The sequence below is a fragment of the Shewanella psychropiezotolerans genome, from assembly GCF_007197555.1.
In the GTDB taxonomy this organism is placed as follows: domain Bacteria; phylum Pseudomonadota; class Gammaproteobacteria; order Enterobacterales; family Shewanellaceae; genus Shewanella; species Shewanella psychropiezotolerans.
This window is the reverse complement of the sequence record NZ_CP041614.1, coordinates 634386-855000: the sequence shown is the minus strand read 5'-3', so window position 1 is coordinate 855000 and position 220615 is coordinate 634386. Positions and strand designations below refer to the sequence as shown.

General features: G+C 44.5%; 206 protein-coding genes, 5 tRNA genes and 15 pseudogenes (1 of these 226 running past the window's edge). 105 read left to right on the top strand and 121 right to left on the bottom strand.

Features of this window, described 5'->3' with window-relative positions:
• Positions 1–70: 70 nt before the first annotated feature.
• A complete protein-coding gene (locus FM037_RS29100; RefSeq protein ID WP_229381076.1) occupies positions 71–223 on the top strand; it encodes a helix-turn-helix domain-containing protein in 153 nt (50 codons plus the stop codon).
• Between the two features lie 113 nt (positions 224–336).
• Positions 337–648: a hypothetical protein gene (locus tag FM037_RS29095; RefSeq protein ID WP_194165920.1), complete on the top strand. Its 312-nt coding sequence runs from the start codon at positions 337–339 to the stop codon at positions 646–648.
• A 506-nt stretch (positions 649–1154) separates the two neighbouring features.
• On the opposite strand, the gene FM037_RS03810 is transcribed toward FM037_RS29095, so the two are convergent.
• Entirely contained in the window at positions 1155–1355 is a 201-nt protein-coding gene (locus FM037_RS03810; protein ID WP_144044915.1) for a YheV family putative zinc ribbon protein, read from the bottom strand.
• A gap of 181 nt (positions 1356–1536) precedes the next feature.
• Here FM037_RS03810 and FM037_RS03805 point away from each other — a divergent pair, with 181 nt between their 5' ends.
• Both FM037_RS03805 and FM037_RS03800 read left to right on the top strand, forming a co-directional pair.
• Positions 1537–3447: an ABC transporter ATP-binding protein gene (locus FM037_RS03805; protein ID WP_144044914.1), complete on the top strand. Its 1911-nt coding sequence runs from the start codon at positions 1537–1539 to the stop codon at positions 3445–3447.
• Between the two features lie 89 nt (positions 3448–3536).
• Positions 3537–3980, top strand: coding sequence for a TIGR02444 family protein (locus tag FM037_RS03800; RefSeq protein ID WP_144044913.1), 444 nt, complete (start codon positions 3537–3539; stop codon positions 3978–3980).
• A gap of 216 nt (positions 3981–4196) precedes the next feature.
• Here the strand turns inward: FM037_RS03800 and FM037_RS03795 are convergent, their stop codons facing one another.
• Both FM037_RS03795 and FM037_RS03790 read right to left on the bottom strand, forming a co-directional pair.
• Positions 4197–5792, bottom strand: a complete 1596-nt coding sequence (locus FM037_RS03795; protein WP_144044912.1) for a GMC family oxidoreductase — start codon at positions 5790–5792, stop codon at positions 4197–4199.
• Positions 5793–5886: 94 nt separating this feature from the next.
• Entirely contained in the window at positions 5887–6396 is a 510-nt protein-coding gene (locus tag FM037_RS03790; protein ID WP_144044911.1) for a twin-arginine translocation signal domain-containing protein, read from the bottom strand.
• 181 nt (positions 6397–6577) lie between these two features.
• Here FM037_RS03790 and FM037_RS03785 point away from each other — a divergent pair, with 181 nt between their 5' ends.
• The 3 genes and pseudogenes from FM037_RS03785 to FM037_RS03775 all read left to right on the top strand — a co-directional run bounded on the left by FM037_RS03785 (position 6578) and on the right by FM037_RS03775 (position 8851).
• On the top strand, positions 6578–7549 hold the full coding sequence (locus FM037_RS03785) for a hydrolase (protein ID WP_144044910.1): 972 nt from the start codon (positions 6578–6580) through the stop codon (positions 7547–7549).
• Between the two features lie 2 nt (positions 7550–7551).
• Positions 7552–7788: a YheU family protein gene (locus tag FM037_RS03780; protein ID WP_144044909.1), complete on the top strand. Its 237-nt coding sequence runs from the start codon at positions 7552–7554 to the stop codon at positions 7786–7788.
• A gap of 176 nt (positions 7789–7964) precedes the next feature.
• Positions 7965–8851, top strand: a pseudogene (locus tag FM037_RS03775) (phosphoribulokinase).
• A 681-nt stretch (positions 8852–9532) separates the two neighbouring features.
• On the opposite strand, the gene FM037_RS03770 reads toward FM037_RS03775, so the two are convergent.
• Positions 9533–10324, bottom strand: coding sequence for an SEL1-like repeat protein (locus tag FM037_RS03770; RefSeq protein ID WP_144044908.1), 792 nt, complete (start codon positions 10322–10324; stop codon positions 9533–9535).
• A gap of 452 nt (positions 10325–10776) precedes the next feature.
• Between FM037_RS03770 and crp the strand changes: the two genes are divergently transcribed.
• From crp to FM037_RS03750, 4 genes and pseudogenes are all read left to right on the top strand, one after another.
• Positions 10777–11412: a cAMP-activated global transcriptional regulator CRP gene (gene crp, locus FM037_RS03765; RefSeq protein WP_144044907.1), complete on the top strand. Its 636-nt coding sequence runs from the start codon at positions 10777–10779 to the stop codon at positions 11410–11412.
• A gap of 80 nt (positions 11413–11492) precedes the next feature.
• Positions 11493–11831, top strand: coding sequence for a PepSY domain-containing protein (locus FM037_RS03760; protein WP_144044906.1), 339 nt, complete (start codon positions 11493–11495; stop codon positions 11829–11831).
• A gap of 31 nt (positions 11832–11862) precedes the next feature.
• Complete coding sequence (locus FM037_RS03755) at positions 11863–12537, top strand: response regulator transcription factor (RefSeq protein ID WP_144044905.1); 675 nt, start codon at positions 11863–11865, stop codon at positions 12535–12537.
• A pseudogene (locus FM037_RS03750) lies at positions 12534–13861 on the top strand (ATP-binding protein). The gene FM037_RS03755 and the pseudogene FM037_RS03750 overlap by 4 nt, the downstream one beginning before the upstream one ends.
• A 101-nt stretch (positions 13862–13962) precedes the next feature.
• Here the strand turns inward: FM037_RS03750 and FM037_RS03745 are convergent.
• From FM037_RS03745 to orn, 28 genes and pseudogenes are all read right to left on the bottom strand, one after another.
• On the bottom strand, positions 13963–14760 hold the full coding sequence (locus FM037_RS03745) for a DUF1338 domain-containing protein (RefSeq protein ID WP_144044904.1): 798 nt from the start codon (positions 14758–14760) through the stop codon (positions 13963–13965).
• Between the two features lie 176 nt (positions 14761–14936).
• A pseudogene (gene astD / locus FM037_RS03740) lies at positions 14937–16396 on the bottom strand (succinylglutamate-semialdehyde dehydrogenase).
• Between the two features lie 9 nt (positions 16397–16405).
• Positions 16406–17425 (bottom strand): arginine N-succinyltransferase, encoded by a 1020-nt coding sequence (gene astA / locus FM037_RS03735; protein WP_144044903.1) that lies wholly within the window; start codon positions 17423–17425, stop codon positions 16406–16408.
• Positions 17426–17573: 148 nt separating this feature from the next.
• Positions 17574–18791, bottom strand: a complete 1218-nt coding sequence (locus FM037_RS03730) for an aspartate aminotransferase family protein (protein ID WP_144044902.1) — start codon at positions 18789–18791, stop codon at positions 17574–17576.
• Positions 18792–19243: 452 nt separating this feature from the next.
• Positions 19244–20386 (bottom strand): HDOD domain-containing protein, encoded by a 1143-nt coding sequence (locus FM037_RS03725; RefSeq protein WP_144044901.1) that lies wholly within the window; start codon positions 20384–20386, stop codon positions 19244–19246.
• Between the two features lie 305 nt (positions 20387–20691).
• The gene (locus FM037_RS03720; protein WP_144044900.1) at positions 20692–23181 is read right to left on the bottom strand and encodes a S9 family peptidase; all 2490 of its coding nucleotides are present in this window, start codon (positions 23179–23181) and stop codon (positions 20692–20694) included.
• A gap of 204 nt (positions 23182–23385) precedes the next feature.
• Positions 23386–23976 carry an anthranilate synthase component II gene (locus tag FM037_RS03715; RefSeq protein WP_144044899.1) on the bottom strand — a complete coding sequence of 197 codons (591 nt, stop codon included), beginning with the start codon at positions 23974–23976 and terminating at the stop codon, positions 23386–23388.
• Positions 23977–24082: 106 nt separating this feature from the next.
• Complete coding sequence (locus FM037_RS03710) at positions 24083–24607, bottom strand: ClpXP protease specificity-enhancing factor (protein WP_144044898.1); 525 nt, start codon at positions 24605–24607, stop codon at positions 24083–24085.
• Positions 24607–25236, bottom strand: coding sequence for a stringent starvation protein SspA (gene sspA, locus FM037_RS03705; RefSeq protein WP_144044897.1), 630 nt, complete (start codon positions 25234–25236; stop codon positions 24607–24609). Before sspA ends, FM037_RS03710 begins: the two co-directional genes overlap by 1 nt.
• 107 nt (positions 25237–25343) lie before the next feature.
• The gene (locus FM037_RS03700) at positions 25344–26042 is read right to left on the bottom strand and encodes a cytochrome c1 (protein ID WP_144044896.1); all 699 of its coding nucleotides are present in this window, start codon (positions 26040–26042) and stop codon (positions 25344–25346) included.
• Entirely contained in the window at positions 26042–27256 is a 1215-nt protein-coding gene (locus FM037_RS03695) for a cytochrome b (protein ID WP_144044895.1), read from the bottom strand. Before FM037_RS03695 ends, FM037_RS03700 begins: the two co-directional genes overlap by 1 nt.
• Positions 27256–27846, bottom strand: a complete 591-nt coding sequence (gene petA / locus FM037_RS03690) for a ubiquinol-cytochrome c reductase iron-sulfur subunit (RefSeq protein WP_144044894.1) — start codon at positions 27844–27846, stop codon at positions 27256–27258. Before petA ends, FM037_RS03695 begins: the two co-directional genes overlap by 1 nt.
• A 326-nt stretch (positions 27847–28172) precedes the next feature.
• Positions 28173–29051 (bottom strand): protease modulator HflC, encoded by an 879-nt coding sequence (hflC, locus tag FM037_RS03685; protein ID WP_144044893.1) that lies wholly within the window; start codon positions 29049–29051, stop codon positions 28173–28175.
• A gap of 2 nt (positions 29052–29053) precedes the next feature.
• Positions 29054–30196 (bottom strand): FtsH protease activity modulator HflK, encoded by a 1143-nt coding sequence (gene hflK / locus FM037_RS03680; protein ID WP_144044892.1) that lies wholly within the window; start codon positions 30194–30196, stop codon positions 29054–29056.
• 41 nt (positions 30197–30237) lie between these two features.
• Positions 30238–31536: a ribosome rescue GTPase HflX gene (hflX, locus tag FM037_RS03675; protein ID WP_144044891.1), complete on the bottom strand. Its 1299-nt coding sequence runs from the start codon at positions 31534–31536 to the stop codon at positions 30238–30240.
• Positions 31537–31555: 19 nt separating this feature from the next.
• The gene (gene hfq / locus FM037_RS03670; RefSeq protein ID WP_144044890.1) at positions 31556–31834 is read right to left on the bottom strand and encodes an RNA chaperone Hfq; all 279 of its coding nucleotides are present in this window, start codon (positions 31832–31834) and stop codon (positions 31556–31558) included.
• A gap of 94 nt (positions 31835–31928) precedes the next feature.
• Entirely contained in the window at positions 31929–32855 is a 927-nt protein-coding gene (gene miaA, locus FM037_RS03665; RefSeq protein ID WP_144044889.1) for a tRNA (adenosine(37)-N6)-dimethylallyltransferase MiaA, read from the bottom strand.
• A gap of 51 nt (positions 32856–32906) precedes the next feature.
• A complete protein-coding gene (mutL, locus tag FM037_RS03660) occupies positions 32907–34772 on the bottom strand; it encodes a DNA mismatch repair endonuclease MutL (protein WP_144044888.1) in 1866 nt (621 codons plus the stop codon).
• Between the two features lie 50 nt (positions 34773–34822).
• Positions 34823–36145, bottom strand: a complete 1323-nt coding sequence (locus tag FM037_RS03655; RefSeq protein WP_144044887.1) for an N-acetylmuramoyl-L-alanine amidase — start codon at positions 36143–36145, stop codon at positions 34823–34825.
• A gap of 2 nt (positions 36146–36147) precedes the next feature.
• Positions 36148–36606, bottom strand: coding sequence for a tRNA (adenosine(37)-N6)-threonylcarbamoyltransferase complex ATPase subunit type 1 TsaE (gene tsaE, locus FM037_RS03650; protein WP_144044886.1), 459 nt, complete (start codon positions 36604–36606; stop codon positions 36148–36150).
• 102 nt (positions 36607–36708) lie between these two features.
• A complete protein-coding gene (locus FM037_RS03645) occupies positions 36709–38208 on the bottom strand; it encodes an NAD(P)H-hydrate dehydratase (RefSeq protein WP_144044885.1) in 1500 nt (499 codons plus the stop codon).
• Positions 38209–38513: 305 nt separating this feature from the next.
• Positions 38514–38969, bottom strand: a complete 456-nt coding sequence (locus FM037_RS03640; protein ID WP_144044884.1) for a hypothetical protein — start codon at positions 38967–38969, stop codon at positions 38514–38516.
• A gap of 330 nt (positions 38970–39299) precedes the next feature.
• Positions 39300–39375, bottom strand: a tRNA-Gly gene (locus FM037_RS03635).
• 161 nt (positions 39376–39536) lie between these two features.
• Positions 39537–39612, bottom strand: a tRNA-Gly gene (locus tag FM037_RS03630).
• 48 nt (positions 39613–39660) lie between these two features.
• Positions 39661–39758 (bottom strand) — tRNA-Gly (locus FM037_RS28425).
• Between the two features lie 14 nt (positions 39759–39772).
• A tRNA-Gly gene (locus tag FM037_RS03625) sits at positions 39773–39848 on the bottom strand.
• Between the two features lie 170 nt (positions 39849–40018).
• Positions 40019–40094, bottom strand: a tRNA-Gly gene (locus tag FM037_RS03620).
• Positions 40095–40197: 103 nt separating this feature from the next.
• Positions 40198–40743 (bottom strand): oligoribonuclease, encoded by a 546-nt coding sequence (gene orn / locus FM037_RS03615; RefSeq protein WP_144044883.1) that lies wholly within the window; start codon positions 40741–40743, stop codon positions 40198–40200.
• 112 nt (positions 40744–40855) lie between these two features.
• On the opposite strand from orn, the gene rsgA reads away from it, so the two are divergent.
• The 5 genes and pseudogenes from rsgA (at position 40856) to FM037_RS03590 (ending at position 47800) form a co-directional block, all read left to right on the top strand.
• Complete coding sequence (rsgA, locus tag FM037_RS03610; protein WP_144044882.1) at positions 40856–41911, top strand: small ribosomal subunit biogenesis GTPase RsgA; 1056 nt, start codon at positions 40856–40858, stop codon at positions 41909–41911.
• 34 nt (positions 41912–41945) lie between these two features.
• Positions 41946–42808 (top strand): annotated as a pseudogene (asd, locus tag FM037_RS03605) (archaetidylserine decarboxylase).
• 40 nt (positions 42809–42848) lie between these two features.
• Positions 42849–43725, top strand: a pseudogene (locus FM037_RS03600) (DMT family transporter).
• Positions 43726–43907: 182 nt separating this feature from the next.
• Positions 43908–47108, top strand: coding sequence for a mechanosensitive ion channel domain-containing protein (locus FM037_RS03595; protein ID WP_144044881.1), 3201 nt, complete (start codon positions 43908–43910; stop codon positions 47106–47108).
• The gene (locus FM037_RS03590; protein ID WP_144044880.1) at positions 47108–47800 is read left to right on the top strand and encodes a glycerophosphodiester phosphodiesterase; all 693 of its coding nucleotides are present in this window, start codon (positions 47108–47110) and stop codon (positions 47798–47800) included. The genes FM037_RS03595 and FM037_RS03590 overlap by 1 nt, the downstream gene beginning before the upstream one ends.
• Before the next feature lie 133 nt (positions 47801–47933).
• Here FM037_RS03590 and FM037_RS03585 read toward each other — a convergent pair whose 3' ends face one another.
• A complete protein-coding gene (locus tag FM037_RS03585; RefSeq protein ID WP_144044879.1) occupies positions 47934–48266 on the bottom strand; it encodes a DUF3392 domain-containing protein in 333 nt (110 codons plus the stop codon).
• 58 nt (positions 48267–48324) lie between these two features.
• Between FM037_RS03585 and FM037_RS03580 the strand changes: the two genes are divergently transcribed.
• A complete protein-coding gene (locus FM037_RS03580) occupies positions 48325–49251 on the top strand; it encodes a D-2-hydroxyacid dehydrogenase (protein ID WP_144044878.1) in 927 nt (308 codons plus the stop codon).
• 69 nt (positions 49252–49320) lie between these two features.
• Here the strand turns inward: FM037_RS03580 and FM037_RS03575 are convergent, their stop codons facing one another.
• Complete coding sequence (locus FM037_RS03575) at positions 49321–50898, bottom strand: methyl-accepting chemotaxis protein (protein ID WP_144044877.1); 1578 nt, start codon at positions 50896–50898, stop codon at positions 49321–49323.
• A gap of 265 nt (positions 50899–51163) precedes the next feature.
• Here FM037_RS03575 and FM037_RS03570 point away from each other — a divergent pair, with 265 nt between their 5' ends.
• Complete coding sequence (locus FM037_RS03570; protein WP_144044876.1) at positions 51164–51355, top strand: bacterioferritin-associated ferredoxin; 192 nt, start codon at positions 51164–51166, stop codon at positions 51353–51355.
• 82 nt (positions 51356–51437) lie between these two features.
• On the opposite strand, the pseudogene parC reads toward FM037_RS03570, so the two are convergent.
• The 7 genes and pseudogenes from parC to nudF form a co-directional block, all read right to left on the bottom strand.
• Positions 51438–53710, bottom strand: a pseudogene (parC, locus tag FM037_RS03565) (DNA topoisomerase IV subunit A).
• On the bottom strand, positions 53707–54870 hold the full coding sequence (locus tag FM037_RS03560) for a PQQ-dependent sugar dehydrogenase (RefSeq protein ID WP_144044875.1): 1164 nt from the start codon (positions 54868–54870) through the stop codon (positions 53707–53709). The pseudogene parC and the gene FM037_RS03560 overlap by 4 nt, the downstream one beginning before the upstream one ends.
• Positions 54871–54923: 53 nt before the next feature.
• Entirely contained in the window at positions 54924–56810 is a 1887-nt protein-coding gene (gene parE, locus FM037_RS03555; protein WP_144044874.1) for a DNA topoisomerase IV subunit B, read from the bottom strand.
• Between the two features lie 55 nt (positions 56811–56865).
• Positions 56866–57438 carry a YqiA/YcfP family alpha/beta fold hydrolase gene (locus FM037_RS03550; RefSeq protein ID WP_144044873.1) on the bottom strand — a complete coding sequence of 191 codons (573 nt, stop codon included), beginning with the start codon at positions 57436–57438 and terminating at the stop codon, positions 56866–56868.
• Between the two features lie 208 nt (positions 57439–57646).
• Positions 57647–58484, bottom strand: a pseudogene (gene cpdA, locus FM037_RS03545) (3',5'-cyclic-AMP phosphodiesterase).
• A gap of 12 nt (positions 58485–58496) precedes the next feature.
• Positions 58497–58943, bottom strand: coding sequence for a DUF1249 domain-containing protein (locus FM037_RS03540; RefSeq protein WP_144044872.1), 447 nt, complete (start codon positions 58941–58943; stop codon positions 58497–58499).
• Positions 58944–59150: 207 nt separating this feature from the next.
• Complete coding sequence (nudF, locus tag FM037_RS03530; RefSeq protein ID WP_144044871.1) at positions 59151–59753, bottom strand: ADP-ribose diphosphatase; 603 nt, start codon at positions 59751–59753, stop codon at positions 59151–59153.
• A 331-nt stretch (positions 59754–60084) separates the two neighbouring features.
• On the opposite strand from nudF, the gene tolC reads away from it, so the two are divergent.
• A complete protein-coding gene (gene tolC, locus FM037_RS03525) occupies positions 60085–61431 on the top strand; it encodes an outer membrane channel protein TolC (RefSeq protein WP_144044870.1) in 1347 nt (448 codons plus the stop codon).
• Between the two features lie 226 nt (positions 61432–61657).
• On the opposite strand, the gene FM037_RS03520 is transcribed toward tolC, so the two are convergent.
• From FM037_RS03520 to FM037_RS03510, 3 genes are read right to left on the bottom strand one after another with little or no spacing between them, the layout of a single operon-like run.
• A complete protein-coding gene (locus FM037_RS03520) occupies positions 61658–62407 on the bottom strand; it encodes a TIGR04219 family outer membrane beta-barrel protein (protein ID WP_144044869.1) in 750 nt (249 codons plus the stop codon).
• 7 nt (positions 62408–62414) lie between these two features.
• Positions 62415–63386, bottom strand: coding sequence for a DUF2333 family protein (locus tag FM037_RS03515; RefSeq protein ID WP_144044868.1), 972 nt, complete (start codon positions 63384–63386; stop codon positions 62415–62417).
• A 30-nt stretch (positions 63387–63416) separates the two neighbouring features.
• Positions 63417–63893 carry a copper chaperone PCu(A)C gene (locus tag FM037_RS03510; protein ID WP_144044867.1) on the bottom strand — a complete coding sequence of 159 codons (477 nt, stop codon included), beginning with the start codon at positions 63891–63893 and terminating at the stop codon, positions 63417–63419.
• A 31-nt stretch (positions 63894–63924) separates the two neighbouring features.
• Between FM037_RS03510 and FM037_RS03505 the strand changes: the two genes are divergently transcribed.
• Positions 63925–64662, top strand: a complete 738-nt coding sequence (locus FM037_RS03505; protein ID WP_144044866.1) for an enoyl-CoA hydratase-related protein — start codon at positions 63925–63927, stop codon at positions 64660–64662.
• A 107-nt stretch (positions 64663–64769) separates the two neighbouring features.
• On the opposite strand, the gene FM037_RS03500 is transcribed toward FM037_RS03505, so the two are convergent.
• The 4 genes from FM037_RS03500 to dusA form a co-directional block, all read right to left on the bottom strand.
• Positions 64770–65174 carry a hypothetical protein gene (locus tag FM037_RS03500; RefSeq protein ID WP_227993141.1) on the bottom strand — a complete coding sequence of 135 codons (405 nt, stop codon included), beginning with the start codon at positions 65172–65174 and terminating at the stop codon, positions 64770–64772.
• Positions 65171–65389, bottom strand: coding sequence for a PspC domain-containing protein (locus FM037_RS03495; RefSeq protein WP_144044865.1), 219 nt, complete (start codon positions 65387–65389; stop codon positions 65171–65173). Before FM037_RS03495 ends, FM037_RS03500 begins: the two co-directional genes overlap by 4 nt.
• Before the next feature lie 146 nt (positions 65390–65535).
• The gene (locus FM037_RS03490) at positions 65536–65835 is read right to left on the bottom strand and encodes a hypothetical protein (RefSeq protein ID WP_144044864.1); all 300 of its coding nucleotides are present in this window, start codon (positions 65833–65835) and stop codon (positions 65536–65538) included.
• A 284-nt stretch (positions 65836–66119) separates the two neighbouring features.
• On the bottom strand, positions 66120–67130 hold the full coding sequence (gene dusA / locus FM037_RS03485; protein WP_229381075.1) for a tRNA dihydrouridine(20/20a) synthase DusA: 1011 nt from the start codon (positions 67128–67130) through the stop codon (positions 66120–66122).
• Between the two features lie 106 nt (positions 67131–67236).
• Between dusA and FM037_RS03480 the strand changes: the two genes are divergently transcribed.
• Positions 67237–68316, top strand: a complete 1080-nt coding sequence (locus FM037_RS03480) for a site-specific integrase (protein ID WP_144048802.1) — start codon at positions 67237–67239, stop codon at positions 68314–68316.
• A gap of 430 nt (positions 68317–68746) precedes the next feature.
• On the opposite strand, the gene FM037_RS03475 is transcribed toward FM037_RS03480, so the two are convergent.
• On the bottom strand, positions 68747–69442 hold the full coding sequence (locus FM037_RS03475) for a nucleotidyltransferase domain-containing protein (protein WP_144044863.1): 696 nt from the start codon (positions 69440–69442) through the stop codon (positions 68747–68749).
• Between the two features lie 1053 nt (positions 69443–70495).
• On the opposite strand from FM037_RS03475, the gene FM037_RS03470 reads away from it, so the two are divergent.
• From FM037_RS03470 to FM037_RS28420, 14 genes and pseudogenes are all read left to right on the top strand, one after another.
• Positions 70496–70828, top strand: coding sequence for a hypothetical protein (locus tag FM037_RS03470; RefSeq protein WP_144044862.1), 333 nt, complete (start codon positions 70496–70498; stop codon positions 70826–70828).
• Between the two features lie 5 nt (positions 70829–70833).
• Complete coding sequence (locus FM037_RS03465) at positions 70834–73173, top strand: GreA/GreB family elongation factor (RefSeq protein ID WP_144044861.1); 2340 nt, start codon at positions 70834–70836, stop codon at positions 73171–73173.
• Positions 73149–73997, top strand: coding sequence for a hypothetical protein (locus FM037_RS03460; RefSeq protein ID WP_144044860.1), 849 nt, complete (start codon positions 73149–73151; stop codon positions 73995–73997). Before FM037_RS03465 ends, FM037_RS03460 begins: the two co-directional genes overlap by 25 nt.
• Positions 73998–74022: 25 nt before the next feature.
• A pseudogene (locus tag FM037_RS29090) lies at positions 74023–74127 on the top strand (DUF2787 family protein); the annotation flags it as partial.
• Positions 74117–74275: pseudogene (locus FM037_RS29085) on the top strand (IS110 family transposase); the annotation flags it as partial. The pseudogenes FM037_RS29090 and FM037_RS29085, both read left to right, overlap by 11 nt.
• Before the next feature lie 735 nt (positions 74276–75010).
• Positions 75011–76057 carry an adenine-specific methyltransferase EcoRI family protein gene (locus FM037_RS03445; RefSeq protein ID WP_144044859.1) on the top strand — a complete coding sequence of 349 codons (1047 nt, stop codon included), beginning with the start codon at positions 75011–75013 and terminating at the stop codon, positions 76055–76057.
• A 33-nt stretch (positions 76058–76090) separates the two neighbouring features.
• Positions 76091–77113, top strand: coding sequence for a DNA adenine methylase (locus tag FM037_RS03440; protein WP_144044858.1), 1023 nt, complete (start codon positions 76091–76093; stop codon positions 77111–77113).
• Positions 77110–77667: a hypothetical protein gene (locus FM037_RS03435; protein WP_144044857.1), complete on the top strand. Its 558-nt coding sequence runs from the start codon at positions 77110–77112 to the stop codon at positions 77665–77667. The genes FM037_RS03440 and FM037_RS03435 overlap by 4 nt, the downstream gene beginning before the upstream one ends.
• A gap of 8 nt (positions 77668–77675) precedes the next feature.
• The gene (locus FM037_RS03430; protein ID WP_144044856.1) at positions 77676–78857 is read left to right on the top strand and encodes an AAA family ATPase; all 1182 of its coding nucleotides are present in this window, start codon (positions 77676–77678) and stop codon (positions 78855–78857) included.
• The gene (locus FM037_RS03425) at positions 78842–80137 is read left to right on the top strand and encodes an McrC family protein (RefSeq protein ID WP_144044855.1); all 1296 of its coding nucleotides are present in this window, start codon (positions 78842–78844) and stop codon (positions 80135–80137) included. Before FM037_RS03430 ends, FM037_RS03425 begins: the two co-directional genes overlap by 16 nt.
• 570 nt (positions 80138–80707) lie before the next feature.
• Positions 80708–81046, top strand: coding sequence for a WCX domain-containing protein (locus tag FM037_RS03420; RefSeq protein WP_229381074.1), 339 nt, complete (start codon positions 80708–80710; stop codon positions 81044–81046).
• A 53-nt stretch (positions 81047–81099) separates the two neighbouring features.
• A pseudogene (locus FM037_RS03415) lies at positions 81100–81963 on the top strand (cell division protein FtsZ).
• Entirely contained in the window at positions 81897–82127 is a 231-nt protein-coding gene (locus tag FM037_RS29080) for a hypothetical protein (protein WP_229381073.1), read from the top strand. The pseudogene FM037_RS03415 and the gene FM037_RS29080 overlap by 67 nt, the downstream one beginning before the upstream one ends.
• Positions 82064–82243: a hypothetical protein gene (locus FM037_RS28420; protein WP_185977103.1), complete on the top strand. Its 180-nt coding sequence runs from the start codon at positions 82064–82066 to the stop codon at positions 82241–82243. The genes FM037_RS29080 and FM037_RS28420 overlap by 64 nt, the downstream gene beginning before the upstream one ends.
• Positions 82244–82693: 450 nt before the next feature.
• Here FM037_RS28420 and FM037_RS03410 read toward each other — a convergent pair whose 3' ends face one another.
• The 4 genes from FM037_RS03410 to FM037_RS03395 form a co-directional block, all read right to left on the bottom strand.
• Positions 82694–82885, bottom strand: coding sequence for an AlpA family transcriptional regulator (locus tag FM037_RS03410; protein WP_144044854.1), 192 nt, complete (start codon positions 82883–82885; stop codon positions 82694–82696).
• Positions 82886–83237: 352 nt separating this feature from the next.
• Positions 83238–83657 carry a hypothetical protein gene (locus tag FM037_RS03405; protein ID WP_144044853.1) on the bottom strand — a complete coding sequence of 140 codons (420 nt, stop codon included), beginning with the start codon at positions 83655–83657 and terminating at the stop codon, positions 83238–83240.
• Between the two features lie 362 nt (positions 83658–84019).
• A complete protein-coding gene (locus tag FM037_RS03400; RefSeq protein WP_144044852.1) occupies positions 84020–86287 on the bottom strand; it encodes a DUF262 domain-containing protein in 2268 nt (755 codons plus the stop codon).
• The gene (locus FM037_RS03395; RefSeq protein ID WP_144044851.1) at positions 86284–88266 is read right to left on the bottom strand and encodes a DUF262 domain-containing protein; all 1983 of its coding nucleotides are present in this window, start codon (positions 88264–88266) and stop codon (positions 86284–86286) included. The genes FM037_RS03400 and FM037_RS03395 overlap by 4 nt, the downstream gene beginning before the upstream one ends.
• A gap of 674 nt (positions 88267–88940) precedes the next feature.
• Here FM037_RS03395 and FM037_RS03390 point away from each other — a divergent pair.
• Together FM037_RS03390 and rdrB are read left to right on the top strand one after the other, a co-directional pair.
• Positions 88941–91580, top strand: a complete 2640-nt coding sequence (locus FM037_RS03390; RefSeq protein ID WP_144044850.1) for a hypothetical protein — start codon at positions 88941–88943, stop codon at positions 91578–91580.
• Complete coding sequence (gene rdrB / locus FM037_RS03385; RefSeq protein ID WP_144044849.1) at positions 91573–94092, top strand: antiviral RADAR system adenosine deaminase RdrB; 2520 nt, start codon at positions 91573–91575, stop codon at positions 94090–94092. Before FM037_RS03390 ends, rdrB begins: the two co-directional genes overlap by 8 nt.
• A gap of 654 nt (positions 94093–94746) precedes the next feature.
• On the opposite strand, the gene FM037_RS03380 is transcribed toward rdrB, so the two are convergent.
• The gene (locus FM037_RS03380) at positions 94747–94959 is read right to left on the bottom strand and encodes a hypothetical protein (protein ID WP_144044848.1); all 213 of its coding nucleotides are present in this window, start codon (positions 94957–94959) and stop codon (positions 94747–94749) included.
• A gap of 530 nt (positions 94960–95489) precedes the next feature.
• On the opposite strand from FM037_RS03380, the gene FM037_RS29910 reads away from it, so the two are divergent.
• Both FM037_RS29910 and fic read left to right on the top strand, forming a co-directional pair.
• Positions 95490–95618, top strand: coding sequence for a hypothetical protein (locus FM037_RS29910; RefSeq protein ID WP_267874861.1), 129 nt, complete (start codon positions 95490–95492; stop codon positions 95616–95618).
• 597 nt (positions 95619–96215) lie between these two features.
• Positions 96216–97340, top strand: coding sequence for a protein adenylyltransferase Fic (fic, locus tag FM037_RS03370; RefSeq protein ID WP_144044847.1), 1125 nt, complete (start codon positions 96216–96218; stop codon positions 97338–97340).
• A 103-nt stretch (positions 97341–97443) separates the two neighbouring features.
• On the opposite strand, the gene FM037_RS30295 is transcribed toward fic, so the two are convergent.
• Positions 97444–97632: a S24 family peptidase gene (locus tag FM037_RS30295; RefSeq protein WP_407695650.1), complete on the bottom strand. Its 189-nt coding sequence runs from the start codon at positions 97630–97632 to the stop codon at positions 97444–97446.
• 69 nt (positions 97633–97701) lie between these two features.
• Between FM037_RS30295 and FM037_RS03365 the strand changes: the two genes are divergently transcribed.
• Complete coding sequence (locus FM037_RS03365; protein ID WP_144044846.1) at positions 97702–98394, top strand: IS6 family transposase; 693 nt, start codon at positions 97702–97704, stop codon at positions 98392–98394.
• 186 nt (positions 98395–98580) lie between these two features.
• On the opposite strand, the gene FM037_RS03360 is transcribed toward FM037_RS03365, so the two are convergent.
• Positions 98581–99537 (bottom strand): hypothetical protein, encoded by a 957-nt coding sequence (locus tag FM037_RS03360; RefSeq protein WP_144044845.1) that lies wholly within the window; start codon positions 99535–99537, stop codon positions 98581–98583.
• 1070 nt (positions 99538–100607) lie between these two features.
• Here FM037_RS03360 and FM037_RS03355 point away from each other — a divergent pair.
• The 7 genes and pseudogenes from FM037_RS03355 to FM037_RS03325 all read left to right on the top strand — a co-directional run bounded on the left by FM037_RS03355 (position 100608) and on the right by FM037_RS03325 (position 109600).
• On the top strand, positions 100608–101738 hold the full coding sequence (locus FM037_RS03355; RefSeq protein ID WP_144044844.1) for a hypothetical protein: 1131 nt from the start codon (positions 100608–100610) through the stop codon (positions 101736–101738).
• A gap of 268 nt (positions 101739–102006) precedes the next feature.
• Positions 102007–102263: pseudogene (locus tag FM037_RS03350) on the top strand (DDE-type integrase/transposase/recombinase); the annotation flags it as partial.
• 373 nt (positions 102264–102636) lie between these two features.
• Positions 102637–103539, top strand: coding sequence for an HBL/NHE enterotoxin family protein (locus tag FM037_RS03345; protein WP_144044843.1), 903 nt, complete (start codon positions 102637–102639; stop codon positions 103537–103539).
• 156 nt (positions 103540–103695) lie between these two features.
• Positions 103696–104883: an HBL/NHE enterotoxin family protein gene (locus tag FM037_RS03340; RefSeq protein WP_144044842.1), complete on the top strand. Its 1188-nt coding sequence runs from the start codon at positions 103696–103698 to the stop codon at positions 104881–104883.
• Positions 104884–104992: 109 nt separating this feature from the next.
• A complete protein-coding gene (locus FM037_RS03335) occupies positions 104993–106102 on the top strand; it encodes an HBL/NHE enterotoxin family protein (protein WP_144044841.1) in 1110 nt (369 codons plus the stop codon).
• Positions 106103–106193: 91 nt separating this feature from the next.
• Entirely contained in the window at positions 106194–108452 is a 2259-nt protein-coding gene (locus tag FM037_RS03330; protein WP_144044840.1) for a hypothetical protein, read from the top strand.
• Positions 108453–108487: 35 nt separating this feature from the next.
• The gene (locus tag FM037_RS03325; RefSeq protein WP_144044839.1) at positions 108488–109600 is read left to right on the top strand and encodes a hypothetical protein; all 1113 of its coding nucleotides are present in this window, start codon (positions 108488–108490) and stop codon (positions 109598–109600) included.
• Positions 109601–109852: 252 nt separating this feature from the next.
• Here the strand turns inward: FM037_RS03325 and FM037_RS03320 are convergent, their stop codons facing one another.
• The 7 genes from FM037_RS03320 to FM037_RS03290 all read right to left on the bottom strand — a co-directional run bounded on the left by FM037_RS03320 (position 109853) and on the right by FM037_RS03290 (position 116303).
• Positions 109853–110779, bottom strand: coding sequence for a HipA domain-containing protein (locus tag FM037_RS03320; protein WP_221937461.1), 927 nt, complete (start codon positions 110777–110779; stop codon positions 109853–109855).
• Between the two features lie 197 nt (positions 110780–110976).
• Positions 110977–111474 carry a hypothetical protein gene (locus FM037_RS03315; protein WP_144044838.1) on the bottom strand — a complete coding sequence of 166 codons (498 nt, stop codon included), beginning with the start codon at positions 111472–111474 and terminating at the stop codon, positions 110977–110979.
• A gap of 5 nt (positions 111475–111479) precedes the next feature.
• Positions 111480–112238 carry an Imm49 family immunity protein gene (locus FM037_RS03310; RefSeq protein WP_144044837.1) on the bottom strand — a complete coding sequence of 253 codons (759 nt, stop codon included), beginning with the start codon at positions 112236–112238 and terminating at the stop codon, positions 111480–111482.
• Between the two features lie 87 nt (positions 112239–112325).
• Positions 112326–113084, bottom strand: a complete 759-nt coding sequence (locus FM037_RS03305) for an immunity 49 family protein (RefSeq protein WP_144044836.1) — start codon at positions 113082–113084, stop codon at positions 112326–112328.
• Positions 113085–113086: 2 nt separating this feature from the next.
• A complete protein-coding gene (locus FM037_RS29075; RefSeq protein WP_229381072.1) occupies positions 113087–115135 on the bottom strand; it encodes a hypothetical protein in 2049 nt (682 codons plus the stop codon).
• A 202-nt stretch (positions 115136–115337) separates the two neighbouring features.
• Positions 115338–115637 carry a recombinase family protein gene (locus tag FM037_RS29070; RefSeq protein ID WP_229381071.1) on the bottom strand — a complete coding sequence of 100 codons (300 nt, stop codon included), beginning with the start codon at positions 115635–115637 and terminating at the stop codon, positions 115338–115340.
• 21 nt (positions 115638–115658) lie between these two features.
• Positions 115659–116303 (bottom strand): XRE family transcriptional regulator, encoded by a 645-nt coding sequence (locus FM037_RS03290; protein WP_144044835.1) that lies wholly within the window; start codon positions 116301–116303, stop codon positions 115659–115661.
• 509 nt (positions 116304–116812) lie between these two features.
• Here FM037_RS03290 and FM037_RS03285 point away from each other — a divergent pair.
• The 24 genes from FM037_RS03285 (at position 116813) to FM037_RS03175 (ending at position 138062) form a co-directional block, all read left to right on the top strand.
• On the top strand, positions 116813–117205 hold the full coding sequence (locus FM037_RS03285; protein ID WP_144044834.1) for a hypothetical protein: 393 nt from the start codon (positions 116813–116815) through the stop codon (positions 117203–117205).
• Complete coding sequence (gene traL, locus FM037_RS03280; RefSeq protein ID WP_144044833.1) at positions 117205–117507, top strand: type IV conjugative transfer system protein TraL; 303 nt, start codon at positions 117205–117207, stop codon at positions 117505–117507. The genes FM037_RS03285 and traL overlap by 1 nt, the downstream gene beginning before the upstream one ends.
• Before the next feature lie 45 nt (positions 117508–117552).
• Positions 117553–118119 (top strand): type IV conjugative transfer system protein TraE, encoded by a 567-nt coding sequence (traE, locus tag FM037_RS03275; protein ID WP_144048799.1) that lies wholly within the window; start codon positions 117553–117555, stop codon positions 118117–118119.
• Entirely contained in the window at positions 118116–118994 is an 879-nt protein-coding gene (gene traK, locus FM037_RS03270) for a type-F conjugative transfer system secretin TraK (protein WP_229381070.1), read from the top strand. The genes traE and traK overlap by 4 nt, the downstream gene beginning before the upstream one ends.
• On the top strand, positions 118991–119689 hold the full coding sequence (locus tag FM037_RS29065) for a hypothetical protein (RefSeq protein WP_144044832.1): 699 nt from the start codon (positions 118991–118993) through the stop codon (positions 119687–119689). Before traK ends, FM037_RS29065 begins: the two co-directional genes overlap by 4 nt.
• Positions 119690–119720: 31 nt before the next feature.
• A complete protein-coding gene (locus tag FM037_RS29060) occupies positions 119721–120560 on the top strand; it encodes a TraB/VirB10 family protein (protein WP_144044831.1) in 840 nt (279 codons plus the stop codon).
• Between the two features lie 88 nt (positions 120561–120648).
• Positions 120649–121092 carry a type IV conjugative transfer system lipoprotein TraV gene (gene traV, locus FM037_RS03255; protein WP_407695649.1) on the top strand — a complete coding sequence of 148 codons (444 nt, stop codon included), beginning with the start codon at positions 120649–120651 and terminating at the stop codon, positions 121090–121092.
• Positions 121093–121094: 2 nt separating this feature from the next.
• Positions 121095–123731: a type IV secretion system protein TraC gene (gene traC, locus FM037_RS03250; RefSeq protein WP_144044829.1), complete on the top strand. Its 2637-nt coding sequence runs from the start codon at positions 121095–121097 to the stop codon at positions 123729–123731.
• Positions 123731–124141 carry a TrbI F-type domain-containing protein gene (locus FM037_RS03245; RefSeq protein WP_144044828.1) on the top strand — a complete coding sequence of 137 codons (411 nt, stop codon included), beginning with the start codon at positions 123731–123733 and terminating at the stop codon, positions 124139–124141. The genes traC and FM037_RS03245 overlap by 1 nt, the downstream gene beginning before the upstream one ends.
• Entirely contained in the window at positions 124138–124869 is a 732-nt protein-coding gene (traW, locus tag FM037_RS03240) for a type-F conjugative transfer system protein TraW (protein ID WP_144044827.1), read from the top strand. The genes FM037_RS03245 and traW overlap by 4 nt, the downstream gene beginning before the upstream one ends.
• Positions 124862–125878 carry a conjugal transfer pilus assembly protein TraU gene (gene traU / locus FM037_RS03235; protein ID WP_144044826.1) on the top strand — a complete coding sequence of 339 codons (1017 nt, stop codon included), beginning with the start codon at positions 124862–124864 and terminating at the stop codon, positions 125876–125878. The genes traW and traU overlap by 8 nt, the downstream gene beginning before the upstream one ends.
• Positions 125879–125900: 22 nt before the next feature.
• Entirely contained in the window at positions 125901–126650 is a 750-nt protein-coding gene (trbC, locus tag FM037_RS03230) for a type-F conjugative transfer system pilin assembly protein TrbC (protein ID WP_144044825.1), read from the top strand.
• The gene (gene traN, locus FM037_RS03225) at positions 126647–128440 is read left to right on the top strand and encodes a type-F conjugative transfer system mating-pair stabilization protein TraN (protein WP_144044824.1); all 1794 of its coding nucleotides are present in this window, start codon (positions 126647–126649) and stop codon (positions 128438–128440) included. Before trbC ends, traN begins: the two co-directional genes overlap by 4 nt.
• Positions 128437–129306: a type-F conjugative transfer system pilin assembly protein TraF gene (traF, locus tag FM037_RS03220; RefSeq protein WP_144044823.1), complete on the top strand. Its 870-nt coding sequence runs from the start codon at positions 128437–128439 to the stop codon at positions 129304–129306. The genes traN and traF overlap by 4 nt, the downstream gene beginning before the upstream one ends.
• Positions 129307–129356: 50 nt before the next feature.
• Positions 129357–129860, top strand: coding sequence for a type-F conjugative transfer system pilin assembly thiol-disulfide isomerase TrbB (trbB, locus tag FM037_RS03215; protein WP_229381069.1), 504 nt, complete (start codon positions 129357–129359; stop codon positions 129858–129860).
• 9 nt (positions 129861–129869) lie between these two features.
• Positions 129870–130085 (top strand): hypothetical protein, encoded by a 216-nt coding sequence (locus FM037_RS03210; RefSeq protein WP_144044822.1) that lies wholly within the window; start codon positions 129870–129872, stop codon positions 130083–130085.
• Positions 130082–131479, top strand: coding sequence for a conjugal transfer protein TraH (locus FM037_RS03205; protein ID WP_144044821.1), 1398 nt, complete (start codon positions 130082–130084; stop codon positions 131477–131479). The genes FM037_RS03210 and FM037_RS03205 overlap by 4 nt, the downstream gene beginning before the upstream one ends.
• A 2-nt stretch (positions 131480–131481) precedes the next feature.
• A complete protein-coding gene (gene traG, locus FM037_RS03200) occupies positions 131482–134250 on the top strand; it encodes a conjugal transfer mating-pair stabilization protein TraG (RefSeq protein ID WP_229381068.1) in 2769 nt (922 codons plus the stop codon).
• A gap of 103 nt (positions 134251–134353) precedes the next feature.
• Positions 134354–134872: a hypothetical protein gene (locus tag FM037_RS03195; protein WP_144044820.1), complete on the top strand. Its 519-nt coding sequence runs from the start codon at positions 134354–134356 to the stop codon at positions 134870–134872.
• Between the two features lie 9 nt (positions 134873–134881).
• Positions 134882–135145 carry a TraD N-terminal domain-containing protein gene (locus tag FM037_RS03190; RefSeq protein ID WP_229381067.1) on the top strand — a complete coding sequence of 88 codons (264 nt, stop codon included), beginning with the start codon at positions 134882–134884 and terminating at the stop codon, positions 135143–135145.
• Positions 135146–135159: 14 nt separating this feature from the next.
• Positions 135160–135681, top strand: coding sequence for a hypothetical protein (locus FM037_RS03185; protein ID WP_144044818.1), 522 nt, complete (start codon positions 135160–135162; stop codon positions 135679–135681).
• 9 nt (positions 135682–135690) lie between these two features.
• Positions 135691–136233 carry a TraD N-terminal domain-containing protein gene (locus tag FM037_RS29055; RefSeq protein ID WP_229381066.1) on the top strand — a complete coding sequence of 181 codons (543 nt, stop codon included), beginning with the start codon at positions 135691–135693 and terminating at the stop codon, positions 136231–136233.
• A complete protein-coding gene (gene traD / locus FM037_RS03180) occupies positions 136128–137840 on the top strand; it encodes a type IV conjugative transfer system coupling protein TraD (protein ID WP_229381212.1) in 1713 nt (570 codons plus the stop codon). The genes FM037_RS29055 and traD overlap by 106 nt, the downstream gene beginning before the upstream one ends.
• A gap of 30 nt (positions 137841–137870) precedes the next feature.
• Entirely contained in the window at positions 137871–138062 is a 192-nt protein-coding gene (locus tag FM037_RS03175; RefSeq protein ID WP_144044817.1) for a hypothetical protein, read from the top strand.
• Here FM037_RS03175 and nadS read toward each other — a convergent pair.
• Together nadS and FM037_RS29050 are read right to left on the bottom strand one after the other, a co-directional pair.
• A complete protein-coding gene (gene nadS / locus FM037_RS03170; protein WP_144044816.1) occupies positions 138043–138330 on the bottom strand; it encodes a NadS family protein in 288 nt (95 codons plus the stop codon). The genes FM037_RS03175 and nadS overlap by 20 nt on opposite strands.
• A 1-nt stretch (position 138331) precedes the next feature.
• Positions 138332–138511 (bottom strand): type II toxin-antitoxin system RelE/ParE family toxin, encoded by a 180-nt coding sequence (locus tag FM037_RS29050; protein WP_229381065.1) that lies wholly within the window; start codon positions 138509–138511, stop codon positions 138332–138334.
• Positions 138512–138722: 211 nt separating this feature from the next.
• On the opposite strand from FM037_RS29050, the gene traI reads away from it, so the two are divergent.
• The gene (gene traI / locus FM037_RS03160; RefSeq protein WP_144044815.1) at positions 138723–144782 is read left to right on the top strand and encodes a conjugative transfer relaxase/helicase TraI; all 6060 of its coding nucleotides are present in this window, start codon (positions 138723–138725) and stop codon (positions 144780–144782) included.
• 27 nt (positions 144783–144809) lie between these two features.
• Here the strand turns inward: traI and FM037_RS03155 are convergent, their stop codons facing one another.
• Complete coding sequence (locus FM037_RS03155) at positions 144810–145163, bottom strand: hypothetical protein (RefSeq protein WP_144044814.1); 354 nt, start codon at positions 145161–145163, stop codon at positions 144810–144812.
• Between the two features lie 970 nt (positions 145164–146133).
• Positions 146134–147114, bottom strand: a complete 981-nt coding sequence (locus tag FM037_RS03150) for a pentapeptide repeat-containing protein (protein ID WP_185976950.1) — start codon at positions 147112–147114, stop codon at positions 146134–146136.
• 818 nt (positions 147115–147932) lie between these two features.
• Between FM037_RS03150 and FM037_RS28410 the strand changes: the two genes are divergently transcribed.
• From FM037_RS28410 to FM037_RS03145, 4 genes are all read left to right on the top strand, one after another.
• Positions 147933–148082 carry a hypothetical protein gene (locus tag FM037_RS28410; protein ID WP_185976949.1) on the top strand — a complete coding sequence of 50 codons (150 nt, stop codon included), beginning with the start codon at positions 147933–147935 and terminating at the stop codon, positions 148080–148082.
• A gap of 24 nt (positions 148083–148106) precedes the next feature.
• Complete coding sequence (locus tag FM037_RS28405) at positions 148107–148247, top strand: hypothetical protein (RefSeq protein ID WP_185976948.1); 141 nt, start codon at positions 148107–148109, stop codon at positions 148245–148247.
• Positions 148248–148440: 193 nt separating this feature from the next.
• A complete protein-coding gene (locus tag FM037_RS28400; RefSeq protein ID WP_185976947.1) occupies positions 148441–148605 on the top strand; it encodes a hypothetical protein in 165 nt (54 codons plus the stop codon).
• Between the two features lie 764 nt (positions 148606–149369).
• The gene (locus tag FM037_RS03145; protein WP_144044812.1) at positions 149370–151259 is read left to right on the top strand and encodes an ATP-dependent nuclease; all 1890 of its coding nucleotides are present in this window, start codon (positions 149370–149372) and stop codon (positions 151257–151259) included.
• 409 nt (positions 151260–151668) lie between these two features.
• On the opposite strand, the gene FM037_RS03140 is transcribed toward FM037_RS03145, so the two are convergent.
• Positions 151669–151929 carry a hypothetical protein gene (locus tag FM037_RS03140; RefSeq protein WP_144044811.1) on the bottom strand — a complete coding sequence of 87 codons (261 nt, stop codon included), beginning with the start codon at positions 151927–151929 and terminating at the stop codon, positions 151669–151671.
• 48 nt (positions 151930–151977) lie between these two features.
• Here FM037_RS03140 and FM037_RS03135 point away from each other — a divergent pair, with 48 nt between their 5' ends.
• The 7 genes from FM037_RS03135 to FM037_RS03115 all read left to right on the top strand — a co-directional run bounded on the left by FM037_RS03135 (position 151978) and on the right by FM037_RS03115 (position 159710).
• Entirely contained in the window at positions 151978–152532 is a 555-nt protein-coding gene (locus FM037_RS03135; protein WP_144044810.1) for an HNH endonuclease, read from the top strand.
• A 937-nt stretch (positions 152533–153469) separates the two neighbouring features.
• Positions 153470–154138, top strand: a complete 669-nt coding sequence (locus FM037_RS29045; RefSeq protein WP_229381064.1) for a DNA cytosine methyltransferase — start codon at positions 153470–153472, stop codon at positions 154136–154138.
• A 41-nt stretch (positions 154139–154179) separates the two neighbouring features.
• Positions 154180–154428 carry a hypothetical protein gene (locus FM037_RS29040; protein WP_229381261.1) on the top strand — a complete coding sequence of 83 codons (249 nt, stop codon included), beginning with the start codon at positions 154180–154182 and terminating at the stop codon, positions 154426–154428.
• Complete coding sequence (locus FM037_RS29035) at positions 154353–154640, top strand: DNA cytosine methyltransferase (RefSeq protein WP_324617104.1); 288 nt, start codon at positions 154353–154355, stop codon at positions 154638–154640. The genes FM037_RS29040 and FM037_RS29035 overlap by 76 nt, the downstream gene beginning before the upstream one ends.
• Before the next feature lie 50 nt (positions 154641–154690).
• A complete protein-coding gene (locus FM037_RS03125) occupies positions 154691–157273 on the top strand; it encodes an ATP-binding protein (RefSeq protein WP_144044809.1) in 2583 nt (860 codons plus the stop codon).
• 80 nt (positions 157274–157353) lie between these two features.
• Positions 157354–157707 carry an ATP-binding protein gene (locus FM037_RS03120; protein ID WP_144044808.1) on the top strand — a complete coding sequence of 118 codons (354 nt, stop codon included), beginning with the start codon at positions 157354–157356 and terminating at the stop codon, positions 157705–157707.
• A complete protein-coding gene (locus tag FM037_RS03115; RefSeq protein ID WP_144044807.1) occupies positions 157707–159710 on the top strand; it encodes a response regulator receiver domain in 2004 nt (667 codons plus the stop codon). The genes FM037_RS03120 and FM037_RS03115 overlap by 1 nt, the downstream gene beginning before the upstream one ends.
• Before the next feature lie 701 nt (positions 159711–160411).
• Here FM037_RS03115 and FM037_RS03110 read toward each other — a convergent pair.
• The 7 genes from FM037_RS03110 to FM037_RS03090 all read right to left on the bottom strand — a co-directional run bounded on the left by FM037_RS03110 (position 160412) and on the right by FM037_RS03090 (position 164254).
• Positions 160412–160753, bottom strand: coding sequence for a hypothetical protein (locus FM037_RS03110; RefSeq protein WP_144044806.1), 342 nt, complete (start codon positions 160751–160753; stop codon positions 160412–160414).
• 341 nt (positions 160754–161094) lie between these two features.
• On the bottom strand, positions 161095–161472 hold the full coding sequence (locus FM037_RS29030) for a tyrosine-type recombinase/integrase (protein WP_229381063.1): 378 nt from the start codon (positions 161470–161472) through the stop codon (positions 161095–161097).
• A gap of 4 nt (positions 161473–161476) precedes the next feature.
• Entirely contained in the window at positions 161477–161734 is a 258-nt protein-coding gene (locus FM037_RS29025; protein ID WP_229381062.1) for a site-specific integrase, read from the bottom strand.
• A 262-nt stretch (positions 161735–161996) separates the two neighbouring features.
• On the bottom strand, positions 161997–162158 hold the full coding sequence (locus FM037_RS29020; RefSeq protein WP_229381061.1) for a hypothetical protein: 162 nt from the start codon (positions 162156–162158) through the stop codon (positions 161997–161999).
• Between the two features lie 64 nt (positions 162159–162222).
• Positions 162223–162735 (bottom strand): lytic transglycosylase domain-containing protein, encoded by a 513-nt coding sequence (locus FM037_RS03100; RefSeq protein ID WP_221937460.1) that lies wholly within the window; start codon positions 162733–162735, stop codon positions 162223–162225.
• Positions 162736–162831: 96 nt separating this feature from the next.
• Positions 162832–163164, bottom strand: coding sequence for a type I restriction endonuclease subunit M (locus tag FM037_RS03095; protein WP_144044804.1), 333 nt, complete (start codon positions 163162–163164; stop codon positions 162832–162834).
• 70 nt (positions 163165–163234) lie between these two features.
• A complete protein-coding gene (locus tag FM037_RS03090; protein WP_144044803.1) occupies positions 163235–164254 on the bottom strand; it encodes an ArdC family protein in 1020 nt (339 codons plus the stop codon).
• A gap of 472 nt (positions 164255–164726) precedes the next feature.
• Between FM037_RS03090 and FM037_RS03085 the strand changes: the two genes are divergently transcribed.
• Entirely contained in the window at positions 164727–165113 is a 387-nt protein-coding gene (locus tag FM037_RS03085; RefSeq protein ID WP_144044802.1) for an H-NS histone family protein, read from the top strand.
• 72 nt (positions 165114–165185) lie between these two features.
• Here FM037_RS03085 and FM037_RS03080 read toward each other — a convergent pair whose 3' ends face one another.
• Together FM037_RS03080 and FM037_RS03075 are read right to left on the bottom strand one after the other, a co-directional pair.
• On the bottom strand, positions 165186–165896 hold the full coding sequence (locus tag FM037_RS03080) for an endonuclease (protein ID WP_229381209.1): 711 nt from the start codon (positions 165894–165896) through the stop codon (positions 165186–165188).
• A 56-nt stretch (positions 165897–165952) separates the two neighbouring features.
• The gene (locus tag FM037_RS03075) at positions 165953–166168 is read right to left on the bottom strand and encodes a hypothetical protein (RefSeq protein WP_144044800.1); all 216 of its coding nucleotides are present in this window, start codon (positions 166166–166168) and stop codon (positions 165953–165955) included.
• Positions 166169–166394: 226 nt separating this feature from the next.
• On the opposite strand from FM037_RS03075, the gene FM037_RS03070 reads away from it, so the two are divergent.
• From FM037_RS03070 to FM037_RS03045, 6 genes are all read left to right on the top strand, one after another.
• Entirely contained in the window at positions 166395–166805 is a 411-nt protein-coding gene (locus tag FM037_RS03070; RefSeq protein WP_144044799.1) for a LexA family protein, read from the top strand.
• 41 nt (positions 166806–166846) lie between these two features.
• Positions 166847–168103: a Y-family DNA polymerase gene (locus FM037_RS03065; RefSeq protein WP_144044798.1), complete on the top strand. Its 1257-nt coding sequence runs from the start codon at positions 166847–166849 to the stop codon at positions 168101–168103.
• A 122-nt stretch (positions 168104–168225) separates the two neighbouring features.
• A complete protein-coding gene (locus tag FM037_RS03060) occupies positions 168226–168423 on the top strand; it encodes a hypothetical protein (RefSeq protein WP_144044797.1) in 198 nt (65 codons plus the stop codon).
• Positions 168424–169080: 657 nt separating this feature from the next.
• Positions 169081–170538, top strand: coding sequence for an AAA family ATPase (locus FM037_RS03055; RefSeq protein ID WP_144044796.1), 1458 nt, complete (start codon positions 169081–169083; stop codon positions 170536–170538).
• Positions 170531–171376: an HNH endonuclease signature motif containing protein gene (locus FM037_RS03050; protein ID WP_144044795.1), complete on the top strand. Its 846-nt coding sequence runs from the start codon at positions 170531–170533 to the stop codon at positions 171374–171376. The genes FM037_RS03055 and FM037_RS03050 overlap by 8 nt, the downstream gene beginning before the upstream one ends.
• 809 nt (positions 171377–172185) lie before the next feature.
• Complete coding sequence (locus tag FM037_RS03045; RefSeq protein ID WP_144044794.1) at positions 172186–172425, top strand: hypothetical protein; 240 nt, start codon at positions 172186–172188, stop codon at positions 172423–172425.
• Between the two features lie 345 nt (positions 172426–172770).
• Here FM037_RS03045 and FM037_RS29905 read toward each other — a convergent pair whose 3' ends face one another.
• From FM037_RS29905 to FM037_RS02970, 15 genes and pseudogenes are all read right to left on the bottom strand, one after another.
• Complete coding sequence (locus FM037_RS29905; RefSeq protein WP_267874860.1) at positions 172771–172902, bottom strand: hypothetical protein; 132 nt, start codon at positions 172900–172902, stop codon at positions 172771–172773.
• A 62-nt stretch (positions 172903–172964) separates the two neighbouring features.
• A complete protein-coding gene (locus tag FM037_RS03040) occupies positions 172965–173264 on the bottom strand; it encodes a hypothetical protein (RefSeq protein WP_221937459.1) in 300 nt (99 codons plus the stop codon).
• 123 nt (positions 173265–173387) lie between these two features.
• Entirely contained in the window at positions 173388–173588 is a 201-nt protein-coding gene (locus tag FM037_RS03035; RefSeq protein ID WP_144044793.1) for a hypothetical protein, read from the bottom strand.
• Between the two features lie 681 nt (positions 173589–174269).
• Positions 174270–174575: a helix-turn-helix domain-containing protein gene (locus FM037_RS03030; protein WP_144044792.1), complete on the bottom strand. Its 306-nt coding sequence runs from the start codon at positions 174573–174575 to the stop codon at positions 174270–174272.
• A pseudogene (locus tag FM037_RS29015) lies at positions 174568–174945 on the bottom strand (type II toxin-antitoxin system RelE/ParE family toxin). The gene FM037_RS03030 and the pseudogene FM037_RS29015 overlap by 8 nt, the downstream one beginning before the upstream one ends.
• A 252-nt stretch (positions 174946–175197) precedes the next feature.
• Positions 175198–175389, bottom strand: coding sequence for a hypothetical protein (locus FM037_RS03015; RefSeq protein ID WP_144044789.1), 192 nt, complete (start codon positions 175387–175389; stop codon positions 175198–175200).
• 140 nt (positions 175390–175529) lie between these two features.
• Entirely contained in the window at positions 175530–177845 is a 2316-nt protein-coding gene (locus FM037_RS03010) for a replication endonuclease (RefSeq protein ID WP_144044788.1), read from the bottom strand.
• Entirely contained in the window at positions 177845–178090 is a 246-nt protein-coding gene (locus FM037_RS03005; RefSeq protein ID WP_144044787.1) for a hypothetical protein, read from the bottom strand. The genes FM037_RS03010 and FM037_RS03005 overlap by 1 nt, the downstream gene beginning before the upstream one ends.
• On the bottom strand, positions 178087–178443 hold the full coding sequence (locus FM037_RS03000) for a hypothetical protein (RefSeq protein ID WP_221937458.1): 357 nt from the start codon (positions 178441–178443) through the stop codon (positions 178087–178089). The genes FM037_RS03005 and FM037_RS03000 overlap by 4 nt, the downstream gene beginning before the upstream one ends.
• Positions 178440–178652, bottom strand: coding sequence for a hypothetical protein (locus FM037_RS02995; protein WP_144044786.1), 213 nt, complete (start codon positions 178650–178652; stop codon positions 178440–178442). Before FM037_RS02995 ends, FM037_RS03000 begins: the two co-directional genes overlap by 4 nt.
• Complete coding sequence (locus tag FM037_RS02990) at positions 178649–178933, bottom strand: hypothetical protein (protein WP_144044785.1); 285 nt, start codon at positions 178931–178933, stop codon at positions 178649–178651. The genes FM037_RS02995 and FM037_RS02990 overlap by 4 nt, the downstream gene beginning before the upstream one ends.
• 304 nt (positions 178934–179237) lie before the next feature.
• The gene (locus FM037_RS02985; protein WP_144044784.1) at positions 179238–179651 is read right to left on the bottom strand and encodes a hypothetical protein; all 414 of its coding nucleotides are present in this window, start codon (positions 179649–179651) and stop codon (positions 179238–179240) included.
• Positions 179652–179756: 105 nt separating this feature from the next.
• Positions 179757–180020, bottom strand: coding sequence for a pyocin activator PrtN family protein (locus tag FM037_RS02980; RefSeq protein WP_144044783.1), 264 nt, complete (start codon positions 180018–180020; stop codon positions 179757–179759).
• 90 nt (positions 180021–180110) lie between these two features.
• A complete protein-coding gene (locus FM037_RS02975) occupies positions 180111–180542 on the bottom strand; it encodes a phage regulatory CII family protein (RefSeq protein WP_229381060.1) in 432 nt (143 codons plus the stop codon).
• Positions 180543–180600: 58 nt separating this feature from the next.
• Positions 180601–180831: a DNA-binding protein gene (locus FM037_RS02970; RefSeq protein ID WP_144044782.1), complete on the bottom strand. Its 231-nt coding sequence runs from the start codon at positions 180829–180831 to the stop codon at positions 180601–180603.
• A gap of 73 nt (positions 180832–180904) precedes the next feature.
• Between FM037_RS02970 and FM037_RS02965 the strand changes: the two genes are divergently transcribed.
• From FM037_RS02965 to FM037_RS02945, 5 genes are all read left to right on the top strand, one after another.
• Positions 180905–181909 (top strand): helix-turn-helix domain-containing protein, encoded by a 1005-nt coding sequence (locus FM037_RS02965; protein WP_144044781.1) that lies wholly within the window; start codon positions 180905–180907, stop codon positions 181907–181909.
• A 155-nt stretch (positions 181910–182064) separates the two neighbouring features.
• Entirely contained in the window at positions 182065–182505 is a 441-nt protein-coding gene (locus tag FM037_RS02960; RefSeq protein WP_144044780.1) for a hypothetical protein, read from the top strand.
• A gap of 124 nt (positions 182506–182629) precedes the next feature.
• The gene (locus FM037_RS02955; RefSeq protein WP_144044779.1) at positions 182630–183220 is read left to right on the top strand and encodes a hypothetical protein; all 591 of its coding nucleotides are present in this window, start codon (positions 182630–182632) and stop codon (positions 183218–183220) included.
• Between the two features lie 140 nt (positions 183221–183360).
• Positions 183361–183933, top strand: coding sequence for a hypothetical protein (locus FM037_RS02950; protein WP_144044778.1), 573 nt, complete (start codon positions 183361–183363; stop codon positions 183931–183933).
• A gap of 111 nt (positions 183934–184044) precedes the next feature.
• A complete protein-coding gene (locus FM037_RS02945; protein WP_144044777.1) occupies positions 184045–184839 on the top strand; it encodes a DUF4062 domain-containing protein in 795 nt (264 codons plus the stop codon).
• A gap of 648 nt (positions 184840–185487) precedes the next feature.
• On the opposite strand, the gene FM037_RS02940 is transcribed toward FM037_RS02945, so the two are convergent.
• From FM037_RS02940 to FM037_RS29895, 3 genes are all read right to left on the bottom strand, one after another.
• Positions 185488–186273, bottom strand: a complete 786-nt coding sequence (locus tag FM037_RS02940) for a hypothetical protein (protein ID WP_144044776.1) — start codon at positions 186271–186273, stop codon at positions 185488–185490.
• A gap of 649 nt (positions 186274–186922) precedes the next feature.
• Positions 186923–187324, bottom strand: a complete 402-nt coding sequence (locus FM037_RS29900) for a hypothetical protein (protein WP_407695626.1) — start codon at positions 187322–187324, stop codon at positions 186923–186925.
• Between the two features lie 62 nt (positions 187325–187386).
• The gene (locus FM037_RS29895; RefSeq protein ID WP_144044774.1) at positions 187387–187818 is read right to left on the bottom strand and encodes an alpha/beta hydrolase; all 432 of its coding nucleotides are present in this window, start codon (positions 187816–187818) and stop codon (positions 187387–187389) included.
• Between the two features lie 728 nt (positions 187819–188546).
• Between FM037_RS29895 and FM037_RS02925 the strand changes: the two genes are divergently transcribed.
• Complete coding sequence (locus tag FM037_RS02925; RefSeq protein ID WP_144044773.1) at positions 188547–188825, top strand: hypothetical protein; 279 nt, start codon at positions 188547–188549, stop codon at positions 188823–188825.
• A 291-nt stretch (positions 188826–189116) separates the two neighbouring features.
• On the opposite strand, the gene FM037_RS02920 is transcribed toward FM037_RS02925, so the two are convergent.
• From FM037_RS02920 to FM037_RS02910, 3 genes are all read right to left on the bottom strand, one after another.
• Positions 189117–189890, bottom strand: coding sequence for a hypothetical protein (locus FM037_RS02920; protein WP_144044772.1), 774 nt, complete (start codon positions 189888–189890; stop codon positions 189117–189119).
• Positions 189891–190268: 378 nt separating this feature from the next.
• Entirely contained in the window at positions 190269–190667 is a 399-nt protein-coding gene (locus FM037_RS02915) for a hypothetical protein (protein ID WP_144044771.1), read from the bottom strand.
• Between the two features lie 115 nt (positions 190668–190782).
• Positions 190783–191028, bottom strand: coding sequence for a hypothetical protein (locus FM037_RS02910; RefSeq protein ID WP_144044770.1), 246 nt, complete (start codon positions 191026–191028; stop codon positions 190783–190785).
• Positions 191029–191545: 517 nt separating this feature from the next.
• Between FM037_RS02910 and FM037_RS28390 the strand changes: the two genes are divergently transcribed.
• On the top strand, positions 191546–191716 hold the full coding sequence (locus FM037_RS28390) for a hypothetical protein (protein WP_185976945.1): 171 nt from the start codon (positions 191546–191548) through the stop codon (positions 191714–191716).
• Positions 191717–191926: 210 nt separating this feature from the next.
• The gene (locus FM037_RS02905) at positions 191927–192391 is read left to right on the top strand and encodes a chemotaxis protein CheX (RefSeq protein ID WP_144044769.1); all 465 of its coding nucleotides are present in this window, start codon (positions 191927–191929) and stop codon (positions 192389–192391) included.
• A gap of 27 nt (positions 192392–192418) precedes the next feature.
• Here the strand turns inward: FM037_RS02905 and FM037_RS02900 are convergent, their stop codons facing one another.
• The 3 genes from FM037_RS02900 to dnaB all read right to left on the bottom strand — a co-directional run bounded on the left by FM037_RS02900 (position 192419) and on the right by dnaB (position 196520).
• Positions 192419–193747, bottom strand: a complete 1329-nt coding sequence (locus FM037_RS02900) for a BamA/TamA family outer membrane protein (protein WP_144048794.1) — start codon at positions 193745–193747, stop codon at positions 192419–192421.
• A 102-nt stretch (positions 193748–193849) separates the two neighbouring features.
• A complete protein-coding gene (alr, locus tag FM037_RS02895; protein ID WP_144044768.1) occupies positions 193850–194926 on the bottom strand; it encodes an alanine racemase in 1077 nt (358 codons plus the stop codon).
• Between the two features lie 181 nt (positions 194927–195107).
• Positions 195108–196520: a replicative DNA helicase gene (gene dnaB, locus FM037_RS02890; RefSeq protein ID WP_144044767.1), complete on the bottom strand. Its 1413-nt coding sequence runs from the start codon at positions 196518–196520 to the stop codon at positions 195108–195110.
• Positions 196521–196630: 110 nt separating this feature from the next.
• On the opposite strand from dnaB, the pseudogene FM037_RS02885 reads away from it, so the two are divergent.
• Positions 196631–198852, top strand: a pseudogene (locus tag FM037_RS02885) (S46 family peptidase).
• Between the two features lie 197 nt (positions 198853–199049).
• On the opposite strand, the gene rplI reads toward FM037_RS02885, so the two are convergent.
• From rplI to rpsF, 4 genes are read right to left on the bottom strand one after another with little or no spacing between them, the layout of a single operon-like run.
• Complete coding sequence (gene rplI, locus FM037_RS02880; protein WP_144044766.1) at positions 199050–199502, bottom strand: 50S ribosomal protein L9; 453 nt, start codon at positions 199500–199502, stop codon at positions 199050–199052.
• A 27-nt stretch (positions 199503–199529) separates the two neighbouring features.
• The gene (rpsR, locus tag FM037_RS02875; RefSeq protein WP_005497284.1) at positions 199530–199757 is read right to left on the bottom strand and encodes a 30S ribosomal protein S18; all 228 of its coding nucleotides are present in this window, start codon (positions 199755–199757) and stop codon (positions 199530–199532) included.
• Between the two features lie 11 nt (positions 199758–199768).
• Positions 199769–200074 (bottom strand): primosomal replication protein N, encoded by a 306-nt coding sequence (priB, locus tag FM037_RS02870; protein ID WP_144044765.1) that lies wholly within the window; start codon positions 200072–200074, stop codon positions 199769–199771.
• 8 nt (positions 200075–200082) lie between these two features.
• A complete protein-coding gene (gene rpsF / locus FM037_RS02865) occupies positions 200083–200505 on the bottom strand; it encodes a 30S ribosomal protein S6 (protein WP_144044764.1) in 423 nt (140 codons plus the stop codon).
• A 381-nt stretch (positions 200506–200886) separates the two neighbouring features.
• Here rpsF and FM037_RS02860 point away from each other — a divergent pair, with 381 nt between their 5' ends.
• Complete coding sequence (locus FM037_RS02860) at positions 200887–201645, top strand: DUF481 domain-containing protein (protein ID WP_144044763.1); 759 nt, start codon at positions 200887–200889, stop codon at positions 201643–201645.
• A 435-nt stretch (positions 201646–202080) separates the two neighbouring features.
• Here the strand turns inward: FM037_RS02860 and FM037_RS02855 are convergent, their stop codons facing one another.
• Positions 202081–202986, bottom strand: a complete 906-nt coding sequence (locus tag FM037_RS02855; protein WP_144044762.1) for a LysR family transcriptional regulator — start codon at positions 202984–202986, stop codon at positions 202081–202083.
• 182 nt (positions 202987–203168) lie between these two features.
• On the opposite strand from FM037_RS02855, the gene FM037_RS30290 reads away from it, so the two are divergent.
• Both FM037_RS30290 and FM037_RS28725 read left to right on the top strand, forming a co-directional pair.
• Positions 203169–203714 carry a DMT family transporter gene (locus FM037_RS30290; RefSeq protein ID WP_221937516.1) on the top strand — a complete coding sequence of 182 codons (546 nt, stop codon included), beginning with the start codon at positions 203169–203171 and terminating at the stop codon, positions 203712–203714.
• On the top strand, positions 203642–203986 hold the full coding sequence (locus FM037_RS28725) for a DMT family transporter (RefSeq protein ID WP_221937457.1): 345 nt from the start codon (positions 203642–203644) through the stop codon (positions 203984–203986). The genes FM037_RS30290 and FM037_RS28725 overlap by 73 nt, the downstream gene beginning before the upstream one ends.
• Positions 203987–204682: 696 nt before the next feature.
• On the opposite strand, the gene rlmB is transcribed toward FM037_RS28725, so the two are convergent.
• From rlmB to zapE, 8 genes and pseudogenes are all read right to left on the bottom strand, one after another.
• A complete protein-coding gene (gene rlmB / locus FM037_RS02845; RefSeq protein ID WP_144044761.1) occupies positions 204683–205423 on the bottom strand; it encodes a 23S rRNA (guanosine(2251)-2'-O)-methyltransferase RlmB in 741 nt (246 codons plus the stop codon).
• A 15-nt stretch (positions 205424–205438) separates the two neighbouring features.
• On the bottom strand, positions 205439–207928 hold the full coding sequence (gene rnr / locus FM037_RS02840) for a ribonuclease R (protein ID WP_144044760.1): 2490 nt from the start codon (positions 207926–207928) through the stop codon (positions 205439–205441).
• A 68-nt stretch (positions 207929–207996) separates the two neighbouring features.
• Complete coding sequence (locus tag FM037_RS02835; RefSeq protein ID WP_144048793.1) at positions 207997–208617, bottom strand: tetratricopeptide repeat protein; 621 nt, start codon at positions 208615–208617, stop codon at positions 207997–207999.
• A gap of 228 nt (positions 208618–208845) precedes the next feature.
• Positions 208846–210140, bottom strand: a pseudogene (locus FM037_RS02830) (adenylosuccinate synthase).
• 66 nt (positions 210141–210206) lie between these two features.
• Positions 210207–210395 carry a DUF2065 domain-containing protein gene (locus FM037_RS02825; protein WP_144044759.1) on the bottom strand — a complete coding sequence of 63 codons (189 nt, stop codon included), beginning with the start codon at positions 210393–210395 and terminating at the stop codon, positions 210207–210209.
• Positions 210396–210553: 158 nt separating this feature from the next.
• On the bottom strand, positions 210554–210946 hold the full coding sequence (gene rpsI, locus FM037_RS02820; RefSeq protein WP_144044758.1) for a 30S ribosomal protein S9: 393 nt from the start codon (positions 210944–210946) through the stop codon (positions 210554–210556).
• Positions 210947–210960: 14 nt separating this feature from the next.
• A complete protein-coding gene (rplM, locus tag FM037_RS02815; protein WP_013049718.1) occupies positions 210961–211392 on the bottom strand; it encodes a 50S ribosomal protein L13 in 432 nt (143 codons plus the stop codon).
• A 250-nt stretch (positions 211393–211642) separates the two neighbouring features.
• Positions 211643–212748, bottom strand: a pseudogene (zapE, locus tag FM037_RS02810) (cell division protein ZapE).
• Between the two features lie 102 nt (positions 212749–212850).
• Here zapE and FM037_RS02805 point away from each other — a divergent pair.
• The 3 genes from FM037_RS02805 to degS all read left to right on the top strand — a co-directional run bounded on the left by FM037_RS02805 (position 212851) and on the right by degS (position 215978).
• Positions 212851–213225: a ZapG family protein gene (locus tag FM037_RS02805; RefSeq protein WP_144044757.1), complete on the top strand. Its 375-nt coding sequence runs from the start codon at positions 212851–212853 to the stop codon at positions 213223–213225.
• Between the two features lie 144 nt (positions 213226–213369).
• A complete protein-coding gene (gene degQ, locus FM037_RS02800) occupies positions 213370–214722 on the top strand; it encodes a Do family serine endopeptidase DegQ (RefSeq protein ID WP_144044756.1) in 1353 nt (450 codons plus the stop codon).
• A 173-nt stretch (positions 214723–214895) separates the two neighbouring features.
• Entirely contained in the window at positions 214896–215978 is a 1083-nt protein-coding gene (gene degS, locus FM037_RS02795; RefSeq protein ID WP_144044755.1) for an outer membrane-stress sensor serine endopeptidase DegS, read from the top strand.
• A gap of 176 nt (positions 215979–216154) precedes the next feature.
• Here degS and murA read toward each other — a convergent pair whose 3' ends face one another.
• The 7 genes from murA to mlaF form a co-directional block, all read right to left on the bottom strand.
• A complete protein-coding gene (gene murA, locus FM037_RS02790; protein WP_144044754.1) occupies positions 216155–217414 on the bottom strand; it encodes a UDP-N-acetylglucosamine 1-carboxyvinyltransferase in 1260 nt (419 codons plus the stop codon).
• Between the two features lie 13 nt (positions 217415–217427).
• Entirely contained in the window at positions 217428–217715 is a 288-nt protein-coding gene (locus tag FM037_RS02785; protein ID WP_144044753.1) for a BolA family protein, read from the bottom strand.
• Positions 217716–217719: 4 nt separating this feature from the next.
• A complete protein-coding gene (locus FM037_RS02780) occupies positions 217720–218022 on the bottom strand; it encodes an STAS domain-containing protein (protein ID WP_144044752.1) in 303 nt (100 codons plus the stop codon).
• Positions 218023–218679 carry an MlaC/ttg2D family ABC transporter substrate-binding protein gene (locus FM037_RS02775; RefSeq protein WP_407695648.1) on the bottom strand — a complete coding sequence of 219 codons (657 nt, stop codon included), beginning with the start codon at positions 218677–218679 and terminating at the stop codon, positions 218023–218025.
• Between the two features lie 93 nt (positions 218680–218772).
• A complete protein-coding gene (gene mlaD, locus FM037_RS02770; protein ID WP_144044750.1) occupies positions 218773–219237 on the bottom strand; it encodes an outer membrane lipid asymmetry maintenance protein MlaD in 465 nt (154 codons plus the stop codon).
• Positions 219238–219293: 56 nt separating this feature from the next.
• On the bottom strand, positions 219294–220076 hold the full coding sequence (mlaE, locus tag FM037_RS02765; RefSeq protein ID WP_144044749.1) for a lipid asymmetry maintenance ABC transporter permease subunit MlaE: 783 nt from the start codon (positions 220074–220076) through the stop codon (positions 219294–219296).
• Between the two features lie 220 nt (positions 220077–220296).
• Positions 220297–220615, bottom strand: partial view of a phospholipid ABC transporter ATP-binding protein MlaF gene (gene mlaF, locus FM037_RS02760; RefSeq protein WP_144044748.1) — the 3' end only. 500 nt of this gene lie beyond the right edge of the window; only the last 319 of its 819 coding nucleotides appear in the window; its start codon lies off the right edge, out of view; it ends in the stop codon at positions 220297–220299.

The following is a 220615-nucleotide window of genomic DNA, read 5'->3' as shown; positions in this document are numbered from 1 at the left end:
CGGCAAGCAACCCCATTAAAGCGAATTGAAACTTTGCATTTACACTTGTAGCACTCATAAGGATCAGAGCATGACTTTAGGACAACAGTTAAAACAGTTCAGAATAGACAGAGGATTCAGCCAACCTGAGTTGGCAGAGCTAGCCGGTATTGAGCAATCTTATTTATCTAAGTTAGAAAACGACAAGTCCGTTCTATCTAACATGTCTTTCGTACTTTATTAAAAGCCTTAGCTATATATAGTGGGAGAATTCATTCAGTGCTTCGATGTGATAAAGACAGACTGCAGCTTATACGAATCCCAGACATTGAATTGAAGTAGGCACAGCAAGAGCGAGTGCTCATTCATAATCTACGTCGCTACCTTTATATAGCGAGTCTATTGATTATTCTGGGGGTAACGCTTTTCTACACAGGTTTCAGTAAGCAGCTATTCGATCAGACGCATTATCAATATGAATCACTAGGTATCATTTTACCCGGTGAAGCAAATGACATTTACTCTTCATGGAGAAATGTCATCGACACAGACACCTGTGAAGGTAGGGCTGCAGTTGGTGCAAGGAGAATAGAGATGGCTAAGCGCCGCAGCGAATATACCAACCCTATTGAATATGTGATCGTTCAGCGGGAGTTCAAAGCGCTGTAGGCAAGGCGAATGTTTGAAGCTAATAGTTATTCTATATCGAGAACATGCAACGCAGCATAAAGAGCTTTGAAACCCGCACTACGTGAGCCTCTCAGGCATTCCACTTTTGTGTTGCACTGACTTATAAAGGGAATAACCATTTCTATATCAATGCGCCTTGAATTGGAAAGCCTGAGTAGCTCTGAACTGAGCAAATATTTAATGAGGTTGATATTTACAGCTAACCGATGAAAATCGCGGTCAGTACTTTGTCGAGAATTCAGCAATGGGTAAAAGGCAATATCGTCTGGATAAAAAAGAAACGGTACCCAGAGCAATCAACGCTTGGCTACAGATACTTGGGGCGTTATTACTCTGTTCAGGGATTATGGGCTTTGTTTTAGAAAAACGCTTTAATAAGGCGTAAGCTCAATTTCTATAATTACTGTTCCAGGCTGTAGATAGTTTTACTCTCTACAGCCTCAATGCTTAAGCTATGACGAGTACATATAGTTATAGGCAATGTGCTAAGGCTTAAAGACACCTATGATATCCCCGCTGGCCTTCTTTGCTACCTTCTCATCTGTTTGCTGCTCGCGATAATCACATTCAACACACTCAACAGTCTCCACGCCTTGCTCTTTAAATAGCACGATACTATCTACAGCTTTGCATTTGGGGCACTTAGCACCTGCAACGAAACGCTTTTTCACTCTAACTTCAGCCACTTTTATCAACCTGCTATTGTCTAACTTACTATGGGATCATTTTCCAACTAAAGTCTATTTTGCCACAATCTCATTCAATTAACCCCATTGTCATTGAATTTGACTTTGCTTCTAGGCTGAAACTCACTTCTGAGATATCATCGGTGTCAATAAACTCCTGAACATCATCAGATCGTAATTAATGATATCCATCTCTCAAGCTCAACTGATCCGCGGCACTAAAACGCTTCTCGATGAAACCTCGCTGACTATATACCCAGGCCACAAGGTTGGGTTAGTGGGCGCCAACGGCACAGGTAAAACTTCACTGTTAGCACTCATTCTCGGTAAGATCAGCTTAGATAAAGGCGATATTTCTTTGCCTAGCGGCTGGCAGATCGCGACAGTAGCCCAGGAAACTCCTGCACTGGATGTTTCAGCTTTAGATTATGTTATTGATGGTGATTTCGAGTATCGAGAACTTGAAGCCAAACTCGTTCAGGCGCAACATGATGATAATGGCAATGAGATAGCCCATCTTCATGGGAAAATTGATGCAATAGGCGGCTATTTGATTCGTTCCCGAGCAGCCAGCCTATTAGCTGGCTTAGGCTTTAACGAAACCGAGCAGAGTAATTTCGTAAGACACTTTTCGGGTGGCTGGCGAATGCGCCTTAATTTGGCCCAAGCGTTATTGTGCCGCTCAGATCTCTTATTACTCGATGAGCCAACCAACCATTTAGACCTAGATACCATGTACTGGCTAGAGGGCTGGATAAAAGCCTATCAAGGTACGCTAATTTTAATCAGCCATGACAGAGATTTCATTGACGGTATTGTGGATGAGATTATTCACGTTGAGCACCACAAGCTAAATTTCTATAAAGGCAACTATACCGCCTTCGAACGTATACGCGCCGAACGTATGGCTCAGCAACAAGTCGCCTTCGAACGTCAACAAAAAGAACGCTCACATATGCAGTCCTTCGTTGATCGTTTTCGTTACAAGGCTAGTAAAGCTAAGCAGGCACAGAGTCGATTAAAAGCCCTCGAACGTATGACCGAGTTGCTACCTTCTCAAGCTGACAGCCCGTTTCATATGTCATTTAGAGAACCTGAGGCTCTGCCTAACCCGCTAGTGACCATGGAGCACGTTTCTGTGGGCTATGGCGACAAAGAGATCCTCAAGAGCGTGCATCTAAACTTAGTCCCAGGCGCTCGCATCGGTTTACTTGGACGAAACGGTGCAGGTAAGTCGACCCTGATTAAACTGTTATCAGAAGAACTTGCACCTATGAAGGGCAAGTATGAGACTAATCCAGGCCTGAATATCGGTTACTTCGCCCAGCATCAGCTGGAAAGCCTGCGTTTAGATGACTCTCCATTACAACACCTTAGCCGACTCGCTCCCACTCATAGAGAGCAAGAACTGAGAAACTTCCTCGGTGGTTATGGCTTCAATGGCGATATGGTGCTCTCTCCTGTACGCCCCTTCTCCGGCGGTGAGAAAGCTCGTCTGGTATTAGCGCTACTGGTATGGCAACGACCTAACCTATTGCTTCTCGATGAGCCGACCAACCATCTGGATTTAGAGATGCGACATGCTTTGACAATGGCACTTCAGACATTCGAAGGCGCCATGATCATCGTCTCTCACGATCGCCATCTATTAAGACTAAGCTGCAGTGACTATTATTTGGTTGATAAGGGGCAAGTAACTAGCTTCGACGGCGATCTTGATGATTATCATCAATGGTTGCTCGATGCAGCTAAGGCCGCGAATAAAACAGAAGCCAGCACGGAAGCTAAGCCGGCTCAGGATAAGAAGCTGCAGAAACGTTTGGAAGCAGAGTTAAGGCAAAAGCTGTCTCCCATGCGTAAAGTTCAGCTTAAGCTCGAGAAAGCGCAACAGCAAGCCAATGACCGTTTGAGCGAAATCGAAACCATGCTTGCAGATATGAGCCTGTACGATGCAGAAAACAAGGCTAAGTTGACCCAAGTACTTGCTGAGAGAACCACTCTGGCTCAAGCGCTGGAAGAGAGTGAAATGGAGTGGTTAGACATTCAAGAGAACATCGAAGAGATTGAACTTCAGGTTCGTTCCCAGCTCTAAACAAGAATTCTAGATATAAGCTCTGGATAAAAACATTATTGATATAACGCTCTATTAATGTAGAGCTCAGTGGTACCCAAGGAAGCAGCATGACATTCGTGAATCATTTTGATATTTCATTATGGAAAATTTGTGATGGTTATTACCACCAGCACCAAGCTCTCTGTTTAGAGCTACAAGATAATCACCAGTTAAATGTTAACTTACTTTTGCTATCATTATGGCTAGATAAACAAGACTACCTGCTGAGCACCCTAGACTGGTCGCAACTACAAAGTGAAACCCATCAATGGGAAGAACGCGTGTTACTCCCCTACCGCAAGTTACGCAAGCTGAGTAAGAACAGCTTAGCAAGTGATGAATATCAACAGATGCTAGATGTAGAGTTGATGCTTGAGCGTAAATCTCAGGGGTTAATACTGCATAAACTCAAACAGCTGTCACCCAGCGGAGAATCGTCAAACTTAGGCACTTATCTGAGTTTATTTAACTTAGATAAAGTCGATTACCCATCACTTGTAGAGCTAGTCTAGTTCACATTTAACGCGGGCTTAAAACATTAAACCCGCTGTTATCCTCTTTAGTCTTACAGTTAAAACTCATTCAATTGAACTCTTATGAAGATGACTTTAACCTTTCTGTTACTAACAGCCGCGTTTCTCGCCGTCATTCCATAGATAGTCAGCTGAGGGTTAGCGCCTAAACTGGTCGGAACGGAAGCAACAAGACCGTCCATCACGATTGAACTCTTATGAAGATGACTTTAACCTTTCAGCTAATAGAGTCGCGTTTCTTGCCGTCATGCCATAGATAGTCAGCTGGGGGTTAGCCCCTAAACTGGTGGGAAACACAGATCCGTCCATCACAGATAGATTCTCATAGTAGTGAGAGTTTCCCTGACTATCGACCATAGAAAGCTTAGTATCTTCTCCCATGGGACACCCTCCCATGACATGCGCCGAAGCGACAACTGTCTTGAGTGGTCCAAGGTCCAGAGTTTCTATAGCAGATTTCGCTTCTTTCCAGCTATTAAGATAAGGCGCTCCTTCGGTGATCGGCAAGACTCGCTTCGCCCCGGCCGCAAACTGTAGTTCAGCCATACTCCCGAACGCTCTTCGAACCGAGCGCCAAAAAGTCTCGTTTAGCGGATAATCTATGGCAAAGCCTGTATCTGTGAGCTGAACTTGGCCTCCCTGGCTTTGTTCATGATAACCATCACGAATCAAGGCTATGGTGACCTGAAGCTGGTTGAACTGCTCCATCAGAGCCGCATGAGTCTTACCATAACCTATGGTTTTAGAGGCGATCAGAACGGGATGGACAGGAGGTACTTCGAGCTTATAACCAAGCTCTCCACTGGCAGCACCATGTTTCCATACAAATTCATCGGAATAGATGGATTGAGGAGCACCACTATGACCATTGATCGGATCGCTAAATATTGCGCCGCTCAATAGCGTCGGATGTAGAAAAGTACGTTTCCCCAACAGTTCATGGGGATCGGCTAAATTAGATCTCAGCAAGATTGTTGGTGTATGGATTGCGCCGGCGGCGATGATGTAATGCTTAGCCTTAAATACCAGCTTGACCTCAGTCGGCTGCATCTGTTCATTCAATGCCTGAGCCTTGACGGCTAATATCTTGTCATTATGATGCTCTAGCTCGATGACCTTAGCTCTGCTGACTAAGGTAGCCCCTTTATCTAGTGCAGCCGGGATGGTGGTAACTAGCATGGATTGTTTGGCGTTGACCGGACAGCCCATACCACAATAGCCCGTGTTCCAGCAACCTTTCACGTTGCGCTTGATGACAGTGTAATGCCAGCCGAGATTTTCACAGCCTAACTTCAATGCCTGATTATTTCTATTTGGCTCATACTCCCACTTAGAAATATTGAGTCGTTTCTCCATCTTGTCGAACCAAGGATCCAGCTCCTCTCTCGATAAACCTTGAACAGATTTATCTTTGGCCCAAAAGTCCAATGTAGGCTTGGGAGTCCTGATCGAGGTGGTCCAATTTACCGTTGTCGATCCGCCTACGGCTCTTCCCTGAAAAATACCAATAGCCTTGTCTTTGGTTTTCATCGCCGCCGCTTGATGGTACAAGTTTGGATAGGCTCGCCTCTCTTCCATATTGAAGCTTTCGGAAGATTTAAGCGGTCCCCCTTCGACTATGATCACGGTCAAACCCGCGTCAGTTAATATCTCTGCTGCGACGCCGCCGCCGGCACCACTGCCTACAATAACAACATCGGCCTCGAGAGTTTGATCTTGGCTCAACTGGCTAGCATCAATATGCTTCCAACCTGAGGCTAAGCCTTCGACTATAGGATCTGGTATCGCCACTTCACTACCTCCAATCACACTGTTATTTTTATTATTTTTTGAATAAATATCTAAGCCTAAAAATCAATTAAACACCATTCGCACTCTTTACTGCCTACACCTCAAGGAATGTAGGTTTGGCATAATTCAAGCGATTCCAGTGTTCAGGACAGGAATAGTAACTCGCAAGTACAAGCTCTCTCAGCCCTTGGTAGGCCGTCACCATCATGTCTAAGAAACTATTACGCCAATACTCAAGCATAGCTATTAGCTGATCCGGATTACGCATCATCAGAGGCGTCATACTTCCGGTCAGGACGAGTAAACCTAGTCTGTTTTCTAGCATGTCGAGTAGTTGTTCTAATTCGGCTTGTCCATCTGCAGGTAACAATGAAATGGTCTGAGTAATAGCATCTAAGGTTCGATTCTGAGCGGCTATACGCAGCTTCTCGACCTCAGGTAAGGCATCATCCAGAAACACTGGCAACAAGACGCTAAACAGCAATCTATGCTCGCTGTCTAAGGCTTTGTTAACCTTAATATGCTCTGGAGCGTATAGGTTTACCCCTAACGCTAATGCGGCTGTACCGACTAATGCTGTTGTTAAAAAAGTGCGTCGTTCCATGCTATCCCTTCATATTATTTTTTATAGAGGATACAGACCCGCATTGACTCTACAGGTAATTTAATCACAACATCGACAACTGGCTAGATTGAGGTAATTCATCAAAATCTCAGATATGCTAGAATGCCAAGATGAGTAACAATTAAACACACGTTTTAATTTTCAGCAATAGCCAATTTTTATGATGCGATATTTTTCTCCCCCCTGGTGGGCCAGAAACCCCCACGTTCAAACGATTTTACCTGTGCTAACTAAGGTGGACAGACCAGACTTAACACGTCAACGTCTCGAGCTTAGTGATGGCGACTTTATCGATCTCGATTGGTTAGGCCAGCCTAAAGCACACCAACCTATAGTGATCATCATTCATGGCTTAGAGGGGAGCTCCGAGTCCCACTATGTACGCCGATTACTCAATGACTGTCGTCGACAGTCCATCTGCGCTTTGGTCCATCATCACAGGAGCTGTTCTGGTGAGACGAACCGCAGAGCGAGAAGTTATCACAGTGGTGATACCCAAGACCTGCAGGAGAATTTATCTCAATTAAGGCTGAAGTATCCTGACTCCCCTCTCCTTGCAGTAGGCTATAGCTTAGGCGGCAATGTACTCACCAAATACTTAGGCGAACATACCAATACCAGTTTGATAGAGCGGGCAGTTATCATCTCAGCCCCGCTACAATTATCCGCATGTGCTAAGCGTTTAGAGAGTGGATTTTCTAAGGTATATCAAAGTTATTTGATTAAGCAGCTACAGCAGAAGACCACGGAGAAGGTGAAAAACCCTCAACTGGCTCAGGATATGCCTGTTTCATTGTCCCAAATTCCTCAACTGCAAACTTTCTATGATTTTGATCATAGAGTGACAGCTCCCTTACATGGCTTCAATGGTGTCGATGATTATTATCGAAGAGCGAGTGGAATGGATTTCTTGCAATATATTCATAAACCAACTCTGGTCATTCATGCTGCGGATGATCCATTCATGACCGCCGATGTCATTCCAACGGCAGAGCAATGTGCTAGCCAAGTAACCTATGAACTGCACTCACGAGGGGGTCATGTCGGTTTTATCGACGGCGGAACTCCCTTCAAGCCAAGGTACTACCTAGAGCAGCGGATCCTTCATTTTTTAATTCCCCAAGAGGCCTGAATATGCTTGTTCCCTATGACGCTTTACTGCAGCTTCCCAGCACAACCATGGATAACTTAATTAAGGAATATCTGTTAACACAAGTCGAAGATGGCGGTTTCTCAGATACAGATGAACGGGTATATATTTCGGCGATTGAACGCTGCAAACAGCTACTAAAGCAGGAAGTCTTAGTGGTGGAGTTCAGCGAAGATGATGAGTCCATTGCCATCAAGCACAAGGAACATCTGAGTCGATAAATCAAACGGAGAATCTAGTGTTAATTCATAACAAACTCGGAGGCAAATTTGACCTAAGCGCAATGATTACCGTATAACACTAGATGTTATTAGAAATAACATGTCACTTTTATCTTGGTCTTGACTCTCTTCACTGCCTTTTAGTCAATTAGATCCAATTCCATTTAGGAAATTTAATGTCAGCAAAACATCCCATTATCGCAGTAACAGGTTCATCAGGAGCTGGTACCACGACGACAACAACGGCTTTTAAGCATATTTTCCGTCAACTTGGGATCAATGCAGCGAGCGTTGAAGGCGATAGTTTTCACCATTACACACGTCCTGAAATGGAGCTCATGATCCGTAAAGCCAAAACGGATAATAAAAATATTAGCTATTTTGGACCCGAAGCAAACGACTTTGAACGTTTAGAGCAATGTTTCAGTGATTATAGTGCGACGGGTCAGGGCGAGACACGAGCGTATCTACATACTTTCGATGAAGCCGTTCCCTTCAACCAGATGCCCGGGACATTTACCCAATGGCACCCCTTACCTGAAAATACCGATATGCTCTATTACGAGGGATTACATGGGGGGTAAAAACAGACACATGTAATGTTGCCGAACATGTGGACTTGCTTATCGGCATGGTGCCGATAGTCAACTTGGAGTGGATCCAAAAGATCATTCGAGATACTTCGGAAAGAGGCCATAGTCGGGAAAAAGTGATGGGCTCTATCGTTCGCAGTATGGATGATTATATCAACCATATGACACCTCAGTTCTCACGAACCCATATCAATTTCCAACGAGTCCCAACTGTCGACACCTCAAATCCATTTAGCGCTAAGAATATCCCCAGCCTGGATGAGAGCTTTGTAGTGATACGTTTTCGTGGTATTAAAAACGTAGATTTCCCCTATTACTTGAAGATGATAGACGGCTCTTTCATGTCACGAATCAACACTCTGGTTGTGCCAGGTGGCAAGATGTCCTTAGCCATGGAGTTGATTCTGACACCGCTCATCCGAGATCTACTCGAGAAGCGCCAACAGCTACTCTCTTTAGATAGTGAATAGACTTGGTATGCTACTAATATAAACTTCAGTTTCATTTAAGTGTGTTCGAGTAGACTAGCTCATGTCGGGATTTCAGGCGAAAGACTGATGAGTTAGCATGCTCTTGGGAGTAAATTCCCCCATCTTGATCTGTTTGTTTCCTTGGGTGTGCTGGCTATTCCAATCTCCACTTTCAAAAGTAAATTCCACGTCTATGCTTGATCTATTCGCTTCATGGGTGTGCTGGCTATTCCAATCTCCACTTTCAAAAGTAAATTCCACGTCTATGCTTGATCTATTCGCTTCATGGGTGTGCAGGCTATTCCAATCTCCACTTTCAACAGTAAATTCCAACCTACATTTGATCTGTTTGTTTCCTTGGGTGTGCTGGCTATTCCTTTCAAAGAAGATCCTAGGAACTAGGCACTTAACTCAAAGTAAATTCCACGTCTATGCTTGATCTATTAGCTTCCTGAGTGTGCTGGCTATTCCAATCTCCACTTTCAACAGTAAATTCCAACCTACATTTGATCTGTTTGTTTCCTTGGGTGTGCCGGCTATTCCTTTCAAAGAAGATCCTAGGAACTAGGACGTTAAGATCAAAAAAGCCAGTCAGGTACACCGACTGGCTGAATCAAAACTATCGAGCTATTTTCTAATTGTTACACCTAGAAACTCTAATCTAACTCCTAGAACCTTGTTCTAATTCATCAAAGGAACAATTTCACGGAAAGGTTTATTCTGCTGATAGCTTTGCAGTCTTTGCTCAAACTCATCGGATCGGCTTACCATCTTAGAGCTTCTAAGCGCATCAATCGCTTTTTGCTGAGTCTCTACGGCAGAGCTATAGTCGCCAGTTTCTGCATAGGCGGCTGCCAAGTTATCTAAATTGGTGGGATCTTGGTGATCTGATGCGACTAGGCTGCGAGCAAGTTCGAGAGCCTTATCTCCATTACGGTATTTTGCCTCCGGGCAAGTCGCGAGTATCCAGGCGACATTTCCCAGAGAGACTTCATCTCCTACCGAGTTGAAACGGTCGACGGCTTTACCACAGTTACGTTCAACCCCCTCTCCGCCTGCAGCATAGATGAACCCCAGTCTAAATTGAGCCCATTTATTGCCTTGCTCACTCAGCGATAGATACCAACGTTCGGCAGTGAGCAGATCACGCTCGATGATATTGCCTTCAAATGAAAGATCCGCCAACGTTTGTTGCGCCTTAGCATGCCCCTGCTCCGCAGCCGCTATGATCCACTTTATGCCTAGCTGTTGATCTTGAGTGACGAACCGGCCAGACAAGTACATCAGCCCGAGTAAAAACTGTGCCTCTTGCTCCCCTTGAGTCGCTTTTAGCTGTATATGAGCCACTTTACTCGCCGCAACAGCAGTTTTGGGCTGAGGAATTGAAAATGCGTTCGCGGCGGTGCTCGTCACTAATGTAAAAATAAGAGTAAAACTAAGACCAGCGCCTAAAAATAACGAATGAGATTTCATTTACAACTCCTATCTAGTATCACTAGTTTGAACATGTCTAAAAACTAAAGCTTATAACTACCTGAAAAATCGGCTTAAACTATAGACATAAGATAATTTAACTAGAAGGTACAAAAATTTTATTTCATTGAGTTAGCCAGATTTACTTACTAAAGTCGAGAAAAAAGCAGATTTAGTCGACTTTGATACGGCCTTATTCCCCTCGTCATAAGTCCAATATCAGGAAGCATTGTAGCTTTTCTCTCTAAATTCAAGCCCTTCACTGCATATTTACTCGCAAGTAGTTGACATATATCACTGATGTATCAGAATGAATGAATATTGTAAGTAAGTTACGAAGATTCATTTATTCTAAAGTTAGATCTTTATCGAGGTTTTACAGAATAAACTGGCGTAAACTGCACATTAATGAAGATTCTTATATTCAAGTCAAACAGTCGAGGAACATAGGCATGGCTCTTATTGGTAAGCCAAAACCAGATCCTACTTTGGAATGGTTTTTATCACACTGTCACATTCATAAGTATCCAGCCAAAAGCACTTTGATCCACGCTGGTGAAGAATCAGACACCCTTTACTATATAGTTAAAGGCTCCGTAGCCGTTTTAATTAAAGATGAAGAAGGTAAAGAGATGATCCTCTCTTACCTGAATCAAGGTGACTTCATCGGTGAACTTGGTTTATTTGAAGATCAAGCCGAGCGTACCGCTTGGGTTCGCGCTAAACAGCCATGTGAAATCGCTGAGATCTCTTACAAGAAGTTTAAGCAACTGATTCAGGTTAATCCTGAAATCCTGATGAAGCTTTCTTCACAGATGGCATTCCGTCTGCACAGCACCAGTCAAAAAGTGGGCGACCTAGCTTTCTTGGATGTTGCTGGAAGAATTGCCCAAACTTTACTCCATCTGGCCAAGCAGCCGGATGCCATGACTCATCCCGATGGCATGCAGATCAAGATCACTCGCCAAGAGATAGGTCAGATCGTGGGTTGTTCTCGTGAGACTGTGGGTCGAATCTTAAAAATGCTCGAAGAGCAAAGCCTGATCCAGGCTCACGGTAAAACTATCGTAGTTTACGGTACCCGCTAAGCTAACATTAAGTTAGATTTAAGACAGCTTCGATAAAGTGGCCTGAGATAATCTCAGGCCATTTTTTTGGAGAAATATTAATGACAAGGGCACTGTTCATCATCCTGTTCGCTCTTGCGACCTATACGCCAGTATTAGCCCATGGCTCGACCTTAGTCGAACTTGAGCATTATCAGGCAAAACACTTAGTTAGTGCAGGTAAAATCCTGTCATTGGATGTTACCCTCTCCAAGATAAAATACTTCTGCTACGGTAAGCTCATCGACGCCCATCTCTATCAGGAACAAGGAAAATGGCGTTATGATTTGCAAATTAAAGCCCAACGTGGCCAAATTATAGATCTGAGTCTGGATGCAAGCACTGGACAGCCCAATCCTACTAAATCATTACCATCTGGCTGCAGAGCTTTTGAAAACTAGCTCTACACCATAAGTGAAGTGACAGGTTAATATGAAACTACTGCTCGTTGAAGATAATGCACTACTCGTAGAAGAACTTGAAAAACAACTGAAACTCGCCGGATACGTCACCGACGTGACAGACAAAGCTGCTGAAGCGGATTATCTCTTAAAAGAAACCAATTACGATTGCGTGATATTAGATATTGGTCTACCCGACGGTAATGGCCTGGAACTCCTGGAACGCTGGCGTAATCAAGGGATTAATACTCCGGTGATTATGCTCACGGCTCGCAGCCAATGGCATGAGAAGGTCGAAGGATTCAACGCCGGAGCCGATGACTATCTGGGTAAACCTTTCCATACTCAAGAGTTACTCGCACGGATACATGCTCTCATACAGCGGGCTCATGGAAAAGCGAGCTTACCCACAAAAGAATTAAGCTTTTCCGGCGTCGTTCTCGATGAGAATCAACAATCTGTTACAGTCGAAGGTAAAAATTTCGAGCTAACTGCGATGGAGTTTAGGTTACTAAAAATCTTCTTAATGTCACCTAAGAAACTACTATCTAAATCCCAGCTCACCGATAAGCTCTATCAATTCGATGACGAAAAAGAGAGTAATGTAGTCGAAGTCTATGTTACTCATCTGCGTAAAAAACTAGGTAAAACCGCTATTGAGACTCGTCGTGGACAAGGTTATATCTTCCACGGCATAAGAGAGTGATGTCGATCCGCACTAAACTCAGCCTCTGGTTAACGGGTTTAGTCATCATTTCGACAGCCATCGGCATAGTCTCCTTCGAGACTATGCTAAGGCAAGCATTTCACGACTCGATCATTGCCAGACTACAGGAAGATTTAGAACAAGTTCTAATGGCTACTCAGCTTAATAATAACGAACTCACCATAGATCAGAGCCAACTTTCAGGGTTTTATAAGCCAGTATTTTCCGGACGTTATTACCAGCTAAATCTGCCGGAACAAGAGATCCGCTCCCGTTCTTTATGGGATCAAAAACTCGATATTAGGTTGTTAGAAAAAGGTGAAAGCCGGGTATGGCAATCTAAGGGGCCACAAAACCATGATATTCAACTGCTATCACTGGGATTAAGCTCTGAGACACTCAATGTCAATGCAACACTGACTGTCGCCCAGGATCTGAGCATAGGTCGTAAAATTTTCACCCAAATATATGGCACTAAGCTAGGGGTTAACTTAGCCATGTTACTGGCCATGATAGCCGGTATTTTTCTGGTACTCAGGCAATCTTTCAAGCCAATCAACCAGATCCAGCAAATTCTGTCTAAGCTCAGAGAGGGTGAGATCACCTCATTAGAGGTCAAGAATATCCCCCCGAACTGCAAGCTCTAGCATCTACCTATAATGAACTGCTCGAATATTCCAGCAAACAGATCGAGCGCAGTCGTAATAATATAGGCAATTTAAGCCATGGGCTTAAGACTCCATTAGCCGTGATGCAGCAACAAGTTGAAGCCTTGGGACTGAAAGACCCGAATACGGCAATAGCACTACAGAATCAACTCGATCTGATTCATAAGATGATCGAACGTAAGCTAGCTGCGGCCAGAATCACTGGAGATATGTTACCCGCGGCCCAGATGCAGCTCCCTAAAGATCTTGAAGATTTATGTAACACACTAAGCAAGGTTCACTTTAATAAACGTCTGCTCTGCAATATCGACATTGCTGAGCACATCACTCGATTACCCCTGCACAGGGAAGATGGCATGGAGCTGATTGGAAATCTGCTCGATAACGCTCATAAGTGGGCCAATGCCAGAGTAGATATCCGCGCTAAGCTAGAAGAAGAGACTATTATTCTTATTATCGAGGATGATGGACTCGGCGTCGCCAGTGAAGAGCTTAAGCTACTCACGAATCGTGGTCGACGATTAGATGAAGCGACCATGGGACATGGCCTCGGACTCTCCATAGTAAAAGACATAGCCGAGCAGTATGAGATAAAGTTGACGTTCGCCCATAGCGACTTAGGTGGGCTAAAAATTTGCGTACGCTTTAAAGAATAATCCGCCAACGGCTCTCAGATTGGGGCAGATTCAAATATAAAAAAGCCGGAACTCAATTCCGGCTTTTTCTCGACTCTTTTACATTGTTAGCAAAATATCGGCTAGCTTACGTTAGTACTCTCGAAAATCTTATCCGCAGAAGCAGCCACAAAGCCTGTATAAAGACTTCCATCACCTTTAGGGTAACGCAGTGCAAATTCATAAAAACAGCTTGGGATCTCTTTCTCAGCATCTGTAAAGCTAACAGAAATACGGTCAGCCATAGTCGAAGATTGCTCCAGTAGTACCTCGGCAGAGCCTTTCACTTCACCGCCAGCTGAATTTAACACAAAATCCCCCTTCTTAAGGGTCTCATTCACATCTAAGATGTTGGTGTACCCAGGCAAGTGGTTGATCGATATCGTGAAATGGTTGGCTCTATAACCAAAAGCAGCAACCCAGGCAGCATACTCACTCTCGGCAAGTAAAGCCTCATAGGTCTTGGAGTCCAGCTGCCAGTGACGTCCTGAATAGAGGAAGTCATCGGCCTTAGTCGCTGCCACATCAATCTGCTCAACAAGATGTTTAATGGTATTTTGTAGTTCAGGGCTAAATTCTTCGACTAATAATTCAGAGATAAACACCTTAGGCTGCGTCGCATCCGGATGTTCAAAATGCTTAGCTTTCAGATTTTTAGCCTCGAAATGATAATCACCCGAGTCGACATAACCCAAAGATTCGAAGTGAGCCGCCAATACCTTTAAGTTCACCTTCTCAATATTAAAGGTACGTAGGGCAATATGATCGTTGATAATGGTCTCACCTCGAGAAAGCAGTTGACGTACAGGCTCTGCCGACGGCGTCATCTCAATATAGTCATTCCAAAGGTTTTCAAATAGCTTGTTAATATCAGTGTGCATCAATTTCTTCCTTAACGGCATCGTGTCCCCAGTCACCAAGATTCAGGCTTTGGTTCTGGTCTTATTCTTATCACGATATAAGTACAGCGAGAGAGTAGCGCTCTGGCTTTTCAAACATTTCTGTACATAAAAATGGGAAACACTTTTAAGGTGTTTCCCATCGTTTCATTATAAATTTAGAGACTCAAGCCTGGACTCAAGTTAGCAGGGAGACTAACGACATCGGCCTCCACTGATGATACGGGGTAAGAACAGTAGTCGGCGGCATAAAATGCGCTCGCTCTGTGGTTACCCGAAGCACCAACACCACCGAATGGTGCAGCACCGGAAGCACCTGTTATCTGCTTGTTCCAGTTAACGATACCGGCACGAATACGTGCTAAGAAGTAATCGTAATCCTCACGGCTATCGGCAAGAATACCCGCAGACAAACCATAACGAGTGCTGTTGGCTAACTTGATAGCCTCATCGAAATCGCTGTAACGGATCACTTGAAGTAGCGGGCCAAAATACTCTTCATCCGGAAGCTCGATGACGTTAGTGACATCGATCAAACCTGGGGAGACTAAACCTGTACCCGCTTCAAGATGAGTAAGTTCTACGAGAGACTCACCACCTAAATTCAGTAAGTTACGCTGAGCTTCAACCATGCCTTTAGCCGCAATTTCTGAGATCATAGATCCCATGAATGGCTGTGGCTGTGCATTCCAGGCACCGACTTTAATCTGCTTAACGGCGCTAGCGAGCAACTCGAGTAAGGCATCACCTTGTACGCCTTTCTCTACATAGAGACGACGTGCACAGGTACAACGTTGACCCGATGAGATATAGGCAGACTGGATGATGTCGTGTACAGCAGCTTTGGTATTTTCAACACCTTTAATGATAAGCGGATTATTTCCCCCATCTCCAGCGCTAAAATCTTGCCAGGTTCACCAGCATACTGCTGATGTAAGATATGACCCGTACGAGAACTACCGGTAAAGAACAAACCATCGATCTGAGGGTGAGCGGCTAGCGCCTTACCAGTTTCGATTTCGCCTTGTACCAAGTTAATCACGCCTGCAGGAAGTCCGGCTTTCTCCCATAGCTTAAGCATAAGCTCGGCTACTTTGGGAGTGAGTTCAGATGGCTTAAAGATCACAGTATTACCCGCCAGTAGCGCAGGAACAATATGACCGTTTGGCAGGTGGCCTGGGAAATTATATGGACCAAATACCGCGACCACACCGTGAGGCTTATGACGAAGTACCGCGCGTCCTGCCGGGATATCACTCTCAGTATGACCGGTACGCTTGTTATAAGCGGCGACTGAAAGCCCAATCTTACCTATCATGGCACCGGCTTCGGTAGCGGTTTCCCACTGAGGCTTGCCAGTCTCCTGAGCGATAACCTCGGCGATTTCGGTTTTGTGCTCTTCAAGTTGAGTGCGATAAGCCTCCACGATAGCAAGACGGCCATCGAAACCTAACATGAACCAATCGAACTGAGCATCACGGGCCGCATCGACGGCGGTGTTAACTTGCTCTGGAGTCGCAGTTTTACTGCTCCAGATAACTTCATTGTTTGCTGGGTTTTTAGATGTCACGTCGTGACCTAGGCCTGCAACCCATTGGCCTTTAATAAATTGAGTCATTATTTCTTCCTACATAGCCAAGACACGGATCTGCTCACCCTCTGACAGCAATAATCCTGCTGCAAGTTCGGGTGACACAGTAACCACATCACTATCTTCTGTGAGCAGAAGTTTAGCCGAGGTGGCGCGGTAATTCGCTAATTGAGTATTTGATATGATAAAACTGAAATCAGATTCTGGAGCATCGCCAATCGTGATCGTCAGTAAGCGGCTTTCTCTTACCGAACGAATATCAGACAAGTTGCACTCGACCGTAGGTCCGCCGTCAAAAATATCGACATAACCACGACATCTGAAACCTTCAGCCTGAAGCAGATTTAGCGCCGGACGAGTGTTGGCATGAACCTCACCGATCACTTTCTGCGCTTCTTCGGGTAGCAAGCACACATACACGGCATTTTTAGGCATCATCTCAGCCATAAAGGCTTTCTGCCCCAAGCCCGAAAGGTAATCGGCCTCGACAAAATCTATGCCTAAGAAGTGCTTCTGCAGCCAATCATAGAAGGGAGAGTTCCCTGCTTCATCACTTTCTCCGCGCATTTCGGCGATCACAGTATCGCCGAAGCGCTCTGCATGCTGCGCTAAGAATAGGAAACGGCTACGGGATAACATTCTACCGTTGTTATTTTTACGATAGGTATCACGCAGGAACAAGGTACATAGCTCGGCAGCACCAGTATAGTCGTGGCATAAGGTCAAGGTTTCCACCTCATTTCTCACGTCGATCTGCTCGGAGTGATAAACCTCAGTGCCTAAACGATAGTGGTAAAACGCATCTTCCATGCCCACAGCAGCCTCGAGACCACAAGTGCCGACGACTTCGCCAGACTCAGTATCTTCGAGTACCATCAGGTAACCTTCATCGAAAGGTTTATCGACCTGCTTTTGAAACGAAGCCTCTACACGAGCAATCTTGCTCCTGAGTAGCTCTTCGTTAACCGGCAAGGAAGTAAAACCATGACCAGATTCTTCGGCTATTTGATAAAGCGCTTTATAGTCGCTAGATCGGATAGGACGTATGATTAACATCTCTGTGTCTCCTCACTCTTGCTCGTCGCTCAACCGCTTACTTATCTTTAGCATGAGTATCTATTAAGACAAGCAGCTAACGGCTAAGGTTCAAGTATTGCCAATGCCAAAAAAGCGAGAGATAAATACCTCTCACTCATTCAATCAATTAGCCTGCAACTACTTTAGCTACTGCACGTTCAAAACGCGCAAGACCTTCGGCGATATCGGCCTCTGGAATGACTAATGACGGAGTGAAGCGAATAACATTTGCACCAGCAATAAGGCTCATCAGGCCTTCGTCAGTACCGGCAACCAAGAACTCTTTAGCACGTCCCTGGTATTTATCATTGAGTACTGCACCAAGTAGTAGACCTTGACCACGAACTTCTGTGAACACATCATACTTGTCGTTTATCTTCTTTAGTCCATCACGCAGTAACTGCTCACGAACCTTAACGCCTTGCAATACTTCCGGAGTATTAACTACATCCAAAACCGCATTAGCGACAGCACAAGCCAGTGGATTACCACCATAGGTAGAACCATGAGTACCTATCTTAAGATGAGCGGCAATCTCTTTAGTGGTCAGCATAGCAGCGATAGGGAATCCACCACCTAAAGCTTTAGCCGTAGTCAGAATATCTGGTACCACGTCACCACGCATGTATGCGTATAGCTCACCTAAACGGCCAACACCCGTTTGTACTTCATCGAATACCAGCAGTGCATTGTGCTTATCACAAAGAGCACGTACGGCTGTTAGGAATTCAGGATCGGCATCTACGATCCCGCCCTCTCCTTGAAGAGGCTCCATCATGATGGCACAGGTCTTATCTGAGATAACCGCTTCAAGAGCAGCAATGTCATTGAATGGTACGTGAGTAATGCCCTGGGGCTTAGGACCGAAGCCATCTGAATACGCAGCCTGACCACCGACACTTACGGTGAAGAAAGTACGACCGTGGAATGCCTTGTCGAAGGCGATGATCTGATCTTTCTTAGCACCAAACTTATCCATGGCATAACGACGAACAAGTTTTAAAGCAGCTTCGTTTGCTTCTGCACCTGAGTTTGCGAAATATACACGATCGGCAAATGTCGCATTGACTAACTTAGTCGCGAGTTCGAGTGCCGGCTCGTTAGTCATGACATTAGATAGATGCCAAATTTTTTCACCTTGCTCTTTCAATGCACCAACAAGGGCAGGATGACAGTGGCCTAAACAGTTAACGGCAATACCGCCTGCAAAATCGATGAACTCTTTACCTTCTTGATCCCAGACTCGGCTGCCTGCACCGCGGACAGGAATAACTGCCGAGGGCGCATAATTAGGCACCATTACTTCATCAAATTGGGCTCTTGTCAGTGTGTTGTTGACGCTCATACCTTCTCATCCTTTATTATCGTTAATGGCTCTGTGAGCCACTATTGCCGCCTTCTTATCATTAGAAAACTCTTACTGGCGGTACTTGTTTGCATTGCTTAAGAGTCATTAATAGCGAAAATGTGATCAAAATACCAGTTTCTTACACTCATCATAGACGAGCCTCGCATATTTAATGCATAAAGATTGGTCTTTAAGAATTATACAAGCGTTTATAGCGGGGGTTTACAGCATAACTAGTCATAAAAAAAGTTACTAGAGCCATAAACAGCTAGTTATTCATCATATATGAATAGTTAACCGAACTATAACTGCTACTATGACTAAGATAATTGAATAATGCTTATAAATAACTCACTCATCATCAGCGGATAAAAGCCCTTTCCCCAAATGCTACAATCCGGCGAGTTCTGAGTAAATTATTTGCTAAAACCAAGAAAAATGACAGCTTACTAGATGATGTTGAGCTTCTTGTAATTCTGTCCCTTGAGACGAATGACCTCTTGTTCAGATAACTCATAATAGTCAAACATCATCCGCTTCTCCTGAGGAGCAATTTGACGCAACTCTTCCAATAAGACGACCTTAGCGTAACAATTGGCTCGGGCAACCATAGCAGCATCCTCGGAAAGATCTTTATAACTCAAGTTATTATCTAGCTCGGCTAAGACTTTAGTCATTGCACTATCTTTGAAATCGAGATAATGAAGCAGCTGCCAATTGAGCTTATTTCCATGCTCCAGGACCAGGTGGTAGACTTTTTCTGCAGGGAACTCAGTTGCAACGACCGCATCGTAAACTTCTTTGTCCCTACTGCCACTGGCCTCTCTTAGCCAGGTTCCCCAGGTCTTTTCAAACAACTTAGCGCTATTTTTCAGCACAACAGAGGGGCCAAGCTGACTGAGTAAGGTACAGGTATAGACAAAGGAACCGTCCTTCTCGTGTAATTTAGCCAAGGCTTGAGCGGCAATAGCACTCACGACCGAATACCGCCACAGTTTTCGAGTGGTCCAGAGTAAGTTAGCATGCCCGGTAGGCAACCAATTTCGAATACAAAAATAAGGGATCAATAGCTTAATATTTTCGATGCCGATAAAATTAAGCACTAGCTTAATATCGGTGACTTTCACATCGGAACGCTGGGGGCGACGATGACGAAAAGAGGCACTATTAACCATATTAATCAGATCACGAACTAGCCATGACTGCTCTTCTATCAGAGGTTTAAGACGATTGATGTCTATGTTTTTACCTTGCAACAACTCTAACATCAACAACTGATTTTCGTTGATGCCTGAATGCTTCAACACCTGTTCAGGAGAAGAAAGCCTATGTTCTACGGCATTATTAACCGTATTGATAAGTTGTTCCGATACCTCCTCAAACACCTGCTTCGCTTGGATCTGCTTAGCTAATCGCTCTAAAACCGCCTCTCTCTCAATAGCCAATTTATTTGCATCATTTTCAAGCTCGGCATCGAGTTCATCAAACATGGAGTTCGATTTCTGTTTACCGACAATAAGTTGTTGATACAACCTGTGCTCAATCTCAATAATTTTTCCAGGCCTTACACCACCGGCTACCGATATTGCCACGTTTAGCTACTTCCTCACAAAAAATCTATATAGTTACAATTTAGCATTAATCTGATTCATTTAGCAGAAATTACAGAGAATTAACTGTGTTTGAATACTTTTTGCCTTACGATTAACCATCGAATTTGGGCTTGCCACCCATCCACTTAAAATGAGTGGCCACATTCTTCCCTAGAGTAATATTTGTCTTCGGGAAAGAGCCCGTCAACAGACAACTTATCTCAATAGATATAAGTGCCTGCACTAAAGTTCATTATAAAAAACAGGCCTCATAGAAGAGGCCTGTAAAATGATTCTAGATAAGATTATTTAAGCTCTTGCTCAAACAGTTTATAGATACGACGATACTCATCCAGCCAGCTCGATGGCTGCTTGAAGCCATGGGGCTCCACCGGATAGATAGCCGTTTCAAACATAGGCTTCTCAAGTTCAATCAAACGCTGCACCAGACGTACGCTATCCTGGAAGAAGACATTGTCATCGAGCACACCAGACATGATAAGCAGCGGCTTTTCCAAGCCTTGAGCGTGCTCTATAGGGGAGCTACGTTCATAGGCTATGGCATCGACATCCGGCGTATTTAAGATATTTGAAGTATACGGCGCATTATAATGAGCCCAATCAGTCACAGGACGCAAGGCTGCTCCAGCCTGAAATAACTCTGGCTCGGTGAACAAGGCCATAAATGTCAGGAAGCCACCGTAAGAGCCACCATAGGTTCCCACCTTAGCCGTATCGACATTGGTATTGGCTGCCATCCAGCTCACACCATCTTTAAGGTCTTCCACTTCGGGATGACCCATGTTGCGGTAAACCGCAGTGCGCCAATCACGGCCATAGCCTTTAGATCCCCGATAATCCATATCCATTACCACATAACCTTGCTGAGTAAGCAGGTTATGGAACATGAACTCTCGAAAATAACCGGAAAAGCCGTAGTGAGCATTTTGCAAATATCCGGCACCGTGATTGAAAATCACCGCTGGGTATTTTTCAGCTCGAGTCTTATCATAACCTTGTGGCAGATATACCCGGGCATATATATCATCCGCTCCATGGGTGGATGGGACGGCAACCACTTCGGGAGCCTGCCATGGATAATTCTTAAATGCCTCACTGGTATAATGAGTTAACTGCTTACGATCGCCACCAATCACTTTTAGAAACAGTTCAGCGGGTTCGGTGCGGCGAGAGGCATTGAGCAAGAGGCTATTGCCGTCAGGACTGAGTTCATAATCGAGCTGGCCATCCCACTGAGTCAGCTGCTCATCTTTACCCGTGACAATATTGACGCGATAGACATTATCTATGCCAGGATGCGCCTTGTTTGCCTTGTAATAGATGAACTGGGCCTTAGGGCCTAAGGTTACGCTACTCACCACAAACTTACCTTGGGTCAAAGGCTCCGCCTGTTTTCCTTTCTTTTTTAAATAAAGATGGGAGTAGCCAGTTTCTTCCGATAGATAATAAAGAGAATCGGTACCCGTTACCCAACCGAACTGGTTAAAAGTGTAATTAACCCAGGCATTGTCATGAAGTCTGTGCTCAGTCTTCAATGACCCATGCTCCATATCAAGGCTAGCAATCCATCTGTCTTTGTTATCTAGGGCTTCAAGCATGATAACCAGGTTATGGCCCGAGCCTTGCCATTGAATCGCGCTCTGTGACCAGCCCCAGTCTTGCATCAACTGGATCTTACGCGGCGCCTTCTCACTCTTATAAGACTCACCCTTCGCCTTGGCATTTTCGCTCTTTACTTTAGCCAGTACGTCTTCATCGAAGCCGATTAACCCTTCGATTGTGATGTCTTTCTTAATGTGATTGTCCAGATCCAGCAACACCAACCTCTCTCCCGGAGGATTGTCTTCTGCTACACGCGCTCTTGCAGGGACAGCATCCACATAACCATCTTTGCCCAAATAATTAGGCATGATGTCATGCTCGCTTCGCCAGCTGTACTCCTTGTCGATCAGAGACAAGAGCACATAACGCCCATCGGGAGAAAGACTTAAGTCGGACACTACTTCCTTGTCGCCTAAGTACCAGGTATTAGATGCCATGCTTGGATCGACCTTGTTGAGATCTTCCTTGTATGCTTGTTTCTTTTTGGCTTTATCCTGTTGCAGGGCAACGTATTGAATCAATCTTTGCTGCTGTTTAGCAATATAGCTCTCTGGCTCTTGAACACCTTTTGGCTTAGCTGCCATCTCAATATTAGCAATTTGTTCCAACATTCCGCTATCTTGATGAATTCGAAATATCTGATCGCCTTGCCAAAAAGCTAAGTCACCGCCATCGAGGAAACGGACTCCATCGACGTTAGTGTTCTGCCTGGTTAACTGAGAGATCTTTTCCGAAGCCAACTCCTTAACGAACAGGTTACCTTGATAGATATAGGCTTTACGTGTCTTTTCTCGATCGATAACTCCATCTTGCTGATCTGCAAGATGAAGCTGATTTAGCGATAACGGGGAAGCAATTGCTTGATCCACGCCTTGATTGTAATAGTCTTTGATAGGTGAAGCGTGTGCTTGACGGGCAAAATACACTGACTGGCTGTCATCACTCCAATAGGCCCCCTTGGCGAATAGCCCCATCCAATCAGGATCTGCCATGATCTGATTTAGCGTGAGTAGCTCATCGACTTGAGGAGGGGTTGCGAGTGCCGGATTGACCACGGCTTGATTCACTTGGGCAAGAGACTGAGTATTAGAGTTAGAGTCTGATACCGCACAACCACTTAAGATGGCGATTGTGAGTACACTAAGAGCTGAATTTCGCAGCAAACCTGTCATTATCCTTCCTTCTGTTATTTCAATGATCCTGACTCGCTACTAATAAGTAAGCCATACTTGGTCATTGATATTATTTTGCAAATATTTATATCACAAAAGGGATAAGGATTAGTTAGTGTTTTTTAGAAAACTTGTAACAAGCTAACAAGTTTTAGGATTCATGAATCTGCAAAGAAAGTAATAAAGGCAGGAAAGCCATCAAGGCTAGCAAGTTCTGGTTTGAGTACCTAGATCGAGAAAATTCTGTAATAGCTCGAGTCCCTGCTGAGTGAGTACAGATTCAGGGTGAAACTGAACACCTAATATAGGCAGGCTTTTATGACTCATGGCCATGATCTCTCTTCCATGCACAGGATCATCGAACCAGGCATCTAAGATGAAATCTGCGGGTATAGTTTCAACAATCAATGAGTGATAACGTGTCACAGTCAAGGGGTCGTTCAGGGAGGAAAATAGACGAGTATTTGTATGGTTAATCAGACTTGTCTTACCGTGCATGACTCGCTGAGCCCGAATAACCTTGGCACCGAATACCTGAGCGATAGCCTGATGGCCAAGACAAACACCTAATATCGGCAGTTTCCCCGAGAAATACTCGATAGCAGCAAGAGATATCCCAGCCTCATTCGGTGTGCACGGTCCGGGAGAGATAACCAAATATGAAGGATTTAAAGCCTCTATCTCTTCCAAGGTGATCTCATCGTTACGCTTAACCAAGATCTCTTGACCTAGTTGCTGAAAGTACTGCACTAAGTTAAAAGTAAAAGAATCGTAGTTATCGATCATCAACAACATGGAACAAGTTTTTCCTAACAATTAAAGCCGGCGGCAGATGCTATCACAGCCACAAATAATAAAAAAGCCAGTCATATGACTGGCTTTAGTGATTCACATGTAAGTATTACTTAACAAGTGTCAGATGACCTCGACGCTTAGGCTCTGGATCTGGCGACGTCTTATCAGAAGGAGAGTCAGCTGCTGGAGTATCGCCTAGTGAAGACTCGACAGACGATAACTCACTCTTTGTATCTGTTAATGGAGCTTGTTCAGGCTTCACCACAGATAAACCAGCTTCTTCAGACTCAGACTCAGCCTCGACTTGATAAGCATCTTCCATATCGAAGACTGTTCCGGCACCATTCTCTCTCGCATATATTGCTACAATCGCAGCCATAGGCAAGACAACCTGCTGAGGAACACCACCAAAGCGAGCATTAAACTCAATAAAATCGTGACCTATCTGTAGGTTACCTACAGCGGTCGATGTGATATTGAGCACAATCTGACCATCTTTCACATATTGTTGTGGAACCTGAGTCCCCGGCACATAAGCGTCAACGACGACATGTGGGGTAAGATCATTATCCATCAACCAATCATAATATGCTTGCAACAAGTATGGGCGATTTGGTGTCATAGGCTTCATTAGATACCCATGCGCATTTCGCGCTCGGTCTCAGTAAGAGAAGCTTTAAATGATTCACGATCGAATAGACGTGTCATATAGGCTTTTACTTCTTTAGCCGCACGGTTATCTAATTCGATTCCCAGTACAGGTAGGCGCCATAATAATGGCCCCAAATAACAGTCGGCTAGGCCGAACTCTTCAGCCATAAAGTAAGGCATCTCGGTAAATATCGGTGCAATTGCAGTTAAGCTTTCCTGCAACTCTTTACGAGCCGCATCGGCACGATCGCCACTTCGGATTCGCTCAACCAGCGAATACCAATCATTTTCGATGCGGTGCATCATCAAACGAGTCTGGCCACGTGAAACCGGGTATACAGGCATAAGTGGTGGATGCGGGAAACGCTCGTCCAAGTACTCCATGATGATACGTGAGTTATAAAGTATTAATTCACGATCGACCAGAGTAGGAACTGTATTGTATGGGTTTAGCTCGATCAGATCTTCAGGCATCTCACTTGGGTCCGCCTCCAGTACATCGACGGTGACTCCTTTCTCAGCCAAGACGATACGAACTTGGTGACTATAAAGATCGTCAGCACCTGAATACAGGGTCATGATTGAGCGTTTATTGGCAGCAACAGCCATTGATACCCTCCGGGAATTTGATGTCAAAAGCAAAAAACAGAAAGCAAACGAGGGGCAATGCCCCCCGTTTACAATATGCGGATGATACATTCTAACCTTTAAAGGGGTTAGTGTACATCTCTCCAGTATTCTTTCTTCAACAAGTAAGCTAACACGAAGAAGATAAACAGGAAGCCCATCACCCATAAACCTAAGCTTTCACGCTCAAGTTTTACCGGGTCGCCAGAGTAAACCAGGAAGCCGGTGATATCACGAACCACTTGGTCATATTCTTCGGCATTCAGAGATCCACCAGTCGCAACTAGCGTACCATCATCTTGCTTAACCGGGATGCCTTGCAGATGCTCAAGCACATGAGGCATACCCACCGACGGGAACACGATATTGTTCACGCCAAATGGACGATTCTCATCTTTATAGAAACCTTTAAGGTAAGTGTAGATCCAATCTTCACCACGAACACGGGCGACCAAGGTGAGATCTGGTGGCGTTGCACCAAACCACTTAGCCGCAGCATCTTCTGGAATCGAATTTTCCATCAGGTCGCCAGGCTTAGCATCTTTATCGAACATGTATTTTGTACGCATGTCGTCGAGAGAAATACCTAAATCATCGGCTACTCGGCTGTATCTCTGATATTGAGTGCTATGACAACCCGCACAGTTGTGCTGGAACAAATCAAGACCACGTTGTAATGACTCTGTGTCATTGAGATCTATGTTAGCACTCTCTAGATGGACCGACGAACCCGAAGCAAATGCCAATGTGGGTACTAAGGCAACTAATGCAATAAGTAATTTTTTCATTAGTGAGTCAACCTCTCTGGTACAGGTTTAGTCTTCTCGTTCTTACTGTAGAGCCAAAGGAAGAAGAAGAAGCCGAAGTAAGTCAGAGTAAAGACACGCGCAGCAATCGTTAGCTCAGGCGTCGCCGGAACAGCACCTAAATAACCAAGGATGACGAATGAAATCGCAAACTGAGCTAAGTTCAGCTTATGTGTCAGGCTACGGTAACGAACAGACTTAACCTTACAACGATCTAACCAAGGCAGTACAAACAGTACAGCAATCGCTAGTCCCATGCCCATTACACCGATCAGCTTATCGGGAATCGCACGTAATATCGCGTAGAAAGGCGTGAAATACCAAACCGGTGCAATATGCTCTGGGGTCTTCATCGAGTTAGCCGCTTCGAAGTTTGGTCCTTCGAGGAAGTAACCGCCACCTTCAGGCATAAAGAAGAGCACATAACAGAAGACAATCAGGAAGCCAGCGGTGCCAAAAATGTCTTTGACTGTGTAGTAAGGGTGGAATGGGATACCATCGACAGGCCATCCATTTTCATCCTTATTCTTCTTGATCTCGATACCATCCGGGTTATTTGAACCCACTTCGTGCAAGGCAATCAAGTGCAGGAACACCAAGACAACTAAGACCAAAGGCAGTGCAATAACATGCAGCGCGAAGAAGCGGTTCAGAGTCGCGCCGGAGACAACGAAGTCACCACGTATCCAGAGTGTCAGGTCATCACCAATAAAGGGGATGGCACCGAACAATGAGATAATAACCTGAGCGCCCCAGTATGACATCTGTCCCCATGGCAGCAGATAGCCCATGAAAGCTTCGGCCATCAGCACGAGGAAGATAAGCATACCGAATAACCAAAGTAGTTCTCTTGGCTTCTGGTAAGATCCGTAAATAAGACCACGGAACATATGCAGATAGATCACCACGAAGAATGCCGAGGCGCCGGTGGAGTGCATATAGCGCAGCAACCAACCATACTCGACATCACGCATTATGTATTCGATTGACGCGAATGCGCCTTCTGCTGTTGGCACATAGTTCATTGTCAGCCAGATACCTGTCAGTAACTGGTTAACCAGAACTAGCATGGCAAGTGAGCCGAAGAAGTACCAAAAGTTAAAGTTTGTTGGCGTCGCATATTGACCCACATGACGGTTATAAGTCGCCGTCATCGGGATGCGAGCATCGATCCAATCAACTAGATTCTTAATCATTACGCTGCCCCTTGATCGACACCGATGATGACATTGCCTTCATCGATATACTGATGTGGTGGAACAACTAAGTTCAACGGTGCTGGTACACCTTGGAAGACGCGACCAGCCAAATCAAACTTAGAACCATGACACGGGCAATAGAAGCCTGAAGGAACGCCTTCAACTTGCTCACTGAACGTATCCGGTAAATAGGTAGGAGAACAACCTAAGTGAGTACATAGTCCCACCGCGATAAAATACTCCGGATTGATCGAACGAACCGCATTTTTAGCATAAGAAGGCTGTTGTTCTTCTGCCGATGCTGGATCGCGGAGTTGACTGTCGAGTGTGGCAAGATTTGTTAAAATCTCTTTAGTACGACGTACAACCCAGACAGGCTTTCCACGCCATTCGACACGGATTAACTGACCTGGCTCTACTTTACTGATGTTTACTTCAACCGGTGCACCTGCAGCTTTCGCTTTGGCACTCGGATTCCATGACTTTATAAAAGGAACCGCTACAGCGACGGCACCTACACCACCTACTACGGCGGTTGCTGCGGTCAGAAATCTGCGACGTCCGGTATCGACTGGCGCATTGCTCATCCACTTATCTCCAGAGAGTGTTGGAATTTTTGTTTTAAATTATTTTTAAAGTTGGGGGTTTACCCCAAAACTCAAAAACGAAACTTGAGGCGGGGCTCATTATAGCCAAAAATCAGAAGCAGATCATAGTAAATCGAATAACAAAGTTAACTATGTTAGGAAAATAGCCTTTCCAGCGCATTAAATAGTCATCTAGTTATGGAATTAAAGATCATATATGCACAGATAAGTGAAATAAATAAATAACATAGGATGCTAAATTAGTGACTTGGAAGTTTAAAGCAAAAAAAACCCGGCATACGCCGGGATTTTTCATCCAAATAGACTTATTTGCCTAAAGGGCTCTTCATATATTTGAAGAAATCACTGTCAGGCTCAAGCACCATGACATTCGAACCACCTTCGAAACTGACCTTATAAGCCTCTAAGCTACGCAAGAAGCTATAAAACTCAGGATCTTGGCTAAATGCATCTGCGTATATCTTAGCCGCAGTCGCATCGCCTTCGCCTCGAACTTCAAGCGCTTTACGTTGAGCCTCGGCTAACATGATAGTGACCGAAGCATCTGTCTTAGCCTTGATGATCTCAGACTGTTCCATGCCTTGTGCTCTGTGCTCTTTCGCTACCGCTGTACGTTCTGCACGCATACGTTGATAGATACTCGAACTCACATTAGCCGGCAAGTTAATCTGCTTGACTCGCACATCAACCACTTCGATGCCTAAGTCTGCCGCACTCTCAGATGCATTTCTCAATGCATCTTGTTGTAGCTCATCACGACTTCCGGAAACAATCTCCTTAATCGTGCGACGGCCGAACTCGGTGCGAAGGTCGTTATTGATCTTACGCTGTAGTAACGACTCGGCGTTAGCCTTGATGCCACCGTTAGTCGATAAGTAGTATTTCTCGAAGTCCTTAATACGCCACTTCACATAGGAATCGACCATAAGATCTTTCTTCTCTGAAGTCACGAATCTGTCTGCTGCACCATCCATAGTCTGGATACGTGAATCAAGAAATTTGATCTTATCGATCATAGGTATCTTGATGTGCAAACCAGGCGCGTAGATACGAGTGATCCCATCATCCTTTAGGATCTTACCGAAACGTGAAACGATCGCTCGTTCACCTTCGTTAACCACTAAAATTGACGACAAGAATACAGCCACTAGCACGGCAGCAATAACCGCTATTAGTCTACCCATGATTAATTCCTCCCCTGACGTTCGCCACGAGTCGGGCGTGTATCCAACGGAACATTAGTTTGAGCCGAAGAGCTATAAGAAGAACTCGTAGTAGAACTAGAGTTTATACTTCTAGGCTTAGTATTCGACTGGCTCTTCTGCATCAACTTATCTAAAGGAAGATACATCATGTTGTTGCTATTCTTAGAGTCAACTAGCACCTTACTGGTGCCGCTCAATACGATTTGCATAGCGTCTAAGTACAAACGCTCACGTGTCACATCGGGCGCAGCCTTATACTCAGGTAACAAGAGGCTGAATCTAGCCACTTTACCTCTAGCCTCTAAGACTTCACGTTCTTTATAGGCTTTAGCTTGCTGCTCCATGCGCTGAACTTGGCCACGAGCCTTAGGCTCGATAGCACGGGCATATGCCTCAGCTTCACGAATGAACCTTTGCTCATCTTCTTGTGCCGAAATCGCATCATCGAAAGAAGCTTTAACTTCTTCAGGCGGGCGAGCAGGCAGGAAGTTCACATCGACAATGGTAATACCTAACTTGTAAGGCTCGATAATACGCTCTACTTCTTCCCAGGTATCACGACGGATCTTGTCTCGGCCTGTGGTCAAGATATCATCCATACTATTATGGCCAACAACATAACGCAGCGCACTGTCCGTCGCCTCACGTAAGCTCTCATTCGCATCGACTGCACTGAACAAGAAATTATATGCGCTGGTCACTCGGTATTGAACGTCAAGCTCAACCAAAACCACGTTTTCATCTGTCGTCAACATGCTACCAGAGGCAGGAATTGAACGAACAGTATTCACGTTGACAGGGAACACTTCATCGATAAACGTCGCTTTCCATTGAAGACCAGGATCGACCTCACCTATGTACTCACCAAATCTAAGTGCGACACCTTTCTCGGCTTCTTTTACCGTATAGAAACCAGAAAGGCCCCATACGACAACGGCTATGCCTAAGACAATGATAAGGGCGAATGAACTAAAAACAGGCCCCTTACCATTCCCTTTACCACCGCCGAAACGCTTCGAAAGATTACGAAAAACTTCATCTAGATCTGGTGGTCCCTTATCGTTACCACTTTTATTTCCCCAAGGGTCTTTATTTCCCTTGTTACCGGGCTCGTTCCAAGCCATTTATCACTCCATAGGTGTATGAATTAAACGAGATTAAAAAATTACTCTACCGCCGAGTCTTCGACAATAAAGTCCTCTAAGTCCCCTTGGCTCTGCTTCACTAATCGGAGCCAATCGGCCTCCAATAAACGAACAGATAAGATACAGTCCCCCAGATCATCAAACTCTTTCTGCTGTATCGCGTCAAGTCGGTAAAACTGACCAAGATAATGCCCGGCTGTTGCCGGGATCCGCAAAGTCAGCTCCAAAGTAGCCCTACCAACGATGTCGTTGATGGCCTCTCTAAGCTGATCTAAGCCTTTTTGTTGCTGCGCCGAAACCCAGACTCTGGTGGGTACACCTTCGTCGTTATAATCTATCCTTGGGTTGACATCCTCTAACAGATCGATCTTATTACAGACAATCAGCTGAGGAATTTCATCGGCACCTATCTCTTTGAGCACCAACTGAACTTGCTCAAAGTTATCCCCCATATTCTCATCATGACAATCGACAATATGAAGTAACAGATCCGCTTCGCGGGTTTCTTGTAACGTCGACTTAAACGCCGCCACTAAATCATGAGGCAAGTGACGAATAAAACCTACGGTATCGGCCAAGACAATCGCACCATCCGGTAGCTCTAACTTTCTCAAGGTAGGATCTAAGGTGGCAAACAGTTGATCTGCAGCATATACCTCTGAAACTGTAAGCGAGTTGAACAGAGTTGATTTACCCGCATTAGTATAACCGACTAATGAAACCGTAGGCTGCTCACTGCGACGCCTTGCCCTTCGACTCTGTTCTCTCTGTTTATCTACCTTCGCCAGACGCTTGTTGATGGTGCTCATTCTGCCACGGAGTAGACGTCTATCAGTCTCGAGCTGGGTCTCCCCAGGTCCTCTCATGCCAATACCACCTTTCTGGCGCTCCAGATGAGTCCAACCCCGTATTAGACGAGTCGACATATGGCGTAACTGCGCTAGCTCCACCTGCAACTTGCCTTCATAGGTGCGTGCTCTCTGGGCAAAGATATCTAAGATAAGTGCTGTACGGTCCAAGACCCTACATTGGCAAATCATCTCAATATTTCTCTCTTGAGCAGGACTCAATGCATGATTAAAAATCACCACATTCGCTTCTGTCGCTGCGACCAAAGCAGCGAGCTCATCAGCCTTCCCCGAACCAAGGAAGAATTTTCGGTCCGGTGAACGACGGCTCGCAGTGATCAAACCGACTTGCTGAGCACCTGCCGAATCGACTAATAATTGTAGTTCGACTAAGTCTTCCCTACGGTCTTCATCGGCAAAGTCGATATGTACCAAAATGGCATTTTCACCCGCCTCATAACGATCAAACAAAAAGCATACTCCTCAACAACTACTCGCTCGCCTCATCTTGCTGACCATTAAAGCCAGCGGCTTGAGTTGGTGTCGCGTGATGGGTGCTTACAGTGAATGGACGCGCTGGCACAACTGTAGAAATAGCATGCTTATATACCATTTGGCTAACCGTGTTTTTAAGCAAGATAACAAATTGGTCAAATGACTCAACTTGTCCTTGTAATTTAATACCATTAACAAGATAAATTGATACAGGAACGCGCTCACGGCGAAGTGCGTTCAAAAATGGGTCTTGTAAAGATTGCCCCTTTGCCATTTTATAATTTCCTTTTTATTAAAAATAAGTAGTAAAACTAATACAACATAACTTTCTTGTTTAGATTTAGTATTATATAGCGAGGATGAATTAGCTAGCGACAATGTCGCAATACACTCGTTAGATTTGAATCTAACCCAGTTTCCAGCCAATTTAACTCAGACCATCCTCTTAACCATGTTAATTGACGCTTAGCTAATTGCCTAGTAGCAATTACCCCCTTATCGACCATAGTATTATAGTCATAGTCACCATCAAGGTACTGCCAGCACTGCCTATAGCCTACACATCTCATTGAGGGAAGCGCTAAATGCAGATCATTTCGCTGCCTAAGCGTACGAACTTCTTCAACGAAACCTTGATTTAACATCAATTTGAATCTTTCTTCTATAGAAAGATGTAACACTTTTCGATCTTTCGGTGAAATTGCAAATTGAATAACCTCATATGGCAGAGGAGGAGACTTAATTTGCGTCAGCTGCGTTAAACTTTTACCACTGATCCTAAATACCTCTAACGCCCTGGATAATCGTTGAGGATCATTAGGATGAATACGCTCGGCCGAAACCGAATCGACTCGCGTTAACTCATCATGCAGATGTTGCCACCCATGGGTCTGTGCTTCAGCGGCGATCTCAGCCCTTATAACTTCGTCGGCTGCCGGTAGGGGTGATAATCCCTCTAGCAGAGCCTTAAAATAAAGCATGGTGCCCCCTACAAGCAAGGGCGTTTTACCGGACTTTACAATATCGGCAATCTCTCTAAGCGCATCGGTTCTAAAATCCGCCGCAGAGTAACTCTGCAAAGGGTCGCGTATATCGATCAACCTGTGCGGCGCTACCGCGAGTTCTTCTGCCGTCGGTTTAGCGCTGCCTATATCCATGCCACGATAGATAAGAGCCGAATCGACGGAGATGATTTCACAATTGTGCTCTTTGACCAGCTCAATCGCTAACGCCGTTTTCCCTGAGGCTGTGGGGCCCATCAGAGTAATAATTTTCGGTAAACTCGCTTCACTCACTCGTATATACTTCCAACGTTCCAGTACCTAACAAAAAATAGACTCAGTAAATCAGTGCCCTTTTTCCAACCAAACTTGCCAGGGTAAGCTAATGACGTCCGTCATCAACTCCTCTCTCAGGCTCTGTTCCGCTAACATCAAGTCTTGCCAGATTTGAGCCGGAGACTCGAAATTTATTTCGCAATGCTTGGCAATCCAGCTTGCCAACGCCTCCTGGCCTGGCTCTTCAAAACGAAACCACTGTAATAGCTCGGGGATCACACTGACCAACTGACTCTGTCTTAAATATGGGGGCACTTTCTTTATTATCAACTGCCCTAGGCGAATTGTTAGCTCAATTCCTATCTTTCTTAACACTAACTCTCTGTGCTCAATCGTCTCCTTCCAGTCATCATCCATAGGTATTGAGACTGGCATCAGCAGCGGCTGACTGATCAAGCCGCCATCGAGCTTAGCGAATATGCTTATTTGTAAGAGTCTGGAGGCAATTGCTTCTATCGATAATAATGTGAGTTTATCCCCTTGGGTTAACACCCAATATCTAGCGTCCAATACTGGTGGCATGGCTTGCTGCTCATTAGCAAGCTCACTACGCCCTAAGGATGGAACCACAGGAGTGGTCAATAAGGCCCCATAAGAAGCGATAGCCGCAGCCGAAGGTAACTCAGCTTGTGGGCGTGCAGTAGAACTTGGCCTTAAGCCACTTTTGCTTCCAGAGTAGGATGAAGACGATGCAATCGAATACTCATGCTGAGAACCCACAGGGCTTGTACTTGGCCCTTTATCCAAAGGAAGATGAGCTGTAGTGCTGACCTTGCGGCCATCTGGTTCGTTGACTCTCTGAGATTCCTGCACGCCTGCTTGATAAGAGCTTGGGAAAACCTCTAGGTTGCCCTGTTCTTCTGCAGAAAAGACGGGGTTGCCGACTTGTGAGAGTGCCGATTGCAGTGCCTGTAAAATATAATCATGGACATAGCGGCTCTGATGAAACCTCACTTCATGTTTAGCCGGATGCACATTGACATCGACTTGATGAGGATCGAGTTCGAGCATCAGCACATAGCTAGCCTGAGCTCCGGTAACATGCTCGGCGAAGGCTTGTCTAACAGCATGATTGACGAGTCTGTCACGAACCAGTCTGCCGTTCACATAGAAGTATTGGGTGTCACTGGCCGGGCCCTCGAAGTAGGGCGACTGAATATAGCCTGACAAATTCAAACCTTCATGTTCGCACTTGACCTCTAGTGCCTGCTGCGCAAACTTCTTACCACTAATCTGAGCTAAGCGTTGAAGATATTGATCTGAGGTTTTTGCCGGTCGATAGTTTCTCACTACCTTGCCATTGTTTTTTAACGTGAAATGTATGTCTCCTCTCACCAAAGCAATGCGTTTAAGCCACTCATCGATGTGAGTAAATTCGGTCTTGTCGCTTTTAAGAAAACGTCTTCTGGCTGGAGTATTAAAAAACAGATCCACGGCCTCTACAGTTGAACCTACTGGGTGGGCCGCAGGGATCACCTTAACGGCCATATCAGAGCCTTCGGCATAAGCCTGCCAAGCTTCACTCTGCTCAGCCGTGCGTGAGGTCAAAGTTAATCTGGAAACAGAGCTGATACTCGCTAACGCTTCACCGCGGAAGCCAAAACTTAAGATAGCATCGAGATCGTCTAAGGTGCTGAGCTTAGAGGTGGCGTGTCTGGACAGAGCCAAGCTCAGCTCTTCTTTCGGGATCCCCGAACCATCATCATGAATTTTAATCAGTTTACTGCCGCCCTTCTCGATCTCTATATCGACTCGGGTCGCACCAGCATCTAAGCTATTTTCAACTAACTCCTTGATGACTGAAGCCGGTCTTTCGACAACTTCACCCGCCGCAATTTGGTTAGCTAACTGAGGTGGCAATATCTGAATAGTCATAATTTTTAGCTCTCAAAACAGGGGGAACTCACAAGATCACTTAAGATAAATTAAGCTCTTGGAATAACTAACTTTTGACCGATTCGAATGTTGTTAGACTTTAGATTATTGGCTTTCTTAATGCTAGTAACTGACACTTGATACCTGTGAGCAATAACAGACAGGGATTCACCCTTGCGAACATTATGCTTTCGCGAACCTTTACTTGCCATCAAAGAATTAACCGGCGGATTATTCTCGAAATACTTGACAACACCCTTGTGTACCGCATTGGCAATATTATTCTGATGCTGTCTTTGAGACAACAATCTCTCTTCTTTGTGATTAGAGATAAAGCCAGTTTCAACCAAAATGGAAGGGATATCGGGTGATTTTAGTACTGCAAAACTTGCCGATTCAGGCTTGTGCTTATGCAGTTTGGTCACTTTACCTAAGTTAACAAGTACATCGTCGGCTATGTTATGGCTAATAGCCATAGATCTATCCATAGACATATCCAGCAAGGTCATAGCCAAATATTGTTCATTATCGGTATTTTGGATAATCTCACCGGCACCACCCAAGAGCTCTGAATGCTTCTCTTTATGCTCTAGCCAGCGACCGATTTCACTATTCGCACGCCTCATAGACAAGACCCAAACCGATGCGCCCCTAGGTTGTGGCGAGGTAAATGCGTCGGCATGAATTGAAATCAGAAGATCCGCTTTACTATTTCTGGCAATTTCAGAGCGCTTATTTAGATTCACAAAGTAATCACCAGTGCGAGTCATGACGGCTCTCATGCCCGGTGTTGCGTTGATTTTAGCCGCTACTTTCTTAGCAATTTCCAGTACCACTTTTTTCTCATAGATCCCCGATGGTCCGATAGAGCCAGGATCGTCTCCCCCATGACCCGCATCTATGGCGACAACGACGTCTCTCAGCTTCTGGGTCGGTTTACTCGGCTGACTCACAGTGACAGAAGAACGACTGTCATCCAGGTCTACCACTAAGCGATTTCCATAGGGAGCCGTTGGCGGCAGCGAAAATAGGTTCGCTTTTACCGGTTTTACCAGATCGATAACTAGACGTAAGGTCCCCTTAGAAGGCGGTTTACTTATCCTCACCCTCTTAACCAATTTACTGTTATTAGCCAATTTGCTGAGATTTAATGAGGTCGTGGTTCCCTTGAGATCGACGACGAGTCGATAAGGACTAGTCAGATTGAAATGCGTATATTTAGGTGCATGAGTGAGATCGAAAACGACTCGAGTCGACTCTGGAGCGGCCCAGATACGCACACCATCTAGCTTGTTGGCACTATGGACAACAAAAGAGGTACTTAGTGTCAGCATCACAAGTATAGCTTTGAGAAGATTTTCGATTTTTATCATTATTATTTAAGTTTACTTAGCAATACTTGCCCTTTGGTTGATCCTGAAGTTATTTCAACTTCTCGACTAGTACCCACATATTTAATTGCAATACTGATATCGGCTACAGGCATTAATCCATGCCCCCTATCAGGCCACTCAACGAGACATATACTCTTATCGGTGAAATAATCTCTGATACCCATATATTCAAGCTCTTCGGGATCGCTCAACCTGTATAGATCGAAATGAAATAGCTCAATATCACCTAACTCGTAGGGTTCAACCAGGGCGTAAGTTGGGCTCTTTACCGCTCCTTCATGACCCAATGCCTGAATCAAGCCTCGGCTTAAAGTCGTTTTCCCTGCACCAAGTTCACCCGATAAATTCAGTGTTAAAGGCGGGGTAATGACGTGCGCTAATCGCTTACCCAGCTCCACTGTATCTTGCTCATTATCTAGAAAAACTTTAACCGATGCCATTGTATTAACTTTACCCTTTTTATAGCTGTTTCGAACCCGCTACTTTATACCAAATTGCTTATCAGCTAAACAGGTTTCACTAACATAGCGACAATTCATTAATTAAAGATGATTAACCAGAGGGCGAATATGGGGCATCAAGTCACTCGCGAGCATACCACGCTCTCCTGCAATAGCCGCTCGGTCAGCTGCCTCACCATGAACCACAACCCCCATTATGGCTGCATCGAATAGGCTAAAACCCTGAGAAATCAATGCAGCAATTATACCTGACAGCACATCCCCACAACCTCCGCTCGCTAAACCAGGGTTACCCACAGGAGCCACAACACATTCTTTTCCATCATATACTAAGGTTCCTGGACCTTTTAGGACAACAATGCCACCGTATCGTTGCTGTATATTTTCAACCGCAGCAAACCTATCCCGCTCAACTTCAGCAGTAGTGATTCCCAGTAATCGGGCCGCTTCTCCACTATGGGGAGTCAGTACCCAGTTATCATTATTACAAGGCTCCTCACTCAGCAAGTTAAGGGCATCAGCATCCAGTACGCATGGTTTATCACTCAATCCCACCGCCTTAAGTAGGTTATAGCCCCATGCCAGCTTCCCTAAACCTGGCCCTATGAGTAATGTGTTCGCCCATCCCAGTCTGAAATAAACTTCCATATCGACTAGCTCACATCCCCAAAACATCAATTCCGGTCGGCCGGCATTGATCGTGTGCTGATGCTCAGGCCTTGATAACACAGTGACTAACCCGGTACCCGCTCTTAAGCAAGCTTCTGCCGCCAGTCTAATAGCTCCTGCCATGCCCTTATCACCACCAATAACAGTGACTTTCCCCGAAAGACCTTTATGTGTATCTCTTGCTCTGGGGGAGAGCATGTCGGCGAAGAGATCACTCGAAACACGAGTCACCTTAGATCCTGGCAAATAGGGCAAGAGTCCAAGCTCTGCAAAGACCAACTCGCCGACACATTGTCTGGCATGCCCAGTCAGCAAGCCTTGCTTCAAACCGCCAAAGGTCAGGGTCATATTCGCTTGAACAGAGCAGAGACCACTGCCTGTATCGGCATTTAGACCCGATGGTACATCCAAACTAAAGACCCAAGCTTTACTGCAATTGATCGCAGCAATGATATCTCGAAATGGGTCTCTAGGCTCTCCCTTCAACCCTAGGCCTAATAAACCATCTATGATGACTTCCGCCGCCACTATTTTCTCTATATTTGGAGTCTCTATGACTCCAGCTTCAGCCTTAAAACCATCACGAGCATGGATAAACTCAGCAGCGATCACCTTAGCCTCTTTGGGATTAACAGGTCTAGACACTGCCATCAAGGAGACATCGAAACCTGCTTCTAACAAGTATCTCGCACAGACGAAGGCATCGGCACCATTATTACCGTAACCAGCAAGCACCAAGACAGGGGTTGTACTGTTTTTCCTTTTGACTAGCTGTCGATAGGCCGCCTCGCCAGCTGATTCGACTAAATCTATATAACTAGCGAGGCCACTACTAACCAGACCCAGCTCAGCCTCTCTTATTTGTGAAGCCTTATACAGTTCACAAGGGAGTACCGAAGCATTTTCTAACATGACGAATCTTCCTCGAGGGTGAATGAGTACATCATATTGATATAAAGTAAGATTAGTAGAGTTAGAACCTAAACTCGTCAATAGATTCAGTCATCCTTGTGCCTATTTAACCATGATTTGATCTGGCACAAGAAATGGAGAACAAGAATAGAGAGTAGAACAATGTAATGAATGACAAAATGAAGAGGTAACTGCAGAGGAAACTGATGACAGTAATAAAAGATATGTCTTAAGTTATCGAGAAGCAATAAAGGCACCCTCAGGCACCTTTATCAAATAGCTTAGCCGTCTAATACCTATTGATATTAGATGTCATCCATACGTATACTGCTATGAACCAGTCTTTGCTGTTGAATTCTCTCGACACGCACAAGCTCATTTAACGTTCCAGCGATATCCACAGAGGAGGAATGCTCGGCGGTTACCTGCAGAAGATCGATCAATAGATTGTCTAATTTCAGGTGCAAATCTAAGATATCTTCTTCAGACATATTTGCTGTCAAGACGGTGTCGTGACATCTCTTTATAAAATCTTCAAAAACAATGTCTTTATACCAGGTATCCAGTACTTTTTTAGGTGCTGAATCAATATAGTTTTCCAGCTTCTGTGATACCCCTCTCTGATGCTGCTGGAAATATTCAAGCATCATTTTCACTCTTGTAGAGTCCGCCTCGGTTTGCAGTCTGCTATAGAGTTTCGCCATCTCTACTCGGCAAGTAGCAACATAACTTAATAGTTCACTTAGTTGTTGAAATCGCATGTTTGCACTCCAAAATCTTGCCAAAAGTTGGCTAAAGTAATTTTTTACTGCAGCCATTATGGGGACAAACACTAATGGAATACTTGAACAAGCTCTAAGTTTGTTACATCCGGGCTGGCTACATTAGGAATAGTTAAAGAATTTCGCTATTCATCACGCAAATGGCAAGAAGGTGATATAGGCATGAAATAGCAGGGGAATGAGATCTGTGGAGAGCTATGAACGAATAATGAAGGTTAGTACACTTTGTGTTTTGAGAATTCTAATACAGAGATATTGAAGCTGAGATAATAGGAATGTTGAGACTGGAGTTTTTAGTAAGAAGGAAATTGGAGCGACATATCGGGTTCGAACCGATGACCTATACCTTGGCAAGGTATCGCTCTACCAACTGAGCTAATGTCGCTTAAAACTTTCTTATTGAAAGATTTTGGTAAATCTTTCAATCGAGATTGAAACGATATATCAGGTTCGAAAAAAACAACCGATGACCTATACCTTGGCAAAAAAAAGTATCAACTCTTTCAAGTAATCAACTGAGCGAATGCAGCTTTCAATCTTTTAAATTGGAGCGACATATCGGGTTCGAACCGATGACCTATACCTTGGCAAGGTATCGCTCTACCAACTGAGCTAATGTCGCTTAAAACTTTTTCTTAAAGACCTTGGTAAATCTTTAAATCTAGATTGAAACGACATATCGAGTTCGAAACAAACAACCGATGACCTATACCTTGGTAAGGTATCGCCCTTTTGCTCTAAACAAAGAGTCAACTGAGCTAATGTCGCATAATCTTTTAAATTGGAGCGACATATCGGGTTCGAACCGATGACCTATACCTTGGCAAGGTATCGCTCTACCAACTGAGCTAATGTCGCTTAAAATTTTTAGTCTCGAATATTTGGCGTATCCAAAACGTTTTTAAATTGGAGCGACCATTCTTCACATAAAGAGTGGATTCGAACCGATGACCTATACCTTGGCAAAAAAAGGTATCAACTCTTTCAAGTAATCAACTGAGCGAATGCCGCTTTCAATCTTTTAAATTTGGAGCGACATATCGGGTTCGAACCGATGACCTATACCTTGGCAAGGTATCGCTCTACCAACTGAGCTAATGTCGCATTCATACTATTTACTAACTTACTTGTCAGCAAAAGTTGAGGCCGCATTATATGAGAATTTCATATTGCTGCAACCCCTTCTTGAAAATAAATGTCTGTTTGGTCAAATTTTGAATACTTTTGCGCGATAATACTGCAATTCGGCAATAGACTCCTGGATATCCACGAGTGCCTTATGGGTTCCCTGCTTAGTAAACCCATCCATAAGCTCTGGCTTCCAACGCCTGGTTAGCTCCTTGATAGTACTTACATCTATATTACGATAGTGAAAGTAATCTTCTAGCTTTGGCATGTACCGGTTCATAAAACGTCGATCTTGACCTATGCTGTTACCACACATAGGTGATGTGCCTTGAGGAACATATTGAGAAATAAACTCTATCGTCATGGCAATGGCATCGTCTTCACTATATTGACTGCTGCGCACTCGCTTGACTAATCCTGACTCCCCATGATGCTTTTGGTTCCAATCGTCCATTATAGCGAGCTGTTCATCAGTCTGATGAATCGCAATAACAGGCCCTTCAGCAAGAATATTTAACTCTTTATCTGTCACTATTGTTGCGATCTCTATGACCCTATCGGTCTCTGGATCTAACCCAGTCATCTCTAAATCTACCCAAATGAGATTGTTTGCATCTGCAACCATAGATCTGCCTTATTCTTCCTGTTTGCCTAAATTCAGGCTTTTTTGTTTAAGACCGTGTATCATACTGCTTTTTTAAGCTACACAAAATCACCTTATTTACGATGACAAAACTGTGAGTAAAAAGAAACCCCTAAGTCAGGGTCAAAGACGCCGTATGCGAGCCAATCAAGAGAAAAGGCTACAACGGAAAGATTCAGGTAGCAATGCCCCTGAATTACAGGATAGTTCACTTGAGCCAGAACAGCTCGGAACTGTTATATCTCGTTTCGGCCAACATGCCGATGTAGAAACCGAATCAGGACAAGTTGTGCGGTGTAATATTCGCCGTAATATTCAAAGTCTGGTCACTGGTGACAAAGTGATCGTGCGTTTGGCTGTAGAAATGTCGACCACGATAGCCGGCGTGGTCGAAGCCGTCCACCCTCGTCATTCGCTGCTTTCGCGGCCAGATCTTTATGACGGCATCAAGATCATTGCGGCTAATATCGATCAAATCTTGATTGTCTCTTCGATTGTCCCAAGTTTTACGACTCAAATAATCGACCGTTATTTAGTTGCAGCAGAAGACACTGGCATTTCACCGATAATCGTCCTCAATAAGATCGATCTCCTCACCGACGAAGATCGCCCTGAAGTAGAGGCTGCACTCAAGCGTTATCAAGATATAGGCTATCAAGTCTACCAAATAAGCAGTCATACCGGCCAAGGCGTCGATGACATAAAAGCCTTATTGAATGAAAAAGTCAGTATTTTTGTCGGCCAATCAGGTGTAGGTAAGTCATCAATCATTAACGCTATGATGCCTGATGCCGAGCTAGCAATTGGTGATGTTTCTCAAAATTCAGGCCTGGGACAACACACGACCACGACAGCCAAGTTAATGCATTTTGCTAGCGGAGGCGATCTGATTGATTCTCCGGGAGTTCGAGAATTTGCGCTATGGCACTTACCAGCCGAAAGAGTGGGTGAGTGTTTTATCGAGTTCCGGGAATATCTAGGCACTTGTAAATTCAGAGACTGTAAACACAAAAATGATCCTGGTTGTGCCATCACCGAAGCATTTCATGATGGCAAAATCGCAGAAGATCGATACAACAATTATCATAAAATTATCGCCAGCTTAAATGAAATGCGCCATGCCAGACAGTTTAGAGCCAGTGATGAATAACAGGGTAATCGCAATATTTTGAAGGGAAGTACACGTGGATAAAGTAAAAATTGCATTGCAATATATCATGCCTAAACATTTAGTCTCTCGCCTGGTGGGTAAACTGGCAGCGGCTGAATTAGGTTCGGTAACGACCGCTGGAATAAAATGGTTTATTAAGCAATACAAGATCGATATGAGCGAAGCCGCACAGAGCGAACCTGAAGCTTATAAGACGTTTAATGCGTTTTTCACTCGAGCCCTCAAGCCTGGTATACGTCCGCTTTCACAAGATCAAAATTATATTGTCCAACCAGTAGATGGCGCGATAAGCCAATGCGGTCCTATTAATGACGGACAAATATTTCAAGCCAAAGGACATGAATATTCATCACTTGCACTACTTGGTGATCAAGCCGATGATGCCAAACGTTTCGAAGATGGTGATTTCGCTACCATCTACTTAGCACCAAAAGACTATCACCGAATTCATATGCCAGTGAAAGGCACCTTGTCAAAGATGACTTATGTTCCCGGTGAGTTGTTTTCCGTCAATCCATTAACCGCAGCAAATGTTCCCGGGCTATTCGCCCGAAACGAACGTGTTGTGGCCATTTTTGAGACCGAAATAGGTCCCATTGCCATGGTATTAGTCGGTGCAACCATAGTCGCAAGCATAGAAACCGTCTGGGCAGGTACAATTACCCCCCCGGAGGTAAAAAAGTATTTACCTGGGATTACCCGACCGAGGGGCCAGAGGCATTAACCCTTGAAAAAGGTGCCGAAATGGGAAGGTTCAAGCTAGGCAGTACCGTTGTCATGCTGTTCGCTAAAGATGCTTTAGATGAATTTGCCGACGGTGTCGTGCCAAAAGCCGTGACCCGCATGGGTCAGACTTTCGCAAAAATAGAGGATTAATCTGATCTAAAATAGCTTTTGGTCAGTATACGGAGTTGTAATGAACCAGACGGCTAGTAATAAACAATCAGGTTTATTAGAGTTACATCTCGCTGTGCTGCTATTTGGTGGCACGGCACTCTTCTCAAAACTTATTCCACTCAGTGCGTTAAATATCACTCTGTTGCGCTGCGTAGTCGCCGCTTTTGTCTTAGCCTGCATAGTCAAAGTCAGCAAAAAAAACTTATCACTCAACTCCACTAGAGATTATTTCATCGCCCTAGGGCCTAGGCATTGTCGTAAGCCTACATTGGGTCACTTATTTTGCCTCTATGCAGCTCTCTTCCGTCGCTATAGGTATGATAGCCTTCTTCACTTACCCCGTGATGACAGTCTTAATTGAGCCCATCTTCACAGGTAATCGAATTCAACGAGGTGATATTGTTAGTGGGCTCGCCGTGCTACTTGGAGTCATACTACTGATCCCCGAAGCCAACCTGGGTAATGATATTACTATGGGCATAGCGCTGGGAATCTTATCTGCTGCGTTTTTTACCGCTCGCAACCTGCTACATAAGAGATATTTTTCAGCCTATTCTGGTCCCCATGCTATGTTTTATCAAACAGGTGTAGCCGTCTTTTTCCTCGCTCCTTGGCAGACAATAGAGTTCAGTCAAGTAGAACAAAATACTTGGTGGCTGATACTATTACTCGGAGTGATATTCACCGCTGCTCCCCACGCACTTTTTACAGCAGCCTTGCGTCACCTTAGTGCCAAAACTGTAAGCTTAGTCTCTTGCCTGCAACCTTTCTATGGTGCTGTTTTAGCTCTGCTATTCTTAGGTGAACAGCTAGATATCAAGACAACAATAGGTGGTTTATTGGTCGTCGCAACCGCCATTTTTGAGACTCAAAAGCATCAAAAAACATCCAGGTAACTCTCCTTTTCTTAACTGGTCAGTGAGAAGTTCGGTACTTACCATGATGATTTTGATTTATATTTCTATTTTCTGATATAAATTGAAAAAAAATGCAAAAAAAAGAAGCTATATTTAGCCACTTTTATTGATAAGATATCTCCGACTCTTTCTCTAACCTGCATCCGAATATGTTTCCAACTATGCGCACTATTTTTCTGCTTCTCATGGCATTCACCGGTTTCAGTGCAGCCGCAAGTTCGCCACTCGAACTCAATAAGCGCCTAGGACTCACTCAACCTGCTTCGGCCACTTTAACGGCCGAACAAAAGCTGGCATATATCCAGCACAGTATTGAAGAACAAGTTTTAATAGAAAAAAATCACCTTAAGCTGGTCAATAACTATCAAGGACATAAGCTCAGCCTGGAGCGGCAACTGCAAGAGGCTAAATCACCTCTCCCTTGGTCCAAGACTAATGATCCCACTCAGCAGGCTTCCCTCGCCTATTTAAGACTGTCTGAGCTCAAAGAGATAGAAGCTGAACTCAATACAAAGGTGACAGACTTAATCAAGCAGCATAATCAACTACCATCTGATATTGCATCTGCTCGACAATCTCTGAATCAACATAAAAAAAATCAAATAGATAACTCTGACGGCAATCAAGATATGCTGCTTAGGGCACAGCGTCAGCTCTATATTCAAATCTTGGCGACATTAGAAGCAGAGCAGGCGAGCAGCCAAAAACGCATCAACCTCAATCAACAACAGATGTTGCTGGTCAGGCAGCAACTATCGCAACAAGAAAGCCTGATCGAAGAGATCAATAAGGCCACTGCTAAACAGAGGCAAAAGAAGACAGATGCCACTATAGCGAAGAGCCTTTTTGAGACTTCAGCCGAGCAGTCCCCCCTGACTCAACAACTGAGTCAGCGAAACCTAGGTTATGCCAACAAGTTAACAATCCTCACTAAGGACACCAATCGAGCCGTTCTCGCACAAGAAGCTGCCGAAAACCTCTATCAAGTTCAAGCAAAACAGCTGACTAACATCCAACAACAGGTAGGCCTGATCAAATTAAATTCTGCATTCGGCGAGCGCTTCCTGCAGATGCTGCAATCTCTACCCGCCCCACCGAATCAGGATAAACTACAAACAAAAATAGCCCAGGCTAGGCTGGAAAGATATCAACTAGAGCAAGAGCTCACGATAAATAACCAGCAGCAGCTAGCCAATGAGCCTTTAACTAAGATTCAAATGAGACTGCTCACCTCGCAAAATGACCTGCTCACGCAACTCTTGCTGAGCCAAGATCTTTATTTGAGTGAGCTCACAGATTTAAGAGTGATATATGAACAGTTGACCCAACAGAATATCGCCCTAAAAAGTATCCTCAATGAACACCTATTTTGGGTACCAAATGCTAACTCCATCGATAAATTATGGGTCACAGATCTTTTTCAGAGTGTGAAGTGGCTTATGGGCCAAACTTTTTGGCCTGACATCTCTGTTTCCTTCGATGAACAGAGTGAATACTGGTCTTGGTGGATTATCTTGTTTGTGCTCTGTTTAGTCGCCCAAGATCTGTTAACACCTAAGTTCAAATCAGCCATGGCCAATGACATCACATTTGTCGGTAATGTTACCCAAGATCTGTTCAGCTACACCTTCAGGGCCCTGATTAACTCTCTACTCTACTGCGTGATTAAACCACTGCCAGTGATTGCCGCCGGTGCCATCTTACTTTTATCCAGTCTGAACCTAACCGCGGCAATCGGCATGGGGGTGTTAGTCATAGGTTTACTCTACCTACTCTACCGTTTCACCTATCTTCTCGCACTGAATCGAGGCCTGCTCATAGGTCATTTTAAAGGTGAAAAAGAAATAATCAGGCAAGGTCAACTCAGGTTTAAAACCTTCATAATCATGGCGATACCTTTCTTTTGGGTCATGGGATTTACCGAATTTATCGATAATTCAGTACTGAGAAATAGCATTGGCCGTGGCGCCTTCATTATTTTCAGTCTTTTCCTGTTTGGATTCTATAAAGATATCTTATCCTTATCTAAGAAAAATAAGCATCAGCACCAAGATGACAAAAATAAAAAATTACTCCAAAGATTTCTGTGGTCGGTGCTGCTACTCGTCCCTCCGGTCTGTGCCATCCTAGCTTTTAGAGGTTATTACTACACGGCATTTCAGGTACTACTACAACTGCAACTTTCCCTGTTAATATCTTTAGGCTTCATGTTGCTCTATCAACTGATAAAACGTTGGATGCTCATCGAAAGAAGACGCATCGCCTTCGATCGTGCCAAAGCCAGACGCGCAGAGATATTGCTTCAACGTGAGCGAGATGAAGATCCACAAAGCAATACCGACCCCCTCGACACCTATGAAGAGCCAGTTGTCGATCTGGAAACCATATCCAGCCAATCCCTGGGACTGGTGCGTTCACTATTACTACTGGCTTTCTTAGCAAGTTTAATCGGCCTCTGGACTCAGACCCACACCGCATTATTCTCATTACTCGATGGCGTGACTCTCTGGACCAGCAACTCTCTGGTTAACGGCATCGAACAACAGCTCCCTATTACCTTAAAATCATTACTACTCGGGCTGGTCATAGTCGGCTTCTCACTGATGATAGCCACCAACCTCCCCGGTTTACTCGAGCTCACCATATTGCAGCGACTCGATTTGAGTCAGGGAACCGGCTTTGCCATCACCACAATGAGTCGCTATCTAGTCGTGTTTTTCGGTATCTTGAGTGGCTTTTCAACTTTAGGTATGGAATGGTCCAAGTTACAGTGGCTAGTAGCTGCACTCTCTCTGGGACTAGGTTTTGGATTACAAGAGATCTTTGCTAACTTCATCTCAGGCTTGATCATCTTATTCGAAAAGCCGGTGAGAATTGGTGACACAGTGACCATACGGGATCTCACGGGTACCGTGAGTAAAATTCAGATCCGTGCAACGACCATCATTGACTGGGATAGGAAAGAGATCATCATCCCCAATAAGGCGTTTATTACCGAACAACTCATCAACTGGTCCCTCTCAGACCCTATCACACGCGTTATCGTCTATGTTTCTGTCGCGAGAGACTCTGATCCCGCTAGGGTCGAAGCGGCTCTATATCAAGCTGTAAAAGGATGTGATGATGCATTAGAAAGCCCTGAGCCTGAAGTCTGGTTTGCGGGATTTGGTAAACACACCCAAGACTATGAAGTCAGAGCCTATGCCAAAGATATGAATACCCGTTGGCCTCTTCGTCATAAATTACATAAAGCCATCAGTAAGAAACTTCAAGAAAACCAACTGGAACTCGCATATCCACAACTGGAAGTACATATCAATAACACTCAGAGTAAAGAAGCTCAGGGAGTCATCAGAAGCTAATGATTATTTTTGCCCATAGAGGTGCCAGTGGATACGCGCCGGAAAATACCCTGGCGGCCATGAAAAAAGCGATCGAATTAGGCGCGCGTGCCATCGAGTTCGATATTCATAATGTTGAAGGTGAACTCTATGTTTTCCACGACCGTCGCTTAGATAACAAGAGCAATGGCACAGGCTTAATAGAAGAGGTGAGTCGCAGTTATCTCGACTCCCTCAGAGTCGACGGTGAACCTATCCCCACTCTTTGGCAGGTGATGAGCTATCTAAACCAGCATAACTGCCTGGTTAACATAGAACTCAAAGGAATGAACTGCTTAGAGATATTTATCGATACTTACCCTAAGCTAATCAATCAATTAAATTTCTCCACAGACAAGTTAATTATTTCATCCTTTCACCACGGGTTCCTGGCAACATTCCGCCAGCGTTTTCCTCAAGCTCTGCTGGCACCTTTATTCGAAGGTGTTGCTTTGAATAGTCAGGAAACAACCAGCCGGCTCGATGCATACTCACTTCATCTGAGTCTCAGTTTCCTCACTCAAGACTGTGTGACACAAGCTCAGTCACGTGGGCTAAAAGTCTTTGTATACACAGTCGATAATGAATCGGATATGACTCAGTTACAGAAGATGGGGGTAGATGGCATATTTACTAATTTCCCGGATAGAGCCATGAAGGCTCTGCAAGCTTAAGCCTGATATAACCAGGGTCTTAGTTAAACCTCGACTGGAAATGAGTCCCAGTACCGCTAACTTGATGCTCACAATGAAAACGGAATTTGTCACGCAAAAACTCACTCGCAATCTAAACTATATGTAAACTCGGCTAAATTTTCCTATGTCGCTGAGCCCAAATACCAATAAATATAAAGAAGCCGATGATGAGAAATAACAACCAATGGGCCGACACTTGAGCCATTTTGTTAGCAAGAATGGGACTAGCAGTCACAATTAACAGCCCATAACCAAATGCATTGATCAAAACAAAGACTAACGTACGTAATACAAATGATCGTCCGATCAACTTCCGGCTTAACAGCCGATTAATATCAGCGCCAAACACAATCAAGAAGCAAGCAATAATGGCTGTTGAAATCTCATTGAGCCAAGGATAGAGCAAAGACCCAACTTGATGAAATACTGAAATAATATGTTCCACACTCGGGTCCTTAATTGGTCCATAGACAGAATCATTCAGTAGAATAAGGGGAGTGAAGATGAGATACAAGTTACTATTACTCACCGGTGATAATGAGCGATATAGATCTTTACTGGAATCCTGTCATCTGCCAGAGGTTGAAATTCTGGGTGATGAAACCCATCAGATTTCACAAGCCAATATTTGGCTGGCAGAGCCTTCTCTCGCCGCACCGTTACTGCCTCATGGGAAGCATATCATCTGGATGCAATCGACCGAAGCTGGCGTCGATGCCTTGGTCAAGCCGCGCCAAAGAAAAGATTATCGGCTGACCAATGTCAGGGGAATATTCGGCCCCTTGATGAGCGAATACTTGTTTGGATACCTGCTTGCTCACCAGAGAGAACACACGCTATACAGATCGCAACAAGCGCAGAAAATTTGGCGCCCAGGCAGCTTCAAGACCCTTCAAGGTCAACATTTACTTCTGCTTGGAACGGGCAATATAGCCAAACATATAGCCAAAACGGCGAAGCATTTTGGCATGCATGTCACAGGGATAAACCGAGGCGCTAAGCCAACGATTGGTTTCGATGATGTCAATACCCTATCAAATCTGCCCCACTATCTGCCTCAGGCTGATGCTATTGCCAGCATACTTCCAAGCACGCCAGATACGAGAGGAACGCTCAACGCCCAGACCTTATCACTGATAAAACCCAATGGTATTTTATTTAACCTCGGAAGAGGAGATGTACTGGATCTCGATGCTCTGTACTTACAGCTAAAAGAAAACAGCGGCCAAAATGCAATATTAGATGTCTTCAACCAAGAGCCATTGCCCCAACATCACCCCATATGGTCACTGGACAATGTTATCATCACACCACATATTGCCGCCCCTAGTTTTCCCGAGCAGGTGGTCGAGATCTTTGCCGATAACTACCATAAACTGCTAAGAGGCGAGCGGCTCTCCTATGAAGTCAACTTCGAACGCGGTTACTAGCCAAACAACTAATCACAATAGCGATTCATAGCAAATTACCAAGCTCAATTACAGCTTTTAGCAATTAGATTACATCTGCTTCTGACTACGCTTCAGGAACTGCTCGACCAACATCTTCTGTGAATTGATATTATCGACAACCTCATGATTTATGCCCACCATCTCATCCCCTAGATCATTACTCGAGCCATTAAGTTCTGAAATTGTAACCACACTTCGATTGACCTCAACGGCCACACTGGACTGCTCCTCTACCGCGCTGGCAATGTGGTGAGTCATATCGGTAATGGATGCCACCGCATCCCTTATGGTTCGCAGCGCACTGCCAGCCTGATCCGCTTGCTCTGAACATAACTGAGCAGAATCGACGCCTTGATGCACACTGTGTACAGCCTTGCCCGTACCTTGCTGCAACAAGTTAATCATAGTTTGAATTTCTGTGGTCGATTCATGAGTCCTCTTTGCCAACGCCCTGACTTCATCGGCAACAACGGCAAAGCCTCGTCCCTGTTCCCCGGCTCTAGCCGCCTCGATAGCCGCATTAAGCGCCAATAGATTTGTCTGCTCTGCGATACTCTGAATCACATCTAGCACGGTTCCAATCCCCTTACTCTGCTCTTCGAGTTCGGTGATCACTTCAGAGGTATTGGTCAGTTGCTCCGATAAGGACTGAATCGATGATATAGTTTGAGACACGATTTTATCCCCTGCATCGGCTTCTTCTGAGGCGGCCTGAGATGAGGTTGCAGCATCGGAGCAGTTAGAAGCCATGTCGCCGAGTGTAGCCGTCATCTCCTGCATGGCTGTGGCCACTTGCTCAACTTCTTTAGTTAACGAATGACTATTGGTTTTCACATCCTCACTCTTAGCCACCGACTCCAGCGACTTTTTAGCCGTTTGCTCACAAGAATCCAACGCCCGGCCAAGCATGGCTTTCATCTCAGAGTTTTGCATCTGTAAGGCAAGATCTATCTGTGCCACGTCATCGACGTATCCTGTATACAGGTATGACATCAAGGGATTGGAATAAATACCCTTACATTTATCCACTATGACCTTAAAACGAGACAATACGAGATTTCCACCGATAAACAAGGCCATTAAAGTGATAAGTAACAACCCAATACCCAGTACACCCGATTCAATAGCTAAATACAGCATAGGCAATAGGGAGAAACATGCTAACAAGGCTAGTTTCATCGACAGACTCAGAACACGTTTAAGCTTAGATACCCTTCCCTTCTCGTTAAGCTCCTTATAAGCCTCTTCGGCTCTTTGTACCTGCTCATTCTTAGGCTTAGATCTGATAGATTGAAACTCGATCACCTTGCCATTCTCTGCTATTGGAGTAACAAAGGCATCCACCCAGTAGTGATCACCATTAGCACAGCGGTTTTTTACTAAGCCTTTCCAGGGATTACCACCATTGATCGTGTTCCAGAGATCTTCGAAGGCTTGTGGTGGCATGTCCGGATGGCGGACCAAATTATGGGGCTCGCCCATCAGCTCATCTAAGCTGAAGCCTGCCACCTCACAAAATGAGTGATTGGCATACTTGATCATGCTCGAAGTATCTGTCGTTGATAACAAGATCCAGTCTGAAGGATAGTCATAATTTTTTTGGGTAACAGGCAGGTTTTGTCTCATTTTTCACTCCAAAGAATGTTTTGTGCGATTAGTTCCATTCCTTTATCGGACCCAATCACGCACCTAGCAGCTCGAATTTTATTCAGGGTATTATAAATTCTATATCGAATAGTCAGAAGCGCCAGTTTTTCCTTTTTTTAGCAGCCGTTCACACTTTGGTATAACCCCCTCACACAGATTTATATTTGACTTATACATTTTTGATATTAGCATTGAGAATCATTTTCATTTATAATTCGGTCATCTCATTAGGGGGCCTATCTCAATGTACGTTTGTCTTTGCTTCGCCGTTACCGATACACAAATAAAAGAAGCCGTTAGCCAGGGTGATGTCTCACTTGCTGATGTGAAAAAGCGTTTGGGTGTAGGGAGTCAATGCGGTAAATGTACTAAGATGGCTGGCCAAATAATCCAGAGACAACTGGACATAGAGCCCAACTTTTACGAAGTGGCCTGATAAGCAACGAACTAATTCTCCCAATTGATATAAATAAAAAGCTGCCATCGGCAGCTTTTTTTATTTCTGGCTAGAGACTAGCTTAGTCGCTAGCCTCACTATTACCATCGCCTAGCTCTACACTATCGACACGTTGTAATCCCCGTGGCAGTTTCGCCCCTCTCCGGCCTCGCTCACCACGATAATGCTCCAAATCGCTTGGTTTCAGGGTTAGCTTGCGCTTACCTGCCCAGAGAGTCACTGAGGTATCTTCGGGTACCACATGCAGGTGGATTAGCAACTCTTCTCTATTCTTCGCTTTTTCAGTTGGGATACCTATGATCTTATTGCCCTTGCCCTTAGATAGCTGGGGCAGGGCTTCCATAGAGAATAACAACATTCTGCCTTCATTGGTGATAGCCAGAATCGACTCGACTTTCGACTTATCCACCAACTGAGGCTTAATCACTTTAGCGTTAGCCGGTAGGCTGAGCAGGGCTTTACCGGCTTTATTCCTGGACACCATATCTTTATATGAGCCAACAAACCCATAGCCAGCATCCGATGCCAACAGATAGAACTTCTCATCATCCCCAAGCAAGAGATGCTCCATCACCTCGCCGGGTGACAGATTAAAACGTGTGGTTATTGGCTCTCCTTGGCTTCTCGCCGAAGGCAAGGTATGAGTCTCGGTGGCAAACGCTCTACCGGTTGAGCCTATAAATACCGAAGGCTGATTGCTTCGACCTACCGCAGAACAGAGAAAACCATCACCGGACTTGTAAGACAGAGTATTACCATCGATATCATGTCCCTTGGCGCAGCGGACCCAACCTTTCTCAGACAAAACGACAGTCACGGCCTCTACCGGAGCTAACTCTTGCTCAGTCAGGGCTTTAGACTCGGTACGCTCCACCAGAGGAGAACGTCTATCATCGCCATAGGTCTCACCATCTTGCTTTAACTCTTTCTTAATTAAGGTCTTCAGGCGTCTATCTGAACTAAGCAGCAACTCTAGCTTGTCTCGCTCGACTTCCAGCTCATTCTGCTCCGATTTGATCTTCACCTCTTCAAGCTTGGCCAGATGGCGTAACTTAAGATCTAAAATAGCATCGGCTTGAATCTCGGTGATTTGGAACCGTGACATCAATTCAGCCTTAGGATTCTCCTTATAGCGGATGATCTCGATCACCTCGTCGATATTAAGGAAGGCAACCATCAAGGCATCTAAAATATGTAACCTGGCTAAGACCTTATCCAACCTGTGGGTGATTCTTCGAGTCACAGTCGTTAAACGAAACTCCAACCATTCGGTGAGGATCTGTTTAAGCCCTTTGACTTGAGGCCGACCGTTCAGCCCCAGAATATTCAGGTTCACTCGGAAATTTTTCTGCAGATCCGTCGTCGCAAAAAGGTGGGCCATCAGTTGATCACAATCGACACGATTTGAGCGCGGCACCACAATGATACGAACCGGATTCTCGTGGTCAGATTCATCCCTGAGATCGACTACCATAGGTAGTTTCTTGGCCTGCATCTGCGCGGCAATCTGTTCTAAAATCTTGCCGCCACTGGCCTGATGTGGCAAAGCGGTGATGACGATTTCGCCACTCTCAACAGCATAAACGGCTCGCGCCTTTATCGAACCTTTACCTGTCGAATAGATCTTAGTGATATCCGCCCTGGGGTAATGATCTCCGCCTCAGTTGGATAGTCGGGTCCAGGCACAAACTCCATCAAGCGCTCGAGATCTGCTTTAGGGTTATCCAGTAATTCGACACAGGCAGCCACTAATTCACGGGTGTTGTGTGGCGGTACATCTGTCGCCATACCCACGGCTATGCCGGTAATACCATTGAGCAAAATATGAGGCAGACGAGACGGTAGCACCAATGGCTCTTTCATCGTGCCGTCGAAGTTAATTCCCCAATCGACAGTACCTTGGCCTAGCTCACTGAGCAGGACCTCTGAAAACTTCGATAATCTCGCTTCGGTATAACGCATGGCGGCGAATGATTTGGGATCATCCGGTGCTCCCCAGTTCCCCTGACCATCGACCAAGGGATATCGGTATGAGAAAGGCTGCGCCATCAGTACCATAGCCTCATAACAGGCACTATCTCCATGGGGATGGTATTTACCTAACACATCACCTACGGTACGGGCTGATTTCTTATGTTTAGACTGAGCCGATAGGCCCAACTCACTCATGGCATAGATGATACGACGCTGAACCGGTTTCAATCCGTCACCAATATGTGGCAAGGCCCGGTCCATGATGACGTACATTGAATAGTTTAGATAAGCATCTTCCGTGAAACGGCGCATCGACATCTGCTCTACGCCATCGAGACTTAAATCTATCGCATCACTCATTTTTCATTTTCCTCTGCTTGCGCAGCTTGTTCTGTTTCTTTCTTAACAATATCTTTGTAATACAAACGGTAAATATTGCCTTTAAGATCATCTGATATATACATGGCTCCATCGGGAGCCGTTAATAAAGCGTAAGGCCTAGCTACGGGAAAGCCGCCATCTAAGAAGCTGACCACAGTACTGCGCTTGACGACTTTCTGCTGTTCAATCTCTAACATCACCACCTGGTAACCAATTTTACTCGAACGATTCCAGGAACCATTCTCGGCGACAAACATCTGATTATGATATTTAGCAGGAAACGCCTGACCGCGATAAAAATGCAAGCCCATTGGGGAGACGTGAGCTGGTAATTCGAAATTAGGCAAAGTGATCTTCAGGTTCTTAGGTTTATCGTAGGCAGGCTCTATGACCGAAGCGGCGTGAATATAGGGAAAACCAAAGTGCTCCCCGGTTTTTTCCAGCCGGTTAATCTCATCGGGAGGAAGTCTGTCTCCCATCCAATCTCGCCCTAGATCGGCAAACCATAAGGCATCATCCGTAGGCGACCAATCGAAGCCCGTCACACTGCGAATGCCCGTTGCGACTTGCTCACTACTGCCGGTCTCCATATCGATGGCGATAATACTGCCGAAAGGCGCTACAGCCTCACACACATTACAGGGTGCACCGACAGCAACATACAAGCGACCATCCGGGCCAAAGTGCATCGCACGTCGGCTCTTATTGGTCTGTCCTGGGAGGCGGTCATAGACCTCCTTGCCCCGTCCGGGGCGGCGCAAGCGGTTCTCAATATCGACAAACCTAACTATCTTTTCATCGACGGCGACATAAAGATCACCAAGATGAAAGGCGATGGCTTCAGGATTATCTAAGCCTTTGGCTACCGTGTAGCGCTTATCGACTCGGCCATCGGCATTGCTATCGACCAGAGCCACTATGGTGCCCTTCTTATGGGAACCCACAAATAGCGTGCCCTTATCTCCCAACGCCATCTGCTTAGCATCACCAAGTCCAGAGGCATAGAGGGTTAAGCCGAAACCTTTGGTCACAGTGATCATCATGGGCTGTGTGGCCAGTAAATTTGGGCTAAACAGCACTGCGACATAAGCTAACAGTAAGCTCCACCTTCGTTGATTTTTTTTCTGATTCAACAACATTATTTTTTATAAGCCTAATTATTCTAATTATTCTAATGACTGGAGGCATTTCACTAAATATCAGCAAGATCACCTTTAGATTCTAACCATATCTTACGATCACCAGAGCGTTTCTTGGCCAGTAACATATCCATAAGCGCTATGGTGTCTTCAACATCATCTATGGTCAACTGCACTAAACGACGTGTATTAGGGTCCATGGTGGTTTCTCGTAACTGAAGTGGATTCATCTCACCCAGCCCCTTGAATCGAGTCACCTGAACCTTACCTTTCTTCTTCTCGGCAGCAATACGATCCAGTATGCCTTGCTTTTCCGCTTCGTCTAACGCATAAAAAATCTCTTTGCCTACATCGATACGAAACAGAGGTGGCATAGCCACATAGATATGGCCCTTTTCGACTAAAATTTTGTAGTGCTTCATAAACAGAGCACATAACAAGGTCGCAATATGCAGTCCATCTGAATCGGCATCGGCTAAGATACAGATTTTTCCATACCTTAGTTCGGAAATATCACTGCAATCGGGATCACAGCCTATCGCGACCGAGATATCGTGTACTTCCTGAGACGCTAATACCTGACTGGCATCCACTTCCCAAGTATTAAGAATTTTACCTCGCAGAGGCATAATAGCTTGAAACTCTCGATCACGAGCCTGTTTCGCACTGCCTCCCGCCGAGTCTCCCTCCACCAGAAACAGCTCTCCACGCATAGGGTCTTGACCACTACAATCGGTCAACTTACCCGGCAGTGCCGGACCAGACGTCACCTTCTTACGGGCCACCTTCTTAGCCGACTTTAAGCGCTTATGAGCATTATTGATGCACATCTCCGCCAACGCCATAGCCTGCTCGGTATTCGTATTAAGCCAGAGGCTAAATGCATCTCTGACAATGCCTGAAACGAACGCTGCACTCTGACGACTGGAGAGTTTTTCCTTGGTCTGGCCGGAAAATTGCGGATCAAGTAACTTGATAGACAAGATAAAACTGCTGCGATCCCAGATATCCTCAGGGGTTAGTTTAACGCCTCTGGGCATCAGGTTACGAAATTCACAAAATTCACGCATTGACTCGAGCAGACCTTGCCTGAAGCCATTCACATGAGTACCACCTAAGGGAGTTGGAATAAGATTCACATAACTTTCGTTAAGATACTCTCCCCCTTCCGGTAACCAGGTAATTGCCCAATCTACCGCCTCATTATTACCTTGTAAACTGCCAATAAAGGGCTCTTCAGGCAGCATAAGCGCATCTTTAACCGAAGATTGTAGATAATCAGTTAAACCACTCTCATAGAACCACTCTTGAACTTCGTCCGTCTGCTTGTTAGTGAATTTAATCTTAAGGCCGGGACAGAGAACCGCCTTAGCTTTCAATAAATAAGTCAGCTTAGACACAGAAAAATTAGCTGAATCGAAATAGCTGGGGATGGGCCAGAAATGAACTCTGGTACCCGTGTTTCTGCGGCCACAAGTTCCGGTCTCCCGCAGCTCTTCGACCATATCACCATTCTCGAAGGCAATGTCATAGACAATACCACTACGTCTCACAGTAATTTCCACACGACTCGAGAGCGCATTCACCACTGAGATACCAACCCCGTGCAAACCGCCTGAAAATTGATAGTTATCGTTAGAGAACTTACCGCCCGCGTGCAGCTTAGTGAGAATAAGCTCTACTCCGGATATTCCCTCTTCAGGGTGAATATCCACCGGCATACCACGACCATCATCGATAACCTCTAACGAGTTATCCTTATGTAGGGTTATTTCAATTTTAGTTGCATGTCCCGCCAATGCTTCATCGACACTATTATCGATAACTTCTTGTCCCAAATGGTTTGGGCGCGTGGTGTCGGTATACATACCTGGACGGCGTTTAACGGGATCTAGCCCATTCAGGACTTCAATGGCATCAGAGGTATATTGATTTGTCATGGCACACACAATTTATAGTTATTAAGGCCATGTTGCGGCCCGATATGGTTACTTGTCAAGAAAACAGAAACTGGCAGATAAAGTGCATCTGCGTTTCATAGCCCACGAAGCTATGATCGCCACCGGATTGGATCAACAGCTGACAACAGTGATATTTCTGTACTGCTTGTCGATAATCCAGGACTTCATCGCCCGACTGTAATAGTACTAAAAATCGGTCGGGATTAAGAATAACGTCAGTATTAAAAGCGGCAACCTGATCTTTATGTTCAGGCAGAACTTGGTAATACTCCTCGATGTAAGGATTATACTGCTGCCCGATAAAGTCATCGAATAGCTCGAAAGGCGTCACAGCAGGATTAACCAACACCGCCCGCCCACCGTACTTCTCGGCTAAATAACTCGCAAAATATCCGCCAAGAGAAGAGCCAATGTAGGTAAGTGTCTCTCCATCCTCAAGTGCAGACTCCACCAGTCCCGACAGTAATTCCATCGCCTCTCTGGGAGTGGATGGTAATTGAGGCTGATGGAAGTTCAGATCGGGATAGTGTTCAGCGAAAAATTGCGCAGTTACAAGCCCTTTATCTGATAACGGTGAGCTATTGAACCCATGAATATAAAGCAGCATATTTCCTCACACACGGATCTTTCCCATCATCGAATAATCACTCTGAGGAGTGAGAGAGTAATTTTAATAAATGATTAATGAGATGCTAACACTTGCTTACGTTTCTACCAAGTGATTAGGCTTCAAAGAGAGGGAAAGCCGCAAATTTTTACGTTGAAACACCATTAGACTCTGGCATCAACTCCTAAACAAGTTGACGATTTTAGCTTTAATAGCCACTGACATTTCTATCGGGGAGAATTTATCTCCCGGGACGCGATATACATTGGTTATCATGCTGCCATCGGCTTTAAGCTCCAACAGTCGATATCCGGGTTGTTGCGCGTCCAGCGCAAAATAAGACGATAAAGGCTTAAATTGAATGCAGGTTGAAGGCGTAGACATCAAGTGGATAATACCATGCATACCTTGGTGCTCTATATCCAACTCTTGATGTACATGACCCCATAGCAAGCCTTTGACTTGTGGGATCTGAGCAACTTGCTCGATAAATTCACTGCCATTATCCATCCAATGTTGATCTAGCCAGCGGCACTTAACCAAAATGGGATTGTGATGCATCACTAGCAAGACGTGACGTTCGGGTTGATCGGCAACGGCGCTCTTGATTATCTCTATTTCACGGTCAGACATGTGTCCGCCAGGCTTTCCTCTCACTGTAGAGTCCAGCATGATAATTTGCCAGTTGCCAGCCAAGATTCGACGCTGACCGAATATCTTTGAGCCCTGCATATGCAGACTCATAACACGAGGATCATCATGATTTCCGGGCAGATAATGGCAAGGCATATCGAGAGGGGTTATCGCTCGCACAAAATTGTGATATGACTCCCCGAGTAATCTTGACTGATATCTCCAGTAGCCAACATAAGATCTGCCGGATAATCCACAGCCTTTATGGTATTAAGCACAGACTCCAGACTCTTAGCTGTATTAACACCTAAAAGTTGAGAATTTGGATCGGCAAACAGATGAGGATCGGTCACTTGCACGATTCTCACACTTGCCTTCTCTTCAATAGAATAAGAGATAGCCTCTTTTAACACTATAAATAGACCCTAAGATTCAGCCAAACAAACTACACTCGTGTGGTTATCAATTCTTAATAACTCTTCCAAAAAAGCATTCACTCGATACTTTTCGTCACGATGGTGCATACGTACATTTGGATAATCATATACCGGACTAAGCTGATAAATCTGTCGACTAGTTAACACTTCTGCTAATTTAGCATCATGATACACGCGAACAGTAATTTTAGGAGTATCGACAAAATCGGTTTTACCGACATTTCTTGAGATTTCGATCAATTGGGTATAGCGAGTATTTTCAAGTAAACGAACATCTAACAGCCCGTAATCACCGCCAACTTGCCAACTCGCGCCCTGCTCTGCACCATTGGGCAACCAACGAAGAATATGGAAATAATTACGTCCACACAGGGCGAGAAACCTATTAATATTCGGCTGATATCTCTTTGGGTTTAAGCTACTTGCACTACTCACTTGCCGATTCATCCTCAAGTTTACGCTAGGTTCTAGCAAATTCTGATAATTCAGCTCTAACCACTGCAGGCCAATAACCGTAGACGCATTGTTCAGCTGATACACTCATCATTTACGCAGTTTAGAATTACTTTCTCAATTTCTGATAGTTTAACTCTAACCACTGCAGGCCAATAACAGTAGACGCATTGTTAAACTGATACACCATCATTTACGCAGTTTAGAATAATTTAGCTCTAACCACTGCAGGCCGATCACAGTAGACGCATTGTTAATTGTACCATCATTTACTAATTTAAAAGCTTGCTCTCGACTGAATACATGAACCTGGATATCTTCATTCTCATGCTCTAGCCCGTGTACTCCGTGTGCCTGACTCGCATCGATTTCAGCCCAGAAAAACTCGAATTGCTCACTGGTTCCACCAGGGCTAGCAAAATAACTGGAGATCTTCGACATCTGTTTAGCCTTCACTCCCGCTTCTTCGACCAACTCCCTGCGGGCAACGGCCTCGGCCGTCTCACCCTCTTCTATCATACCCGCCACTAACTCGAGCATCCAAGGGCTCTTGGTCTTGCCCAATACGGGAATACGTATCTGCTCGATCAATACCACTTCATCCGTCACAGGATCATAGGGCAATACTACAACGGCATCTCCGCGTTCGAAGACCTCTCTCTTAACTTCACCGCTCCAGCCCCCTTCGAACAACTTATGCTTGAACCGATACACATCCAACGAGAAAAACCCCTTAAACACAGTCTCTCTACCTAACAATACTACATCTTGTTGATCAAACTTCTGTTTCATCTCGCTCCCTCACCTGGATCAATCCAGTATCAAATCATCTTCAAAAGTGTATAAGAAACACACTAGACTAGAGTAAATTCTATTTAGATAGAAATAGCATAATAAAAATCAAAAACTGTTACACTTCTAAGTTGACTTGAAAACAGGTAATTTCTTAATATCTATGTCTTAATAGCTATTAATAATTGGCTAGCTGGCTCAGGCCATTAGTTTTGATGTATCGGGAAGCGTCGGGAAGCGCAAACCGCCTCGCTATTATGCGTGGTATCACTTAACTCTATAAAAGTTAAACGGCTCCTCCACTGGAGGATTTTGTCTAAAAGGACGACCAATGAAATTCAAGATCCGCACGATATGCGCAGCACTCACGCTGGCATTCAGCACTTCTGCTGTACAGGCCGACGATTTACTGCAGATATATCAACAAGCGCTAACCAGTGACCCTATCGCACTGCAGGCTCAGGCTCAACGTGACGCCCTGTATGAACAGATTGAAGAAAACCGTGCCCCATTATTGCCAACCATAAGTGCAAGTGTGGGATATGACAAGAGCTGGCGCAATGAAGATACAATGTCTAATACGGATGCAAGCGGCATAAATGCTGGCGTCACCTTGAATCAGGTTATCTATGATCACAGCGCCTGGGTAGGATTAAGCCTAGCCGAGTTAGCCGCCTCTCAAGCCGATGCAGCCTACGCGTCATCGCTGCAGACTCTGATTATCCGCGTAACCAGTGCCTACTTCGCGGTGTTATCGGCTAAAGATACCTTTGAGTTTCAGGGCTCGGAAAAGCGCGCGATTGAGCGTCAGCTCGAGCAGACAAAACAAAGGTTCGCCGTGGGTTTAACCGCTATCACAGACGTCCACGAAGCCCAGGCTCAGTATGACTTGGCCCGCGCGCAAGAGATCTTAGCCGAAAACGAACTGATCAATAGTTATGAGGCGCTGCGTGAGATAACAGGCATAGAACATAAGACCATCAATATCTTAGATACCGAGCGTTTCAGTGCCGTTAGCCCCTCACCAGCCAGAACGGCTGATTGGCTTAAGATGGCCGAAAGCAACAGTGTCGATCTACTGACAACACGTATTGGTAAAGATATCGCCCAAGAGACTATCAGTCTCTATAAAGCGGGTCATATGCCTACACTGAGTCTAAATGCGGGTTACACAACCAATATTCAGCAAGAAAACAGTAGTGAGAGTGAGAGTGTAAACGATTTTGACAACGGCACAGTAGGCCTGACCTTGAGCATACCTATTTTCGAAGGTTTCAAGGTCAGCTCTAAAGTCAATCAGGCGCAATATCAGTACGTAGAAGCGAGCGAGAAGATGGAACAGACTCACCGTAAGGTAGTCAAGGATGTTCGTAACAACTTCAATAACGTAGGCGCTTCAATCAGCTCAATCCGTGCCTATGAGCAATCAGTTATCTCATCAGAGAGTGCACTTAAAGCGACTCAGGCTGGTTTTGAAGTCGGTACTCGTACCATAGTCGACGTACTTAACCGTACGCGCGATCTATATGATTCTAAGCGAAAGCTGTCTGATGCCCGTTACGGTTACATCAACTCAATACTTGCACTTAAACAAGCTGCCGGTACCTTGAATGAAGATGATGTTATCGCCATCAATAATGGTTTGACTGCACAAGCGACACAAACAACGACTCAGTAACGAGTTCTTTAATGTGTAGCTAAGTTATCCGCTTTGGATAACTTAAGTAGAAACCGCCACTCTTAATCGATGGCGGTTTTTTTATGACTGATAAAAATCAACTTTATACCAAACAAGTTATCGGATCTTTCAGTCATATCTAGTGGCCATATAATTTCTCCAATAAAAAACCGCCGAATGGCGGTTCTTATATCAAGCTTGAAACAGTAAATTTAGCAGGCTAGATTTAGAAGACCAATTCGACACCGGCGAAGTAACCTTTAAATTGAGTGTTAGCCGTTACGCCATCGAAGTCGTTCACATCGAAGTTAAAGTCACGGTAACCCACACGCACCTTAGTATCCAGAGCCACGCCATCAAACTGCCAGCCTAGACCGACAGAGTAATCATAAACACTAGACTCATCAACACCTATCATAACATCGGCGAAGCCATACAGACCAAGGCCTGGAATGCCGACCTGTGCATCGGCATAAGCCATCACTATACCGCTATCTAGCTCAATTTCTGAATTTACACGGCCGCTTGTCGCTTTATCGTTAACACGGAAAGAGCCGTGCATCTTCTTATAGGCCGCACCAACATCTAAAGCAACCAGATCATTATCTAACAGCTCGTAATAAAGAATAAAGTCTGTGTTACTTAGATCTGAGTTTGTATTGATATCGCCATTGTAAGTCTGACCACCAAACTCAAAGCCATCGGCAACACTACTACCACTCGCATCAAGTCGGTTCTCTCTGATTTTCACATTGGGTACCAAAGGGATCGGATGCTCTATGGCAACCCAAATGCTACCTTGAGAAGATGAGCTGTAGTTAAAATCTTGCTGTGGTTGACCATTCTCTGCAAAAGTACCACTGGTATCGGCCTTCCAGTAATCGCCACCGACCTTAAAGCCTATCAGTGATGCAGCCTGTGCAGAAGTGCCTACCAAGCTTGCCAAAAGTGCACATGCAACTAATGTTTTTTTCATTATCTAATTAACCTTTAATCAATAAATTTGTTAGATCAATCACCGCAGCATTTGCGCGGGAGATATAATTTGCCATCACCAAAGAGTGATTGGCGACTACGCCGAAACCCGAACCATTTAAGATTATCGGACTCCAAACAGACTGTTGTGTCTCTTCCAGTTCACGTATGATTTGCTGCAAACTGACTTCGGCATTCTTTTTACGTAAGACATCGGCAAAATCAACTTCAATAGCCTTCATAAAGTTTAATAATGCCCAGGTAGCACCTCGAGTCTCATAAAACACATCGTCTATCTTCCACCAACTGGTCTTAATCTGTTGGCTAGCTTGCTTAGGTGTAGACTGAGAAGCCTCACTGTCGCCGGCTAAATCTGTGTTTAACCTATCTTGCCCTACACTGGCAGAGAGACGCTGAGACATGCTGCCTAAACGTTTCTGCACCTCTTTGAGCCACTCATTGAGATTATCCGCTCGAGCATAAAATTGCGCTTCTTGGTTGTTGGGATCTGATATTTTAGCGCGATAAAGTTTCAGTAATTTGATGGCATCTTTATATTCACCTTCGGCGCTAGGCACAAGCCAACTGGTATGCTCGATATTGAGCTTAGAGTGGGCGGCTAGCAGATCTTTATCAGCCATGGATTGAGACTGGGAACGACTGAACTCTTTACGCATGATTAATGCGAGATCCCGCGCCTGCTCCAAGGCACCAAACTCAAAGGCTGGCATATTGTCCATAAAAATTGAGGGAGGAGTCACATCGTTAGATAACCAGCCACCTCTCTTGTTAAGCAAGGTTTCCATCGTCATTATGAGTGACGTCGTCGTCGCATAGCCCACGACTCCAGACTCTTGTCCCGCACTAAACTGCTGCGGCTGAATCACATCCGGCGCGACGCTCCACCAAACACTGATGAAGTAGCCAATCAATATGATAAAAACCGCGATACCCGTCCACTTTTTCCATGTCATTTGCATTTGATACACTCCGTTGAATCCCACATTAAATTAATGATGATGGTGATGACCTTCCGATTTAGTCATGGCTTGCTTACTCACCATCAAGCTCACAGGAAGCTCTGAGCCATTATCGAACTTAAGGGTTAAATTGACTGACTTCCCCGAGACTAATGGCTGTTTCAAACCGAGCAACATAATGTGTTTACCCGACTCGCTCAAAGTTAACTGACCATGCTGGGGGATAGTGAAGCTTTCCACTTGGCGCATCTTTACCATACCGTCCTCTTCGATAACGGTATGTAACTGAGCCTCTTTGACAAAATCGGCCTCTACGGCAACAAGTTTTATCGAAGGACCATGATTTTCCAGGGTTAAATATGCCGCAGTATTTGGCACGCTAGGTGGCATAGCTCTCACCTGACCGTCGACAAGCATAACATTGGCCATGGCAGAGAAAGATGCCCCAAACAGCAGGACAAAGTTAAACATGTGTTTGAATATTTGCTTCAATGTCTTAAACTCCATTTAACCCCATTCGCTTAGAGGAGAAAACGCAATGAGTACAATTCAGGTTAAGGATGAACAAGGCGTAAGAATTATCACAATTAATCGCCCTGAAAAGCGTAATGCTCTCAGCCTTGAGATGTATACTAACCTCACAGAATACCTTATCCAAGGTGAGTCAGACAACGCAATTTACTGCTTTTTAATCAAAGGTCAACAGGACTGTTTTACTTCGGGTAATGATGTAGCAGACTTTTTAAAAAATAGTAACTTAGACAGTAAACACCCGGCCTTTAACTTTCTCTTTCATCTGTTAGATCTCAAAAAACCAATCGTTGCAGCAGTCACAGGGGCTGCAGTTGGTATAGGCACCACCTTACTACTGCATTGCGATCTGGTTTATGCCGATAACACTGCAAAGTTTCAGTTACCTTTTGTTAACTTAGCCCTAGTACCGGAAGCCGGAGCGAGTCTGCTGCTTCCTCAACTCGTTGGACCACAGAAAGCAGCCGAATTACTGTTACTCGGCGAAAGTTTCGATGCTCAAACGGCTAAAACACTCAATATTATCAATGATGTGATCCCTTCGGAGACCATTTTTGACTTTGCTTTAGCCCAGGCGGTCAAACTCGCTAAGCAACCACCACTGGCACTTCAGGCATCTCGTGCATTGATGCGCTCAAATAAAGAGCTGGTACGTCAACAGATGAAAGATGAGCTAGCGCAGTTTTCTATAAGACTAAAGAGTGATGAAGCCAGAACTCGCTTCGAAGCATTTCTCAAAAAATAATTGGCTTAATCTAAAAGCCCAGCTGACTGGATAAGATCAGGGTCCTCGTGGACTCTGCATCTTGATAGAGAAGAGATATCAAACTCTGGAGAACTTAAGTCGGTTCTTCAATCAAACTGACTCGACTTACCAACCCCCCATGCAGCCAATAGTAATAAGAGTACAGGCCAAAGCAGAGAGAAGCCGCTAACAACCATAATCAGAGCCGCAAGGATACATAATGCAGAGACCAAAGCTAAGACACTAAAAGCGACTGTCAGCCAGAGTAAAATAACCAGTAGCATCACAGAGGTGACAAGGACACTCCATAAGCTAACATCCATCCAAAAAAGTGGCTCTACATTCAAAAATTTACGAGAAACAAACTCAGATACTCCCCAAATCTCCAACGCCATAACCAGAGCAGCTATCACCAAGATGGCGGTACTTAGACCTAACAATATCGCTAGCGTTCGGCTTGCCTTACTCTTATTTACACGACTTTTATTTATATAACTTTGCTGACGATTCAAGAGTTAGCTTCCCATTTAGGAAGTACTAAGGCGAGTACAAAATAGATCAAGAGTCCCATCACCGGGTTCAGCAAGATCACTGCCGCCCACACCACTCGGGTCCATAAACAAGACCAGTTAAACTTATCGGCCATCATTGCAGCTACGCCACATACCAAGCTAGTCGGTCGCTTCATACGACGCATATATCTATCAGTTGAACTAAAGGCACTCATTCTCTTCTCCATTTAAATCTACTTGCCAGACTTACTTTAGTCTTGAACCTTGTGCCAGCTAAAACTGCAAACTAACAGAGCGCAAAAAGTAAAACTGAGTACTGGCATGAGTAGTAGAGTCACTATATCCGCTGTAAACCACATATTTAATCCTTAACCATAGCGCTAGTGATCACTGCCTTAGATTGCTGCTTAACTAACTCACTTGTCTTGCCACTGTCTTCTAGTTCAAACATGGCTTCTGAAAGCTGTGTTTGTAGTGAGAGGCTGAGCTCGCGTTGGGCGACTTGCATCATATCTTGCATTTGGGCACTGATGTTCTGCTCTATATTGCGAGTCAAATCAGTAAGAATAAGACCATCTGCATGGGCCCCCATACTCGCTCCCATCAATACTGCGACCACTAGAGATGCTTTTGCTATTTTGCTAACAGTTGAATTAAACATGATGTCTTCCTTTTCATTGGTGTCTTTCGACTTAAGTGATTTACAAATTAGATAATGCGAGCAGCGTGCCAACTTTGACAAAACAATTAAAGTAGCTAAATAACAATAACTTGGGAATGGATGTGTTAAATTGGCTCGAAAATGATATGAAAAGGTAAATAAGGTTTTAGTAATTTTAACCATGGGCTGGTTAAATTCACTAAGTGAGGGTATAGAGAACTGATTTATCTGCAGTGAGATCAAAAAAACCGCCAGTCTGGCGGTTTTTAAAAGCTAAATCGAGTCTAGCAATCCATTTTTTTTCTAGCCTGTTCAATCACTTCGATTCCAGCCCCTTGTTTATGAGCATTCTCACTAATATAGCGTCTCCAGGCTCTGGAGCCTGGCTCTCCTTGAAACATTCCTGTCATATGGCGAGTGATATGGTTTAACCTGCCACCGTCGACAAGGTGTTTCTCTATATAAGGAATAAATTTCTCTAAAACAGCATCTCGGCTCAACACAGGTTTATTGCTACCGCAAAGTAGCTGATCGACCTCGGCCAATATATAGGGGTTTTGATATGCTTCACGGCCCACCATGACTCCATCTATATGGAGCAGATGCTCCCGACATTCATCGAGTGTTTTAACCCCACCGTTGATGGAAATATGCAGCTTAGGATAATCCTGCTTCAGCCGATACACACGCTGGTAATCTAAGGGCGGGATTTCACGATTCTGTTTAGGACTTAATCCCTGTAACCAGGCCTTTCTGGCATGCACAATAAAAGTATCACAGCCCACATCACTGACAGTATCGACAAACTCAGTCAGAAACTCATAGCTGTCCTGATCATCGATACCTATACGCGTCTTAACCGTCACAGGAATATCCACGACTTGCTTCATCGCGGTGACACACTCGGCGACGACTTTAGGCTCGGCCATAAGGCAAGCGCCGAAGCGACCACTTTGAACCCGATCCGAAGGGCAACCCACATTTAAATTGATCTCATCATAACCGCGTTCTGCAGCCAGCTTAGCGCAAGTGGCCAAATCCTGAGGGTTTGAACCACCTAACTGCAATGCTAATGGGTTCTCTTCACTGTTATACGCTAGATAATCCCCTTTACCGTGAATAATCGCACCTGTGGTCACCATCTCGGTATATAACAAGAGTTCTGTAGACATGATCCGCGCCAGGTAACGATAATGCCGATCCGTCCAATCCAGCATGGGCGCGATGGAGAAGGTGCGATTGAGCGGTTTCATTGCTGTAACTGGCTTGCAGCCTGGTTTAGTTGATACTGTCATGTGTTCCGAGTCGCTCTGAATAGCCTGTAATTTCGTTGAATTTCGTTGTATGGTGTCCCATAGGGGCCCCATTATGGGGGTGGACGATTTAGCGAAATTCACTGATATGGCATCTTTTACAATAGAGAAACGCACAAAAGCAAGCGGCAAGTTTAGTTATCGCTGTACTGTGCGCGTCAAAGAATCCGGCGAAATTATACATCGTGAGTCTAAAACATTCAGTAAAAAAGACGTGGCGCGTACCTGGGGCAAAATTCGATGCGATGCCATTGAACATCATGGGGCACTCAACACACACAAAGTCGTGCCCCTTGGGACCCTGCTAAATTTGTACTTTGAAGATCATGACTTATGGGGAAAAACAGGGCGAACGAAACGCTATGTCATTAAGATGCTGATGGACTGTGACATCTATAAGGTGAAAAGCGGCTCACTAAAAACCAGTGATCTGATAGAACATTGTAAAACGAGGCGCGCAGCAGGTGCTGGGCCTGCAACTATCTATCATGATATTGCCTACCTGCGCAGTGTGATGAAAAAAGCGTTACCCGTTTGGGATATTTTTGCTAACTATCAAATTTTCGACGATGCGGTCCCCGTTCTAATCGAAATGGGCTTAGTAGGCAAAAGCCAGAAACGAACGCGCCGCCCGACAAAGAATGAACTCGAAAAACTCAAAGAGGGTCTTCAAGCAAGAATGGACTTTAGACCCAATGGGAAAACTCGGATACCTTTTCTCGATATCTTAGACTTTAGTATTTTGACCTGCATGCGGATCGGTGAAGTGTGCAAATTACGCTGGGAAGATTTAAATCAAGATCATAAAACTGTTTTAGTGCGTGACAGAAAGGACCCCAGAAAAAAAGCTGGTAATCATATGATTGTGCCTTTGCTTGCTGGTTCATTTGACATTGTTAAACGCCAAACTCAACACAATGATTTGATATTCCCCTACAACCCGAGATCTGTCACGGCAGGTTTTCAACGGGTGCGTAACGAACTGGGCATTAACGATCTGCGTTATCATGATTTGCGCAGAGAGGGAGCCAGCCGACTATTTGAAAAAGGTTATTCTATTGAAGAGGTTGCTCAAGTCACCGGCCATAAAAACCTAAACATTTTATGGCAAGTTTACACTCAGTTATTTCCTCATAAACTTCATGATAAGTTTTCAGATAATAAATAACCAAATAGCCTTGGATGTAGGCTTTTTGGACGCGGGTTCGAGCCCCGCCGCCTCCACCAATTACTAAGAAAGGCCAACCTTAACGGGTTGGCCTTTTTTTATTGCTTAACTTCAAGCGGTTACGCACTACCCTCTCCCCTTATTCAGCGTAAAACTCTTCCAAAATAACCATTCCTTCATCGTTTCTCAATGGCGACAAATGACCAAATGGCGGCAAAGTGGCGACAGCACACAGCCATGGCTTCAAAAGGCACGACTCAATGTTACTCCAAATAACTGGCGATCTTGGCTTTACGCAGACATTCTGTGAGCGCTTGCAGATATTCCGCTCGCCTAGCCATTCGAGTTCTTCTTTGGTGATAACATAGCTGGGTTTATAGCGCGCATCAACATAGCCTTTTCGCAACAATTTAAAGCGCCAGCGCTCCTCTTAGGTCCCTTGCGGAAACACGGTGAGAAACTCCGGTTCAATACCAGCCACTAGGCCGCCGAGTTTTTTTAAATCATGAACACTGGGTTTATAGCGAGTAAAGACGAGTAGAATGGCACTGTAGAGTTTTTCAGTGACTTGATGTAGTAAAAAAGCGGCATTACTGAGAAAATTTTGGCTCACCATAAATGAATAAGTAATAAGAAACTCATCCGCATTTTTCATCCAATAATCATAATCTTCCTGCGCCAGAAGAGACCGTTCTAGTGCCGTCAGCTCTTTGGCTTCACCAATGGTAAAGTTGCCGGTGTCATACAACATAATGCCTTCACGCTTAATGTCGATATAGAAGTACTGACTTTTACTGATGCGTCTATTGATGAAAGCAAGGTCTTCGGCTATCACGCTAACGGGCGTCCGTTGAATGGGTTTCATCAACGCCTGACTGAGACGCTCATTTTGTTCGACATGACTGGCTTGTTGACGAGTCTCCATGACCACTAACAAGTCAAAGTCACTTTGATAGCGAAACTGCAAGGTATCGGGGTCAAGATCTTCGACCCAGTCGCCGCGGGCATAGCTGCCGAACAGAATGATCATCTGCGGCTCAACAAATTGACGAATGGTGGCCACAGCACGTTTTAGCTCATGGATTTTCTGCTCAGGCAGATGTTCAAGGGAGGTTTTCATTTTCATGGGGCTAATCGTAACGGATAGCTCCAGGGGGAAACAGGACACAGAAAATCTGGGGGTCGATAAAAGTGCCTAGAATCTGCTACAGGGTCTGATAGATCTCAAGATTGCGAAGCCATAGAGACTTTCCAAAGTCGTGGCGCAGACCATAAAGCTTATCCTAGGGCAAAGATTTTTAATGAATAAAACCTTTCTCGCAAGTTTACCTACAAAGAGATTCGAGCGTTGCTGCCAACTGTTTAAAAATGCTCTACACAGAGAAAGGCACTCTATTGAAGTGATCTCACGCGCACGTTGTAAGACAACATCCCTGTTGTTGGATTGCTCAGGCAAGAGCCTCATTTGAACCTGAACGATATGATTGATCTCCCCTAAACCTCTCGTTGCCTCTTCTCGACGCCGAACGTTTAACTGCAACCATAGCCGCGTTTTGTGATAGCTTTTGCCTTTTTTGATTGATTGGCCCTAGGTTTGTAGTCCCCTGGACTAGCACCGTTTACTTTTGGCTTTTATGAACCCTCTTTTAAAAGTCACTTTTACTAAAAGGCACTGGCTTCTCTATATCAGTTTAGAGACTATTGAATAAGCGTATTGTCCCCTGTGCTCTACTTTAACTATTCACTCTAAATAATTCCTTTTAAAAGAAATATTGTTCAAATAATCACTCGAAAGTAACTATTAATTTTGAGTGATATTTAAATCAGTAATTACTCTACATGGTTCATAAAAATCAGGGGGCGTTCGGGTTACCCATAGGATAGAGAATAATCTCAGGCTTGTGCTCTAGATTCATAGGGTAAGAAGAATGTTGTCTACGGTGGCTTATATTCTTGACAAAAGATTAAAAGCGTCCAGCAGGAAACAAGTGTTAAATCACAGAGAACTTTGCAGTTTTAAAGCCCTGCTTCTGCCCTTTCGCTACGAAATTACTTTGAGGTTTTATGTTACCATACAGTCTGTTATCACTGGCAGTTACCGATGGCGCCAGTCGTTAACTTGCTCTTCTTTGTGCTAAATGCGGCAGCATCTGTAAGTACCATAACTTAGGAGTTCACCATGGAACCCATCTCAACTGGCATTGCTATCGGGCTCGTCTCGAATGTTATTTTCAAAGCGCTGTGTATTTCCACTACGGTCACTGTCGATATTCTCAAGAAGCACTTCGATAACCCTCCCTCTGACGAAATCTTGCAGCAGATAGCTTCGAAAGCACAAGAGCTAGAGATCGATGACGAATGGTCCCCAAAAAGAATTGAACGTGCCATTGGTGCTGATCCGAGTTTTCTACAGATGCTCTCAGCCAGTAACATCACCAGTTCGACGATAATAAACCAACACCACACTGGTACTGGCGACAATGTTGCTGGTGATAAAATCGTGACCGGGTAATAACAATGACCACCACTCCCCTAGATCCTCAAAATTTTAACTCTGCAGCGGTTAATCAGTCCCATGATGGCCAAGGCGACAATGTATTAAATAAGTACATTCAAAGCATTGCACCAGACCTATTACGAAGACCGATTCAGGCGATCCTTAACGCCATTGCTAATGACGACTTAGACAAAGCTAAGTCTGACATTGAACTCATTGAGTCTATGGGGGGCAAAGATAGTAATGCTCAAATGTTGATCAGTGCACTTCGCATCTTTAATGATCTTGTTGGTGATGAAGAACAAAGCCGAGCAATCTATCAATCCCTGAAGCAAAGCTTGGCTTCGACCCATCAGGTACCTAATGATGTGATCACTGCAGCGCTAATGCTGTATGAATTCAAAGACTCTCAAGAAGCAATGGCCGCTAAGCGATACCTACAAACAAAGCACTCACCTGTAAGCTACAGCACGTATATTTTTAATAAGAACTTAGCCAGTACAGAACAGCTAAGCCAATTTTGGGAAGCTCATGAGTTAAACTTAGACTTGCCAGCACTAAAAGGATTGATTATCGGTGCCCTAAGAGTGCAAGCACACGATCTTCTAGCAAAGGTCTATCCGTCTCTAGAACACTACGAGCCCAACCTTTCCAATAAGGCTCTCACCTTTTTTTGCCAAGGCGCCATTCTTTTCCCTAGATTCACTAATCGGCATTATTACCTTCTTACATATCCAGATAAGGTCGAGGTAGATAGGCTAGTAGTAGAGGGGGCCAGTTTGCTCAATCAAGGCCAGTCAGATCGAATGACTATTGGTGCCTGTGCTTCATTCGCTACCTACACGCAAAATGAAATCAGTGATCTACCTACAGCTCTGTGTCCCTTTATCAATAAAATAGATGATAGCTTCACTGTGCTTAAGCTAAATTTACAGTCATATTTGAATAAAGAAAAAACACCGTCTCCGGTAGCGTTTCAAGATGACGACTTTATCGAAGGAGTATTAAGCAGCAAACACTTCCCAACTCTGTTCACAACAAACTCAGCTATAATGCTGCGGCGTGCTCTTAAATTAGATTTGGCGCCGGAATTAGCTAGGATGGAAAAGCTGGTACGTGTCTCCTTATTAGCAAAGCTCGTTACGATTGAGCCAACAACTCAGAGGCAGCTTATCGATTATTTAGACAAGATGCTAAACGATACACCTTATGATTTAACGGCGTATCCATTCCATCACTCATACCATCTTTGTAACTTGTTAGATGAAGCAGAACTGCATAGGTATATACCTAAGATCTTAGCGCAATTTCAAATTCAAGGTGCCTGGCTATCTCCACCAAAGGGCATGTATCTAGACTCCCTGATAAAAACAAAACAGCTCTCCACTTTGAATACGACCTTAGCTCTAACCCATCCAGACGAGCATCAAGCACTATATCATTCTTGTAGGGCCCGTTATTTTGAGGCGATTGGAGAAGACAAAAATGTCCTTAAACACGCCTATCTTGCCATTGAGAGCTCAGATAACCATATAAACGCTTGGATCTACTTAATAAAATTTGCAGGCCGATCTCAACATGTTTCATCTGCTGAATTACGCTCCATCTTTGAAACTATTCCTGACGAGTGCTTCATTCGGCCATCTCCTTATTCTTGGGAATTGCTAGCTACATGTCTGAGATACGGCGATTTCAGCCGTGCAGAACGGATCGCTTTGGATCTATTTGTAGTTAGCCCTAATGAAATGGCTCTTCATTACAGTAACTGGGTAAACTCAGCCTTCCTTCACGATCAAGGTAGTTTTCAACCAACTTATGCCACTACTGTAGGTGATCATCAAAACTGCTATTTATTGGAATCTAACGGGACTACTAATTACAAACTCGTAACAGCTGTTAAAAACCAACATCCTGACTTCATCCTGCCAACTAGTCCCTTAGGGAAGCAACTTTTAGAGGGAAAGAAGGGCGATACAATAGAGAACCAGCTAATTGAGTACCGCATCGTAGAAATAGTTTCCCCTTTTGAGGGGGCTTTACAGATCGCAAACAAACTCAGGCAGGAACTCAATGACGGAACTGACTCCTTCGCAATGCTGACGATCCCTGAAGATCCAAAGCAATTGAATGAGTTCCTTAAAAAGACAATCGCGATGAGCAATAAGCGACGAAGTGAGTCATCATTACAGCTTCTCTCTGACAACAATCATCCGATTCAAGTTAGGGGGGCACATCAAGCTAATCACTCTAAATGGTCGGGAGCTGTTGCTGCAATCCTATCTCCAAACTTCGCTAAGAACAGTACCCCGAATCAAAACTCGCGAAGCCGCGTGTTGTGCTCACCGATTTTTACGGATTAACTTTATTAGCCATTTCGAAGCTTGGTCTTCAACTTAAAGCAGCTAGGGTTCAGCTCCTAATTACCCAAGAAACACTCTTCTATGCCAAAAGTTGGATAAAAGATCACTCTGGTAACTACCTTGCGGCAGGTCTATACACAAATGGTGAGCTATCAATCACGACAGAAGAGACCTTTGCCATTAAGGAAATGATTTCTAGCCTAACACAGCTACTTAAACTGGTCACAATCACTGAGCCTATCCTAGCAGACCAACCAGATTTCATTTCTAGACTACACAAAATTTTCGATGAAAGCGTAACCTCAACACTCGCTCAGTCCTTTGCCACAAAGACCCAGTACCTATCTATTGATAAACAATTTGATTTTCTTTTTCAAAAGGAAGATATCCCGTTCGCTAACACTGCAGCGCTAACTGTCGAGCTGTGCCAGCAGCTCCCCAAAGAAGACCTACCGTCATATCTAGAAATCATTATTGCAACGGAGAATTCGTTGCCATATTTATATGACCAAGTTTTGGAAGTTGCAGTGAGTCAATCTGAGAATGGCTGGTTTATAGTACTTCAATTACTTAAAAAAAGTAGAACCCCGTTTCACAGTGAATTCCTAATCAATTTGATTTTGCTTGTGGTTGTACACCTTTCCAAGGCGGCTAAATCAGTCTCAGATGACCCTTCTATCGATGTTTTTTCCTTCTGTGCTGAGAAATTAAGTCAGCAAATCGCTGCTACGGATCTCAAGTCAATTATTGAAAGACAACTTGATGATAAAAGACTAAGAAAGATTACAGACGGCTTATTTACCAAATTTATAAACGGGGGATAACCTAATCAACTTGAGAGTTTTTCTCGCCGGTGTTTTTCATCCTGTTGAGGTAAGGCTAGAGAAAGAGGTCAATGCAGATCATTGCGAGCAATGGCGTATCAGCTACATCACCGACTTTAGCTATACAGGGTAACCCCGTGTTTAAAGCCACATATCAGCGACTACTTGGGCAAGGAAAACCCAAGAAAGTGGCTATTATTGCATGCGTCCGAAAGATGGTAGTCATCCTCAACTCAATGTTGAGGGATGGCTCTATGTGGGATGAGAATGCAGGTTAAAATAAGTTACTGACGCCATAGTCGTTTGTTAGCTTTTGTACAGGCCATAAAAACGACTATAGCAACGGATTTTAGGTCAAGTTGGCGAACTTCATCTTTAAGGCTTTCCAAACCCGATTCGATACCTTCAAGCTTTGATTGACCTTTCCAGTGTACTTTAGTTAAAGGCGCATTGATTGAATTAAGGAATACGGTAAGTACCTTACCTTCAACAAAGACTTCTAGTTACAGGCCATTTTGTAAACTTTGAAGTTGTCAGGAAAGGCCTTTTTAAATTGCGTAATGTACGGTCGGCAACTTACGTACCAAGAGGTTTCGGCCCCAATATTGGTTTCGCTGTTGCGATCAACTTAAATCGCTAATCAATATTTTACTTAGTTTTTGAGCTTATTTACCTTACTACTCGTCGACTACAAGCCACAGAGTGGATTAATTAAGCGCCATCTTTTTCAATAACCAAGTTTTGCTTGGTATCGATGCAGAGATTACGTCTACAAGTAATTTGGTCGAAGAGCTCAAGAAAACTCATCATCAAGTTCGTGATGGTAAGGCTAGCATTTGTTCAGAGTGCCCCATATCCACTCCAACATCAGCAGGCTATCGCTCTAGCAAACTTTACTCTTCTAGAAAGCTCTATTAATTCAGTATTTCAGATTATTGGAATTGGACAGATCCAACTGAGCTGTTGACGATTCTTGAATTAGCGCTATCATGTCCCGATCTCAGGAGTTACAGATGACGAAAAACACAGCTATTCCCACCAGAAACAAGGATTTCCAACAAGCTAGGCAAGCGAGGAAGGATGAGTTCTACACCTCCCTCAGTGATATTGAGCTTGAGCTAAGGCATTACACGAGCCACTTCGAGGGTAAAGTTGTCTACTGCAACTGTGACGATCCTCGAGCCAGTAACTTCTTTCGCTACTTTTCTGAGAATTTCGAGAAGCTTGGTTTGAAGAAGTTAATCACCACATGCTATCAAAGTCAGGACGCAGAGCACTTCGGACAGAATGACTCTGACAAGGCTGTCTACTTGGAGTATACAGGTAATAATAACCGCGATAGCATCCCAAGTGATCAAGAGAACGGCATCAAGCAGCTCGTAGAAGACGGAGACTTCCGCAGCGACGAAAGTGTCGCATTGCTCAAGCAGGCCGATATAGTGGTGACCAACCCGCCGTTCTCGCTCTTCAAGGAATACGTAGCTCAGCTCGTCGAGTATGAGAAGAAGTTCATAATCATCGGGAACATGAATGCTGTGACCTATACGAATATTTTTCCGCTCATCAAGAATAGCCAGATATGGTATGGCCCAAGCATACGCAGTGGAGACCGAGAATTTCGAGTGCCAGACGACTATCCGCTAATGGCCGCTGGCTCTAGGGTCGACGAGTACGGCAACAAATACGTCAGGGTAAAGGGTATCCGTTGGTTCACCAACCTCGATTATCCCAGTCGGCACGTGGACCTGAACCTCCAGAAGACTTACTCTCCAGACGCAAACCCGAAGTATGCAAACTTCGACGCGATTGAGGTCAGTAAGACGAAGGACATCCCTTTGGATTATGACGGCCCCATGGGAGTTCCGATCACCTTCCTCGATAAGTTCAACCCAGATCAGTTCGAGATCCTTGGCTCCAGTAAGGCTCTAAGTCGGCCGATGTCTCAGATAGCGGAAAAAGGCACCTTTCAGCAAGGTGGACCACGTTTTTATCTGCCAAACGGCGACGGCACGTACCGCCGGATGTACGAACGCATAATCATTAGGAAGAAGCATTCATGAGCACCAGAATAGTAATGCAGCAGAGAGGTATTTATGTCGTTCCGCTACCTCGGTAACAAAACGCGACTAACCGACTGGATTGTCGGCGAGATTGGACGTGTCCTTCCGTCAGGCTCAACGATCGCTGACCCTATGTGTGGTACAGCCTCAGTCTCATTGGCCTTGGCCCGTGCTGGCTACTCAGTGACTGCAGCCGATGCTCTGACCTTCCCAGTTATTCATGCGCGGGTTCGACTGTTAGCCAAACAGCCGCCAGCTTTCAAGGCACTCGGTGGCTACGACAAAGCTCTGGATTGGATGTGCTCGGCTGCGCCCGTAGATGGATACTTTTTTAAGGAGTTTGGCGAGGGCGGAAGTCCTGCGAACGGGCGTGCGCCACGTCTCTACTTCTCTGCAACCAACGCAGCACACATAGACGGTGTTAGAGACGGCATCCGTGAGTTGGCCTCATCTGGAGACATTAGTGAGATCGAGCATAGCGTGCTACTCCATCATCTGATTCTAGCCACTAATAAGGTAGCGAATATCAGCGGTACCTATGGGTACTTCCTGCGAGAGCTCTCTCGATCGGCACTTCGGCCGATTACATTCGACCCTATTGAGTTCGAGCAAACACAAGGGCACCACACAGTTCTTCATGGGCCGGTTGAAAAACATGCATCGGCTCTCAGCGTCGATGCAGTCTACCTCGATCCACCATATACCAAAAGGCAGTATGCTGGGAACTACCACATCTTGGAAACACTCGCTCGGGAAGACGAGCCATTAGCAGCTGGTGATGGGGGACTCCGTCCGTGGAAAGAACAGGCCTCTGACTTTTGCTACCGACGCAACGCCGGCAAAGCATTTCGCGAAACACTCGAGCAACTTAATGTGCCACATGTGTTTATCTCCTATAGCCAAGACGGCCAAGTTCACGAAGATGAGCTGCTCTCCATTTTGAGCGACTTTGGAAAAGTTACAATACACGAGCAACCCTACACTCGGTTCCGCAGTAACAACCGAACAAAGGAAGGAACAGTGCTAGAGCGCCTTTACCACATAGAGACCTTTTGAATATGACAAATAAACTAAACATCAACCGTATCTGGTGGCGTAATGTTCAGCCGGGCGAGTTCTACAATATTGAGCGATACTATCGAATCCAAGGCGGCGGCGGATCCCTCTACATCGAAATACCAAGTTCGATAGTTCCCGCTACCCTTGACTTCCTCGGCGTGGCCGCGACTGACGTGAACTCGCTCCCCGTCATAACAATCCAAGCTCACGTCATCGGCCAACCCGGCATCTCCGGCCCCATTGAGTTCCAGCGGAAGGCTGGCGGCCGCATGCGCATCGCCCGCCAGAACCGCCAGCAACCCCAATCTCAGCGCCATCCTTCGTGGACCTCAACCAGAGGCTTCCCGACGGCGCCGGACGGCGTATGCAGCACGGAAGACGCACGCCCGTATTTTCCCGAAGGCGGATTACGCATCTATATCGCCAAGACCATCGAAGGTGATTACTACGCCGGTTTCACGAAGGGGCCGCGTCCTACCTGCATGGTTGAAACCGACCCGATGTGGGACCTTTTCGGCAATGATGTAGGCGGTGTGATTCATGCAAACTGAGGTGAGACATGGCTGATAAACTCAACGACATTATGGCCTCATGGAGTGCCAGCCGGAACGTTCTGCTCTACGGCCCCCCTGCGACTGGCAAGACGAGGTTAATCAGTGAGCTATTCCAGGCACTAGACACACCGCCGGAAAGCCAACGCGGCATTCTCCTCGACCCTAACGACGCGGCGAGCCCGCTTAGTCGGCCGAATCAGGAGATCACTATCCCCCAGCCCGTTAAGGTAGTATGGACAACGTTCCATCAGTCCTACGGATACGAGGACTTTGTGCTAGGCTTGAGGCCCGATATTACCACCGAAGGAACGCGTCTCCAACCATGGGCTGGTGTCTTTCTCGACGCCGCACTTGAACTGGATGATCCCTCGTCGGAATACAAGTCGGTAGTGATTTTTATTGACGAGATAAACCGTGGTAACGCGGCTCGCATTTTTGGTGAGTTTATGACTTTCCTAGACTTCGACTACCGCGATGATGGTCGTATACCTCTCCCCTTACCCCTCCGACAGCTGACCTACAAAGACGGTCGGAGCGAGAAGATCTTCCGGCCCGGCGGCAAGAAATCTGATATCCCCGAGAATTTCAGATTTCCGAGAAATATCTACATAGTATCAACGATGAACAGCGTCGATCGAGCAGCTGTACCGATTGACAGCGCCCTTGCACGCCGATTCGATCGGATAGAAATGCGTCCCAACCTCGATGTCCTAGCCCAGAATTGGGGCCTGGACAAGACAACCATTCCTAAACCAAGTGAAGACAATTGGGAAACCCTCAGTCCGTTGGTGACCGGTTATCTACTGCTCGACAGACTAAACATTGCCATCGCCTCCGACTTTGGTCCCGAATTTGAGCTTGGTCACGGCCTTCTAACATCCGTGGTAAGTAATCGAACTGTCGAAGGACAGGCCACACCGACCGTTGAAGAAAATGATACTTGGCGCAGCCTTGCTGCGATCTGGGATAACGTCCTATTCCCTCAGTTGGAGGATAGGTACTCCGGCCGCCCAGAGCAATTGATCGACCTATTGCGCGTCGACACAGCCCCATCACTCGGCGATTACGCTTGGAAGCTGCGAACCTCAATGAGCAGCACTGTCACGACTAGGGTTCTGTCCCCCGTCCGTCTTAGTGAGCTTAACATTGACGTAATTCAGAGGTCCCTTAGGTGGCTTACACGCTAACAGCCCCGGTTCGCATCAAACTCCAAGAATATGGTGAACCGATTGTTCACCAAGCTAAAGATATTGATCTCCGTACACTAGCAGAGACGAACAAGCGCTGGCGCAAGACTCTAGGTCTTTCACGCGATCCTATCCGGGTGGAGGATATCGGCAACGGGCTCTTGAAGTTGAGGGCAGAGGCCGTTACAGGTGTCGTTCGCATTGGCAATACGGACATAGAGATCTCGCCGAAATTTCTAAGCGCTACAGTTGGCAGTTGGCAGACGGTTTTATGGCGAATTCTAACGGTTGTTGAGGGCAGTCATTTGGACGAAAACCTAACTGCAGCGCATCAATTGGAATCACTGTCCATACCCGACCTGCTCGCCGAGATGTTCCTCTCATCCTACGGCAAAGGGGCTGCACGTGGCCTGCCGCGCGGCTATGTAGCCGAGCAAAGAGCTGGCTACACTCTCCGAGGAAGACTAGATACTTCACGTTTGGGGGAGTGGGTCGCACGCCCTTGGGTACTTCCGTATGTAACAGATCTCCTAACTGATGACACTGCATTGGCCCGACTACTACGCTGGTCCGCAGAATGTCTTGCGGCAACCGTAAAAGCACCCAGCCGAGCACGAGCTTTGCGCGAAGTTGTGGCAGGCCTAGCTCACGTTGGTAGAAGGCCTCCTCAACTGCTCGAAGCACAGCGGATTTCCCTTGGTCCACAACATCAAGGGCTTGAGGCTGCTCGTGTGGTAGGATTGTTGCTATTGGAAGGATCTGGTGTTCATCACACCAGCGGCGAACATGCACTGTCAGGTTTTTTGTGGAACTCTGATACTATCTACGAAAACTATGTTTACTGGTTGTGTCATCGGGCTGCTAGTCAGCGTGGCATACGAGTTAACAAAGATGGGATAAAATTTGGCCAGTTAATTAAAGGGGATGGGAGCAAGCTGGAGACGACACCCGATGTAGTTTTTCATGACACCGACGGTTTTCGGGTCGCTATCACTGACGCTAAGTACAAACGTCTAGGCTCACGACCAAAGGCATCGGATACTTATCAGGTGCTAACCGCTGGTCATGTTCTCGGCTGCCAGAGGGTCTCGCTGACATACCCCGTCGCCATGAATCGCAAGCCCACAGTTTGGCGGGTTTCGTCGGCTTTGGGTGGCAATGACATCGAGTTAACAGCACTCCCAATTAACCTCATGAGGTTGACACTGTCCGGAGGGCATGAAGCTTTGATCGACATAATCGGGGACTGGCTAGACGGCGAACTGTTTGCCACAAAGTAGTTGACTACTTTTATCTTGAAGTTTTGGATTATTAGCTATTTCCAAGCTCTAAAATCAGTGAGGATATTTGACCACGTAATGTTTAACATTGAGCTGTAGATTATCCTCTGATTTTACTTTCTCTAATACTGGATGGTATCCGAGTGCTTAGTATTTATTAACGCAAAGACTAAATATCATCCCTCCCACTAATCACCATTTCTTTCAATTATCTGCTCCAGTACTTCACTTCCTACCCAACCGCCTAATGATAATGCTTTCATTTATAGTTGAACAAACTAAGCCAGTGCAATCGATAACGTCTTTTAAATCTGATTAGCTTCCTGGTAAGCCAGCTTATTACCTCTGATTTCAATAGCATCGACATAAGACACTTTATTATGACAAGCCTCAATGCATTGAATCAATATCAGATTATTAGACAAAAAAACTCCTTGTGCGTCAGATCTTGTCGCTGGTTAGTATTATGCTAGTGGCATACAGATATCAGATGGTGTCGCGCTCCTAACATTTACCATTGGCAAATTTGATTCAAAACTTTATGCCAAGTCCATAGATTTATTACGTAACGTGCGTTTACTAGATACCCCATCAATCACTCGAAGTGATTTAGATATTGCTCGAAGTCAAAATAAAAGCGCATCGGAGTTAATTGACATTGAGTTACTGTTTTCTCCATCAGCAAACTTTATCATGCGAAATGCCAAGCTGAGTGAAAGTCAAAGCGTCCAGCAATTGGAAGATGGGCGTTATCGCGTCAATGCCAAAGTTAAAGCCACCTCAGGGTTAAGAGCATTTTTGTGGAATATGGCAGACAATGTAGAAGTCGTGGTACCAATCAAATTAAGAACCCATTTCACACGGTTGCTCAACAAAGTAAATGCTCGGTATCAAAATGATGCGACTTAGGTTGTCGCAACCATAGGTTACGCTTTGGAGTATAACTTCTAGGAGATGAACCTATGTTTGACCTACTCACACAAAACAACCAATCACCTCGCATTGCCGTTTTCGGAGTGGGGGGCTGTGGATGCAATACCATCAATCAGCTCAGTCAGTCCCCTTTAAGTGACAACGTACAACTGATTGCCGTCAATACTGATGCTCAATCATTGGCAGCCTCAAAATGTACTACTCGTTTGCAGATCGGCTTAGAAGCGACTAAAGGTTTAGGAGCAGGTGCTAACCCTAAAAAAGGTCATGAAGCTGCACAATAATCTGAAGTACAGCTCAAAGAGCTAATAGACTTAGCCGACATCATATTTATCACTGGTGGTATGGGTGGTGGTACAGGCACTGGAGCCATTCCCTTTATAGCCTCTGTAGCTGCAGAATTGAATAAACCTTTAGTCGCAGTCGTCACCACCCCTTTCTGCTTTGAAGGGCATCAAAGAAATCAGCTGGCAAACACTGGCGTTGAACAATTAATGCAGCATGCCAATGCCGTAATAGTACTGCCAAACGACAAGTTAGCTGAAACATTAGACAAGAAAATAACCCTCGTTAACGCCTTCTTTGAAAGTAACCGTATTCTGCAAGATGTATTGCTCGGGCTGACAACGACCATCAGTCAATCAGGGATAATTAATATAGACTTGAATGACTTCATTGCTGTTGTAAGTCATCAAGGCCGTGCGGCTATGGGAGTTGCAAAGCAAGTAAAGGGAGAGGATTTACAACTTACCATCAACAATGCGCTGAAAAATCCTTTGCTAGAAGAGGTTGACCTGAGTCATGCAAAGGGGCGATTGTCAGTGTTATGGCGACTGAAGATATTGAACTCAGCCAATATAATAGTATTGGTGCAACCTTGCATCAGCAGTTAGATCCAAACGCATTGGTGATTATAGGATTAACTATCGTTCCTGAGCTTGATTGCGATCTTGAGTTGATGATAATTGCAACGGGCATTCAAGCACCTGTAGCTTGTTCAGCAGTGCAGGTGGACGCTGCCACATTACCGCCCCCAAAGACCGATTCGCCTCATTAGACTTGTTGAATATACATGACTTATTAAATGAGAAGTCTGGTGACAGTCGTAATGATCTCCACTATCAATCCGAACTCGATATTCCCACTTATACTCGTCAAAAACAGCTTAACTAAAGGATGTTTTAGAAACCATCACAACTATCGTTTCATTTACAACATGAGTTGAGCGTGTAGAAATTTATGGCTGTCATCACCAATACAAATACGGTCCCAACTAATTTCACATATATATCATCACTATGCTGTAACCAATTAACAGCACAGTAAAGCAGCTGGTGGCCGTAATCGCCACCAGCTGCTTTTTACTTCTACTGATTCATTAAGGAGGCATTATGCCTATAGCGTTTATAGCTGGCTTCGCTGTTGGAGTTGGCATCTATCACGCATTGAAGGAGGCTAACTATGTTTAGCTTTATTATGCATCGCCCTATCGCAGAGCTATTTTTATTAGGTATTGTTGCTGGGTACCAATGGGCAGCAGAGACTGACTGTTAGCCTGCACTTGTACGTGTTCATGGATGGCTTGTCGGTCCTCCATTTATGCCACAACACATTACGAGCTAATTATGAATTCCTAAGGTCTCGCTCTTCAGTTTTCGATAAAACCCACTCCTGAACTTTACTTTCTACCCAGGCCACGGCTCTAGCTCCCAAGGAAACTGACTTAGGGAAGCTTCCCTCTTCAATAAGTTTATATACTGTTGAACGTGCTAGGCCTGTACAGTCCATTACATCTTTAAGTCTTAAAAATTTCATGTTGTATTCCTGGTAATTAATCTCATTTAATTAACCAAGTCAGTATTTTTTTACCGTATCTCTTAAAGCAGATCGCTCAGCTATATAGCAAGGCGTACTAGCACTAGTAATACTCATCCACCTTTACGTACTAGGCTATTAGTTTGGGAGGAATGAGTACACAGTAAGGCACACCAACAGAGAACAAACGAGAGTAAAACTATAAGGGAGGTATATAGTTCGCTGATTGAGGCATTATTTGTGTGAATAACACACATAACGGCTCACCGAAGCGCGATTCGAGATATTCTTCTCTACTATTCGATTTAAATACTATTACAGCTTGTGAAGGTCAATTTTCGGTCCCGGACCTCTAATTGATAAATGTGGGCAGCGGTATAGGCTTGGACTGCAGTTCATCATAGAGCGCTTGTCCATGCGACTTGGATAAGACCGTCTCACCTCGATGAGAAAAATAGAAGTGATAACTACTGGTGTCTTTCTTGTATTCACCGTATAGCAAATGGTCAATGTAGCTATAGTCACCGGTATTGACTAGCACCAAGTAGTCGCCTTGTTCCAGATATACTTTTAACTGCAGCTCCCCTGCTAAGATGAGCCTGCTATCATTAAACAGAGTTAGCTGTTCACTCTCTGTTGGAATGCTCATTCTGCTCTGACTTACTACACAGATGCTAGTGCCATCTCTTCTGTTGAATTCATAGTCGATGTAGCTATTGTCTGGCTTCCTCCTGAGTGATGAGATTATTTTCTTAAACCACTGTTTCAACATCTTTTATGTACCTCTATGTATGCGCTCTAGATAGTAGCCAAATTTAGTGTGCCACTACAATTTTTCTAAAAAACTAGAGGCGAACCAGGCCGATAACCTAGGATTTATATCAAATAACCAATAGCAATTGAATAGCTAAGTTTAACCAGTTCCTCAATACCAAGGCACCAACACCATGATAATTACTGTTACCGTCAAGCTGGAATATCAACTCCCTCTTATTAATCAATCTTTAAACTGAGATATACCCTGAATTACTGTAAAATCACAATGAGTAATCGCTTGTGTAAAGCAGTTCCCCAAAAACCTCAGGGGCACGGCTAATTAGGTGGTGAAATTAACAGTACCACTACACTTATAATCTAGTCTTCAGTTGCTTCCATTGCCCTTATTTTAGAAATCAATAGTTTAAGAGCATCAATCTGCTTACATTCCTTAATTTGCAATTCTTGCTCTTTATTATCAAGATCGTATAAGGACAATAAGAAATCTTCCTCGATGTAATCAACCTGTAGAACTCCTCCTTGCCAAGGGGTAAACAAAACCCCAGGAACTTCACCTTCTCCACTTACTTCATAATACGACTGCATGATTTCTTTCAGCGCTACAATGTCAGAACAGTCAGAACCTTTAACTTCCTGATAGAGTACAAATGTTCTTAAACCCTTATGCCTACCCGACATTCTGAGACCATTCAAAAGGTATATTTCATCATGCTCATCATTATCAAATCTTATTTGTCGCTGCTTACAATATGAAATAGCCTGTGGAAACTGAATAAATAATTGACGCCAGTCAGGGCAACTCGCATTAGCAATAACTAACTCTAGGCCTTCCTTTTCTTTCCCCTCTTCTAAGTACCCTAAAAGCTGAAATAATACCGTTCTACGCTCTTTATCGTTAAATACACGACGCCAATTTTCATACCTATAGCGAGCGCTAACCTTAGTGTTTTTGCAAAAGCTAAAATTACTTCCCGAAGGAATAAGGTAGTCTCCAATGGATAATAAAGCTCTTTGCAATAAAAAATCCTCAGTTTCTATCAAAGAATTAGAAAACAGTACAGATGCTTTATTTGCCAGACTCACAAATTTACTTTGGCAGTAATTATCTGAATCAGTGCTACGAGAGCCTTCTAATAAAAAACCAATCTGCCCATAAAAATACTCATGACTTTCATAGCTTCTAAGTAACGACCGCCAACTTGGGTCACCGACGACCAACCTAGCCTTTAGGATCTCTTCATCACGCTGCGTCTCATTAAAATAGCGAATATCTTTGGCTTCTATCTCAGCCAAGTTATTCATCACGACACCACCTATCAAATCCATCATACCGACCAGGGCATGAACAGCTCGAACATAATTGACCGATATATCAAAAGCAGTGTTATTGATCATTCTTAATGCAACACCCAACCAATCGGCCAGTTCCAGCAATTCATCTTCATTCCATGGACCGGTCTTTTTAATACCTGACACATAAACAAAAAGGGCACAAAAACGAGCCTGTTCTAAGTAACCCTTATCTCTCAGAACACCTTCAAAAACACCTTTGCATTGCCCCCATAACTCTGCACCGATAGTGCCAGTCACTGACGCTTGTAACTGATGGAGCAAACTTAGTAATACAGAGAGAGCGTTAAGGGTACCCTCAATAAAGCACTTATTGTCATTGTAAACCTGAGTCGGTACGTAGGTATTATCACGAAATGCAGCGACTAACTGGTCATCCTTCAAGTCCAGTTGTTTCGAAGATGTATTTAAAGTTTTTGCAACGTTTATCAGCGCTATACTTTTAAAGCAACGTAGAAATAAATCATCAACTTCATACTCGCCCTTATCGCGAAGCCGCCAAAATACATCTGTCCACTCTTTATCCATTGAGGACCAAAATGAATCTGAAATTTTAATATCATCAGATTTATCAACATAACTTTGCAACCATGCTTTGAAGTTCTCAAACTCTGTCAGTGGGCGCCCTCTAGCATTCATTTTGATGTAGAGCTCATCAGTCAAGGAAAATTCCTGCATATTTAAGAAATGGAAAGTTACAGGTGGTCTATCGTTACACACCAACTTTTCCCATAATCCTCGACCTTCAAGCAGATTACACCTGAATACACGGTGAATCTCATCCAGCATAGTTAACATTGACTGCACTGTAGGATCATTGCGCCACACAGAAAAGAACCAGTGTGCATCTATGATCTTTTTCGAAAGGTCTTCATCAGTGCCAGCCACAACCAGACCTTCACTAAAGTCTAGTAATGACTCGACGAATTCCCTTGAACTAACTCGGGTTTCATAGCGAAACTTCATTAATTTATTTCTGGCTTCACTCATAGCCCCTGTACCTGCAGCGACATACCAATGGAGCAAAAACAAGGTTGTCAAACGCTGCTGACCATCCAATAGGACAAGTGTATCGTTCTTCACTGAGCCATAAATAAAATCCAAATCTTGACTAAGGCCACTATTACTGACCATTGCATGCAAATTTTGCACAAAATCTATTCTAATTTGTGTGACTTTGGCATCAGTTCGGCCTTGGGCGTAATCCCGTTGAATTATTGGAATCTCAATATTGTAATTATCCAAAAGCTGCCAGAGCGTCTGCTTTACACTCATACCAAAACTCCTTTACCAAGGAAATACTCAAAGCTAGTAATAAGTGCTTCACGGTATGAACTCCTGTCATCAGCCGACCACTTGTGCATTTGTGACACACTGGTGCAATAAAATTTTGAAAACACATTTTTTGTGGCTATCGGGATAAATTGGTTACCTTTTTCGTAGTTAATAATCAACTGGCGTTTCATTGAAAAGATTTCATTGCCAATTCCCCTGTTTACTGTGGCTGATAACAAACAGAGGTTGTCTAATCCATGGGCTTCCTCGTCTGAGATCTCCCCAACCACATCAAGCAATGCGTTGAGGTAAGCATTTCTCAACTCTTTACAATTGGGCTCACTACTGGCATTAGAGCTATGCCAAGCGTGTAATTTCTCTTCAAGTTTCGCTTTAATGGTAGAGGGAATATGATCAGATTCAAGTATCTTAATCTGATCTTCAAACCAAGATTCGGCCTGAGCTTGGTCATTCAACTCTTGTGATTGCTGAGCATGAATATGCTCAATATCCCAGGAAGTGTCGCGATATGTTTTAAAGGATAAACGAGTTCTGTTAGTACGATGTACTCCAATATTAAATAGAATCAATATTGAGATTATCTTTGAGCGGCTCTTGGCATCATATTGAACCTGAGTGAAAAGAAAATCGGTCCCACTTTCACTCTTGAAGTATTTTCTTAGCTCTTGAGCTATCAACTCTTTTAAAGAGTAAGCAAAATCCGATTTGCTTTTCTGATCAGCTAGTTTCCATAACTTTTGTATGTTGGATATGTTTCTGCTTATTAAAAAACCTACTAGATGATATAGCTCATCATCATTATACCATTCCAATAATCGATAATATCCCTGCTTCACCTCATGCCATAGTTTCAGCACTCTTACATGCGTGCTGTCACAACTTTTTAACTGCCGATTGTAATAGTTGAAGGCAAAGTACTTATCCTGCTCCTCCGAGTTCGGGCGCTTTGCAGCCTCTGGTTTGCCACTAATCAAGTCAAAAAGCAGCTCTATACGTGTAGCGCTGTTAGCTAGACAGTCAGACGGATTCAAAAAAGCCCAGAATTCCGCCCCTTGCAATCCATGCTCGACCATATCCCATTGCTGGGCCATTTCCGACTGCTGTAACAACGCCAACTCACGATTACCAGTATTAACCACACAATTTAAATACAGTGCCTTTATCAATTCAGCATTAGTCAACGGAATCTTGCCACTGTTGATACGCATAAAAATATCGATGGATTGCAGCTTATCAATCGCTGTATTATCTTCTCTAGCTGCGTACCAGATGACTTTAGTGTACTGTAATAGTTTGTTTAGCCAATATTTTTTACTTGTATCATCAGCAAATCGACTTTCATCAGAAAACCAACAGTCAATAGTTTTATAAGCTCTGTAAAAGTGATAATTATCAACATTATCTAGCTCAGTCTCTCTCGCATCCTCCAGATTTTGCCTATCAAGAAAATCATCCCAGTTTTCAGATTCAAGCGTCAAAGGTAAGTAGTTGCGTAAAAAGAGACTGCTACTAGCACGAGTTTGGTAATCAATCGAAAAGCTATCATGTTGTAAATAAGCCAAGATCATAAACACTGTGGTCATACGCTGCTGACCATCAATAAGCTCCCATCGACCTTTTAGCCCAGTCGTTTCCGTACAATGATGTTTGACTACAACAGGCTGTAAACAATAAAAACTATCATCTCCAGGCTCAAACTCGTGGATATCATTAAGTAACTCTTCAACTTGTTGTTTTAGCCATTTATAACCTCGTTGATAGTCATCAACAAAAAAGCGTAAAGGCAATAGCTCAGCGACAGTCTTTAGAATCAGAGTATTATTACTGGCCACGATGTTCTGAAGTTGGCTCAAAAATACCTGCATCTCCGCCGAGTCAACCTGATTAAATTCCGGCTGATATTCCTCAATGAGGTTTTCAATACTTATCATTGAATGACTAATAGCTCTCCCAGTCATTTTTCTTCCCTTTTATCTCTAGTTTATGCCATTCATCAGTTCGATTTTATAACACATAATGAATATCGAGGAACTAGATCTCCCTTCCCCGATATCAGGATTGTTATCACCCCATAAAATCATCCATTAATTCAAGATAGCTGGCTGATTGTTGTAACATTCTTTGCCAACTACGTAACTATTGACAGATTAGTTTTCGGATAACTTCTGGTATGAAAAAAACAGGCGATCAGACTGTATTTGAGCTTTAGAACTAACACATAACATGGCATAAATGAGTTACATTCAATACCATGATAATTGTCGTTATCATAAAGTTGACTCTTCAAATAAAGCCTAGGACATCAATCATTTTAGCTGAGTATGCTCCAGAAACTGGAACATATCTCTTTCCAGTAGAGTTGGGCTACTGCTCTCTACACTCTCTGGTCCCCCTAGAAAACGTAAGACGACCTCTAATCAAGTTAGCTAATTAACTATTCTGCGATATTCTTCAGACTAATGTAGAGCCTGTTTATCCGAAGGATAACTCTAGACCAAATTCATATAAAATTTGAAATATAGATGATTTTTATCAATTATTTACCTGAACTACATAGATTTAAGTCTTAGTTAAAAATATGATACAGCACATTATTAAAAATTAAACGATAATCCAATCATAAGGTGGGGCCATGGAGCCGATCGAACTAGATCTAGGTAAAGCTGAATATGACGAACACTTTTCTTCTCAGGAGCTCTGGCAAAGGCGGGCTGCAACAGCCTTAGTTAGACATCTGGAGCATTTTGGCTTGCAAGCTAAGAAGTATAACGCGAGCAGAGAGAGAGTTCATTCAAGCAATAATATTGGCCACAATATTCATAATTCGATCTTAATCAGTGGCAGCAGAGGAACTGGGAAATCAGTGTTCCTCAAAAATGCTAAATCTATTTGGGAAAAGTCACCAAGTAGAGATAAAGCTAAGTTGTTCTTTGCTCCTCTGATCGATCCCACCCTACTACAAGATCATGACAGTTTTACCAATGTTATCGTCGCACATATTTACAATCAGGTGATTGATGCGCTTAATCCTTGTACATGCCAACAAAAAACATCAGAACAAGAAAAAAATAAACAATCTTTTTATGAAGTGTTACGCAAACTAGCAGACGCTATCGAGCAACCTGGCGAAAAAAGTGAACATACTGGTTTGGATAAGATTATCCAATACAGTTCGGGTATCAGAATCGATGCACTATTTTATGACTTTGTCACTGCAGCGAAACTAATTCTTAAGTGCGACGCCATAGTGCTGTCGATTGATGATGTTGATATGGCATTGGATCAAGCTTACCCGGTACTGGAAGAAATCCGGCGGAGGCTCTCTTGCCCTGACATTATTCCATTGGTTAGTGGTGATTTGGGTCTTTATCAACACCTAGTAAAAATAAAGTTGATAAATAGCTTAAAAAATGAAAAAGCGGATAAACTTGAAAAAGAAGATGGAGATCGGATCAGCCGAGAGCTGACAGAGGCATATTTAACCAAGGTGCTGCCCAACAATTACCGTATTGCCTTACAGCCTATAGAAGATTTGGTGCCACAGCTCTGGATTATAGACACCACTCTATCGACAGACAGTAAGAAGGTTTCATATTCAGACTATCAATATTCGTTAAGACAGAGTTTCTTCGGTCCAATCAATGGTGAAGAAAAGAGCGCCGACTACCCACAACCTAACTCCGCTCGCGAAGTCGGCCAATTAGTGAGATTACTACCTCCTTCTGCAGTATCTTGTACTGAGGTACAAAGTACTAATCTAATACTAAAATGGGAAAGTATGCGGCTCTGGTCCGAGGCTAAGCAGCATGGTGCGGGTTATGTGTTGGCACAATCAGCGATCCAACTTATCCAAAAGTCAGAAGCTTATCGGTTGAGTCAATTAATAGCCTTTAATGTGAGACAGCAAGCCGATGAACGTTTGCCATGGGCTGGTAATGACTTTATTGCTGAGCAAAAAAATTTAGCTGAGCCATTCGATAAAGATAAGAATGCGGGTACAAATAAATACCTTCTTTCCCATTCTCTAAGAGGTAACATATTACGCAGTATGCCGCCCTTAGAAATGCATACTGATAATATGTCAATCACAGGTAATGAAGCGGAAAAGGAAACTAATCAGCTATCCCTAGCAATTTATACCCATTGGGCATATTACAACACCCAAGGGAACCAACAGCGTAAGATCTTTTTCAGTAGAGCATTCGAATTACTGGGTACATCGTTGCTAATGGCGACAACTCAAAGTGGACCAATAACTGGGGACACATGGAAGAATCAATTTCTAGAAGTATTAAACTCATCCCCGTTCTACTCAATCCATAAATTGAATCCAACCAAACCAGTCGAAGAGACCTCCCCATCTGATGAAGGCAATACTGGACAAGTAAGTGATGAAGGCAATAGCGTTACTATGAATTCGTTTGCGAACGATTTGGTTCAATGGGTTAATGAATATAAGGATGATGTACAGGCTTACTTAGCTGATCCAACCCATCTTATCTCACTACTTTCTGCGGTATTTAATAAAGCATTCAGTCAGCTTGATCTGTTACGGCGCCAGTACCACAAAGGCACCAAAGAAGTAAAAGAAGATCAGTTACTCGATGCTATTCTTCGTTTCCGATATATCCTGACTAATGCCTTTGGTTTCTTTATTAAACAGCAAGGTGTAGTGCCTGCTAACTTGGCTCTAACAACGTCGCAAGGTACCCTTCGGAAAATGGGCACTTACGCAAATTATTCTAGCACTTATAAGATAAATGTAAGTTGGATCAATACTGCATCACACAGAAATTCCAAGGAAATTTCAACTGAGGAAGATACAAAACATAAAACTGACTCTAGAGATCAAGTTCCTTACAATGCACATTTTTTAAAAGCCATATTAAACCATCCTATATTTGTCGGATTAGGTGTGGACATCGATAATTGCAGCGATGTTACTTCTGCCAAAATCACTAACAGTTCAGGTGGTTCAAGTGGAGGTTCTGACTCAAAAGATACAGAAAAAAGCTCCGCAAAAATCACTAAACCTTCCAATTTTGATATGGATACAATAACAGCCTTTATTAATAAAACTGAGGGAATTTCAACTGTTACTCAGTTAAAGGATGCAATCGAACAAAAGAAAGCCGAAGTGAACTTAAGGAAAGAACTTTGGGTGAAAATCAAACATGAACTGGAAGGGAAAGACGTAAATCAATACAAACTATACCAGCGAAACATCCTGAAAATGTTGAATGGAGAGTTTGGCGAGGATGAGAATGGATAATATGCAACTACATTGGTTGGTACCTGCCATGCTGCTCAGTTCTGACCGCCTGCTCGATCATGCTTTAAATCCCCCAGAGTCAGCGGTTACTGAAGTGGATAGCCAAAGAAAGCTATATCACATGGCATTAAGAGACTACCAGTCTTATTTACCTGGTCGCTTGCGTAAAGAGGATTCAGACCTTGCTCTGAGTCAGTGGACAAATATCGACCACCCTGTCGATTACTTATCGATATTAAATAAACTTCAGCAAGCCTTTATCCACTGGCGTGGTGATCGTTTTGAGGTGAAACATCACCAGTTGGAGACCTGGCTTGTACTACTTTCTCAAGTAGATCCAGCCTGGGTGATAGGAGAGGCATATGCTGAGTTACTAGATAATGGAATGTTATCGGTGGAACAGGTGACTGAGCTAGCTCGAACCCAATGCCCTAATGCTCTGCCTAAGCGTTTTGATGGAGAACCCATTGCCGATAATCATGTACACCTAGGCGGAAATGGGCATTACAGCCTATCAATGGCCTCTTTTGCCCTGCATTTAAATAAACGGCCCGATCAAGTGACGCGAGAAGAGTGGCCTTATCGTCAGGAGCATAGCTTATTTAATAGCGGCGCGTGTGATCTTACATCGTTACCAGTAATGTTTCATAGATTGTTCGGATTATTAATGCGTGAAAGTGGCGCTGAAGGCAATGAAGATGAATGCGAATCATATCATTGGGATTCCTTGGCTACCCATATGATAGAGTCACATGCTGCTGAATTGAAAGAGTTTCCTGCCGCAGGCCCTGTTCATCGCCTTCTCGTTGCAGCCATAGATGAAAGCGGTCCAGCTAGCTGGTTACTACTCACAACTGCCATCTTACTGCTATTGCGGCGTGCTACAACCGTTCGACAAACCTCGATGGCACAAGCATTTATTCAAACCGCATCAGTATTACGTAATTATATGGTTGTCTCTGGAGTTGGACTGGGGGATTTTGTTAAGTATTTTAGATTTACATATCGAATGCCAGTTACAGGTATGAACTATAGCCAACACAGTCAACTTCACGACCTCTTTGACCAACATTTGCGCGAATTTAGGGTTACCGGAGACAATTATCGTTATTTTGCCAAGGCAGCTCGAGTATTTTTAGAACAAAAATTAGACACTCAGATCCATTTTGTTTATCACTTTACCAGAGAGTTCTCCAAAAAGAAGGGAGGAGATAGACGATATAAAGAAGGACGCAACAAAAGCGATAAGGTGGTAAGGAAATTACAGAGGTTCATGGGCTCTGTTACTTTTGATTCATACCCTATTATGAATAGAGACTTTACTGATAGCCGCCGTGTTGATCTTAGAGCCATGTTGCGAGGTCTTGATGTAGCAGGCAATGAAAATGAATTACCTATTGAGGTGTTTGCCCCGGCGTTGCGCACTTTAAGAAGCGCAACCCATCACCATAAGTTTCCAAATGAAAAACGATTGCGACAACCCTTTATCACCCTGCATGCAGGAGAGGATTTTGGGCATATTCTTAGTGGATTACGAGCCGTTGATGAAGCTGTTACTTTTTGTGACTATCAACCGGGGGACCGGATTGGCCACGGTTTAGCCTTGGGTATAGATGTTTATAAATGGGCTGAGCGACAACAGCATATCTATCTCCCATTACAAGAGCATCTCGATAACCTAGTGTGGTGCTACCAACATGGCCTAGAACTAGTGGCGAGCCACCCTCAGTTTCAGTCATCAGTAATGGTCATTAGAGAAAAAATCCATCATTTTTGCTATGAATTATATGGACAAGATTTTTCTCCTCGAATTCTTTATCAGGCATGGAGGCTACGCCGTAACTGCCCGATGAAACTTGAAAAACGAGATGAAGCTCTGGGTACGAAGTGGCCACTTTGGGTCCCCGACTTCGATTTGATCCGTCATGCTCAAGATGAAAATAATTCAAGCTCAGCAAACGAGTCTTATCAGCTTTGGGTTAAATACTTAGATCGACCTAGACATGATAGAGATCGTGAACAAGTTGTCTCAATTCATTACTCAAGAAATGGAAAAATTGGCGCCCGTAACTTACTGTCAGGGCAACTTGAAGATGTATTATCGCCAGCTGAACTTGAATTAATCCATGGGATTCAAGATCTGATGCTAGAACGCTTCAGTCAATCTCAATGGGTATTGGAAGCCTGCCCGACTTCGAACCTCTATATAGGCAGATTAAACTCCTACGATGAGCATCCAATCTTCAGATGGTCTCCTCCAAAGCGGGATGAACTGCAACCAGGAGGAAGAGCAAACCTCTTTGGTATCCGTAGTGGCTCTGTGCGTGTATGTATCAATACCGATGACGCTGGGTTGATGCCAACAACTCTAGAGAATGAGCATCGGGTGCTCAAAGACTGTGCTATTAGCAGTTATGGAGCCAGTGATCAGGATGCAAGCCTATGGATTGACTCTATACGACGCACTGGAGTTGAACTGTTCCGCTCAAATCATCTAAATTGGGCTGATTAAGATGAATTATCACAGAGTCGTGAAAAATCGTCTTAATTCATTTTCCACATAAAGTATTTGCTAAAAAGCTTACAGCTACTGAAGTTTAACCATACTTTATATAGACCATATTAGCTAGAGGCATTGCCTCTAGCTAACTATTGTAAATGAACAATAACTCAACTACAGCTTTCAATATGACCACTAGAACCTAACACCATGATAATAACGATTATCACTAAATGTCTGTAAACCTGGAGCTAACCACATGGTGAATTTGAAGGGGAGCGCAATGGACGTTTTTTTCAACTTTCGAAGCAGCCAGTTAAACAGGCTGGTGGAATTAATGGCTATAATCAGAGTGGGTTTACTTGCTAGAATGATACGAGGAAGGCCGTCGATGATTTTTTTGTCAAATTTTAAAAGTTTTTTCTTACTATCCTGACACAAGGCCAAAGTGACTCGCTTCCAATGGAACACCTAATGGAACACCTACAAAATACGCACAACACAAACAAGTTTAAATCAACAAGTTACACTCTAAACAAGAGCCCCGCCGCCCCCACCAATTAAAACAAAGGCTAACCCTTTGTCACATCTAATGTCCACCAATTGACCACACAGCTTTAACTTTTATCCACGATGATGATTTTACCAATGAACAACATGTATGTTTTATGGCAACCACGAGTCGCTGTCTTTAACGAATAAATCTTTAGCTTGTTCAAATTCAATCAGAGTTGTAGGGACTAGCTTTCTATCATCACAAAAATGTATGAATTTATCTGTTATATCAACACCTTTAGAATCTGTCATACTTTGTAAACGAGCATGGACAACTTGATCATTAGCAATTGTCACGTTTAGGACGATTATTACTTGTTTCATTTTCGACTCCTTGATAGTGAAACATATCGACTTAGTTGATCCCATGATGAAATATTCAGTCCTCCTATGATGTTGCCCCATGAAAAATATTAGACCAAACTCAAACCTTTTGCTCATTTACACAGATTTCAGAGTCGTTTTGTCTCTGACTGTATAGGTGCGCTAGAGGTTAAGGCGAGCTTTTTAAATCTGGTGCAGTTTGGTGATGTGACTTTGCTTAAGATCCGCAACGGCTTTCGCCAGGTGGAGCGATTATTCCCCCTACTCAGCTATCACTTACGTGGGTAAAGAAGGCAGCACTGTAGTACTCGGGCGTAATCAACAATCCAAACGCTATAAGGCCAAAGATATTATTTGGATGCAGCAGGACTATGGTTGCCCTGATTATTTGGGCGGTCTGCAAGCTGCACTCCTTAACGAAGAGCCACCCTGTTCAGACGTAGAGACTTTATCAATGACGCTCACATGGGCTTTATCATGAATGCCTCCGACACGAACCTGGACCCCGAAGTTGAATAGGATATCAGTTTGTGAATATTCCCAATGGTAAAGAGAAAGGACTGCAGATCATCCCCATGGGTAACTTTGAATCGAAAGATGAGTTTATGAATGTGAAGAACGTCAGCGCCCAAGAAGTGCTCGACTCGCACCTAGCTTAGTTGGAATTATTCCAGCCAACACCGCAGGCCTTGGCGACCAGTCCAAATATGATGAAGCATGGGTCACTCACTTTTATAGAAGGTATCAAGTATTGAGGTATCAAATAATTAAAGTGCCATCAAAGATAGACCCTAATTTTATGATACCGATATTAAGTAGAGAAAGCTGATATCAATATACGAGTGTTTTTTGATACCAGTTTTAGAGGTAATGAAGTTTACTTGTTTAACATCTTCATCATGGTTCATTGAATCAACGCTTCCATCTCAGGTGTTGAATCAGTTCTAAAAAGTAGTTAGTACCCTTTCATGACCTACTAAATACCGTACGTGATGTTCTTAATTAGTACCTTTGGCAAGCTGGTTAGCGTGTAGTAGCAGTATGTATAGGGATTCGCGTTTTCTATACATATAAATTTTACCTGTATAGATATCAGCACTTTCTATACATGTTGTCGCAATCGACATAATGACTCATAAAATGCACTTCATGTCGATTAAATCAATTTTTATAAACATGTTTTCTTTACATGTCGATTGAATCGACATAAGCTCACAGCAATATCTATTTATGTCGAAAAAAAGGGTTTTTTGAACATGAAATGGCAAGCTGAACAAGCATACAACCATATACCCCTACTACCGCTAGAGAGCGATCTTGGGGAGTTAGCCGAAACCTTACCCGTACTAAAAGCCTGTATTCCTGCACGTGCCGCCCTTGCCGAACTAAAGCAAGCGGGTGAGCTGCTGCCAAACCAAGGGCTACTCATCAACCTACTGCCGCTGCTTGAAGCGCAAGGCAGTAGTGAGATAGAAAACATTGTCACTACCACCGACAAGCTGTTTCAGTACGCTCAGGAAGATAGCCAAGCCGACCCCATGACCAAAGAAGCGCTTCGTTATCGCACTGCCCTATACCAAGGCTTTACAGAACTGACCAGCAGGCCTTTATGTATTACCACCGCATTAGAGATTTGCAGTACCATTAAATCGGTACAGATGGATGTGCGTAAAGTACCAGGTACTAGCTTAACCAATCAGGCCACTGGTGAAGTTATCTATACTCCACCAGTAGGCGAGAACGTAATTCGTGACTTGCTAAGTAACTGGGAAGCCTTTCTACATAATCAAGATGATGTAGACCCACTAATCAAGATGGCCATGGCTCATTACCAATTTGAAGCTATTCACCCATTTACTGATGGTAATGGCCGTACTGGTCGTGTACTTAATATCCTCTACCTTATCGACCAACAACTGCTGAGTGCTCCTATCCTGTACCTCAGCCGTTATATCGTCGCTAACAAGCAGGATTACTACCGCTTGCTGCTCAACGTGACCAGTAAACAAGAATGGCAGCCGTGGATAATCTTTATCCTTAATGCCGTAGAGCAAACCGCCAAGTGGACTACCCACAAAATCGCTGCAGCCCGTGAGCTCATAGAGCACACCACAGAGCATATACGTCTTCAGCTACCTAAAATCTACAGCTATGAGCTAGTACAGGTGATCTTCGAGCAGCCCTATTGCCGCATTCAAAACCTCGTTGAAAACGGCTTAGCAAAACGCCAAACTGCCTCTGTCTACTTAAAGCAGCTATGTGACATCGGAGTGCTTGAAGAGGTGCAATCGGGCAAAGAGAAGTTATTTGTCCACCCTAAATTTGTCACACTAATGACCAAAGACAGCAATACGTTCAGCCACTATCAGCCTAAAAAGTAAATTTAGAAAGCGATATGATAGCCTTACACTGCAAGCCAGCCCCCCCTTCATTGGCGGTAGAGTCAATGATGTTTAAATGCCAATAATAGTCTCATTGTCAGCATTAAATGGGGGTTGAGAACCAGATAACCTGGCCAATCACTTCAAAATCCTGAAGTTCATTGCAAGGATAAACTTCATCAGGATATTCTGGATTATAACTTTTGAACGTGATCGACGACGGGGTTTCCGTGAGCAGTTTAATTCTTAAATGTTGACCTTGCCTCACCACAAACATCATCCTATCTCTAATATGGGTTCTGTCGCAAATAGCAGTGATAGTTTATGATTTTGCCCCCCCCCCTCTTCATGATTTTGGTTTATGAAACTCAATTTCTCTGGTCGGCATTATCCGCAAAATATTATCATGCGGGCGCTTCGTTATTACCTGGCCTACAAACTCAGTTACCGAGAAATTGAGGAGATATTCTCTGAGCGGAATATCCATTTTGACCACTCAACCTTGAATCGTTGGGTTATCAAGTATGCCCCTCAGCTCGAAGCCATGTTTAGGCGAAGAAAGCGTCGAGTATCCGGTTCGTGGCGGATGGATGAGACCTATATTAAGGTGAAAGGGAAATGGGTTTACTATTATCGAGCCGTGGATAAATTCGGCGCTATTATTGATTTTTATTTGAGTGAAACCCGTGATGAGCCAGCGGCACGGGCATTTTTCAATAAAGCCATCAACCAACATGGTTTACCTGAAAAGGTTGTCATTGATAAAAGTGGTGCGAATGCCGCAGCATTAGATACCATCAATATTCGTCTTTGGCTGTCTGGACATATGCTGTTTATGATTGAGATTTTGGCTATCAAATATCTGAATAATATTGTCGAGCAAAGCCATCGAAAAGTGAAAGGCAAAATGCATCAATGTTTGGGCTGGAAGTCTTGGGAAGGGACTGAATCGACCCTAGCGGGTTTTGAGCTTTGGTCCATGATTAAGCAAGGACAAATGAACACTACTGAAATGATGACACCATGGGAACCATTTTATTCTTTGGCAGCCTAATTGTATCTGAGAGATACTGCGCCCTCAAATTATAGCGGCGAGATCTCAGTTTGCGACAGAACCCTGAGAGCACTCATGAACCTTCAAGATGCGACAGAACCAGTTACTTAGGCCTTAAAAAGGCCTAAGTAACTGAAGCGACGACTTTGCGGTGAACTCACACCAGAAAGATCACAGCAAATTTTGTTATTCGCTTTCCCAAGCCAAGCTTGCTAAACCTACGCTGGTATCAGTAAATGCGACTTCTCCAGGTGAAGGACTGTAGATGATATTTGCAGTCATTGAAGATGGGGTCACTTTAGGATTTAGTAATCTGAGTGTTTCACCATTCCCCACAGTAAAGTCAGGGCATATTCCTTGGATCCCGGTTAATTGTTCATCAGTAGGCAGAGTTGATACGTCTAGAACATTCAACTTAGCTTTTGTCACCACTGCTAAACTCCAAATTTGATCTAACATTGAAAGGTTGTGTAATTCTGTCGCCTTCCCTTGTTTCAACGATGCGCTAATTAGGTAAACGGCATCACTGATCTGGCTAACAGCCGCCAGGCAGATATTGGAATCAGTAGAGCCTAAAGTCGGATCTGAAAACCGATTTATAATGCTAAAATAAAAGTCAGCTTGTGCATTACTATCTAGTCCTTCCACAAATGCAACTGGCTCTACACCTTCAATATCCGCTTCTTGGGGAGTAACAATCAAATAGCCAGCGTCCTTGGCGACGTTAATATCTCTTTCTAGCTTCCACGGTTTATTACCATCTCTGTTATTCACTTTCAGTTTTAATTTTTCATTCACTTTACTCATGTGGATTTGAATACTTTGATCATGACCACTACGCCACACTTGTTGAGTCATATTAGAATTAGTTTTATTCAAGTTTGAAGAAGTTAAACCTGAATATCCATTGTTTTTAGGTAATCCAATAGAAAAATTAATGCCCTCATCTCTCATGCTGATAATATTTAGATGTAAAGGTAGATAATCTTTTTTTACAATTTTAATACCATTTTCAAAGTAAGCAGGGTTTACTTTTGATTGAGAAGGGACGGTTTTATCCCCCTCATCCGAACTTGAACCACCACATGCGCTAAGTAAAGATAAGCTAATAGCTACTGCTGTGGTTTTTATGGCAATGTGCACTTTATATTCCTTTTATCTCCTTCATTAATCACGGCTCATAGAGAGCCACATTGAATACTGCAGAAGATGAGTTGATTTTTGTAGTTCTTAAATTTTGAAGTGGCATGATAAGCATTGGCTTAACAGTGGCGCAGCTTAGAATTTACAAAAGAGCGAGCGAAACGGTTATGTTTCAAAAAACGCTTTAATTATACTATTTGCTTAGGGTTAGCATTATTGGTATAGAGCAAAGCTACATAAATTATGACTAATTTTAAAGTTAACTTTAACTGCCTAATAAGACAGCTATTAATAGGTTTAAATTGTGATTTAATTTACTCTTGTAGAGTTTAATAGGTATCCTTATTTAACCTTAAGTGTTTCTGAGCTGTGAAATCGGTTGATATTTATATCTTGAACCAGCTGAAATTATTAATGGGCTCTGGGTTAAACACCCTAAGGGATTCTACGTACTTCCCAGAAATGGTAAAGACGTATCATTAAGGGTTACTAAAATATCGGACTAAGTACTTAGCTTCCCCACCAATAGGAATATCGAGGATAACCCGTGTTATCAATGGATATATTATTTATTATCAATAACACAAAAGTAAGCAGCGTGAATATGATGTGTTGAACCTGAGGTGTTTATTGGTCGCATGGTGTAACATATTCTGCCTAAAGGATTCCAGCGAATTCGTTGCTATGGGTTATAAGCAACAACGAACTTTAAGAAATGGTATGGGATAATTGAAAATTCAGCAGGGGATTTAGTTGATGGTATGGAATTAGTTCGGCTATATTATTCTGACAGAGGGGTTTTCTATAATATATTTCCGCCTTGATTTCTAAGGCTTAGCATTACTCAATTGAATAATTTATTCAGTGTTATTATATGAACCTTAAATTAAGTTTAAAAAGTGGTTCTCGTGAAATCGAAAAGATATTTATTGAGCGAAATATCCATATTGGTCACTCGATTTTAACTGTGGGCTATCAATGTCCGCCGCAAATCGACTCATGTTCAGAGAGAAAGTGCAGAATCTCTGGCTCATAGTAAATGAATGGAATCTACGTGAAAAGGTACATAAATGTTTAGAATTGGAATCTTGAGAATAAATAGAATCGACACTAACGCATACTATTTGGTGGATATTTATTATAAGGCAATGAAAACGATTAAAAAGATAATAGCTTTTAACTTAAGCATTATATTATTATCGGCTTGTGGCGACGCGGGGGCAGCACCTTTAAAAGAACCTGAAATTGATTATGATTTTACTACAGATAAAGAAAGTATAATTTCACAACGTCAGAATATTTTAAATTCATTTAATTTATCGATAGGTGATGATTCTTTTTCTTTATTATATGGAAAAACAACTCTTTCTAAGGATGAAGTCGAAGCTTTTTATTTACTTAAAATAAAGAGTAATGCAGGAAAAGAAATAGATATGCTTATCCCCATCTTAGATAATATGGAGGGGTCTCAGTCTTGTATATTACATATCCAAACAGAACGTAAGTTATTTAGCTGCTCAGCCGATAAGCGAAGCAAAAATGAGGGTTTAATATTAATTCAATCGACTTTAAATGGTAATGATGTGAGATTAGAGTTTTCAGAATATGTTAATTTTATGGGATCTACTTCTTTTGAGGTGCTAGAGTCGACTGATAATAGCATTACTTTAAAAACTGTTAATGTTTTCCCGGAGTTTGACGAGAGCTCAGATCTCGGATTTTCAAGCTACCTTAAATTAGAACAGTTGGTTAATAGTTTAGATCCTGCTTTAAAAATGACACTCGTCTTTGACAGTATCATTGATGGTTCCAGTGATGATGATATTAACATGTATACAGGGCTACTGATTAGAGAACGACGAATGAACACTATAGTTAGTACTAATGGTTCTGTATTTTCAGGAGGCACCGATTTATTCTCAGCAGGCATTGAGAGAGTTGTTAACAGTAAAAATAGCGATATTGAGATTAGTTTACATAAACAGGTTGGAGTTCATAGTTGGGCTGGTGACGGAAAAGTTGCGTTAGAGATTCCATTTTCTAATGAAAGTCATCATAAACAAGGGTCTTACTTCAATAAAATGCTAGGTGAAAAAGGTATTCCATTTTATTTGTTTACACTAAACGCTGCTCCGACAGAGGGGGAGCATTGGATGACCAGAGAGGAATTGAGTCAATTTGGTTTAGCGGAAGTAAATTAAAAAAATTGGGCTATATGGCGTAGATTCGTAATGCATGTAATAAGGTATCACTTCACTATTTTCAGAAATAGCGAATTAAGGTACCGTCTCAAAAAAACGAACATTTTAGAGGCTTACAAATATAAGATGAAGACTCCCAGAAACATTGGATTTCTTTATCTCAAAAAACACGTCTTAAAAATCAAATTTTCTACAGCTCATATAACTGTTGATTTTTAAGACATTATCCCCAGCATATTTCAAAGTGACAACTGGTTACATGTATTACGAACGGGGGCCTTTTTACCACTCAACCCTGAACCGCTGGGTTATCAAATATACGCCACAACTCGAAGCTATATTCAGGAAGAGAAAGCGTCGAGTATCTGGCTCGTGGCGAATGGACGAAACCTACATAAAAGTTAAAGGTAGGTGGGTTTACTATTATCGAGCCGTGGACAAATACGGCACTATTATTGATTTTATTTGAGTGAGACCCGTGATGAGCCAGCGGCACAAGCGTTTTTCAACAAAGCCATCGAAAAGTGAAGGGGAAAATGCATCAATGTCTAAGTTGGAAATCTTGGGAAGGGGCTGAGTCGACACTAGCAGGCGTTGAACTTTGGTCCATGATTAAGCGGGGCAAATGGACACTACTGAAATTATGACACCATGGGAACAATTTTATTCTTTAGCGGCCTAGTTGTGTCTGAGGAAGTCCGCCCCCTCAATTTATAACGGCCCGATCTCTGTTTGCGACAGCAACCTTATGATTATCCATGCGACGTATTCCTCTGTAAGTTGATTATTTGACACAATCTTCAAACATGATACGTCGCTATCCTCTTAGCCCATACACCAGAAATAAGCATACCTCAAGTTATGAATCACAGCAGCAAGGGAAAAATAAGGTAAAGAGATGACATCAACTAATACAACGAATGAAAACCCTGACAAAGCACTAGGCAAACATATCAAAGCAGGCGCAGATGCAGCTGCTATTGTTACCCGATATGCGCAAGCAACGCTAACCGCCGTGCCGACACTGCCAGACTCGCCATCATGGGTAGCACCCATTGAGGCTCACTTACAAACGGCCAAAGGCCACGCCACTACTTGGTTGCAAAGTATTTGTCCTGACATGTGCACTAACATCCCCAAAAGTATCATTGAATACAGTAGCCACTTTCAAACTAACAGTGGCGAAATATTAAACCTACTGCAACAAATCCAAGGCAGTGGTGGTAAAGCAAACCAACAGCAACGAAACAGTATCAAGGCGTTGTTTAATCAGCTAGGTGCTCACATTCAAAGCCAGCAAAAACTACTGACTGCCTTGCAAAACAAAATTAAAAGCTACTCGAACAATATCAAGTCTGATCAAGACGTGTTGGCGGCCGATTTGGGTAATGTTTCTGAAAAATTTGCCGGCGCCAATGAATGGATCCAAAACATCAAAACAGATATGGGCGAAAATTTTCTGCAATCAACCGTATTAGGCCCCTGTATTGCCATTGTTGAGATCAACACCAATATTTCTATCAAAGTACAAGGCAGTGGCGCTAACCCGGCCATTATCACCTTAGTGTTTGCCAAAGCCATTCTAGAAAACCAAACCAACAATGCCGCACCTGCCGAGCAAGCCGTGCAAGCCGTGTTAGACAGCTGGGCCACACTCAATGTCAAAAATGAAGCGGTGATCGCTGATTTACAAAGCGCCAGTGATGATGACTATTGCAATATTTTAGAGCAGGTCGATTTGCTAACCGCCCAAAATCAATGGCAGCAATTGGCGGATTACGCGCAAAGCCTTTTGAACTAGCCATGCGCTGACATAAGGCCAAGGTTGGAAAAGCAAAGGTTGAAAAATCGTACTTAACCGTAAACCCGCAATATTCCGGTAATAAAAGATCCCTAGTTTGGTTTTGCACTATCCGGTAATTGCTAATTTAACTCGTTATATTTAAAGGAAATAAAAATGACTACCACATCAAACCCGAAAAAAAACTTTCAAACTGACGTCACTAAAGAAAAACTAGCTGGTTATGTTAACGCCAAAGCCAATGTCGCCAGATACGTTACCGCCTTACAAAATACCAATATTTCTGGGGTAAACTTTAAAGTTCTTCCTAAGGATATCCAAGATAAGCTACCTGAAAATCCGGCCACCTTGCTCAAAACGGTAAATACTAATCTTGCCACAGCAAAAAACCATGGCCTTTATTGGAGCAATGAAATACAACCAAACTTAACCTTTATCCCGCAAACCATCATCAATTACAGCACTCAGTTCAAAATAGAAGTCGGTATTATTAACCCTTTATTGGTTGCCTTATCGGCCAAAGACGACCCTGCCAAACGAGCAGAAGTGAAAGAGTTACTACAAGGCTTGCTAGCTAAAATTGAAGCACAACAAACTTCAATCACCACTGAAATGACCAAATTGAAAAAATTCAATACCGACGTGACTGACGATCATAACAATTTCAGTAAAGCCAATGGTACTTTTGCCGCCATTCAAACATTCGAGAAAGCCAATATCAAGTCATTGAACACAGCGATAACAGGCCTTGATAGCGCTATTTCTTCTTTGAATACCGCCATTACCGCTGAAGCTATTGCCGTGGGCGCATCAGTTGGCTTAATTGCCGGTGGTGGTCTGTTGATGGCAAACGTTGAAGCCACACCAGCGGCTGAAATTGCTGGTGCCTGTATTATGGTTGTCGGTATGATTGGTTTAGGTGTTTCTATTGGCGAACTGGTTTCATCAATCGATAAAAAACAAGCCGCCGAGCAAAAGAAAGCCTTTGATCAACTAGAAGTGACTGAACTTACCGTACAGGTTCAGGCATTGAATACCGTAGAAACTGCCTTAAAAACCCTAGTCACTCAGTCGAAACTGGCCATGAGCAGCGTGCAAGTCATTTTAGATACTTGGGCCACTCTATCTGCCAAAATTTCAGCGGTTATTGCTGATTTAGAAAATACCGAGAAGAAAATCGGCGACATCATGAGCATAGTAGATTTAGATACCGCAGTAGAGCAGTGGGGCCAACTGCAAACATTTGCCAACCAAATGCAAGCGATGGACAGCGCTGTGCTAGCCAAGCCAGCGACAACAATGAAGCTAAACAACGTTGGCGTTAAAGTCAAAAAAGTAGCTTAACACTACTTATTGTTAACCCCCGCTCAAAAAACAAAAATACATCGGTAATGTGAGTTTTTTAAACCGATTGCCGATGTAAATCATCTTAACTACACAATGGATTTAAACTATGCATACGCTTACTTTTGATGTAGAAGCCGAAAAAAGCCAACTTACACAGATATTTATCGACCGAATTGCCACCCAAGGTTCAATTTTTAACGTACTAAATGTCAATATTAATGATGTTTTGTTTGATGATGTGACCAAAAAAATTCACAATCAAGACAAGTTACTCAGCGACATGAAGAACGATCTGATTATCGCAAAAAAAGATGGTGAGAACTGGTTCAATGAAACACAACCACAATTAACCTTTGTACCACAGGCTGCTATCAACTTTGCTAGTCAGTGGAATGCCAGCATTTCAACAATATTGTCTATTGTCAGACAATCAAGCCCCAATAGAAGCGAATTAGCCGCAATTTTTGGCGGATTTAAAGACAAAATTGACGAACAACTGTTAACCCTAACCAGCTTAATGTCGCACTTGGTTGCTGCCAAAACCGATTTGTCAGCCGATGCCAATAACTTCTCAAACAAGCATCTAAGCTTCAAACAGCTAGAAGAAATCGACAAAGAAAACCTCGCCGCGGTACGTATTAAGCTAAACCAAGTTAAAGCCATGGTGGCGCAATATAATTGTCGTATCGATGTCGATACCATCAAAGCCAATAAAGAATTAGCCATTGCTTCAAATGCAATGAAATACGGCAAGAAATTAGGCAATCCCGGCAAAGTGGTTGGTCTAACTATCGGACTGATTTTTATCGTCAGTGCCGTTGAAACCATTGACGATTTACTGGCAACCGTTGATAACCGTTTTAATGAAGAACAAAAAGAAGGCAAGTATGAGATGGATATGTCATTTTTATCCGCTCAGCTACTGGCGTTAGAAACCGCATCGTCTGCCTTGGCTGGTTTTGTTACCCAAGTTGAAGACATGATCAGTTCTTTGCAAAAAACCATTGACGGCTGGCAACGCGAATCAGCGGTTATGGTCGCCATTATCGCCGATTTAAACGGCGTAACACCCGTTAATGAAATTATCAACGAGTTTGACCTAGGTAAAACCGCCCAGCAGTGGGATGAAATCAGCATATTCGCTGCTAAGTGGCAACATGCCGAAGTATCGCCTGCGGGTCATAACGACTTAGTACTGGGTGGCAGCACCAGTTAACACCTAGCGACAATATATCTGCAACAAGGCTGGATTAACCGTCAGCCTCAGCTCTTATTCACAAAACTCACAAATTTCTTAAAGGTTAATTATGTTAAATTTCCAACTAAAAGGCTCTTACCAAGATAGCACCGGTTATACTTGGGATTATTACGGCGATGATACTAAAGCAGACAGTTTTTATATTGTACCTCGACCGCAATTTGTTACCTTAGCTTCAGGCAAACCGTCATTTCAAATCACCAGTTACCAGCTAGATCAACAAAAAACTGGCGCGCAAAACGGCTCAGGCTTTTGTCGTTTTGATATCGAATTGTCGGTACCGAGCGACATTGAAGCGGCAATCACCAAACAAATCCCGACCGCCTTTCCACAGGCCAAAGCGCCGTATTTGTTTTTGACTATGGATTATAACCCCGACAGCAGAGCCTATTTCGAGTTTGTCAGCGGTGGTGCCCCTATTACCTTCTCAACACCGGTATCAAATTTTGGCAGTAATGTTGCCAGCTTTAATTTACCGATGACCAAAGAGCAGCTTGATACGATTGAAGGCGCCTTTGCCACCAGCGGTGGTGCCTATCAGGTAGATTATCACCTTTCGGTCAAAGCCCGCTTGCCTGCGGTTACCGCACATTTGTCTTTTGATTCGACCATTGCTTATCAGTATCAGGTTAGCCAACCAAGATACAATAGCTGGGGCAATCAAATCAGCCCACGCTCGGTCACCAAACTGCTCAATGAGTCTTCATCTTCTAAGGTTGAGATCACTTGGGGCACCACCAATCCTTCTACGGCTTTACGCGAAGCCGTGGCTAACTGGGCTAACAACACCCTCTCTGATCTAATAACCACTGAGGTGCAAAAAACCATTCAGTTGCAGGGACTCAATAGTGATAATAGCTTTAATATCAATGACGTCAGCAGCTTTAACAGTACTTATAGCGAAAATACCGTTATTAATTGGCTTATCGCCCCAACAGCTGCCTTGCCATCATTTAATTCTTTAAACTTGAAAATAGCTGACTTTGTTAACACGGTGAATGAGCAACAGCAGCAAATGAGCGTGGCCGTGCACTTACCCTTTAGCAGCGACGGTAGCAGCGGAAACCCAGCACCAGCACCGACCTTACCCGGAGGCAAAGTCGCTCAGGCTTTAGTCAAAGACGTTACCGTAAAAGTGTCTTACCCCGGCATACCCGAAGCCGATGCTACCTACACTTTTACCAAAAATGGCAACCATGTATTTACCACGGCCTACGATGTAAAGGCTGGCCCAGACTGGACCTTAAACTACACAGTAAATTATGAAGACACCGCCATGGAAGCGGTCAGCGGCCGCAAATCAAATATTGAGTCCGCAGCTTATACATTAGAGGTTGAGGCCGCCGGAATTTTAACCGTCGATTTTGAAGCAAGCCAAGCTTTTGCCAGTGAGAGTACGCCGCCAACCGAGATTAATATTGCCTTTAATTATGTCTCTAGTAACAGCGATTCACCCAGCATCAGTCGTGAGCTGACCATTAAAAATACTGATGCGACCAAAGCGGCTTCTATCACTAGCTTCGTGCCCTTCCCCATCAATAGTACTTACAACTATCAAGTTACTTATGTGTATGATAAATCTGCTCAGTATATTGCATCCTTGATTCAAAATGCTAATGGACCTAAGCAAATCATTCCTGCGGCAAATGCCGTGCATGCCTGCCCAGTCATTGTTTATGTACCGGCAGAAAGTGCCGGCACAGATCCAATATTCGATGCGACGGTTAACATGTGGTATCAGGGCACGCCGAAAGTACCACCAGGAGCGAAAACCTTGCCAACAAAAGCCGCTCCGGCAACTTTTGATATTGTGCCAGCCAGTAACGCAACCGGCGCATTATTTGGCCGAGAAACCTTTGTTGGTGTTATTAATGGTGATCAACCTTTGGTTTATACCGCCACCATTAGCTCTGCGCAGGGACAAACCGAAATTCCGGAAACCCTACTAAACAATAGCCAACCTTCACTGATGGTATCGCCAACCCAACGCTATTTCACCCTAGAAATTACCCCAGCCGCCATAAACTGGCCGTCGGCAACGTTTAATAGTGCTGAAGTATTGGTAGATATTACCCTGGCTCAAGGCTCAGCAGCAACCCAAGTAACGACTCAGCCCTCTCAGCAAGTATTTACTTGGAATAAAGGGGAAACGGGTAGCAAGTATCTAACGGTGAGCATACAAGCGGGTAACGAAGTCACTTATAACTGGAAGGTCAATTATATTATTCCAGGTCAAACGGTTCAGCATGAAGCCGATAAACATCAGTCTGACTTAATTCTGAACATTCCGGCTAAACCTAGTGCTTAAAGCAAACTATACAGGCAAAAAATATAGGTAAAATAATGTTGATGGACAGCACAGCATCATTGCCAGCAGAGGCAATAGCGTTATTGCAAACGGCAAAATCAATATGTCCGGCAGAGGTTGCCGGGGCTAAGCAGTTTTTGCAACTACTCTATCGCTCTTGGCATTTAGGCTCTAATGCTAATGACGCTGAGTTGTCTTCGTCTGTTTCAACTAATGGTGTGCTGGCTAACAGTGCACCAGCTAACAAAGTACCGGCTAACAGCTTATTAACGCCCAGCGGTTACCCGCTGGAGTTTACCTTTCGTTCGAGCAAATCCGAGCTGGCCTATACCGCCGAACCCGGTTTAGCACAAAGTAAGGTCATAGAAAAATGGGCCTTTGCCCACGAGTTAGAGAGCAGAGCTGACACTCAACTTAACCCTTTATTAGCGCAACTTATCGCACAACCAGCGCAACATTTTGGTTGCTGGTTAGGTGTTTGTCATAAAGGGGCTAAACAAAATTTTAAAATTTATCAGGAAGTCACTTCAGCCATGGCCGAGCCAGTGCGCAATCAGCTTTATGCAAGCTTAATGGCTAATGTAAGCTTAACCACTAATGTGAGATCAGGCGCGCTATTCACGCCTACCTTACTTGGGGTATTACCAGCAGATAAAGACACTACCGAGTACTACGGGCAAGTTGAAAACCCCAGTTTCTCTGTGCTGCATAAGTTGTACCGTGCCTCAGGTAAGGCAGCTATTTTACCTTGTGTACTCAATTATCTGGCCGAACTGGCCGCGCTGCCACGCGATGAAGTATTCACTAAACTCAAAATTGGTTTAAGCTTTAAAATAACGAATAGCCAAGTTAGCTGCATAACGCTGTTTTGTCATGCCAGCCAGTTGTTTTCCAGCAACTTTCAGGCACGCACACGTTGGCTGGCAATGGTTGGTCAGCTATCTGGCGAAGCACAACTTTATCTACAGCTAACCGCAAGTTTGCAAGCCGAAAGCCTGTTAGAACATGACTGCCCGCAGCTAGTGCATGGTTTAGTGGGGTTAGGGGCAGGTGATGGCAATCACATTGAATGCTCTATTGGTTTACGACCCTTTTCTCCTTCGCCTAAAGAACAAACAGCAAAAGCTCAAGGTGCAAAGGATGTGTAATAAAAAAATGCTCACGCAGTGGCGTTTAGGACTACCGTTGCGCTTATCTTTTTAATGAAAAGAATAATTTGGGCTGGTTCTTAAAATAGTGCTTATACCATAAATCACTGTAGCCCCATGAATCGCGCAATGAAAACTTAAACATAGAAATTAAAACGCTCAGTTACAAGCTACAATACAACAAAGCTTCCAATATGCAGGTGTAGTGGGAGAGGTGACTAGGTTTCCATATGCCTAAATCAGTGCTATTGATTACAACTCTATCTTCGGGATCTCCTGTGCCTGCTCGGTAAAGTGCTGACAACGAGCCTCAACCAGCTGGTGGTATTTAGCCATATAAGCTTGTTGATCAGCACTTAATTCGCCTAGCAACTCAATCACGTTATTTAGCTGAGCAGTGATTGCCTTCGCTGTTTTATCTAACTGGCGCATAAGCAGCTTACTGTTGATATTGCAGTCATCGGCAAACTCCATGAGCTGATAAGCATTAATTGCATGTGGGTCGAACTCATCCCCTATTGCCATCGCAAGCTCTTGTTCAAACTCTGGGTACATCTGCACATTAACTAAGTCATACAAAGGTGTTGGCTCTAATCCAGCTTTACTGACAAAGAAGCTCATGTTCTTACCGTGGGCGTCATGGTTAAACACACACAAATTGAACAGTACCCAATTCAGCAGGGTTAACTTTGCGGCAATGGGGTTCTGGCACACTTGAGTTAGCTCAAACAGCTTTTTGAGACTGACACCATCACGAATATGAGCAACATCACGCTGCTTACCTAAATTACGCTCGTACTTTCTATCAACTCCCAAGTTACAGGCCTGGCAGGCATCGATAAGATGTTTTCGCTTTACCACGTCATTAATGAGTTTTCGGTCAAATCGCTCAACCACCAGCGCAGGATATTCGTCAAAGTAGTGCAGCTCAACATTGGCTGTCGGCAAGCCTATTAACTGGGCGAGCTTCATTGTTACAAACTCATTAATCACTAAGTGCTGCTGAGTACTCTTTTCAAACTTGATAATATGAGTAGAGCATAAATCACCACTACCAAAGCCGAACTCACCATTTAGCTGCAAAACGTTAATTTTTGACTGTACACCAGCAACAGAGAGCCTTGGCTTATCATCCCACACCTCCATGGCAAATAAGCTTGGGTCAGTTAAGCGTTGCACTAATTCATGAATACTTGATAAGAAATAGTATCTTAAATAGGCCTAACTCACATTATTAACAAAGAGTCATAATAAGAACCAGCCTAGGCTTTTCCCTTAAGAAGAATGGGAAAGACTATGACATTAATTTGAGAACGCTAAGCCTCAAGTTGCTTCATGGTGTTGCTTTGCTATCTTACAGCGACTCGAATGTATGTTTACTCTTCTATCAATACCACCACGGCTTTGTGTTGGGCAGCAGCATCCCGGAAAGTCACAAAATACTTGTCACGTACCATCTCATAAGCCTGTGGATCCAGCTCACCGGCCTTCGCCTCCACCATATCGACAACCGCTTGTGCATCGGGTGTCGTAATATCAAAATCAATATTCACTGCCATGGCGCTAGATAAATCTTTCACCATGTCGGTAGGGAAAAAGCCAAACTGGCCACTAATATCGGCATCTGGACCGATAAGCTTGTGAGGATAGAAGTTAAAACTGCACATCGGCAATAAATGACTATTTCCCGCTAAAGCATCCCACATTTCAAGGGCGGGCATAAAGCCACGGATATTCAGCTCCAGTGTCTGCCAGCGGATCGCCTCCTCATCGACGATTTCGAGTAAGGTTTGGTATGTCGACTCATCATTCCCTGCGATCTGTGTCGGGAAAGCGGCCTCATCAATCAACAGCAGGTGAATTAAACTACTCATATTGCTTAAGCATCCTTAGCAATTAAAAATAAAGGTAGATACAGTGACTGAGTGGTACAAGACCATCGATGTAAGTCTTGTCCAAGTTTTGCCATGGTAAGGGCATTTAAACACATGAAACCCTGTTCCATCTCTTTTAAGTCACCGAACTTACATTGCTCAGTATGCCAAGCAATGGCCTTATCTATACTGGCTTGCCACTTTACTTGATCGCCATCAACCAGTGCCTGGATAGCTTCAATTAGCGGCAGAATATACTGTAAAACGTCTTTGTCTTTTGCTGTATGGGCTGCGGTTAACGCGGCATCTAACAGTGGGGCACTGGGTAATATGCCCGTGCCAATTTTTAGCAATAAGTGGTCGTATAAATAACACGCGTGATTGATTATTCCATCATCGGTTAACGACCACTCACTGTTTTGCAATTGCTGTAATAATTCAGGGGAGCCAAACAAGAGCACAATGTTCATCTCTTCCTGAATGGTCCAATCAACGTTCTGCGATTGCAGCTGAGGATCGAAGCCTCGTAAAAAGGCATAGGGGGCCGCTTGTTGAAAATACGGTTTTACCTTTTCATGCTCTTCGAGTACATAATGAGCATAAGCTAGATTGATATATTTCCCTGCAACAACAAAAGTGGCTTGCTTCCTAGAGCCAATATCACGGCTTGTATCTTGTATGTGGGGAATTCTTTTTGCTAATACCATTGGCGCACGCTTAACAACACGGTCGAAATTAATTTCTACTTTATTGAGCTTTAACATAATTATCCTTTCAAAATAGGCTGTAATCTACCCGAAGTCACCACGCCACATCAATCAACAACAGATGAATTAAACTGCTCATATTGCTTAAGCATCCTTAGCAATTAAAAATAAAGGTAGATACAGTGACTGTGTGGTACAAGACCATCGATATAAGTCTTGTCCAAGTTTTGCCATGGTAAGGGCATTTAAACACATGAAACCCTGTTCCATCTCTTTTAAGTCACCGAACTGACATTGCTCAGTATGCCAAGCAATAGCCTTATCTATACTGGCTTGCCACTTTACTTGGTCGCCATCAACCAGTGCCTGGATAGCTTCAATTAGCGGCAGAATATACTGTAAAACGTCTTTGTCTTTTGCTGTATGGGCTGCAGTTAACGCGACATCTAACAGTGGGGCACTGGGTAATACGCCCGTGCCAATTTTTAGCAATAAGTGGTCGTATAAATAACACGCGTGATTGATTATTCCATCATCGGTTAACGACCACTCACTGTTTTGCAATTGCTGTAATAATTCAGGGGAGCCAAACAAGAGCACAATGTTCATCTCTTCTTGAATGGTCCAATCATTATTTTGCGTTTTTAACTGGGGATCGAAGCCCTGCAAAAAAGCAAAGGGAGCGGCTTGTTGCAAATACGGTTTTACCTTTTCATGCTCTTCGAGTACATAATGAGCATAGGCCAGCTCTACATATTTCCCTGCCACAACGAAAGTGGCTTGCTGCCTAAATTCAAGCTCAAGACTTATATCTTGTATGTGTGGAATTCTTTTTGCTAATACCATTGGCGCACGCTTAACAACACGGTCGAAATTAATTTCTACTTTATTGAGCTTTAACATAATTATCCTTTCAAAATAGGCTGTAATCTACCCGAAGTCACCACGCCATCGGTTTCAACGGCTTCAATAACCATTTTACTGATCTTGGGATCATCATTTTCAATCGCGTCTATTAAATCACTGCCTAATTGATTTTTATGTGGGTATTTTTTGGATTTTTCCATGGTGTTAAGATTGGATTCTATCCATCGGTTTGACATTTGCCAGCCTTTCGAACTGGTCTTTTGCAGTTTGGCTCCCGGCCCTTTTGCTTCAACCACAAAATATTCCAACACATTGCCATTAGCGTCACGTTTAGACCAAATTTGATCGACACCAGGACCTGGGCTAAAACCTAACTCCATTTGCGCCGGTGGCGGAGGGGTAGCAAAATGCTTTTCCATATACATGGCAGCAGCACGCTCACCTTTCGCTTCGGTTAACTTAGCCTTAAAAGCACCTTGACGACGTTTTGAATCCCCATTAGCGATTGAATTTTCTAGCTTCTTTTTATACGCGGCTTCATAAGCTGCAACATCTTTATAGTGCTGCTCTAATTTTGGATCTTTACGTATTAGTCCAGCAGCTGCAATCTTTTTCTTATCCTTAGTCTGCTTCTCTATATCCACAGCTTCTAGAGGGGTGACGTTCTCTTTCTTATAAGGCTTTGCTTCATGCTGATTATTGATTTTTTTCAGCGATTGAGACATCTCTGTGACGATGTCTATGGTGGCCTGAAGGGCTTTGCCACCTTTTCGTCCAGTCGTGGCTGCGAGCAAGATAGCCGCTGCAACCGGACCTCCAGCGCCTCCGACTAATGTGCCCACTGCTGTACCACCAGTGACAATGGTAGTATCCATGCCCAACTGAGTTATTTGATATGCCGCCAGTTCCGCGACTTGGTCCTCAGGAAGTGCAGCCAAAATACGCTTAGGCACACTGGCCAGCATTTCACGGCTTGTCGGGTCACTCAGTAACAGAATAAGCGTTTCCATGGACTGATTGGCCGCATTAAATTTTAGCTCACCTCTCCCCTTCCACTGTTGTAGTTTCGCTTCTAAGGCGTCGATTTCTCCCGTACTGATGGCCTCTATCAGCATGGTGATATCGATGTCGGCGGCCTCCATCAGTTTGCCAAAATCACCCAATTCCGGTAGGTATTCGGTGAAACCATTGGTGGCACCCGCTTTGGTTGCTTTGACGAGCTCCCATGATTGAGATAGGTATGAGAGATCGTCAAACGCTTCACTCTGAGCGTTGAGTTCAGACACTTTATCATCGACTGCCTTTTTGAAAGTTGCAGTGACTTCGGCAATCTTTGACTGCTCGTCAGACAGCATTTGTTTGGCAGACAGAGCTTGCAGGGCAACTTGTTTGGCAGTTTCAGTAAGTGCGTTGTCGAGCTGTTGGTATTGGCTCTCAAGGGCTGACAGGGCTTGTGCTTTTTCTGTTTCGTCGCCAAACATGACGTGAGCGGGATAATTAGGCCCGCCTTCGACCATGGCCCAACCTTTATCATTGAGCACACCCTTGATAACCGTATTGCCAGGATCATTAAAAATCACGCGATAGGGCACATTACTGGCATAGGTCTTTTCGCTGTCATCGTAACAAAGCTCAAGTTCTAGCTTAGGCGGTGGCTTAGCAAAGTTATCACTAATGAGCGCAGGCTTAGGTTTACTTTGCGCCTCCCTTATTCGCGATGTGTCAGCGATATAATCCAGAGGCGGAGAAGGATGTAGATTACCGTCGTTATTGGCGGTATAAAGTGAGCTACTGCCTGCGGACTCAAAGCGCCGGGTTAGCTGTGTCAGCGTTTGAGCGCTTATACCATTACCATATGCCGAGTTAGCAAGGGGCTGACCTTGTTCCATGACAAACACTGGCGAGGTGGGTGTATCACTGAGCACCACGAACTCACCTTGTTCCAACTCGATTTTTATTCTGTCGAGCGAGCGGCCAGAAGGTGTAATGGCTTGCCAATCACTGTCGCTAAGGCTGGATAAATCAGACTCAATGAGCACCGCATCGTGCAGCATTAATGAATCAACTGAGGCTAAACGTATCGACATACTGCGTGACTTCCTGTTACTGCATCGTAAATCGTTCGAGGTAGAATTCTCAGCATGCAGCAAAAAACGCACCAAGATTGTATCTTCAGCGTTTATCTGGCTTTCAGTGTTGAATAGGGTGCAGCTGGGCAAGATATGGCCCAGGATCGAGCAAAAAGTTGCCCAGCGGGCAATAAATGGCCCAGCTATTTTAAGAGGTGAGTCACTGGATTTTACTGATGTTAAGTGTTGATAACTTTCTAATAGGGCGAACTAAGATTATTGTGTTTTGTACGTCAATATTATCTCGGTCTAAACGGTCTAGCTTCAATATCACCAGCATATCGCCACGTTCCATGTGGTGATTGATTAACATCTTGAACTTCTCACGCTTCGTCGCTTCAACATCTAAATGAGCATAGGTGAAGCAGTAATACTGATATAACATTTCTGCTTGAAAGATGTTAAATACCCCTTTGGGGTAACCCACCTCATCATTGACAGTAGAGTCAATGATGTGCAAATGCCAATAATCGTCTCGTTGTCAGCATGATATGGGTGTTGAAAACCAGATAACCTGGCCAATCACTTCAAAATCATGAAGTTCATTACAGGAATAGACTTCATCAGGATACTCTGAATTATAACTTTTGAACGTGATTGATGACGGGGTTTCCGAGAGCAGTTTAATCCGTAAATGTTGACCTTGCCTGATCACAAACATCATCCCATCTCTAATATGCTGTTGAGTCGAATCCACGACAACAATAGAACCCGTCTTCAATACTGGTTCCATCGAGGTGCCAGAAGCATGCAAACAAAACAGGCCATCTTTGTTCAACTGTCCGCCGCCCAGCGCTGAGGGGATCGGAATGTGAGTGAGTGTTTCATCCACACACACAAACCCATTTCCGGAAGACACTTCAATATGCTTGTAATATGGGATCCAACAAAACGCTTGTTTCAGTTTTGCTAATTCCCCATCAGGGTCAACCCCTGTCAGTATCCATTCTGCAGACACCTTCAGCGCGTTAGCTAACTTCTCCAGCAACTCACCTTTTGGCTGATTATCACCCAGTTCCCAGCGAGAAACTGCAACAGAAGTGATCTCCAAAGTCATCGCTAATTCTTTCTGAGTTTTTCCAATCAAATTTCGTTGGCGTTTAATTCGGGTCCCTATTTCGCGCATATCTCTCTTATCCCAAAAATTAGTCAACAAATCCTAGTAGTTATTCACACCAATTAAGACCGATATATCGTTTAGTTTTGGATAACATCGTTTAGCTTTGGATAACATCGTTTAACAGTTTAAAAAACGAGCTGTAAGTTCCTGCCGAGCCACGCGCAAAAAAAAACTCAAGGGAATTAACCACCTTGAGCATTATGTCAAGCACAAAACAAATATATCGTTTACTTTTTGATAATAACGTTGACCCGCTTGGTGGTATCGCTTAATCTTGATGACATCGTTTATTTTTCGACCATATCGTTTAGCCAATACACCGTGTGTACGCCAGACAGATCGGCACAAGATCGACGTGTAGACATCTCAGTGATGTCCACAACACCGTGTTCAATGATTGCTCACCTTAACGGTTGAGGTGTAGCGCATTGGCTTCATTGAAGAAAAGTAAAATTGGCATGACTTTTAGCTAACTCGATCTCAACACAGGATCAAACAGTAAGGAAGTAATCACGATGACAAGCATGACGAAAGAAGAGCGCGAAGCCCTCCGCATTAAAGCCGACCAGGAAATTGTCCGCTTAGGTGCCATGATGCCTCAATGTTATACCCCTGAAAATCGTGACTCGATGTATACACTTATCGTCATTTTTTTACTGTGGGTCTTTCTGATGGCCTGCCTTGTCTATCCAGGATTTGTTTATGCTGCCGATCCGTTTGCCCCTGCTAAAAGTGAAATCGTGGATACCGTCGGTACCGGCTCTACTGCTCAATTTGCCCTACTGGTAATTGGTTTGTGTGCGGCGGGGATCACCGGCTTCTTAACCAAAAACTGGGGCGCCGCCATTGGCGGATTTGTGGTGGGGATGATTTTCCTCAATGTCTCGCTAAGAGTCGTTGGCCTGTAATGGATAACCCCACCCAATTTTTCAGTATTCCGAAAAAGCTCAACAACGTGCCGACGTTAATGGGATTTGCCATGGATGAGTTAGCGCCTGCACTCTGTGTGTTTGGCGTGTTGTTCCTGATGCACCATGCCCTCATTGGCATGGCACTGGCCACGGTCTGGTTTATCGGACTTCGGCGATTAAAAAGCCAGTACGGCATGCGCATACTGCGCCTTACGGCCTACTGGTATGCCCCGACTGAGTTTAGCCAAACATTCCTCAAGCGTACGCCCTCAGCGTGTCGCCGTTACTGGCTACGTTAACCGTTTTGCTTAGTGTTCGGGGAAGCGCCCCGTAAGGGAGACCCCATGTTACGCAGTAATAAAATAGACCTGCTCAGTATCACCCAATCACTCAACACCCTGCTGGTTGGTGGCTTTATTGCCGCCATGCTGGTTAACATCATTCTTGCCGCGATTGTGTGGCAATCCTATTTCAATAAAAGCCGCACCTTAGTTCCGCCTGTTATCAGCAAGGCCTTTACCGTTTCAGACGGGCAAGTAGATGAACCCTACCTGCGACAGATGGCGGAGTATTTCGCGTTGCTGAAATTAAACGTCACCCCCGCCTCCGTTGACCATCAATACCCACAACTGAGTCAATACCTCTGCGAAGACAGTTGGCATGTGATGCAACCGCTACTGAGCAGTGATGCTGACATGATTAAACGTCAAAACATCAGCAGTCATTTCACCCTTAACCGCACTCAGGTCGCGCTGGATGAACAGTTGATCAAGCTCACCGGCGTATTGAGTAAATATGTCGGCAAGCGGGCACTGGAGCCTGAAACGGTGAGCTACGTCATCGCCACGCGGTACGACCACGGCCAACTGTGTCTGTTAACCATGAAAAAATCCCTCAAGGAGGTCACATGAGACGATTAACCTTCAAGCCCGGCATCGCAGCAAGGGGAATGCGCGTCTGGTGTATGGCATTTCCTATGACACTCTTTTTTACACTCTCGCTTGCGCTCTCGATGACACTATCAGGCCATGCATTGGCACAAAACACGCCACCGACCCAGTACCACTTCAATGACAGTGAGACCGTGCCCGTGGTGCTCTCCAGTGTCGACATCAATCGACTGGTGGTAAAAGATGACAAAATCACCTCGATAGATTGCCCTGAAGGGTTTTGCGTGGTGACGGGCACCAAGACTGATAACTCAGGCGCCGCACGGATGAGTCTCAATCTGGCCGCGCCCTTTACCGCCTATATATCTACCGCAAAGGGTCGTCACTTTGGGCTATTCATCACCCCTAAAGCCAAACCTGCAGTCACCTCCATCTTTACCGCCAACCCAAACGCCCAAACGCACCCGTCTGCCTTTGATAAAGACAGTCCTTATACCAGCATGATGAGCGAGTTCATCGCGCAGATGATGCATTACCTCGCAACCGGCGCGCAGATTAACGGCTATCAGGTGCATCTCATCGATAACACCCGAGAGGCACTGAAACAAGCGCTGAACCGTCGCAGCCATAAAGGGTTTGCGCATCGTTCTGTCAGCGCCAAAGATACGCTGGCCACCCCAACGGGGCTCACCACCGAGCCCGCCATTATGTTCACTGGCAAGCATTTCAACGGCATCATTTACCGGCTCACCAATCATTCATCCCACGTGATGACCCTCACACCTGCCCAGTTCTATTCAGCCACCGTACGCGCGGCGGCCTTGTCCACTCCCAGCCTGAACTCACAACAGGTAGGTCACCTCTTCGTGGTGTCTGGCGGGGAGGCCATGCGATGAGATCCCTTATCGATTATTTCAAAAAAGACCCACAAGGCGATTTTGACCAAGGCCAGGCCCTCAATGAAGCCAACGGTCAGCGCAACTGGATAATACTGACGATATTGGTCACGCTGGCGGGAAGCATATATTTCGCCACGGACTATTACATGGGAAGTGATGCCGAGCCCTTGGGTGAACCTGCGGCCATCGATTTTGGTGCTGTCATCGATAATGATTTTACCGAAAAGGACAATCAGTCCGCCCTTACCGCGCAGCAGAACGCGCTCGATGCCCAGCAGCGCACCCTTGATAAACTGGTAAAAACCATTGAAAACATAGAGCGCAATAACCACACCGCCACTCTCGACTTGAAGCGCAAGATTGAGCGTTTTCAGCAGGGAGTGACCGACAAGATTGACCACCAGCTAGACACGGCCACCGCCTCATTGCTCAATGAGGCTGGCAGTTCAGCTGCAAGCAGGAGTGGAGTCAATCATGACGCCGATCCACTGGGACTGGGCAGCCCTCAAGGGTTCCCCCGTAACGGCGACAATCAACACTCCAATGTCTCAGGCCAGTACACCCTCCCCCAAGACCCGTTGCAGGCCGTTACGATCCAAGTAACGCCGCCTACCAAGGCAGTAGCGTCACGCCGCCCGCGACACAAAACGGCATTGATTCTTTCACCCTCAGTTGGCAAAGCCCCGAGCTAAACCTGCCTCAAAAACGCACCCCGATAACTATGTGCCTGCAGGGACATTTGTCACCGCTGTCATTACCGGTGGCGCCGATGCCAACGCGGGCGTGAACGGCCAAGGCGATACCGTGCCCATGGTGTTTCAAACGCTTAACGCAGGCATCCTGCCTAACGGTAAACCCTCCAGGCTCAATAACTGCACCATCATCGGCGCCGTGTACGGTGAGATCTCCTCCAGTCGCGGCATTGTCAGGACCCAGCGCCTCAGTTGCATTTTTGATGAGGAGATCATCGATATCCCCGTTGAAGGCACGGTGTTTAACTTTGGCCGCAATGGTATTCGTGGCACCACCATCATGAAAAACGGCAAGATTGTACAGATGGCGGGGGTCTCAGGCATTTTAACGGGGATCGGTGAAACCGGCAAAGCGCTCAGCGAAACCACCTCGACCTCGCCGTTGGGGTCAACCACCACCCTGAGTGGCGGTGATGCCCTGCTCAACTTGGCAGGCTCTGCAAGTGCCAGTGTCGGCAGCAAACTGGCAGATTATTACATCAAGCTCGCTGAGCAATACCATCCGATTATTGAGCTCAATCCGGGCAACACCGTCAATATCGTGTTCCTCAAAGGCTTTCCGCTGGATCCCGTGGGGATAAGTGAATACGAAGAGGCGCTCGCCAATCAGCCACAAACGCCGCTGTCCAGTACGGCGCAAATTCTCAATACCATCAGCAATCCACTGTTCGAACGGCTGCCCGATGACATTGCGCCACGGGCCGCGAAAAACTCGAGTTCATCGGCAACTCAGTTACTCACACCTGCGCAGCGTTATCACCAGCAAGGGCAACGCATTCCAGTGAATTCACCGTTTGGTCGCACACAGTAGCGGTTGAGCGAAACGCCGCCCCCTATTGACGATAGTTAAGGAGTTTATTTTGAATATTGATTTAACAGTCACCTCACGGCGTTCATGGATTGTCATGGCCTTTATCGCTGCCAGCCTCACAGGCTGCGCCGCGGGGCTCGATGGCGATTACGCCTGCGATAAAGTCGGCGGGATCAACGGCTGTACCGACATGATGGAGGTGAGACACCTCACGGACACGGGGGGTTTCAATCAACCCCAAGTCACCAGCCCAGCGGTGCAGGCGTTCAGCAATGCGCAACGCGCTCAGCCATCGATGGCTGTCAGGTTATCCGGCGGTGCGAGGTTACCCGTCGACGCGATGGATTTTATTCCCCTGCCTCGCCGCGACCGACACGGATTTCCGCTGCGCACCTCAGACTCCGTGCAGAAGATCACCATTTTTCCGTTCATCAATGCACACGGCGATTACGTCGACACCACCGATGTGTACATCGTACTCGATAAAAGCCGCTGGACAGGCCGTCCCGTGCAATACATCAGAGGGGATTAACCATGCGCGATATCAACACCAGGCTGTCCGAACTGTTTGCGTCCAGCCAGCACACTCATAATCACCTGCATCACGAATTGCCGTATCGGTGTTTTGATGAGGAAGAGCAGGTGTTTGATAATGCTCACTCGCGTGGGTTCGGCTTTTCCCTGTCACTGTTCAGTGGCGCCAATGATGATCTCATCACGGCACTCAATGCCATCGTCTGTACCTTGCCAGAGGGCGACAAGTGGAATTATCAGTTTGTCATGGTCGGTAACAATCAGATCGGTGAGCTCATTGAGCAAAACCAGGCGCTGCTCAGTGGCCGTCATGCCATTTGCGATAAGTTTGCCTTTAACGAGGCGATTTACGCTAAGCACAGTGCCAAGCATGGCTTTGGTACCAAGCTCAGTCGGGCTTATCACTATGATATTAAGCACAGTAAAGCCTGGCTGTTTGTCTCCACCACGCAAGACAGGACGGCCTTGATCGATATGCGCCTGGGACTGGAGTCAGAGCTCGCCCAAACCGGGATGTACATTGAGCGGTTATCGGCTGCGGCGCTCATTGCGCATTGCCGTGAACACCTCAACTTTAATCACCGTCAGGACCGCCCTGTCGCGGCCACCTATAACGAGTATCAGCCACTTAACACGCAAATACTCAGTCCGGACAGTGAGTTCATCGTTAACCGGGACGGCATCAATATCCGTCACACGCCCATCGCAGACAATGAGCCTGATGATGCGCCAGTACTGACGACCTTAGTCAGTTTAGGGCTTAAACGTCTGCCGAATGATTTCAGGCTGTACGCGTTCCCTAATTGCCTTGCCTCCATGACCACCACCATGAACAGCTTGCAGTGCCCGCACCGCATTAGCGTCAGCTTCTTTATCAATAAGACCGGTGAGCAAGTCACCCGTAATGACAGCAAGATAAGCTCACTCACCAAAACAGTGAGCTCACCGATGCGATTGCTTATTCCTGGCGCGGCGGATGAGTTGACAGAGCGCAAGCAATTACAGACGGGCTTAGGGGATGGCGACTTTACCATCTGCACCATGACAATGAACGTCACCCTTTACACCACAGAAGCCAACCAGCGTAATGACACAGCGAAGGCAATATCGACGTTTCGCAGTGCCGGTCTTGAGCTGATTAAAGCCAACATGCTACAAGGACTGTGCGCCCTGTCGACCTTGCCGTTCTGCATGACTGAGGGCTTTATGAAGGACAGCACCCACGCCGGGCTGACCTTCATGATGAAGACCTCAAACTTAGTCAACTTTTTGCCCGTGGTGGCTGACTATAAGCGCCTGTCAGGTGGATTACTGCTGCCGACAATGCGCCACCAAATCAGTTTTTTTGACCCGTTCCACTGTGGCAGTGACAACTACAATATGGCCATCACTGGCGGCTCAGGCGCGGGGAAATCTTTCTTCACCCAAGCGTTAGTGAAATCCATTTTTGCTCGGGGCGGTAAGGTATGGATCTTAGATAAAGGGGAGAGCTATAAGAAACTCACCCAGACGCTCGGCGGCGTCTATCTTGACCACACCCAAATCCACCTCAATCCCTTTACCCATCTGGGCAAAATACAACAAGTGCGCGATGCGGGTACCTTCGGCGACATTGTCAATGAACAGGGTGAAACGATCGATCCCATCACCGAAGTGCTGGGCAACATCACCGCCCTGATTGCCACCATGGCCTCCCCCGATGAAAAGCTGAACGGGTTTCAAAGCGCCATCCTCGGCGATGCGATTTTAATTGCCTGGCAACTCAAGGGCAATCTTGCGCTGATTGATGACGTGCAGCAGGCCTTGTATGACATCGCCCACAGCAAACATGATGACAGGCGCATCAGTGATATCGCCGCCCAGCTCAATAAATACTGCATTGAGGGGATCCACGGCGCCATCTTCAATAAACCGTCACAGCTCGACCCCAATATCGACATTACCACGCTGGAGTTGGACGGATTTAAAGGAGAGCTGCAACGACCAGTGGTGTTTGCGCTCATGGTGGCCATTAATCAACAGATGTTCCTCTCAGGCCAACGCGCCATTCCGAAGGTGTGCATCATCGAGGAAGCCTGGTCATTAATGAGCGGGGCCAATGCCCAAAGCAAAGACTTCATTAACGAAGGCTACCGCACCGCACGTAAGTTTGGCGGCAGTTTTGCCACCGTCACCCAGGGCATTAACGATTTCTTTGCCAACGCCGAAGCGGAGGCGGCGCTGAACAGCTCAGACATTCAGATCACCCTGCGTCAAGGCGACGGCTTGAGTGACTTTTTAGCCACTCACCCGGATCACTTTACCCCGTTCGAGCAAAAAATGATTAAGTCATTCCCGCGCGCCAATGATGCCGGCCACTCGTGTGTAATGCTCAAAGCCGGTGGCACGGTGTCGTTTCATCGCGTGTTTGCCGATCCCTGGTCGCGCGCCATGCTCTCCACTGAGCCGAATGAGTTTGAGTATTGCGAAACTCTCATCAAACGCGGCATGTCCCTGCTGGATGCCATTGAGCACACCGCACTGCATTTCTACCCCAAAGAGATGCAACGTTTTGATGCCATCATCGAGGCGGCAAAACCACAACGCTGCCATGCTGACGTCGAACCCGATCCAGACTCCGCTCCGGAGGCCGCATAATGTCCACTCCTCTGTTCACGCACACCACATTACCGCTCACGCTCTTCGCCTTGATGATCGGTATTAATGCAGCATTCACCGTCCAGCGATTGCTCGACAAGGAAATTGTCGAGTTCGACATGAACCACACCATCACAACTTTTGAGCAAGACATCGCCAAAAGCCACTTGAGTGATGCAAAGCGTGAGGTTGAGATCCAGCGTTTTACCCGCACGCTGGATAATGTTGTCAAGCAGTACGCTCTGGATAACAAGGTCACCATCTTGGTCAGTCCGGCGATTGTCAGTGGCGCCAGAGATGTGACAGCCAACATACAGCACGCGTTACTCGATGCACTGCACGCACAAAATGAGGCAAAACAAACAAGCCAGATCACCGACATCGATTCGATAGACGGGAGTGATGAATGAACACCTTCCGGGCCGTACTTCTCACCCTGTCATTGGGGTTGTTCCCAGGTGCACAGGCTAAAGATTTGGGCGTGGTTGGCCAGGTGTTTCCCATCACTGAGATCGACATGCTGCAATGGATAGCGCAGCGCCTGAAAACCTTGGAGCAGACAGGCGAGCTCGCTAGCATGCAGCAGCAATTTAAAGACACGGTGAAAGCCAGCGTCAGGCGCCCCCGCCCTGTGGGACTTGTCACCACCACCTCCCCGGAGGTGTTCAGCGTGGATCCCACCTTGACCCTCGCCAGTGATATTACCGGCACTGACGGTAAGCTGATTTATCCGAAAGGGATGCAGATCAACCCGTTTGACCCCGCCACCTGGCCTGCCATGGCGCGCGCCGCTAAGGCGCAGTTCCAGTTCAGTAAAACCTTGGTGTTTTTTAATGGTGATGATGTGCAGCAACGCCTGTGGGCACAGGAGTATCAACGTCAGCACGCGGCTGGCCATGAGACCAATGAGAGTAATAAGACCATCAAATGGATCCTCACTGGCGGTGAGCCTGAAACCACCCACCAGCAGCTCAGCGCGCGCATTTACTTTGACCAGCAAGGCAACCTGAGCCGCAAGCTCACCCTGAAGCGGGTGCCGTCAGTAGTGAAGCAGGTAGGAGTCCAATGGCAAATACAAGAAATCGACGTATCGCACTACCCAAATTTCATCGACGCCGAGGCGCAACCTCATGAGTAGCCCGCAATCCTTAGGGTGTTTACTCGCGGCGGTGTGTCTGTTGAGTGTGCCCTTCAATGCGCGCGCTCAGGGGGCCTCGTGTACGGGCACTTTCGTTAATCCCATGACGGATATCTGCTGGTCGTGCATCTTTCCGTTCACCATTGGCCGAGTGCCGATTATCCCCGGCAGCTTACCCGACACGCGCAACCCAAGCATGCCCATCTCTTACTGCCCGAAGCCACCGCCGGTGTATCTGCAGATTGGGCTCAATATCGGTTACTGGGAGCCCGATACGCTGGTTGATGTGACGAGAGTTCCCTATTGCATGGTGAACATGGGCATGAGTCTGGGCGGCGAGAACCTGCCGCAGATTGGCGGGCGCACCACCCATCGTGACAACGATGCCTCCGATGGCGCGTTTTATCATGGCCACTGGTACAAGTACCCCATCATTTACTGGCTGCAAATCATCCAAAGTGGCGCCTGCATGGCCACCGACAACTTTGATATCGCCTACCTGACTGAAATTGACCCGCTGTGGGACGATGATGAGCTGGCCTTTATTCTCAACCCCGAAGCAATTTTGTTTGGCAATGTCACCTCACAATTGGCCTGCGCCACCGAAGCGATAGCCACTTCCACCAACAACGTGTTGCCGTTTGATGCACTGTTCTGGTGTATGGGCTCGCAAGGCTCCGCCTACCCGCTGACCGGCACCACCAATTACCGCGATACGCCTATTCAGGCGGGCACGCTCATCTTAGAGCGGTTGAACTACAAATTACACCGCCAAGGCCTGGTGTGGGAGTCCCACGGGGATGATGGCGCGATTTGCTATCAAACCCCGATGCCGATTTTACCGAAATCCCGTTATCGCTATCAGATGACCAATACCATTGCAGATGCCGCGTGGGCGCATCCCTACACCACAACCACGGTGATTTGGGAAAGCGGTCATGACAATCCGGTCTCAGGTGACAACTTCGGCTTTATCAACTTTAAAAAACGCAATTGTGTGTTCCTGTGAGGGTGATGATGAGGGGAAGCCAATGAAACCGAGAGAAATGAAACAGGCTGGGATAAAACAGACTCAAGCCAGGCGAGCCACGATGACTCACCACTTATCCACATTTCCTGTGGATAAGTGGTCAATATTTAAACAAATCAATCCATTGATGGCGATAGGATTGATAGCCTTGAGCTGCTGGCTTTCACCGACCCTCACGGCGCAACCTCAAGCGGCACCGGTAATGGGCATAGACACATTCGGCCTCATGGAAAAAGCCCGCGCCTTTGAAGCCGACACCAAGCGTGCGCTACACACGGCGCTGTCACCGATATTAGATAAGGCCAGACAAGCCAATCCCGCCGCCGATGCGACAGGCATCATGGTGTTTGCCTCCTTGTCGCTTCCCCGCACTTCTCTCACTCAACTGCTGATGCAAAGCGCCGATTTGCAGGTGCCCATCATCATACGTGGCCTACAGCCACAAGGCTTTACCGCCACCCTCAAGCAGATGAATGGCCTGATAAATTATCAGGGCCAAGCCATTAACAGTGGCTTTGCAATAAACCCGCTGTGGTTTAGCCAATTTGGTATTACCCAGGTGCCTGCCTTTGTGGCCATCAAGCCCGGGAAATGTCAGGCCAAGCAGCCCTGCTTCGCTGATGATTTTGATGTGCTCTACGGCAACGTATCGCTCTATGACGCCCTGACATTACTCAGCCAGCACGGCAGCGTGGCTGATGTGGCAGCGAATGCATTGTCTCGCCGCGAATTAACCAGGAGGTCTCCATGAGATCCTTACTGTTACTGATGAGCCTGGTGGCATCATTGCCGCTGATGGCCACGAATACCAATACCGAAACTGACTATCGCAATCAAGTGCAGTGGGCCAAAGACAGCATCAACCACAACCAGCATAAACCGGGTTTCACTGATTTTGATGTGAATGCACTGTGTAAGGACGCCGCCTGTCAACGTGGCGTCGCCAATCCAGCGCCATCTCGTTACCTTAATAATGCATCGGCGTTACGTGCAGCCTCTCGGGGCGAGGCGAGCAGTAATGCTCAATCTCAAGCGGTGACAGCCTCGTTCAACAAAGGTCGTCCGACCATTGATGAAAATGATCCGGCCTATCACGCCGCCATCGGTTACCAGAATGATGCTTACAATATCAGTCACGGCATTTCATCCAAGTATCACGATTGTGACAAGGGCTTGCGCTGTGATCTAAGCACACAAACTCGCACTTGCACCGTCCCCACCCACAACCCCGTGCAGTGCCATATCACCCCGTATCTTAAAAGCTCATCGAGTCAGCAAAAGCGTCATACATTTACCTTATCGGGCAGACCGCCATTCTCCATAGCGTTACCAGCACAAACCGCTTCGGTCACATCGGTGCGTGTCAGTGGCAATTTTACCAGCTTTGCTCACCCGCTTTATCTTGAGTTGACCCTCAATGGCAGCTTACTCGGTCGAGCCCCGGTGCAGCGCAGAAGTGGCGAATGCGCCCGGAACGGGCAATGTCCTTCCAGCATCAACAGCACCTTTAATTATCAAGGTGAAACCTCATCAAGGTTAACCCTCAATGTTGGCACGATACTGGGGTCATCCGGGTACGCGCTTTATCTCCCTGTGGGCAACCTGCCCGTCACTATTGTGACGACAGAGGTCAAGATGGAGATCGGCTACCGGAACAGTTGTGGCTCCCTTCTCCCAGTGTGCCAGCAAGTGAGTCAACAGTGTGTTGAGGGGCCAGATACCCGCATGCTCAATGGCATTGCTGTCACACTCGATTGCTGGGATGAACAACTCACCTATCAGTGCAACACGGCCAACACCTGCGCTGCCTTGAGTGAGTGCCAGCTCCAATCATCAAACTGTAAAACCCAATTAGCCGGCGTGTGCATCGAAAAACGACAACGACGCCTGTGTGAAACCCGACGTTGCCAGGACGTGGGCTTAGTGTGTGGCGAGGACTCCTTTGCATTAAGTGGCGATTATTACGATCCCTCTGCCACGCAAAGCCCGGATTTTAATCGCGCAGCTGCTGGGTTAGCCGCAATGGGCGAAGCGGGCCAAGACGTTAAAGATAAGGCTAATATCAATGAGAACAGCGCCATTATCTTCAAGGGTGACATCATGCGCTGTTCAATAAAAGCCATCGGTTTAAGCAATTGCTGCCAGGACAGTGGTTGGGGTAATGACATTGGCATCACCTCCTGCAGCGAAGAAGAGAAAGCATTAGGCCACGCCAAAGAGGGCAAGCTCACCATAAGTTTGGGTCAATACTGCGCTGAAAGAGTCTTAGGCCTGTGTATCCGCAAAAAGAAATCCTACTGTGCTTTCAGCAGCAAGCTCGCCCGCATAGTGCAAGAGGAAGGTAAGGCCCAATTAGGGCTCAATTTTGGCAGTGCCAAACATCCTGATTGCCGCGCATTCACCCCCAATCAATTACAACACATCGACATGAGCCGCATGGACTTTTCTGATTTCTATGAGGACTTACATGACGGTATGGCCCTGCCGAACACCGATGAGATCAAGCGACGACTCCAGCGGACCGTCGGAGGAGACTCATGAGCGTTGGATTGTTCACATTATCCCTTGCGCATTATCGAGCCTGTCAGGCCTGTGCTGTTCGCGGCCTGACGTACTCATTCATGGTGGTGGCTGCCGCTGTCGTTATTGCTGTAGTGATGGCGGTTGTAATGGTGATGCTGTCTTCGTTGACGCGTGCGGCCTACGCCAGTGAGGCCGCAGGCTGGCGCTGGTATAACGAACCCAAGACCGTCATCACACCACCTAAGCAGCAAGAGCGGACAGCGCCCAGTGTAACAGTCACCCGCACGCTCAGTCCCACGGAGCAGCTGCGATCGTTTAAAAGATACTTTGATGACACGCTCAATGATGCGGTCATTAACCCGACCAATGCCAACAAGGTAGAGAAATCCATGCGGCTTAATCAATACGTCGCAGAGCAATCTTCCTTGTACGGCATGACATTTAAAAAGGTGCTGCTGGCTAACCCCGCCCTGTCTTACACCAAGAACCATCCGACGGAGCAAGCCGCCAGACGCCCCTATCTATTATTGCAGCGCAGTCAAAAAGTCCGCGCGGTGCGCCGCTTAGCACAGGCTGGCTGGGGATTATTCTTTGTCTATAAAGGCCGTGAGGCCATCGATAAAGCCCTCGCCCCGAGTGTGCAGCAATTCGCCGACCAGCACGGCATTGACCTGCTAGGCGTCACCCTGGATGGGCAAGCGCTGGACAGTATTCACCACACAAGGCAAAACCAGCAGCATCTTACGGTGCCCTTTAGCCCCGCGCTGGTGCTGGTGAATCCCGGCACTGGCGAGATGAAGCCACTGGCTTACGGCTTTATCTCACAAGCAGACTTACTGGGCCGTTTTCTCAATGTGGCAACCGATTTTGCCCCCGACTTTTAACCCGAGTTAACCACCTGGTTCCCTCAATGTTGACGAGCACGAGGAATGACATGATGACACGACGGATGGACACGCGGCGCCGCCGCACCACACTATTGATGATCACCTTGTTGATGGTCTGGCTGCTACTGCCATTGAGTCGCCCGGCATTGGCGGATCACACACAGCCATTCCCCTCGACTGGCGCGCTCTCATCAGCGGCAAACCCGCATGATTATGCCTTGGTGTTCTTCTTTCGCTCAGATTGCCCCTATTGCCACTCGTTTGCCCCAAAACTGCAACAACTGGCAGCGCAGACGGGCACTTACACCTATGCGTTCTCGCTCGACAATCAAGGTATTCCAGGCTTTGAGGTGCCCATTCCGATCACACCTGATATCGCCAGCACCTTCTTTGAACATCCACGCGATGTCACCGTGCCTGCGTCATTTTTGATTAACGTCAATACCCGCAAATTTGTACGCCTGACGGTGGGCGACGTCAGCCAGGCACAGTTGCAGCACAGTTACCTCAACTCACTCAATGACCCAATAGTCATTGCCAGCATGCAATAGGAGACAGAGATGAAAACATTCACAGCGATTTATCCCCCTTTACCGACGCTGGCGGATCTCAATCTCGTCAGCAACGTATTTCTGATGATGACTGTTTTCAAGTGTGTGCTCCGCCTGATGAGCGGCTTACTCTCTCGCCACGTCATGGTCAAAGGTGACGTCCTTAGTAAAACCACAGTTCAGGCCACAACCAGCGTTAGGCAGTACAAGGGGCGCTCAACATGACGCGTTTACTCGAGATGAAGGACGTCCTGCTCTCAGGCGCTATCGCCCTGTCGCTACTGTTCACGCCCATGGCTCATGCTGCAGGCGTGTCAGGCTCACTCAATGATTTTTTCAACCACTTAGGCTATGGCGCGAATGTCACCCACCCGGCTGCGTTTAAAGGCCAGAGCGCGAACTACTACAGTGGCGGGAACCTATTTGTGCGCAGTCACATTCGGGATGCCCAGCTTGTCAGTGTGCAGATGCCCAGTGTGGCCGCAGGCTGTGGCGGCATCGATATGTTCATGGGCGGCTTCAGTCACATCAACTCAGATGCACTGGTGCAGCAAGGTAAAGCCATTATTGCCAATGCTGTGCCCTTTGCCGTGGACTTAGCCCTGCAAACCTGGGCGCCACAGATAAAACAAATCAAGGACACCTTAACCGCCATTGCGGATAAGTACCTGAATCAATCCATCAACTCCTGCGAAGCGGCGCAAGCTGGCGTCTCAGCGCTGGCAGGCTTTGCCGGGGCGGGCAGTCAAAAATACATTTGCGCCACCATGGGCACGCAAAACAATGCGTTTGCCGATTGGGTCGCCGGTCAACAGGCATGCGGCGCCGGAGGCCAGGCCAATAACCAGCTGGCGAATGCCAAAAATGACCCGGCACTGAAAGACATGGTGCGTCACAGTGTCAATATCGTCTGGTCGGCGATGTTAAAAAACAGCTTTCTTGCTAATGATCCGACCTTGGCCGAGTTTCTCATGTCCATTTCCGGCACGTATATCTATGACGCTAGCGGGAATGCGAGGAGGTATGGCTCACTGCTGACCCATAACAACAACTTAATTAACAGTCTGTTGGCAGGCGGTGAAGCCCAGATATACCGATGCAGCAACCACGCCATAGATCAATGCCTGGCACCGAGCCAAACAACAACCACGATCTCCCCCAATAAAGGCCTGCAATACCGCGTTGAAACCTTGCTCAGGGAGCTGGCCAGTAAGATGCAAAATGATATCTCGCTCACTGATAACGACAAGTCGCTGCTGGAATACACCAGCTTACCGGTGATGACCTTGTTGCGCACCGAGCTTGAAGCTGGACTCGCGCCTCAAACCCACACATACGCCAAAGTCATCAGCGTGCAGTTTATTACCTTGTACCTGCAAAATATGCTCTCCATTGTCAAAACGTCCATCACTGCCACCAATAATGATCCCAAAGACATCGACCGTATTGAGAGAGACATTATTCATGCGAACCGCTTTTTGGATGGCCTGACCGCCAAAGCGCAAAGCGAAGCCATTGCCGCCCACCAGTTCATCATGCAGAACCAACACATAAGAAAGCAAATCACCGGCGCCATGAGTGCGAAAGCGAAAAGCAACTTAACCTTTGGAGAGCACTAACCATGGCCGTTGAGATCTTTACTTACAGCAACGGGGACGTGGCCGCACAAGTCATGAACGCCATAGCCGTGTTGTTTCAGTCTGATAGTTTTGCCAGCATGATGAGTATCTGCGCCTTGTTTGCGATAGTCGCGACCGCCTTTCGGTTTTTCATCAAGCGTGACCATAACGACATCATCAAGTGGGCCGCGGTCTTCTTTGCGGTGCCGCTCTTTGCCATTAATACCACCACCGCCGTGCAAATCACCGATTTAGCCGATCCCACCGGTCATTATCGTGTCGATAATGTGCCCGCTATCGTGGCCTACCCAGCGTCATGGTCGTCACACTACATGCACGCTGCCACCCAAACCGTGGAAGACATTTTCCATACGCCTAATGATGAGCAGTACAGTAAAACCGGCATGATGTTTGGCGCCAAGCTGTACCGCCTGTCGCGTCAAAGTGAGTTACAACAATCACAGCTCAAAGGGTACTGGCAGCACTACATGAGCAGTTGCATCAGGGGGGACATCTTACTCAATGGCAAATACACCTGGCAGGCGCTGGCCAATGCGCCTGACATTTGGGACTTTTTAGCCTCGCACTCCCCCTCTCCGCTGCGCGCGATACAGATGGGCTATGATGATTATCCCGTCTGTAAAGATGCCTTACCCAGGCTCAAGCGCCTGTTTGAAGCGGATAGCGCCGCCAACCTTAACCTGCTCGGCAGTTGGATTTATGGGCATAAAGCCACCAGCCAGCAGGCATTTTTAAACCGCAGTCTCGCCAACGGCTATCAGCGCTACGCCAACATCAGCAAAAGTGCTGCCCAAATCACCTTACAGAACATGACCATTAACGCCCTGCGTAATGGCCTGGCCGATAATGCCGCCGTCAGCAATAACACCGCGGCGGCCTTTAACTATGCGTACACCCAAAACAAGATGCAAACCACCTCCATGTGGGCGGGCATGGCACTGCAAGCCAGAGAGTTCTTACCCATGTTGCAATCCATTTTGTTTTTGCTGTTTAGCTCCGTGGCGTTTTTGGTGGCGGCTATCGCGATGATCCCCCAGTTTACCTTTCTGGTACTGGGTAACTACATCAAGGGCTTTATCTATCTCGGCACCTGGCCTGTTATGTTTGCCCTCATCAACTTCATCATGACCACCCGATTGTCACTCAACGCCACCGGTATCGCCGATATCTACCACGGCATTACCTTAAGCAATGTCGATGCGCTGCAAGAGATGCACTCACGTTACGCGGCCATGACCGGCTTTTTGATGATGAGCGTGCCCCTTCTCATTGTGCCACTAATAATGAAAGGCGGCGCGGCGGTCATGAGCAGCATGTCCCACCAGTTTGCCGGCATGATGAACAGCGTCAACGCCCGTACCTCAGCCAGTGCCGCCAGCGGCGACATCAACTTAGGTAACGCCCAGGTCGATAACTACAGCTATAACAACACCCACGGTAATAAACTCGATACCGCCGGACTGAGCCGAACTCATGGCTTCACCCAGCAAGACAGCGACGGCTACAGCACCACCACCTTTGATAGCGGCAAGCAGGTCATTAGCGGCAGTGGCGCGCTCAGTAATGCGCTTCCAGTCAATGTCAGTGGCAATGAGGTGATATCCCACTCACTGTCACAATCGGCTTCGGACAGCACCACTGCCAGCCAGCTATCCGGTGAATCTCTGGGCCAAAGTATGGCAACGGCCAACAGCTCTGCACTCAGCCAGATGAGTGCCACTAACCAGACCAGCAGCTACGGCAGCCAAAGCGCCGTCGGTGACAGTAGCAGCCACAACAAGGGCTTCTCTGACATGAGCAACACCGTCAAATCTTACTCTGATGATTTCAGAGTATCAAAAGAGCAGGCATTAAGTGAGTTAACCGGCCTCTATGTCGCCGGTGAAGCCGGTATAAAAGCAGGCACACCATTCAAAGGATTGCTTGGTTCTGGCGTCTCAGTATCAGCCAGTGCAGGCGTAAAGGGCTCTACCGATGAATCCAATAGCACGCGCCTCAGTGACAGTGAAATGATGAGTAAACAAAAAAGTTATCTGGACCAATTCACCAGAAACATCAACACGATTAAGTCCTTTAGTAGCGGTGAGCAAGCCAGTGACACCCACAGTAAAACTGACGGGAAAAGTGAAACCTTCCTGCAAAGCCTCAGTGATGCCACCACCCATGCCCAAACCCAGCAAGCGCAACTTGCCGAAGCCCAAAGTTACACCGAGGCCGCCAATCGCGTTGAAAGCAGCTCACTTAATATCGGCCATGATCTGACTCAAAACTTTGTGGAGTTTGCAAAGGAAAGTCGTGAAAAGGAGGGGTTTGACGATTACCAGGACATCATCAAAGGCACCACCCCTGAGCACGCAGGTATACGCAGTGAACTACTGGAAAGCTTTGGCAACAGCGACGAAGTGAAAGCCATGGCAGAGCAGTACAAAAACCATGAGCTACCACAGAACCACGAGGACATCGTCAGAGCCAAACAAGAGTATGCGGATGCAATCGATGAGCGCAAGCAGCAAACCCATAATTATCTGCCGCCAGAAACTCATCAGGGGGCCAATAACAACGCCGGCCGCACCTCTGAAAACCTGTATCAGCCAGATGAGAAAACCCGAATTGAAGGCCTTGCATCCCAAGGCGTTCAAGAGATACGAGACGACGTGTTGAAGGAAGAGCGCCAGCACCCCCCTCACACGTCCCCACCATCGACAAGGAACAAGCGCGCGCCGACGCAGAGGCTAAACACGCACTCATAAAGCCACAATCAATGGATGACACCTTGCGTCATGCCAACTCCTTAAACCCTGATTCAAAAAACGTAATGAAGTGAATAACTTTTAATTAACGGGAAACGACAACATGAAAATCATGATCAGCACACTATTGTCACTGTATCTATTAAGCTTTTCTGCTTTCGCAGATACGACGGCGTTTGGCTTAACACTCGGCAAAACTACCGAGACAGAACTTAAAAAAATATATCACGCAAAATTCACTGGAGTAAACGAGTACACCACCGGAAACACCTACTCAATACCGGTAAACCAACTTGACATAGAAGGAGCGAGAAATGCATTTGCCAGTTTCGATACTGATTTAACACTGAATTATATTAGGATTGAATTTAGACAATCAAGGTTTAAGGCACTCAACCAGATCCTTAGTAGCAAATACACATTAACAGAGCAACGCATCCCCTTCGTTGGTAATAAACACGCTTTTTACAACCACGAAAATGCAGTCATAGAACTCATCGCGCCTCACCTTTCGAATACTGCCACTCTTGGCTACATAACCAATGAATACGTTAAGCAAGTCCAAACCTTTGAGAATGATAAACGCAAAAGAGCCAAAGCATCTGAATTAGAGAAGCTGTAAGCAATGCACATGACACCCAAACGCGCCAAGCGCAGTCACTACACCCGTGGTGGACAGATATTATTTCATAACCTGCGGATGTTCATTCAGGTTAACGCGGTGCTTATTCGCTGGACCTGTTATGGGGTGATATTGCTGACTGCGCTGCTGTGTTACGTGTTCATGGACAAAGAGACGCTTTGGAGAGCGACGCATTACTGGGTTAACCAGACTGTGAGCTTGATGAAGCCAGACAGCCATGTGGTCCGAACACAATGGCAAACTGTTAATTAACGGGAAACAACATCATGAAAGTCATGATCAGCACGTTATTGTCACTGTTTTTATTAAGCTTTTCTGCTGTCGCGGATACGACGGCGTTTGGCTTAACACTCGGCAAAACTACCGAGACAGAACTGAAAAAAATATATCGCGCAAAACTCACAGGAGTAAACCAGTTAATCAACGGAAACATCTACTCAATACCGGTAAATCAACTTGGCATAGAAGGAGCGAGAAATGCATTTGCCATTTTCGATACTGATTTAACGCTGTCTTTTATTAAGATTGAATTTAGACAATCAAGGTTTGAGGCACTCAACCAGATCCTCAGCAGAAAATACACATTAACAGAGCAAAGAAACATCCCCTTCTTTGGTAATAAACACGCTTTTTACAAACACGAAAATGCAGTCATAGAACTCGTCGCGCCTCACCTTTCGGATATAGCCATTCTTAGCTACATAACCAATGAATACGTTAAGGAGTACCAAACCATTGAGAGTGAAAAACGCAAAAGAAACAAAGCATCTGAATTAGAGAAGCTGTAAGGAATGCACATGACACCCAAACGTGCCAAGCGCAGTCACTACACCCGCGGGGGACAGATATTATTTCATAACCTGCGGATGTTCATTCAGGTTAACGCGGTGCTTATTCGCTGGACCTGTTATGGAGTGTTATTGCTGACTGCGCTGCTGTGTTACGTGTTCATGGACAAAGAAACCCTTTTGGGCACATATCATTACTGGATTAGCCAGACGGTGAGCTTGATGAAACCGGACAGCCATGTGGTGCAAACACAATGGCAAGGCCGGGTGTACACCAGCACGCTCGGCGAGCAATTGCGTAACCCGACACTGATCGCCGCCAATGCCCGCTTCATGCTGTGGACCCAGATTTACTTCCTCATCAGCGCCTTGATAGGGCTGGGGGGCTTATCTCAATCATGTGGATATTCAAGAAAAAGGGCGATGAGCAAACCGAAGAGCACTTTATTCGCGGCATGCAAAAAGCCTCCCCCAAAGAATTGGCCAAACAACTCAAAAAGCACGCTAACCAATCGGACTTTACCCTTGATGGACGGCGTATTTTCAAACTAGGATTTGAAGTGCAGCACCTGCTCATTGATGGCACCACCGGCGCGGGGAAGTCAGTGGCGCTGCGCAAGTTATTAACCTGGATAAGAGCAAGAGGCGATAAAGCGGTTATCTATGATAAAGGCTGTACCTTTGTCAGTAAGTTCTATCACCCCGATACCGATGTCCTGCTCAATCCATTTGATGAGCGCTGCGCCTGTTGGGATGTCTGGTGTGATGCCGCCGAGCCATCAGATTTTGAGAATATGGCCAGTGCGCTTATCCCGCAGCACGGCGAAGGCGATCCGTTTTGGGTGCAATCGGCCCGCACCATCTTCTCCAGCACCGCGTTTAAAATGATGCAGGAAAGCGAGAAAGACCGCACCACAGAGCGCTTACTGGAACTCATGCTCACCTCAGAGCTTGAATCCTTAAGTGAATACCTTAAAGGCACAGAATCAGCCTCCCTCGTCTCAGACAAAATCCAAAAAACCGCCATTTCGATTAAATCGGTACTGGCCGCGTACATCAAATCCCTGCGTTTCTTAGCGGGGCTGGATGAGAGGCACGACAATGGCACCCTCATCAGACCCAAATTTTCAATACGCGACTGGGTAAAAGATGACAATGAAACGGGCTTTCTGTTCCTGTCCAGTAACGCCCAACAACATGCCTCCTTGCGCCCACTCATCTCGATGTGGCTGTCTATCGCCTCTACCGCCATTTTAGAGCAAGAAGAAAACCCGGACCGCCGTATTTGGGTAATTATGGATGAAGCCCCCAGTCTACATAAACTGCCTGAGCTGGCAGAAACCATTGCCGAAGTGAGAAAGTTCGGTGGCTGTTATGTGATAGGCATTCAGTCGTTTGCTCAACTGAAAAAAGTGTATGGCCAGAACGCGGCCCAAGAAATGTTCGACCTGCTTAACACCCGTCTGTTTTTCCGCGCCCCGTCGAATGACATGGCCAAAATATCCTCGCAGGATTTGGGCGAGCAGGAAGTGGATATCTCCAAAGAGCAATACAGCTACGGCGCCAATGAGATCAGGGACGGCGTATCACTGGGACACCAGACCATCACCCGCCCGGTGGTCACCGCCTCTGAAATTATGCAACTGGAAGACTTACAGTTTTGGTTACGCACGCCTGGCAACTACCCCGTGACCCGCATCGATTTGGTCTTCAACAAGATGCGTTCACTGTGCCCGCCTTTCATTAAACGTGAATACACCCCGTCAGAAAAAATGACACAGCTTGAGTGGAACCTTAACTACCACCAATACAGCGCCGTGCAGTTTTTTGGCGGCAAACCCGATAAAACCACACTGCAAACCCTTCATGACGTGATGTATGAGGGTGATGAACATGATGACGAGCGTAAAGCCGAAGTTATCCGCATGACCGCGCTGGCTGAAAAAACCAATGTGGTCGCAAAAGACCTCGCAGACAAAAGCAAAGGGGCCAAATCCACTAGCGAGCCAGCACCCGATAAAACGACTGACGATAAGGCCAAGAAAAAGAAGGATGAGGCGAAGAAACAAACCGCCCTTAACGAACAACACACTGAGGATGCCCTGCACTTTGAAGAACAGCAGATCGTCTCAGAAGAAGCTGAAATTAATTTTGAATAAAGCAAAGCACATTCACTGAGGAGATAGTCTATGACCCAATTTAATACGACAATCCATCACACTAAGCGTCGAGTAAACAAAGTGATCTCCAAAGAGGCTAAGAAACGCTGTCAAATTTTACGAAATATTGAATTCAGAAATGAATTAAAGGCGCTCGGGCTGAGCCCGGAGGAGGTTGAGGAATCATTCAACCTCACCTCTGTTACGCCAAAGCAGGGATAACATGCTCAGGATCACGTTCAATGGCTCTGAGCAAAACCTTAGCCGGTCCCGTGGGTTCGCGGCGACCTTGCTCCCAGTTGCGCAATGTTCCCACATTCACATCGATCAATTCGGCAAATTTTTGCTGCGTCAGATGGGTACGCTCTCGTATCGCTTTGACTTGTACAGCAGCGACGACGGTCTCTCTGGATGCTCGGCGCTCGCCCCGAGTGATCTCATCCATTTGCTGCACACTTTCAAGCAGCGAATCAAACAATTCATTATTCATGTTACCACCTCTCAACAATCGCTCTTAGCTGTCTCACTTGTTCAGGCGTTAAATTATCCTGAGTCGTTTTGGGGTAGATCAGCAGCATACGAATTTGATGATCCAACGTCATATGATAATAAATCACCCGTACGCCACCGCGCTTACCTTTACCCGTTTGCTTCCACCTTACTTTTCGCATGCCACCAGAATGCTAGATCACGTCTCCAGCACGGGGCGTCGCCGCTAAGAATTGTTGCAAATCACTGTATTCGTCGTCCGTTAGCAATTCACATACAGCGCGAATAAACACCGGGGTTTCAATAAAAACAATCAAAGTAAGTCAGTGGCGTAGTTTTAAAAAGTATGACACTAACCACTGCACACTTCAACATTCAGCCCAGGAGTCATCCATGCTCTCTATCAGCCCTATTGCCGCAAGTGCTGGCGGCGCCGCCAGCTATTACCTCAGCGAAGAAAAGAACCTGGATCTTCCGGATGCGTCACTGGAAAAAGAGTCGTCAACCAAAGAAGGTGAAGGCAATTACTACCTCAAAGAACAAAGCGCGGAGCCAAACACCCAGTGGTTCGGTAAACTCGCCGAACAAGAAGGCATGCTAGGTAAACCCGTTGATGAGCAACAGCTCACACAGGTATTAGCCGGTGAACTGAATGGCGAAACCGTGGCGGTTAAACGTGAAAACCACCGCAACGGCTTTGACTTTACTTTCTCGGCGCCCAAATCAGTGAGCTTGCTCGCCTTAGTGGGTGGCGATAAACGCTTGATGACCGCCCATGATGAGGCGGTCAAATTTGCCCTCACCCACATAGAGCAAGACGCGGCCCAGGCAAAACAAACCGATCCAGGCACCAACAAACTCTCTTTTGAAAATACCGGCAACTTACTGTTTGCCATGGTGCGTCATAAAACCAGTCGAGAAGAAGATCCACAACTACACACCCATTCGCTCACTGCCAACATGACACGAGATGAGAGTGGTCGGTTACGCGCATTGGCCAGCAGCTTTAAACAACAAGGCGGGATCATTAATGGCACCGGTGAACGCGTCTATAACCATCAAAAATATTATACTTCCTTGTATCAAAGCACGTTAGCTCGCGCCGTCGAAGGGATGGGATACCAGACCCGCTCGATAGGCAATAACTTATTTGAGATTGAGGGCGTGCCGCAAAGCCTGCTTGATACCTTCTCAACTCGCAGCCAACAAATCAAAGAGCAAACCGAGGCCATGGGACTGGACTCCCAAGCCGCAAAGGATGTTGCCGCTAAAGATACTCGCAAGAGTAAAGTGTATACCGATGAATCGACCTTGTTTGAACAATGGAAGAGTAAGGTCAATGACAGCGGCGTTAACTTAACCAGCTTTGTGGCAGACAGCATGGAAAGAGACACTACGCCGAAAGACACCACACTCAAGCCTGCAGCCATCGAGGCGGTGAGCCGCGCGGTGGCGCATGCCAGCAATACCCAAAACCGTTTAAATTATGCAAAATTGGTCGAATCAGCCACGTTGGACTTTACCCGTGGGGACAAGCTCGATGCGCTGGACATCAAGTTGGCCCTGGATAAGCAGATTGAGCAAGGGTCACTCATTCCGCTGGATAAAGACAGCGCCACCTTTACTACTAAAGCCCAGATAGACGCAGAAACAAACCTACTTGAGCGCATCAAAGGCAAAACCGCCCACATGCGCAAGGTGGTCGATAAGCAGTCTTTGCAACACAAAGGGCTTAACCTCGATAACCAGAAAAAAGTCACTGAGCTGTTTGCCAGTACCAAACACATTAACCTGGTAAATGTATTTGGTAGCAGTGAGCAATTGGCCACGGCGCTGCTGAATGTCGGAGAGGCCAGTGGTCAACGGATTAAGATTGTTACCCCTGACGTGAAAAGCCAACAGCAAAGTAAGGCGGCGGTATTTCGTGATGGCACCACGGTGGTGAAATGGATTAAGAACCAGTTTAAACCTGAGCATACCCATACCCTGAGCGACTTTCTGAAAGAAGGAGAACACGCTAATCTGAGCAACCGCGATATCGTCGTGGTCGAAAAAGCCAACAAACTGGGTATCGATGAGCTGAGCGCCCTTATCAATAAAGCGAAATCGGGCAACAGTAAGGTGATACTGCTCAATCACGCCAATGCCAAGCAAGGCATGAAAGCCGGTAATGCCATCGAAATACTGAAAAAAGGCAATGTGAGTGTCAGTAATTGGGTGACGACCAAGCACGCTGACACAGACCTCCGTTTGCATGAACGCTCAGACAGTGAGCGCGTGATAGCTATAGCACAGGCTTACGCCAAAATAGACAACAAAGAGACCACCCAAGTGGTCGCCTCAACCCATAAAGATGTGAAGCAACTGAACAGCGCTATCCGCGCTCAACTGCAAACCACGGGTGAGCTGTCACGCTTAGGTCTGAACATTCCCACCCTTAACCCGGTGTTCCTTTCTAATGAACAACGTGAAGTAGTGGGCCAATACACCAAGGGCATGGTACTGACTCAGTGGAGCAAAATTGATGGCCGCAATCAAAAGCAGACCTTCACCATCAGTCAGGTTAATCGCACAGACAATACCCTGTCCGTTATCAATGAGACCGGAAAATCATCCACTCTCACCCCCTGCACCCGCGCATTCAAAGCCGCCAATTTTGCTATCACAAAACCGGATACGCTGCACATTGCCAAAGGCGACAGCCTGCGCATGGCGGTCAACCATCATGACAGCGGCTTGCAGAAACAATTCTTCACCGTAACAGCATTGAGCCGAGACAACGCCACACTCAAAGATGAAGCGGGTAAGCTCCATACCATCAAAACACAGATGCTTAACCATGCCCCGCTCAATCACGGTTATGCCACAACACCCGGTAATAGTAACCCCAAGGCCACGCATCACCTCATCAATATCAAAGCCTACAGCGCTTCGAAAGAGTGGCTACACGATACCCTCACCCAAGCCGTAAAACAGATAGACGTGTTTACCGACAATGCGCAGAAATTTGATGAGCGTGTAGAAAAAAGCGAAATCAAACCCTCAAGCATTAACCGGGTAATGCAGGCAGCCCAGTCTCCGGAGAAATTCGTCAACAGTCAAACCTATGCCCTGCTAACCCAAGATGTAAGCGCAGCACTGAGTACCATCAACGAACAACACCGCAATAAAGGACTGGTGCACGACGCGGTTAACTTTGCCATTAATCACATCAGTGAAAAAGAAGCGGCCTTCTCTCAAAAAGCGCTTATCACTACCGCGATTCAATATGCGTTTGAAGAGAGAAGCAGCAGTATCACCAAAGAGGAAATTGAGAGCAAACTGGAACAGATGACGCAAAAAAACTCTCACCCCCAAAGTGCTATGGCTAAAAACACGCCGCAACTGCTCAGCGCGGAATACCATGACGGCACCCGCTGGACCACCCAAGCGGCCATCGACACCGAAACCAGAATTCTCGACCGCTTCACCGCAGGCAAAGACCAACTTCAACCGCTCATCAACATTGAAAGGGCCACCCACTCGCTCAGTCAGAATACCCGACTCACCGATGACCAAAAAGAAGCCACCCTGCTCATCACCACCACGCCTGACCGTTTCGTCGCCATTCAGGGATTAGCCGGCACAGGTAAATCAACCATGCTGGAAACGGGTATTGAGTTGGTCAAGCACAGTGAGAAGCTGATAAGTGAACCAAAAGAGAATGGAGCGACAGCAAAACAAACTCAGTTCATCGGCCTGGCACCGACCCACGCCGCCGTGAATGAACTCAAAGACAAGAACGTCCAAAGCCAAACCGTGCAATCACTGCTCAGTCACTTTCTGAGCCAGGACACCAAGCCTGACCAATACGCCAACACCGTATTCTTGCTCGATGAAAGTTCCATGACCAGTAACGCTCAGATGGACAAGTTCACTCATTTGATTGAAACCACCGGCGCTCGCGCTGTCTTTTTAGGGGATAAGTCCCAGCTTACTTCGCAAGAAGCAGGTAAGCCATTCGAGCTGGCCATGTGTAAAAGCGTCATTGATACCGTCACCATGAAAGACATTGTGAGACAACAGAACAGCACCCTACTGGGCGCCGTCCACAACATCGTCGACCGCCAAGGCGAAAGCGCCATAGATAAGATCCAGCAACAGTTACCGTTTACCGACTATCAGATCAGCACCCCAGAACAGTCCCTTAAAGATATAAGCGACCAAAAACAGAATGGACAGCAGACAGAGACCAAGCAAGAAGCAGCCAATAAACAGCAGATTATTACCAACAACCATAATCAAACGCAAAATCTTATCTCCACTTTCAAAGCGATCACCCAAGATAGTAAAAAGAACCAACAATTGGCGGCAGAAGCCCTGCCCGCCACGGTCGCACTGGAATACCTCTCCCGTACCCCCAAGGCACGAGAGAACACCCTCATCATCGCCTATACCAACAAAGAGCGAGATGATATCAGTCATGAAATAAGACAAGGCTTGCAGGAGCAAGGCACACTCAGTAAAGATGAAGTCACCGTGCAAAGACTGCGCGGTGTACACGCCAGTAAGCAAGAGCTGGCCACCATGCTGCCCTACCAACAAGGGCTCATCCTCACCACAAGCAAAGACAACTACTTTGAAATCACCAATGTAGATAAACGCCACAACATGCTCACCATGACTAACATGCACACAGGTGAAGTCAAACAGTTCTTCCCTAAGAACCACGGCCACAAGTTCACCAACCTGTGGGCCAAAACCGACCAACCTCTCGCACAGGGTGACACCATCATGCTTCGAAAAAATGACATCGCCCGTGAAATGGAGGGCAATAAAACCTACAGCATCAGCAGTATCGATGATAAAAAAATGACCCTGACCGCCAGTGACCATCACACCCTGACACTCTCCACCACCCAAATGAAAGATGCACATTGGGATTACGCCTACACTCGCACCGCAGACATGGCTCAGGGCGCCACCTATGAAAATGTCATTACCGCCATCAAAGGCACCGCCAAACTCACCAATGTGCGCCGCGCCTACATCGATATAACCCGTGCCAGTAAACACGTTAAAATCATTACCGATAACCCACAGAGAATGATGCTCTCTTGGGTGAACAATGACCCCAATAAAGTCTCAGCCATCGAGACCCGGGACAAGCACGACCCAGAGCACACGCCCATGTTCAACGACAAGCCGTTGCCACAAGACAATCCCAAGTACCAGGACGTCAACGGCAATCTCGACCTCAAACTGTTGGCCGCAGATCTCAACACTAAACTCCCCGCTTACAGCGAATCTTTGGCCACTCACCTGCTCGGTGAGCCTGACCACAAAAAATCAGATAAAGACTCACTCGCCTTCAATGACGGCAACCTAAAGCTGACCACCACAGGACAATATCGGGGTTATTTCAAAGACTGGAAGACCGGCGATAAAGGCAGTTTAATTAACCTCATCATGGTCACAGAAAAGTGCAGTTTCAAAGCAGCGCTGATAACAGCCGATAAAATGATGAATGACCCAGAACAATATAACCTCAACGAAAACCCAGACCACGAACAATTAAAAAACACCATCCCGATTAAACAAAGCCAATTTGAAGCCAGAGCGAAACAGGTTTTCAACGAAGCTAAGCCGCTCACCAATACCACTGCACAGACTTATTTGAAGCAGCAAGGCATTGATATTAACCAGCACGATAACCTGCGCTATCACCAAGCCGTGTTTTCATCTGAAACACGTCAAACTTACCCCGCACTCATTGCCAACATCACCAATGATAAGCATGAAACCAAGGCGATAGAAATCACTTACCTTGATAAAGACACCGGTAATAAAGCAGACCTTAAAATAGACAAGCGCATCATCGGTTCTAAATCAGGCAATAGCACCATCATTAACAAAGGTAATAACACCGACTACAGTATCGTGGTCGTGGGCATTGAAAGCGCCCTATCCATCAACACCAACAATAAAAACAATGCCGACATCATCGCACTTAATAATAACAATGATGTAAAGTCATTCAAGCCAACTGAATTAAGGGATAACGTTATTGTGGTGCTGGATACCAATAACACCAAAGAGACTGGCAAGCTTGCAGAAGATATCACCACAAAACTAGAAAACAGTGGCAAGCATGTCACCATTATTGAACCTAACATAATAATGGATGGACTCGATAAAACAGAAACCACAAAACAAATGGTCAATGAAGCCGTGGACAACATCACCACCAAAGCTCGTTATTTATCCAGCGCAATCAAATCACTCAGTAACGATTTTATTAACAACAGCAACAACCGAGAACAAGCTATAAATAAGTCAGAGGTGAACCATCATCTAAATAAGTCAGAAGATCGCCATCAGCAAATAGCAATAGATAGCCAGCGCGGATCCACCAAAGAAATAGCTGCCGACAAAGAGCTACCTGAATTTAATATCGGAGAGAAAACCATGTAACACGAAATACGGAGGGAGTTCCCCTCCTTATTTTACGCCATTCAATATTTGTTCAATCTTACTCTCTGCCTTTCCGATCACATCTTTATGCTTTGCATTAGCCTTACTCATATCCACACCATCCTCATTGAACGTCTGATAATGAACCAGACTAGTGGTGTACTGATTCTTCACCACGTAGGTCAGAATGATCTCCATTAACTCACGAGTTGATAATCCCTCATCGCTATCATCTGAATGCTCAAGGATCCGCAGAGCAAACAAGGTTAGCTCTCTCATTGCATCCGCATCACTCGATAAATTTTTCTCTTCACGATACGCACTCAATTTCTCGTAAAGATTAGGTGAACATGCCACCTGAACGGCTTTGTTTCGTGCCATATATTTCATTCCTTATTAAAAGCTGTCAATGACAGGCCATTGACAGCCCTAAAACCGCATTGACATGTCAATACTACGGCGAAAACAGTGTCAATGCTATAGCAATGACACAAAAAACACGGCAATGACATGTCACTGACACCAATCAAGTTATTACTATTTTACAGTGACTTACAAAAACCACATGATCGCAATGACTTGTCAATTACCGCCTCTGCAACCCCGCAGGAGAGTGCATCTATTGACATGTCATGGTTTTACCTATGCAATGTCAATGCGTTTTTTCCGAAATTCCAAACTGATTTTGAAAAATTCATTTTGAATTTTTAATCACTTCAATTAATTAAAAATCAACAGCTTAACCACAACAAACAACCATTATTCTTGATTTATCAAGATAACGTGGGGTGTGGGGAACATTTTACCGACCAAGTGACATTGATTGATGGTATTTTTGTTGTCTTGAATTACTCCCTCATGGTCACGATATCAGCAACTTAAGCCCCTTAACAGGGGTTGGGGGTGCAAAAAAATGATCTCTCGTCATGGGTTTTTAACGGGAAAAATACCATAGGTGGCATTTTGTGTATTTTTCAGCAAAAACATTATGGCGTGATGTGTGGACGGCTTTATGTGAGGCGAGGTTGCATTTATCACGGTAAAATTTATTGCCTATTCACAGGAAGTATTTAACGCAATATTAGTGGCTTAATGACAATGATAGTGATTTATAGGGTGTAAAAAAGTGATTTCACGCAGACTATTTCAGCGTCAAAATAGACTGCTAGGTGGCATTTTTTGCTGTTAAATTTATTGCCTAATCAAAGGCATTGTTTAACACCATATTTGTGATGTCGCAGGCTCAACAGTGCAAATAGTAGGGTGTGGAAAAGGCACGATTGCTTTGTAACTTATTAAACGTTCATTTTAAGATGAGTCGCTTGCAAAGGGGATGTTTCAATGGTTATAATTAATTGCATTCGGAAGCCACGATGGTGTCAACTGTGCAGTCAATCTGCTGGTGTTGGGGTTCGATTCCCCATTGGCCTGAAATGCTTTCAGAAATTTTCATATTAGGTTTTAATTTTTTTAATTCTTTTAATAACTCTAAATCTAAATAAATATAATCTATTGACTTGGCCAAAGATAATGCATTCAGGTCTAAGTTTATAACATTTCCTAAATCTGCACGATTTAAAACAGCTCCCTCAAACTTAACACCTTCCATAGAGGAACCATTAAATTTAGCTGCTGTAAGGTTAGCCTGTCTTAGATCCGCATTCGTCAATTCACACTCTACAAATTTAACTCCTTTGGCTGTGCAATCTTTAAGAACTAGGTTTCTCAAATCACACTTAGTCCATGAGCAAGATTTTATCTTCGTGTTATTGAAAAAAGACGACCTCATAGCAACCTCATCAAATTTTATTTCGGTCATGTGTCCATTTTGCAGCTGCAAACCAATTAAACGAGAACCAGATGTAAAGACCAGTTCCTTTATATTACATCGATTAATTGTTAACTGTGTAACATCAAAAACTCTAACTCCTAGACGTTGAAGCCTCTTTATATGACCAACTTTTTTTACATTGACCTCAGGCAGATCAAGGGCTGCAAAATCGGAGAGTTCTTCTTCCATTCTTTCCGTTTCTTCTCGTTGCCGACGAATAGTTTTGCTTCTTTGCTCTCTAGACATCCGGAGTCTGTCCATGCCAAAAACTAATATTCCAAACATTATGAAATCTAATAAAAACCCATGAGCTTCAACCATGAAGTTCTCCCAAAATGCTCTATTATAAAGTCCTAATGTATATTCAGGCATAATAATTGAACTGATTAAGCTCCATTTGGCTGTTACCCCGATAATAATGACAGATAAAAAAGCACCAATTAGACTCATGGTTAATATGGGGTGATTTTGTATTACCCGACTTATTATCTTCCTAGACACTTTTCCATTCCTATTTATTCGCTTGTGAAAGAACATAATATCGAATTACTTACAATAAATCACATGCTAAGCAAATATTAAGCGCTTTCATAGCTTCAATGCATCCGACGATACAAGTTTTAAGATTGATACTGGTCCCCTGTGTCAAGATTGTTGTCAAAAATTCTAATTCAGTTCTGATGCTAAAAGACATTGAGTAAAAGCTTGACTATATTGAGCTGAGCATGAGTCTTTCCAACTGACCATACAGTCCTGTTACACACATTAGTGGTTACTTACTATGAAGCTCAATAACATTAGATTGCATGAGTCGGCTAAGATGTCTTATCGGCCAGCTCACCCATTCTGTAAGTGGATATATTGTATGGTGTCTCTAGATTGAGTGCCTTACGGTCCGATAAAACTGTGGCTGACATGGCATTTGAACTATTAATCGGGCTCGTAATGGTTGCTCTATTAAGGCACCTGCTGGACGACGGTGTTACTCACAAGTATGGTTCAAGTTCGTCGCATTCTGCCGCTTCGCTGCAAGAGAGTCAACACCACTAGGCACTTTCATTTGCCATAGTATTTTCCGTGTCCTGTTTCCCCCGAACGCTATCCATTACGATTAGCCCCATGAAAATGAAAACTTTCCTCGATCATCTGCCTGAGCAGAAAAGCCATGAACTAAAACGTGCCGTGGCCACCATTCGTCAATTTGTGGATCCGTAGATGATCATTCTGTTCGGCAGCTATGCCGCGGCGATTGGGTCGAAGATCTTGACCCCGATACCTTGCAGTTTCACTACCAAAGTGACGTTGACTTGTTAGTGGTAATGGAAACTCGTCAACAAGCCAGCCATGTCGAACAAAATGACCGCTTAAGTCAGCGGTTATTGGCCCATGCTCAGCGAACACCTGATAGCCTGATAGCCGAAGACATTGCCTTCATTAATAGACGTATCAGTAAAAGTCAGTACTTTTAAATTGATATCAAGCGTGAAGGCATTATGTTGTATGACACGGACAACTTTACCCTTGATGAAGCCAAAGAGCTGACGGCACTGGAACGTCATCTTCTGGCACAGCAAGATTTTGATTACTGGTTTCGAGGAGCCAAGGTATTTCTTACTGGATTTTGTTTTTACTAGTCACAGGGTGAATACCTGACAGCCGCCTTTGAGTTACACCAAACCACTGAACGTTTCTACAGCGCCATTTTATTAGTCTTTACTGGCTATATAACCCTAATAGCCATGATTTAGAAAAACTCGGCGGCCGAGTGGCTGGTATTGAGCCGGAGTTTCTCTCCGTGTTCCCGAAAAGGAGCGCTGGCGCTTTAAATTGTTGCGAAAAGGCTATGTCGATGCCCGTTATAAACCTAGCTATGTGATCACCCTCGAAGAACTGGAGTGGTTAGGTGAGCGAGTAGAATATCTGCAAGCACTCACCGAACGTTTATGTAAAGCAAGATCTCCAGTTACCTGGAATAATAGCTCACTTCGTTGACTCACTAATTGAATCACCTACTGCGTGGTAGCAACCTCTATATCCCTTTCTGGATTACCTGAATGTCAGGGGGGGGGGGATGATTCATGTATTTCTATGAGTTATCTACTGACTCAACCTTACATTGTTATTCATTTTTGATGTTAATCAAGCTTGGTACCGATGTGAACGACAAGGTTGGACATAGGCAGGTATTGTATGTAGCATGCAAAGCGCCCTCTCCCCACGTAAGGCCTTGTGTTTAAAGATTTTAGCTCTCCATGAGAGCATTGCATGGGGGACTTTATGTCTTCCTTTGACGTTGTGCCTGATAAAGGATATTCGATTGGGATTTCTTGGTTAGCAAGAATGAATGCGGGGCTAAATTATTTTGCCACAAACCTAGTTAGAATAGAGATACTACATATTGACCATTATGGCTGTTTCCCATATCAAAACTAATGAGCGTGCAGTAGACCTGCACCCAAAAGTGAGAAACTGACATGGCTAACAACGGTGCAGGAATTTGATTGGAAAGTGGATACTAGTGAGTTAAATGCTCTCCCCCTTAATTCTTGGCTATAGGTCATATAACATACATTAAGTACTACTTGCTGAAAACATAGTGATACGGCACTAAGCCACTGAATTAAACAACAAATATATTACGTACTCAATACTATATAAGTGGTCATTTTTAAATCCTACTTACCCAAAACAAAGAAACGCATAAGTGGAAAAATGAAAAATATTAAACGTCATCCAGTTAGAGTGGAGAAGTAAAGATGGAAAGTTTGCTTCCTAAAGTTAAAAATCGTCCACTTCACACCTTTAATAACTATATTCAGCAAATTAGGTTTCCATTTTTCAAGCAGTTAAAAAGTGGCGCAACTATCGACCTAGATTTCCCTTTCATTACTTTAGTGGGACCAAATGGCTCTGGTAAATCCTCTACACTACAAGCTTTATATGGGTGCCCTGCGACATATAATGTTGCACATTATTGGTTTTCAACTGCAATCGATCCAATCGAGGAAAGTGGTGGTGAGCCATATAGATATATTTATAAATATAAACCGAGAGAGAATCAAACCCCAGTAGAGATTGCTCAAAAAAGGGTTCGCAGACAAGATGACCCGGATTACTGGGAAACTGCAAGACCAATGATTAGAGATGGAATGTCTCCAATGCCTGAACCCTACGATGATTCACTCTCTGAGCTTAGGAATAAGACTCGTTGGAAAAAAATGCAGAAGGAGGTCGTATACATTGACTTTCGAGCTGAGCTCAGCGCATTTGACAAGTTTTTTTATTTTGGGACATATACAAGACGTGGCTCTATAACTTCGAAACAAGAATTCTTACGCAAACGTTCAGGAGTATTAAAAAAGCACATAGCTCAAATAAGTGTAAGCAATACAGCAAAAACATGGCATGGGAGAACAACTAAAAAGGTTGATACTTTGTCAGAAACCGAAATTAACTGGGTAAATAAAATACTCGGTAAAAACTACGTTACTGCAAAAATCGTTGAACATGATTTGTTTAACAATGCTGGCTACTCAATAATTTTTACTCAGTCTAACTCTAGTTATAGTGAAGCCGTTGCTGGTAGTGGAGAAATCTCTGTTGTTCACTGCGTAGTAAAAGTTCTTAGAGCCGCGGAAGGCTCATTAATTCTACTAGACGAGCCTGAAGTTTCACTTCACCCAGGAGCTCAAAAAGCACTCAGAGAATTATTATTTCACGCAATACTTAATACTAGTTGCCAAGTGATAATGTCAACTCACTCTGAACACTTCGTACAAGGCCTTCCCAATAACGCAATCAAGCTATTTCAGTATGAAGAAGCTACGAGTACTTATAGCATTATTAATAACTGCTCAGCCGAACAAGCATTTTTACGTTTAGGTTCAGAACTACACGGTACAAAAAGAAAAATCTATGTTGAGGATATCCTTGCAAAGGAGCTCGTTATTGAAGCTGTTAAAGAAATAGATAGAGAAATACTCAACAATATTGAGGTCATCGCTTATCCGGGCGGTGCGGACACGATTATCAATAATCTACTCGTTCATTTCACTGCATCTGAATCTCCTAACAATGATATCGTCTTCCTTGATGGAGATATGAGAAAAAGTGTGTGTACTGAAGAAATAGGTAGATTTAACTCTGAGCTTAATGCTGAGAGATATGTCCTACAGAAAACTAGAGCTGATATTCCTGCAACAGAACATCCTAATATTGACCAGATCCTATTATCTCAAACAGGAAGAGGTGGAAGTTCATTTGTATTACCTCTAAATGGCGGCAATGCTGACAACAGCGCTCAGGCCCTAGAATTCAAGTTAAGCATGTTGGACATGTACCACAAAAAATTCAAATTCATGAGCATTGACACCCCCGAAGAGCTTGTTTGGGAGGTTGCGACTGGTGATGAACTATTTAACATCGATGCTATTAAGGATAGGTTCTCTTCAGAAGCTTACAAACAAAAATTTAGGCTGCTCTCAGAACGTGAATATGATCAAAATACAAATTCAAACCAAATATTTGAACTTCAAAAACGCTTCCTAGCAAGACGAGATGTGAACGACCCATTGTGGCAACAGTTCAAAGAATCTGTTCGGTTGTTACTCGCTGTTGAAGAAATTGTGAGTGGAGCCATAGCTTAAGAGCTTCAAATAATCCGCGGACTAATGTTTAATCAAAGGGTTTGAAGTCATGCTGATGGTTTAAAAAGGACAATTCAAAACCTGGTTATACGATCAAGAAATAGAAGGATAGATCCGTCTAATAACCAACGCACCCGTTAATCACTAAGAACCCGTTACCTAACCAAAGCATTTTCTGGCTACTACCAATCTTTGTAATAAAGCCGTATTAGGCTAAAACAGAAAATAGCTTGGATGAAAGCCAGTTTTTTAGAAAGTGTACTTGTTGCTGGATTTAACAATTTAGACGAGGTTCAATAACTCATGTGGTCGCCCTGAAGCACTAGGTCAAATCAGATTGAATTCACTTATAAAATATTTGCGATCTTGCCCTGCCAGGTTAACCAGTAAGATTAAATCCTTTGCGTCGTCAATCCCTAAATTGTGAGTCTGGCGTAAATGGCACCGAGCTATTGATACTCATACTCATACGCATCAGATCATGAATGCCTATAGGGTATGGGGACGCTGTAGTCTTATCCATCTTGGCGGTTAAGACGACTAACCAACTCAACACCAGGTGATCAAAGATAATTTTTAAATTGATGAGTTTTAGGTATGTTTGGATAAAATCGTAAGTAATGTACATCAATACAAACGCTAGAATCACTTTGCTTAACAAGGCACGCATCTGTTGTGCCTCAATTGATTATGACAACGATAAAAAGGACTGTAATGTATGACAATATACAATACCGCATCAGATTCAGCTAACACAGCAGTGAGAGCTTTTCTTACAAAAGTTGGCGAGTATTACCTTGGGCATTCTTTTAATACTGGTAGTGGTAAAGGAAAGGCTCTTTGGTTGGCTATTCGTGACAATGACTTTAATGGTTGCTGTGCTTATTGCGGAGAGAAAAAAGATAAACTTCAAATTGAGCATGTACTAATGTTCAATCGGACCGAATTTGGTCTACATCATCCTGGTAATATTATTCCATGCTGCAAAGAGTGCAATAAACGCGAGCGTCTAGAGGATAAGTCTTACTGTAACTGGGAGCAGCATCTAACTAAAGTATGTGACAGTCGCGGTGAGGAGGGAGTAATCGAAGCAAGAAAACAGAAGATCATGGATAATTTCAAAAAACATGAATATCCAAAGCTCAATATTAATGAGCAACATGCTATCCGAGTTATCGCCTGCAGCTTGTACGAGAATATAAAAACAGAATCAGAGAAGTCCTTAGACTTATATAAACAACTTGATAAGGCATTTGTACAGGACGCATTGTGACAAGTTAAGCAAGTGAGATGCATTCCTTAAGGCATTAAATTATCAGGAAAGATCTCAATACTGGAGTTGAATGAGAAAAACATGTTCAGTAGGTTCACACATAAGCTCCAAAGATATCTCTGGAAGGAGTATTTATCAATGAATATTGTGGTGTTCGTTTAACTGCTGAAGCTCTTTTGAAAGCTACAGGGAGCATTGATGTAAATTTAAAGGTCCCAAAGGAAATGTTTGTATTTTTCATGTGGCAGCTGACAATTTTGGGTTCAATTTGGGATTCATTGATGGCGAATTAACTTTACAACGCTGTGACTATGACTTGAGGGTTACTGAAGAATTCTTTCAACAGTTGCCTGAAGATACTAGCTTTATAGCTTCTTGGACGCCGAGTTCATTAATCGATCTATTCGGGAAAAGAAGTTTTGATGGCCTTAGTATTCAAAGAGTAATGGAAATTGAGACCAGCGCCAGCGAGTCTTTTTCGGTGGGCAAAACATCAATCATTAATTCCTACTGAAGTAAGTAGTTAAGCGGTATTTGTCGCCAGGGTCCATACAGGGCTAGCGATCCTTCAAGACAAAGTAGATCTAATGAGTAATCGCGATATTTTCTGGAATATCGCTTATGATGGAAATCAAGTCACGCATAGAAGTCCCAAAAAAGAAGTAGAATCTGCTTAAATCGTTACAGCCTGTGCAAAATTAGAGTATAAGTTAGTTCACATTTTCTTATCGAGATTTACCGTATTGAATTAATGGAAGAGGACAAAGGTAAGAAGTGACTTCCTTGCGGTTGTATTGATAATCAGTCTTGTTGTGGGTAACTTGTAGCCATTACGATGTTTGTAAACATAAGAGGATTGAGTCATCTACTTAAATTCGCTTTCTGCAAATATATCGGTAGAATGCGGCAGTCAGAAAATTGTTAGGTTTTGGGATATATGGGTGTAATTGATTTATTCGCAGGGGCTGGTGGGTTTAGTTTAGCTGCACATCAAGCAGGTCTTGAGGTGTTGGCGGCTATAGAGCTAGACGCATCTGCAGCTCAAACATATCGCAAGAATATAATTGATAGATTGGAGCAAAAAACTAACCTAATTAATGGTGATATCTTAAAAATTGAGCCTGCTGAGCTCAGAGAAAAGCTAGGGGTAAAAGTAGGCGAGTTAGAGTTGATTTTGGGTGGTCCACCTTGCCAAGGATTCTCTAGTCATCGAATTAATGATGCAGGTGTAGACGATCCACGTAATAAGCTTTTATTACGTTACTATGATTTCGTTGAAGAATTTCAACCAAAAGCTTTCTTAGTAGAGAACGTAGCAGGCTTATTCTGGAAAAAGCATGCTTCTTATCTCGATAAGTTTAAACAGCTTGCACAAGATAACGGCTATATCATTCATTTTTGCGATACATTAAACGCTAAAGACTACGGAACACCCCAAAACCGTAAACGTGCATTTATATTAGGTGTCCGTAAAGGCGTAAAAAATGATGAGATAGCCTTCCCACCGGCACCTGACTATTTTTCGCCTACCTCAAAAGAAGCTAAACAAGGTTTACTTACTTGGAGAACGGGTTCTGCTGTATTCGAACCTTTAACCCCAAGCTAATCGAAAAGTATATAGATAAACATTTTCGCCCTCATACTAAAATGACAGATGAGGCTGCGAGAAAGTTACTGAAAGGCTTAGAATCAGGTAAACCTGTTGATGAAGACGACCCGTGTGATGTCTACATGCAACCTACTGAGAAAATGCAGCGACGCTTTAAATCGACTCGCTTAAATGGCAGCAGAATGGATGCAGCCCCAGAGTTTGAACTAAAATGTCATGCCAATGGCTACGCGGGCATAAAGATGTTTACGGAAGAGTGCTCATCCACGTGCCATCAAATACGATGACGACAGGCTGTAATAATCCATCAAAAGGGCGATTTGTCCACCCGTGGAAAGACCACGGCTTTACATTGCGACACGCTGCTCGCTTACAAACATTTCCCGATGACTATATTTTTACGGGTAGCTCTACTGACCAGGCTAAACAAATTGGCAATGCCGTTCCCACAATTCTAGGTTATAAATTGATATCTGCGATTATAGATGGATTGAACTAGAAAAAGTGCCTAGAATGCTAGGTACTTATTTTTATTCGTAACCATTTGATATGAACCCAAAATCAACAAGGAAATCGGTTTCGTTTAAAGCTCAGGCCCGTACTATTGACCACCTCGGTAAAGGGCAAATAGCTGATGCACCTACAGCAATCAGCGAGCTTTGGAAAAATTCCTATGATGCATATGCACGAAACGTAGCTCTCCACCTATTCGACGATGAAATTAAATGTGGTGCCATTATTGATAATGGTTGCGGCATGACTTACGAGCAGCTGAGTAATAGTTGGCTAACCATTGGTACCGCTTCAAAATCTAAGAAAAACCTCCTACCTAAAGAAGATCGCTTTGGTTTAAAAGACCGACATACGCAAGGTGAGAAAGGTATTGGCCGGCTATCTACAGCTTTTTTAGCTCCTGTTACTCTTATTGTGACCAAAAAGGTTGATACTTTATACTCCGCGGCAATGATTGACTGGCGTTTGTTCGAAAATACCTACCTTAGTTTGCATGACATTAAAGTACCTATGCAGCAGTTTGATAGTTTAGAAGAGTTACCAAAAGTTTGCTCCGAACTGCAACAAGACATGCTTGATAACCTTGCATTGAATCCATCAACGGAAGATGAAAAAATTCTTCGCCGTATGTGGGAGCACTTTAGTACTGATGAGAATGAAGCTTTTGAACTACGTCACAACCCACAAGATGATGACGTGTTTGTTTCAACTGAAGAAAAAGTTAGGCAGTTAAGCACGAGTTTTAGCTTTAAATTAAATCACATTGACAGCTGGCTGCCTCTCTTAGATAAGGTTGAAAAGTTAGATGGAGAACAGCACGGGACAGCTCTTTTTCTGCTAGATCTTAACCGTGACTTAGATTTGCTGACTAACAGAGGCAATATGAGTCGTGATGCTGACGAATACAAAGCTATTCAGAGTGATTTGGTGGATACTTTGAGAGCGTTTGTGGATCCGTTTAACCGTGAATCAGATGAAACAAATGAGTTTCACTATGAAATCGCTGCTTTTGATATGGAAGGTTACCTCTACGGTGAACAAACTGAAATTCTCAACTATCAAGATGTGTTTGGTTATTCAGACTTTGAAACCTTAGAGCATAAAGTCGTTGGTAAAGTGGATGAAAAAGGTTGGTTTAGAGGCCATGTAACCGCTTTTGGTAAAGAGCATTTTGATGTTGCTTTTCCGTGCCGATCTTCGGGAATGGATGCATTGACTAAAACGGGATCTTTTGCAGTCAAACTGGGAACTTTTGAGTTGGAAATTGGAAAGTCGACTCATGAACCAGAGCATCACTCGCATTTAATAGCACAAGCTCAAAAATATTCTGGTTTTATGATATTTCGAGATGGGTTGCGTGTACTTCCTTATGGGCGTTCCGATAATGATTTCTTTCAAATAGAAGAACATAGAGGAAAGAATGCAGGACGATATTACTGGGCATCTCGTCGATTATTTGGCCAGATACTATTGGATCAAGAAAGTAATCAGAGACTAAAAGATAAGGCTGGTAGAGAAGGTTTTGTGAAAAACCAAGCAGCCAGAGAGCTAAAGTCACTGGTAAGGACGCTACTATTGAAGTTGGCTGATACATACTTTGGTGGTAAGTCCGAAGAACGTAAGCTGATGCTTGATTTGTTGTCTAAGGACAAAAAAAGACAGACAAAAGCTCGTAACTCATCTGCACGCCTATCTAAAAAAGCTTTTACAGGTGCAATGGACACCAACTTACCGAAGCTTAATATCCACGTTGAATCCGTACGTAGAGTTCATCAAGAGCTAGAGTCAGGTATTGGAATATCACTTCATCATCTAGATGAGTTAATTGAAGGTATTAACAAACTAGAAGCGTTGAGGCCTGAACTAAAAGCGCCAAATAAGCCTGCCAAAATGGATGGTTTTCTCGAAGAGCAGTACCGTAGTTATCGTGACTTATTTGGAGAGTTAAGTGAGTTATTACAAACCTGCCGTGAGCGTTTAAATAAACTTGAATCGGTGAACCAGCAACGCTCCCCAATGGAAAGTGCCCAAAACAAGTACGATACAATTGAGTCGGCAATAACTAAGCAAGTCAACACCTATGCCAATGCTATAGATAAAACACTTGAACGTTTAGAAAGTACTTGGAAAAAAGAAGCCCGAATAGACAAAGAGGCATACGAAAGGCAAATGCTGCCAATGCTAGATATGGTTACCAATTCTAGTAATACTGTTGAGGTATTAAACTCTCTAGATAAAGTTTACCGAGAATTATCTGACGATATAGCAACAAAATACGAAGGGTTTTTAAAAGCTCTTGGTAAGTTAGAACAGGGAGTAGATCTTGAATCAGCTTTTACTTTAGCTGAAGAAGACCGCGTGAAAGCAGAGCAAGAAATAAATCAAATGCGCGGTCTTGCTCAGCTAGGCATTAGTTTCGAAATATTGGCACATGAACTCAACGCACAAGACAAAGCAGTAACACGATCCCTTAATTTCATGAGCAGTAGTGCAAAGCAAGAACCCAGCTTTAAAAATGCCATGAAGGCGCATAAGCAGTTTACAGAATATCTTCGCTTCCTATCCCCCTTAGACTTTCGGGTTATCAAATCCGTGACGACATTTCAGGGCAAGAGGTAATAAAAAATGTAAAACTATTCTTCCAGGATCAATTTTCACAACAAAATATTAGCCTTGAGTTTAGCGATACATTCAAACGCATGAATGTCACTGATGTTAAATCTCGTATTATCCCAGTGTTTATCAACTTACTAAATAATGCTCTTTATTGGGTGGCATTGGCTGAAAAAGATCGAGTTATCAAAGTTGATATCATCAATGATTTGGTAGTGGTCGCGAATAATGGACCTGTAATTGATCAAGATGATATCGATAGTCTTTTCCAATTATTCTACAGTCGTAGACCAAATGGTAATGGGGTTGGTTTATACCTATCTAAACAGAACCTCGCCGTAGCTCGTCATAAAATCTGGTATGCCGAAAAACTAGAAGAAAAGCTCATTCAAGACGGTGCTAATTTTGTAATTCAATTTCGCGGGATGGAAGTAAGATAATGCCAGTAGCTTATAGAGAACAAATAACTAAAACATTTCGTAATGATGCTATCCGTTCAGTGCTATTGATTGATGACGAGTACAACCCATACATCGAGCTATCTACAAAGCAGCAAACACTAATTAATGCTCTACAGAAAATAGTTCCGACACTTGATGAGGGAGTTCAACCTCCAAAAGCCCCCGAAGATGCAGAGACTGCAAAGCATGTTTTGAGTGAAATGTACGAGCAACTAAATAGCCTTAGAAAATCATCTGATGATATATCAAGTAGCTTCAAGCGGACATCTGTTGCAGCTGAGTTTGTAAGGTTTTTTCACAACGAAAAATACATTTGCGATGTTGAAAAGCAGGTCAGTCACCTTAACCCTGATAAGGTTCGTAAAAGTGATTTGATTATTTTAGATTATTGTTTGAGTCATAATGATTCAACAAAATCTTTGCAACTGCTTAGAGAGCTAAGTACTAGTCGGCATCTCAATTTAGTCGTTATTTATACAAACAAGCCACTTGAAGATGTTTGGCTTGAAATTGCAACGACACTAAGATGCTCTAAAATTTTAGCTCCACAAGATTATTTTGAAAGTGATGAAACGTCATTAGAGCAATGGGATAATGCTGAAAGTGTATATAGTGGTAACTGGACTTCCATCTCCAGGAAGCAGCAAGTAAAGCTGATTTTAGGTGATAAAAACTCTGTAGTTCAAGAGGTTAAAGCTCGGTTCTGGCAAGACATCCAGGAAGATGGAAACTTTGATAACGATGTACACAAAGAGCCTACAGAAGCTATTCTTCGCTATCTCGTTGAAAAGGATATTAAGGGGAAGCAATTAAATGAGGGAGCTGACGTTCTTCAGGTACATGGTGAGGATAAACTTTGGATTCAGTGTGGGGAAGTGTTTATCGCTTTATGCGAGAAAAAAGATAGCTCTCAAGAAGAAATCGAACAACAACCTCAAGCGGTATGGGACAAATTAGAAGAAGCTCTTCACAACTGGTACCCAAATTTCTATCGAGTAGTGCTTTCTGAACTGCAAAACCGTATCGAAGACTCAAATTTCTCCATGTCAAAAATCCTAGGCAAGCCAGAAGATGAACAAGTTTCTTTGCTGTGGTCAATTTTGAAAGAGCACCCAGACAAGCAGTTGAATATTTCAGAAAATATTTTGCATCACTTGCTTCTAGATATATCAGATGAGCTAGTTTATAGGGATGATAAAGCTGGCTCTGAATTTATTAAAAAAGTAGCTAACAGTATTGCTGAAGATATCCCTGAGTTTGTAAAGTTTCAGAAATCGGCACCTCAACCCCACAATGACTTTTTAAAAGAGGCTGTTCGAGTATCAAAAGGTAATTTTAAGGATTTTAAAGTAGAATTTGATGCAGAGCTTTGTTTGAATATAGCGCATGCTCACAACAGGCTACTATCAACTCAGAGAGTTTTACCTGACAACATTACAACAGGAACGGTCTTAAAGTCATGTGAAGGTAAAAAAACAATCTGGTATGTTTGTGTGACGCCAAGTTGCGATACTGTACCTGAGCAAGAAATGGATGATTGCGCACGATGGTTATCGCCACATCGTCTCCTAAGTTTCATTAGATTAAACAAGGATGAATTAGTTACGGCATTACAGGTAGCGACCCAATCTTCACACATTTTTGTTAGTGATAATGGAGATAAAGTAGCTTTAAGAGTTATAAACCAGTATACAAAACAACCCGATTTGTTGCAGCTTATTGTAAAAGATCATAAGACAATCCCTTTGACTTTGGAAGGAAAGACAGCAACTTCGATTACCTCAATAAAGAAGAAAAAGAACAAAGGGAAACTAATAGAAACGGATTTATTACTGTTACCCGTTGGGCAGTTGAAACCAGCATATGCAGCACGATTCCAAGCGATTATGAGCCATCACGAAGGGCGAATTGGTGTTGATTATTCCCCTGCAGACTTTAGTGTACCTGTCCTTATTAACCCCGCAATCGATTTGACAGATTAATTTTAGAAAAGCAATGCCGAGCTTTACTGCTCGGCAATCTATCCGCTGATAGATTTATAGTTGATTATATTCTGATTTAAATAGAATTTCTCAGAGGTTTTATCTGATTAATCTAATCAGGTATCTTTTATATTTAGGTATTCCGCGGCATTCATTTTTCTGCCATTTTCTAACCAGTAATCAAGCGCTTCGAACATCAAATTTAGTAGCTGATGGACTGCATATATATCAATCTCAATACCTTCGTCGTCTAGCCAGAATTCAGACCAATTGAAAAATGAGCCGAGTCGAGGAGTTATGTTGTCATCTACAAGGTATAAATTTGTGTCTATAAAGTCATGCAGGTCAGAAAATGAGCTAATACTCTCAGGGATTAACCCACGTCTAATATCTTCTGTTATCAAATTTTGCGCTACTTCAAGCCTATATGTTAAGACCGCCTCCGGCTCTTTTATGTCGGACTGGTAATGGAATGTGATTAATCATATTTTTATACGATTGGGGATCGTCTAATATCGAATCCATATAGAGCACCATAATAACTAATTATTCTTGATTTTTTTACTGTTGGAAAGCTATAGGCTTCCATACGTTCATCAAAATGATCATGTTGGTTAGAGACCCCCTCAACACTTTTAAGCTATGATACAAACAACGCTTTGTACGTGCTCTCATGTACATTTCTTGGCTAGCATTACGTCTTAGCTAACATTAGGATCTTGCAAACTAGTTATATTATTCAAAAATTGGTTCAAATCAGTGAAGAGTTCTCCCTCAAAAATAATGTTTCCATCAGAGCTATAAATTTCAGGATGTTTTTCATCTCCTTCGTTTGTAGCTTCTTGAACTAGATAGCGGTCGTTAGAGCCGTCACGTTTAGCCAGTTCTGAATAGTCGATCCACAAGACGTAGTACTTAGTTCCAACATTAAAGTAAAAGCTTGGGCATACATCATTGTGCCAACTCTTATCTTTAAGATAAGGAAAATCATTTAAATTAAAACCTAAGTCAAAATTTGAACCAAACTCATTTCTGTAAGACATATGCCTTTTCCTTAAAAATATTTCATTCGTAGGTTAATAATTAACTGTAAAGATTTAGGTAATAATTCTAGCGCTTCCAAACGCTCTTAAACATAAGAGCATTGATTATAAACACTTGCGTATTCCAGCGATGTGAATTCTCATTCCTATTCAACTTCAAGGTACTGCTGTCGGACAACTTTTCGACTACGAACCAAAGCTACTTTGGATCACTACGATACCGCATATTCGATTGCCATTCATTTCATACTTTAGACATTCTGAGCTCTAGCTCGCGAACAAAACTGCACATCCTCGAACTCCCCCCCTTCACTGAGGCGCCACAGGTGCGTTCAATATGCCTAAAACAGCAGTTCATTATCCTTCCATGCTCGCACAGCACGAATTTCACTCTCAGTTAATGGAGTGAAGATTGATAAAGGCGTAGCTTGTTTCACTTTTTCAAGTGTGATGGATTTTGTTTTTGGTTTCGGCTTCGCTTTCGAGGCTCGCTTAGGGGCTGTATCAGATTGAGATAAGGGCTTTGCCTGACTCACTATCGCTTTAAATATATCCCCTAAGCGCTCTGCGGCTTGCTCCACCACCTCATCCCACACATGGTATAGCCGTAACGTCATCGAGACTTTCTTATGACCTAACAATGCCGCCACCATCGGGATACTGTGACCTTCCATCACCGCGTAGCTGGCGAAGGTATGCCGCAAATCATGCAGCCGCACATCCTCAATCCCCCGCCTTTACTCGTACCCTCACCCATAACGCTTGCACCCTTGTGGTCGATGCGCCTTGCTTCATGGGAAACAGCGCTTTATTTGGCTTACTATGATACTGGCTCAATATCTCTACTGCCGCTGACCCGACAGGCACCACTTTTGCGCCTGTCTTACTGTCGGTTAAATGCAGTTCACTGCCGCGCACATCACCGCCTTTAAGGTAGGTAATTTCAGCTAACCGACAGCCCATTAACAGCAACAAACGCAAAATATCACAGCACTGAAAGACGCTTCTGTTTTTGTCTCTGCGTCATCCAATACTTGTGATAAGCGCTGCGGTTCGCCGCGCCTTATGGGTGATGGTGTGCAGCGGATACCGTCCAAAAGTCGGCAGGAGCCGATTATTTAGTGCAATGAGTGAGGTAGCTTGTGTGCCCTGCTTCCACTACGCAAATACCCTTGCCTTCCATGTGCGTGTAACAAACACATCGAAACGGGGGGGACGTTATCACTGTTTGCGTTTTCTCTTCTCACCATGCCTGAAGTTGCGCGATGACCTTTTCGCGTGCCGTTTTAACCGTGAGCGCACTCACTGGCGCCAGAATACGGGTACGAGGTCGGTGTACTATCAAACGAGTGATAATATACAGCTTACGCTTATCAGGCATCACTCTGACGCCAGCCCGTGACACCCGCTATCCTGGAGGGTGTGGTCGCTTTCTTACCTTCAAATCAACTTCGATTCATCAGCACAGATTATGGTTTCAATTTAGGTGGAATTCTTAATCTAGTACGAACAAGGAGCCTTGGATTGGCGTTTGAAATCGAGTTTGAGGAAAGGAGGTTAGACTTATTGATCGCGGCCAGGGCAGCTTTGATTTTTCGGATATAGGTTAATCGACTCGTGCGCGTCTTGACACTAAAACCCGCATTGTAAGCTCCAACACTATTCCAGTTGTAGCCATGGGTAGAAAAATTTTGAGACAGCACCCAGGCACCAATGTGGACGTTGTAGCACGCATCCGATAACAGGTTATCTTTATTAATCCCGAACTGAGCAAGATGAGAAAACCATGTTGAGTTTATTTGCATCAATCCATAATCGGTGCTGATTGTTTTACCTTGTGAGTTTTTATTAATATTAATGACGTTGGATTGATAATCACTTTCGACTTTAGCAATAGCAGTTAATAGTTTGGGGTTAACATGATAATAAAGACCAGCCTCATCAAAACAAAACGCGCTGACGTTTAATGAAGTGATGGCCATTAGTGATATCAGCTTTTTCATAGACGCAAAAAATAAAGGCCACAAGTGACCTTTATCATATCAGTTTAGCTTGAGCGTTTACATCGGTAAGATGTATTAGTATTCGCTGGGTAACAAAATGGTGGTGACACTTCTATCGGCTTCGGTGATTATCCAAATCACCTGATCGTTAAAAAAGTAAGATGACATTATTCGGCCCCCCCTCTTAGTGGCTTCATCATTTAATATTTTATCTTCTATCGGAGTATCACCCCAATCACCATTTAAGTGGCAAGTGATAAACAGCCTTAAATCTTTGTCGCTATCAATCGCTGACTTTTGTAGTTGATGAATACCTTGAGTGACAACACAGACACCTAGATCAAAATGACCCGCATTAGACGTATAACATTGTTCCATTGAATTGTTATCTATGTTAGATATATTCATATTTTTAATCCTGTCTTTATTGGTATGAATATTCCCCAGCAATAAACCAATCTATTGCTGGTTTTTTTATTTATGCCGCTTTATTTATCAGTTCATTGTTGTCGGCGTTGGTAAGCTCGGTTAAATATTGATGGGCTTTACTGGCAGCGCTGGCCGCTTTAAAGATATATCGCTTGTCGTTGTGTAATTTTTTAAGCCATGACGCGATATAAGATTCGTGTTGAACCTCACCCGTCACGCCTAAGCTAGCCATTAAAAAGCTGCATCCCAATTCGGCAATTAATTCCTCGAAAGCGTAATCCTCAGAACCAAATTTATTTCGCATTGGACGGTCCAGGCGGAGCTTAGCGCCACACCAGTGGGTCAGCTCATGAAGACCTGTTGCGTAAAAGTCAGCGGCATTAGTGAAACGCTCACGGCTCGGTAACACGATTTCATCGGTAGACGGTCTAAAAAAGGCGCTCTCGCCTTGTTCGGTAATATTGGCGCCCGTATCGATAAAGAACTGCTCGACATGTTCAAGCGCTTCAAACCCGCTAACAGCCTCAATATCACTCACTGGCACAGGCTCGATATTCAGCCCATCTATTTGCTCAACATTAAAGACCGTGAAGCTCTTCAACATTGGAATATTTTCTTTCTCGCCCTGCTGATTTTCTTTTTCCAGCATCTTGTAAAAGATAATGCGCGTGCCCTTCTCTCCCTTACGCACACAACCACCCAGTGCAAGCGCTTGCTTGAACGTCAACCAACTACTGGAAGCAAACCCGCTAGCACTGGCCGCGCACCAGAGCAACAACACATTGATGCCGCTATACGCGTGACGCGTATCAAAATTAACTGGCAACCCACTGCTCCCGTTTGACGTTTCCCATGGACACACCCAAGGCTTAACCCCATTTTCAAGCGCGGCTATCACTTGGTCGGTTATCTCCTGATACAAATCGGTATGGCTTTTCTTGCCCTTCTCTCTGGTTTTTCTTTTGCTGTTAGAGATATCGGATTTGGGGGAGCCTGCTTGTGTCTTGTGGCTGGCAGTCTCGATGAAGGCATTAGTGGAAGTTGGCTGCGTAGGAAGTGAGTGTGTCATTGCGTTAGCTCCAGTGGGTTAAGTTATCGTTTTTTGTTTCCGCCTGTCTTCCTGGACTCAACACATGTTCTGACATGCAGGGGCGCGTAGCGGCGAAGCTTCCCTTGCATGGCGGGTTATGGGGTGAGACAGATAAGAAGGCAGAGCGAGTGCAAAAATGAGATGACCACTGGAGATAAATGACACTCGAAGGACAATGCAGGCTTACGCACACTTAAGCCGTCAAAGAGACTGACAGTGCCTGGTACTTTGCTGTTGATGTTGATTTGCGCTCGCCGCCGGGAAGGATTGGCTATCTGGAACTTAGGGCCACGGCAAGCTTGCTTGCCCGGGTGGCGCAAGTTAGCGATAGGAGGAGCTTGATCCGAAAAGCCCGCCAATCGCCCTACAACCCCTTACCGCATTGACTTTCACGCTTTTCTTTGGAACAATACCCGCGATAAAAAGACTTAATTTAAAGGACCAGTATTAAATGTCAGAATTTTTAGCAACACTCACTCATGGCCGCAAATTTAAAGCGGCAGTAAAAGACCTTCCTGTTGAAGAACTCAAATTGATCCAGGATAAGCTCAACAACCTCATCGATGACCGCGAAGCACAAGAAGCGGCAGACTTAGAGGTGAACGCTGAGCGAAACGCACAAATAGACGCTATTCGTAAACAGATGGCAGAACTTGGCTTAAACGTAGAAGACTTGGATGCCATAAAAGCACCGAAGAAGAAACGCGACCCTCGTCCAGTGAAATATAAGATTGAAGTGAATGGCGAAACCATCACTTGGACAGGCCAAGGCCGCATGCCTACGGTATTTAAGAAAGAACTTGATGATGGTTTCGAGATGAAAGATTTCTTAATCTAGACAATAGTTCCTTACGTATGCCCCACTCTTTCAGTTTCGAGTGGGGTTTTATTCAACGATACCGCTCAGTATCTACGCCTTCTTCCACAGCCCCGCGGTTTCACAGCGACTTTGGGTTATCAAGTTCTTATTTTTCTGTAGCGCTTCAATGCGTTTTACTCTCTTGCACTCCCAAGCACTGACTGGATAGGTTTTATCCCAGGCATTCATCAACTGCTTTTGCTGCTTACTCATGCTGTATTTGGGATAGGTTTTATCCATGTACATATAAGTTCTGGCAATCCGGCCTCGGGCGCTGACAGGCGGCTCTGCTTTACGATTGTCAATTTTCATCGGACACGAACCGAATTCACTCTTCACTGCGGGCAACATAGTGAAGTTGTAATTTGAGCGCATGGCATTAACGGCCCCAATGGCCGGAAACAGATTAAACATGTCGGCCTGCATGTATCGATACTGAACATTAATTTTTTCAGCACACTTGCGGCCCTTGAATGACTTGCCTTTGTTGTTGACGCATTGAGCGTTACCCTCACGCCATTCACTGAACGAACGCCCGAAGTTCTCGGCGGGCACAATGTGCTCCCACTCAACTCTCTTTGCTCGCTTCACATGTTTTTTAGTATTAAAGCCGGCAGGAGGCGTAATATTTTTTTTAGCATCAAAACCTGCACCACAATAAATGGTTTCACGATGGTCCTGATAGACCTGACGCTCAAGCATTTTTTTGGCTTTGCTGAACGATTGATTAGATTCATTAGCCGCAAAAACACTGCCACTCATCAATACTAAGCCACCAACCAACACTCCCTTGAACACATTCATTTCTATTCCTTATTCTATTTTTCAAACTGTTTAATATAGACATTAAGCTCTGCGATTTTCGCCTGCTCAGCCATTGATACCTTGGCGACGGGATGCGCTAATGACGGATGCAAGACATAACACCACTGGCCCCTAACCTCTGTGTAATACAGGCACGGGTCAAGCGCTAATACGCACAAGTTCATGCAGATATCGTCATTCAACAAAGTACAAATCGCATTACACACCATCACGCTTACCTTTGGTATTGTCCCGACTATTTAACATGACAGTGTACCCTTAGCCCATCAATGAATAGAACAGACATGCCTAGTAATCAGTGAGCTATCTTTTGCTGCAGACGATTACCCACCATCTCTATCGCTACACCGCTGCACGAGAAGTCGGTCACATTGCAAATTCAACGCCTTCGCCCTACAATACTGGATACGCATACAGTACCACCAAGATTAAACCATGAAAGTCATTCCCAATACAGCCAGCGTAGGCATCACAGGTTTTGAATCGCCTGCCGCCGAATACATCCAGCGGCCACTAAGTCTCGATGAACTGTTAATCGCTCACCCTAGTTCTACTTTTTTTGGTCATGCATCCGGGGAATCGATGCGCAATGTCGGCATATTCGATGGTGATATCCTTATCATCGATAGACATGTTACCGCCCAAAATGGTGATGTGGTGGTAGCTAACTACAATGGTGAGTTTGTCTGCAAGTTAATTGATACTGTCAGAAAACGCTTGCTGTCTGCAAACGATGAACATCAACCACTGGTCATACATGAGCATGACCAGTTTTGCATTGAAGGTGTGGTAGTCAGTTCGATACGCTGCCACAGACCCAGCCCACTATTAACCGCTAGCATATGAATAACAGCCCACTCCCGCTAATAGCCCCTCACGACAACTAAATGTACGCACTCGTAGACGCCAATTCATTTTATTGCTCTGCAGAACAAGTCTTTCGCCCTGAATGGCGAGGGAGACCCATTGTTGTGCTCTCGAACAACGATGGCTGCATCGTCGCCGCCAATCGTCAGGCTAAAGACGTTGGCATCCCAAAATTCAAACCTTACTTTGAGGTCAAGGCACTGTGTGACAAGCACAACGTTATAGCGCTATCTTCAAATTATGAACTGTACGCTTCACTGTCTGCCCACATGATGGACGTGATAGGCCGCTTCGCGCCCAGACAACATATCTACAGCATCGATGAGTCCTTTCTCTCTCTCAAGCATTGCTACCCTGCGATACCCAACCTCACTGAGCATGCACATAAAATCAGACGCGCGGTATGGAAAGAAACCCGCCTCCCCGTCTGTGTTGGTATCGACGCCACCCTGACACTGGCTAAGGTAGCCAATCATGCTGCCAAAAAACTAATGGGTTATAACGGTGTCTGTCACATAGATTCAAACGAGGAGCGTAAAGCGGTATTACTGGCGATGAAGCCAACAGATGTATGGGGGATAGGTAATCGAATCTCGAAACGCTTGGAGCTTATGGGGATAAAAAACGCCTTCCAACTCGCATCGATGCCGCCAGGCCTGGCAAGAAAATCATTCAGCATTGAAATTGAACGAACGGTCAGAGAACTCAATGGTGAGGAGTGCAAGCAATGGGATGAAGCCAGAGCAGACAAGAAACAGATATTCTCAACCCGAAGCATGGGAGACCGTGTAACTGACAAAGAGGCACTCAAACAAGCCCTCAGTAAACATGTTGGTATAGCGGCAGCGAAGGCCAGAAAACAAGGCACTCTCTGTGGCTCCATGCTCATATTCGCAAGCAACTCTCCTTTTGATGAAAGGCCCACAGGCTTTAAACAAACCATAAAGTTCTCATTTCCCACCGCCGACACCCTGCAAATGACACACGCGGTGACAGCGGCCACAGACGCACTCTTTCAGCCAAATGTCAGGTATTACAAGGTCGGAATAGGGTTACTGGATTTGTGCTCATCCAGTCATGTGCAATCAGATTTATTTGAGACCATCAGCGACCCTAAACTTATGAGCGTCTATGACGCACTAAATACCAGATTTGGCAGCGGCGCTATGTTTCTGGCTGCACAAGGTATTTCGCCGAAATGGAGAATGCGCAGAGACAGGCTCACGCCACAGTACACGACAAACTGGGCAGACATACCCAAGATTCAATGTCGATAAACAGCCGAGGATACCCCCTCAGCAAAGTATCAATCATATGCTGTCAGTGAGACCAGTTGATCTAACCTGATTTTTTTGATTCAATATTCAACTCACACAATGACATGCCAAGGAATAACAAATTGAATTCTCGCGATTTCACCACAAAAGAAGAGAATGGCCAAATAACAGCAGCGCAAAGTAAAAGTTACTGGACTGTTGATAAAGGCGGAATGCTAATCACTGGCAGCGTTGATGGGCAGGATATATTAGAGTTTTCATCAAAACCGATTCAAAATAAATCTGCCTTAGTTAAGTGGGCTCTGAGAGTATTCTATTAACAGTTAGCTGTAATATAAAAACGCTACAGTAGCTTGTACACCTGTGGCCCAATATAATCACTGTGAATCGCTATTGTTTGGGTACGTCTTAGAGTGATGACTCCAAGACGTTATTGCCCCTTTATGAGTTTGCAAGCAATGCTATCAACTCAAGAACAATTGCATTTGGGTATACAAAAACTAATCTGATTACGATCACAACTAAATCTTACTCTGACCCCGATTTAATTTAAATGCCGTTGTCCTGCTAGAACAGCCTGCGGCTGGCTAGAGCGTTCGCAAGCTCACTGCTAGAGGCTATAAAAGCTAAAGAGGTACTGCCTTTGGCTAGGCAGGTGTTGTCTTGACTAACAGGGAGCGTCCATATATGGCTCAATAAATTTCGCCAAATCTTATGGGTGTCCACTTATTGCTCTCTTACTGCAATTGAAGAAAGTACAGGGAGGCATTGATCTAGTTTAGTTAAATCAACTTCTTACTTGCAATTCATTTATCTGGTATCGTGAAGGTAAGTGAGGGGATCTATCTTACTTTAACAATAGATGGCTCGATAAATTTTTGTTGCATAATTTCTCGATTCAATTAAATGCAACTCAAAGTTAAACCTACACACTGAAGATTTTTAGTGTTCAGGACAAATAAAACGTAGGATTTTGGATGAAAGCTTTAAATATATATGTTGGAGATGCTGCTCCTGCCAGAACGGCTAGGCTTAAGGAATCATTTTTCCTCAAAAATAATACTTGGAACGATTATTCTTATAAAACAACGTATACGTTGTTTTATATTGATAAAGAAAAAGCACTTTCAGAAATTGGTACTGTAAAAATTGCTAAGCCAGATCTTAAACACCTCGAACGCCCTTTAGAGAATGGTAATGTAAAGATATCAGATAATAATTTTTCTCTGGGTCAAGATGAATCATACTATTCAAATTTAAGAGGTTTACCAAATAAAGACGGTAAAAAGCTTCTGAGAATACTCAAGGATATCGCTTTTGATAGAGAGATCTGGATTAAAAATAAAGCCTCTGAAGTGCTTAATCATTCTTTGCTAAGAGATGTAACTAATTTAGATGTTATTAGTTACCAAACAGTCTTTGAAGATGGGGAGGGGAAACTCGATTATTGCTTAACTATTAATACAGAAATCCCTGTTAGTTTTCCAATAAACCATGATCTACCATTTAAAAACTCTAATATTCACGCGGTAATAGGCAATAATGGAGTCGGTAAGACTACTTACTTAAAAGAAATTGCAAAAAAAATAGTAGAGAATAAATTTGATTGTAAGATACTAAGTAGAGTTAACACGGATGATGTTGATGAGGGAATAGACATTGATTATATAGAAAAGGTACTGTTTATAAGTTTCTCAGCCTTTGACAACAACATCCCTGAAATTAAAAACAAGCGTAGATTTGACTACTTAGGCTTACATGATGGTGTTGGAGGATTTAAAGCTCCCGATGTATTAAGCAAAGAATTTAGTGAGTCATTAAAAAGCTTAATTAATGGTAAAAAGTTAAAGTATATAAAGAAGGTACTAAAGCCACTAGAAAATGTTGATTATCTAGGTGAGCACATAGATTACTTTTTTGAGAATATTGAAGAACAGCCAAAAATTGTCAAAATGTATACTGAACTAAGTTCTGGTCATAGAATTGTTCTACATACGCTGGTATTACTAATGAATAGCTTTCATCAAGGTATCGTAACTTTATTTGATGAGCCTGAAACACATTTACACCCACCTTTATTAGGTGCGTTCCTTCAATCTCTTCAAATAATATGTGATACGTATAATGGTTTATTAATATTGGCCACACATTCTCCAATTATCCTTCAAGAGATACTGACTGAAAACGTTTTGGTTCTTAGGCGATTAGATAATGATGTATCGTATACTCGTATAGATGTCGTTACGTACGGGCAGAATGTGTCAAAATTAACAAGAACAGCGTTTGGCTATCAAAATGTAGGATTTCACAACACAATCACCGAACTAGTCAAAAATAAGACATTAACGAAAGAAAATATTTCTTCTTATCATCGAATTGGATCAGAAGCTACCAAAATAGCATGGAGTCTACTTTACGGGAGTGATAATGTTTAAGAATATTCACACTTTGAAGCCTGATACTGTGATTAAATTCTATTTGGCAAAAAAAGGAGTCTCAAAAAAGCATAAGAAGAACATTAATAGGATTAAATTAGATCTTCTTAATGATACAAAAATATATAATAAACTGGCATCTTCGGGGAAATTTCATGAGGTTAGCGGAAAGATATCGAATGTTGATGAAGATAGTAAAAAGAGCCTAAAGAAATTATATGAAACGTACGTAAAAGAAAGTGGTGTCAAAAAATTCATATTTGAACAAAGCCTATATTGCGCAGGTTGTCAAAAAGGGTACGCTACAGACAGAGCGACTAAAGATCACTTTCTACCCTCTTCCACCTATCCTAACTTTTTTGTACTTCCATGGAACCTTGTTCCAATATGCGGGGACTGCAATAGAGCTAAAAGTGACGTTAGTCCGAAAAGTAGTAAAGAAAATTTACCGCATCCTTATTATAATACTCTCCTTTTCAAGAAAAATTGGCTAAAGGTAGTTATAAAAAAAGCTAAGCCGCTAAAGTATGAGCTTACTTTTGATGATGCACTCAAGCCGTCAGAAAAACAAATGGTAGAAAATCATTTGATTGCATATAAACTAAGAGATACGTTTAATCGTCATATGTCTGTGCTATTTGATGAATTTGACGATGGACTTCGTGAAAGATTTGTTAATAATGGTTCGGCCAACTTAAAACTATTTTTAGACGGAGAAAGACAAAGAGTACACGTTTCCCCTTCTAAGCTTAAAACTTACTGGCCTATTAATATAGAATATGTATTTATATCTGGGTTGCATGATTCAGATTGGTTTTGTGACAATTACTATCGATAAAATAATGTTCGGTGAAGTACATAACACGTACTTCACCACTAATATTGCTTCAATTAATTTTCACTTTAAAGACTCATAAAAGTGCTTTTCAAGATAAAATATGTCAACTTAAATTGTACCACAACCTCTTGTACAATTATGGTTACAATCTGTAGTTACGATTAATAAAGAGATGAAGAGATAGGACAGGCACATCTTTCCCCAGGGCACGAGCATACTTTGAATGATCTTTAACCAAAGAACAACTGAGCACGATATTCATCATTCCAGCCCGCCTTCTTGAGCTTGTTTCGTTGGCTTGGTGCGCCGCATTGGCTTTACTTGACCACTACATACGGTGAGTTTAGATCCGGTTTCCATACTTTTCCCTAATGCAAATCCTACCACTTAGATCCTTTACTCTAAGTGGTTTCTGTCCATAGGCATGTCAACTAGTCTACGCTGACACGGTCAATTTTGCCCCAAACGAGTTAGTTTAGAATGAAACTTGAGGCTATTTTACCTTATTCGTTCCTACCCCTTTATCCAATCTTAATAATTTGATTTTCAGTGGTAGTTTCAAAGTCTGTTCACTTAGGTGAGTATCTACGTATTAGTCCGTTAATTTTCTCTACAGCACCTTTTCCCCAACTATGGTATGGCTGACAATGTCAACAGTTCTGGCTAGGATGGGGTTAAAGAAATAACAAAACTAAATGTTTTTGATGGTTGATTTTGAAAGTTGTGATCCACACATCATCTAATTTAATTCGCACCCGATAAAATCAATGGCTTACAAGAAAATATTATTAGGTAATAAAGAGGTTTAAATGGACTTAGTAAAATCGGCAAGTGATAAATTAGGAAAAGTAGCAAAGCAAGTATTTATTGAAGATGGTCATATAGTAATTAATGTTTGCTACGAATATAATATTCCTATATCTGACTGTAATACCCCGGAAAGAATTCGTTCATGGGTAAAACAATTATCTGAAAAAACATGGATGACTAATAAAGTCATGGAACAATTTATTCAAATTGCTTGTGACCAATCAAATGTAAAATTATAAATAGTTACCAACAAGAAAAGACAGGACATATCTTTTGTGGGTTTCAGCATCATTACTCACTTGGGTACTGATGTTGAAAAGAGTGATAAAGGGGTCGGAACGAATTAGGCCCTTCATATAAACTAAGATACTTTTTCTAATCGATGTCAGGCTTATTCGACTCAATAATCTAAAACGTTTCTGTCAAGGTACATCTTATAGTGATCGCTCTAAGCCATTATTGTCGTCTATCCGACAGAAACAAGTCTGTTCCTCTCCACTGACTTGTACCTAAACCGGTAAAGTGACAAACTTTAATGATCATTGATCAGACTTTATTGTCTGCCGACAACACGAAATCTAGCGTTAAGTTAGCTTGACCTGTTTGGCTTTCTGGATTTTATCCATGATATTAAGTGCAATCTTAATGCCTTTAGTTTCAAGGTTCTCTCTGTGCCACATGCTTTTTTTCGTTTGGTCAGACTTCTTATTATTCATTACTTCCGCCTGCTAGAGAGTTGATTAAGGTAAGGGGGACCTGATAGGGCTAGTTGACAGCATCAGTCTATGATTGCCTTACTCGCTTTTTTCATCAACTTGTCATTTTTTTTCGGTTTGGCTATATCCACAACTTTTCCTGCAACACCCTCGTCGGGCAATGCTTCATTTACTGCTTTAGTTGTCGCGTTCTTAGCGGTTTCGGCAGGAGAACACCGACCTTTAATGCCGATGGTGGCATTTGCTACTGCACTTTTAGTGGCTTTCTCTGGTGTACAGTCTGGCTTAATAATCCCAGCACTAGCCAGTTGAGACATGCTAAGCGCCACACCAACAAACATGATTTTACATACCTTATTCATCACAGCCTCTCAAATATTTAACAACTGAACCTAATCTATATTAGCATTAGGTATTATCACTCTCAATTAAGGGATTCGAAGAGTAGGATTTCAGACTCAATCTACCACGTCTCTCATGTGTGACTAGCGCCACTCAGTATCGATTTCTTCATTCGTTAAGCCCAATTCCTGCATTAACATTTTGCGCTCGCGGCGCTCCTCGATGCTTCGCCTGGTATTATTGGCATTTAGCTCAGCTTGGGTCTTGGGCTTAGGTTTATTACGCACTTTTTTTGCTTCATTGTTGATAGTAAAGTGCTGGGCTTTGGCTGTTGGCTTGGTCACAATAGTGTTGTCCTGGCTAATTATCGTTAAAGGGAATGGCGGTATTATACGCAAAAAAAGCCGAAGCGCGGCATAACCCTGAGACGGCCTGTTCGTTGTTCGCGCTGGCACCCTATGGACGGCGAGATCCTGAATATCTGGAGGATTTACGCGAGATATTTGTCAGAAAGAGGATCCCTTCGGAATTTCCGTCACATTATATTTCCAATGCCCCTTTGCATACCTAAAATTAAATAACGGGTTAAGTGACAAATTTTGACAGTCAGGTCTTCCTCACGCAGACTGTCACATAATCGAAGGTTTATGTGACAACAGGGTCATTAGATGAATATCGGCTACGTGGTCGAGTAGCTGGAAGTGCTCTGGCTTGGTGTTTGGCTGTTGATTGGTTTTGATAGATCAGGCTATCGATTGGGGTCAATGGTGACAAAAGCCCGATGAATCGCTCAGCTTTGCTTTCAATTCAGACTTTGATGGCCAAACTGAATAATTTTTGATAGCAGTGAAGGTAGAAAAGTGGATTTTTCAGGATAAGTTCAAGCTTATCAGTTGAGCAAAAGGTCTGTCATAATGGATAACAATCAGCATTCACAATCGAGGTTTTACCCACCCCGTTTAGTTAGATTTCCCCTGTAGCAGATCCAGTGTAACGACCTAATTTATAATGGTGTTCTATGAGTGTTATGCCATCAGCGCTTTTAACCCACGAGACTTAATGATGTTCAGCAGAACGACTGCTGGTCCTGTTGGTTTTGAGACACCTCGCTCCCACCGTTGTACACTCACTGGTGAAATGTTCAATGTTTCCGCTAGAACAGCTTGGCTGATGTGATTTACAATCCTAAGGTTCTTGATTTCGTCAGCGGTTATGTCTTCATTGAAGATAAGGTTACTCTTATCGAACTCACGCAGAGTGATTTGGTCAACAAGCCTTTCATCAACCAACCCTTCAAGATCGTCGCGTAAAGAGTTAAGGATATCACTCATATTTCACCTCGATTAATACTTTTGAATCTGACTTGATTTTACTTAGGTCAATGCCAAAGTAAGTCTGTGCCATGATTTTTAGTTCTTTTAGCTCTTTGTCAGAAATCTCTTTAGCAGACTTCTTAACAGTGTTCTTTTTGTACCCAACCATGAAGACAATACGTTCACCTTCCTTCATCACTATAATGTTTCGGGTTGCTCCACTTTTACCCTGACCTTACGTTGCAATCCGCTTTTTGTAGACACCCCCGCCCAATTCTGCTTCAAAAAGTCCATTTTCCATCTCTCGAACGACATCAACTAATTGAACATCAGAGATACCTTCACTGGCGGCAAACTTGTTAAAGCTCTTTGATTTAAATACTCGCATCATACCCCACTGTGGTCAATATGATTATGGTCACATTGATTACACTTAACAAATATAGCATGGCAATGTCAGTTTGATTGCATAACGACATTATCTTTTTTAATGCACTGACTAAGATACCGTGCACGTTGATTCAGCCTAGCGCTCATAATTTAGGGCGTGATCATTCTCCGATGATTCATGCATAAGACCCTACAGGTGATCCACTGACGAGTCATTCAGGCATCAGCCCTCTACTCTACCCTAACGCTATCAACCTCGTGTAGTCCCTCGCTCATCAAGGACCGCTGACATGACGCCGGTGGTGAAATACAGCTGCTTATGTACCATGAGTACATCCGCTAAAATTGCATTACACATATCCTTTTTACTCTCAGTTTCGAGGTGAAGAAACAGTCCATTTAACAGGTCGACTTTCTGGTACAGCATAAATTCATTAGTCATTATTCTCATCCATCGTTGGCACACTAAGACAGTGCCTCTGCCATTATTCACACATTAGCAAACAGGAACAGATAAAATGGATACTGTCATTCATCTACTCAGTAAATGATTGAGTCGATACACTAGTCCCCTCCCAGGAATTAAAAATAGTCAAATTCACTCTCTTCTTTATCAAGCAAGCGCTCGAACTGAAGCTGACCGTCACTCACCCACCACATTCGACCTGTATCGGTAAAAATCCTTAACCCCATGGCAAGCTGCTCAAGCGTATAGTGTTCGGTTACACCATGAGATGCGAGATACCGCAACACCTCCTCAGAAAATGTGGCCTGTTGGCTTCCCCAAACGGCATCTGTACAGTTATTCCCACAAGTCCAAGTATCGCCGCTGCCGCGACTCTTAGCGCCAGAGCCCAAGCCAGAACCAAGCCCAAAAGAGTGCGCTTGCCGCCACTTGGGAATGGGCGTCCTATCCTGCTTCTTCTCAATGGATGCATTTTTTTTAAAGATAAACGCCCGCACTACTTTGAGCTGTTTGTAGTCCAGCTTTTCCTCATCACTCATGGGCCTGATGGTCCACTTCTCTCCCCGAGTGATCACCGATCTGACACCAATCTTTCCATCTGCTTTTGTCGCCAGGGCGCGCAGCCCAAACACCCGCTTGGTCATCTCACCAAATTCGTTGCCACATTGAGTTTCTTCATAGTCGAGTTTAATAGGGTTAACTGCTAAAGCTGCTTCAAATGCCTTCCAGTTTGAACTATCAGCGGCGGCGCGAGCAGGTTCAATCTCTGCCGGCTGCGGGCACGCTTTCAGCCTTCTTAGCTCACGCCACACCTGGACTGATGACGATCCAAAAAATTGAAACTGACGTAAACGGTAACGACTGGCCCAGGCTGCAGCATTAGTTGCAGCGTCATGGGCTGACAAACCCGATTCAAAATCGAGTTCCCCTTGCATGTGTTCACCTTTAATGTTTTTCGACAGGTACTTAATGATGTAACCCACTGCAGAACCTTTAGCTTTGTCTACGGGCTCGATGACTAAACGGTGTTCTGCCGCCCCTTCTTCGTCACCATCAACTTCAAACGCGTACTTTTCCAACAACCCGTTAAGCACCTCGGCATGCTCCGGATGAATGAAGATCAGCATATGCCAATGCGGCGTGCCATCTTTGTGTGGTTCAGTGACTCGTAGTCCCTGAATATGGATATTGCGGTATGACAAAGCAGCCCGGATTTTTCGCCATTGGCCAGACAGATAAGCCTGAGTAAAACGGGCGCTTTCACCATTCCATTTATCAGAGTTGAAGTGATATTGACTCGGTGCGGTCAGAGTGATCATCAATCCGTTTTGGCCTTGTTCCTCGGCCACTTCCTCAAGCCCCCGCGCCCTGACGATCAATTCAGTAAAGCGGTTGGCTGGATTAGCATTGCCCGCCATGGCCGCATCAATCAGCGGTAAAACCACACCCGCTTCGGATTCAATCATGGTGCGCTCTAACCAGTCACGGCTACTCTTTTGCTGTTCACACCACTCATTAAAACTGTCGCGACTCAGAAAAGGGCTGTCTTCACCAACCAGACCTGCGGCAACATTCAGGTGCTCACAACACAGATCACGTAAGGTACGCAGTTGATTGAGCCACCATTTAGGACTGGTCATACGCAATATGGCACACTCAGCCGCGGCGATAATATGATCGTTTTTCACCGCGCAATAGTAAGGCGGGGTCACTTGCCACTGTTGGCAAATAGCCGCTGCAGCGTCATAAGCCTTTAAAAAAGCAATATCACCCAGGTTCTGGCTCCCTGCATCTCTCACTTCGTCGAGTACGGTTAAGGCCAGTCGGTTAGCCACATCTTTGAGGCGTTGACTATTGCGGTACTTGATTAACGCAAAGCCGCCGTAGTGGGTCGTTTTTCTGCCGTTGCTTGCATTCACGTGTTTTGAGGTGGTACTGAGAAAACTGCCGACATTGTGAAACGGGTATTTCAGCCAGACTTGGTTGATAAAGTCAGTGGTCTTTCTCAAATAGATATTAGCGTTTCGCAGTCGTCGCATCGCCCTGTTCGAGCCATCTTTTAGGGTCAAGCGGCGCTGATATTCAGCACTGATCTTAATGCGGATTTTATTCGGCAGATGGCTCAAGCGGGCATTGGCAAAACGGCGGTTACTATTGAGCACCGCATGATTGGGCGAAACCTCATCGAGTAAGGCATTGACCTCGATAAGTGCCTGATGCGCATTGGCGTTCTTTGGCCGTTCAACCGTTTGATAGCCGTCGAGAAAGTGGCGTTCCTGGTGCTCTTCTGCAGTGAGTACGCTGATGGGTTGAACAGGCAAGGTGTGTGGCTTGAATAGGCACCTACCCCCTTCAGGCGGGGCTTTGACGAATCCAGAAAAAAGCGCCAAGGGCAACGCCCTGGACTGCGGTGATACGGTTGGGAAATACATTACAATCCCTCAATACCATGTACAGCTTTGGCCTTAGTTAGTGTTCGGCGGATCCCTTTGGCTAGATTAACCAGACCATTACCCATCGCCTGCCAATACAAGCATTCCATGGCCCCATTATTTTTGGCAACACCAACGGCATAACCTTGATCAGGACAAATTTGATGACACTCAATTGCTAACCCCAAAGGTTTCTTATAACTTCTATAGTGGTTAAGTAGGTGCTGAAAAGTGGCTGATTTCACTGATTCACCCCGCTTTCTTGCTCGCCAACTTTTACTAGGCTGAACTTCTTATTTTTGGCTTTTAGCTTACTGATCACTAAATCAAGGTCTTCTCTTATGCAAACCAAGAACAACTTAGCCCCAGCCAATGACCAGGCAGTTTGCACACGGCCACCTTTTCCCCATCCACTAAAAAAACGTTCACCTGAACGGGTTTTAATCTTGATAGCGACACTGATGCCATCGTCGCTATCAATTTCTACGAGTTCATCACAAACCTGGCATTTATGCAGAGTTTGCTCTGTGTTGTAATTTGTGCCGATATAGCTATGCTCTGTATATGTATGACAGTTAATGCAAAACAGATTACTCATTGAACACCCCCACCAATTTCACTTGCTAAAAGTTCTTGTACTGAGATCCCTAAAGCACGGGCAGCTTGAATGTCTTCTATCTGACGGCGACAAACTGCAGCGCGTCTATCCTCTGCGGTCACCTTCTTAGGTGCTCTCGGAGTAGCGTTCAAAAATGCAGTGCGGATATTGAAGTTCTGCGAATTGATAGAGTCGGTTAGATGGCTCATGCTGCAGCCCTCACTTGATATAACTCTTCCATGGTTTCAAATGAGCACACCAGACAAAAGCAAAGCCAGCTCAATTCATTATCCTTTAAAACCAAACGGGAGACCCTCTCTAGACCCTCTGCCCTGCCGCGATAGCGAATAGCAGTAGTGAGCACTCCACGCTGTAAAGCAGACGTATGATTCCAGTGAAGATCAGTCATCTCCTTACGCATGTCTAAATGCACTGGGTTGCTCAAATCAAACTTAGGAAAGGTTTCAATTACTTGGGATGCATTACCCATCTAAGCCACCACTTGGTTAACGTGAATGTTATTGCGAATTGCAATCAATCGAATGTGGAGGGTTTTAGCGACTGGTAGCTCAAGCACTTCGGCAATAGTCTGCAATGACTCGATAACTGATTCGGCCACTATGGGTCGATTGGGTAGTTAGCATGATTTAACGCGTTGATAACCCTATTCGCTTCATTGCGAATAGCGTGATCACTTGTTACACTCTTCTTTGTCGTTTCCATATCTGTTATTCCTCAATGTTTAATTGAAATGAGCCGACACGGCCACATCCGCTGCGAACGGAAGTGGCTTTTTAATGCCTGTCTTTTGCTTCTTGAATTAACTGCTTAGGTTTGGATTGCCTTGCAACTTTTGGTCTGTGATCGAAACGGTCTCGGGTAAGCATGATTCTCCCGAAGATATTGCTGATATCACATAACGCGATAATCGATTGGCGTATTTGTTCACGCTCATCAACCGTCATGCTGTCGAGTGGGGTATGGATATAGGTCCTGGGTTTGAGTTTGGCGCCGTAGAGGATCATGGCTTTTTGTTGATCTGATAATTTACCGTAGCGACTTGCCACGCAGCTGCGATCTAATAGCTCACGCAAAGAGTCAAGACCATGTTTAATCCTGACGACATCACTTGCGGCAGGCTTATCCGTTTTTAAGTCAGTTTCTATTTTTAGCGCACTTTCTGGCGCTGGTTGCTGTAACGATTTCATAAACATATTCCCTAAAAGTACCTAAAAATAGTTCACGCACTTAACTGACATCTGCACTTTTTGTTGTGCCTCATGCCACTAGACTCTTTGTTTACTGCCTTTGATTTATTGCTTGGCCTGCTGAATCACATCCCAATCAACTTTTGATTCCCGATAGCACTTATCAACGTGAGCCGCTAAATCGGAAACCTTGACCAATGACGGCGAACGCTCTGAATTACGTAGCTTGAAAGTGGGTACAGGTAAGTCTTTCGCCTTGGCTTTTTGCTCTGCAGTTTTCGGTGTATAGCCGAAGAACTCTTGGCAGATATCTTTCAGTTCAACAGTCGGTGACTCGAATCGAGCAAATAACGCAAATGAGGTATTCATGTTCTTTCCTTACATCAGCCCTGGCAACGGCTAGCCTGGGGATGGCTTGAAACTTTTGTTCAACGTCATGTACAAAAATGGCAAGCTCTGTCATGACATACGTTGCACGTTTAACGGCTTCGTGACGCATGGTTCAGTAACACGCTTGGTTACTTTTACATCTAGAGCCAGTGCCCCAAGTTGAGCCGCGTTGGCTGTGATATCTAACGCCCTGTCGGTTAGCTCCATATCATGGGCTGAACCGAATTCAGCTAACGAAACAGAGGCTGCACAATCTAGGTCCAGTAACACGCCATCGATAATGCTGCGATTACCACTGGCACGAGTAATAGCAACCAACTCCATCAGCGATAACTTATGAGGTTGGTCTAAGCACAACTTATTGCGCAATATCTGCGGGCTTGAGATCTCCGCCTCCGCCGCCACAGTTTTTAAATTCTCATCTGCAGCAAACTGGCGAAACGCACCATTCAAATGACAACTATTTCCATTCGTTTGTGTACTAGGGTTAGTCGTATACATAGATGCAAAACTCCATTTTGCTACTCTAGACTTATAAAATGAGCAATTAACTTGCGAGTTAGGCGGCTTCGATAAGGGCTTGCTGCCTGACTAATTCAAGTTCTGCCGCTTCAATCACTAGGGCTTGAACATTGATAAGAGGCTTATCGCGAGGGTCTTTCTTAGGACGAGTGGGGAGACGACCTTCATACACCATCTTCTTGACGGTGTTATAGGGCAGGCCTGATGCGCGGGCATATTCCGCATAGGTGAGATAAGGTGTTGTAACCTGTAGAGTAATATTTACCATTGTGATACCTTTTCTTCGTTAGCCCGTGTTGAATCTTGGTGGACTCACGGGCGCTTAATTTTTTGGTAAACAAATGATTGATCACAAAAACAGAATTGTCAAACTTATTGACGAAGAAACAGAACTTTTGATGAATAAAGTATTGATTTGTGATGGCGGCAAAATGGTTATGGAGCGCTTGCTACGACTTTTTAACCTCAGAAACCGTGTTGAACTTTCATCTCTAATAGGCGTTTCAACTGGCTCTATAGCCACCTGGCAAACCCGCAACACAACTCCATTTGAGTTATTGATCCGTATACACTTAGCAACCGGTGTAGATTTAGATTTTTTGCTTTTTGGGAATAATGAAGAAAAGCAAAATGTTCTTAAATTCTGCTCACCACCAGATCAAATCCCTGATTTCGCCACCATTAACCAAAATCTAAAAAGCTTCAGGTTTAGTATTACTCAGCCAGCAAACTACGATGGTGGTAAAATAATAATTGACCGTTTGGTTACTTTATTTAGATTGAAGAGTAGAGTGGAATTTAGAGAGCTAACATCAGTTTCTGAAGGCTCTATTGCAAGTTGGCAGACTCGTAATGTCACCCCGTTTGAACTCCTCGCCCGAGTGCATTTAGCTACAGGCGTACCTATGCTGTTTTTGTGCTTTGGCAAGCATGAATACCCAAGCCGTAAACCTAATAAATTAAGTGAATCGACCGCTGAATATGTGCAAAACCCCACTGCAACAGCTGATATATATAAGCTTAAGAAATTTTCGATTGCTCACGGTAAGAAAACGCATATTGGCGACTACAGAGTAAGTCACGACTTTTTAAAAGACTGTGGCCTAACCATTAATACTGACTTTATTGTTAAAGCTGAATCATCGACTTACTTTATCAATACCGATATCAAAACGGTCACTAAAGGCCAGTACTTATTTGCCATCAACGACAACTATCAGATAGGCGAACTGCGCCAGTTGCCAGATGGAAATACATACCTCATCGATGGTCAAGACCAATACCCATTTAACACGGACATCACCAAGATCCACGGAAAAGTGGTATCGATTTTACAAAGCGTTTAACGAATAAATACAAGAAATGTAATTAGTTCAGTAGAAGGTTTTTTAGTACATTAACCTTTTACTATTAAATCAAGTTTTCGTATGTACACGATTTTTCAAGTAGCTCTGGCTAAAGTGAGTTGCTCATTATTAAAATGCTAACGGCTAAGGATAGTATGAGCCAGAATCCCAAATATTCAGATCACCAAGAGTCATTGATCGCTTTGGTTACACATTTAGCTATGACCAATTGGTCTGCTCGGACACCAACGAATCTAGAGAAAGCACTGTCAATAAACAAAAGTGAAATTGAAGTAGTCCTTAGTAGTTTCAAAGGCCTATTCAGGAAATCCAAGAAAAAAAGCAAAAGGACAGATGATTATTTTTACAGTTTACAAATTCGGCACGCGAAACAATGGCTAAATGAAACAGATGATGAAGATGAAGATTCTCGAAAGCCACCACTTGAAACGGAGCACCTTACTAAGCTCCTAGATTTAGTTATATCTAAAGCTGCAGATGAGCGGCGTAATAAAATTGCTGTGGTCGGGCCATGGGTTACAGCTATAGCATCACTAGTTGTAGCGGCGTTGGCAATCATATTTAAAAGTAGTTAACAAGGGTAATCACGCGGAACGATTTAAAGCCGATTTTACTTCAGTAACCTTAAACCGTCCGGCGATACCTGCGTTAGCTTAATCACTATATTTGGGTGTTATGGAAAATTTTTTCAAAGAGAACATGTTAAACATTGCTACTATAATTATTGCAGTCTGCGCAGTAATACTTACTTCATATCAAGTTTTTTCAACTAACTATCACAATAGAATCAGCTCTCTTCCGTTAATTCAATCCGGTGTGGCTATTTTAGAAGACGGCGGAATCATGCTTTATTTTGAAAATGCAGGAAATGGACCTGCAATTGTTACTGGATTTGAAGCAGCAGGGGAAAAAGTAGTTTCAGTTAGGCCACTCATTACAGACTTTCTCAAACATAATAATCTTAAAGGCAAAGAGGTCTCTTTGCTTACTACTGAACTATCAGCTCGAATGATAATCAAAGCAGGTGATCAGCTAGCGATTGCAACGCTGTATCCTAAAAACACTGATTCCGAATCTTATAAAGCTATCGCTTTTATTATTGAGTCACTACCTGTTACCCTTTGTTATATATCACTTTACCAAGATGAACTGTATGTGACTACATCTCAAAAATACGTTCGAGATGATTCATGTGCTTTCGAAGGAGCTACAAATATACTAGGTACCTGGATCAAATTTAAAATGCCGTTTAGTTCAAAAGTCGATCAAAGTAAGATATTTGGAAATTAAGCTTTAACGGAACAAAAAACAGTTGGCTCTGTTTCGGGCCTCAGCAAGTGAAGCTAAGATCATTCATGTAAAAAGTGGTTACGTTTATAACAAGGCACTTAAACTGAACTAAAACTGTCGGTTATTAATTTGGAGGTTATTTGAATAAAGTCGAAAAAATTATTCAGTCCGTAAACATATCTCCGCGTCGAGATAAACAACTAGAGCTGAAGTGGGAATATATAGATTATGCTGTTCAAGTCGATGAATTACTGGCTTACTATTGCCTGGAAGCTGTGTTTTGCGATTTGATCAAAGTTCAGGTTTCTCAGCTAATTCATCAAGGATATGTGCTAATCGAAGGCAGCCCAATATCTGTTCCTCTTAGTGCATTAATGAACACATTGGAGTCGATAGCCTCAGGAGACAAAACCGAAAGAAAGTTGAGACACATTTCAAAAAAAATCGGCTTTGATATCCAACATGCTCATTTTAGCGAATCATCATTTATCGTAGAAAACTGGCTTAATTATGCTCGAAATACCAATCTAGGAAAACAGCCAGTTACTTTTGAAAATATGTACAACTCGTTAATCGAATCTACTTCTAAGCCTAATAAAACTGGAGAGTGGGTCGTTTACAGCAACCAGAAAGGTTTTACTAAGTTTTGGTGCCTATGGCTTCATCAGGCTGGAGATGACACCCTAGTAGAAAATATCAGACAACACACGTAACAAGGCCCCTGAATTTAGATTCGGCAAGGCTTTCATGCCATTTGCTGAGAAAATCGCCAGCGTATGGTTCAGCATTATATTTTATATAAGCACTTATGGAGTGTCTAATCAATGAAGATAAATATACATACCTCACATCCTTCAGCTTTTATTAGCTCGACCTTTATTGATTTATATAAGGACAGAGCTCAGATTGCAAATACATTAAAAGATAGAGGTTTGAACGTAAATGCACTTGATATTAGACCAGCATCAACACAGTCTTCTCGAAGTGAAATACTCAATGGAATTAAAGAGAGTGACTTTGTAATATTGCTAATAGGTGACCGATTTGGTTCCATTATGAAAAGTATGACTGGTAGTGAAACGCAGAGTATTACTTGGTGGGAATACACCTATGCTCGAAAAATGGGAAAGCCAATCATAGCTTACTTCAAGAGTTTTGATTCTACGGATCCCAATAGTCACGATGATAGATCTGAGGTTTTATATAATAAAAAACGTATATTTTTCAAAAAGTTTAAGAAAATTATAACTCAAAGACACAACCCTGCTTTCTACAAAGAACCTTATGATTTGGCTGAAAAATTAGATGACTCTCTGATTAGGATCTATAGAGCTGGAGTCAAAACGCTTAGCTCTAGTAATTCAGATCTAAAAAATGAAGTGTATCGATTAGAAACTGAAATAAAGCAATTAAAATCTAACGTAACATTGGCATCAACTCAAAATAATCCTGCAACTTCAGGCATTCGCGGCTTAGCTGATTTTCTAGGGGAACAGCCTAAATCACAACCTCAACTGGGTGATTTAGTTGATTTTTTAATAAAAAATAATCAGGTAGCTGGAGGTGTCCAGCCTCACACAAGACCCTGCATGCGGCTCCGCAAAGGACAGATCATTTAGAACGCCTAACCTAAACTTTCTGGTTAGCTTCTTGGTTTTCAAGATTGAACTGCGATCCATCTCTCGATGAATCTAATCCCTCTGCCAAGTTTTCTAAAAGGAGATTCCTAGGTAAGCTTTATGCCAGCAAGTAATATGAATGGAATAATCATAAATAGCTTCTAAACTCTAGGGGCAAGCCATAAATTACAAGGATGTAACTATGCCCAAAGCCACAAATCCCACTATAGATGTACCTAATCCGTCCACGCCAATCCAGAAACAAGTTTCACTATCTACAAGCACTATTCGTATTTCTGGTGTTCTCTGTAGGCATAGGCGAAACTCAGGTTTTCTTCAACCCATTATCTGGCTTCGCGTTCTTAGCAATCGCGTACCTGATTAGATACATAAACAAACCCATATTCCCATCCAAAGCATGGCTGAAAGTCAAAGCAATCACATACCTGGCACTGATTCTGTCATTAGGCATCACCCCCACCTAAACGCCGCCCACAAAAAAGGGCACCAGTTGGTACCCTTTTTAGAATATTCCCGTCATAAAATATGGCAGGAATTTAACTCTCATTTTTCTCATAATTAACGCCTAGCACAACGACTTATGAAACTGGTGCGTAATTACGCGGCAATTTTACAATTCTGTTGCTGCTACTTGTTAGGTATTTCCTTCAATTCTAAATACATATCTTCTCCCCATTTCTCAGTTCTCCAATTATAAGAATCCTTTGCAATATTCTTTTCTTTGGCATACTGCACTCTTTTCATTGATTCATTCTTGCTTAAATAGCCACCAAGTGTAATAGCGTAGACTGGAATGCCATTCTTATCAGATGAGTTATATATTTCTACATTAAATGTTGGATTTAATGATTTAATTTCTTGTAGACGACCTTCAAGGTCAGCTTTATTGTAAGCTGAAGCCACAACAGGAAACCAATTCGCATCGTCGTCAGGAACCAAGTTTAGCTGGACTCTGGAAAGATTACTTAATTGTACAGAGGCAGAAGCTTTAACGTTTGAATCAGCTACAGTACTAGCACTAATTTGAACAATTTTACCAACCAACTCTATTTCTTTTAATAACTCAACTTTGTCTTCTCCAAGTTGTTTAATTTGTTTTTGAAGACCATTGTTTTCTTTTGTTAGCTGAGCTTGTACAGAAGATAGATGCTTTTGTAAGTCATAAAGTCTTTTAACATGATCAATAGAAAATGACCAAATAAGTCCTCCTGCTACAATACCGGCGATAACAGCCTGAAGAACCGAAACCAAACGAATTTTGTACCAAGGTTGGTTCAACCGATGGTTAATTTCATTTATTTCAGCTTCATATCTTTTTCTTTCCGAAACAAAGCTCTCTCCTTCAACAATAAACTTGTCACGCTCTGCTCTTATTTTTTCAAGCTCAGCAGTGAGTCTTAACTCCTCGCTCATTTAAACTCCCTATTTATGATTAGCCTAACGTCTTAGTATTTGTGCGTTGCGCCGTTTGTATGGCACAAACCGCTTGTTGGACTTGGCCGATGCTAGTCCAAGTTAATTGGTATATTTTATGCTGCAGGAATTTTATTTTTTGATGCTGGCTATGGGCTGCAGAGTAGAGTTGCTAAATTTAAATTGAGTAGATTGTAAGTTTTTCATTGAAATTCCCTTCTCATTGTTACGTTCCTTCACATATCTTTAAGCCTAGCTGATTCTATATAGGTCATACACTCGATTTAACTTTTTAGGCCCGTGCAGCGGCTTCGTTCAGCGCCACTGTTTAAGCTGGAAGTATAAGGATAATAATTAAAGTCTGATGAAGTTACCTGAGGAGGATTAAATACAACGCTTTGATTATAGGTAAATAAAATTGTTGGCAATGCTGCTAAGAGCTCATGCTGACTACAGAAAAGTAACCCTCTTATCATTACTTCAAGCAGAACGATTTCTCGATCTGCTATTCACATAATAAAGAGTCTATTAAAGGTATCACTTCTAGCAAATCCCGGCTTGTTCAACACTTGGGATAAGGACGCGGCTGCGCGCGGCCTATCCTTATACGTTATACGTTAGGTGGTTTTAGTGAGAAAAGACAACGCTATTACTCAACATGAAAGCAATTTCTTTTACTATCAAACTCTAAGTGACCAGTTTTTACTTTTTTCCCTGTAAATACAGATGCGAAGAATGTATTTGCATTGTCGTTATTTATCGTTGGCGAAATCCATAAACGATGTTCGTCATTTGCATCCGGAATGCGACCAAAATTAAAATATTTAATGATGTTTGAATTAAGATTTTCTAGTGTATTGCCCAACCTATCTGGATTGATAATATCCGAATAATCCAAAATATCATCCGTTTCATTTATAGTTGCTAATACTCGGCAATTATTAGTCAAAAAATCCGCCCACTTGTCATGGTTAACGCTATCTACATCAGCCTGATGAAGCAATATGTTATTTAAAAACCTTACTTGATGCTCATAACCAAGCCCAGACACAAAAGACTGTAGTAAATAATTACCTAAACTATGAACTATTAATGATTTAATATTATTTAGACCTACTGTTGAGCTATGGTAATCAGAAAACTTATCAAAAATCTTTCTAAAGCTATCGTAGATCGCCTAGCATTTTTTTGAGCTGACCGATATTCTTTCAATTTACCCCACCATCGTTGCGGACCTGGATTTGACGGCCAAGAGAAAGCAATGACATTCACACCATAGGACTCAATTTCTTTGCATTTACGTAGATTCTTTTCTAAATCTTGATTAAAACCGTGAATAAAAATACAACATGGCTTGTCGGTAGCCTCAACCTCTTCAATAACCTGTAAAGAAGGCGGCTTTTCATCTTCACGCTCTTCATAAAAGTTAAGCATGCCATCAGACCCTACCTTGGCAACTCTTATATTGTCACTGCCATCTGAGTTGAATCCATCACCTAACCAGTTATTGTTTTCAATATTTCTATTTGAAAAAACATATATCATTATTAGAGCCTCTTTTGTTTAAAATGTATAAGTGTTTCACCTAACGTTTTAGTATTTATGTGTTGCGCTGTTTGTAACGCATAAATCGTTTGTTGGACTTAGCCGATGCCTAATCCAGATTATTTGGTATGCTTTATGCTGTAGGAATTTGCTTTTTTAATGCTGACTCTGGACTGCAGAGCAGGGGGGCTCAATTGAAATTGAGTAGATTGTAAGTTTTTCATTGAAATCCCTTTATCACTGTTGTGTTCCTTCACATTTCCTTAAGTCTAGCTGATTCAATGTGAGTTATGCACTCGATTGAAGATTTTTTAGGCTCCGCGCAGAGGCTTAGTTCAACATTTGTACGCACGCCTTACGCCTTTATCAGGTTAGACTAATCAAAGCATGATCTATAATCCTCTAATTTATAACTATTCCTATAGGTTGCGTTACAACAAGTATGGTAAAGCTAGGCTCATATTTATTAGCTACGATACTAAGGGTCACAACGACCATAAAAAAACTTCAATACAAAAAATCGGGTCCCATATCGGGACCCAATTTTCACTGAATTATTTTAGCGGTGCCCCTAATGAGCCCCATACTCAATCACAACCATAACAAAACCAGTCCTATCGATATCAGAGTAGGCCAAGGCAGACTTTAGTCAGCAAATAATATGAATGGAATAATCAAAAATAGCTTCTAAACTCTAGGGACAAGACATAAATTACAAGGATGTAACTATGCCCAAAGCCACAAATCCCACTATAGATGTACCTAATCCACGTCAATCTAGGAGCAAGATTCACTATCTACAGGCACTATTCGTGTTTCTGGTGTTCTCTGTAGGCATAGGTGAAACTCAGGTTTTCTTCAACCCACTATCTGGCTTCGCGTTCTTAGCAATCGCGTACCTGATCAGATACATAAACAAACCCATATTCTCACCCAAAGCATGGCTAACAGTCAAAGCGATCACATACCTGGCACTAATCCTGTCACTAGGTATCACCCCCAACTAAACGCCGCCCATAAAAAAGGGCACCAACAGATGCCCTCTTTATCAAAGTTCATAAAGACACCCATCATTGTTTCACTCTACCTAGAACGGCTTAGAACAATCATTCTAAGCCGTATCTGGACAAAATCGAGTTAATGCATAGGCTCGACAGTTTGCACTTCACATGAGTAAAAGTATGGAGGTATCAGAATTAACGCCGCCATAACCGGCAGCCGTGCGCGAAGCGCGCTTTAGGCTGTCCAGCCGCGAAGTGGCGATGGTTAATGGCCTTGTTAGAGAGCGTTTTTAACACTCATGCCACCTCAAATATTGATTTCGTTGGCTGAGGCAAACCATTTTCATGACAAATATTCTCAATTTTTGATGTAAATTCGGCTGATGCTTGAGGGTGCAGTATTATTTCCTCTATCAGACTTACGATGCTAACCTCTGGCGCATAGAACATGAATTCAGAGTCGGCTTCCATTTGAAATATATGGCCATCGAATTCCTTTCGCTTCATGTCCTCATTGGTTAGAGGTGCCGCCAAAACTCTAACCTCCGTTTCGAACTCATATCTAATATCCTTGTGCATGACAAATTCAAACAGATTGAGGCTGGGCAGCTTTTCTTCCATATAGTTTATATAACGGACTATTCCCATATATGATGAGCTAGGCAACAAGAGCTTTAGATTGCTGTATACAGTTTTTATAACTAGGGAATCACTGTCGCTTGTGTAATGCCCCCACATTTCTTCACTTTCTGAAGAATTCATGTGCCAACACATGACAAAGTAATACTCGCAAAACATTCTCGAAAACCCCAATATTATCTTGGCGTTATTTTCTAATACTTGCTTTTTCTCTTCGTCAGCTTCGTTATCAATCTGTTCATCCCACCACTTCTTATCACCCAAAGGCTGGGTCCCTTCCAAAACATCAGGGCCAATCTTTTTTAGTGCGGGCATAAAAAGTCGATTATGGTCCAGCATCCACTGAAACTTAAACAAGTCCATATACCGCCATAGATTGATACCTAAATCATCTGGCTGAGGAAAGGCTGGGTGTTGGATGTCACTCGTCATTGAGTTCTCTAACGTCTTAGTGTTTGTACATTGCGCTGTCTGCATGACACAAACGCTTGTTGGACTTGGCCGCTGCCTAGTCCAGATTAATTGGTATGCTTTATGCTATAGGAATTTGCTTTTTTTGATGCTGGCTCTTGGCTGTAGAGCTGTTTTGTACGAATAATATTGCGTGGTTTCTACGTATTTCATTGAAATTCCTTTGTCATCGTTGTGTTCCTTCACATCTTTTTAAGTCTAGCGGATCCAATGTGAGTTATACACTCATTTTAAGCCTCATTTGGCTCCGCGCAGCGGCTTAGTTCAACGTTCGTAGCAGGCGCGCGGGTTTATGCGTCGCTTGCCTATGCTGGTTAGGCTCTAAGCCTATTAGAATGCTTAACTGTCCCAAAAATGGACTATTCCCCAAATTAAAAATACAGGTATAGATATAACAATGCCCCATGCAAGCAGCCAAATAAGCATTGGGAAAATATGTTCTTCCAATGCATGCAATGGACCACAACGAAAGACATAGTAAAAAAACACACCGATAGGAGCGCCGGCAACGGCTCCAATAATGAATGCTAAAATTGCTGCTCCGACACCTATTACAACGTAGATATAAACAGCAGCCACGAGCCCGAATAGAAAACCCGAAAAGTAAAGCATTCCTTCCATTCTTCTATCAAAGGCTAGCTGATAACCTTTATAAAATGGCCATATGACAGAAAATATAATTGCCAGCCCCCATGCTCCTTCTGGTGTTGAGATAATTACTTTAATAATTTCTACCAATTACGATTACCTTTCTTGTTGTATAGGTCAGGAGCCTAACGCTTTTGGAAGGGGCATTTTTGCTGCGAAGCAGCGCTTAAAAATGTCCCACTTGCCAAACTTGTTATATTCCTCACTAGATGATCCCCAATTCAATTAGTTTTTCAAGAACTATTAGGAGAAGACCAACAAGAACTAACGTGACTCCGACGGAAAATACAACAGCACGCTGTATCTTACCCGGATTGTCTGGATTTATTTCGAAGGTGCCCAATGTAGCTATTTTCAAAAGAATAGGCTTCTTCGAATAAGCACAGATCATCAAAAAGACACCAATAAACATGAGTAATACAGTAACTAGAAAAGTACCTAATGATTCCACAATTCTTCTCCCGCTGTTTGCATGGCACAAACCACTTGTTGGACTTGGCCGATACCTAGTCCAAGTTAATTGGTATGTTTCATTCTATAGGAATTTGCTTTTTTTTATGCTGGTTCTGGACTGCAGGATTGTTCAATTTTCAATTGAGTAGATTGTAAGTTTTTCATTGGAATTCCTTTACCATTGTTGTGTTCCTTCACATTTCTCTAAGTCTAGCTGATTCAATGTGAGTTATGCACTCAATTGAGCGTTTTTTAGACTCCGCGCTGCGGCTTAGTTCAACATTGGTATACATGCCTTTCGTCTCTATCAGGCTAGACCAACCAAAACATGTATCTATAATCCTTAATTTTATAACTATTCCTACAGATTGCGTTCCAACAAGTATGGTAAAACTAGGCTCATATTTATTAGCTACGATACTAAGGATCACAACGACCATTAAAAAACCTTCAATACAAAAATGGGGTCCACACCGGGACCCCATTTTTATTGAATATTTTTAATGGTGCCCCTATTGAGCCCCGCAAGCACCCACAAGCCTCATAAAACCCTCAAATCAGTCCAATCCAGCATAGGCGCGATGGAGAAGGTGCGATTTATCTTGGATAACTTAGCCGAATTTGAAGTTAGGGATGATGACATAATTGCTTTAGCCTGGTTGAGAATGAGCCTGAGCTCAAGTTGAATAACGTTCCAGCCAACAGAGCCGGGCGCGCATTTTACACCGACCCAAGGTCAGAGACAAACTTGTGTGAAATAAGCGAGACCCGAATATCCTTTTCTATAAAAAATGAAGCCAGATCAAAAATAGCCTAAGCTTTATAAAAGGTGTATATGCGACAGTCATAGCAGTTGTGAATTTATATCTAATGGCTTACCAACAACGGAATTTTTTATGAACGTTAATTTCATTAATCCTTTTCTCGAATCCTTACTGAATGTCATCTCGACAATGGCAAACATGAAACTCAGCCCGGGAAAGCCAAAAATAAAAACCGATAACCTTGCCAAGGGAGACGTATCAGGACTGATAGGTATGGTCGGGCCGCAGACCAAAGGTTCCTTATCGATCACCTTCGAACAGGGGCTCATCTTAGAGATCATGCAAAATATGTTGGGGGAAAACCCTGGAGAGATCAACGATGAAATCACCGATCTCGTGGGTGAAATAACCAACATGGTGACCGGTGGAGCTAAAAATATTTTGGGGGAGAAGGGCTATGATTTCGAGATGGCGACTCCCGTGGTTGTCGCAGGACTCGGTCATCGCATCTCACATAAGGCCGATGGAAAAAAAATCATCATGCCATTTACCAGCCCCCATGGTTCTGCCTACATAGAGATTTGTTTCGAAAACTAGCAGAAATCTTGTCGTTTATCATTAAGATTAGAAGGGCTGATTGACCATAACCCAAAATTGACTGGAGCCCTCACCTTGGGCAAATTCGGCTCTAACCACGACACTTTCTACTTCAAATCTAGCCCCCACGCCTAAGGTCCATTTCATATCATCATGAAGTTCACTGGCACTGAAGTTGTCGGCAACTTGTCCCGCTTCAGCAAATACCACCCACTGCCACCAAGGTACGTCATAGAGGTTAAAAATAGGCAGGCTCTGCAGGGGTTGCCATTCTGGTTGCACTCGGTATTCGGCAGAGTAAAGTACCGCACTACGACCGACAAACTGTCTGCTGGAATAACCTCTTAAGTGTTCGAAACCACCCAAACTCACTCCAGAAAAAGAAGGAGGTCGATGATAACCATTTGAAGTTGAGTCATATTCATTCCATGTTGGCGTATCGGCGAGATAGAAGTTCAGCGCCAAGATCTGCTGTGGAAACCAGGAGCTTCCCCCAAGAGAAAAGAAGGCGCTCTGCTCGAATTCCCAAGTCGTCCAACTTTCACGGTTGTCAGCAGCATCAGACGAACCCGATGAACCAAAGTCACGGCTAAATGTCAGGCTTGTATGCCCACCTCTGGTGCTATTTTTACCATTATCACGGTTATCCCAATCCAGTTTAACTTCGAGCCCTTGAGCCTTAGTGGGCAGATCTTCATAGCCCACTAATTCCTGAGTTTTCACGAAAGGAGTAATCTCTATGCTGGTCACACCCGACTCTCTTGGGTCCCAAGTAAAATCATCACCTTGCTTCGAGGGCATCAGACTTCTTGCCGCGCCATTTGCCCCCTTGCCCCAAGGCAGTACATATTTGATATGCACTTTGGAATATGACTCATCCCCCTCGGTCACGATACGATCTCTTTGGCTCGAATCACTGGCACCAGGTACTAAATTGTCCCCACCAGACCCTTCCGGGACGAAATAGATCCCCTGCTTATAATTGGCCTGATAAAACTCCCCCGAGAATAACCATTGATCCAACTTGGGTAATTGATAATTGCTCACCCCTAAGTAACTTACCCAGCTGTCGTTGCTGCTATAGAGCCCGATACCCAATATAGATGCTTGAGGTTGCCCCGCATGCTTGAGTACCCCGGCGCCACCGACTGTGGTGCTTAAGGTTTCCGTTGAAAAAATAAAGGGAACGGCGACAAATTCAGGCTCAAATTTATCTCTTGCCCTCTCGGAATCGGCACTGGCAACAGGTTCAATGACATTTCCGTCATCATGAACATCACTGCTAGTAACACGTATGCCAGGATTAGCGAGCTTTTCTGCCGCAACAGGAAAAATGGCAATGACACTAAAGAGCATCAGCACAGTTAGGGGGAAATGGTGGTATTTCAAAATTCATCTCATTCGATTACGAACATCCGGTTCATTGAATCGATACAACTAAAAAATAGACCTAGGTGTTTATTCCATGCACACAGCAACACGAGGTGTTAATTTTGTCACGAGTTCATAGGCAATGGTGCCTATGTGCTCGGCAACGACTTCTACCGGTAAGGCACTTCCCCACAATATGGCTTCATCGCCAATACTGTCGCTCGAGTCCAATCCCAGATCGACAGTCAACATGTCCATAGAAACGCGTCCGACTATGGGCACTAGACGACCATTTACCCACACAGGGGTTCCCTCTGGCGCATTTCTCGGATATCCGTCACCATAACCGATAGCGACAACGCCTAGCTTGGTATCTGCTTTGGCTCGCCAGTAGCAGCCATATCCCACAGGCTCACCGGCCTTATGCTCACGCACGGCAATCAGCTGAGATATCAGCTCCATAGCCGGTTCCAGACCATGATTCTTACCAAGATCCCCCATCACAGGGGAGACGCCATAGAGGGCGATACCCGGTCGAATCCAGTCCTTATGACTATCCGGCCAATATAAAGTTCCTGCCGAGTTGGCTAGTGTAGTCTCGCCCGGTGAATTTTTTGCCAAACGATTAAATTTATTCAGTTGTTCTTGAGTGTAGGGGTTATCTGGCTCATCGGCGCAGGCAAAATGAGACATCAGCTTGATAGGTTTCGCCACCTGAGGACATGCCTGTAGTCGCTCATAAACCTGCTCAAATTGCTCAGGGGTGAAGCCTAACCTGTGCATGCCAGTATCTAGCTTTAGCCAAACGCTAGCAGGCTTAGACAGGCTTGCCTGCTCTAGCATCTCCAGCTGTTTCTCATTATGAACAACTGTCTCTATATCTTTCATCACTAAGGTGGTTAAGTCTACCGGTCTAAAGAAGCCTTCCAGCAAGATGAGTTTAGCCGTCACGCCGCCTTCTCTTAATGCTATTGCCTCTTCTAAACGGGCCACACCGAACCCATCGGCATCTTCGATGCATTGGGCCACGTTCAATAAGCCGTGGCCATAACCATTCGCTTTAACCACCGCCATGATTTTACTCGAAGGCGCGATCTGCCGTAAGCGAGCTAGATTATTTTTCAGCGCTTTACAGCTGATCTCTGCACGTGGAAATGGCTTCAAAAATTGACCTTATCAATGGACCGAAACCCAAGGTCCGATCCAAGCTGTAATATGAGTATGAGCACTGAATCTATATAGAGTGATGCCAACAATCAATTGTCTGCACGCTATGTGAATCAAGATTAATCTCGGCTTAAACGCAACTTCACCCTTGCGCCTTGCCTATGGTAAAAGCTAACGATTAGTCTTCATCAAACTTAGGACCGGCATAATTATCGAAACGAGAGAATTGTCCCTGGAAAGTCAAAGGAACACGCCCAATGGGCCCGTTACGTTGCTTACCTATAATAATTTCTGCGACCCCTTTATGCTCAGTCTCATGGTTATACACCTCATCACGATAGATAAACATAATTAAGTCGGCATCTTGCTCAATCGCGCCCGATTCACGCAAATCTGAGTTAACAGGACGCTTATCGGCACGTTGCTCCAATGAACGGTTAAGCTGTGACAGCGCAATGACTGGGATCATTAACTCTTTGGCTAACGCCTTAAGCGAGCGAGAAATTTCCGAAATTTCCAAGGTACGGTTATCTTTCAATGCAGGCACCTGCATCAACTGCAGATAATCGATCATGATCATCGACAGGCCGCCGTGTTCACGGGCGATTCGCCTGGCCCGGCTTCGAACATCGGTCGGAGTCAGGCCTGAGCCATCATCGATGTACATCTTACCTTGCTCAAGCATGATCCCCATAGTTGATGACACACGAGCCCAATCATCATCATCAAGCTGTCCGGTACGTATCTTAGTCTGATCCACTCGACCCAATGAGGCCAACATACGCATCATGATCTGCTCAGAAGGCATCTCCAGGCTGAAAATCAGCACAGGCTTCTCTTCATTCAGTGCCGCCTGCTCACACAAGTTCATCGCAAAAGTCGTCTTGCCCATTGATGGACGCGCAGCCACAATAATCAAATCGCCGCCCTGGAAACCCGCCGTCATCTTATCAAGATCGTGAAAACCACTGGAAATACCAGTCACACCACCCGTAGGGTTATTATAGAGTTCCTCAATCTTATCGACCGTCTTCTCAAGAATAGCCTTGATGCCTTTCGGACCATCGTTCTCATTAGTTCGAGACTCTGCAATCTTAAAGACTTTGGTCTCTGCAAGATCCAGTAACTCGCTGGAATTACGCCCTTCGGGATTAAAACCGGCATCGGCGATCTCATTAGCAACCTTGATCATGTCGCGTACGACTGCACGCTCACGAACGATACCCGCATAAGAGAGTATGTTGCCCGCGCTGGGAGTATTCTTGGCAATCTCACCAAGATAGGCGAAGCCGCCGGCATCCTCTAACTGATCTTCAATTTCTAATTGCTCAGATACGGTGATCAGGTCTATGGGATGACTGCCACCAGTTAAGGTCGCCATCGCATTAAAAATCATCTTATGAGAGCGAGAGTAGAAGTCTTCTGCAACCACAGCTTCAGACACCCTATCCCAAGCATCTGAATCTAACATTAGACCACCGAGTACAGATTGCTCTGCCTCTAAAGAATGTGGTGGCATCTTGAGAGCATCCATCTGGATATCTCTAGGCTTCTGTTTTGCCTTGAAGGCACCTTGACCTTGCTGTGACATTTAATCTCCAAATTCCCAACGATTACACAAAATATGATATAAAACTGGCTCAACAAAAACAGGAAATAAACAACTTCCTATCCATACAACGATTAAAATAAGGAATCACTATGCGCAATGCATTGATCTCAGCATTAGTGCTGTCATCTGGAGTCGCATTAATCTCTCTCGAGACCCATGCAGATGAGGGGCAATGGCAGCCTTATCAAATGCCATCGATTGCAGACAAACTTAGCGAAAGAGGAATCGACATTCCGGCAAAACAGTTAGCCGACCTCACTCAGTATCCGATGAATGCGGTTGTCGGACTCGGCTATTGTACAGCCAGTTTCGTCTCCCCCAAGGGTTAGTTGTCACAAACCATCACTGCGCATATAGAGCCATACAATACAACAGTAAAAAAGAGCATAATTATATTGCCGATGGGTTCCTGGCAACGAGTAAAATCGATGAACCGAGCGCGGGTCCTAACGAAAGATTATATATTACCGAAGCAGTGACCGATGTCTCCGAGCAAGTAACCCAAGACTTGAGTCAAGATCCTCTGGTACGTTATGAAGAGATCCAATCAAATAGAAAGTCTTTGATTAAAAGCTGTGAGAGCGATGACAACTATCGCTGCTCAGTCAGAAGTTTTCATAGCGGCCTCGAATATTATCTTATTAAGCAGCTGATTATCCGTGATGTGCGCCTCGTTTATGCGCCACCTAAGAGTGTCGGCGCGTTCGGTGGCGATATCGACAACTATGAATATCCACGCCATGCAGGAGACTTCACCTTCCTCCGCGCCTATGTAGGCAAAGATGGACAGCCTGCGGCGTATGCTGAAGATAATGTGCCGTTCGAGCCTAAGAGTTATCTGAAGATAAATGCCGACGGTGTAAAAGCTGGCGATGGCGTGTTTGTCGCCGGATACCCAGGCTCTACCAGTCGCTATCGTTTAACCAGCGAACTTAAATTTGCCAGTGACTGGCTCTACCCCACCTTAGCGTCTCGATATCAACTGCGTATCGACACCATTGAGGCCATGGGAGACAGGAGTAGTGAAATTGAAATCAAATATGCCGGCACCTTAGCCTCTATGGCTAACCGCATGAAAAAATATAACGGTCTACTCGATGGTTTTAAGGCCACCGACATAGCAGGCATCAAGCAGAGCCGTGAAGATGACTTCAAGCAATGGCTGGCAACCGATAAGACCTACCAGACTTATCAAGTCAAACTCGATCAACTCGAGCGCCTACTGACCAAGAAACGCATCGATAGCCAGACACGGTACTATTTCGAAAATGCCCAATCTAGTCCGCTTCTGGCCGCAGCCAACAAACTGTATCGATTATCGAAAGAGAAGACTAAGCCCGATGCGGAGCGTGAAGAAGGTTATCAAGAGCGAGACATGAAGATGTTCAAGGCTCGTCTCAAACGCATAGATTCCAGCTTCGATACTTCAGTAGATAAAGCCCTATGGCTACAAGATCTACAAGCTTACAAGGCTCAAGGCAACCGAGTGACAGCCCTGGACGCTATGCTTATCGATAATCAAGAGTCCGCCTCTCTATCTGAAAAGCTAGATGGCCTTTACTCGCTTACCTCACTGACAAATCAAGATAAACGATTAGCCTGGATGGACGCCGAAGCCGAAGCGTTCGAGACCAGTGCCGATCCCTTTATTCGTCTTGCCGTAGCGCTTTTTGATACCAATATGGCCCAGGAAAAAGACAAGAAGACCTTAGCCGGTCAGCTATCCCAGGCTCGCCCTGATTATATGAAAGCTGTTATTGCCTATTACAAGGCTAACGACTGGCCAGTCTATCCCGATGCTAATGGCACACTGAGGATCACCTATGGCATGGTCGACGGATATCAGTCGAAAGATGCCTTATATAAACAGCCTTTCACTCGTCTAGAAGGCATAACTGCCAAGCATACAGGTGTAGCCCCCTTCAACGCGCCACAGAAAGTCTTGGATGCCATTAAAGAGCAGAGATATGGCAGCCACAAGGTCGCCTCAGTCATACAAGATCCCATCACTTGGTTGTGTCGACTGTTTTCTTGCTTAGATAAGCCGGAAGCGTTTAATTCGGTACCGGTAAACTTCCTCTCCAGTGTCGACACCACAGGCGGAAACTCTGGCTCACCCGTGTTTAACGGTAAGGGAGAGTTAGTTGGCCTAAACTTCGATTCCACCTATGAAGCGATAACTAAGGACTGGTTCTTCAACCCCACCATCACCCGCGCTATACATGTGGATTTCCGCTATATCCTCTGGATGATGGATGAAGTGGACCATGCAGACAACTTGATAGCCGAGTTGGATTTAGTCAGGAACTAAATAGTAAAAGCTCCTTTGTAGGAGGGGCTTTAGCCCCGAGGTTCCTAGGTTCATCCTCTCCCGGCTAAAGCCGGTCCTACAACGCATTTTCTACAGACATAAAAAAACACCGCCCTAATTAAATTAGTGCGGTGTTTTCTTTTAAAGCTTTTGCCTTAATACCGAGGCATTAAGTCGTTCGCTTTAAAACTATGTAATTAGGCTTCTGCAACAACAGAAATCTTAACGATAGCTTTAACTTCAGTGTGAACCTGAACTTCAACTTCGAACTCACCAGTAGTACGCAAAGCACCTAATGGAAGACGAACTTCGCTCTTAACTAGTTCAACACCAGCAGCTGTAACTGCATCAGCGATATCACGGTTACCAATTGAACCGAACAGCTTGCCTTCGTCACCAGCTTTAGAAGCGATAACAACAGACTCAAGTGCATTGATTTTCTCAGCGCGCTCGTTTGCAGCAGTAAGGGTAGCAGCTAACTTAGCTTCTAATTCAGCACGACGTGCTTCAAAGACTTCAGTGTTAGCAACGTTGGCAACAACAGCTTTACCTTGTGGCAGAAGATAGTTACGTGCGTAACCAGACTTAACTGCAACTTGGTCACCTAGATTTCCTAGGTTAGCGATCTTATCAAGTAAAATAATGTTCATTATTAATTCCTCTAGATTATTGCGCTATTACTGATGTAAATCAGTGTAAGGCAGTAGAGAAAGATAACGAGCACGCTTGATAGCGCGAGCTAGTTGACGTTGATATTTAGCGTTTGTACCTGTGATACGGCTAGGAACAATTTTACCACTTTCAGTGATATAGTTCTTTAGAGTTACGATATCTTTGTAATCAATCTCTGTAACGCCTTCTGCTGTGAAACGGCAGAACTTGCGACGACGGAAATAACGTGCCATGTGACAGTCTCCTAAGTTTTCAATTCGACATTTTCAGCGTGTATTACTAAGCGATTTTGACCATTTCGACTCTGCTGGAGAGCGATAAAGCCTTGCACTTCAATATCCACGCCGATTTTCAGTTTATCTGTAACGCTTTCAAAGCGTTCACCACTTAATATCACTTGTATCTGACAGTATACGTTTCTTAGCATCTCTGCTTCGAAGCACTGAGATTTGTGTTCCAGCATAATCACACAGTGTGCGATGCCTGCCGGGCTTTTAAAGCTTCTGGAACGCGTAATGGTTCCCGATAACACCAAATGGTTTGTGGCCAAAGAAAAACTTACTCTGCTGCTTTTTCAGCGGTTTCTTTAACTTCTTCAACAGCTTTTTCAACAGGCGCGCTACGACGCTCGCCTTCGCTAGAACGGCGTGAATCACGCTCTTCTTTTAGCTTAGCCATTGGAGATGCTTCAGTGATGGCAGCTTTAGTACGCATAACCATGCTACGCAGAACAGCGTCGTTAAGACGGAAAACTGTTTCTAACTCTTCAACCGTTTCAGCAGAAGCTTCTACGTTCATAAGAACATAGTGAGCCTTGTGCAATTCGATGATTGGGTAAGCCAGTTGACGACGGCCCCAGTCTTCTAAACGATGAACTTGACCGCCAGCTTGGGTAAGAATACCCGTGTAACGTTCAATCATACTAGGTACTTGTTCACTCTGATCAGGGTGAACCAAAAATACGATTTCATAATGACGCATTTTTTTGCTCCTTACGGTTATCTAGCCTCGTTGTTGGCTCAGTCAGACCAAATAGAGGCAAGGAACTAATTAAAGTGACTGATTTAAGCCGCGGAATATTACACAAATCTAAGACTAAATTCAAGAAGAATCTATAACCAATTAAACTAATGTGTCGACTTGAGTCGTGTTCATCGACAGGCATAACTTTGACATAAGCCCACAGACAAGTGACCAGCTAAGTTCATTGCTTATCCGTGGCCTGATTGTCACATTAAACATGGCAGCAATAATTTGAAATTGTATCGTTATATTAACTTTACCGATGCAGAACAGAATAGGTATGATGTTGACCTATCGTCATAGAACCCACCACATTAAAATAATAATAAGAATAAAATAATGTTTAGAGTTTTAACTGCCCTACTTGTATCTATACCTATGTCAGCCTGGGCTTTAGTGCCACCCGATTACCAGGAGCCGCCCAGTGATTTCACCGCAGAAATCGAGGCAGGTTTGCAACTCAATACCGGCAATACCGAATCCAGTAGCTTCAATGGTCGAACCAAACTGGTTTACGATACTGAGCAGTTTAGACAAGAAGGGACATTTAAACTCTATTATGCTGCCGATAATGAGAAAACAACGGCGGAGAAATATGATTTACAGCTGCAGTCCAGCTATAAACTAGACAATGATTTTTCATGGTTAGACGATGGTTATGTCTTCGCTCGAGGTGACTTTACCCTTGACCGCTTCGGTAGTTACACCCAAATATCTACGGTTTCTGTGGGTTACGGTTTCGATGCTATCTCAAATAGCGATACTAAGCTCAGCTTAGAAATCGGTCCAGGTTACCGATATAACATGCCTATCGAAACAGAATCTGAGTCAGATCCCGTGGCCGAGAAAGACATCATTATCCGTACCGCAGCCAAGTTTGAACAAAAACTGCAGGAATACACCAGCCTCAACGCCGACCTCACCGCAGAAGTGGGCGAAAATAACAGCACCCTCACGCTGGATATGAATTACAAGAATACCCTATTTCAAGACTGGGCCTTCAAGATAGGCGTCAACATCAAGTACACCGACGTCGTCCCCGAAGGCACCAAGCAGACAGACACCATCACCACGTTCAATTTGCTGTATACGTTCTAGTAGTGAATGAACTTGTCGGATAACAAATTACTGAAATATCCCCTGTGGGTTCATTTATATGATTTTGGTATTTAGTTAGCTTGCTGAATAGCCTAGCTTCAATCTAATTTATAGCCTGTGGCTCGCCAAACATGTAAACACTTCTACGAGACGCCGTGAACACTTCCCTGTGGGCTCTGTCAAAACATCCCTGTTTCGGAAGCTCGCAGCCGCGTTCACACCTGAGTGTTTATCTCTTCGATTTGAGTGTTTACTGGTTAGTAAGTCATTTATGGACTAATCCTTCTTAGAGGCTCTAATTCGCTCCGACCGCCTTATCGCCTTATCGCCTTATCGCCTTATCGCCTTATCGCCTTATCGCCTTATCGCCTTATCGCCTTTATCATGACTAAAACCAGTAGTGGTACTAGCAAGTTCATTGAAGGTTTACATAACTTACAGACCCATATTGAATCGGGACTTCCACTCGTAGACATGGTTTATAAAAGCATCAATTCTCGCAGGCCGCTTATCCCTGTCCCGGTACATTATATATACCTCTCTTTCAGCCCCTTGCCAATCCGGAAGAACCGGCTCCAGATGATGATTATTTTTAGCTAGATTATTGAAGTAATAAGGTGGTATCCAAGCTATTCCCAGCCCTTTTACAGCCGCATCTCTGACCAATAAAACATCATTAGAAGAAAAGTTAAATGTATCTTCATACGAGAAGATCTCACCACTTATCTGATGTGTCATTTTCCAATGACGGTCATTATTAACCGTGATAAGACGGTGCCTAGCTAACTCTGATGGATGGGTAATTGGAGCATACTGCTCAAGATAAAAAGTCGAAGCACATAAACCGAATGGCAGGTGCCAGAGCTTTCTCGCCACCCAGTCCATTTCGATTAAATCACCAATACGAAACGTGATATCAACCTGTTTGGATATCAAGTCGATTTTATCGTTTTGAACGTCCAAATCAATACAGATATCCGGGTGCTTTTCTGCAAACTCATAGATGCAATGCTTCAACCACACCTGAGTCATATTGATGGGAGCAGAAATTTTTATTTTACCAGACAGCGCCTTTCTGTCTTGCGCGATGCGATCGGTGACGTTTTCCAATCCGAGGATTAAAGGTTCGCACAACTGCCGATACTTTTCTCCATCAAGGGTCAGTGAGAAATGATGAGCGCTCCGGTTAAACAATCGACAATTAAGTTTGACTTCAAGCCGTTTCAGTCTTCTGCTGAGAGTCGCCAATGGCACACTGAGATGCTCAGACGCTTGTGTCAAACTTTTATATTTTGCAGCTAAAATAAATAGTTGTAAGTCGTCCAACGAATGACTTTTCATATTTGAGATATGAACTCCCAATATTGGCCATTAAATATCATGATTGAAATATATACCCTTATACCAACAAGTCAAAACACTGAGGTATATATGTCTAAAAATAATTATGTCTGGGCTGGGATTATCGTTGCAATCTTTTTCTGGGCCAGTAACTTTAATGCGATTAAAGCAATCACCCCGAAATATCTCCCCTACTGTCAGCAGCTCTGCGCTTTACCGTTGCAGCTCTAGTTTTAGTTGGCCTAAGGGCTACACGATACCAATCAAATGAAATTTCGCTGACAAGAAGGAACAAATACGCTCTGTTTGTTATCGCGACCATTGGTGTCACCATTCAAAATTTCTCCATTTTCTTCGCGATGAAATACACTCAGGCAGTTAATGCATCAGTAGTTATGGCAAACATGCCTCTCGCAGGAATACTGCTGTCAGCACTACTGCTAAAAACACCTATTTCTCGTTTCAACATTGCAGGGGCGCTCGTCAGCATTGTGGGTGTGCTCTTAGTTATCACTGGTGGAAATATACTATCTCTATCATTTAACTCTGGCGATCTACTGATGGTTGTCGCCCTCACGAGTGGCTGCCTGTATACAATTCTTTCAAAACGCTGGACACCCAATATTCCGATCGGCCAACAGCTACGATGGATGATGTGTCTGGGTGCACTTCAAATGCTAATAATCGCTGCTGTCAAGGGGACTTTCTCAATGGCCTCTCTCTGCTGACATTTAAAGACACCATACTGATCGTGTATATGGGACTATGTGGCACTCTGCTAGCCTACTACTTCTGGATGAAAGGAGCATTTGTACTAGGTCCACACAAGGTCACCTCAATTTTCAATATCATGCCAATCTTTACCCTGGTTATTTCAGTGCTTGCGGGTACCCAAGTCCAATGGATTCAGGTGGTGGGGATTGCCTTAGTTGGCGCTGGCGTACTTATCAGCAATGCTTACCCCTACCTGAAACAACGATCAAAAAGCGTTCAGACTTGAAACATCAATTCCTGATAAAAAACAAAAGAAATCGCAATATGGAAAATTAGTATAAAAATAATTTTTGTAACTAATACAAACAGAGTTGAGTGAATAAAGGTCAAACTTTCTTGTAATCCACTAACAACCGACCGTGACAAAGATGTCACGGCCAAACTTACAAGCACGTACTAGCTGTGCCACAGAAGTATCTGCATATAAGATCGTTCATTCACATCCATGTGATCACGACATTGATGCATCTGACCTATAGGAATATAGGAAATGTCTTATGCATGTCTGGAACATACAAGACCCTGCACGGCACCACAGCAGGTGATATGTATCAATGAAGGCACGACTTCCATAACCTCATAAATAGGCCGAATATATGGGTGCAATGAACTCTTCTCAAAATTGATATCAAATGTCTTGCAAACAGGATGGGTTCATATATGCGGCTGCGAGCTTCCAAAACAGGGACGTTTTGGCAGAGCCTACAGGGATTGTACTTGCGGCGTCTTGCAGAAGTATCTGCACATAAGCCCACGGCAGGTGATAAGTAACCATGAAGGTACGCCTTTCATACACTCACCGATAACGGTCATCGAATCAAACGATGGAAACAAAAATGCCGATGAGGACTAATCCACATCGGCATTCGATGCACTATGAGATACAAGCTCCCAAAATGACGATAGCTAAGTTTTCACAAACTTAGCTCAATCTTTGGCGTACAGCTTCAAACAAGCAAACCCCAGTCGCCACTGAGACGTTCAGACTGGACACTGAGCCGGTCATAGGTATCGAAACTAGTGAATCACAGCTTTCACGAGTGAGACGACGCAGACCCTTGTCTTCGGCACCCATGGCGATAGCCAGAGAGCCCTTAAGATCGGCTTTATACAAGTCATGCTCGGCTTCACCCGCAGCGCCGACAATCCAGATACCTTTCTCTTGCAGGCTTTTCATGGTGCGAGCCAGATTAGTGACCTGAAACAGGGGCACCACTTCTGCAGCGCCACAAGCAACCTTGCTCACCGTTGGCGTTAGACCTACAGAGTTATCACGTGGCACGATAACCCCATGAACACCGGCAGCATCTGCGTTACGCAAACAAGCACCTAAATTGTGCGGATCGGTAACACCATCGAGGATCAGCAAGAAAGGTGTCTCTGTCTTCTCTACTAAGACCGCTAAGTCTTTGTCATTGAGCTGCTTGACGGCCTTGACTCTGGCTATCACGCCTTGATGTTGACCACCGTCTGACTTGTCATCCAATACCTTACGTGTTGCATGCTGCACTGAGACACCGTACTCCGCCGCGCTCTCTAGGATCGGCATAAAACGCTTGTCATCACGGCCCTGTAGTACCCAAAGTTCGATTACGCGTTCCGGGCTATATTTCAGTACCGCTTCAACGGCGTGAATACCAAAGGTGATATCTTGTTTTTTCATCTATTACTGTCTCTATTACTTGCTTGCTTTGGCTTTACGCTTAGCGGGGCTCTTTTTTACTGAAGCCTTTTTTGCTGAAGACTTTTTAGCCTTCGACTTCTTAGCCGTCGTTTTTGTGTTAGCGCCGGACTTTTTAGCTCCACCGCTTGTATTGGTTTTAGCTGAATCGGCAGAAGCTTTACCCGCCGCTGATTTTGAGCGAGAACCGCGTCGTTTAGGTTTACCGCTCTTATCTGCTTTGCCTAGCTTAGCGCCCTCTGCATTGACTCGCTCTCTGGCAGTCATTGGCTTCTTGCCACGGCTTGGACGTTTAGACTTACCTTCCTCACCTTCCATCATCAAGTCAATCTGCCTGTCATCCAGATTGACGCTAGCCACCTTCACCGTGACCTTGTCACCTATCTGGTATACCTGACCGGATGATTCACCCACCAGACGCTGACGCATATTATCATATTGGTAGTAATCGCTACCCAAACTTGAGATATGCACTAAGCCATCGATAAAGAGTTTATCAAGACGGACGAACATGCCGAAATGAGTTACCGAGGCCACTACAGCGTCGAAGGTATCGCCCACGTGATCTTGCATAAACTCACACTTGAGCCAATCGCTGACATCACGGGTCGCCTCATCGGCGCGGCGCTCTGTGGTCGAACACTCGACACCAAGAAGATCTAACTCTTCTAGCTGATAGTTATAACCACCACCAGGCGTCCATTTCTCTGTCGTTTCTCCCTGTTCTTTCGCCAGCAGGAAGCGAATAACCCGATGCAGAATAAGATCCGGATAACGACGAATAGGCGAAGTAAAGTGAGAGTATGCTTCTAAGGCTAGACCAAAGTGTCCTTCATTATCCGGTGTGTAAACCGCTTGCTTCATGGAACGTAGTAACATGATCTGGATAAGCTCGGCATCGGGCCTATCTGTGATCGATTCCATCAGCGCCTGATAATCGGTCGGTGTAGGCTCAAGCCCCCCACCCATGGTCAAGCCACGTTCCTTGAGGAAGTCTTTAAAGTTACTCAGCTTCTGCTCAGATGGAGACTCATGCACCCGGTATAAGACTTCGCCTTTGTGCTTCTTGACGAACTTGGCCGATGCCACGTTAGCCAAAATCATGCACTCTTCGATGATCTTATGGGCCTGGTTACGATTTCTCGGTACTATGCTGTCAATCTTGCGATCTGCATTGAAAACAAACTGAGTCTCAGTAGTTTCAAATGCGATAGCGCCTCGTTGCGCACGTGTCACATCCAGAGTCAGATACAGAGATTGCAACGTCTGCAGATGCGGGAATATAGGTTTGAGTTTATCACTCACCTCTCCGCCTTCGAGCATATCGGCAACCTGGGTATAAGTCAGACGGGCATGAGAATGCATAACAGCCGGATAGAATTTATATCCTGAGAGCTTACCTGCTGCGGAGATAGTCATCTCGGCAACCATACATAAGCGATCGACCTCTGGCATCAAAGAACATAAGCCATTAGAGATCTTTTCCGGCAGCATAGGGATAACTTGTGATGGGAAATACACCGAGTTTCCTCGACTACGTGCTTCCTTATCTAACGCCGATTCGGTGCGCACATAATGGCTCACATCGGCAATCGCTACCCAAAGACGCCAGCCACCGCTCTTTTTCGCTTCGGCATAAACGGCATCGTCGAAATCTCGGGCATCTTCGCCATCAATAGTCACTAAAGGCAAGTGACGTAAATCAACCCGGTCCTCTTTGTCAGCTTCAGTCACTTCATCGGGAATAGCGCGCAGCTTCTTCTCAATCTGACTCGACCAGGTATGTGGCAGATCGTAGTTACGCAGGGCAATCTCGATCTCCATACCCGGAGCAAGCTGCTTGCCTAAGACTTCGGTAACTTTACCTGCAGCCTTCACATAGCGGCCCGGACGACGAGTCAATTCAAGCACCACTACATCACCCTGGCGAGCACCATTACGGTCCTCATCGGCAATGAGTATCTCTTGACCTATGCGCCGGTCATCGGCTATGACGAAAGCCATGCCGGAATCCAGATGGAAACGTCCCACTAGGGCGGCAGCTCTCTGTTCGACCAGGCGTACGATACGGGCTTCGCGGCGCCCCTTACGATCGACTCCGGCTTTCTGTGCCAGCACCTTGTCGCCGTGAAAGTACATCATCATGTCACGGTTATTGATAAAGAGGTCGTCACCGCCCTCCTCCAGCTTCAAGAAGCCAAAACCATCTCTGTGACCGATAATTGTACCGGTAAGCAGGTCCATACGCTCAGGGAGGCCGTAGGCCTGTCCACGGGTAAACACAAGCTGCCCATCCCGCTCCATGGCACGCAATCGACGTCTAAGCGCCTCAAGCTGCTCCTCACTTTCGAGTTTAAGCTCCTGTGCTATGCGTTCACGGTTTAACGGGGATTTTTCTGATCGTAAGTATTCTAAAATAAACTCACGGCTTGGAATGGGGTTTTCGTAATTTTCTTGTTCACGCTTTAAATGCGGATCTTTGATCATTCAATATCTCAAATATTTTACCGGAACATTCCGGGTCATACCAATTACTAATAGGTAAATGGTACTGTTTATCGGGATCTCAGGTGCTCCTGTTTTGCCCTGGCAACTGCGCTGGGCGGCATCTTCTGCTCTAGCACCTTCAATAATTCTAAGGCTTTTTGTTTTGTAGCCTCATCACTAAATACATCGTTATATAGCCAGTGATATCCCATCTCAAAATCTCTTGGGCTACCATAGCCTTCACCAAACAGTCTAACTAACATCATACGTGACGGCAGATCGCCATTGGCCGCTGCGGGCATCACATAATGAATGGCTCTCTCGCGATCTTTTATCACAAATTGTCCATCGTGATAGTACTCGGCGATCCTGAGCATAGCTTCTGCGCTCCCCTGCTCTGCAGAGTCACGTAGTAAAGAGATCCCTCTCGGTGGGTTTGCTTTTACACAAATACCATGATTAAGCATCTCGGCCCAAAGATATTGATATAGGGGCTGTTTAAGCACCTCGGCTCTCGCCTCAATATCCTGGACTAACTGACAATCATCTCCCGTGACTCGCGTAAGATATTGTTTAGTCCTGATCAGTTCAATTAACTGCTCCTGACTATAGATATCCACGGCTCGCGTCTCGGCCCAGCTCAATGCTGGTGTAAGCGCTACTATCGATAACAACAGATAACGCGACATGATTTTCGATGAAACTTTTAGCACTTCTCGTAGCATGAGCTCTCTCGCGAAAAATTCATAAACATAAGTAGTGATCAGACAAGACACTCGATTATCGGTGAATACCTTGTCTAATCAATACTCGCCTATTGGGTACATAATAGGTCATCGGCAGTATAACGCATTTCTTGAGCACTGCCTGCCCGTATCAGCACCAATAAAAAGGCCGCTATATGCGGCCTCTTTCTATTAACTAAACGGATTCACCAGAATCATGGTCTCGTTTCTATCGGGACCCGTAGAGATAATATCAATTGGCGTTTCTAGCAAATCTTCGAGACGCTTAATGTAGTTCAATGCCGCTTGTGGCAATTGCTCTAAAGAAGTCGCACCGAAAGTTATTTCACTCCAGCCTGGCATAGTTTCCAGTACTGGTGTTACCTGCTCGTAGCCTTCGGCTGCGAGTGGAGTCACTGTAGCGACAGTGCCATCCGGATACTGGTAACCAACGCAGATCTTCACTTCTTTCAGACCATCTAGCACATCTAGCTTAGTCAGACAGAAACCACTTACGCTGTTGATCTGTACCGCACGCTTCATTGCAACTATGTCTAACCAGCCTGGACGACGCTTACGACCAGTAGTTGCACCGAATTCGTGACCCTTAGTGCCTAAGTAGTCACCGATTTCACACTCAAGCTCAGTTGGGAAAGGTCCGGCTCCGACGCGAGTCGTGTAAGCCTTCATGATACCCAATACATAATCCAGATGACGTGGACCGAATCCAGAACCAGTAGCAACACCACCTGCGGTAGTATTAGAAGAGGTGACGAAAGGATAAGTACCATGGTCGATATCAAGCAAGGTACCCTGTGCACCTTCAAACAGAATAGGCTCACCCGCTTTACGCGCCTGATCTAACAATTCAGTGACGTCGGTACACATACTCTTAAGGTAATCTGCGATTGCCAAAGCATCTTTCAATGTCTTTTCATAATCTACAGCTTCGCACTTGTAGTATTCAGTCAACATGAAGTTGTGATAACTCATCACATCTTTCAGCTTCTCTGCAAACAGCTCAGCATCAAACAGATCGCCAACACGAAGACCACGGCGTGAAACCTTATCTTCGTATGCAGGACCAATACCACGGCCCGTTGTACCAATAGCTTTATTACCGCGAGCTTTCTCACGGGCAACATCTAGAGCACAATGGAATGGAAGGATCAGTGGACACGCTTCAGAGATCAGTAGACGCTCCTCAACAGGAACTCCACGCTCTTTAAGCATGTTGATCTCAGTCATCAGAGCGTCTGGCGCAAGCACCACACCATTACCGATAATGCATTTTACATTATCACGTAAGATCCCTGATGGAATAAGATGAAGAACGGTTTTGTCACCATCGATAACGAGAGTGTGACCGGCATTGTGGCCCCCTGATATCGAACGACATATTTAGCCTGTTCGGTAAGTAGGTCAACTATCTTACCCTTTCCTTCGTCACCCCATTGGGTGCCGAGAACTACGACGTTTTTGCCCATTATTTGCTGCACGGTAGTGGTTAAAACGGGATTTTAGCAGATCTATAGGGGCTGTAGGCAAGTAATTTATGAAAAAATAATCAACAAAATGATACCTGCGGTGACTAAACCACCACCCAAACGTTGCAGAAGTTGCTGATTTTGGTTCGAAATATCCTTTAAATATGCTTTCCAGCGATTAGGAAATAACAGTGGTCCAATTCCTTCGATAACAAGCACAATACCTAACGCTAGCATGATTAGCTGTAGTGACATAATTTAAAATTCCGCATAGCGTAGAGTAAACTTGAACAGGATTAAGACTAGATTAACAAAGTGATGCTTTCTATGCGCTATTTTTGATGGTAAAAATAAATTTCAGGCAATAAAAAACCCAGCAAAAGCTGGGTTTTTTGAGTTCTCGATAGCGAAAATTAACGCTTTGAGAATTGTGGCTTACGACGAGCTTTACGTAGACCAACTTTCTTACGCTCAACTTTACGAGCATCACGAGTAACGAAACCAGCGGCACGTAGAGATGGACGTAGAGCTTCATCAAGCTCCAACAATGCACGGGTAATACCGTGACGAATTGCACCTGCTTGACCAGTGATACCACCGCCCTTTACAGTTACATAGATATCTAGTTTATCAGTCATTTCAACTAGCTCTAGTGGTTGACGAACAACCATACGAGCAGTTTCACGACCAAAATACTTATCTAGTGGAAGTTGATTGACAACTATGTTGCCAGTTCCTGCTTTCGCGAATACGCGTGCAGTAGATGTTTTTCGACGGCCAGTGCCGTAGTACTGAGTTGCAGCCATTAGCTTAATCCTGTTTAGATATCAAGAACTTGAGGTTGTTGTGCAGCGTGGTTATGTTCTGTACCAGCGTAAACCTTAAGTTTACGGAACATGGCACGTCCTAAAGGACCTTTAGGTAACATACCCTTAACCGCTTTCTCGATAATCATTTCAGGCTTATGAGCCTGCAACTTTTCAAAGGTGATCTGCTTGATGCCACCGATGAAACCCGAATGCGAGTAGTACACTTTGCCTTTCGCTTTATTACCAGTGACGGTAACTTTTTCAGCATTGATAACGATGATGTAATCACCGGTGTCAACATGAGGTGTATACTCTGGCTTATGCTTGCCACGTAAACGTGAAGCAATTTCAGTAGCGATACGACCCAAAGTTTTACCTTCAGCGTCAACGACAAACCACTCGCGAGTGACTGTCTCTGGTGTAGCAGTAAAAGTAGTCTTCATTTTACAAAAACCCAATGTTAAAATTCTGTCTCAAATGCTTTACCAAAATTGGTAAAAACACAAATAGTGCCATTCCCCGCCCCTTCGAGCAAAGAATTAGGCTTTACAACTTCCATCTAATCGATGGAGTAACGAGGGCAGGTGGCGGATTATAGACAAAGATGAGCTAAAAATCACCTAATATTTGCAGTGCTGGTGATTTAAATAACTCCCTCCTCCCGCTAGGCCTTTAAAGCTCAAATATTTAATCTTATGGTAGATGTTCTAAAGCCAGATAATCATGGGATTGCATCTCGGTGAGACGTGAGCGGCAGCGCCTGAATTCGAAACTCAACAAGCCCTGAGTGTAGATGTCTTCGAGGGAGACTTCTGCTGAAATGATGAGTTTCACATTACGCTCGTAAAACTCATCCACCATGGCGAGAAAACGTCGGGCAATATCGTCGCCGGTAAGCTTATCACCCATCTGCTTAACCCCGCTGAGCAAGACAGTATGGTAGAGGCAGGCAAGCTCCATATAGTCTCTCTGGCTTCTTGGTCCATCGCATAGGGCAAGAAAATCCACTAGTAAGACGCCTTGAGCCTGTTTTCTTATACTTATGTTACGCCCGTCGATCTCTATCCCATCTACTGACACCTCAGACTCGGGTGCCAACCTATCAAAATAGGAGAGTAAATTAGTATCGGCCTTAACATCGAGGGGGAAGTGATAGATTTCCGCCTGCTCCAGAGTACGCAGACGATAATCGATTCCTGAGTCCACGTTGAGTATTTGGCAATGTTGATTGATCAGCGCGATGGCTGGCAGAAAGCGCGCTCGCTGTAATCCATTACGGTAGAGTTCGTCGGGAATGATGTTGGATGTCGCGACCAGCGCCACCCCTCTTTGAATAGAGCTTGAAATAAGGTACCCAGTAACATGGCATCGGTAATGTCCGACACGAAGAACTCATCGAAACAGATCACCTGATACCTACCAGCCATCTGCTTTGCGATGATCAATAGAGGATCTCTCTGCCCTTTCAGGCTATCTAGATCTAAGTGAACCTGATGCATGAAACGATGGAAGTGTGCCCGCAGCTTTCTCTCTCCGGGCAAAGCCTCATAGAAAGTATCCATCAAGTAGGTTTTACCGCGCCCAACCCCGCCCCAGAGATAAAGCCCCTGAACCCCTTGTTGTTTTGCCCCCAGAAACGAAAATACCCTTTTCATCAGGCTCGGCTTGCTATTGATAAGCTGAATTTCATCAAACACACGCTGCAAACTTTTTACCGCTTGTTCCTGCGCTGGATCGTGTGAAAAGTCATCTCGAGTCAAGTCTTGCTGGTAATGCTGCCACGGAGTTAGCTGGGACACGTAAAATAATCTCTTTAATGCTTAAATGAACGCCTAGATGGTATCATGCCAGCAATAATAATTTATTCGAATTTTTCAGTTCCTGATGTAAAGGAGTTTTATATGGAATGGCCCTTAGTTATTGCAACTTTCGTTCTCGGTATCTTACTGGGTTACGTCGGTCGTACTATCATTGCCCGTAACAGTGAGCCCAATGGCAAGGGAAAAGCCTTTGAGCAGACAAAATTAGAATTAAGTCAGCACAAGCAAGAGGTCACAGATCATTTCGAACTGCACCATAAACAACTCGCCGAGCTTACGGAGCAATTAAACAAGGTCAACAAACAGTGGAATGAAGCGGCGAACACCTTAGCCCCCAAAAGCACTGCTAAGCCTCTGGCTAACTTAGTTAGCCATGAAGTAACTCAAGACTCTATAGACACCCAAGCCAATGAACTCACTAGTGAAAATGTCATAATCGTGAATCAAAAAAATTAACATTTGTTAATAAAGATGAACTTTCATCTCCAGCCGATTGTCGGATTCAGTAACAAAAGATCCGTAATTGCTTCTTGATATAGCAAAAAATATCCCTATATCCTTAAGTAATACTACTGAATCCGATATTGGAGCTACAAATAGATGAAATCCAAATTAAGCTTACTCTCTGCCGCCCTGCTTACGGCATCGCTCTCTTTGGCACCTAGCCTCTCTCAGGCAGCAATTCCAATCGCGGTCGATGGACAATCCATCCCCAGTCTGGCTCCCATGCTAACGCGCACAACACCCGCTGTGGTTGCCGTAGCAGTTACAGGGACCCATGTTTCTAAGCAGAAACTGCCCGATGCCTTCAGATATTTTTTTGGCCCTAATGCTCCCCGGGAGCAAGTGCAGGAGCGTCCATTTCGAGGCTTAGGTTCGGGAGTCATCATAGACGCCGACAAAGGCTATATCGTCACCAATAATCATGTGATTGAAGGAGCCGACGAGATTCTAATTGGCCTGCATGATGGACGTGAGGTCGAGGCAAAACTTATCGGCACAGATGCCGAATCAGATATCGCCTTGTTGCAGATCAAAGCCGATAACTTAGTTGCGTTGAAACGTGCCGACTCCGATGAACTCAGGGTCGGTGATTTTGCCGTTGCTATCGGTAATCCTTTCGGTCTAGGCCAAACGGTGACATCGGGCATTGTCAGCGCCATGGGCCGCTCTGGCCTGGGTATTGAGATGCTAGAGAACTTCATTCAAACCGATGCAGCAATTAACAGTGGTAATTCCGGCGGCGCCTTAGTCAACCTCAATGGTAACCTTATCGGTATCAATACCGCCATCGTAGCCCCAGGCGGCGGTAACGTAGGCATAGGCTTCGCGATCCCTTCCAATATGGTTAACAACCTGGTCGATCAAATCATCGAACACGGCGAAGTCCGCCGCGGCGTATTAGGTGTATCGGGTCGAGACCTGACCAATGAGCTGGCGAAAGGTTTTGGCTTAAATACCCAACATGGTGGCTTCGTCGATCAGGTCATGACCGATAGTGCAGCCGATAAAGCAGGTATAAAGGCGGGCGATATCATTGTCAGTGTCAATGGACGCAATATCAAAAGCTTCCAGGAGTTGCGAGCGAAAGTAGCCACCATGGGTGCAGGCGCAGAAGTTGAGTTTGGCTTGATCCGCGATGGTGACAAACACAGCGTAACCGCGACTCTAGGGGAAACCAGTCAGACAACAGAAACTGCCGCTGGTGCCATTCATCCCATGCTAGCCGGCGCGGCATTAGAAAACAGCAAGCAAGGCGTCGAGATAACCGATGTGGCCCAAAACTCGCCGGCGGCAGCCAGTGGCTTACAAAAAGGCGATCTTATTGTCGGTGTGAATCGCTCACCAATAAAAAATATTAAGTCTCTCAAGGCCAAACTTGCCGATCAACAAGGCGATGTAGCATTGAAGATAAAACGTGACAAGAGCAGCCTATACTTGGTCCTCAGATAGAAACGAAAGCATAAAGGTGGTGTTAGCCTTTATGCTTTTCTCCTAATATCAAATAAAGCGATGACGAAGCATTGACAGGCTTGTCTTCTTTGATGCTTCATCACTTTATCTTAATTACCTTCAAGCTTTAAACATGCTAATCTTACGCTACTTTTTCTTTAACACTCTCTGATATGGCCCTTAAAGACACTCTACTCTATCTCGGCAAGGCCGTTTTTTTCGGCCTCATTATGGCGGCAGTCTTTCTGGTAGTAACGCCTTTTTTGGCAAACAAGGATATGACGAGCCTGTTTTTCCAAAAGCGTGGTGATCATGGGGTTGAGCTTTCGTTTTCCGTTGCTGTCAGACGTGCAGCCCCTGCCGTGGTCAATATCTATAGTCTGAGTATCAATCGTAATCAACCTCTTAACTCAGGTTCACTACAGGGCCTTGGTTCTGGCGTGATAATGAGTAGCGAAGGCTATATCCTTACCAATTACCATGTCATTAAGAAAGCCGATGAGATCGTCGTCGCCCTGCAAGATGGCCGTAAATTCACCTCGGAAGTCGTCGGTTCAGATCCTGTCACCGATCTGGCGGTACTGAAAATTGAAGGCGATAGCCTGCCGATAGTGCCCATTAACTTAGGAGTGCCGGCACAAGTCGGTGATGTTGTCTTAGCCATAGGTAATCCTTACAACATTGGCCAGACGATTACTCAGGGGATTATCAGTGCCACCGGCCGTAATGGACTCAGCTCTGGTTACCTGGACTTCCTGCAGACAGATGCCGCTATTAACGCAGGCAATTCAGGCGGAGCACTCATAGATACCAGTGGCCAACTTATCGGCATAAACACAGCGGCCTTCCAGGTCGGTGAAGAAGGTGGCGGTCATGGAATAAGTTTCGCCATTCCAATCAAACTGGCCCATAGCATCATGGGTAAACTGATTAAAAATGGTCGGGTGATCCGTGGAGCATTAGGCATAAGTGGTGAACCCATCAGCCCGGTCATGGCACAGATATTAAACCTACCGGATCTGACTGGCGTGGTGATCACAGGCGTCGATCCCAATGGGCCCGCAGCGCGCGCCCAGCTACAGCCGAGAGATGTCATCATTCAGTATGAAGGGGAAGATATTCCCGGGGTTGAAATGCTCATGGATAGGATCGCCGAAACTCCTCCCGGAAAGAAGATCTCTATGACCATCATACGTAAGGGTAAGTCCTATGATGTGCCTGTACTCATAGGTGAGCATGCCAATAACGAAGAGTAATACCGGTTGGTATAACTGATATAACACTATTCAGCAAAAAGGTCAGCGAGCAGCTGACCTTTTACTTTCCTCTCCCCCTAAGCACGGCTACTAGAAATAAAAAGCCATCGACACTCAGGTATCGATGGCTTTTAGCTATGATTAGCTTATCTTTTTACTATCAAAACTTATATCGGTTATCTGGTGCGCTCTACCTGGCCACCTAAACCTTTAAATTTATCTTCGATATGCTCATAACCGCGATCCAGATGATAGATACGATCGACTATCGTGGTGCCATCGGCTACGAGTCCGGCAATCACCAGGCTGGCCGAGGCCCTTAAGTCCGTCGCCATCACTTGGGCACCCTTGAGTCGCTCAATTCCCTGAATAATGCAGGTATTGCCTTCAAGCTCCATGTTTGCGCCCATACGAATAAGCTCAGGGACATGCATGAAGCGATTCTCGAAAATGGTTTCGGTGATGGTCGAGGTGCCTTCGGCTAACGCATTGAGTAAGCAAAACTGTGCCTGCATATCGGTTGGAAAGCCCGGGTATGGCACAGTTTTAATATTAACGGCCTTAGGTCGCTTACCTTGCATATCCAGCTCAATCCAATCACTGCCGGTGGTGATCTTAGCACCAGCATCTTCTAGCTTGGCAAGCACAGCCTCAAGCGTCGATGGAGCGGCGTTGACACAGCGTATCTTGCCACGAGTGACCGCTGCGGCAATCAAGAAACTACCGGTCTCGATTCTGTCTGGCATCACACGATAATGACAGCCCTGTAGGGATTCGACCCCTTGAATACGGATCGAGTCGGTGCCTGCACCCTCAATTTTCGCACCCATGGCAATAAGGCAGTTAGCCAGATCGACAACTTCGGGTTCACGGGCGGCATTCTCTATGATGGTTTCGCCATCGGCGAGGGAGGCAGCCATCAATAAATTTTCTGTCGCACCCACGCTGACCATATCCATGAAGATATGCGCGCCTTTTAAACGGCCGTCGACACGGGCCTTGATATAACCCTCTTCGACATCAATCTTCGCCCCCATCTGTTCTAAACCATGGAGATGAAGATTCACCGGTCGTGCACCAATGGCACAGCCACCAGGCAGGGATACATCTGCGGTACCGAAACGGGCCAATAAGGGTCCCAAGATAAGAATCGATGCCCGCATTGTTTTAACGAGATCATAAGGTGCACAAAAATGATCCAAAGAGGTGGTTGAGATGCGCACTTCACTGTTATCGGTACGGCTCACTTCGGCGCCTAGGCAACGCAGCAACTCACAACTTGTGCTTACGTCTCTAAGATCCGGCACATTGCTTACCACAAAATCGGTTTCGGCCAACACGCCAGCCATCAAGATAGGCAAGGCAGCATTCTTAGCCCCGGAGATCACAACTTCACCAGCCAGCGCTTCGCTCGCCTGAATTTTTAATTTATCCAATTTAGATCTCGGCTTACATGTTAAAGATTTTTTCACGCTTCCATTGTGTCGGCGTGAAGGCATTGATAGTTAGCGCATGTAGCTCACCACTAGTGATACGATCCATCAGAGGGCCGTATATGGTTTGCTGCTGCTTTACGCGCCCCATGCCATCGAAACACTCACCGACGGCCACGATTTTATAGTGGGTTCCAGCTTGGGTGACGTGCACTTCATCTAATGAGAGTGCATCCTGAAGAAGCTGCTCGATCTCTTTTAGCTTCTGTGCTTCGTTTGTTTGTTCTGTTTCGTTGGTATCCATGGATCTATTTACCTTGTTTTGCTTCTTCATCGAAGAAGTGTTCTAAATCGTATAACGCAATTAATTTCGACAGCTGACTCGATGCAGTACTGAGTGTTACCTCTCTTCCCTCTCTTTTAGCCAGGGCTATCAACTCTAAGATGAAAGCGATGCCAGCACTGTCGCTGTAACTCAGTGCCGACAGGTCGATGACCTTAATCTTGGCACTAAGCAGGCGCTTTCTCTTACCCCAAAGCTTAACGACATCTCCTTGTGAGAGCCGACCTGAGATGCAACACACAGAGTCCTCACAGATAAACTCAACCACTTAGAGTTTAGCTCCATGAGTCTTCTGACTGATATGGCCTTTATTGCGTTGTTCTAACTCTAAAATCACCGAATCGATCCCTTTTTGACGGATCAAGTTTGAAATTTCTGAGCTCTTCGATGCCAGCAAGCTGACACCTTCGGCAACAAGATCGAATGCCTTCCAACTACCGTCTTTAAGGCGGCGCACCTTAAACATTAACTTAATTGCCGGTCGACCCGCTTCAATCAAATCAACGTTGACATCGACCATCTTCTCACCAGAAAAATCTTTCGCAGGGGCAAACTTAACTTGTTGATCTGTGTACTCGGTAAACGCCTGTGCATAGGTCGACACCAGATAGCCCTGAAATGCTTTTACAAATCGCTCTCTTTGGTCTTTTGTGGTTGCCTTAAGATGTATACCCATGACTTTATAAGAAGCATACTTATAATCAATATAGGGCATCAGCTCATCTGAGACTATCAGTTTAAGATGGTCAGGATTGGTCTTAATTATGTCAATATCCTGATGAAACCTGGCAAAAGTATTATTCGCAACAGCCTCAACCATATCATAGGGGTTCATGGTGTTTACGGCCGCGTCTTCACTATGGGCTGTTGCACTCAACGCGAGTAAAAAAAGTGAAGCGCTATACATACAGATGCGATTAAACATTCTCATTTAAAATCCTTGACGCTATAAAAATATGTTCGACTATTTAATACAATCTATCACTAGCTTCATATAGAAGCTTGACTCAATTTAGGCCTAATCTTTGACACTATATAGGAACTGACCAATAAGCTCTTCGAGTACAAGAGCCGAGTGAGTATCATCAATTCTATCGCCATCAACCAGCATGGCGATATCATCGTCCATAAATCCTGGAGTCAGCCCCAGAAATTGCTCACCCAATAAACCCGAAGTCAGAATCGACAGACTACTCGTTTCAGGGAACTGATCGAAATGCTTATCCATAGACAACTTAACCACAGGTATCAGCTCGTTGGGATCGAGAGTAATAGCACTCACACGCCCGACAACCACGCCACCCACCTTGACCGGAGAACGCACTTTAAGCCCGCCGACATTGCTAAATTTAGCATAGAGGGTGTAATGATTAGCCCCGGACTTTACCTCGACATTGGCAACATTGAACACTAATATCAAAAATGCCGCCAAGCCGGATAACAGAAATAGTCCCACTAATACTTCAATTTTACGAGTTAACATACTTTCATTTCCACTCTACCTGTTGAGCCGACTTCAAATCTGCTCAATAAAATCCATTAACGGCCGAACATTATCGCCGTAAGTAAAAAATCTAAAGCCAATACCGCCAGACTCGACTGAACCACGGTCTGAGTCGTGGCTTTACTTATCCCTTCTGGATTAGGAACCACCTGATAGCCTCTATACAAGGCAATCCAGGTCACGACGATGCCAAACAGGAAGCTCTTAATCAAACAGTTGACGATATCCTGACGCCACTCTACAGAAGCCTGCAGAATCGACCAAAAACTGCCACCGTCTATACCCTTCCACTCGACTCCTACGACATAACCACCATAGATGCCGATAGCGGTAAACATCAATGTCAGCAGAGGCAGACTGACTACGCCGGCCCAGAAACGAGGCGCAATGATCTGCCTTAGCGGATCGATAGCCATCATCTCCAGACTGGAGAGTTGCTCGGTACTCTTCATCAAGCCTATCTCGGCGGTCAACGCCGAACCAGCACGACCGGCGAACAACAGAGCCGTCACAACTGGGCCTAATTCCCGTAGCAGGCTCAAAGCAACCATAGGACCAAGGCTCTCCTCGGTACCGAAACCAACGAGAATATTATACCCCTGCAACGCCAATACCATGCCAATAAACAGACCCGATATCAGTATGAGCACCATAGATTGCACGCCAACAACATAGAGTTGTTTCACAAATAGCGGAAATCCCTTTACACGTGGCCTACGGGCTATCGCCCCCCAAAGCATGAGACCTGCCCGACCCAAGCCAGTTACCAGGTCTATGCCTCTACGGCCAAGATTAGCTATGTTATCTGTCATGCTCATTCAGTCCCTTCCTTAACCCCATCTTGAAGTCTGGACAGAAAGCTAATACTAATACGATTCATCACTAGCCTACTAATTCCTTGATGTAACTATTTGGTGTAAGTGGAGAGAGGCGTTCACAATAATAAGACCGCCTAGCTCACCGCCAATAATTTGTTTTTGTCGTTCATTGATGGCCACAATTAAACAACTAGCTTTTTTATAATTTCTCACAGTCTTATCACTGACCGACTAACTCCTCGGCATAGCTTGATGCAGGAAAATGAAAAGGCACCGGGCCATCAGGTTCACCACCAATAAATTGTTTAAGCTGCTCATTGTCGGCAACTCGTAACTCCTCGGGAGTCCCTTGGGCTATCACGCGCTTATCGGCCATCACATAAACATAATCGGCGATGCCTAAGACTTCCTGCACATCATGGGATATCACCACAGAGGTGAGGCCTAAAGCAGCAGAGAGTTCTTTGATAAGCTTCACCAACACCCCCATTGAGATAGGGTCTTGACCCGCAAAAGGCTCATCATACATCACCATATCG

What these genes read in the sequence shown, in the direction of transcription:
- FM037_RS29895 (WP_144044774.1), bottom strand. Translation starts at nt 187,818, where the DNA reads ATGATATATGTTTTTTCAAATAGAAATATTGAAAACAATAACTGGTTA.
- FM037_RS02805 (WP_144044757.1), top strand. Translation starts at nt 212,851, where the DNA reads ATGGAATGGCCCTTAGTTATTGCAACTTTCGTTCTCGGTATCTTACTG.
- FM037_RS03015 (WP_144044789.1), bottom strand. Translation starts at nt 175,389, where the DNA reads ATGACTAATGAATTTATGCTGTACCAGAAAGTCGACCTGTTAAATGGA.
- FM037_RS03770 (WP_144044908.1), bottom strand. Translation starts at nt 10,324, where the DNA reads ATGAAATCTCATTCGTTATTTTTAGGCGCTGGTCTTAGTTTTACTCTT.
- FM037_RS03430 (WP_144044856.1), top strand. Translation starts at nt 77,676, where the DNA reads ATGGCTGATAAACTCAACGACATTATGGCCTCATGGAGTGCCAGCCGG.
- nadS (WP_144044816.1), bottom strand. Translation starts at nt 138,330, where the DNA reads ATGAATAATGAATTGTTTGATTCGCTGCTTGAAAGTGTGCAGCAAATG.
- FM037_RS02945 (WP_144044777.1), top strand. Translation starts at nt 184,045, where the DNA reads ATGAAGATAAATATACATACCTCACATCCTTCAGCTTTTATTAGCTCG.
- dnaB (WP_144044767.1), bottom strand. Translation starts at nt 196,520, where the DNA reads ATGTCACAGCAAGGTCAAGGTGCCTTCAAGGCAAAACAGAAGCCTAGA.
- rplI (WP_144044766.1), bottom strand. Translation starts at nt 199,502, where the DNA reads ATGAACATTATTTTACTTGATAAGATCGCTAACCTAGGAAATCTAGGT.
- FM037_RS03285 (WP_144044834.1), top strand. Translation starts at nt 116,813, where the DNA reads ATGACAAGCATGACGAAAGAAGAGCGCGAAGCCCTCCGCATTAAAGCC.
- FM037_RS03695 (WP_144044895.1), bottom strand. Translation starts at nt 27,256, where the DNA reads ATGATTAAGAATCTAGTTGATTGGATCGATGCTCGCATCCCGATGACG.
- rpsI (WP_144044758.1), bottom strand. Translation starts at nt 210,946, where the DNA reads ATGGCTGCAACTCAGTACTACGGCACTGGCCGTCGAAAAACATCTACT.
- degQ (WP_144044756.1), top strand. Translation starts at nt 213,370, where the DNA reads ATGAAATCCAAATTAAGCTTACTCTCTGCCGCCCTGCTTACGGCATCG.
- traF (WP_144044823.1), top strand. Translation starts at nt 128,437, where the DNA reads ATGAGCGTTGGATTGTTCACATTATCCCTTGCGCATTATCGAGCCTGT.
- FM037_RS03310 (WP_144044837.1), bottom strand. Translation starts at nt 112,238, where the DNA reads ATGTTAAAGCTCAATAAAGTAGAAATTAATTTCGACCGTGTTGTTAAG.
- FM037_RS29905 (WP_267874860.1), bottom strand. Translation starts at nt 172,902, where the DNA reads ATGAATAATAAGAAGTCTGACCAAACGAAAAAAAGCATGTGGCACAGA.
- FM037_RS03515 (WP_144044868.1), bottom strand. Translation starts at nt 63,386, where the DNA reads ATGCAAATGACATGGAAAAAGTGGACGGGTATCGCGGTTTTTATCATA.
- FM037_RS02965 (WP_144044781.1), top strand. Translation starts at nt 180,905, where the DNA reads ATGATTGATCACAAAAACAGAATTGTCAAACTTATTGACGAAGAAACA.
- FM037_RS03570 (WP_144044876.1), top strand. Translation starts at nt 51,164, where the DNA reads ATGTACGTTTGTCTTTGCTTCGCCGTTACCGATACACAAATAAAAGAA.
- FM037_RS03050 (WP_144044795.1), top strand. Translation starts at nt 170,531, where the DNA reads ATGTTTAAGAATATTCACACTTTGAAGCCTGATACTGTGATTAAATTC.
- sspA (WP_144044897.1), bottom strand. Translation starts at nt 25,236, where the DNA reads ATGGCTGTTGCTGCCAATAAACGCTCAATCATGACCCTGTATTCAGGT.
- FM037_RS02980 (WP_144044783.1), bottom strand. Translation starts at nt 180,020, where the DNA reads ATGAATACCTCATTTGCGTTATTTGCTCGATTCGAGTCACCGACTGTT.
- trbC (WP_144044825.1), top strand. Translation starts at nt 125,901, where the DNA reads ATGAAACCGAGAGAAATGAAACAGGCTGGGATAAAACAGACTCAAGCC.
- FM037_RS03550 (WP_144044873.1), bottom strand. Translation starts at nt 57,438, where the DNA reads ATGCTGCTTTATATTCATGGGTTCAATAGCTCACCGTTATCAGATAAA.
- traE (WP_144048799.1), top strand. Translation starts at nt 117,553, where the DNA reads ATGTTACGCAGTAATAAAATAGACCTGCTCAGTATCACCCAATCACTC.
- rnr (WP_144044760.1), bottom strand. Translation starts at nt 207,928, where the DNA reads ATGATCAAAGATCCGCATTTAAAGCGTGAACAAGAAAATTACGAAAAC.
- FM037_RS29055 (WP_229381066.1), top strand. Translation starts at nt 135,691, where the DNA reads ATGACACCCAAACGTGCCAAGCGCAGTCACTACACCCGCGGGGGACAG.
- crp (WP_144044907.1), top strand. Translation starts at nt 10,777, where the DNA reads ATGGCTCTTATTGGTAAGCCAAAACCAGATCCTACTTTGGAATGGTTT.
- FM037_RS03730 (WP_144044902.1), bottom strand. Translation starts at nt 18,791, where the DNA reads ATGAGCGTCAACAACACACTGACAAGAGCCCAATTTGATGAAGTAATG.
- tsaE (WP_144044886.1), bottom strand. Translation starts at nt 36,606, where the DNA reads ATGGCATCGGTTAAAGTTTTTCTAGATAATGAGCAAGATACAGTGGAG.
- traG (WP_229381068.1), top strand. Translation starts at nt 131,482, where the DNA reads ATGGCCGTTGAGATCTTTACTTACAGCAACGGGGACGTGGCCGCACAA.
- FM037_RS02925 (WP_144044773.1), top strand. Translation starts at nt 188,547, where the DNA reads ATGCCCAAAGCCACAAATCCCACTATAGATGTACCTAATCCACGTCAA.
- FM037_RS03195 (WP_144044820.1), top strand. Translation starts at nt 134,354, where the DNA reads ATGAAAATCATGATCAGCACACTATTGTCACTGTATCTATTAAGCTTT.
- FM037_RS03780 (WP_144044909.1), top strand. Translation starts at nt 7,552, where the DNA reads ATGCTTGTTCCCTATGACGCTTTACTGCAGCTTCCCAGCACAACCATG.
- FM037_RS03065 (WP_144044798.1), top strand. Translation starts at nt 166,847, where the DNA reads ATGTACGCACTCGTAGACGCCAATTCATTTTATTGCTCTGCAGAACAA.
- FM037_RS03395 (WP_144044851.1), bottom strand. Translation starts at nt 88,266, where the DNA reads ATGACTGGGAGAGCTATTAGTCATTCAATGATAAGTATTGAAAACCTC.
- FM037_RS03155 (WP_144044814.1), bottom strand. Translation starts at nt 145,163, where the DNA reads ATGGCACGAAACAAAGCCGTTCAGGTGGCATGTTCACCTAATCTTTAC.
- FM037_RS02920 (WP_144044772.1), bottom strand. Translation starts at nt 189,890, where the DNA reads ATGACGAGTGACATCCAACACCCAGCCTTTCCTCAGCCAGATGATTTA.
- degS (WP_144044755.1), top strand. Translation starts at nt 214,896, where the DNA reads ATGGCCCTTAAAGACACTCTACTCTATCTCGGCAAGGCCGTTTTTTTC.
- FM037_RS03760 (WP_144044906.1), top strand. Translation starts at nt 11,493, where the DNA reads ATGACAAGGGCACTGTTCATCATCCTGTTCGCTCTTGCGACCTATACG.
- FM037_RS03110 (WP_144044806.1), bottom strand. Translation starts at nt 160,753, where the DNA reads ATGTCTTACAGAAATGAGTTTGGTTCAAATTTTGACTTAGGTTTTAAT.
- FM037_RS03785 (WP_144044910.1), top strand. Translation starts at nt 6,578, where the DNA reads ATGATGCGATATTTTTCTCCCCCCTGGTGGGCCAGAAACCCCCACGTT.
- FM037_RS03335 (WP_144044841.1), top strand. Translation starts at nt 104,993, where the DNA reads ATGCATACGCTTACTTTTGATGTAGAAGCCGAAAAAAGCCAACTTACA.
- FM037_RS03640 (WP_144044884.1), bottom strand. Translation starts at nt 38,969, where the DNA reads ATGCGATTTCAACAACTAAGTGAACTATTAAGTTATGTTGCTACTTGC.
- FM037_RS03190 (WP_229381067.1), top strand. Translation starts at nt 134,882, where the DNA reads ATGACACCCAAACGCGCCAAGCGCAGTCACTACACCCGTGGTGGACAG.
- FM037_RS03115 (WP_144044807.1), top strand. Translation starts at nt 157,707, where the DNA reads ATGCCAGTAGCTTATAGAGAACAAATAACTAAAACATTTCGTAATGAT.
- FM037_RS02970 (WP_144044782.1), bottom strand. Translation starts at nt 180,831, where the DNA reads ATGGTAAATATTACTCTACAGGTTACAACACCTTATCTCACCTATGCG.
- FM037_RS03745 (WP_144044904.1), bottom strand. Translation starts at nt 14,760, where the DNA reads ATGCACACTGATATTAACAAGCTATTTGAAAACCTTTGGAATGACTAT.
- FM037_RS03045 (WP_144044794.1), top strand. Translation starts at nt 172,186, where the DNA reads ATGGACTTAGTAAAATCGGCAAGTGATAAATTAGGAAAAGTAGCAAAG.
- FM037_RS03175 (WP_144044817.1), top strand. Translation starts at nt 137,871, where the DNA reads ATGACCCAATTTAATACGACAATCCATCACACTAAGCGTCGAGTAAAC.
- FM037_RS28410 (WP_185976949.1), top strand. Translation starts at nt 147,933, where the DNA reads ATGGAAACTCGTCAACAAGCCAGCCATGTCGAACAAAATGACCGCTTA.
- FM037_RS03070 (WP_144044799.1), top strand. Translation starts at nt 166,395, where the DNA reads ATGAAAGTCATTCCCAATACAGCCAGCGTAGGCATCACAGGTTTTGAA.
- FM037_RS03010 (WP_144044788.1), bottom strand. Translation starts at nt 177,845, where the DNA reads ATGTATTTCCCAACCGTATCACCGCAGTCCAGGGCGTTGCCCTTGGCG.
- FM037_RS03720 (WP_144044900.1), bottom strand. Translation starts at nt 23,181, where the DNA reads ATGACAGGTTTGCTGCGAAATTCAGCTCTTAGTGTACTCACAATCGCC.
- orn (WP_144044883.1), bottom strand. Translation starts at nt 40,743, where the DNA reads ATGGTTGCAGATGCAAACAATCTCATTTGGGTAGATTTAGAGATGACT.
- FM037_RS29080 (WP_229381073.1), top strand. Translation starts at nt 81,897, where the DNA reads ATGGCGACTGAAGATATTGAACTCAGCCAATATAATAGTATTGGTGCA.
- traC (WP_144044829.1), top strand. Translation starts at nt 121,095, where the DNA reads ATGCGCGATATCAACACCAGGCTGTCCGAACTGTTTGCGTCCAGCCAG.
- FM037_RS03470 (WP_144044862.1), top strand. Translation starts at nt 70,496, where the DNA reads ATGGAACCCATCTCAACTGGCATTGCTATCGGGCTCGTCTCGAATGTT.
- traK (WP_229381070.1), top strand. Translation starts at nt 118,116, where the DNA reads ATGAGACGATTAACCTTCAAGCCCGGCATCGCAGCAAGGGGAATGCGC.
- traU (WP_144044826.1), top strand. Translation starts at nt 124,862, where the DNA reads ATGAGTAGCCCGCAATCCTTAGGGTGTTTACTCGCGGCGGTGTGTCTG.
- FM037_RS03655 (WP_144044887.1), bottom strand. Translation starts at nt 36,145, where the DNA reads ATGATAAAAATCGAAAATCTTCTCAAAGCTATACTTGTGATGCTGACA.
- FM037_RS03440 (WP_144044858.1), top strand. Translation starts at nt 76,091, where the DNA reads ATGTCGTTCCGCTACCTCGGTAACAAAACGCGACTAACCGACTGGATT.
- FM037_RS03445 (WP_144044859.1), top strand. Translation starts at nt 75,011, where the DNA reads ATGACGAAAAACACAGCTATTCCCACCAGAAACAAGGATTTCCAACAA.
- FM037_RS02860 (WP_144044763.1), top strand. Translation starts at nt 200,887, where the DNA reads ATGTTTAGAGTTTTAACTGCCCTACTTGTATCTATACCTATGTCAGCC.
- FM037_RS03490 (WP_144044864.1), bottom strand. Translation starts at nt 65,835, where the DNA reads ATGTTTAATTCAACTGTTAGCAAAATAGCAAAAGCATCTCTAGTGGTC.
- FM037_RS03400 (WP_144044852.1), bottom strand. Translation starts at nt 86,287, where the DNA reads ATGAGTGTAAAGCAGACGCTCTGGCAGCTTTTGGATAATTACAATATT.
- rdrB (WP_144044849.1), top strand. Translation starts at nt 91,573, where the DNA reads ATGGATAATATGCAACTACATTGGTTGGTACCTGCCATGCTGCTCAGT.
- FM037_RS03365 (WP_144044846.1), top strand. Translation starts at nt 97,702, where the DNA reads ATGAAACTCAATTTCTCTGGTCGGCATTATCCGCAAAATATTATCATG.
- tolC (WP_144044870.1), top strand. Translation starts at nt 60,085, where the DNA reads ATGAAATTCAAGATCCGCACGATATGCGCAGCACTCACGCTGGCATTC.
- FM037_RS03090 (WP_144044803.1), bottom strand. Translation starts at nt 164,254, where the DNA reads ATGACACACTCACTTCCTACGCAGCCAACTTCCACTAATGCCTTCATC.
- FM037_RS03245 (WP_144044828.1), top strand. Translation starts at nt 123,731, where the DNA reads ATGTCCACTCCTCTGTTCACGCACACCACATTACCGCTCACGCTCTTC.
- FM037_RS29065 (WP_144044832.1), top strand. Translation starts at nt 118,991, where the DNA reads ATGAGATCCCTTATCGATTATTTCAAAAAAGACCCACAAGGCGATTTT.
- FM037_RS02775 (WP_407695648.1), bottom strand. Translation starts at nt 218,679, where the DNA reads ATGTTTAATCGCATCTGTATGTATAGCGCTTCACTTTTTTTACTCGCG.
- FM037_RS02940 (WP_144044776.1), bottom strand. Translation starts at nt 186,273, where the DNA reads ATGAGCGAGGAGTTAAGACTCACTGCTGAGCTTGAAAAAATAAGAGCA.
- FM037_RS03380 (WP_144044848.1), bottom strand. Translation starts at nt 94,959, where the DNA reads ATGAAACAAGTAATAATCGTCCTAAACGTGACAATTGCTAATGATCAA.
- FM037_RS03595 (WP_144044881.1), top strand. Translation starts at nt 43,908, where the DNA reads ATGCGCACTATTTTTCTGCTTCTCATGGCATTCACCGGTTTCAGTGCA.
- traN (WP_144044824.1), top strand. Translation starts at nt 126,647, where the DNA reads ATGAGATCCTTACTGTTACTGATGAGCCTGGTGGCATCATTGCCGCTG.
- hfq (WP_144044890.1), bottom strand. Translation starts at nt 31,834, where the DNA reads ATGGCAAAGGGGCAATCTTTACAAGACCCATTTTTGAACGCACTTCGC.
- FM037_RS02975 (WP_229381060.1), bottom strand. Translation starts at nt 180,542, where the DNA reads ATGTATACGACTAACCCTAGTACACAAACGAATGGAAATAGTTGTCAT.
- rlmB (WP_144044761.1), bottom strand. Translation starts at nt 205,423, where the DNA reads ATGAAAAAACAAGATATCACCTTTGGTATTCACGCCGTTGAAGCGGTA.
- FM037_RS03120 (WP_144044808.1), top strand. Translation starts at nt 157,354, where the DNA reads ATGAATGTCACTGATGTTAAATCTCGTATTATCCCAGTGTTTATCAAC.
- FM037_RS03495 (WP_144044865.1), bottom strand. Translation starts at nt 65,389, where the DNA reads ATGAGTGCCTTTAGTTCAACTGATAGATATATGCGTCGTATGAAGCGA.
- FM037_RS03185 (WP_144044818.1), top strand. Translation starts at nt 135,160, where the DNA reads ATGAAAGTCATGATCAGCACGTTATTGTCACTGTTTTTATTAAGCTTT.
- FM037_RS03410 (WP_144044854.1), bottom strand. Translation starts at nt 82,885, where the DNA reads ATGAAATTTTTAAGACTTAAAGATGTAATGGACTGTACAGGCCTAGCA.
- mlaD (WP_144044750.1), bottom strand. Translation starts at nt 219,237, where the DNA reads ATGTTAACTCGTAAAATTGAAGTATTAGTGGGACTATTTCTGTTATCC.
- FM037_RS03700 (WP_144044896.1), bottom strand. Translation starts at nt 26,042, where the DNA reads ATGAAAAAATTACTTATTGCATTAGTTGCCTTAGTACCCACATTGGCA.
- traL (WP_144044833.1), top strand. Translation starts at nt 117,205, where the DNA reads ATGGATAACCCCACCCAATTTTTCAGTATTCCGAAAAAGCTCAACAAC.
- FM037_RS03715 (WP_144044899.1), bottom strand. Translation starts at nt 23,976, where the DNA reads ATGTTGTTGATGATCGATAACTACGATTCTTTTACTTTTAACTTAGTG.
- fic (WP_144044847.1), top strand. Translation starts at nt 96,216, where the DNA reads ATGAAATGGCAAGCTGAACAAGCATACAACCATATACCCCTACTACCG.
- FM037_RS03075 (WP_144044800.1), bottom strand. Translation starts at nt 166,168, where the DNA reads ATGGTGTGTAATGCGATTTGTACTTTGTTGAATGACGATATCTGCATG.
- FM037_RS03755 (WP_144044905.1), top strand. Translation starts at nt 11,863, where the DNA reads ATGAAACTACTGCTCGTTGAAGATAATGCACTACTCGTAGAAGAACTT.
- FM037_RS03125 (WP_144044809.1), top strand. Translation starts at nt 154,691, where the DNA reads ATGAACCCAAAATCAACAAGGAAATCGGTTTCGTTTAAAGCTCAGGCC.
- rplM (WP_013049718.1), bottom strand. Translation starts at nt 211,392, where the DNA reads ATGAAGACTACTTTTACTGCTACACCAGAGACAGTCACTCGCGAGTGG.
- FM037_RS03135 (WP_144044810.1), top strand. Translation starts at nt 151,978, where the DNA reads ATGACAATATACAATACCGCATCAGATTCAGCTAACACAGCAGTGAGA.
- FM037_RS03055 (WP_144044796.1), top strand. Translation starts at nt 169,081, where the DNA reads ATGAAAGCTTTAAATATATATGTTGGAGATGCTGCTCCTGCCAGAACG.
- FM037_RS02785 (WP_144044753.1), bottom strand. Translation starts at nt 217,715, where the DNA reads ATGGATACCAACGAAACAGAACAAACAAACGAAGCACAGAAGCTAAAA.
- FM037_RS02955 (WP_144044779.1), top strand. Translation starts at nt 182,630, where the DNA reads ATGTTAAACATTGCTACTATAATTATTGCAGTCTGCGCAGTAATACTT.
- hflK (WP_144044892.1), bottom strand. Translation starts at nt 30,196, where the DNA reads ATGGCTTGGAACGAGCCCGGTAACAAGGGAAATAAAGACCCTTGGGGA.
- mlaE (WP_144044749.1), bottom strand. Translation starts at nt 220,076, where the DNA reads ATGAGCATGACAGATAACATAGCTAATCTTGGCCGTAGAGGCATAGAC.
- FM037_RS03345 (WP_144044843.1), top strand. Translation starts at nt 102,637, where the DNA reads ATGACATCAACTAATACAACGAATGAAAACCCTGACAAAGCACTAGGC.
- traI (WP_144044815.1), top strand. Translation starts at nt 138,723, where the DNA reads ATGCTCTCTATCAGCCCTATTGCCGCAAGTGCTGGCGGCGCCGCCAGC.
- FM037_RS02960 (WP_144044780.1), top strand. Translation starts at nt 182,065, where the DNA reads ATGAGCCAGAATCCCAAATATTCAGATCACCAAGAGTCATTGATCGCT.
- FM037_RS03480 (WP_144048802.1), top strand. Translation starts at nt 67,237, where the DNA reads ATGGCATCTTTTACAATAGAGAAACGCACAAAAGCAAGCGGCAAGTTT.
- FM037_RS03095 (WP_144044804.1), bottom strand. Translation starts at nt 163,164, where the DNA reads ATGAATATATCTAACATAGATAACAATTCAATGGAACAATGTTATACG.
- FM037_RS02835 (WP_144048793.1), bottom strand. Translation starts at nt 208,617, where the DNA reads ATGTCGCGTTATCTGTTGTTATCGATAGTAGCGCTTACACCAGCATTG.
- FM037_RS29035 (WP_324617104.1), top strand. Translation starts at nt 154,353, where the DNA reads ATGTCATGCCAATGGCTACGCGGGCATAAAGATGTTTACGGAAGAGTG.
- FM037_RS03085 (WP_144044802.1), top strand. Translation starts at nt 164,727, where the DNA reads ATGTCAGAATTTTTAGCAACACTCACTCATGGCCGCAAATTTAAAGCG.
- FM037_RS03210 (WP_144044822.1), top strand. Translation starts at nt 129,870, where the DNA reads ATGAAAACATTCACAGCGATTTATCCCCCTTTACCGACGCTGGCGGAT.
- hflC (WP_144044893.1), bottom strand. Translation starts at nt 29,051, where the DNA reads ATGGGTAGACTAATAGCGGTTATTGCTGCCGTGCTAGTGGCTGTATTC.
- rpsF (WP_144044764.1), bottom strand. Translation starts at nt 200,505, where the DNA reads ATGCGTCATTATGAAATCGTATTTTTGGTTCACCCTGATCAGAGTGAA.
- parE (WP_144044874.1), bottom strand. Translation starts at nt 56,810, where the DNA reads ATGACAAATCAATATACCTCTGATGCCATTGAAGTCCTGAATGGGCTA.
- FM037_RS03505 (WP_144044866.1), top strand. Translation starts at nt 63,925, where the DNA reads ATGAGTACAATTCAGGTTAAGGATGAACAAGGCGTAAGAATTATCACA.
- FM037_RS29050 (WP_229381065.1), bottom strand. Translation starts at nt 138,511, where the DNA reads ATGCGAAAAGTAAGGTGGAAGCAAACGGGTAAAGGTAAGCGCGGTGGC.
- mutL (WP_144044888.1), bottom strand. Translation starts at nt 34,772, where the DNA reads ATGACTATTCAGATATTGCCACCTCAGTTAGCTAACCAAATTGCGGCG.
- FM037_RS03040 (WP_221937459.1), bottom strand. Translation starts at nt 173,264, where the DNA reads ATGAATAAGGTATGTAAAATCATGTTTGTTGGTGTGGCGCTTAGCATG.
- FM037_RS03805 (WP_144044914.1), top strand. Translation starts at nt 1,537, where the DNA reads ATGATATCCATCTCTCAAGCTCAACTGATCCGCGGCACTAAAACGCTT.
- astA (WP_144044903.1), bottom strand. Translation starts at nt 17,425, where the DNA reads ATGTTAATCATACGTCCTATCCGATCTAGCGACTATAAAGCGCTTTAT.
- FM037_RS28405 (WP_185976948.1), top strand. Translation starts at nt 148,107, where the DNA reads ATGTTGTATGACACGGACAACTTTACCCTTGATGAAGCCAAAGAGCTG.
- dusA (WP_229381075.1), bottom strand. Translation starts at nt 67,130, where the DNA reads ATGACAGTATCAACTAAACCAGGCTGCAAGCCAGTTACAGCAATGAAA.
- FM037_RS03520 (WP_144044869.1), bottom strand. Translation starts at nt 62,407, where the DNA reads ATGAAAAAAACATTAGTTGCATGTGCACTTTTGGCAAGCTTGGTAGGC.
- traW (WP_144044827.1), top strand. Translation starts at nt 124,138, where the DNA reads ATGAACACCTTCCGGGCCGTACTTCTCACCCTGTCATTGGGGTTGTTC.
- FM037_RS03405 (WP_144044853.1), bottom strand. Translation starts at nt 83,657, where the DNA reads ATGTTGAAACAGTGGTTTAAGAAAATAATCTCATCACTCAGGAGGAAG.
- FM037_RS02905 (WP_144044769.1), top strand. Translation starts at nt 191,927, where the DNA reads ATGAACGTTAATTTCATTAATCCTTTTCTCGAATCCTTACTGAATGTC.
- FM037_RS02995 (WP_144044786.1), bottom strand. Translation starts at nt 178,652, where the DNA reads ATGAGCCATCTAACCGACTCTATCAATTCGCAGAACTTCAATATCCGC.
- petA (WP_144044894.1), bottom strand. Translation starts at nt 27,846, where the DNA reads ATGAGCAATGCGCCAGTCGATACCGGACGTCGCAGATTTCTGACCGCA.
- FM037_RS03710 (WP_144044898.1), bottom strand. Translation starts at nt 24,607, where the DNA reads ATGAAGCCTATGACACCAAATCGCCCATACTTGTTGCAAGCATATTAT.
- FM037_RS03305 (WP_144044836.1), bottom strand. Translation starts at nt 113,084, where the DNA reads ATGTTAAAGCTCAATAAAGTAGAAATTAATTTCGACCGTGTTGTTAAG.
- FM037_RS03465 (WP_144044861.1), top strand. Translation starts at nt 70,834, where the DNA reads ATGACCACCACTCCCCTAGATCCTCAAAATTTTAACTCTGCAGCGGTT.
- FM037_RS03030 (WP_144044792.1), bottom strand. Translation starts at nt 174,575, where the DNA reads ATGAGTGATATCCTTAACTCTTTACGCGACGATCTTGAAGGGTTGGTT.
- trbB (WP_229381069.1), top strand. Translation starts at nt 129,357, where the DNA reads ATGATGACACGACGGATGGACACGCGGCGCCGCCGCACCACACTATTG.
- FM037_RS03510 (WP_144044867.1), bottom strand. Translation starts at nt 63,893, where the DNA reads ATGGAGTTTAAGACATTGAAGCAAATATTCAAACACATGTTTAACTTT.
- FM037_RS03000 (WP_221937458.1), bottom strand. Translation starts at nt 178,443, where the DNA reads ATGAGTAATCTGTTTTGCATTAACTGTCATACATATACAGAGCATAGC.
- FM037_RS03790 (WP_144044911.1), bottom strand. Translation starts at nt 6,396, where the DNA reads ATGGAACGACGCACTTTTTTAACAACAGCATTAGTCGGTACAGCCGCA.
- FM037_RS29040 (WP_229381261.1), top strand. Translation starts at nt 154,180, where the DNA reads ATGACAGATGAGGCTGCGAGAAAGTTACTGAAAGGCTTAGAATCAGGT.
- rpsR (WP_005497284.1), bottom strand. Translation starts at nt 199,757, where the DNA reads ATGGCACGTTATTTCCGTCGTCGCAAGTTCTGCCGTTTCACAGCAGAA.
- FM037_RS03140 (WP_144044811.1), bottom strand. Translation starts at nt 151,929, where the DNA reads ATGCGTGCCTTGTTAAGCAAAGTGATTCTAGCGTTTGTATTGATGTAC.
- FM037_RS03355 (WP_144044844.1), top strand. Translation starts at nt 100,608, where the DNA reads ATGTTTAGAATTGGAATCTTGAGAATAAATAGAATCGACACTAACGCA.
- nudF (WP_144044871.1), bottom strand. Translation starts at nt 59,753, where the DNA reads ATGAAACAGAAGTTTGATCAACAAGATGTAGTATTGTTAGGTAGAGAG.
- FM037_RS03100 (WP_221937460.1), bottom strand. Translation starts at nt 162,735, where the DNA reads ATGGCCATCACTTCATTAAACGTCAGCGCGTTTTGTTTTGATGAGGCT.
- FM037_RS03340 (WP_144044842.1), top strand. Translation starts at nt 103,696, where the DNA reads ATGACTACCACATCAAACCCGAAAAAAAACTTTCAAACTGACGTCACT.
- FM037_RS02900 (WP_144048794.1), bottom strand. Translation starts at nt 193,747, where the DNA reads ATGCTCTTTAGTGTCATTGCCATTTTTCCTGTTGCGGCAGAAAAGCTC.
- FM037_RS03800 (WP_144044913.1), top strand. Translation starts at nt 3,537, where the DNA reads ATGACATTCGTGAATCATTTTGATATTTCATTATGGAAAATTTGTGAT.
- FM037_RS29075 (WP_229381072.1), bottom strand. Translation starts at nt 115,135, where the DNA reads ATGTCGATACGTTTAGCCTCAGTTGATTCATTAATGCTGCACGATGCG.
- FM037_RS03475 (WP_144044863.1), bottom strand. Translation starts at nt 69,442, where the DNA reads ATGAAAATGAAAACCTCCCTTGAACATCTGCCTGAGCAGAAAATCCAT.
- FM037_RS03205 (WP_144044821.1), top strand. Translation starts at nt 130,082, where the DNA reads ATGACGCGTTTACTCGAGATGAAGGACGTCCTGCTCTCAGGCGCTATC.
- FM037_RS02825 (WP_144044759.1), bottom strand. Translation starts at nt 210,395, where the DNA reads ATGTCACTACAGCTAATCATGCTAGCGTTAGGTATTGTGCTTGTTATC.
- FM037_RS29100 (WP_229381076.1), top strand. Translation starts at nt 71, where the DNA reads ATGACTTTAGGACAACAGTTAAAACAGTTCAGAATAGACAGAGGATTC.
- FM037_RS03145 (WP_144044812.1), top strand. Translation starts at nt 149,370, where the DNA reads ATGGAAAGTTTGCTTCCTAAAGTTAAAAATCGTCCACTTCACACCTTT.
- FM037_RS03575 (WP_144044877.1), bottom strand. Translation starts at nt 50,898, where the DNA reads ATGAGACAAAACCTGCCTGTTACCCAAAAAAATTATGACTATCCTTCA.
- FM037_RS03080 (WP_229381209.1), bottom strand. Translation starts at nt 165,896, where the DNA reads ATGAGTGGCAGTGTTTTTGCGGCTAATGAATCTAATCAATCGTTCAGC.
- FM037_RS03315 (WP_144044838.1), bottom strand. Translation starts at nt 111,474, where the DNA reads ATGAGTAGTTTAATTCACCTGCTGTTGATTGATGAGGCCGCTTTCCCG.
- FM037_RS02990 (WP_144044785.1), bottom strand. Translation starts at nt 178,933, where the DNA reads ATGGGTAATGCATCCCAAGTAATTGAAACCTTTCCTAAGTTTGATTTG.
- FM037_RS02855 (WP_144044762.1), bottom strand. Translation starts at nt 202,986, where the DNA reads ATGAAAAGTCATTCGTTGGACGACTTACAACTATTTATTTTAGCTGCA.
- FM037_RS03590 (WP_144044880.1), top strand. Translation starts at nt 47,108, where the DNA reads ATGATTATTTTTGCCCATAGAGGTGCCAGTGGATACGCGCCGGAAAAT.
- FM037_RS03645 (WP_144044885.1), bottom strand. Translation starts at nt 38,208, where the DNA reads ATGTTAGAAAATGCTTCGGTACTCCCTTGTGAACTGTATAAGGCTTCA.
- FM037_RS29045 (WP_229381064.1), top strand. Translation starts at nt 153,470, where the DNA reads ATGGGTGTAATTGATTTATTCGCAGGGGCTGGTGGGTTTAGTTTAGCT.
- FM037_RS03290 (WP_144044835.1), bottom strand. Translation starts at nt 116,303, where the DNA reads ATGCGCGAAATAGGGACCCGAATTAAACGCCAACGAAATTTGATTGGA.
- FM037_RS03325 (WP_144044839.1), top strand. Translation starts at nt 108,488, where the DNA reads ATGTTGATGGACAGCACAGCATCATTGCCAGCAGAGGCAATAGCGTTA.
- FM037_RS03390 (WP_144044850.1), top strand. Translation starts at nt 88,941, where the DNA reads ATGGAGCCGATCGAACTAGATCTAGGTAAAGCTGAATATGACGAACAC.
- FM037_RS03560 (WP_144044875.1), bottom strand. Translation starts at nt 54,870, where the DNA reads ATGTTGTTGAATCAGAAAAAAAATCAACGAAGGTGGAGCTTACTGTTA.
- FM037_RS03330 (WP_144044840.1), top strand. Translation starts at nt 106,194, where the DNA reads ATGTTAAATTTCCAACTAAAAGGCTCTTACCAAGATAGCACCGGTTAT.
- FM037_RS02985 (WP_144044784.1), bottom strand. Translation starts at nt 179,651, where the DNA reads ATGAAATCGTTACAGCAACCAGCGCCAGAAAGTGCGCTAAAAATAGAA.
- FM037_RS03580 (WP_144044878.1), top strand. Translation starts at nt 48,325, where the DNA reads ATGAGATACAAGTTACTATTACTCACCGGTGATAATGAGCGATATAGA.